General features: G+C 68.0%; 184 protein-coding genes, 1 tRNA gene, 1 other RNA gene and 1 pseudogene (1 of these 187 only partly in view). 74 read left to right on the top strand and 113 right to left on the bottom strand.

The features are described 5' to 3' along the window. The 5 genes and pseudogenes from VHA82_RS05585 to VHA82_RS05565 form a co-directional block, all read right to left on the bottom strand. Window positions 1-2,773 (bottom strand): HAMP domain-containing protein (locus tag VHA82_RS05585; protein ID WP_325541056.1); only part of this gene is annotated, 2,773 nt, incomplete at its 3' end. A 286-nt stretch (window positions 2,774-3,059) separates the two neighbouring features. Further along, window positions 3,060-4,184: a branched-chain amino acid ABC transporter substrate-binding protein gene (locus VHA82_RS05580; protein ID WP_325541054.1), complete on the bottom strand. Its 1,125-nt coding sequence runs from the start codon at window positions 4,182-4,184 to the stop codon at window positions 3,060-3,062. A gap of 111 nt (window positions 4,185-4,295) precedes the next feature. Further along, window positions 4,296-4,670 (bottom strand): hypothetical protein, encoded by a 375-nt coding sequence (locus VHA82_RS05575; protein WP_325541053.1) that lies wholly within the window; start codon window positions 4,668-4,670, stop codon window positions 4,296-4,298. Further along, a complete protein-coding gene (locus VHA82_RS05570) occupies window positions 4,670-5,107 on the bottom strand; it encodes a DNA polymerase III subunit chi (RefSeq protein WP_325541052.1) in 438 nt (145 codons plus the stop codon). Before VHA82_RS05570 ends, VHA82_RS05575 begins: the two co-directional genes overlap by 1 nt. A 211-nt stretch (window positions 5,108-5,318) precedes the next feature. Then, a pseudogene (locus VHA82_RS05565) lies at window positions 5,319-6,878 on the bottom strand (leucyl aminopeptidase); the annotation flags it as partial. A gap of 46 nt (window positions 6,879-6,924) precedes the next feature. Between VHA82_RS05565 and lptF the strand changes: the two are divergent. From lptF to VHA82_RS05540, 5 genes are all read left to right on the top strand, one after another. Then, window positions 6,925-8,022, top strand: coding sequence for an LPS export ABC transporter permease LptF (gene lptF, locus VHA82_RS05560; protein WP_325541050.1), 1,098 nt, complete (start codon window positions 6,925-6,927; stop codon window positions 8,020-8,022). Then, window positions 8,019-9,122, top strand: a complete 1,104-nt coding sequence (lptG, locus tag VHA82_RS05555; protein ID WP_325541049.1) for an LPS export ABC transporter permease LptG — start codon at window positions 8,019-8,021, stop codon at window positions 9,120-9,122. Before lptF ends, lptG begins: the two co-directional genes overlap by 4 nt. Beyond that, the gene (locus VHA82_RS05550; RefSeq protein WP_325541047.1) at window positions 9,119-9,469 is read left to right on the top strand and encodes a CbiX/SirB N-terminal domain-containing protein; all 351 of its coding nucleotides are present in this window, start codon (window positions 9,119-9,121) and stop codon (window positions 9,467-9,469) included. Before lptG ends, VHA82_RS05550 begins: the two co-directional genes overlap by 4 nt. Before the next feature lie 98 nt (window positions 9,470-9,567). Further along, on the top strand, window positions 9,568-10,512 hold the full coding sequence (locus VHA82_RS05545; RefSeq protein WP_325541045.1) for a CysB family HTH-type transcriptional regulator: 945 nt from the start codon (window positions 9,568-9,570) through the stop codon (window positions 10,510-10,512). Further along, window positions 10,509-11,660, top strand: coding sequence for a pyridoxal phosphate-dependent aminotransferase (locus tag VHA82_RS05540; protein WP_325541043.1), 1,152 nt, complete (start codon window positions 10,509-10,511; stop codon window positions 11,658-11,660). Before VHA82_RS05545 ends, VHA82_RS05540 begins: the two co-directional genes overlap by 4 nt. Before the next feature lie 42 nt (window positions 11,661-11,702). Here VHA82_RS05540 and VHA82_RS05535 read toward each other — a convergent pair whose 3' ends face one another. Next, window positions 11,703-12,401, bottom strand: a complete 699-nt coding sequence (locus tag VHA82_RS05535; RefSeq protein WP_325541041.1) for a (2Fe-2S)-binding protein — start codon at window positions 12,399-12,401, stop codon at window positions 11,703-11,705. Window positions 12,402-12,565: 164 nt separating this feature from the next. Between VHA82_RS05535 and VHA82_RS05530 the strand changes: the two genes are divergently transcribed. Beyond that, window positions 12,566-14,758, top strand: a complete 2,193-nt coding sequence (locus tag VHA82_RS05530) for a SulP family inorganic anion transporter (protein WP_325541039.1) — start codon at window positions 12,566-12,568, stop codon at window positions 14,756-14,758. 9 nt (window positions 14,759-14,767) lie between these two features. Here the strand turns inward: VHA82_RS05530 and hrpA are convergent, their stop codons facing one another. Together hrpA and VHA82_RS05520 are read right to left on the bottom strand one after the other, a co-directional pair. After that, window positions 14,768-18,568 (bottom strand): ATP-dependent RNA helicase HrpA, encoded by a 3,801-nt coding sequence (gene hrpA, locus VHA82_RS05525; RefSeq protein WP_414708630.1) that lies wholly within the window; start codon window positions 18,566-18,568, stop codon window positions 14,768-14,770. A gap of 256 nt (window positions 18,569-18,824) precedes the next feature. After that, window positions 18,825-20,045: a GGDEF domain-containing protein gene (locus VHA82_RS05520; RefSeq protein WP_325541035.1), complete on the bottom strand. Its 1,221-nt coding sequence runs from the start codon at window positions 20,043-20,045 to the stop codon at window positions 18,825-18,827. Between the two features lie 87 nt (window positions 20,046-20,132). Here VHA82_RS05520 and argA point away from each other — a divergent pair, with 87 nt between their 5' ends. The 4 genes from argA (at window position 20,133) to VHA82_RS05500 (ending at window position 25,683) form a co-directional block, all read left to right on the top strand. Next, on the top strand, window positions 20,133-21,482 hold the full coding sequence (gene argA / locus VHA82_RS05515; RefSeq protein WP_325541033.1) for an amino-acid N-acetyltransferase: 1,350 nt from the start codon (window positions 20,133-20,135) through the stop codon (window positions 21,480-21,482). 115 nt (window positions 21,483-21,597) lie between these two features. Then, on the top strand, window positions 21,598-23,403 hold the full coding sequence (locus tag VHA82_RS05510) for a hypothetical protein (RefSeq protein ID WP_325541031.1): 1,806 nt from the start codon (window positions 21,598-21,600) through the stop codon (window positions 23,401-23,403). 45 nt (window positions 23,404-23,448) lie between these two features. After that, window positions 23,449-24,894, top strand: coding sequence for a fatty acid--CoA ligase family protein (locus VHA82_RS05505; RefSeq protein ID WP_325541029.1), 1,446 nt, complete (start codon window positions 23,449-23,451; stop codon window positions 24,892-24,894). A gap of 108 nt (window positions 24,895-25,002) precedes the next feature. Continuing rightward, entirely contained in the window at window positions 25,003-25,683 is a 681-nt protein-coding gene (locus tag VHA82_RS05500; protein ID WP_325541028.1) for a phosphoribosyltransferase, read from the top strand. 47 nt (window positions 25,684-25,730) lie between these two features. On the opposite strand, the gene VHA82_RS05495 is transcribed toward VHA82_RS05500, so the two are convergent. The 6 genes from VHA82_RS05495 to VHA82_RS05470 form a co-directional block, all read right to left on the bottom strand. Beyond that, entirely contained in the window at window positions 25,731-26,297 is a 567-nt protein-coding gene (locus VHA82_RS05495; RefSeq protein WP_325541026.1) for a disulfide bond formation protein B, read from the bottom strand. 35 nt (window positions 26,298-26,332) lie between these two features. Next, entirely contained in the window at window positions 26,333-27,460 is a 1,128-nt protein-coding gene (locus VHA82_RS05490; protein ID WP_325541025.1) for a sulfate ABC transporter ATP-binding protein, read from the bottom strand. Then, window positions 27,457-28,302 (bottom strand): sulfate ABC transporter permease subunit CysW, encoded by an 846-nt coding sequence (gene cysW, locus VHA82_RS05485; protein ID WP_325541023.1) that lies wholly within the window; start codon window positions 28,300-28,302, stop codon window positions 27,457-27,459. The genes VHA82_RS05490 and cysW overlap by 4 nt, the downstream gene beginning before the upstream one ends. Continuing rightward, a complete protein-coding gene (cysT, locus tag VHA82_RS05480; protein ID WP_325541022.1) occupies window positions 28,303-29,181 on the bottom strand; it encodes a sulfate ABC transporter permease subunit CysT in 879 nt (292 codons plus the stop codon). Between the two features lie 6 nt (window positions 29,182-29,187). Continuing rightward, the gene (locus VHA82_RS05475; protein WP_325541020.1) at window positions 29,188-30,186 is read right to left on the bottom strand and encodes a sulfate ABC transporter substrate-binding protein; all 999 of its coding nucleotides are present in this window, start codon (window positions 30,184-30,186) and stop codon (window positions 29,188-29,190) included. A 134-nt stretch (window positions 30,187-30,320) separates the two neighbouring features. After that, entirely contained in the window at window positions 30,321-31,076 is a 756-nt protein-coding gene (locus tag VHA82_RS05470; RefSeq protein WP_325541018.1) for an IclR family transcriptional regulator domain-containing protein, read from the bottom strand. 141 nt (window positions 31,077-31,217) lie between these two features. Between VHA82_RS05470 and pobA the strand changes: the two genes are divergently transcribed. Both pobA and VHA82_RS05460 read left to right on the top strand, forming a co-directional pair. After that, window positions 31,218-32,390, top strand: coding sequence for a 4-hydroxybenzoate 3-monooxygenase (pobA, locus tag VHA82_RS05465; protein WP_325541016.1), 1,173 nt, complete (start codon window positions 31,218-31,220; stop codon window positions 32,388-32,390). A 74-nt stretch (window positions 32,391-32,464) separates the two neighbouring features. Continuing rightward, window positions 32,465-33,352: a CoA transferase gene (locus VHA82_RS05460; RefSeq protein ID WP_325541014.1), complete on the top strand. Its 888-nt coding sequence runs from the start codon at window positions 32,465-32,467 to the stop codon at window positions 33,350-33,352. An 82-nt stretch (window positions 33,353-33,434) separates the two neighbouring features. Here the strand turns inward: VHA82_RS05460 and VHA82_RS05455 are convergent, their stop codons facing one another. The 3 genes from VHA82_RS05455 to VHA82_RS05445 all read right to left on the bottom strand — a co-directional run bounded on the left by VHA82_RS05455 (window position 33,435) and on the right by VHA82_RS05445 (window position 37,168). Next, window positions 33,435-34,253 carry a beta/gamma crystallin family protein gene (locus VHA82_RS05455; protein WP_325541012.1) on the bottom strand — a complete coding sequence of 273 codons (819 nt, stop codon included), beginning with the start codon at window positions 34,251-34,253 and terminating at the stop codon, window positions 33,435-33,437. A gap of 167 nt (window positions 34,254-34,420) precedes the next feature. After that, window positions 34,421-36,592: a YgiQ family radical SAM protein gene (locus tag VHA82_RS05450; RefSeq protein ID WP_325541010.1), complete on the bottom strand. Its 2,172-nt coding sequence runs from the start codon at window positions 36,590-36,592 to the stop codon at window positions 34,421-34,423. Window positions 36,593-36,724: 132 nt separating this feature from the next. Continuing rightward, complete coding sequence (locus tag VHA82_RS05445) at window positions 36,725-37,168, bottom strand: CHRD domain-containing protein (protein WP_325541008.1); 444 nt, start codon at window positions 37,166-37,168, stop codon at window positions 36,725-36,727. A 285-nt stretch (window positions 37,169-37,453) separates the two neighbouring features. On the opposite strand from VHA82_RS05445, the gene VHA82_RS05440 reads away from it, so the two are divergent. Together VHA82_RS05440 and VHA82_RS05435 are read left to right on the top strand one after the other, a co-directional pair. Further along, a complete protein-coding gene (locus VHA82_RS05440) occupies window positions 37,454-37,789 on the top strand; it encodes a hypothetical protein (RefSeq protein ID WP_325541006.1) in 336 nt (111 codons plus the stop codon). Window positions 37,790-37,890: 101 nt separating this feature from the next. Beyond that, entirely contained in the window at window positions 37,891-38,445 is a 555-nt protein-coding gene (locus tag VHA82_RS05435) for a DUF924 family protein (RefSeq protein WP_414708628.1), read from the top strand. On the opposite strand, the gene VHA82_RS05430 is transcribed toward VHA82_RS05435, so the two are convergent. Continuing rightward, window positions 38,446-39,477 (bottom strand): response regulator, encoded by a 1,032-nt coding sequence (locus tag VHA82_RS05430; RefSeq protein ID WP_325541002.1) that lies wholly within the window; start codon window positions 39,475-39,477, stop codon window positions 38,446-38,448. It lies immediately after the preceding gene. Between the two features lie 152 nt (window positions 39,478-39,629). Between VHA82_RS05430 and VHA82_RS05425 the strand changes: the two genes are divergently transcribed. Continuing rightward, entirely contained in the window at window positions 39,630-40,799 is a 1,170-nt protein-coding gene (locus VHA82_RS05425) for an aromatic ring-hydroxylating oxygenase subunit alpha (RefSeq protein WP_325541000.1), read from the top strand. On the opposite strand, the gene VHA82_RS05420 is transcribed toward VHA82_RS05425, so the two are convergent. From VHA82_RS05420 to VHA82_RS05410, 3 genes are all read right to left on the bottom strand, one after another. Next, window positions 40,778-41,527, bottom strand: a complete 750-nt coding sequence (locus tag VHA82_RS05420) for a glutathione S-transferase (RefSeq protein ID WP_325540998.1) — start codon at window positions 41,525-41,527, stop codon at window positions 40,778-40,780. The two genes, VHA82_RS05425 and VHA82_RS05420, sit on opposite strands and share 22 nt — an antisense overlap. A gap of 17 nt (window positions 41,528-41,544) precedes the next feature. Further along, window positions 41,545-42,330 (bottom strand): exodeoxyribonuclease III, encoded by a 786-nt coding sequence (xth, locus tag VHA82_RS05415; RefSeq protein ID WP_325540996.1) that lies wholly within the window; start codon window positions 42,328-42,330, stop codon window positions 41,545-41,547. A 92-nt stretch (window positions 42,331-42,422) separates the two neighbouring features. After that, window positions 42,423-42,641, bottom strand: a complete 219-nt coding sequence (locus tag VHA82_RS05410; RefSeq protein ID WP_325540995.1) for a hypothetical protein — start codon at window positions 42,639-42,641, stop codon at window positions 42,423-42,425. Window positions 42,642-42,736: 95 nt separating this feature from the next. On the opposite strand from VHA82_RS05410, the gene VHA82_RS05405 reads away from it, so the two are divergent. The 4 genes from VHA82_RS05405 to VHA82_RS05390 all read left to right on the top strand — a co-directional run bounded on the left by VHA82_RS05405 (window position 42,737) and on the right by VHA82_RS05390 (window position 44,905). Continuing rightward, the gene (locus VHA82_RS05405) at window positions 42,737-43,207 is read left to right on the top strand and encodes a hypothetical protein (protein WP_325540994.1); all 471 of its coding nucleotides are present in this window, start codon (window positions 42,737-42,739) and stop codon (window positions 43,205-43,207) included. A gap of 57 nt (window positions 43,208-43,264) precedes the next feature. Continuing rightward, on the top strand, window positions 43,265-43,438 hold the full coding sequence (locus tag VHA82_RS05400) for a hypothetical protein (protein ID WP_325540992.1): 174 nt from the start codon (window positions 43,265-43,267) through the stop codon (window positions 43,436-43,438). A 145-nt stretch (window positions 43,439-43,583) separates the two neighbouring features. Further along, complete coding sequence (locus tag VHA82_RS05395; protein ID WP_325540990.1) at window positions 43,584-43,778, top strand: hypothetical protein; 195 nt, start codon at window positions 43,584-43,586, stop codon at window positions 43,776-43,778. Between the two features lie 149 nt (window positions 43,779-43,927). Continuing rightward, on the top strand, window positions 43,928-44,905 hold the full coding sequence (locus VHA82_RS05390) for a Ku protein (protein ID WP_325540989.1): 978 nt from the start codon (window positions 43,928-43,930) through the stop codon (window positions 44,903-44,905). A 140-nt stretch (window positions 44,906-45,045) separates the two neighbouring features. Here VHA82_RS05390 and VHA82_RS05385 read toward each other — a convergent pair whose 3' ends face one another. Continuing rightward, on the bottom strand, window positions 45,046-45,213 hold the full coding sequence (locus VHA82_RS05385; protein ID WP_325540988.1) for a hypothetical protein: 168 nt from the start codon (window positions 45,211-45,213) through the stop codon (window positions 45,046-45,048). Window position 45,214: 1 nt separating this feature from the next. On the opposite strand from VHA82_RS05385, the gene VHA82_RS05380 reads away from it, so the two are divergent. Further along, complete coding sequence (locus VHA82_RS05380; protein ID WP_325540987.1) at window positions 45,215-45,703, top strand: hypothetical protein; 489 nt, start codon at window positions 45,215-45,217, stop codon at window positions 45,701-45,703. Here VHA82_RS05380 and VHA82_RS05375 read toward each other — a convergent pair. After that, window positions 45,683-46,690 (bottom strand): LysR substrate-binding domain-containing protein, encoded by a 1,008-nt coding sequence (locus tag VHA82_RS05375; RefSeq protein ID WP_325540985.1) that lies wholly within the window; start codon window positions 46,688-46,690, stop codon window positions 45,683-45,685. The two genes, VHA82_RS05380 and VHA82_RS05375, sit on opposite strands and share 21 nt — an antisense overlap. A 143-nt stretch (window positions 46,691-46,833) precedes the next feature. Here VHA82_RS05375 and VHA82_RS05370 point away from each other — a divergent pair, with 143 nt between their 5' ends. Further along, window positions 46,834-47,169: a DUF2917 domain-containing protein gene (locus tag VHA82_RS05370; RefSeq protein WP_325540983.1), complete on the top strand. Its 336-nt coding sequence runs from the start codon at window positions 46,834-46,836 to the stop codon at window positions 47,167-47,169. Here the strand turns inward: VHA82_RS05370 and VHA82_RS05365 are convergent. Further along, window positions 47,073-47,807 carry an aldolase gene (locus VHA82_RS05365; protein WP_325540981.1) on the bottom strand — a complete coding sequence of 245 codons (735 nt, stop codon included), beginning with the start codon at window positions 47,805-47,807 and terminating at the stop codon, window positions 47,073-47,075. The two genes, VHA82_RS05370 and VHA82_RS05365, sit on opposite strands and share 97 nt — an antisense overlap. Before the next feature lie 143 nt (window positions 47,808-47,950). On the opposite strand from VHA82_RS05365, the gene VHA82_RS05360 reads away from it, so the two are divergent. Continuing rightward, window positions 47,951-48,295: a hypothetical protein gene (locus VHA82_RS05360; RefSeq protein WP_325540979.1), complete on the top strand. Its 345-nt coding sequence runs from the start codon at window positions 47,951-47,953 to the stop codon at window positions 48,293-48,295. 74 nt (window positions 48,296-48,369) lie between these two features. On the opposite strand, the gene VHA82_RS05355 is transcribed toward VHA82_RS05360, so the two are convergent. Continuing rightward, window positions 48,370-54,399, bottom strand: coding sequence for an ExeM/NucH family extracellular endonuclease (locus VHA82_RS05355; protein ID WP_325540978.1), 6,030 nt, complete (start codon window positions 54,397-54,399; stop codon window positions 48,370-48,372). A gap of 91 nt (window positions 54,400-54,490) precedes the next feature. Further along, on the bottom strand, window positions 54,491-55,027 hold the full coding sequence (gene ppa / locus VHA82_RS05350) for an inorganic diphosphatase (protein WP_325540976.1): 537 nt from the start codon (window positions 55,025-55,027) through the stop codon (window positions 54,491-54,493). Window positions 55,028-55,236: 209 nt separating this feature from the next. On the opposite strand from ppa, the gene VHA82_RS05345 reads away from it, so the two are divergent. Beyond that, the gene (locus VHA82_RS05345; protein ID WP_325540974.1) at window positions 55,237-57,303 is read left to right on the top strand and encodes a sodium-translocating pyrophosphatase; all 2,067 of its coding nucleotides are present in this window, start codon (window positions 55,237-55,239) and stop codon (window positions 57,301-57,303) included. Window positions 57,304-57,459: 156 nt separating this feature from the next. Here VHA82_RS05345 and VHA82_RS05340 read toward each other — a convergent pair whose 3' ends face one another. Continuing rightward, the gene (locus VHA82_RS05340) at window positions 57,460-58,047 is read right to left on the bottom strand and encodes a TetR/AcrR family transcriptional regulator (protein WP_325540972.1); all 588 of its coding nucleotides are present in this window, start codon (window positions 58,045-58,047) and stop codon (window positions 57,460-57,462) included. Between the two features lie 185 nt (window positions 58,048-58,232). On the opposite strand from VHA82_RS05340, the gene VHA82_RS05335 reads away from it, so the two are divergent. The 3 genes from VHA82_RS05335 to VHA82_RS05325 all read left to right on the top strand — a co-directional run bounded on the left by VHA82_RS05335 (window position 58,233) and on the right by VHA82_RS05325 (window position 62,170). Further along, on the top strand, window positions 58,233-59,051 hold the full coding sequence (locus tag VHA82_RS05335; protein WP_325540970.1) for a metal-dependent hydrolase: 819 nt from the start codon (window positions 58,233-58,235) through the stop codon (window positions 59,049-59,051). 114 nt (window positions 59,052-59,165) lie between these two features. Beyond that, the gene (locus tag VHA82_RS05330; protein ID WP_325541072.1) at window positions 59,166-60,599 is read left to right on the top strand and encodes an aldehyde dehydrogenase family protein; all 1,434 of its coding nucleotides are present in this window, start codon (window positions 59,166-59,168) and stop codon (window positions 60,597-60,599) included. A gap of 20 nt (window positions 60,600-60,619) precedes the next feature. After that, window positions 60,620-62,170, top strand: coding sequence for a class I SAM-dependent methyltransferase (locus tag VHA82_RS05325; RefSeq protein WP_325540968.1), 1,551 nt, complete (start codon window positions 60,620-60,622; stop codon window positions 62,168-62,170). A 22-nt stretch (window positions 62,171-62,192) separates the two neighbouring features. Here VHA82_RS05325 and VHA82_RS05320 read toward each other — a convergent pair whose 3' ends face one another. From VHA82_RS05320 to VHA82_RS05305, 4 genes are all read right to left on the bottom strand, one after another. Then, entirely contained in the window at window positions 62,193-63,470 is a 1,278-nt protein-coding gene (locus VHA82_RS05320) for a divalent metal cation transporter (protein WP_325540966.1), read from the bottom strand. Window positions 63,471-63,600: 130 nt separating this feature from the next. After that, the gene (locus VHA82_RS05315) at window positions 63,601-64,191 is read right to left on the bottom strand and encodes a hypothetical protein (RefSeq protein ID WP_325540964.1); all 591 of its coding nucleotides are present in this window, start codon (window positions 64,189-64,191) and stop codon (window positions 63,601-63,603) included. After that, complete coding sequence (locus VHA82_RS05310) at window positions 64,188-65,363, bottom strand: M48 family metalloprotease (protein ID WP_325540962.1); 1,176 nt, start codon at window positions 65,361-65,363, stop codon at window positions 64,188-64,190. Before VHA82_RS05310 ends, VHA82_RS05315 begins: the two co-directional genes overlap by 4 nt. Before the next feature lie 53 nt (window positions 65,364-65,416). Then, on the bottom strand, window positions 65,417-66,124 hold the full coding sequence (locus VHA82_RS05305) for a hypothetical protein (protein ID WP_325540960.1): 708 nt from the start codon (window positions 66,122-66,124) through the stop codon (window positions 65,417-65,419). A 306-nt stretch (window positions 66,125-66,430) separates the two neighbouring features. Here VHA82_RS05305 and moaA point away from each other — a divergent pair, with 306 nt between their 5' ends. Genes moaA through glp form a run of 3 tightly spaced genes read left to right on the top strand, consistent with a single transcriptional unit; the run spans window position 66,431 to window position 69,419 of the window. Next, complete coding sequence (moaA, locus tag VHA82_RS05300) at window positions 66,431-67,546, top strand: GTP 3',8-cyclase MoaA (RefSeq protein WP_325540958.1); 1,116 nt, start codon at window positions 66,431-66,433, stop codon at window positions 67,544-67,546. After that, entirely contained in the window at window positions 67,543-68,142 is a 600-nt protein-coding gene (gene mobA, locus VHA82_RS05295; protein ID WP_325540956.1) for a molybdenum cofactor guanylyltransferase MobA, read from the top strand. The genes moaA and mobA overlap by 4 nt, the downstream gene beginning before the upstream one ends. Before the next feature lie 8 nt (window positions 68,143-68,150). Beyond that, the gene (gene glp / locus VHA82_RS05290) at window positions 68,151-69,419 is read left to right on the top strand and encodes a gephyrin-like molybdotransferase Glp (RefSeq protein ID WP_325540954.1); all 1,269 of its coding nucleotides are present in this window, start codon (window positions 68,151-68,153) and stop codon (window positions 69,417-69,419) included. 164 nt (window positions 69,420-69,583) lie between these two features. Here glp and VHA82_RS05285 read toward each other — a convergent pair whose 3' ends face one another. From VHA82_RS05285 to VHA82_RS05235, 11 genes are all read right to left on the bottom strand, one after another. Beyond that, a complete protein-coding gene (locus tag VHA82_RS05285; RefSeq protein WP_325540952.1) occupies window positions 69,584-69,880 on the bottom strand; it encodes a type II toxin-antitoxin system RelE/ParE family toxin in 297 nt (98 codons plus the stop codon). Then, window positions 69,877-70,107, bottom strand: coding sequence for an addiction module protein (locus VHA82_RS05280; protein WP_325540950.1), 231 nt, complete (start codon window positions 70,105-70,107; stop codon window positions 69,877-69,879). The genes VHA82_RS05285 and VHA82_RS05280 overlap by 4 nt, the downstream gene beginning before the upstream one ends. 327 nt (window positions 70,108-70,434) lie before the next feature. After that, a complete protein-coding gene (locus tag VHA82_RS05275) occupies window positions 70,435-70,902 on the bottom strand; it encodes a hypothetical protein (RefSeq protein ID WP_325540948.1) in 468 nt (155 codons plus the stop codon). Window positions 70,903-71,116: 214 nt separating this feature from the next. Continuing rightward, on the bottom strand, window positions 71,117-71,365 hold the full coding sequence (locus VHA82_RS05270; RefSeq protein WP_325540947.1) for a BrnA antitoxin family protein: 249 nt from the start codon (window positions 71,363-71,365) through the stop codon (window positions 71,117-71,119). 106 nt (window positions 71,366-71,471) lie between these two features. Beyond that, window positions 71,472-72,560, bottom strand: a complete 1,089-nt coding sequence (locus tag VHA82_RS05265) for an exo-alpha-sialidase (RefSeq protein WP_325540945.1) — start codon at window positions 72,558-72,560, stop codon at window positions 71,472-71,474. A 14-nt stretch (window positions 72,561-72,574) separates the two neighbouring features. Next, window positions 72,575-72,844: a MoaD/ThiS family protein gene (locus tag VHA82_RS05260; protein ID WP_325540942.1), complete on the bottom strand. Its 270-nt coding sequence runs from the start codon at window positions 72,842-72,844 to the stop codon at window positions 72,575-72,577. A gap of 51 nt (window positions 72,845-72,895) precedes the next feature. After that, window positions 72,896-73,474 carry a hypothetical protein gene (locus VHA82_RS05255; protein ID WP_325540940.1) on the bottom strand — a complete coding sequence of 193 codons (579 nt, stop codon included), beginning with the start codon at window positions 73,472-73,474 and terminating at the stop codon, window positions 72,896-72,898. 284 nt (window positions 73,475-73,758) lie between these two features. Further along, window positions 73,759-76,920, bottom strand: coding sequence for an efflux RND transporter permease subunit (locus tag VHA82_RS05250; protein ID WP_325540938.1), 3,162 nt, complete (start codon window positions 76,918-76,920; stop codon window positions 73,759-73,761). Continuing rightward, complete coding sequence (locus tag VHA82_RS05245; RefSeq protein WP_325540936.1) at window positions 76,917-78,146, bottom strand: efflux RND transporter periplasmic adaptor subunit; 1,230 nt, start codon at window positions 78,144-78,146, stop codon at window positions 76,917-76,919. The genes VHA82_RS05250 and VHA82_RS05245 overlap by 4 nt, the downstream gene beginning before the upstream one ends. Window positions 78,147-78,366: 220 nt before the next feature. After that, window positions 78,367-78,816, bottom strand: a complete 450-nt coding sequence (rnhA, locus tag VHA82_RS05240; RefSeq protein WP_325540934.1) for a ribonuclease HI — start codon at window positions 78,814-78,816, stop codon at window positions 78,367-78,369. A 79-nt stretch (window positions 78,817-78,895) separates the two neighbouring features. Continuing rightward, a complete protein-coding gene (locus tag VHA82_RS05235) occupies window positions 78,896-79,684 on the bottom strand; it encodes a class I SAM-dependent methyltransferase (RefSeq protein ID WP_325540932.1) in 789 nt (262 codons plus the stop codon). Here VHA82_RS05235 and gloB point away from each other — a divergent pair. The 3 genes from gloB (at window position 79,683) to VHA82_RS05220 (ending at window position 82,539) form a co-directional block, all read left to right on the top strand. Next, window positions 79,683-80,456 carry a hydroxyacylglutathione hydrolase gene (gloB, locus tag VHA82_RS05230; RefSeq protein ID WP_325540931.1) on the top strand — a complete coding sequence of 258 codons (774 nt, stop codon included), beginning with the start codon at window positions 79,683-79,685 and terminating at the stop codon, window positions 80,454-80,456. The genes VHA82_RS05235 and gloB overlap by 2 nt on opposite strands. Continuing rightward, a complete protein-coding gene (locus VHA82_RS05225; protein ID WP_414708627.1) occupies window positions 80,456-82,015 on the top strand; it encodes a transglycosylase SLT domain-containing protein in 1,560 nt (519 codons plus the stop codon). Before gloB ends, VHA82_RS05225 begins: the two co-directional genes overlap by 1 nt. Before the next feature lie 140 nt (window positions 82,016-82,155). Beyond that, a complete protein-coding gene (locus VHA82_RS05220) occupies window positions 82,156-82,539 on the top strand; it encodes a YXWGXW repeat-containing protein (protein ID WP_325540927.1) in 384 nt (127 codons plus the stop codon). A gap of 79 nt (window positions 82,540-82,618) precedes the next feature. Here the strand turns inward: VHA82_RS05220 and VHA82_RS05215 are convergent, their stop codons facing one another. From VHA82_RS05215 to dnaX, 7 genes are all read right to left on the bottom strand, one after another. After that, window positions 82,619-83,452 carry an ABC transporter permease gene (locus VHA82_RS05215; RefSeq protein ID WP_325540925.1) on the bottom strand — a complete coding sequence of 278 codons (834 nt, stop codon included), beginning with the start codon at window positions 83,450-83,452 and terminating at the stop codon, window positions 82,619-82,621. Between the two features lie 2 nt (window positions 83,453-83,454). Continuing rightward, complete coding sequence (locus VHA82_RS05210) at window positions 83,455-84,270, bottom strand: ABC transporter ATP-binding protein (RefSeq protein WP_325540923.1); 816 nt, start codon at window positions 84,268-84,270, stop codon at window positions 83,455-83,457. 57 nt (window positions 84,271-84,327) lie between these two features. Then, complete coding sequence (locus tag VHA82_RS05205) at window positions 84,328-85,374, bottom strand: ABC transporter substrate-binding protein (RefSeq protein WP_325540921.1); 1,047 nt, start codon at window positions 85,372-85,374, stop codon at window positions 84,328-84,330. Between the two features lie 122 nt (window positions 85,375-85,496). Continuing rightward, a complete protein-coding gene (locus VHA82_RS05200) occupies window positions 85,497-85,910 on the bottom strand; it encodes an MAPEG family protein (protein ID WP_325540919.1) in 414 nt (137 codons plus the stop codon). A gap of 2 nt (window positions 85,911-85,912) precedes the next feature. Further along, window positions 85,913-86,506 carry a recombination mediator RecR gene (recR, locus tag VHA82_RS05195; RefSeq protein ID WP_325540917.1) on the bottom strand — a complete coding sequence of 198 codons (594 nt, stop codon included), beginning with the start codon at window positions 86,504-86,506 and terminating at the stop codon, window positions 85,913-85,915. Continuing rightward, on the bottom strand, window positions 86,503-86,826 hold the full coding sequence (locus tag VHA82_RS05190) for a YbaB/EbfC family nucleoid-associated protein (protein WP_325540915.1): 324 nt from the start codon (window positions 86,824-86,826) through the stop codon (window positions 86,503-86,505). The genes recR and VHA82_RS05190 overlap by 4 nt, the downstream gene beginning before the upstream one ends. Window positions 86,827-86,841: 15 nt before the next feature. Further along, window positions 86,842-88,632, bottom strand: a complete 1,791-nt coding sequence (gene dnaX / locus VHA82_RS05185) for a DNA polymerase III subunit gamma/tau (RefSeq protein WP_325540913.1) — start codon at window positions 88,630-88,632, stop codon at window positions 86,842-86,844. A gap of 72 nt (window positions 88,633-88,704) precedes the next feature. On the opposite strand from dnaX, the gene ffs reads away from it, so the two are divergent. From ffs to VHA82_RS05160, 5 genes are all read left to right on the top strand, one after another. Next, window positions 88,705-88,801, top strand: an RNA gene (ffs, locus tag VHA82_RS05180) — signal recognition particle sRNA small type. 24 nt (window positions 88,802-88,825) lie between these two features. Then, complete coding sequence (locus tag VHA82_RS05175) at window positions 88,826-89,134, top strand: nucleotidyltransferase family protein (protein WP_325540911.1); 309 nt, start codon at window positions 88,826-88,828, stop codon at window positions 89,132-89,134. Then, window positions 89,124-89,480, top strand: coding sequence for a DUF86 domain-containing protein (locus tag VHA82_RS05170; protein WP_325540909.1), 357 nt, complete (start codon window positions 89,124-89,126; stop codon window positions 89,478-89,480). The genes VHA82_RS05175 and VHA82_RS05170 overlap by 11 nt, the downstream gene beginning before the upstream one ends. Before the next feature lie 355 nt (window positions 89,481-89,835). After that, the gene (locus tag VHA82_RS05165) at window positions 89,836-90,129 is read left to right on the top strand and encodes a type II toxin-antitoxin system RelE/ParE family toxin (protein ID WP_325540907.1); all 294 of its coding nucleotides are present in this window, start codon (window positions 89,836-89,838) and stop codon (window positions 90,127-90,129) included. A gap of 10 nt (window positions 90,130-90,139) precedes the next feature. Beyond that, on the top strand, window positions 90,140-90,448 hold the full coding sequence (locus VHA82_RS05160) for an addiction module antidote protein (protein ID WP_325540906.1): 309 nt from the start codon (window positions 90,140-90,142) through the stop codon (window positions 90,446-90,448). A gap of 162 nt (window positions 90,449-90,610) precedes the next feature. On the opposite strand, the gene VHA82_RS05155 is transcribed toward VHA82_RS05160, so the two are convergent. Beyond that, a complete protein-coding gene (locus VHA82_RS05155) occupies window positions 90,611-91,198 on the bottom strand; it encodes a JAB domain-containing protein (RefSeq protein ID WP_325540905.1) in 588 nt (195 codons plus the stop codon). 13 nt (window positions 91,199-91,211) lie between these two features. Here VHA82_RS05155 and VHA82_RS05150 point away from each other — a divergent pair, with 13 nt between their 5' ends. Next, entirely contained in the window at window positions 91,212-91,490 is a 279-nt protein-coding gene (locus VHA82_RS05150) for a helix-turn-helix transcriptional regulator (protein WP_325540904.1), read from the top strand. A 26-nt stretch (window positions 91,491-91,516) separates the two neighbouring features. Here the strand turns inward: VHA82_RS05150 and VHA82_RS05145 are convergent, their stop codons facing one another. After that, window positions 91,517-91,825: a nucleotidyltransferase family protein gene (locus VHA82_RS05145; protein WP_325540903.1), complete on the bottom strand. Its 309-nt coding sequence runs from the start codon at window positions 91,823-91,825 to the stop codon at window positions 91,517-91,519. Between the two features lie 138 nt (window positions 91,826-91,963). On the opposite strand from VHA82_RS05145, the gene VHA82_RS05140 reads away from it, so the two are divergent. Further along, window positions 91,964-92,251 (top strand): hypothetical protein, encoded by a 288-nt coding sequence (locus VHA82_RS05140; protein WP_325540901.1) that lies wholly within the window; start codon window positions 91,964-91,966, stop codon window positions 92,249-92,251. Window positions 92,252-92,273: 22 nt separating this feature from the next. Here the strand turns inward: VHA82_RS05140 and VHA82_RS05135 are convergent, their stop codons facing one another. Together VHA82_RS05135 and VHA82_RS05130 are read right to left on the bottom strand one after the other, a co-directional pair. Next, entirely contained in the window at window positions 92,274-92,483 is a 210-nt protein-coding gene (locus VHA82_RS05135) for a hypothetical protein (protein ID WP_325540900.1), read from the bottom strand. An 18-nt stretch (window positions 92,484-92,501) separates the two neighbouring features. Then, window positions 92,502-94,700: a hypothetical protein gene (locus tag VHA82_RS05130; RefSeq protein WP_325540899.1), complete on the bottom strand. Its 2,199-nt coding sequence runs from the start codon at window positions 94,698-94,700 to the stop codon at window positions 92,502-92,504. Window positions 94,701-94,954: 254 nt separating this feature from the next. On the opposite strand from VHA82_RS05130, the gene VHA82_RS05125 reads away from it, so the two are divergent. The 11 genes from VHA82_RS05125 to VHA82_RS05075 all read left to right on the top strand — a co-directional run bounded on the left by VHA82_RS05125 (window position 94,955) and on the right by VHA82_RS05075 (window position 114,947). After that, window positions 94,955-95,644 (top strand): hypothetical protein, encoded by a 690-nt coding sequence (locus VHA82_RS05125; protein WP_325540898.1) that lies wholly within the window; start codon window positions 94,955-94,957, stop codon window positions 95,642-95,644. Between the two features lie 231 nt (window positions 95,645-95,875). Beyond that, a complete protein-coding gene (gene trxA, locus VHA82_RS05120; protein ID WP_325540897.1) occupies window positions 95,876-96,208 on the top strand; it encodes a thioredoxin TrxA in 333 nt (110 codons plus the stop codon). 189 nt (window positions 96,209-96,397) lie between these two features. Next, entirely contained in the window at window positions 96,398-97,663 is a 1,266-nt protein-coding gene (rho, locus tag VHA82_RS05115) for a transcription termination factor Rho (protein WP_325540895.1), read from the top strand. 139 nt (window positions 97,664-97,802) lie between these two features. Further along, a complete protein-coding gene (locus VHA82_RS05110) occupies window positions 97,803-98,600 on the top strand; it encodes a gluconate 2-dehydrogenase subunit 3 family protein (RefSeq protein ID WP_325540894.1) in 798 nt (265 codons plus the stop codon). After that, entirely contained in the window at window positions 98,593-100,353 is a 1,761-nt protein-coding gene (locus VHA82_RS05105) for a GMC family oxidoreductase (RefSeq protein ID WP_325540892.1), read from the top strand. Before VHA82_RS05110 ends, VHA82_RS05105 begins: the two co-directional genes overlap by 8 nt. Before the next feature lie 14 nt (window positions 100,354-100,367). Then, a complete protein-coding gene (locus VHA82_RS05100) occupies window positions 100,368-101,687 on the top strand; it encodes a cytochrome c (RefSeq protein WP_325540890.1) in 1,320 nt (439 codons plus the stop codon). Between the two features lie 82 nt (window positions 101,688-101,769). Next, entirely contained in the window at window positions 101,770-107,118 is a 5,349-nt protein-coding gene (locus tag VHA82_RS05095) for an AAA family ATPase (RefSeq protein WP_325540888.1), read from the top strand. A 119-nt stretch (window positions 107,119-107,237) separates the two neighbouring features. Continuing rightward, a complete protein-coding gene (locus VHA82_RS05090) occupies window positions 107,238-108,083 on the top strand; it encodes a transporter substrate-binding domain-containing protein (RefSeq protein WP_325540886.1) in 846 nt (281 codons plus the stop codon). Window positions 108,084-108,109: 26 nt separating this feature from the next. Then, the gene (locus VHA82_RS05085; RefSeq protein ID WP_325540885.1) at window positions 108,110-108,820 is read left to right on the top strand and encodes an amino acid ABC transporter permease; all 711 of its coding nucleotides are present in this window, start codon (window positions 108,110-108,112) and stop codon (window positions 108,818-108,820) included. Beyond that, window positions 108,813-109,523 (top strand): amino acid ABC transporter permease, encoded by a 711-nt coding sequence (locus tag VHA82_RS05080; protein WP_325540883.1) that lies wholly within the window; start codon window positions 108,813-108,815, stop codon window positions 109,521-109,523. The genes VHA82_RS05085 and VHA82_RS05080 overlap by 8 nt, the downstream gene beginning before the upstream one ends. A 123-nt stretch (window positions 109,524-109,646) precedes the next feature. Beyond that, complete coding sequence (locus VHA82_RS05075) at window positions 109,647-114,947, top strand: trifunctional serine/threonine-protein kinase/ATP-binding protein/sensor histidine kinase (RefSeq protein WP_325540881.1); 5,301 nt, start codon at window positions 109,647-109,649, stop codon at window positions 114,945-114,947. On the opposite strand, the gene phaR is transcribed toward VHA82_RS05075, so the two are convergent. The 5 genes from phaR to VHA82_RS05050 all read right to left on the bottom strand — a co-directional run bounded on the left by phaR (window position 114,937) and on the right by VHA82_RS05050 (window position 119,144). Further along, window positions 114,937-115,473 (bottom strand): polyhydroxyalkanoate synthesis repressor PhaR, encoded by a 537-nt coding sequence (phaR, locus tag VHA82_RS05070; RefSeq protein ID WP_325540880.1) that lies wholly within the window; start codon window positions 115,471-115,473, stop codon window positions 114,937-114,939. The genes VHA82_RS05075 and phaR overlap by 11 nt on opposite strands. A 127-nt stretch (window positions 115,474-115,600) precedes the next feature. Then, window positions 115,601-115,677 (bottom strand) — tRNA-Val (locus tag VHA82_RS05065). A 110-nt stretch (window positions 115,678-115,787) separates the two neighbouring features. Continuing rightward, window positions 115,788-115,985: a hypothetical protein gene (locus VHA82_RS05060; RefSeq protein ID WP_325540878.1), complete on the bottom strand. Its 198-nt coding sequence runs from the start codon at window positions 115,983-115,985 to the stop codon at window positions 115,788-115,790. Between the two features lie 32 nt (window positions 115,986-116,017). Beyond that, entirely contained in the window at window positions 116,018-118,228 is a 2,211-nt protein-coding gene (locus VHA82_RS05055; protein WP_325540876.1) for a bifunctional (p)ppGpp synthetase/guanosine-3',5'-bis(diphosphate) 3'-pyrophosphohydrolase, read from the bottom strand. Next, window positions 118,200-119,144, bottom strand: a complete 945-nt coding sequence (locus VHA82_RS05050; protein WP_325540874.1) for an alpha/beta hydrolase — start codon at window positions 119,142-119,144, stop codon at window positions 118,200-118,202. Before VHA82_RS05050 ends, VHA82_RS05055 begins: the two co-directional genes overlap by 29 nt. 69 nt (window positions 119,145-119,213) lie before the next feature. Between VHA82_RS05050 and VHA82_RS05045 the strand changes: the two genes are divergently transcribed. Beyond that, the gene (locus VHA82_RS05045) at window positions 119,214-119,984 is read left to right on the top strand and encodes a 3-hydroxybutyrate dehydrogenase (protein ID WP_325540872.1); all 771 of its coding nucleotides are present in this window, start codon (window positions 119,214-119,216) and stop codon (window positions 119,982-119,984) included. Window positions 119,985-119,999: 15 nt separating this feature from the next. Here the strand turns inward: VHA82_RS05045 and VHA82_RS05040 are convergent, their stop codons facing one another. Together VHA82_RS05040 and VHA82_RS05035 are read right to left on the bottom strand one after the other, a co-directional pair. Beyond that, a complete protein-coding gene (locus tag VHA82_RS05040; protein ID WP_414708626.1) occupies window positions 120,000-120,695 on the bottom strand; it encodes an SIMPL domain-containing protein in 696 nt (231 codons plus the stop codon). Next, window positions 120,692-120,979, bottom strand: a complete 288-nt coding sequence (locus tag VHA82_RS05035) for a hypothetical protein (RefSeq protein ID WP_325540870.1) — start codon at window positions 120,977-120,979, stop codon at window positions 120,692-120,694. The genes VHA82_RS05040 and VHA82_RS05035 overlap by 4 nt, the downstream gene beginning before the upstream one ends. 170 nt (window positions 120,980-121,149) lie before the next feature. Between VHA82_RS05035 and ompR the strand changes: the two genes are divergently transcribed. The 4 genes from ompR (at window position 121,150) to VHA82_RS05015 (ending at window position 125,886) form a co-directional block, all read left to right on the top strand. Further along, window positions 121,150-121,881 (top strand): two-component system response regulator OmpR, encoded by a 732-nt coding sequence (gene ompR / locus VHA82_RS05030; RefSeq protein WP_325540868.1) that lies wholly within the window; start codon window positions 121,150-121,152, stop codon window positions 121,879-121,881. A 9-nt stretch (window positions 121,882-121,890) separates the two neighbouring features. Then, the gene (locus VHA82_RS05025; protein WP_325540865.1) at window positions 121,891-123,366 is read left to right on the top strand and encodes a sensor histidine kinase; all 1,476 of its coding nucleotides are present in this window, start codon (window positions 121,891-121,893) and stop codon (window positions 123,364-123,366) included. Between the two features lie 207 nt (window positions 123,367-123,573). Next, a complete protein-coding gene (lplT, locus tag VHA82_RS05020) occupies window positions 123,574-124,809 on the top strand; it encodes a lysophospholipid transporter LplT (RefSeq protein ID WP_325540863.1) in 1,236 nt (411 codons plus the stop codon). 24 nt (window positions 124,810-124,833) lie between these two features. After that, a complete protein-coding gene (locus VHA82_RS05015; RefSeq protein WP_325540861.1) occupies window positions 124,834-125,886 on the top strand; it encodes a glycosyltransferase family 1 protein in 1,053 nt (350 codons plus the stop codon). Here the strand turns inward: VHA82_RS05015 and ispF are convergent. Together ispF and ispD are read right to left on the bottom strand one after the other, a co-directional pair. Beyond that, the gene (gene ispF / locus VHA82_RS05010; RefSeq protein WP_325540859.1) at window positions 125,835-126,314 is read right to left on the bottom strand and encodes a 2-C-methyl-D-erythritol 2,4-cyclodiphosphate synthase; all 480 of its coding nucleotides are present in this window, start codon (window positions 126,312-126,314) and stop codon (window positions 125,835-125,837) included. The genes VHA82_RS05015 and ispF overlap by 52 nt on opposite strands. Next, window positions 126,314-127,015, bottom strand: coding sequence for a 2-C-methyl-D-erythritol 4-phosphate cytidylyltransferase (ispD, locus tag VHA82_RS05005; RefSeq protein WP_325540858.1), 702 nt, complete (start codon window positions 127,013-127,015; stop codon window positions 126,314-126,316). The genes ispF and ispD overlap by 1 nt, the downstream gene beginning before the upstream one ends. Window positions 127,016-127,140: 125 nt before the next feature. Between ispD and mfd the strand changes: the two genes are divergently transcribed. Further along, window positions 127,141-130,773, top strand: a complete 3,633-nt coding sequence (mfd, locus tag VHA82_RS05000) for a transcription-repair coupling factor (RefSeq protein WP_325540856.1) — start codon at window positions 127,141-127,143, stop codon at window positions 130,771-130,773. 107 nt (window positions 130,774-130,880) lie between these two features. On the opposite strand, the gene VHA82_RS04995 is transcribed toward mfd, so the two are convergent. Together VHA82_RS04995 and VHA82_RS04990 are read right to left on the bottom strand one after the other, a co-directional pair. Next, window positions 130,881-131,489 (bottom strand): ATP-dependent Clp protease proteolytic subunit, encoded by a 609-nt coding sequence (locus tag VHA82_RS04995; protein ID WP_325540855.1) that lies wholly within the window; start codon window positions 131,487-131,489, stop codon window positions 130,881-130,883. Then, a complete protein-coding gene (locus VHA82_RS04990) occupies window positions 131,384-132,619 on the bottom strand; it encodes a DNA topoisomerase IB (protein WP_325540854.1) in 1,236 nt (411 codons plus the stop codon). The genes VHA82_RS04995 and VHA82_RS04990 overlap by 106 nt, the downstream gene beginning before the upstream one ends. Before the next feature lie 104 nt (window positions 132,620-132,723). On the opposite strand from VHA82_RS04990, the gene serB reads away from it, so the two are divergent. Beyond that, window positions 132,724-133,455, top strand: a complete 732-nt coding sequence (gene serB, locus VHA82_RS04985; protein WP_325540853.1) for a phosphoserine phosphatase SerB — start codon at window positions 132,724-132,726, stop codon at window positions 133,453-133,455. 7 nt (window positions 133,456-133,462) lie between these two features. On the opposite strand, the gene VHA82_RS04980 is transcribed toward serB, so the two are convergent. From VHA82_RS04980 to VHA82_RS04945, 8 genes are all read right to left on the bottom strand, one after another. Continuing rightward, window positions 133,463-134,086, bottom strand: a complete 624-nt coding sequence (locus VHA82_RS04980; RefSeq protein WP_325540852.1) for a hypothetical protein — start codon at window positions 134,084-134,086, stop codon at window positions 133,463-133,465. A gap of 102 nt (window positions 134,087-134,188) precedes the next feature. Next, complete coding sequence (locus VHA82_RS04975; protein ID WP_325540850.1) at window positions 134,189-136,609, bottom strand: 7TM diverse intracellular signaling domain-containing protein; 2,421 nt, start codon at window positions 136,607-136,609, stop codon at window positions 134,189-134,191. Next, window positions 136,609-138,180, bottom strand: a complete 1,572-nt coding sequence (locus tag VHA82_RS04970; RefSeq protein WP_325540848.1) for an alkaline phosphatase D family protein — start codon at window positions 138,178-138,180, stop codon at window positions 136,609-136,611. The genes VHA82_RS04975 and VHA82_RS04970 overlap by 1 nt, the downstream gene beginning before the upstream one ends. A gap of 163 nt (window positions 138,181-138,343) precedes the next feature. Further along, complete coding sequence (locus VHA82_RS04965) at window positions 138,344-142,069, bottom strand: hypothetical protein (RefSeq protein ID WP_325540846.1); 3,726 nt, start codon at window positions 142,067-142,069, stop codon at window positions 138,344-138,346. 7 nt (window positions 142,070-142,076) lie between these two features. Further along, entirely contained in the window at window positions 142,077-142,736 is a 660-nt protein-coding gene (locus VHA82_RS04960; RefSeq protein WP_325540844.1) for a hypothetical protein, read from the bottom strand. Window positions 142,737-142,787: 51 nt separating this feature from the next. Next, a complete protein-coding gene (locus VHA82_RS04955) occupies window positions 142,788-143,087 on the bottom strand; it encodes a DUF5985 family protein (RefSeq protein WP_325540842.1) in 300 nt (99 codons plus the stop codon). Beyond that, on the bottom strand, window positions 143,084-143,341 hold the full coding sequence (locus VHA82_RS04950; protein ID WP_325540840.1) for a DUF5985 family protein: 258 nt from the start codon (window positions 143,339-143,341) through the stop codon (window positions 143,084-143,086). Before VHA82_RS04950 ends, VHA82_RS04955 begins: the two co-directional genes overlap by 4 nt. A 4-nt stretch (window positions 143,342-143,345) precedes the next feature. Further along, window positions 143,346-143,738 carry a hypothetical protein gene (locus VHA82_RS04945; RefSeq protein WP_325540838.1) on the bottom strand — a complete coding sequence of 131 codons (393 nt, stop codon included), beginning with the start codon at window positions 143,736-143,738 and terminating at the stop codon, window positions 143,346-143,348. A gap of 197 nt (window positions 143,739-143,935) precedes the next feature. Here VHA82_RS04945 and thpR point away from each other — a divergent pair, with 197 nt between their 5' ends. Continuing rightward, on the top strand, window positions 143,936-144,445 hold the full coding sequence (thpR, locus tag VHA82_RS04940) for an RNA 2',3'-cyclic phosphodiesterase (RefSeq protein WP_325540836.1): 510 nt from the start codon (window positions 143,936-143,938) through the stop codon (window positions 144,443-144,445). On the opposite strand, the gene VHA82_RS04935 is transcribed toward thpR, so the two are convergent. The 3 genes from VHA82_RS04935 to VHA82_RS04925 all read right to left on the bottom strand — a co-directional run bounded on the left by VHA82_RS04935 (window position 144,430) and on the right by VHA82_RS04925 (window position 146,281). Beyond that, window positions 144,430-144,750: a hypothetical protein gene (locus VHA82_RS04935; RefSeq protein WP_325540835.1), complete on the bottom strand. Its 321-nt coding sequence runs from the start codon at window positions 144,748-144,750 to the stop codon at window positions 144,430-144,432. The two genes, thpR and VHA82_RS04935, sit on opposite strands and share 16 nt — an antisense overlap. Before the next feature lie 163 nt (window positions 144,751-144,913). After that, window positions 144,914-145,657, bottom strand: coding sequence for a hypothetical protein (locus tag VHA82_RS04930; protein ID WP_325540834.1), 744 nt, complete (start codon window positions 145,655-145,657; stop codon window positions 144,914-144,916). Between the two features lie 12 nt (window positions 145,658-145,669). Further along, a complete protein-coding gene (locus tag VHA82_RS04925; RefSeq protein WP_325540832.1) occupies window positions 145,670-146,281 on the bottom strand; it encodes an FHA domain-containing protein in 612 nt (203 codons plus the stop codon). 137 nt (window positions 146,282-146,418) lie between these two features. Here VHA82_RS04925 and VHA82_RS04920 point away from each other — a divergent pair, with 137 nt between their 5' ends. After that, entirely contained in the window at window positions 146,419-146,859 is a 441-nt protein-coding gene (locus VHA82_RS04920) for a universal stress protein (RefSeq protein ID WP_325540830.1), read from the top strand. Here VHA82_RS04920 and VHA82_RS04915 read toward each other — a convergent pair. Beyond that, entirely contained in the window at window positions 146,856-147,398 is a 543-nt protein-coding gene (locus VHA82_RS04915) for a hemerythrin domain-containing protein (RefSeq protein ID WP_325540828.1), read from the bottom strand. The two genes, VHA82_RS04920 and VHA82_RS04915, sit on opposite strands and share 4 nt — an antisense overlap. A gap of 120 nt (window positions 147,399-147,518) precedes the next feature. Here VHA82_RS04915 and VHA82_RS04910 point away from each other — a divergent pair, with 120 nt between their 5' ends. Next, entirely contained in the window at window positions 147,519-147,956 is a 438-nt protein-coding gene (locus VHA82_RS04910; RefSeq protein WP_325540826.1) for a universal stress protein, read from the top strand. Window positions 147,957-147,997: 41 nt separating this feature from the next. Here VHA82_RS04910 and VHA82_RS04905 read toward each other — a convergent pair whose 3' ends face one another. Then, window positions 147,998-150,580: a hybrid sensor histidine kinase/response regulator gene (locus VHA82_RS04905; RefSeq protein WP_325540824.1), complete on the bottom strand. Its 2,583-nt coding sequence runs from the start codon at window positions 150,578-150,580 to the stop codon at window positions 147,998-148,000. Window positions 150,581-150,628: 48 nt separating this feature from the next. After that, window positions 150,629-150,799, bottom strand: coding sequence for a DUF2889 domain-containing protein (locus VHA82_RS04900; protein WP_414708625.1), 171 nt, complete (start codon window positions 150,797-150,799; stop codon window positions 150,629-150,631). A gap of 127 nt (window positions 150,800-150,926) precedes the next feature. Here VHA82_RS04900 and VHA82_RS04895 point away from each other — a divergent pair, with 127 nt between their 5' ends. Together VHA82_RS04895 and VHA82_RS04890 are read left to right on the top strand one after the other, a co-directional pair. After that, window positions 150,927-151,823, top strand: coding sequence for a dienelactone hydrolase family protein (locus VHA82_RS04895; RefSeq protein ID WP_325540823.1), 897 nt, complete (start codon window positions 150,927-150,929; stop codon window positions 151,821-151,823). A 23-nt stretch (window positions 151,824-151,846) separates the two neighbouring features. Continuing rightward, complete coding sequence (locus VHA82_RS04890) at window positions 151,847-152,602, top strand: SOS response-associated peptidase (protein ID WP_325540821.1); 756 nt, start codon at window positions 151,847-151,849, stop codon at window positions 152,600-152,602. Between the two features lie 19 nt (window positions 152,603-152,621). Here the strand turns inward: VHA82_RS04890 and VHA82_RS04885 are convergent, their stop codons facing one another. From VHA82_RS04885 to VHA82_RS04870, 4 genes are all read right to left on the bottom strand, one after another. Next, window positions 152,622-153,899: a TRAP transporter large permease subunit gene (locus VHA82_RS04885; RefSeq protein WP_325540819.1), complete on the bottom strand. Its 1,278-nt coding sequence runs from the start codon at window positions 153,897-153,899 to the stop codon at window positions 152,622-152,624. 4 nt (window positions 153,900-153,903) lie between these two features. Beyond that, complete coding sequence (locus VHA82_RS04880) at window positions 153,904-154,437, bottom strand: TRAP transporter small permease (RefSeq protein WP_325540818.1); 534 nt, start codon at window positions 154,435-154,437, stop codon at window positions 153,904-153,906. Between the two features lie 38 nt (window positions 154,438-154,475). Then, window positions 154,476-155,477: a TRAP transporter substrate-binding protein gene (locus VHA82_RS04875; RefSeq protein WP_325540817.1), complete on the bottom strand. Its 1,002-nt coding sequence runs from the start codon at window positions 155,475-155,477 to the stop codon at window positions 154,476-154,478. Between the two features lie 93 nt (window positions 155,478-155,570). Continuing rightward, window positions 155,571-156,266, bottom strand: coding sequence for an ABC transporter ATP-binding protein (locus VHA82_RS04870; RefSeq protein ID WP_325540815.1), 696 nt, complete (start codon window positions 156,264-156,266; stop codon window positions 155,571-155,573). A 13-nt stretch (window positions 156,267-156,279) separates the two neighbouring features. On the opposite strand from VHA82_RS04870, the gene VHA82_RS04865 reads away from it, so the two are divergent. Then, window positions 156,280-156,984, top strand: coding sequence for an arylesterase (locus VHA82_RS04865; RefSeq protein WP_325540813.1), 705 nt, complete (start codon window positions 156,280-156,282; stop codon window positions 156,982-156,984). After that, a complete protein-coding gene (gene mnmH, locus VHA82_RS04860; RefSeq protein ID WP_325540811.1) occupies window positions 156,981-158,066 on the top strand; it encodes a tRNA 2-selenouridine(34) synthase MnmH in 1,086 nt (361 codons plus the stop codon). Before VHA82_RS04865 ends, mnmH begins: the two co-directional genes overlap by 4 nt. On the opposite strand, the gene VHA82_RS04855 is transcribed toward mnmH, so the two are convergent. Beyond that, window positions 158,042-159,211, bottom strand: a complete 1,170-nt coding sequence (locus tag VHA82_RS04855) for a PLP-dependent transferase (protein ID WP_325540809.1) — start codon at window positions 159,209-159,211, stop codon at window positions 158,042-158,044. The two genes, mnmH and VHA82_RS04855, sit on opposite strands and share 25 nt — an antisense overlap. Before the next feature lie 21 nt (window positions 159,212-159,232). Next, window positions 159,233-160,267 carry an ADP-ribosylglycohydrolase family protein gene (locus VHA82_RS04850; protein WP_325540807.1) on the bottom strand — a complete coding sequence of 345 codons (1,035 nt, stop codon included), beginning with the start codon at window positions 160,265-160,267 and terminating at the stop codon, window positions 159,233-159,235. A gap of 30 nt (window positions 160,268-160,297) precedes the next feature. Between VHA82_RS04850 and VHA82_RS04845 the strand changes: the two genes are divergently transcribed. After that, the gene (locus VHA82_RS04845) at window positions 160,298-160,600 is read left to right on the top strand and encodes a hypothetical protein (RefSeq protein WP_325540805.1); all 303 of its coding nucleotides are present in this window, start codon (window positions 160,298-160,300) and stop codon (window positions 160,598-160,600) included. Window positions 160,601-160,604: 4 nt separating this feature from the next. Here the strand turns inward: VHA82_RS04845 and VHA82_RS04840 are convergent, their stop codons facing one another. From VHA82_RS04840 to VHA82_RS04830, 3 genes are read right to left on the bottom strand one after another with little or no spacing between them, the layout of a single operon-like run. Next, entirely contained in the window at window positions 160,605-161,129 is a 525-nt protein-coding gene (locus VHA82_RS04840) for a phosphoribosyltransferase (protein ID WP_325540803.1), read from the bottom strand. A 12-nt stretch (window positions 161,130-161,141) separates the two neighbouring features. Next, window positions 161,142-162,470 carry an adenylosuccinate synthase gene (locus VHA82_RS04835; protein WP_325540802.1) on the bottom strand — a complete coding sequence of 443 codons (1,329 nt, stop codon included), beginning with the start codon at window positions 162,468-162,470 and terminating at the stop codon, window positions 161,142-161,144. Between the two features lie 40 nt (window positions 162,471-162,510). Further along, window positions 162,511-163,731, bottom strand: coding sequence for an ATP phosphoribosyltransferase regulatory subunit (locus tag VHA82_RS04830; protein ID WP_325540800.1), 1,221 nt, complete (start codon window positions 163,729-163,731; stop codon window positions 162,511-162,513). Between the two features lie 157 nt (window positions 163,732-163,888). Between VHA82_RS04830 and VHA82_RS04825 the strand changes: the two genes are divergently transcribed. The 5 genes from VHA82_RS04825 (at window position 163,889) to VHA82_RS04805 (ending at window position 169,838) form a co-directional block, all read left to right on the top strand. After that, window positions 163,889-164,140, top strand: a complete 252-nt coding sequence (locus VHA82_RS04825; protein WP_325540798.1) for a type B 50S ribosomal protein L31 — start codon at window positions 163,889-163,891, stop codon at window positions 164,138-164,140. 110 nt (window positions 164,141-164,250) lie between these two features. Next, window positions 164,251-165,939, top strand: a complete 1,689-nt coding sequence (locus VHA82_RS04820) for a hypothetical protein (protein WP_325540796.1) — start codon at window positions 164,251-164,253, stop codon at window positions 165,937-165,939. Then, the gene (locus tag VHA82_RS04815) at window positions 165,939-167,279 is read left to right on the top strand and encodes an MATE family efflux transporter (RefSeq protein WP_325540794.1); all 1,341 of its coding nucleotides are present in this window, start codon (window positions 165,939-165,941) and stop codon (window positions 167,277-167,279) included. Before VHA82_RS04820 ends, VHA82_RS04815 begins: the two co-directional genes overlap by 1 nt. Before the next feature lie 231 nt (window positions 167,280-167,510). Continuing rightward, the gene (locus VHA82_RS04810; RefSeq protein ID WP_325540793.1) at window positions 167,511-169,421 is read left to right on the top strand and encodes a PhoX family protein; all 1,911 of its coding nucleotides are present in this window, start codon (window positions 167,511-167,513) and stop codon (window positions 169,419-169,421) included. Between the two features lie 108 nt (window positions 169,422-169,529). After that, complete coding sequence (locus tag VHA82_RS04805) at window positions 169,530-169,838, top strand: hypothetical protein (protein WP_325540791.1); 309 nt, start codon at window positions 169,530-169,532, stop codon at window positions 169,836-169,838. A gap of 45 nt (window positions 169,839-169,883) precedes the next feature. On the opposite strand, the gene phoR is transcribed toward VHA82_RS04805, so the two are convergent. From phoR to pstS, 7 genes are read right to left on the bottom strand one after another with little or no spacing between them, the layout of a single operon-like run. Further along, window positions 169,884-171,224 carry a phosphate regulon sensor histidine kinase PhoR gene (gene phoR, locus VHA82_RS04800; protein WP_325540789.1) on the bottom strand — a complete coding sequence of 447 codons (1,341 nt, stop codon included), beginning with the start codon at window positions 171,222-171,224 and terminating at the stop codon, window positions 169,884-169,886. Between the two features lie 16 nt (window positions 171,225-171,240). Further along, window positions 171,241-171,948, bottom strand: a complete 708-nt coding sequence (gene phoB / locus VHA82_RS04795) for a phosphate regulon transcriptional regulator PhoB (protein ID WP_325540787.1) — start codon at window positions 171,946-171,948, stop codon at window positions 171,241-171,243. 11 nt (window positions 171,949-171,959) lie between these two features. Then, window positions 171,960-172,661 (bottom strand): phosphate signaling complex protein PhoU, encoded by a 702-nt coding sequence (phoU, locus tag VHA82_RS04790; protein WP_325540785.1) that lies wholly within the window; start codon window positions 172,659-172,661, stop codon window positions 171,960-171,962. A 20-nt stretch (window positions 172,662-172,681) separates the two neighbouring features. Next, window positions 172,682-173,458, bottom strand: a complete 777-nt coding sequence (gene pstB, locus VHA82_RS04785) for a phosphate ABC transporter ATP-binding protein PstB (RefSeq protein WP_325540783.1) — start codon at window positions 173,456-173,458, stop codon at window positions 172,682-172,684. Further along, window positions 173,455-174,345: a phosphate ABC transporter permease PstA gene (pstA, locus tag VHA82_RS04780; protein ID WP_325540781.1), complete on the bottom strand. Its 891-nt coding sequence runs from the start codon at window positions 174,343-174,345 to the stop codon at window positions 173,455-173,457. The genes pstB and pstA overlap by 4 nt, the downstream gene beginning before the upstream one ends. Next, window positions 174,345-175,376: a phosphate ABC transporter permease subunit PstC gene (gene pstC, locus VHA82_RS04775; protein WP_414708624.1), complete on the bottom strand. Its 1,032-nt coding sequence runs from the start codon at window positions 175,374-175,376 to the stop codon at window positions 174,345-174,347. The genes pstA and pstC overlap by 1 nt, the downstream gene beginning before the upstream one ends. A 7-nt stretch (window positions 175,377-175,383) precedes the next feature. Next, the gene (gene pstS / locus VHA82_RS04770; protein ID WP_325540779.1) at window positions 175,384-176,421 is read right to left on the bottom strand and encodes a phosphate ABC transporter substrate-binding protein PstS; all 1,038 of its coding nucleotides are present in this window, start codon (window positions 176,419-176,421) and stop codon (window positions 175,384-175,386) included. Between the two features lie 191 nt (window positions 176,422-176,612). On the opposite strand from pstS, the gene VHA82_RS04765 reads away from it, so the two are divergent. From VHA82_RS04765 to VHA82_RS04755, 3 genes are all read left to right on the top strand, one after another. Continuing rightward, window positions 176,613-177,089: a fasciclin domain-containing protein gene (locus VHA82_RS04765; RefSeq protein WP_325540777.1), complete on the top strand. Its 477-nt coding sequence runs from the start codon at window positions 176,613-176,615 to the stop codon at window positions 177,087-177,089. A gap of 134 nt (window positions 177,090-177,223) precedes the next feature. Then, window positions 177,224-178,705 carry an exopolyphosphatase gene (gene ppx / locus VHA82_RS04760; protein ID WP_325540775.1) on the top strand — a complete coding sequence of 494 codons (1,482 nt, stop codon included), beginning with the start codon at window positions 177,224-177,226 and terminating at the stop codon, window positions 178,703-178,705. Window positions 178,706-178,762: 57 nt separating this feature from the next. Then, window positions 178,763-179,272 carry a hypothetical protein gene (locus VHA82_RS04755; protein WP_325540773.1) on the top strand — a complete coding sequence of 170 codons (510 nt, stop codon included), beginning with the start codon at window positions 178,763-178,765 and terminating at the stop codon, window positions 179,270-179,272. Between the two features lie 320 nt (window positions 179,273-179,592). Here the strand turns inward: VHA82_RS04755 and VHA82_RS04750 are convergent, their stop codons facing one another. The 13 genes from VHA82_RS04750 to VHA82_RS04690 form a co-directional block, all read right to left on the bottom strand. Next, window positions 179,593-180,054 (bottom strand): SixA phosphatase family protein, encoded by a 462-nt coding sequence (locus tag VHA82_RS04750; protein WP_325540772.1) that lies wholly within the window; start codon window positions 180,052-180,054, stop codon window positions 179,593-179,595. Further along, entirely contained in the window at window positions 180,045-182,135 is a 2,091-nt protein-coding gene (gene ppk1, locus VHA82_RS04745) for a polyphosphate kinase 1 (protein WP_325540770.1), read from the bottom strand. Before ppk1 ends, VHA82_RS04750 begins: the two co-directional genes overlap by 10 nt. 40 nt (window positions 182,136-182,175) lie before the next feature. Beyond that, window positions 182,176-183,279, bottom strand: coding sequence for a glycosyltransferase family 1 protein (locus tag VHA82_RS04740; protein ID WP_325540768.1), 1,104 nt, complete (start codon window positions 183,277-183,279; stop codon window positions 182,176-182,178). Continuing rightward, entirely contained in the window at window positions 183,276-184,187 is a 912-nt protein-coding gene (locus VHA82_RS04735; protein WP_325540766.1) for a UDP-2,3-diacylglucosamine diphosphatase, read from the bottom strand. Before VHA82_RS04735 ends, VHA82_RS04740 begins: the two co-directional genes overlap by 4 nt. A 7-nt stretch (window positions 184,188-184,194) precedes the next feature. Beyond that, complete coding sequence (locus VHA82_RS04730) at window positions 184,195-185,025, bottom strand: GNAT family N-acetyltransferase (protein ID WP_325540764.1); 831 nt, start codon at window positions 185,023-185,025, stop codon at window positions 184,195-184,197. 174 nt (window positions 185,026-185,199) lie between these two features. Further along, window positions 185,200-187,404 carry a S8 family peptidase gene (locus VHA82_RS04725; protein WP_325540762.1) on the bottom strand — a complete coding sequence of 735 codons (2,205 nt, stop codon included), beginning with the start codon at window positions 187,402-187,404 and terminating at the stop codon, window positions 185,200-185,202. Window positions 187,405-187,696: 292 nt separating this feature from the next. Beyond that, on the bottom strand, window positions 187,697-188,179 hold the full coding sequence (locus VHA82_RS04720; protein ID WP_325540760.1) for a hypothetical protein: 483 nt from the start codon (window positions 188,177-188,179) through the stop codon (window positions 187,697-187,699). Window positions 188,180-188,271: 92 nt separating this feature from the next. Continuing rightward, window positions 188,272-189,624 (bottom strand): phosphoglucosamine mutase, encoded by a 1,353-nt coding sequence (gene glmM, locus VHA82_RS04715; protein WP_325540758.1) that lies wholly within the window; start codon window positions 189,622-189,624, stop codon window positions 188,272-188,274. A 19-nt stretch (window positions 189,625-189,643) separates the two neighbouring features. Then, entirely contained in the window at window positions 189,644-190,480 is an 837-nt protein-coding gene (gene folP, locus VHA82_RS04710) for a dihydropteroate synthase (RefSeq protein WP_325540756.1), read from the bottom strand. Between the two features lie 39 nt (window positions 190,481-190,519). Beyond that, window positions 190,520-191,311, bottom strand: coding sequence for a hypothetical protein (locus tag VHA82_RS04705; RefSeq protein ID WP_325540754.1), 792 nt, complete (start codon window positions 191,309-191,311; stop codon window positions 190,520-190,522). A gap of 345 nt (window positions 191,312-191,656) precedes the next feature. Next, entirely contained in the window at window positions 191,657-192,580 is a 924-nt protein-coding gene (locus tag VHA82_RS04700) for a hypothetical protein (RefSeq protein WP_325540753.1), read from the bottom strand. A gap of 144 nt (window positions 192,581-192,724) precedes the next feature. Continuing rightward, window positions 192,725-194,632 (bottom strand): ATP-dependent zinc metalloprotease FtsH, encoded by a 1,908-nt coding sequence (ftsH, locus tag VHA82_RS04695; RefSeq protein ID WP_325540751.1) that lies wholly within the window; start codon window positions 194,630-194,632, stop codon window positions 192,725-192,727. Between the two features lie 89 nt (window positions 194,633-194,721). After that, entirely contained in the window at window positions 194,722-195,399 is a 678-nt protein-coding gene (locus tag VHA82_RS04690; RefSeq protein ID WP_325540749.1) for an RlmE family RNA methyltransferase, read from the bottom strand. Between the two features lie 26 nt (window positions 195,400-195,425). Here VHA82_RS04690 and VHA82_RS04685 point away from each other — a divergent pair, with 26 nt between their 5' ends. Beyond that, the gene (locus tag VHA82_RS04685; protein WP_325540747.1) at window positions 195,426-195,890 is read left to right on the top strand and encodes a YhbY family RNA-binding protein; all 465 of its coding nucleotides are present in this window, start codon (window positions 195,426-195,428) and stop codon (window positions 195,888-195,890) included. Between the two features lie 130 nt (window positions 195,891-196,020). Here the strand turns inward: VHA82_RS04685 and VHA82_RS04680 are convergent, their stop codons facing one another. From VHA82_RS04680 to VHA82_RS04655, 6 genes are all read right to left on the bottom strand, one after another. Further along, a complete protein-coding gene (locus tag VHA82_RS04680; protein ID WP_325541067.1) occupies window positions 196,021-196,473 on the bottom strand; it encodes a DUF4149 domain-containing protein in 453 nt (150 codons plus the stop codon). Window positions 196,474-196,475: 2 nt separating this feature from the next. Further along, window positions 196,476-196,952 carry a transcription elongation factor GreA gene (gene greA / locus VHA82_RS04675; protein ID WP_325540745.1) on the bottom strand — a complete coding sequence of 159 codons (477 nt, stop codon included), beginning with the start codon at window positions 196,950-196,952 and terminating at the stop codon, window positions 196,476-196,478. 212 nt (window positions 196,953-197,164) lie between these two features. Then, window positions 197,165-198,040, bottom strand: coding sequence for a Kdo hydroxylase family protein (locus VHA82_RS04670; protein ID WP_325540743.1), 876 nt, complete (start codon window positions 198,038-198,040; stop codon window positions 197,165-197,167). A 195-nt stretch (window positions 198,041-198,235) separates the two neighbouring features. Beyond that, entirely contained in the window at window positions 198,236-201,475 is a 3,240-nt protein-coding gene (gene carB, locus VHA82_RS04665) for a carbamoyl-phosphate synthase large subunit (protein ID WP_325540741.1), read from the bottom strand. Window positions 201,476-201,485: 10 nt separating this feature from the next. Then, window positions 201,486-202,655 carry a glutamine-hydrolyzing carbamoyl-phosphate synthase small subunit gene (gene carA / locus VHA82_RS04660; protein WP_325540739.1) on the bottom strand — a complete coding sequence of 390 codons (1,170 nt, stop codon included), beginning with the start codon at window positions 202,653-202,655 and terminating at the stop codon, window positions 201,486-201,488. A 149-nt stretch (window positions 202,656-202,804) separates the two neighbouring features. Beyond that, window positions 202,805-202,892, bottom strand: partial view of a hypothetical protein gene (locus tag VHA82_RS04655; RefSeq protein ID WP_325540738.1) — the 3' portion only. 1,679 nt of this gene lie beyond the right edge of the window; the window shows 88 of its 1,767 coding nt (coding positions 1,680-1,767); its start codon lies off the right edge, out of view; the stop codon is at window positions 202,805-202,807.

Below are 202,892 nucleotides of genomic sequence, written 5' to 3'. Positions count from 1 at the left end.
TGCCGGCCACGCCCTGCACGTCGGCCTGGCCGCCGAGCTTGCCTTCGGTTCCGACCTCGCGAGCCACGCGCGTCACCTCGGCCGCGAACGAACGCAGCTGGTCCACCATCGTGTTGATGGTGTTCTTCAGCTCCAGGATTTCGCCCTTCACGTCCACGGTGATCTTCTTGGAGAGGTCGCCCGCCGCCACGGCCGTCGTCACGTCCGCGATGTTGCGCACCTGGGCCGTGAGGTTGCCGGCCATCGAGTTCACGGAGTCGGTCAGGTCCTTCCACGTGCCGGCCACGCCCTGCACGTCGGCCTGGCCGCCGAGCTTGCCTTCGGTGCCCACTTCACGCGCCACGCGCGTCACTTCCGAAGCGAACGAACGCAGCTGGTCCACCATCGTGTTGATGGTGTTCTTGAGCTCCAGGATTTCGCCCTTCACGTCCACCGTGATCTTCTTCGAGAGGTCGCCAGCCGCCACGGCCGTCGTCACTTCCGCGATGTTGCGCACCTGCGAGGTCAGGTTCGACGCCATCGAGTTCACGGAATCGGTGAGGTCCTTCCACGTGCCGGCCACGCCCTGCACGTCGGCCTGGCCGCCCAGCTTGCCTTCGGTCCCCACTTCGCGCGCCACGCGCGTCACTTCCGAAGCGAAGGACGACAGCTGGTCCACCATCGTGTTGATGGTGTTCTTCAGGTCGAGGATTTCGCCCTTCACGTCCACGGTGATTTTCTTGGACAGGTCGCCCGCGGCCACCGCCTTCGTCACGTCCGCGATGTTGCGCACCTGGGACGTGAGGTTGCCCGCCATGAAGTTCACGTTGTCCGTCAGGTCCTTCCACGTGCCGGCCACGCCCTGCACGTCGGCCTGGCCGCCCAGCTTGCCTTCGGTGCCCACCTCGCGCGCCACACGCGTCACTTCGGAGGCGAACGATGAGAGCTGGTCCACCATCACGTTGATGGTGTTCTTGAGTTCCAGGATCTCGCCCTTCACGTCCACCGTGATCTTCTTCGAGAGGTCTCCCGCGGCCACGGCCTTCGTCACGTCCGCGATGTTGCGCACCTGCGAGGTGAGGTTCGACGCCATCGAATTCACGGAGTCCGTCAGGTCCTTCCACGTGCCGGCCACGCCCTGCACGTCGGCCTGGCCGCCGAGCTTGCCTTCGGTGCCCACTTCCCGTGCCACCCGGGTCACTTCCGAGGCGAAGCTTCGAAGCTGATCCACCATCACGTTGATGGTGTTCTTGAGCTCCAGGATCTCGCCCTTCACGTCCACCGTGATCTTCTTCGAGAGGTCCCCCGCGGCCACGGCTTTCGTCACTTCCGCGATGTTGCGCACCTGCGACGTGAGGTTGCCGGCCATGAAGTTCACCGACTCGGTCAGGTCCTTCCACGTGCCGGCCACGCCCTGCACGTCGGCCTGGCCACCCAGCTTGCCTTCGGTGCCCACTTCGCGTGCCACGCGCGTCACTTCCGAGGCGAAGCTTCGAAGCTGATCCACCATCACGTTGATGGTGTTCTTCAGCTCCAGGATTTCGCCCTTCACATCCACGGTGATCTTCTTGGAGAGGTCGCCCGCCGCCACCGCCTTCGTCACGTCCGCGATGTTGCGCACCTGCGAGGTGAGGTTGCCCGCCATGAAGTTCACGGATTCGGTCAGGTCCTTCCACGTGCCGGCCACGCCTTGCACGTCGGCCTGGCCGCCGAGCTTGCCTTCGGTGCCCACCTCGCGGGCCACGCGCGTCACTTCCGAGGCGAAGCTTCGAAGCTGGTCCACCATCGTGTTGATGGTGTTCTTCAGCTCCAGGATCTCGCCCTTCACGTCCACGGTGATCTTCTTCGACAGGTCCCCCGCGGCCACCGCCTTCGTCACGTCGGCGATGTTGCGCACCTGCGCCGTGAGGTTGCCCGCCATCGAGTTCACGGAGTCCGTGAGGTCCTTCCACGTGCCGGCCACGCCCTGCACGTCGGCCTGGCCGCCCAGCTTGCCTTCGGTCCCCACTTCGCGCGCCACGCGCGTCACCTCGGCTGCGAACGTGCCGAGCTGCTGCACCATCTTGTTGATGGTCATGGCGGTGCGCAGGAACTCGCCTTCGAGCGCGCGGCCCTCGGCTTCGAGCGCCATCGACTTCGAGAGGTCGCCCTGCGCCACGGCGCCGATCACGCGCGCCACTTCCGACGTCGGGTGCACCAGGTCGCCGATCAGCGAGTTGATCGAGTCCGCCGAATCGCGCCAGAAGCCGCTCGCGTTCGGCATCACGGCGCGCTCCTTCAGCTTGCCTTCCTTGCCCACCACGCGCGACAGCCGCGCGAGCTCGTGGGACATGCGCAGGTTTTCCGCGACGACGTCGTTGAACGCATCGGCCACCTTGCCGTAGAGGCCCGGCCAGTCCGCCGGCAGTTCCGCCTCGACATTGCCCTTCTTCAGTTCGGTGAGGCCCGTGAGCAGTACGCGCGAGCGCTCGTTGGCCACTTCCACCTCTTCGAGCAGCGCGTTGACCGCCGCGACGTTGTCCTGCCAGAAGCCGGTCAGTTTCTCGTCGCCAAGCCGCTTGGCGCCGCGCCCGTGGCGCGTGCCGTGTTCGATCGACTTCAGCTTGTGGTGCGTTCGGCCCGCCTGTGCCGAGAGCTCGTTGAATTCGGATGCGATCTTGCCGTAGAGGCCGTCCCACTCGGTGGGTAGCGTCACACCCGCTTCCCCGCGCCTGAATGCGCTCAGGGCCTTCAGAACGAGCCTCAGGTCGCCGTCACGATGATCCGCGGCAGGCAGCTTGGCCAGAACTTCCATGGTTTCCCCCAGAACTTTGAAGACGACTGCATTCGACGAACGCGATTCGGCAACGAGAAATGCCGAAGCTCGGCGGGCCAGCGTAGCGGGTTCGCGCCGACCGTACAACGTAGCGCAAGACGCCCGCCGCGCGGAAATCCAATGCCGGTGCGGGGTGTAGGACGGCGCCGACAGGAAAAAGTCGATTGCCCCTACACGGTCGAGCTGGGCCGGCGCTGCGTCGAAGCGACAAAAAAAATCCGCCCCGAAGGGCGGATCGTGTGGCGTCGAGCCCGATCGCGAAGGATCAGTTCAGCGCGGTCTTCTTGCCGTCCTTGTAGGTGTAGAGCGTCGTCGCGGCGTTCTTCAGTTCGCCGTTGGGCTCGAAGGAGATCGTGCCGGTCACGCCCTTGTACGACTCTTTCTTCAGCACCGGGATGTACTTCTTCGGGTCGGTGGAGCCGGCCTTCACCATCGCGTCGGCGAGCAGCATCGTCGCGTCGTACGTGTACGGACTGTACACCTGGAACTGGCCGGGATACTTCTTGTCGTAGCGGTCCTTCCACGCCGTGCCGCCGGGCATCTTGGCGAGCGAGGAGCCGCCTTCGGCGCAGATCGTGTTCTCGAGCGGCTTGGCGCCACCGGAGAGCTTGACGATCTCGGACGTGCAGATGCCGTCGCCGCCGAAGAACTTCACGTTGGTCATGCCGAGCTGCTCCATCTGGCGCAGCATCGGGCCGCCTTGCGTGTCCATGCCGCCGTAGAAGATGGCGTCGGGGTTCTTCGCCTTGATGGCGGTCAGGATCGCCATGAAGTCGGTGGCCTTGTCGTTCGTGTACTGCTCGTCCACGACCTTCATGCCCTTGGCGGCCGCGGTCTTCTTGAACACTTCGGCGACGCCCTGGCCGTAGGCGGTGCGGTCGTCCACGATCGCGACGCTCTTCAGCTTCAGCTTGTCCGCCGCGTACAGGGCGAGCGCGGCGCCGAGCGCGTTGTCGTTCGCGATGATGCGGTAGGTGGTGTCGTAGCCGGGCTTCGTGAGGGCCGGGTTGGTCGCGGCGCCCGTGACGTGCGGGATGCCGCAGTCATGGTAGATCTTGGAAGCGGGGATCGTCGTGCCGGAGTTCAGGTGACCCACGACGCCGGCGACCTTCGCGTCGCACAGTTTCTGGGCGGCGGCCGTGCCCTGCTTCGGGTCGGCGGCATCGTCTTCGGCCTGGATCTCGAACTTGACCGCCTTGCCGCCGATCTTCACGCCCTTGGCGTTCAGGTCCTCGATGGCCATGCGCACGCCGTTCTCGTTGTCCTTGCCGTAGTGGGCCTGCGGACCGGACATGGGCGCGACGTGGCCGATCTTGACAACCATGTCCTGGGCCATCGCCATGCCGCTCATGGCGGCAATGGCGGCGACAACCGTCAATTTCAATTTCATGGGGAGCTCTCCAGAGTGGGAAATGGGTTGAGATGTGTTTTTGCTCAACGGGCGCGACCATATCGCAATTTGCGGGCCACGCACATAAGGGAAAAGTCTAGTAACCCCGTGTCAACCGCGAGGCTTGCCCGCGTGTTGATGCTCCTGCGCGGCGATTTCCTCGGCGAGCGCCTGCGCCACCGCCTGCCGCACCATGGCCTCGATGCGTTCGCGCAGGGCCGGCGCGAGCGTGCGCGTGTGTTCGAGAACGACGGTCGCGATGGTCTCACGCAGTTTGCGCTCCAGCACCAGGTCCACGCGCCGCAGGACGCTTCGGGCGAGCTGCTCCTCCAGGAAGACGGGGTCGGACTGCGGCTGCGCGGGTGCCGCCGCCGGTGGTGAAGCGCCAGAGGGTTGGGTGGCTGCGGTTGGGGTTGCGGCCGGCGGCTGCGTGCGCACGACTTCCGTGAGGGTCGGCACGAACCGCGGCGGCGATCGCCCGGCCATCAGCCTTCCCCCGCGGCGCCGAGGTCATGGCGCTTGATGGCATAGCCCCGGTCGGCGTAGTGCTTCCACCGCGCGCGGGCCTCGATGCGGTCCTCCTCATCGACCGTCACGACTTCGATCAGGCGCTCGAAGCGCTCGAAGCCTTCGGGCACCGTGTGGCCGAGGTTCACGAGGACCTCTTGATGCGGCGCTGTCCGCGGGGATTCGGCGAGCACCACCGGCGAAGCCTCGAGCACCTGCGGCGCGGCCTGGGCCGCATGGCAGTGCGCGATGAATTCGAGCGGAGAAAACGTCCAGAGCTCCACGTCGAGCTGCCGCAGCTGCTCGCGCTTTCCAGTCACCACCACGCGCGCGCCGGTGCCCACCGCCTTGCGGGTGAGGCGGCACGCGTAAGCGAGCTTGCCCGGCGCGTTGAAGTGAAAGGCGATTTCGGTCATTCGTCATTTCCGCGATGGCGGCGCTCCAGGGGCGATTTCATTTGTTGGTCATTCCGCCATTCGTCATTCCGGCGAAGGCATTCGTCATTCCGGCGATGGCATTCGTCATTCCCGCGAAAGCGGGAATCCAGGGCTTTCCTCAGGCCCCACGGAACGCTCTGGATCCCCGCTTTCGCGGGGATGACGGCTCGAGCGGCGACGCCGCCTTACTCGCCGAGGCCGCCTTGCCCCCCGACGCGGCCTTGCCCCCCGACGCGGCCTTGCCGCCCGACGACGCCTTGCCGCCGGCCGACCCCTTGCCTCCTGCCGCCTTCCCCCCAGACGCAACGCCCCCCGCCTGCGCCAGCACGTACTGCGTCAACAGCCCCACCGGCCGCCCCGTCGCCCCTTTGTTCTGGCCCCCGCTCTTCCAGGCCGTGCCCGCGATATCGAGATGCGCCCACTTGTAGTTCTTGCCGAAGCGCTCGAGGAATTTCGCCGCCGTGATCGAGCCGCCGGCCCGGCCCGCCACGTTCGCCACGTCCGCGAAGTTGGTCTTGAGCCCTTCCGCATACTCTTCGTCGAGCGGCATGCGCCAGCAGGGATCGAACGCGGCTTCGCCCGCGGCGTGCAGGTCGGCCGCCAGCTGGTCGTCCGTCGAGAACAGGCCGCTTCGAATGTGTCCGAGCGCCACCACGCACGCGCCCGTGAGCGTCGCGACGTCGACCACGGCCCGCGGCTTGAACCGTTCCGCATAGGTGAGCGCGTCGCACAGGATGAGGCGCCCCTCGGCGTCGGTGTTCAGCACTTCGATCGTCTGCCCCGACAGGCTCGTGAGGATGTCGCCCGGCTTGTACGAGCCGCCGTCGGGCATGTTCTCGCACGAGGGAATGAGGCCGATCACGTTGACCTTCGGCTTCAGCTCGCCGAGCGCCCGGAAGGTGCCCAAGACCGAGGCGGCGCCGCCCATGTCGAACTTCATCTCGTCCATGTCGGCGGCCGGCTTGATCGAGATGCCGCCCGAATCGAACGTGATGCCTTTGCCCACGAGCACGACCGGCGCGTCGCCCTTGGCGCCGCCCATGTGCTTCAGCACGATGAAGCGCAGCGGCTCCTTCGAGCCGCGCGCGACGCCGAGAAAAGAGCCCATGCCAAGCTTTTCCACTTCCTTCGGCCCGAGCACTTCGCACTGGAAGCCGTGGGCCTGCGCGAGCTTCTTCGCCTCCTCGCCGAGCCGCGTGGGCGTCGCGTAGTTCGGCGGCTGGTTGCCGAGTTCGCGCGCGAATTCGATGCCCGCGGCCAGCGCCTTGGCCGTCTCGAAGGCCTGCCGCCGGGCGGAGGCGTCGCCGACGCCGACGACGACGCGCCTCAACTCGCGCCCCTCGGGCTTGGACTTGGTCGTGACGTAGACGTAGGTGCTCTCGGCCACCGCGCTCACGGCGGCGCGCACGGCGTCGTCGCCCGCGCCGTCCGGCAGCACGACGACCAGGCGCTTCGCGCCGCTCGACCGCACCACGCCCATCGCGCCTTGCACCGCCGTCTGGACGCGCCGGGCCGAGCCGTCGCCCGCGCCCACGAGCAGCGTGCGCGTGGCGGCGATGCCTTCGCTGCGATAGGCCTGCAGCATCTTGCCGGGCTTCGGCTCGAGGTCCTTCGCCGCGAGCGCGGAGGCGGCAAGCTTCGAGAGGGCGTCGTTGCCGCCCTTGAAGCCTTGCGTCACGAGCAGAACCAGCACGTCGCACTTCTCGGCGGCCGCGCCCGCCGTGCCCAGGGTCTCGAGTTCGAAGTTCATAATGGCCTGTTTTGTCTTACCGCGCATCATGCGCGCGTCGGCGCCGATGTTATTCGATTCGTCCCTCAGGAAGGAGCTCGCCCGCAGCTTCGGGGCTTCGCTCGTCGTGCTGGTCACCATCGTGATGACCATGACGCTCATCCGCACGCTGAGCCTTGCCAACCGCGGCAGCGTGAACCCGCAGGAAGTGACGATGGTGATGGGCTACACGGTGCTCGGCTACCTGCCGCTCATCATCACGCTCGCCCTCTTCATCGCGATCGTGGGCACGCTTTCGCGCATGTACCGCGACAGCGAGATGGCGATCTGGTTTTCCGCGGGCCGCGGGCTCGCCGCCTTCCTGCCTCCGCTCTTTCGCTTCGCCTGGCCGATTCTCGTCGTGGTGGCGGGGCTTTCGTTCGTCGTGTGGCCGTGGGCGAACAGCCAGGCGCTGGAGCTGAGGGACCGCTACGGCCGCCGGGGCGACCTCGAACGCGTCGCGCCCGGCCAGTTCCAGGAATCGGCCAACGGGCGGCGCGTCTTCTTCCTCGACAAGGACACGCCCGACAACAAGTCGGGGCGCAACATCTTCATCTCGACTTCCGAGCCCGCCAAGGAGACGATCACCTCGGCGCGCAGCGGGCACGTCGAGACGATCGGCGACGCGCAGTTCCTGCTGCTGCAAAACGGCCAGCGGATGGAAAATCATCTCGCCGACCACACGATGCGCGTGAGCGAGTTCGAGGAATACGGCAGCCGCGTGAGCGCGAGCGAATTCGCGGCTTCGGACGAGTCGCCCGCCCGCACTCTCTCCACGCTTCGCCTGCTCGTGGACCGGCGGGCGCCGCAGCGGGCCGAACTCGCGTGGCGCATCGGGCTCGCGCTGGCTGCCGTGAACTTCGTGGTGCTCGCCGTGTCGGTCTCCAGCGCCAATCCGCGCGCGGGGCGCAGCGGCCACCTGATCTTCGCGCTCTTCGCATTCGTCGTGTACTACAACCTGCTCAATCTCGGCCTCAACTGGATCGCGACGGGCCGCGCCGGCTTCGGCGCTTTCCTTCTCGGCGTGCACGGCCTCGCCTTCGTCGTGGCCGCGCTCTGGCTCGGCCAGCAGCACAACAACTGGAGCCTCGCCGCCTTGCTGCGCGGACGGCGCAGGACCGCGTGAAGACGATCCGCCGCCTCATCTACACCGAAGTCCTCGCCGCCGTGGTCTTCGTGGCCGTGGGCTTCCTCGCCCTCTTTTTCTTCTTCGATTTCATCGACGAAGTGCCTTCGATCGGCAAGGGCGTGACGCCCTACCGCCTCACGCAGGCGATGCTCTACGTGGGCTCGCGCGTGCCGAGCCACCTGTACGAGCTCCTGCCCATCGCCGTCTTGATCGGCACGATCTTCGTGATGGCGCGCCTTGCCCAGAGCTCGGAATACACGATCCTGCGCACGAGCGGCCTCGGGCCGTGGCGGGCGCTGCGGACGCTGCTCGCGCTCGGCCTGTTCTTCACCGTCGCGACGTTCCTGATCGGCGACTACATCGCACCCGCGGCCGACCGCACCGGGCAGCTCCTGAAGGCGCAGTTCGAAGGACGCATCACGGTGGGCTTCACCGGCGCGTGGCTGAAGGAGCGCCAGCGCTACAGCTCCTTCAGCGTGAACGTGGGCTCGCTCAGTCCCACCGGCAACATGCAGGCGGTGCGGATCTTCGAATCGGATTCGCGCGGCTTTCTCGTGTCGATCACGCAGGCGCCGCGCGCGCGTTTCGACGACAACGCGTGGATTCTGGAAGACGCCGAGCGCCGCGAGTTCGCCGAGCCCGCGCCGGGCCAGCTCGCGAAGGTGGAGCAGACCCACGTGCCGCGCATGCGCTGGCCGACCGAGATCACGCAGGAGATGGTGTCGGTGGCCCTCCTGAAGCCCGACCGCATGAGCACGATCGATCTCTTCCAGTACATCGACCACCTGAAGGCGAACAACCAGACCTCGCAGCGCTACGAGATCGAGTTCTGGCGCAAGGTGTTCTATCCGCTCTCGTGCCTCGTGATGGTGGTGCTCGCGCTGCCCTTCGCCTACCTGCACTTCCGCTCGGGCGGGATCACCGGGTATGTCTTCGGCGGCGTGCTGATCGGCATCAGCTTCTTCCTGCTGAACAACGTGTTCGGCTACGTCGGCAACCTGCAGAACTGGCTGCCGTGGCTCACGGCCGCGGCGCCGGGGCTGCTCTATTCGATGCTGTCGCTCGCGGCGTTCTCCTGGCTCGTGCTCAGGCGATGAAGGCGGTCATCCTGCTCGGACACGGCTCGCGCGATCCGCTGTGGCGCGAGCCGATGGACGCGGTCGCCTCCCGCGTCGCGGCGCGCGGCGTGGCGGTGCGGTGTGCTTTCGTCGAACTGCAGGAGCCGGATCTCGCGGCGGCCGCGGCAGCACTGGTGCGCGAAGGCGCGACGCATCTCACCGTCGTTCCGCTGTTTCTCGGAGCCGGCCGGCACGCCCGGGTCGACGTGCCTCGCATGGCCGACGATTTGCGGCGAACCCACGAAAGCCTCGTCATCGAGTTGCGTCCGTTCGTGGGGGATGACGCCCGGGTGCTGGACCTGCTCGCGTCGATCGCGAGCGAGTGAGCCGCGGTCACGTTTCGAAGCCGGTCGGCACGCGCCGCGCGAGAGCTGGGGTTGCGTGAATCCTGCATAATGATTTCCTTCGTTAGAAGAAAATCGGCATGAATCTCCACCAGTTCCGCTTCGTTCAGGAGGCGGTCCGTCGCAACCTCAACCTCACGGAGGCCGCGAAGGCGCTGCATACGTCGCAGCCCGGCGTGTCGAAGGCCATCATCGAGCTGGAGGAGGAACTGGGCGTCGAGATCTTCGCGCGCCACGGCAAGCGCCTGAAGCGCGTGACCGAACCCGGCCAGCACGTGCTGAAGAGCATCGAGCTCATCATGCGCGAGGTGGGCAACCTGAAGCGCATCGGCGAGCAGTTCAGCGCGCAGGACAGCGGCACCCTCTCGATCGCCACCACGCACACGCAGGCGCGCTACGTGCTGCCGATCCCGGTGGCGAAGCTGCGCGAGGCGTACCCCAAGGTGAGCGTGAGCCTGCACCAGGGCTCGCCCGACCAGGTGGCGCGGATGGTGCTCGACGAAGTGGCCGAAATCGGCATGGCCACCGAATCGCTCTCGGACTACCCGGACCTCGTCACCCTGCCTGCCTACGAATGGGAACACGTGCTCGTGCTCCCGCTCGGGCATCCGCTTGCGAAGAAGGAGCGGGTGACGCTCGAGGACCTCGCGACCGAGCCGCTCGTCACCTACCACCCGTCGTTCACGGGCCGCACGCGCATCGACCACGCGTTCGCGCAGCGCAAGCTCGCGCCGCGCATCGCGCTGGAGGCGATCGATTCGGACGTGATCAAGACCTACGTGCGCCTCGGCCTGGGCATCGGCATCGTCGCGGAGATGGCCGTGCGCGACGACAACGGCAACAGCGATCTCGCGGCGCGGCCGCTCGGCAACCTCTTCGGCCGCAACCTCGCGCGCGTGGCGTTCAAGCGCGGCGCCTACCTGCGCAACTTCGTGTATCGCTTCGCCGAGCTGCTTTCGGACCGTCTCGACCGCAACCTGATCGCCAAGGCCATGAGCGGCCACGGCAACGACTACGAGCTATGACGACTCCCGCGATCGCAACCAAGCTCCCCTCCGTGGGAACCACCATCTTCACGGTGATGTCCGCGCTCGCCGCCGACAAGGGCGCGGTGAACCTGGGCCAGGGCTTTCCCGATTTCGACTGCGACCCGCGGCTCGTCGATGCTGTCGCGGACGCCATGCGGCGCGGCCTGAACCAGTACCCGCCCATGACCGGCGTGCCGGCCTTGCGCGAGGCGGTGGCGTCGAAGATCGAAGCGATGTACGGCCGCAAGTACAACCCCGCATCGGAAATCACGATCACCGCCGGCGCGACGCAGGCGATCATCACCGCGGTGCTCGCGATCGTGCGCGCCGGTGACGAGGTGATCGTGCTGGACCCCTGCTACGACAGCTACGTGCCCAATATCGAGCTCGCGGGAGGCGTCGCGGTGCGCGTGCCCCTCGTGCCGGGCACGTTCCGCCCCGACTTCGACCGCATCGCCAGTGCGATCACGCCCCGCACGCGAGCGATCATGGTGAACTCGCCGCACAACCCGAGCGCCACGGTGTGGTCGCGGCAAGACATGCTGACGCTGCAGGAGCTCCTCGAGCCCACGGGTGTCTTCGTGATCGGCGACGAGGTGTACGAGCACATGGTCTACGACGGGCGCGCGCACGAGAGCATGGCCCGCTTCCCCGGCCTTGCCGAGCGGTCGTTCATCGTCTCGAGCTTCGGCAAGACTTATCACGTGACGGGCTGGAAAGTCGGCTACGTGGCGGCGCCGGCGGCCATGACCGCGGAATTCCGCAAGGTCCACCAGTTCAACGTCTTCACGGTCAACACGCCGGTGCAGCACGGGCTCGCGGCCTACATGGCCAACCCCCGGCCGTCGCTCGAGCTCGCCGCCTTCTACCAGCGCAAGCGCGATCTCTTTCGCGAAGGACTCGCGCGAACGAAGTTCAGGCTGTTGCCGAGCGAGGGCAGCTACTTCCAGTGCGTCGACATCTCCGCGGTGAGCGACTTGCCCGAAGAGGCGTTCTGCAAGTGGCTCACCGGCGAAATCGGCGTGGCCGCCATCCCGCTGTCGGCTTTCTACGGCGACGGGTTCGATCAGCGCGTGGTGCGATTTTGCTTCGCGAAGCGCGACGAGACGCTGGTCTCGGCGCTTCAGCGGCTCGCGAAGTTGTGATCCGGGTGGCGTGCCGCGGTCGAGGTGACCGACAGCGCGCCTTCAGCACCGGATCGCGTTCCTGCAAAACCGCGAGAGCTCCCGCACGACGGCTCGCCCCGTCACCATGTTGTGCGCGGACGGCCCCACGTCGATGCTCAGCTTCGCTTCGTACTTGCGGAAGAACTCCTCGAACAGCTCCCCGCCCAGGGTCGCATAGGCCGTGAGCGAATCCGCTGCCGCGTCGTGCTGCAGCAAGACGGCGCAAAGCGGCTGCGTCGCCGGGCCCGCGAGCACTTCCGCGCCGCGCGCCGGATCGTACTGGCTGTGCTCGGCGCAGCAGTGGATCAGGTTGTCCTGCACGCCCTTTTGCGCGCGATCCTTTCGAAAGCTGATGAAGCTCACGTCGCGCGTCGGGTACACGAGCTTGTGCGCGCAGATCGCGCTGAACGCCACGACACTCTGCCCGGGCCCGACGCCGCCCGGCCACGCGTACGGCTCGTGTTCGCGCGTGCTGAGCGACTGCGGCCGCACCGCCTTGCCGAGATTCAGCAGGAACACGGGCGTGGCTTCGTACGGATAGTGGAAGACGTAATTGAGGTTCGCCTTCAGCCGGCTCGCGCGCAGCACGTCGCCGCGCTCGTCCACCAGCAGCACGCGCGCATAGGCCCGGGGCCGGACGTCGGCGCCGAAGGCGGGCATGCCTTCGGCGAGGCAGGCGGCGCCGAGCGTGCAAGTGCCGATGAAACTGCGTCGATCCAAGGTTGCCGGCGCCTTCTTCGTGACAGCTTTCGTGACCGTGCGGTGAGCGCACCGTGAGTTGAGCCCACGGTACCAAGCCGGGGGCGAACGCGTCATTCGGCCTTTCACCGCAACCCAAAGTTGCCATTTGCACGATTCGCCGATTGCCCATAATGCGTGCGCACATGGTCGACAACGATTCGGGGGAAGCTCGCATCCGGTGGTCCACGGAACTGGCCGGCGGCGCCGTGGCCGGCATCGTCGCCGTCGCGTATGCCATGTCATATGCGGCGCTGCTCGTGCCCGGACGGCTCGCGCCGCTTCTTCCGACCGCGCTGGCACTGGCCCTCGTCAATGCCGCGCTCGGTGCGTTCTGGCTCGCCTGGCGCAGCCAGCTGCCGTTCGCCATCGGCGGGCCCGACGGCAACACGACGTCGATCCTCGCGGCGATGGCGGCCACCCTCGGCATCGCCGCGGCCGGGCCGGGCGCGGAGCAGAACGTGCTGTGGCTGCTTGCGCTCACGACGATCCTGTGCGCGCTCCTTTTTCTCGCGCTCGGCCTCGGCCACCTCGGCCTGGCCGTGCGCTACGTGCCCTACCCGGTCGTGGGCGGCTTTCTCGCATCCACCGGCTGGCTGATCTGCGTGGGCGCGCTGCGCGTCGTCGTGCCGCTGCCGGCGCAAGACGCGCTGGGCATGTCGCTTGCGACGCTGGCGCGCCCTGCCGCGATCGCCGCGGGCGCGATCGCGCTCGTGCTGCTCCTCGTCTTTCGCCGCCCGCGCCATCCGATGCTCCTGCCCGCGCTGCTGCTGCTGGCCGCGGCCGCGATGCTCGGTGGCCTGCATCTTTTCAGCGTGAGCGAGGCCGAAGCCCGCGCATCCGGCTGGCTCTTCGACTTCGCGCAGGAACCGCGCTGGGTCACGCCCTTTCATCCCGGCGCGGCGGCACCCGACTGGGGCTGGCTCGCGGGACAGTGGCTCGACATGCTCGCGGTCGCGGCGGTCGCCGCGATCACCGTGCTGCTCGGCGCCTCGGGGCTCGAAGTGATGTCCCGGCGCGACATCTCGCTCGACCGCGAATTGCGCGAGCACGGCTGGCTCAACCTGGTCGCGGCCGTCGCGGGCGGCTACCTGAGCCTCGTCTCGGTGAGCCGCAGCACCGTGCTGCTGGATAGCGGCGTGCGCACGCGGGCGGCGGGGATGCTCTGCGCGGCGGTCTGCGTGGCCGCGCTCGCGGGCGCGGCACCCTTGCTGCAGGCCGTGCCGCGCCCGGTGCTCGCGGGCTTTCTTCTCTACCTCGGGCTTTCCATTCTCTGGGAATGGGTGATCGACGTGCGGCGCCACATCGGCCTCACGGACTGGTCGCTCATCTTCATCATCCTCGCGACGACGGCGACGATCGGCTTCACCGTGGCGGTGCTGGCCGGCATCATCGTGAGCTGCCTCAACTTCGCGCTCAGCTACAGCCGCGTGGGCGTCGTGCAGCACGACCTGGACGGCTCGGCGCTGCGCAGTTCCGTGCAGCGGCCCGCGCGGCACCGGCAACTGCTCGCCCGCGAGGGGGCCTCGATCCGCGTCCTGGTGCTGCGCGGCGTGATCTTCTTCGGCACGGCAAGCTCGCTGCTGGACCGCATGCGCGGCTTCCTGCAAGGTGGCGCCGCCGGCACGGATGTCGCGGCGAGCCGGGTGCTCGTTCTCGACTTCACGCATGCCGCGAGCACGGATTCGTCCGCCGGCTTCACGTTCACCAAGATCGCGCAGCTGGCGCAGGCCTGCGGCGTGCGGCTCATCGTGGCGGGCCTGGGCGCCGGCACGCGCGACGCGGTCGTGCAGGGGATGGAAGGCGCGGCCATCGCGGACACGCTGGACCAGGCGCTCGACGTGGCCGAGGATGCGCTCCTGCGCGCCCACGGCTTCGACCCGCTCGCCGATCAGGAGCCGATCGGCGACTGGCTGCGGCGCGAGCTGGGCGACACGGGACACGTCCAGGTCCTCGCACCCCTCATCGAACGGCGCGAGATCGCGAAGGACACGATGCTCATGCGCGAGGGCGAAGCGTCGGACGCGACGCTCTTTCTGATCGAGAGCGGCCGCTTCAGCGTGACGCTCGGTGGGCAGACCGAGGGGCGCCGTCTTGCCACGCTCACGGCGGGCACGATCGCGGGCGAGATGGCGCTTTACGACGACGCGCAGCGCTCGGCCACGGTGACCGCGGAGCACGACAGCGTCGTGTGGGCGCTCAGCCGCTCGGTGCTGGAACGGCTGCACCGCGAGGCGCCCGACACCGCGATGCGCGTGCACGCGTTCATCGTGCGCACGCTTGCCGAACGCGTCCGCCAGGCGAATGCGGCCGCGGCCGCGCTGCAGCGCGGGGCATGAAGCGCCTCGTCACGAATTGAGCTGCGCCCACACTTTCTCGATGCGCTTCACGCTCACCGGCTGCGGCGTCTTCAGCTCCTGCGCGAAAAGGCTCACCCGCAATTCCTCCAGAAGCCAGCGAAGGTCTTCCATCCGCGCGTCGACCGCGCCCTTGCGCTCGGCCACGAGCCGCCAGTAGCGCTGCTCCTGCGGCCGCACCTCCCCCATGCTCTGCGCATCGCGCGCGGGGTCCGTGCGCAACTTGTCCAGGCGCAGCGTGATCGCCCGCAGGTAGCGCGGCAAGTGCTGCAGCCGCGGCCAGGGCGTGTCGGCGAGAAAGCGCCCGGGCATCAGCCGCTGCAACTGCTGCGCGGCGTCCGCGGTCGACTCGGGCTGGTTCTTCGTGTCCTTGATCTTGCGCGCGGCGGCCGCGTAGTCGGCAAGCACGGTCCCCGCGAGGCGCGCCACTTCGTTGGCGATCAGCGTGAGCCGCCCGCGGCCCTCCTCCAGCCGCTGCCTGAAGGCGGCTTCGTCGGCGGGAAGCGGCTCCATCAGGAAGGCGCGGTCCAGCGCCACCTCCACGATCTGGTCGCGCAGGTCCTCCTGCGTGCCAAGCGGCATGAAGGCGACCGCCATGCGCTGCAGGTCGGGAATGTTCTTCTCGAGATACCGGAGCGCATCGCGCAGCTGCAAGGCGAAGAGGCGCCGCAGGCCCGCGCGATGCCTTGCGGCAGCGACGTCCGGCTCGTCGAAGACTTCGATGGCGACCGCCTCGCCCCGGTCGATGAGGGCCGGAAAGCCGACGAGGCTCGTGCCGCCCTTGCGGACTTCCATGAGCTCGGGCAGTTCGCCGAAGGTCCAGGCGGTGTAGCGCGGGTCCTGATCTCCTCCCGGCTTTGGGGGGAGGCCGGGCGGGGCGCTCACGGCCGGCGGGACTTCCGTGCGCGTGCCCGCAACCTGCCCTCCTCCGGAGGCCGAGGGTTCCTGCCTTGTCGTTGCCCGCAGCCCCGCCAGCGCCTGAAACGCCCCTCTCGCCTTCCCCCCGAGCTCGGCCTTCAGCGCACCGAGATTGCGCCCCATCCCGAGCTGGCGCCCATGCTCGTCCACCACGCGAAAATTCATGAAGAGATGCGCGGGCACCATGTCCAGCTTGAAGTCCGTGCGCTTCACGTCGAGGCTCGTCGCCTCGCGCACCGTCTTCAGCAGCGCATCCGTGAGCGACCCGACGGCCCAGTGCTCGTCATCGCCCAGCACCTGCGCGAGCCGGGCGGCGGATTCCGGCAGCGGCACGAAGCGCGAACGCGGCTTTTGCGGCAGGCTCTTCAGCATCGCCTGAATCTTGTCCTTCAGGAGCCCGGGCACGAGCCATTCCGCGCGATCCTCGCCGACCTGATTGAGGACGAAGAGCGGCACCGTCACCGTCAACCCGTCGCGCGCGTCGCCCGGCTCGTGCAGGTACGTCGCGGCGCAATCGACCCCGCCCAGGCGGATCGTGCGCGGAAACGCGTCGGTGGTGATGCCTGCGGCCTCGTGGCGCATCAGCTCGTCGCGCGAGAGCTTGAGCAACCCCGGGTCGCCCCGGCTCGCCTCGCGATACCAGCGTTCGAACGCGGCGCCGCTGGACACGTCCTTGGGCACCTGCCGGTCGTAGAACGCGAAGATGAGCTCGTCGTCCACGAGCACGTCCTGCCGGCGCGACTTGTGTTCCAGCTCCTCGACTTGCCGCACCATCTTCCGGTTGGCCGCGAGGAAGGGCAGTTTCGTTTCCCAGAGGCCCGCCACCAGGCCCTCGCGGATGAAGATCTCGCGCGCGCCCTGCATGTCCACCCGCGCGAACGGCACGCGGCGGCCGCTGTAGATCACGATCCCGTAGAGCGTGGCGCGTTCCAGCGCGATCACTTCGGCGGCCTTCTTTTCCCAGTGCGGATCGAGCAGCTGCTTCTTCAGCAGGTGCGCCGCCACGTGTTCGATCCATGCGGGCTCGATGTTGGCGATGCCCCGTCCGAAAAGCCGCGTCGTCTCCACGAGTTCGGCGCACACGATCCAGCGGCCCGGGCGCTTCTTCAGGTGTGCTCCCGGGTGCGGAAAGAACTTGATGCCCCGCGCGCCGAGGTAGCCGTCTTCTTCTTCGAGCTTCTGGCCGATGTTGCCGATGAGGCCCGCGAGCATCGACTTGTGCAGTTCCTCGTACGTGGCCGGCTCGGCGTTGAGCTTCCACTTGTGTTCGGCAACCACCGTGTGCAGCTGCGTGTGGATGTCGCGCCATTCGCGCAGCCGCCGCACGTTGATGAAGTTCTGGCGCAGGAGCTGCTCGAACTGGCGGTTGGACAGCTTGTGTTCGCGGCCCTTGCCGCCGCGCGCCTCCTCGATCCAGTTCCAGAGGCGCACGTAGCCCGAGAACTCGCTTTTCTCGTCGTCGAACTTGGCGTGCTGCTGGTCGGCCTGAGCCTGCAGCTCCAGGGGGCGGTCGCGCACGTCCTGCACCGAAAGGGCCGCGGCGATGATGAGCACTTCGTGCAGCGCGCCGCGCTGCCTCGCCTCGAGGATCATGCGGCCCACGCGCGGGTCGAGCGGCAGGCGCGCGAGCTCGCCGCCGGTGGCCGTGAGCTCGTTGTCGTCGTCCACCGCGCCGAGCTCGGCGAGGAGCTGATAGCCGTCCGTGATCGCGCGCCGCGAGGGCGCATCGATGAAGGGGAAATCCTCGACCGGTCCGAGGCGCAGCGACTTCATGCGCAGGATGACGCCCGCGAGCGACGAGCGCAGGATTTCCGGGTCGGTGAAGCGCGGCCGCGCCGCGAAGTCGTCTTCGCCGTAGAGGCGGATGCAGATGCCGTTGGCCACGCGGCCGCAGCGGCCGGCGCGCTGGTTGGCCGCCGCCTGGCTCACGGGCTCCACGAGCAGTTGTTCGACCTTGCTGCGCAGCGAATAGCGCTTCACGCGCGCGGTGCCGCTGTCGATCACGTAGCGGATGCCCGGGACCGTGAGCGAGGTCTCCGCGACGTTGGTCGCGAGCACGATGCGCCGTCCGGTATGCGAATCGAACACGCGATCCTGCTCGGGCTGCGAAAGGCGCGCGAAGAGCGGCAGCACTTGCGCGTTGCGCGTGAGCGGGCTGTGGGAGAGGTGCCGGCGCAGGTGCTCGGCGGCCTCGCGAATCTCGCGCTCGCCGGGCAGGAAGACGAGGATGTCGCCCGGTGCGTTGCCGCGCCACAGCGCGTCCACCGCGTCCGCGATCGCCTCGTTCAGGCCGTAGTCGCGCGACTCCTCGAAGGGCGCCCAGCGCTGCTCGACGGGATACATGCGTCCCGACACCTGGATGACCGGCGCCGGGCCCCGCGCGGAGGCGAAGTGCCGCGCGAAGCGTTCCGCATCGATCGTGGCCGAGGTGACGATCACCTTCAGGTCCGGCCGCCTCGGCAGGAGCTGGCGCAGATAGCCGAGCAGAAAGTCGATGTTGAGGCTGCGTTCGTGCGCCTCGTCGATGATGATCGTGTCGTAGGCCTGCAGGAGCGGGTCGGACTGCGTTTCGGCAAGGAGGATGCCGTCGGTCATCAGCTTGACCGATGCGTCCTTCGCGAGCCGGTCGTGAAAGCGCACCTTGAAGCCGACGACTTCGCCGAGCGGCGTTCCGAGCTCTTCGGCGATGCGCTTGGCGACGCTGGACGCGGCGATGCGCCGCGGCTGCGTGTGGCCGATGAGCTTGCCGCGCCCGGGCGGGGCGTTGGCCTTGCCGCGGCCCATCGCGAGCGCGATCTTCGGCAACTGCGTCGTCTTGCCCGAGCCGGTCTCCCCGCAGACGACGACGACCTGATGCGCGGCGACCGCCGCCATGATCTCGTCGCGCCGGGCGGAGACGGGCAGCGCGTCGGGGAAGGTGATGCTCAAGGGAAAGGCCAAGACTGCACGGGACTCGCGGCGAGGGGGTGAATTATGGCCCGTGCGCCCACACGCCACGGACAAGCGCTCGCCGGGGCGCGTCAGCAGGCATGCCGCGGCATCGCAGGCATCGCAGGCATCGCAGGCATCGCAGGCATCCCGGGCATCCCGGTGATGCCGCGATGCGCACGGCCGGGATGCGGTGCTCGCCTCAAGCGGCATCCCCCAGCGGCAGCTCCGCGATCTGCCCCGCCGAGCGGTCGTACCAGGCGAGCCGGCTCGGATACGTCCAGGCCGTGCGCGACATGGCACGCGCGACGGCCACCGCATCCGTGGGACGCGCATCGGTGGTCGCCACGAGCACGCTCACGCCGACTTGCGGGACCCATTCCGTTCGTTCGCTGTCGAGCGCGTGCGGGTCCCGGCTCGTGCCCACGTCCACCGGCCGCGAAAGCCGCCGGCACACGTCGCGCGCGACCTGCACGAGCCGTTCGGCATCGCGTACGTCGCGCTCCACGAGGATGAAGCCGTCTTCGCCGAGCCGGCCCGCATCCACGAATTCCGGCGTGGAGCGCCGCACGCGCCCCGCGCAGACGAAAAGCGCGTGGTTGAGCGCCGCGCGGCCATGCAGGCTTTCGAGCGCGGACAGATTCGCGATGCTCGCCGCGACGAGGCCGATGGAGCGATCCTCGTCCGGCCGGTGGCGGAACACTTCGCCCAGGAGTTGCCCGGTCTCGTTGTGCGATCGCATGCGCGTGACGGGGTCGTAGCTCGGGCCCTGCGCCATCACCTCCGACAGCTCGATCAGGTACGAGTAGCGCGACCACATCGCCGCCGCGAGGAGCGCGAGATACGCGGTGCCCGCGGATGCGCTCACGAGGTGCACCCAGAGCGGCGCGTCGCCGCCACCGAGCGCGATGCGGCTGAGGCCCGCCAGGGCAACGAGCATGCAGGCGATGCCGCAGACGGCTTCCCAGGCGAGCCGGTCGCCGCGCCGCGCGCTGTGAACGGTGACGGCGAGCATGGCGCAGCCCACGGCAAAGGCCGTGGCCGAGCCGAGGGCGAGCGCCTGCCGCGGCTCGAGCGCCCAGCCGACCGCGACCACCACGAGCGCCAGCGCGAGCAGCGCCGAGCGCGGCCTGCGCGCCGCGGCGCGCGTCTTCGTGAGCCCGAGCAGCGACAGCAGCATGAGACTCAGCGACACGGCCGCGACGACGGCCACGTGCGCGAGCACGCGGGCCTCGGTCTCGGGCGAATCGATCGGGAGCCACCCGAGAAAGGCCCCCACGAAACACGCGGAGATGAGGCCCGAGAGCCCGCTCGTGAGCGCCACGCGCCGCAGCGACCGCGCGAAGGCGAGCACCGAACCGGCCAGCATGAGCACCACCGTGCCGAAGAATGCGCCCCAGAAACCGGCGGCCAGAGTGTCCATCACCCGCGACGATACTCCGCCCGCGCGGCTCGCCGCAGGTGATTCCCTTACACTGCTTGGCTTCGAAGGAGCCCTGCGCCGACGCCGATGTCCGCCGTCTTCAATTTCACTTTCGTTCCCTGGTTCCGCTCGGTCGCGCCGTACATCCACATGCACCGCGGCAAGACCTTCGTGGTCGGCATGGCGGGCGAGGCGGTGGCCGCGGGCAAGCTCCAGCACATCGCGCAGGACCTCGCGCTCATCCAGAGCATGGGCGTGCGCATCGTGCTCGTGCACGGCTTTCGCCCGCAGGTGAACGAGCAGCTGAAGGCCAAGGGCCACGAGGCGCGCTACTCCCACGGCATGCGCATCACCGACGAAGTCGCGCTCGACTCCGCGCAGGAAGCCGCCGGCCAGCTGCGCTACGAGATCGAGGCCGCCTTCAGCCAGGGCCTGCCCAACACGCCCATGGCGGGCTCCACGGTGCGCGTGATCTCGGGCAACTTCATCACGGCGCGGCCGGTGGGCATCGTGGACGGCGTCGATTTCCAGCACTCGGGCGTCGTGCGCAAGGTGGACGTCGCGGGCATCGCGCGCACGCTCGACGCGGGCGCGATGGTGCTGCTCTCGCCGTTCGGCTTCTCCCCCACCGGCGAGGCGTTCAACCTCACGATGGAGGAAGTCGCCACGAGCGTGGCGATCGCGCTGCGGTCGGACAAGCTCGTCTTCCTCTCGGAAGTGCCCGGCATCCGCATCCAGCCGCTCGCGCCCGAGAGCGAGGACAACCCGATCGACACCGAGCTGCCGCTCGCGGCGGCCGAGCAGCTTCTCGCGAGCCTGCCCGATCCGCAGCAGCCCTCGGACATCGCCTTTTACCTGCAGCACTGCGTGAAGGCCTGCAAGGCCGGCGTGGAGCGCAGCCACATCATTCCGTTCGCGACCGACGGGTCGCTGCTGCTCGAGGTCTACGTGCACGACGGCATCGGCACGATGGTGATCGACGAGAAGCTGGAGGAACTGCGCGAAGCCACCGCGGACGACGTGGGCGGCATCCTGCAGCTGATCGAGCCCTTCGAGCGGGACGGCACGCTCGTGAAGCGGGGCCGCACGGAGATCGAACGCGACATCGGCAACTACAGCGTCCTGGAGCACGACGGCGTCATCTTCGGCTGCGCCGCGCTCTATCCGTACCCCGAAGCGAAGACGGGCGAAATGGCCGCGCTCACCGTGTCGCCGCAAAGCCAGGGCCAGGGCGACGGCGAGAAAATCCTGCGGCGCATCGAACAGCGCGCCCGCGCGATGGGGCTGGAGAGCATCTTCGTGCTCACCACGCGCACCATGCACTGGTTCCTGAAGCGCGGGTTCGCCCAGGTCGATCCGGAGTCGCTGCCGGAGGCGCGAAAGCGAAAGTACAACTGGGACCGCCGCAGCATGGTGTTCGTGAAGCGACTGTCGTAGCCGCGCGCCAGCATCGCGACGATATCCCACGTTTGGCCGTTACATTTGGGCGCGGCAAAGAAACGATGCTATAAAGATTGCAAGCAGTTCCAAACATTGGCTTCGAGGAGTATCCATGGCAAGAAAGCCCAGCGCCCTACCCAGCGACAACATCTGCGTCTTCGTGTACGACCAGGTGGTCGGCGACCCGTCCGATGGACAAATGTTCTCCGGCACGATGCTCGGAGGCAACGACAGCTTCTACGGAGAAGACTGCGTCCCCGGTTACGCGGCCCTCGGCGATGAGGTGGACCTCACCCAGAATTCGAGCGGCGGCAAGGACTATTTCGTCGGCGGCGACGGCGTGGGCGACCCGGAAGGCGCCCTGCTCGGCCTCTTCTACGGCGAGGACCTCGGCGAGCTGCCGGCGGTCGTGTTCGGGGGCGATGCGCTCGACATGTGGGACAGCTCCAACGGCGGCGCGGACGAAATGCACGGCGGCACGAACTCCACGACCATCCTGGCCGGGGACGCGCTCGAGGGCATGCACGGCAATTCCAAGGGCGGCAACGACCTCATGTACGGCGGCGACGCCTGGAACAACGACAGCCTCGAGGGCGGCGTGAACCTCATGGTGGGCGACGCGCTCGTCTTCGGCGATTTCTATGGGTTCGCGCCGAACACCCCGATCTCGTCCGATTACGAGGCGCGTTCGGTGCGCGGCGGTGCGGACCACATGTACGGCGGCAACGCCTATGCCGACTGCGGCTCGGACGGCTATGCCATCAACGTGGTGGCGGGCGACGCCGCGATCATGACGGGCACGGGCTCCGGCGGCGCCGACCAGATCACCGGCGGCGACGCCCATGGCACGACCGACGGCTACGCCATTTCGATCAACGCCCTCGTGGGCGACGGCCTGCTGATGGTCGAAGGCGCGAAGAGCGGCAACGACGTCATCGAAGGCGGCAATGCCTGCGGCGACTGCGACGGCGACGGCTATGCGATCAACATCATGGCGGGCGATGCGCTCTTCATGACCGACGCGGCCGTGGCGGGCAACGACGTCCTGTACGGCGGCAACGCCTCCGCGAGTTACGGCGGAGAAGCCGAAGTGCTCAACGCCATCGTGGGCGACGCCCTCATCGCCGACGGCGCGGTGAAGTTCGGCGCCGACAAGATCTACGGCGGCGAAGGCGAATGCTACGGCACGGAAGTCCTCAACGTTCTGGTTGGCGACGTCGGCGGCTCGCTCGACGCGCTGGGCAGCCTCCTTGGCGGTATTTCCCTGCCGCTCATCAGTGGCGCGGCACCCGACGGCCTGGACATCGAAAGCATGTTCGGCGACACGCTGCAGATCCATGCCCTGGACGCTTCCGGGTCGATGCGGCTTGGCAACGACACCCTCACGGGCGGCGACTACGCCGAGAACATCCTCGTGGGCGACGGCTACGCGATGGGCCCGGGCATGCGGGGCGGCAACGACAAGCTCGTCGCCGGCGGCACGGACAGCGAGAACATGATGTACGGCGACGGCGTGATCATGTTCGAAGGCGCCAAGGCCGGCAACGACACGCTCATCGGCGGTTCGAGTTGCGACCAGATGTGGGGCGACGCGGACAGCATGGAGGGCGCGGGCGGCTCCGATCGCTTCGTGATGAGCGTCGATGGCGGTTTCGACACCATCTGGGACTTCCATGCGAGCGAGAAGGATCGCCTCGACCTGTCGGCATTCTCGGACGTCGATCCCGACTTCGCGAACTTCAAGGCGCTCATGGCGAGCGGCCGCATCGAGGCTTCCAGCGACAAGGTGGCGACGCTCGACGCGGGTGCGCCCGTTTGCGGCGTGGTGATCGACCTCAGCACGGACTGCAACGAAGCCCAGGTGTTCCTCGCGGGCGTGACGCTCGATCAGATCAACGCGAGGCTCTTCATCTTCTAAGGGTCGAGAGCCGGTTTGCGCTTTCGCCTCCGGTAGGATCGCGTCATGAATGTCATCGACGCGATCCGTCATCACGTCCGCATGCGACCTCACGACCTGGCCGTGGTTCATCCCGGCGGGTCGCTCGCGTACGGCCAGCTCGGCACCATCGTCTCCGGCCTGGGCGCGAAGCTGCGCGCGCTCGGCATTCGCCCGGGGACGACGGTGGCCATCTACGTCAACGATCCGTTCCTGCATCTCGGGCTGGTCCTCGCCGCGATGCTGGAAGGCATCGTTTCGGTCTCGGCGCATCCGAACTTCGACCCGATGCCGCCGGGCGCGGGCATCGACACGTATCTGGCGGAGGCCCGGCTCGCATTCGAGCCGGCGGCGCCGGTGATCACGGTCGCATCGAACTGGCTCGCCGAAGCCGCTCGCGAGTCGGGCGGCGGCGAGATGCTCGAGGGCCGCGGGTTTGCCGACCCCGGCGCCGTGTGCCGCAAGTTCACCTCTTCCGGCACCACCGGCACGCCGAAGATCGTCGCGCACACGAGCGAGGGCCTGCGCGAGATCGCGGCGCGCGGCCTGATGATGGAGCCGATCTCCGGCGGACCCAATCTCTCGATGATGTGGCTTTCCACCATCGGCGGCTTCAACACGTCGCAAAGCACGCTCTGGCACGGCGGACTGCTCGTGATGGCGACCTTGCCGCACACCGTCCTGCGCGCCATCAACCTCTACCGCGTGCGCTACCTTCGCGCGTCGCCGCAGCAACTGCAGGCCCTGGTCGAGCTCGTGCGCGGGCGCGCGGTGCGCTTCCCGAGCCTCGAGCGCGTCGAAGTCGGCGGCGCATCGACCGCCGCATCGACCGTGGTCGCGGCGCGCGCGCTGCTGTGCCCCAATGTAGTGGGCGTGTACGGCTCCACCGAAGCCGGCATGGTTGCGCAGACGCCCGCCGCGGTGCTGCAGGCGCAGCCGACTGCGGCCGGATACGTGGTGCCCGAAGCCACGCTCGAAATCGTCGACGCGAACGACGCGGTCGTTGCGAGCGGAACCGAAGGCATCGTGCGCATCCGCACACCGGCGATGGCCAGGCGGTACGAGGGCGACGAGGAAGCGACGGCCAGGGGTTTTCGCGATGGCTGGTTCTACCCCGGCGACCTCGGCCGGCTGGGCGCCGACGGCATCGTGCACATCACGGGCCGCACCGACGAGATGATCAACGCGGGCGGCGTGAAGCTGAGCCCCGTGATCGTGGACGATTTCCTCATCACGCAGCCCGGCGTGCGCGAAGCGGCCGCGTTCGCGCGCCGCCAGCCCGGCCGCGGCGACGAAGTCTGGGCGGCGGTGGTGTGCGAAGACGCATTCGACGAAGAAGCCGTGCTCGGCGCCTGCCGCGCACGCCTGAATTCGCGCGCGCCGGTACGCCTCGTGCGCGTGGCCGAGATTCCGCGCAATGCCATGGGCAAGCCCCTGCGCCAGCAGCTCACGCAGCAGGCCGACCGGTTCTGACCTGGATCAGCCACGGCGCGCCGCCGCCAGCGTATTCTCGATCGCATGGACCGCAACCGCCTGAGCGGGGGTCATCGGGTGGGCTTGGGGCATGGGCATGAACGAGGCATGAACGGCATGAACGCCATGAGAAGGATCGGCGACGGCGAGCTGCCCTTTCGGGACCGGCGGCATGCGGGAGCCGTCCTCGCCGGCAGGCTCGCGCACTATCGAGGACGCCCGTCGCTCCTCGTGCTTGCGCTGCCGCGCGGCGGTGTTCCCGTCGCGTTCGAAGTCGCCGGGTCGCTGCAGGCGCCGCTCGACGTATTCGTCGTGCGCAAGCTCGGCTATCCCGGCCACGAGGAATACGCGATGGGCGCGATCGCCAGCGGAGGCGTGCGCGTGATGAACCGGCTCGATGGCCTGCCGGTCTCCGAAGCCGAGATCGAGCGCGTGGCCGCGCGCGAGCAGGAGGAGCTCCTGCGGCGCGAGCGGCTCTATCGCGGCGATGCGCCGCCGGCGGACCTCGCCGGCCGGACCGTCATCGTCGTGGACGACGGTCTCGCGACCGGCGCCACGATGCGCGCGGCGGCCACCGCGATCCGGCAACAGCGGCCGGCGCGGCTGTGCGTGGCGGTGCCGGTCGGAGCGCGAGACAGTTGCGAGGCGATGCGCGACGTGTGCGACGAAGTGGTGTGCGCAGCGACGCCCGAGCCGTTCACGGCCGTCGGCCTGTGGTACCGCGACTTCCCGCAGACGAGCGACGACGAGGTGCGCGAACTCCTGCAACGCGCCCGCGCCACGCACTGACCGCGCGCAGGAGGCCGATCAGCGGCCGCCCGCGGCGCCGCGGCGTCTCACCCCAACTCTCTGCTCCGAGGCACGGAGGCGGGCAATGTCCTCGCAGGATGCGCCGGCCGAAGGGCCATCCACCGCCGCGCCAGCAGCAAGAGGGCCGCGAGCCCGATCGCGCAGAACCAGAGGAACGACCAGTTCGCGATCGACAGCCCGAGAAAGGTCCAGTCGACTTTCACGCAATCCCCGCTTCCGCGAAAGATCATCGGGACTGCCCGGCTCAGGGGAAAGTTCTCGATCATCCCGTAGAAATCGCGCCCGCACGAGGCGAATTCCGGCGGATGCCACTGCAGCCAGCTCTGACGCGCGGCCACGAACGCACCGAAACCCGAAAACACCAGCACCCCGCCCGATGCCGTGGCAAGCACGCCGCGCCCACCGAACGCGGCGCCCAGCGCCGCCGAAATCGCCACCAGGATGAGCGCGTAGCGCTGCACGATACACATCGGGCACGGCTCGAGCCCGACCACGTGCTGCAGGTACGCTCCATACGCGAGCAGCGCGACGCTCACCGCGGCCAACGTTGCGAGAACGCGCCGCGGCGCGCTCGCGAACCAGTACTGAATCATGGCTGTGCGTTTCCCATTCGCGACCTCGTCGCACCCTACCCATTTTCCACGAACACGCGTGCGCGCCGGGGCGTCACGACCAGCGTCTCGCCCTCGCGCAGCCCCATGTCCCGGAACTGCTGCGCCGGAATCTGCGCCTCGATCACGGCGTCCGAGGGCGCAAGGCCGGCTGACTTCGCGGGGGTTGGGGTGTCGTCCGCGGCAATAAGTTCCAGCCGCGCGATCGGGCCGACGACGATCGCGCGCGCTAGCTGCACGACGATGCCGCGCGGCCGCCCCGCCGAGTCGACGCCCGCGCCCGGCGAATAGCGCTCGACTTCGAGGTCGTGCGGCCGCACGTACGCGCAGGCCTTCGCGTTGTTGGCGAAGGCGTGCTCGGGCGACGGCAGCTGCAGGCCGTCGAGGAGCACCTCGCCTTCGTGCGCGCGTCCGTGAAAGAGGTTCACGTCGCCGAGGAAGCCGTAGACGAAGGGGCTCACCGGATGGTCCCACACGTCCTGCGGCGAGCCCACCTGCTCGACGCGCCCGGCATTCATCAGCACCACGCGATCCGCGACTTCGAGCGCCTCCTCCTGGTCGTGCGTGACGAAGATGCTCGTGACGTTCAGCTCGTCGTGCAGCCGCCGCAGCCACCGGCGCAGCTCCTTGCGGACCTTGGCGTCGAGCGCGCCGAACGGTTCGTCCAGCAGAAGGACCTTGGGCTCGACCGCGAGCGCGCGAGCCAGGGCGATGCGTTGCCGCTGGCCGCCCGACAGCTGGGACGGAAAGCGCTCGGCGAGCCAGTCGAGCTGCACGAGCCGCAGCAGCTCGTGCACCTTCGTGCGGATCTCGCTTTCGCGGGGCCGCTGCGCGCGCGGCTTCACGCGCAGGCCGAAGGCGACATTCTCGAACACGGTCATGTGCCGGAAGAGCGCGTAGTGCTGGAAGACGAACCCGACCTGCCGCTCGCGCACGTGCACGCCGGTCGTGTCCTCGCCCGAGAAGAAGATGCTGCCGGTGTCGGCGGTCTCGAGGCCGGCGATGATGCGCAGCAGCGTCGTCTTGCCGCAGCCCGAAGGCCCGAGCAGCGCGACGAGTTCGCCGGGGTCGATGTCGAGCGACACGTCGCGCAGGGCGTGGAATTCGCCGAAGCGCTTGCCGACGTTTCTGATTTCGATGCTCATGTCGTTTCGTCCAGCTCCTGCCGCCACTGCGCGGCGGACTTGATCGCGAGCGTCGCGAGCGCGAGCAGCGCGAGCAGCGACGCGACCGAGAACGCCGCCACCGACTGATACTCGTTGTAGAGAATTTCCACGTGCAGCGGCATCGTGTTCGTCTGCCCGCGGATGTGCCCCGACACCACCGACACGGCGCCGAACTCGCCCATCGCACGCGCGTTGCACAGGATCACGCCGTAGATGAGGCCCCACTTGATGTTGGGCAGCGTCACGTGCCGGAACGTCTGCCAGCCTGTCGCGCCCAGCACGATCGCCGCCTCCTCTTCCTCGGTCCCCTGGGCCTGCATGAGCGGGATCAGCTCGCGCGCGATGAAGGGGAAGGTGACGAAGACCGTCGCGAGCACGATGCCCGGCACGGCGAAGACGATCCTGATGTAGTGCGCCGCGAGCCACGGCCCGAACCAGCCCTGGGCGCCGAAGACGAGGACATAGATGAGACCGGCCACGACGGGCGACACCGAAAACGGCAGATCGATGAGCGTGGTGAGAAGCGCCTTGCCGCGGAAGTCGTGCTTGGCGATCGCCCACGCGGCCGCGATGCCGAAGACGAGGTTCAGCGGCACCGCGATCGCCGCGGTAAGGAGCGTGAGCCGGATCGCCGACCACGCGTCGGGCTCCTTCAGCGCGTCGAAGTACGCATCGAGCCCCTTGCTCAGCGCCTGCGTGAACACCGCGGCCAGCGGCAGCACGAGAAAGAAGAACAGGAAGAGCAGCGCCAGCGCGATGAGCGCGCGGCGCACCCCGGGCGATTCGGCGGTCGCGATGCGTTTTCTCGTGAGGTCCGTCATCTAGATCGCCCCCGCGCGCCGTGTCTGCCACCCCTGCAGCCCGTTGATCGCGAGCAGCAGCACGAAAGAGAACGCGAGCATCACGACGGCCACCGCGGTGGCGCCCGCGTAGTCGTACTGTTCCAGCTTGCCGACGATCACGAGCGGCGTGATCTCCGAGACCATGGGCATGTTGCCCGCGATGAAGATCACCGAACCGTATTCGCCGATCGCCCGGGCGAACGCCATCGCGAAGCCGGTGAGAAGCGCAGGCGCGATCGAAGGCAGGATCACTCTCGTGAAAGTCTGCAGCCGCGTGGCGCCCAGGCACAGGGCGGCCTCCTCCAGCTCCAGCTCCGACTCCTCCAGCACCGGCTGCACGGTGCGCACCACGAACGGCAGCCCGATGAAGATGAGGGCGATCACCACGCCGTTCGGGGTGAAGGCGAGCTTGATGCCCATCGGCTCGAGGTACTGGCCGATCCAGCCGTTGCCCGCGAGGAGCGCCGTGAGCGAGATGCCGGCCACGGCCGTCGGCAGCGCGAACGGCAGGTCCACCAGCGCGTCGACGATGCGCTTGCCCGCGAACCTGTAGCGCACGAGCACCCACGCCACGAGCAGGCCGAACACGACGTTCACGCACGCGGCGGCGAACGAAGCACCGAACGTGAGCCGGTACGACGCCACGACGCGCGGGGAGCTCACCGCCGCCCAGAACTGGTCCGCGGTGAGCGTGAAAGTCTTCAGCACCAGCGCCGCGAGCGGCACCAGCACGATGAGGCACAGGTAGAACAGCGTGTAGCCGAGCGTGAGGCCGAAGCCGGGCAAGACCCTCGTGTTGCCGCCTCGAGGAGCGGCCGCCGCGCCAGGAAGCGGCGCCGCGATGTTCGCGGAGCTCATGGCCTTCTACTTGACGGTGTAGAGCCGGTCGAACTCGCCGCCGTCGTTGAAGTGGATCTTCTGCGCCTGCGACAGCGAGCCGAACAGTTCCTGCACCGTGAAGAGCCGCAGCGGCTTGAACGTTGCCGAATACTTCCTGAGCACGGCGGGGTTGCGCGGGCGGATGTGGTGCTTCGCCGCGATCTCCTGCGCTTCCTCGCCGTAGAGGAAGTTCAGGTAAGCCTTCGCGAGGTCCGCCGTTCCCTTCTTCGCGACCGTGCGCTCGACGACAGCCACCGGGTTCTCGGCGACGATGCTGATCGAGGGATACACCACGTCGACCTTCTGCGCGCCGAACTCCTGGTTCACGGATTCCACTTCGGATTCGAAGGTCACCAGCACGTCGCCGATGTTGCGTTGCAGGAAGGCCGTGGTCGCGTCGCGGCCGCCGCGCGCGAGCACGGGAACGTTCCTGAACAGCTTGCCCACGAATTCGGCGGCCTGGGCGTCGCTCGCGCCCTTCTTCTTCATGTAGCCCCACGCCGACAGGTAGGTGTAGCGGCCGTTGCCGCCCGTCTTCGGGTTCACGACCACGACCTGCACGCCGGGGCGGATCAGATCGTCCCAGTCCTTGATGCCCTTCGGATTGCCGTTGCGAACCAGAAAGAGCATCGTCGACGTGGTGGGCGACGCGTCGTCGGGGAAGCGCTTTTGCCAGTCCTTCGCCACGAGCCCCTTGTCGGCGAGGAACTCGATGTCGGTCGTGGTGTTCATCGTGACGACGTCGGCCTCGAGGCCGTCGGCCACGGCGCGGGCCTGCGCGCTGGAGCCGCCGTGCGACTGTTCGATTTTCACATCGCGGTCGGCCGTCTTCTTGTACCAGGGGACGAAGGCGGCGTTGACGTCCTTGTAGAACTCGCGCGCGACGTCGTAGGAGACGTTGAGAAGCGACTGCTGCTGTGCGCAGGCGATGCCGCCCGTGGTGAGGGCGAACGCCGCCGCGACGATTCTTGCGAAGGTGATCATGATGTCCTTGGATGCACGGCCCCCGCGGGTTCCGGGGCGCCGTGTCGAAATCGGACATTGTCGAGACAGCGCCATGAAACGCCAACGAATATCTGGTTGTTTGTTAATTCGAAATCCGGCTGGACGCGGCGGCATCAAAGCAGCGCCCGCACCTCGCGCGCCGCTTCCAGCAGCAGCGGCAGCAGCCCCTTTTCCATCGCGCGAACCTCGAGCTTGCCGGGCGCGGCAACGACGTTGATCGCCGCCACCGTGCGCCCTTGCATGTTGCGCAAGGGCACCGCGAGGGCATGCACGCCCAGCTCATGCTCTTCGCTCGCGACGCACCAGTCCTTCGCCCGCACCTCTTCGATGACGGCGCGAAATCGTTTCGGCTCGACGGTCGTGTGCGCGGTGAGCCGCGGCAGTTCGCGACCTTTGAGCCAGGCGTTGAACTGCGCCTTGGATTTTGCCGCGAGGAGCACCCGGCCGGTCGAGGTCGCGTGGGCGGGCAAACGCGCGCCGAGGTGCAGCCCGTACGCGAGCAGCCGGCCGCTGCCGCTGCGCGCGACGATCACGACCTGGTCGCCGTCGAGCACCACCGCTGAAAACGATTCGCCGGTCTGCGCCGCGAGGCGATTCAACGTGGGCTGAACCACGCGCGGCAGGCGAGCCGATGCGAGGTAGCTCCCCGAAAAGCGCAGCACCTTCGGCGCGAGCCAGAACCAGCTGCCGTCGGTTTCCAGATAGCCGAGGTGGGCCAGCGTGAGGAGGTGCCGCCGCGCGGCCGCGCGCGTGGTGCCCGCGCGCTGCGACGCGAGCGTGGCGTTCAGCCGCTGGCGCTCGGTGTCGAAGCTTTCGAGCACCGCAAGGCCCTTGGCCATGCCTTCGATGTAGTCGGCTTTCGCAATCATGAAGCGGACCGGGGGCCGCGAGGGTCATCCGGCGTGCGCGATCATCGCGCAGCCCGCGCAATGATCGCACACAAACCGCCTACCAGCGGCAGACAGCGCCGCGGGCGAAGCCTAAGCTTCAAGCGCAAGGAGACTCACCTCATGCGCACCCAGGTCGCCATCATCGGCGCCGGCCCCGCGGGCCTGCTGCTCGGCCAGCTTCTGCACAAGGCCGGCATCGACAACATCATCCTCGAACGCCACACGGGCGAGTACGTGCTCGGGCGCATTCGCGCGGGCATCCTCGAACAAGTCACGGTGGACCTGCTGCACGAAGCGGGCGTCGGGCACCGTGTCGAGCGTGAAGGCATCGTGCACCACGCGATCGAGCTCGTCTTCGCGGGAAGCCGCCATCCGATCGACATCGACACCCTCACGGGCGGCAAGGTGGTCACCGCGTATGGCCAGACCGAACTCACGCGCGACCTGATGGATGCGCGCGCGGCCGCGGGGCTTGCGACCCTCTACGAAGCCCTCGACGTGAGGCCGCACGGCTTCGACGGCGATCGTCCCACGCTCACGTTCACGCATGGCGGCCGCACCCAGGAGCTCGCGTGCGACTTCATCGCCGGCTGCGATGGTTTCCACGGCGTAAGCCGCCAGACGGTGAAGGATCGCATCACGGAGTTCGAGCGCATCTATCCCTTCGGCTGGCTCGGCGTGCTCGCCGACGTGCCGCCGGTGTCGCCCCATGCCATCGTGTACGGCAACAGCGAGCGCGGCTTTTCGCTGTGCTCGATGAGAAGCCTCGCGCGCAGCCGCTACTACGTGCAGTGCCCGCTCGAGGACAAAGTGGAAGACTGGAGCGACGAGCGGTTCTGGGAAGAGCTGAAGCGCCGCGTGGACCCGGAGCTGGCCGAGCGGATCACCACCGGGCCGAGCATCGAAAAGAGCATCGCGCCGCTGCGCAGTTTCGTCGCGGAGCCGATGCGCTTCGGCCGCCTGTTCCTCGCGGGCGACGCCGCGCACATCGTGCCGCCCACGGGCGCGAAGGGCTTGAACCTCGCGGCCACCGACGTGAAGTACCTCGCGAGCGCGCTGACCGACTACTTCGTCGCAAAGACGAGCGAAGGCATCGACCGCTACTCGCAGCGCTGCCTGAAGCGGGTGTGGAAAGCCGAGCGCTTCTCGTGGTGGCTCACGAACCTGATGCACCGCTTCGACGACACGCAAGGGTTCGGGCAGCGCGTGCAGGAAGCGGAGCTCGACTACCTCGTGAACTCGCGCGCGGCTTCGACGGCGCTCGCGGAGAACTACGTGGGGCTGCCGCTCTGAACGACCGGCGGGACCCGCCGGACCCGCCTTCCGGCCCCCGGTGCCCGCGCCGCTTCTCTGCTAGGCTTCACCGCATGCTCCGAGTCCTCGACGGCATCCGCATCGTGAGCCTGGCCCTGAACGTGCCCGGACCCGCCGCCCTCCTGCGCTGCCGTCGCATGGGCGCGCACTGCGTGAAGGTGGAGCCGCCCGAGGGCGATCCGCTCGCGCGCTACATGAAGCCGGCTTACGACGAACTGCATGAAGGCGTGAAGGTGCTGCAGGCGGACCTGCGAACCGAGGCGGGACGCAAGCTCGTGCATCGCGAGCTGGAACGCGCCGATGTGCTGCTCACGTCCTTTCGCCCTTCGGGTCTCGCGAAACTGGGACTGGACTGGCACGCCGTGCACGCGCGCCATCCGGCCCTGAGCCAGGTGGCGATCGTCGGCGCGCACGGCGACGCCGCCGAGGAACCCGGGCACGACCTCACCTACCTCGCGGCCAACGGTCTCGTGACGGGCAACGAGCTGCCGGCCACGCTCTTCGCGGACATGGGAGGATCGCTGCTTGCGAGCGAGGCGGTGCTGCAGGCCGCGATGCACCGGCGCGAACCGTACGGCGGCGACGGCGAGCCGCATCCGCGCGGCGTGTACATCGAAGTCGCGTTGTCGGAAGCAGCGCGATGGTTGGCGCAGCCGCGCGAGTGGGGTCTCACGCAGCCGAAGGGCGCGGTCGGCGGCGCGCACGCGGGCTATCGCGTCTACGCCTGCAAGGACGGCCGCGTGGCGGTCGCAGCGCTCGAGCCGCATTTCGCGGCGGCGCTGTGCGAAGCGGCGGAAGTGGCAGGCCCCGATTCGCGGACCCGGATGTACGAAGCGGCCACGCGCGATGCGGTGGCCGCCTTCTTCGCCGCGCGAACCTGCGACGAGCTCGATGCGCTCGCGCGCGAGCGGGACATCCCGCTGCACACGCTGCGCGGCTGATCGCCTCGCGCTTGCGGACGCGGCCGATCCTGTCCGCGCCCGCGGGGCGCGGACCATCGCATCCGCGCCTTCGCGTGCGTCCTTACATGCGCGGTTCGCCGCGCTCGTTCACCGTGATGGTCGCACCGGGCGGCGAGCTCATCTGCACGTGGTGTTCGACACCGCGGAAGCTGTACGCGACGTCCCAGTAGGCGGGCGGACCGCTCACGGTCGATCTGCAGCGCTGCACGTCCTGCGTGCCGTAGACGGTTCCGCCGCCGCCGGAATTCGCGCCGATCGCGGCACCGGCGATGGCGCCGGCCGCGGTCGCTGCGTCACGGCCGCTGCCGCCGCCGACCTGGTGGCCGAGGATGCCGCCGATCAAGGCGCCAGCGATCGCGCCGCCCGCGTTGCCGCCGGAGTTGCCGACCGGCACCGACTGGCGCTCGACCCAGCAGCGCTGGCTGGGTGGCCCCATCACGGCGTGGGACCACATCACGGGCACGTCGTACACGCGCTCGCCGGGTCCCCGGCGGTATTCGGCAAGCGGCTGCGGCGCGGGCCCCGGCACCACGACGGCCTCGGGCTCGAAGTCGTAGTGGCGGTGCGGGTTGGCCGGACGCACCGACGAAATCTGCCAGCCGAGGCCCACCGAGCGCAGCGACGGATAGCTGCCGCGGCGCAGGACGGCACAGCGGCCCTCGAAGCGCGCATGTTCGCAGACTTCCCACCGGCCGTGATCCACCACCGCGGAAGCCGCACGATCGTTGAAGCCGATGCGCTCCATGTTGCGCACTTCGTGGTCGGTGCGCACGGAACGGCCGTGGAAGCCCTCGCCTTCGTAGAACGTGATCTGCGCCATGGCCGTGGAGCCAAGCAGCAGGGTGGCGGCCGCCGCGGCGGCCTTCAGGCTCAATCTCATGTATCGATCTCCAAGTTCGTTCACCTTCCCATTCTGCAACGCCGCAATGGTTCAGGCGGCAGACCGAGATTAGGTAAAGAACTGTAGCGCTTCGTGTAGGCCGGTACCTCGGCGGCGCGTCGGCGCGAAGCTGCAATGCTGCGCGCGTGCGCGACGGTACTGCGATGTCAACGTGACTTGCGCGGCGGCAGCCCCGTGTGCTGCGTGAGCACCGTGCCCTTGCGCGGCGTGGAGTTCTTGCGGCGCGGACTCGCGTACGAACCGTCGATCGCGGGCTGGAACGCCGGCACGAGATGATGCCGGCCGTTGCCGATCAAATCGGCGCGGCCCATCTGCTTCAGCGCTTCGCGCAGCGCGGGCCAGTTGTTGGGATCGTGATAGCGCAGGAAGGCCTTGTGCAGACGACGCCTGCGCTCGCCCTTCACCACGTCGACGGCTTCGCTCGCGCGGCCGATCTTGCGCAAGGGATTCTTCGCGCTGTGGTACATGGCGGTCGCCGTGGCCATCGGGCTCGGATAGAACGTCTGCACCTGATCGGCGCGAAAGCCGTTTCGCTTCAGCCAGAGCGCGAGGTTCATCATGTCCTCGTCGCTCGTGCCGGGGTGCGCGGCGATGAAGTACGGGATCAGGTACTGCTCCTTGCCCGCTTCCTTCGAATACTTGTCGAACATCGCCTTGAAGCGGTCGTAGCTGCCGATGCCCGGCTTCATCATCTTCGTGAGCGGCCCCGCTTCCGTATGTTCGGGCGCGATCTTCAGATAGCCGCCCACGTGATGCTGAACGAGTTCCTTCACGTATTCGGGCGACTGCACGGCCAGGTCGTAGCGCAGGCCCGAGCCGATCAGGATCTTCTTCACGCCCTTCAACGCCCGCGCGCGGCGATAGAGCTTCACGAGCGGGCCATGATCGGTCTTCAGATTGCTGCAGATGCCGGGGTACACGCAGCTGGGCCTGCGGCACGCCGCCTCGATTTCGGGCGACTTGCAGCCGATGCGGTACATGTTGGCCGTGGGACCGCCGAGATCGGAGATCACGCCGGTGAAGCCCGCCACCTTGTCGCGAATCTCTTCCACTTCACGGATGATCGAGTCTTCACTGCGGCTCTGGATGATGCGGCCCTCGTGCTCGGTGATCGAGCAGAAGGTGCACCCGCCGAAGCAGCCTCGCATGATGTTCACCGAAAAGCGGATCATTTCCCACGCGGGAATCTTCGCGTCGCCGTACGCGGGATGCGGCGCCCGCGCATACGGCAGGCCGAACACGTGGTCCATCTCCGCGGTCGTGAGCGGAATGGGCGGCGGCGTGAGCCACACGTCGCGTTGCGCATGCGCCTGCACGAGCGAGCGCGCGTTGCCGGGATTGGTCTCGAGATGCAGCACGCGGTTCGCATGCGCGTAGAGCACGGAGTCGGACTTCACCTGCTCGTACGAAGGCAGGCGGATCACCGTGTGGTCGCGCGGAGGGACCTTCAGCTTCGCCTTCGGAACGAAGGTCAGGGGCTGCGTGCCCTCTTCCTTCATGCACGACGCGCCCTGCTCCTTCGCCTGTTCGGCAATGGTGAGATAAGGATTGACGTGGTCTTCCACCCGCCCCGGCTGATCGACTTCGGTCGAATCGATCTCGAACCAGCCCTCGGGCGCGTCGCGCCGCACGAAGGCCGTGCCGCGCACGTCGGTGATCGACTCCACCGGTTCCTTCGCGGCGAGGCGATGGGCGATCTCGACGATCGCGCGTTCCGCGTTGCCGTAGAGGAGCAGGTCGCACTTGGCGTCGAGCACGACGCTGTGGCGCACCTTGTCGGACCAGTAGTCGTAGTGCGCGATGCGCCGCAGACTCCCTTCGATGCCGCCCAGCACGACCGGCACGTCCTTGAACGCTTCGCGGCAGCGCTGGCTGTAGACGATCGCCGCGCGGTCGGGGCGCTTGCCCGCCACGTCGCCGGGCGTGTACGCGTCGTCGCTGCGCAGTTTCCGGTCGGCGGTGTAGCGGTTGATCATGGAATCCATGTTCCCCGCGGTCACGCCCCAGAAGAGATTGGGCCGGCCGAGCGCCCTGAACGGCTCGGCGCTCGTCCAGTCCGGCTGGGCGATGATGCCCACGCGAAAGCCCTGCGCTTCCAGCACGCGCCCGATCACGGCCATGCCGAAGCTCGGATGGTCCACGTAGGCGTCGCCCGTGACGAGGACGATGTCGCAGCTGTCCCAGCCGAGCGCCTCCATCTCGGCGCGGCTCATCGGCAGGAACGGCGCCGGGCCGAACCGGTGCGCCCAGTACTTGCGGTAGCTGGTGATCGGACGGGCGGCGCGGGCGAAGAGGGAAACGTCGAGCGGAGCGTTCATGGGCAAGGGCCGGGGTTGGACCCGGCCCCGGGGGAAAGGGCCGGGCCACATACGGCACGCGGCACGCGGCACCCGGCCCAAGGCAAGGGGCCGGGTTCGACCCGGCCCCGTATTCTAAAGTTCCGCGTGCTTTCAGTGCTTGATGGACAGTTGCCCGCGGATTTCGCCGCCGGGGTTCGCCGCCGTATGCACGTTGACGTACCAGAGGCCCGCGAGCAGGTCGCCCGCCTGAGCCGGAGTGATCGGGGCTTCCCCGGTGATGGGTGACGGGCCTACCTTGAAGGGCACGAGGACGCCCGCGTTGGCACCTGCTGCCGCCGGTCCGTGAATGTGCGCCGCGGTCGCGGGGCCGGTGAGGCCGCTGTAGGTGACTGTCCAGTGCAGCATGTTGGTCGCGCGGTCGTATTCGACCTGGGCCGTGCCGCTGCCGCCGGTCGTCTTGGGTGGGACTTCCTGTGCGCCGCTCAGCTGGGCGGTGAGCATCATGCGCGAGCCGGTGGGCGCTGTCTCGCAGCCGGCGAGCGCGGCAAGCCCGAACACGGCGGCGGCGATGAGGGTGGTGCGGCGGAAGTGCATGGTCGAGTTCCTTTCTTCTTAATGAGGGTTCGGATGATGCCGCCGCGACCGGCAATACCGCAAGCAGGGACAACGCCGAGGAATATCCGCCGCCCGTTCGGTGTTGCAAAGGCGCACAGGGGGTGCTTGACAGGGAAGCGATCGACATTCGCGGATGCCGCTGAATGCCGCGACATGCGTGTGCCCGCGCTCTTGTCCGACACGGCCGCGCCAGGCGAGGACCTACATTGAGCAGGTGGCCGCATTCCCGGCCGCACAGAGGTATCCATCATCAAGGAGTACTGAATGGCACAGAACCAGGACCAGAACCGCTCGCAGCAGGACATGAACCAGGACCGTTCGAAGGAAGGCGACTCGGGTCGCCAGGGCGGAAGTGCCTCGGGCGGAAGCTCCGGCGGCACGCAGCAGCAGGACCAGCAGCGCAGCGGCAACCAGAGTGACCAGCAGCGCGGCGGCAACATGAGCGACTCGCAGCGCAGCGGCAATTCGAGCGGCCAGCAAAGCCAGCAGAATCCGCAAGGCCAGGAGCAGCAGCGCCAGCAGGACCAGCAGCGTCAGCAAGACCAGCAGGACCAGCAGCGCCAGCAAGAGCAGCAGCAAGGCCAGCAGCGTCAGCGCTGAACGGCCACGCCCGCCACGAAAGGCCGCGCACGCGGCCTTTCGCCTTTTTCGTTGCGCCGCATCCGGGTGAGGCGTGCCCTTCGCCGCGGCGCCGCCCTATGATGGCCGCCATGCAGGCATCCGATGAGGCATCCGGTGTGCTCTCGTTCTGGCGCGACGCCGGCCCCTCGCGCTGGTTCCGCCGGGACGAGGCGTTCGACGCGCAATTGCGCGAGCGCTTCCTGAAGGCGCACGAACAGGCAGCGCGCGGGGAGTTCGACGGCTGGCTGGCCGATGCCGACAGCGCGCTCGCACTCGTGATCCTGCTCGACCAGTTTCCGCGCAACGCGTTTCGCGGCACGGCGCGCATGTACGCCACCGATGCGAAAGCCCGCGAGGTCGCCCGAGCCGCGATCGACGCGGGCTACGACACCGAAGTGGACCCCGAGCTGCGCAACTTCTTCTACCTGCCGCTCATGCATTCGGAAGCGCTCGCGGACCTCGAGCGCTGCGTCGAGCTCACGCGCTGCATCGGCGGCGAGCCGCACCGCTACGCACAACACCACCGCGACATCGTCGCGCGCTTCGGGCGGTTTCCCCACCGCAACGCGATCCTCGGGCGCGCGAGCACGCCGGACGAGGAACGCTTCCTCGCGGACGGCGGCTTCAGCGGCTGATCAGGTGAGGCCGAGCCCGGCGAACGTGCTGCTTTCGAGCGGCGCGGGCGTGAGGCAGGCCTGCGCGAGATCGGAGTCCTGAAAGAACTCCTCGGTGAGCAGGCAGCCGGTGGAATTGGCATGCAGGTCGTCCTGCACGAGCGCATAGGTCTGCGGGGAAATCACGATGCTGCCGCTCGCGGCCTGGGCCGCGACGCGCGCTGCCATGTTGGTCTCGGCACCCAACAGCGTCACGCAGCGCCTGCCTTCGCAGGCGAAAGTGGCCATCACCATCACGCCCGTGTGCACGCCCACGCGCAGGCGCATCGCGGTCGCGGTGCGCTGCAGGTCCATCGACATGCGCACGCACGCGCGCGCGTCGTCGAAGAAGGCCACCGCGCCGCCGAAGACGAACGGGTCCATCTGGGCGCCGTAGCGCGTCACGAGCCAGTTCACTTCGGCCGTGAAGGCGTCCCGTTCGCGCTCGCCCTGGGCGTGCAGCGACGTGGTTTCGGCGTAGAGGACCGTGAGGGTGCGCTCCTCGAAGCGGATCGTCGCGCGGTCGGCGCCGTGAAAGAGGCGCTGCCACGCGTCGGGCGTGAGGTAGCGGGACATGCGTTCGGAAAGCTCCTCCAGCCGGCGCGCCTCGCGCGTCGCGCGCACGTGCTTTTCCAGGCGGCGGATCACCTGCTCCGGCGCGACCGGCTTGGTGAGGTAGTCGATGGCGCCCAGTTCGAGGCCGAGGTTGCGTTCCTGCTGCGACGCGAGCGCCGTCACGAAAATGACGGGGATGTTCGCCGTGGGGGTGTGCTGGCGGATGCGGCGCAGCACCTCGTAGCCGTCCATGTCGGGCATCATGATGTCCAGCAGCACCATGTCCGGCGGGGCGTCGGACATGATCACCTGCAGCGCCTCCCGGCCGGAAGAAGCCGGCACCACCTCGTACAGGTCTTCGAGCAGCCCGTTCATCAGGAAGAGGTTGTCGGGCATGTCGTCCACGACAAGGATGCGCGGGACGCTTTCTTCGTGAGTCGTGAGGGGCCGTGTGCTCATGGATGAACCTCGTTGGGGTTTGGTAACCCGATGAAACCATTGCGACGCCGAATGCCGATAGGCAAATGCGGAAGGCGGGGTTAGGGAAATTGCCTAGCCTGCCCGCGATGCAGGTGACAGCGCGCCATCGCCGAGCAGAGTAGAACCGGCCGATGCCCCTGCCCGACCAGACCGCCGCCCAGCTCGAGAGCATCCGGCAGCAATGCGCGCGCGGCGAGCCGTGCTGGGGCGATGTGGAATCGCACATCCCGGTGGAACGCTACTTCTCGCCGGAGCTCTGGCGCGCCGAGGTCCGCGGGCTGTTCCGGCCGCTGCCGCTCATCGCGGCGCATTCGAGCGAGCTCGCGGCGGGCCACGTGCTCGCACACGACGCCTATGGCGTGCCGCTTCTCATCGCGCGCGACGGCGATGGCGCGGTGCGCGCGTTTCTGAACGTGTGCCGTCACCGGGGCATGCGTCTCGTCGCGCCGGGTCCGGCGGCGCGGGAGCTCGGCAGTGTCGTGTGCCCTTATCACGGCTGGACGTACAAACTCAGCGGAGAACTTCGGCACATGCCGCATGCGGACGCATTCGACCGCTGCGAGCCGGGCGGGCGCGACCTGGTCGCGCTCCCCTGCGAGGAACGCCACGGCCTCGTCTGGGTGGTTCCCGAGCCCGGCGGCACGCTCGAGCTCGACGGCTGGCTCGGTGGTCTCGACGGCGAGCTGCCGTTCTACGAAATCGACCGGCTTCAGCTCTTTCGCACGATAGAAGCCGAGTACCCGGCGAACTGGAAGCTCATCATCGATGCCTTCCTCGAGCCGTATCACATCCGGGTGCTGCACCGGGACACGATCTACCCGTTTTTCTGCGACGGCATCACCGCCGCCCTGCGCTTCGGGCCGCACACGGCTTCGCTCGTCGCGCGCCGCGCGGCGCAGGAGTGGGCCGCGCAGGCCGATGCGCCACCGCCCGGCACGCTCGCCGAGTTGCGCAAGCTCGCTTCACCCACGCACTTCATCTTTCCCAACACGGTGACGATCTTCCATCCGGACTACCTGAGCCTCATCACGCTCTACCCCACCGGTCCCGAGACGCTGCGCTGGACGCATCGCATGCTGATCCCACGCGACAAGTGCACGCCCGACTGGCTGCCGCACTGGGAAAAGACATTGCAGCTCATCGACCGCGGCGTCTTCGAGAAGGAGGACATCCACTGCGCCGTTCAGACGCAGAGGGGTCTCGCGAGCGGCGCGAATCGCCATCTCACCGCGGGGCGCATGGAGCAGGGCCTCGCGTGGTTCCACGAGAACGTGATGCGCTACGCGTCCAGCTCCGCGTAGTGGCGGAAGATGCCCTGCTCGTTGAAGGGCACGCGGCGGTCGCTCGCGAGGTAGGCGGCCAGCCGCTTGTCGCCGGCGACGGCTTCGCGCAGCGCGGCGAGTCGCGGTGTCTTCTTCATCACGCGCCGGGCCGTCTTCGGCAGCGCGTACAGCGTGCCTTCGACCGCCTGGAAGAGCGACAGATCGGCGTACGACAGACGTGCGCCCACGACGTGCGGCGACGCGCCGCGCAGGTTCTTCGGGTTGCGTTCGAGCACCCGTTCGAACCATCGGAAGAACTTCGGCACGCGTTCGCGCCGGAACTCCCGCGCCCGCCGTAGCGCCTCGGGCTTCTGGTCCTCGTAGTAGAGGCCCGCCGCGACAGGGTGATGCAGGTCGTGCGCCTCCACGACGAAGTCCGCGATCGTGAGCTGCACCTGGTGCGTCCAGAGGCGGTCCGCCTCCGATGCCGGCACGAGGCCCAGCTTCGGCCCGAGATACTGCAGGATCGCGGCCGTCTGGCCGACGACGGTCTTGCCATCGACGAGGAACGGGCACGCGAAAGGCGGCCTCGCGGTCGCGTCGCCTTCGAGGTAGGCCATCATCGCGGCAATGCCCCGGCCCTCGCGCTTGTCGCCGCGCGCCACGTCGATGTACTCGGCGCCCGCGGCCTCCAGTGCGAGGCGCACGAATTCGCCGCGGCCCTGGATGCCGGGCCAGTAATGAAGCTCATAGGGGCGTCGCGCCATCGGGCATCTCCTTCGTCTTATTTCTTCGAACGTATCTCGAGCTCGACCCAGGTGGGCGCATGGTCGCTCGCCTTCTCGAGCCCGCGCACCCACTTGTCCACGCCCGCCGCCCGGAGAGAAGGCGCGAGCGCCTGGTTCAGCAGCAGGTGATCGATGCGCAAGCCGCTGTTTTTCTCCCAGTGCTGGCGGAAGTAGTCCCAGAAGGTGTAGACGGGCTCTTCGGGATGGAGCTTGCGGATCGCATCCGTCCAGCCCTGCGCGAGGAGGCGCTGCCAGCACGCGCGGCTTTCGGGCTGCAGCAGCGCGTCCTTGCGCCAGGACTTCGGGTTGTAGATATCGAAATCGGTCGGCACCACGTTGTAGTCGCCCGCCATCACCACCGGATGCGCGCTGCCGACGAGCGTGGCGGCATGCGCGATGAGCCGCTCGAACCACTTCAGCTTGTAGTCGAACTTGGGGCCGGGCTGCGGATTGCCGTTCGGCAGGTACAGGCACGCGACGTGCACGCCGTCCACGGCGGCTTCGATGTAGCGGCTGTGGTCGTCCGACGGGTCTCCCGGCAGCTCGCGGCGGATCTCGACGGGCCGCGTGCCGCGCGCGAGGATCGCCACGCCGTTCCACGAACGCTGGCCCTTCCAGAGGCCCCCATAGCCCGCGGCTTCGATCTCGGCCGCGGGAAATCCTTCGTCGACGGCTTTGAGCTCCTGCAGGCATACGACGTCGGGCTCGTCCCTGCCGAGCCATTCCAGCAGATGGGGCAGCCGCGTCCTGATGCCGTTCACGTTGAAGGTGGCGATCTTCATGGCGCGTCCATCGTACAGGCGCGCGCGGCCTCGCGGGCTGCATCGCTCTCTTCCCCCATGGGAGAGGGCCGGGGTGACGGCCGCCCCACGCGCTAGCGGCTCCCCCTTCGCCGCCGAAACGCCTCCGCCCCTCCGCTGCCTCCGCCGTCCGCGAATTCATGCGCGGTGAGCGGATTGCGCGCAGGCTTCAGGGGCGCTTCGATGATCTCGCTTGCGCTGTTCTCGCCGTGATCCACGGCCGCGGCGGCCGAGCGGGTCGGCGCATCGCCCGTCTTCGCACGGCTCGGGCTGGTCTTGCTGCGTGATCTCATGCGAGCAGATTCACGCGGCGTCCACGAGCGCGCTGTCGGACAACTGCGCGATTGAACTGTGCATCCGCGGGCAGAGTCCACCGGGGATGCTCTCGATGCGGTGGATCGCCCTGCCAGCCCTGCCAGCCCTGCTGCTCGTGCTCGCCTCAGGGGCGGCGCGCGCCCAGGACCCGCTCAAGTCGCCCGAATGCGGCGCGGCCATCGCGCAGCTGCAAGCCGCGCGCGCAGGCGATGCAGCCGATGTCGCCGCTTTGCGCGACAGCGCGGCGCGCCTCTGCCTGGGCGCGTCCCAGCCGACGCGGCGGGGCAATCGATGGGCGCAGCCGCCGATCGCAGTGCCGGCTCCCGTGATCGAAGTTCCGCCGTCCCCGCCGCCCTCGCGGTCCCCGCAAGGCTACGTTCCCCTGCCCCCGCCCCTTCCCATCGAGCGGCCTGCGACAATCACGTCCTGCGACCCGAACGGCTGCTGGACGAGCGAAGGCGCCCGCCTGCCGCGCCAAGGGCCGATCCTCATCGGACCCAACGGCCCCTGCACCGTCCAGGCCGGCTCGGCGTTCTGCCGATGAGCGTTACCATCCGCGGTCCGCATCACGAAACACGAAACACGAAGGAAAGCACACATCATGGGAAACAAGATCGTCACCGAAGCCGATCGCAAGCGCTCGCCGAAAGCGAAGACGCCCGAGGGCTACACCATCGCGCGCCAGGGCGACGGACAGAAAGTGAGCCGCGCACGCGGCGTGGCCACCCGGACCAAGAAGAATCCCGGCAAGCGCGCCCACAAGGGTGGGCATTGACGCCGCGGCGCTGAAGGCGAATCGCCACTGAGCGATATCCCGTAACGCTCGAAGGGGCACTCGCTCGCGGCGGGCGGGTCCAACCCGGCATCCGCCGCGCGTTCTTCAACATGTCGTGACCTCGCGCGGCGCAAAGGAGAATGCCATGCGAATCGCGACCCTGCTCGTCTTCGGCGCCATGGGGCTCGGCCTGGCCGGCTGCGCCTCGGAATACGCCGTGGGCTACGGCTACCCCACCTACGGCTACAGCACTTACTCGTACCCGAGCTACTCGTACAGCTACACCTACCCGAACTACGCGTACGTGGCCCCGGGCACGGTCTACTACTACCACCGGTAAGACCACCACCGGTCAAGGTAGCCACCGCGCGCGAAGAAAAAACCGCGCGGCGTGCGGTGAAGTGTCTTGCCCGTCCTACACGGGGCGGGCGAAGCGCGGCCTACGGTCGAAGGCCAGGCAACTCGAAGCCGGCAAGCAAGGAGCCGCCCATGGCCGCACCGCCCAGCACCCGCACGCTCTGGAAGGGCGCGATCAGCTTCGGGCTGGTCCATATTCCCGTCACGCTGCACTCGGCCATCGCCGAGCACCGCGTGAAGTTCAACCTGCTCGACAAGGCCTCGATGGCGCCCGTCGGCAACCGCCAGGTCAACAAGGCCACCGGCGAAGCCATGCAGCGGGAAGAAGTGGTGAAGGGCTTCGAAGTGGAGAAGGACCGCTTCGTCGTGCTGTCGCCCGAGGAGATCAAGGCAGCGCTGCCGAAAGCCACCCAGACCATCGACATCGAGGCGTTCGTCGACATCGGCGAGGTGCCCATCCTCTTCTTCAACAAGCCGTACTACGTGGCGCCCGCCGGCAAGGGCGGGCAAAAGCCGTTCGCGCTGCTGCGCGAGACGCTCAAGCGCACCGGCAAGGCGGGCGTGGCGCGCGTGGTCATCTCCACGAAGCAGCACCTGGCCGCGCTCGTGCCGCAAGGCGACGGCATGGTGCTGAATCTCTTGCGCTGGGTAGAGGAAGTGCGCGACACCGCGGGCCTGCCCTGGCCCGCCGATGACGTGAAAGTCGGCGCCGCCGAGCTCAGGATGGCCGAGCAGCTGGTCCAGGCCATGGCGGGCGAGTGGCAGCCCGATCTCTTTCACGACGAGTTTCGCGAGAAGCTGATGGAGCTCGTGGAGCAGAAGGCGCGCGAAGGCGGGCTGCACGCCGTGAAGGCGCTCGCCGGCGAGGAAGTCGCGGGCGAAGCGGGCGCGCAAGTCATCGACCTCACGGAACTGCTGCGGCGAAGCCTGCGCGGTGCGGCTTCGCCCGCCGGGCAAACGCGCGCACCCGCGAAGAAGGCCGCGCGGCGCGAAGCCGCCAACGACGAAACGCCCGTGCGCGCCACGCGCACGCGCGCGTCGGCCGCAGCGAAGAGCGCGGCTCAGGCGCGCGCGAGCGCGAAGCCCGCCGCGCGACGCAAGGGAGGCTGACGAGCTTTGGCGCGACACGCCTGCCGGCACCCTCGGCGACACGCATGGCGGCACGCGTTGCGACACGCGTGGCGACAAGCCTGGCGACAAGCCTGGCTTTGGGCCGCGGTGCTGAGCACCGCATTGGCGGCGTGCCAGCGTCACGAGCCCGCCAGCGGCAGCGACTCGACCACGTCGGTGCTCGGCAATTCGGGCTTCGCGCCCAGCGCGAGCGGCGGCGGCACGCGTTCGCCGACCTCGGCGCGCGAACGCCGGGCGGGTGCGTTGCCGCCCGCGCCCGCGCCATCGGGAACGGGTGTGCAGGTCACGATGGCGGATTCGAAGACGGGCCTTGCGCTGTGGCTGCAGGACGGCCGCGTGATGGTGTCGCGCTGGACGCTCAACACGAACTGGGAACGCCCGAAGCCGCTCGAGACCATCGCGGGCAGCGCGAGCCACGCGCGGCTCGCGAGCAACGGCCGGGGCGTCGCGATCGCGGTGTGGCAGCACACCGTGGGCGACATCGAAAGCCTGCGCTACAGCCGCTGGCAGCACGGGCGCGGCTGGGAAACGCCCGACGTCATGCCCGGCGCGCTGCCGCGCCCGCACGACGAGGGCGGCCCGCTCGACACGACGGCGGTGCGCATCGAGGTGGACCGTGACGGCAACGCCCGCGCCGAATGGCCCAGCGGGTTCGACGCAGACCAGATGCAGTCGAGCACCTTCGTGCCGGGCGAAGGCTGGGCGCGGCCGGTGGACCTGCCTCTGCAGGCTGCCGCCCCCCCGATGCCCGCGGGGTCATCCACGGCGCAGCGCTGAAGCTGGCGAAGCAGGACCTGGCGAAGCGGGATCGGGCGAAGCGGGATCGGGCGAAGCGGAACCGGGTACCTGCCGGCGGTGCGCGAGCGCCGCTTCCTCGACGATCCAGCGAACGAAGTCCCGCGCGTCGGGATTGCGGGTCCCGTCGGGGGCGAGCGTCACGAAATAGCCGCGCCTGGAGGCCGCGGGCGTGTTGAAGGGAGCGACGAGCTTGCCCTCGCCCACGAGTTGCGCGAGCAGCGGCAAGCGCCCGATCACGACGCCCTGCGCCGCGACGGCCGCGGCCACCGCTTCCGAATACTGTGTGTAGCGAACGGTATTGGCGGGCCGCACGTCGTCGAGCCCCATGAGGTTCAGCCACGGCTCCCAGTCCATCGTCGGCAGTTCGGACTGCGGTACTTCCACGGTGAGTAGCGTGTGGCGCTGCAAATCGCCGGGCGTCTTCAGCGGCCGGCGCGGATCGGCCAGCAGCATGGGCGAACAAAGCGGCTGCACTTCTTCTTCGAAGAGGATGGGGCCCACGCCCACCGCGCTCGGCACGAAGCGCACCGCGAGGTCGAAGCTGCTGCGATCGAGGTCCACCACTTCCAGCGTCGCGGAAATGCGCACGTCCACATCCGGATGGTCGGACGTGAAGCGCGCAAGCCGCGGGATGAGCCAGAACGAGGCGAACCCCGGGGTGCACGTGATCGCGACCTGCCGCCCGCGCTGCGCCGCCGGACGCACGCGCGATGCGGCGTCGCGCAGGCGCTCGAGGCTGTCGTTCACCGCGCGGAGCATCACGCGCCCCGCCTCGGTGAGCGCGAGCGCGCGGTGGCGCCGCTCGAAGAGGGACACGCCGAGGTTTTCCTCGAGCTGCTGAATCTGCCGGCTCACCGCCGACTGCGAGATCGCGAGCTCGTCGCCCGCGCGCGTGAAGCTCAGGTGGCGCGCCGCCGCCTCGAAGGCGTGCAGCAGGTCCAGCCGGAGCTGGCGCGAACGCGGCACGGCGCTCGACCGAGGGGTCGGCTCGGCCGCCGGTGCGCCATTCGCATTCCCGGAATGCATGCGAGGCATGAGAAACGAGCGTTTGAGAAGAGGAGTGCTGCTCACTATAGTCATTCGCACAGATCATGCAAAAGGGGTTCACCATGCAGGCACAGTTCGACCGGGGCAGGATCGGGCTCCAAAAGCGGGGCATCTTCGAGATCGCCGATCCGGCGGGCGTAGAAATCTCCTGCATGAGCGGCAGCCTCTGGATCACGCTCGACAACGATCCGCGCGACATCACGCTGAAGGCGGGCGAGACCTTCTTCACGACCGAGCATCGGCGCGCGATCGTCTACGCGTTCGAGCCGTCGATGGTCGCGATGCGCGATCGCGCGGCGGTTCAGCGAAGCGATCGCCTCAAGCTTGCGAAGAACAGTTCCGACTGCACGCGCTCGGTGCCCGCCTGGGCCGCGACGCGGGCGGCGATCGCCGGCTGAACGCGAGCAAGCGGCAGCCCCGTCGAGTGCGCGAGCACCTGCACCATGCAGGCGCGCTCGAGGTAGTAGAGGTCGTCGAACGCGTGGTCCACGCGCGCGCCGCACACGATGACGCCATGGTTGCCGAGAAAGACGATGTCCGCGCCCTGTATGGCGCAGGCGATGCGTTCGCCCTCCTCGGCGTCGAGCGCGAGGCCGTTGTACGCCGCATCGACCGCGATGCGGCCGTGAAAACGCATCGCGTTCTGCGAGAGCGTCGTGTCGAGCGAGCGGGCCTGGGTGAGCGTGAGGGCCGTCGCATACGGCATGTGCGCGTGCATCACGCACGCCTTGTTCGCGACGCGGTGCACGGCCGCGTGGATGAACATCGCCGTGGGCTCGATCTCGTGCGCGCCGGCGAGACGGCGCCCGGCGTCGTCCACGAGCACGATGTCGTGGGCCTGGACCTCGCGCCACTGCAGGCCGCGCGGATTGAGCAGGAACAGGCCGCCGTGGTCCGGCAAGGCCACGCTGAAGTGGTTGCAGACGCCCTCGCCCAGGCCGTGGTGCGCGGCCGCGCGCAGCGCGAGCGCGAGGTCCGCGCGCAGGGCCCGCACGCCGGGCGAGTGGAAGATGTCCTGCGTGAGCTGCTCGTCCATGCGGGGGACTATAGCGTGGCCCCGTCCGCACGCGCCGCGTAGGTGCGGCGCGCACAACCGCTCAGGCCGCGAACCGACAGCCGCGCTTGCCGTGCCTTCGCACAATGCGATGCATGAAATCGATGCATTCGAAGGGAGCACCCATGCGCAAGACGCCGTTGATCATCGCCCTCGTGGCTTCCATTGGCTCGCTCGGCCTGGCCGGCTGCGACGTGAAGAAGACCCAGGAAGGCAGCCTCACCATGCCGAAGTACGCCGTCGAGAAGAAGCAGGAAGGCGACGTGACGCTGCCGAAGTACGACGTGACCGCGCCGAGCGTGGACGTGAGCAAGAAGGAGGAAACCGTGAAGGTGCCCAAGCTCACGACCGAGGAGAAGACCATCACGGTGCCGTCGGTGGACGTGAAGACCGGCCAGGAAAAGGCCGCGGAGAAGGACGCGAGCAAGGATTCGACCGACTCGGGCGAGAAGGTCGCGCAGAAGAAGTGATCAACGCGCGAGGTGGGCACGGCATCCCCGCCCGCCTTGCTCGCACCAGCCCGTGAGCGGCCGGCGCCGCCCGCTCAACTCGCGAATTCGATGTGCAGGTCGTGCATCTCCACGGCCTGCACGCCCGTGAGCGTCAGCGTGTTGCCGCCTCCCAGGTCGAATTCGAGATTCGTCCGGCCGACCAGGTGCGAATGCGCGAGCGCCGACTCGGCGTCGACGATGCCGCTGCCGTTGAGGTTCGACTCCAGCACCAGCACGTCCGCCGCGGACCACTGCCGGATGGTGTCGGTGCCGCTGCCCGATCCGACGATGAATCGGTCGCTGCCGGTCCCCCCGTCCATGAGATCGTTGCCGGCGCCGCCCTCGAGCACGTCGTCGCCCGCGCGCCCGAAGAGCCTGTCGTCGCCGCTGCCGCCTTGAAGCGTGTCGTTGCCCGCGCCGCCGTCCAGATTGTCGTTGCCGCCGCCGCTGTCGAGCAGATCGTCGCCGTCCAGCCCGTCGAGCTTGTTGGCGCCGTCGGTCCCGGTGATGGTGTTGTCGAGCGCATTGCCCGTGCCGGCGCGTGCGTCGCCCGCAAGGACGAGGTTTTCGACATTGGCAGCGAGCGGCCTCGTGTCCGATCGCAATGTCACGATGGTGTCGGTCCCGCCATCGGCCGTTTCGACGACCGTGTCGGCGTCCTGGAGGTAGTACGTGTCGTCGCCCGCGCCGCCCGCCATCGTGTCCTTGCCCGCGCCGCCGGAAAGAGTGTCGTTGCCGTCGCCACCCTCGAGATGATCGTTGCCGCGGCCGCCCGTCACTTCGTGGGAAGTCGAGAGGTTCAGGCCGATCAGGACGGGATTGTGGTCGCTCGAACGATACGGGTCCGGCGCGTAGAGCGACGTTTGCTGGCCCGCGCTCTTGAAGTCCGTGTTGTAGTCGAGCACGCCCGGCTCCTGGGCGTTGATTTCCCAGGTGTAGGTTCCGGCCACTTGCGACGCCATGCTGGACGTCGCCAGCGCATGATCGAGCGAGCCCCAGAAGCCGTCAAAACCGTACGACTGGCCGGATGAGACCTCCTGATAGCCCTTCCCCGCGAGATAGGCGAGCGGGTCCTCCATGCCGTACGAATTGAAGTCGCCGATGAGGAGCACGTCCGGATCGGAAATGCCCGTGGGATTCGTGGCGAGCCACGCCGCGAGATCGTGCGCGGCGTTCAGCCGCGCCTGGTCGTTCGCGCCCTGGCCGTCGCCGATGTCGGGATCGTTCACGCTGCCCTTGGACTTCATGTGGTTCACGACCACCGTGAACACGTCGCCATCGCCGTTCGTCTCGAACGACTGCGCGAGCGGCACGCGGTTGCCGTACGTGGCCGTGAAGGCGTCGTACGCGGGATCGGTCACGTCGGGTACGACGGCGCCGCCCACAGGCGTGACGGTGCCCGGCTTGTAGAGGATCGCGACCATGATCGCGTCGTCGCCCGCCGTCGGCGCGGGCGCGCCGTTGCCATCCGCGTACGGCCCGGCGATGTACGCGTACGTGCCCGCACCGGCCACCGCGTTGAGCGCGTCCACGAGCGAATCGATCGCGCTCGTGCCGTCGCCGAATCCGTCGTTCTGGATCTCCATGAGGCCCACGACGTCGGCATCGAGCCCGAGGATGTTCGCCACGAGCTTCGCCTGCTGCCGCTGCAGTTCCTGCGCGTCGTCCGCGCCGCGGCCTTCCAGCACGGTGCCGTTCGGATTCGTGAAGTCCGCCGCGCCGAAGGTGTCGAAGTAGTTGAGCACGTTGACCGATGCGACCTTCACTTCGGCGTTGGCGACAGCCGAAGGAATGTCCGCGCTCGTCGGCCGCGGGTCGCCCGTGAAATCGAGCGAGGCTGTCGGCTGCACGCGATACGTCGTCTGGTACGCGAGCTCGGTGCCATCGGCGAACTGGTCGACCACGCCGGTGACGGAGGCGACCGAATCGCCCGCGCGCAGCGTGTTGTTCGCGCCGAACGGGTCGCCGCCTCGCCCGTATACGATGGGGTCGGGATCCTGCGCGGCATTCCCGTCGTCCACGACGATCTGGTCGCGCTGGACCTCACCCTCCCACGCGGTGTAGCCCGGCACGCTCGGCGCGTGGTTCTCGGTGTATTGCTCGATCACGCCGTCGGAGCTGAGCGTGACCTGCCCGTAGCGGCCGAGGTTGTAGTTGTCGGTCACCACGAGGTCGCCGCCGGCCGTTGCCGACTCCACGGTGACGAGCATGCCCTCGAGCGACTCCCAGTTCACCATGTCGGCAACGGGCAGCGTGACGATGACGGCAGGCGGCAGATCGGAGGTGTCTCCATCCGAGATCACCTGGAACCCACTGATGCCCGACAGCTCGGTCATGTGGTTGAACTCGGACACGTTCGCGGTGAATCGCACGGTGTCGCCCACGCTCCCGGCGTCGAGCCCCACGGGCGGCGTGTTGCCGTAATAGACGAAGATGCCTTCGGAAGTCGACGCGTCGCCGTCGGAGTCCGCTGCCTCTTCCTGCACGTAGAAGCCCTTCAGCCCCGGCATCACCGCGGTGACCACGCCCTCGATCGATACGGAGTTGCCGGTGAGCGGCGAAGACACGCCCGCGCCCTGGATCGCGGAAATCTTCGTGATGAGCACGTCGTCCGCCACGATGGTGCCGGTCGCGCTCGACTGCACGACGGTTGCCCCCGTCGCCCCCGAGAGAGAGACCGTGAAGGCCTCCGACGATTCGATTTGCGTGTCGCCGCTCACGTGCACCGTGACGGTCTTGCTGGTTTCGCCGCCCGCGAAGTCCACGACGCCCGAAGGCAGCGTGCCGCCGAAGTCGGCCGCGTCCGCGGGGTTCGCCCCGGTGCCGGCGACGTTCCACGAAGCCGACGACGCGCCGGACGTGTCGCCGGTTCGGGTGACGGTGAACGTGAAGTCCGTCGTGCCGGCATCGCCTTCCGCCTTCGCGGCGCTCGTCGCCGCAATCGCGAGCGCGGCCCCGCTGTAGCCCTCGATCTTCACGTCGTCCACCTGCCACTGCGCCGCGCTGTTGGTCGCATTGCCCGAAGACTGGTACTGGAAGGCGAAGAACACGTTCGTGCCCGCGATGTGGGACAGATCGATCAGCCCCGAGGAAGTCGTCTGCTGGCTGTTCTCGGGCGAAGGCGTGTACGGGAGTTCGGTCCACGTGGCCGCCGCGGGACTGCCGCTGCCGCTGTAGTTCGCGGAATACAGCACCTTCAGTTCCGCCCCGGCGATGCCGTTGTCGAGGAAGCGCGTCGTCGTGGTGAAGCTCAGGAACTCGGCATCGGTAAGCGCGAGGTTGAAGCCCTTGGAGATGAGCCAGTCGTTTTCCGGCGCCGACCCGTTGAAGCCGTTCGCGGTGGCGCGGCCCCCCGAGTTGCTCCAGGTGTGCGACGTGTCGGCATCGACGCTGTACGCGGTGAAGTCGCCCAGCGCCGCGGTGAAGGGCTGCGTGTAGGCCGGGGCGATGCTGCCGCCCACCGGATTGCCCGGCGAACCGATCGCGTTCGCCGAGCCCGACTCCGCGAACCCGCCGAAGAGCCCGGGCTGCGCCGGTTCGTACTTCGGCGAGGCAACCGAAGTCTCGTCCCACACCGCCGAGACCGCGTTGTTGCCCGCGCCCACGGAAGGCCCCGCGTGCTGCGTGCCGGAGATCGTGCCACCGTCGGTTCGCACAGCGGGATGCACGACGGTGCCATCGCTGCCCGTCAGGTCGGTCGAGCCATAGTTGAACGCGGAGACGACGCGACCGTAGCTGTCGTAGACGAACACCGCATCGGGGTTGCCGAGGCCCTGTCCACCCAGCGCGATCACGTTCACGCCCGCGGGCAGGTTGTTCCATGCCGTGCGGAATGCGGCGACATCCGTCGTGTTCGCCACCACGATGAGCTTGGCGCCCGCATCGAGCGTCATCGACGGAAAGGTCTTCGCGTTGGCCGACGCGAAGCTCGTGCCGTTGTCGATGTATCGGTAGCCGGTCAGATCGATCGCGCTCGTGCCGTAGTTGTACAGCTCGAAGAAGTCGCCACCGGTCGCGTTGGAATTCACCTCGGTGATGAGCAGCTTCGCGACGGTCGGCGGCGCGGACGTGGTGAAGTCGAACGCCTCCGCGCCGGTGAGTCCCGCCCACGCGTTGCCCGCGTGATCGGCGACCGGCGTGCCCGTCGTCTCGATGTAGTAGTGCGTCCCCTCGGCAAGGTCGGCGGCCGGATCGAGCGTGACGGTGTTGTAGGCGAAAGCGGCGTTGGCCGCGGGAATGGTTTCGACCACGCCGGCGTCGCTCGCGCGATGGATCACGAAGCTGCCGCTTGCGCGAACCACGCCTTCGTCGAAGCGCAGAACGATGTTCGATTGGCCGTTGACGGCCGCATCGCCATCCGAGGGGGCACTGGAGGCGAGCACCGGGCCGCTCGTGTCCGTCACGTTCGCGCCGAGCTCCACCCACGTGCCCTGGAACTGCTGCTCGGAAGACGGAAGGTCCTTCGACGCAACCGACTTGCCCGGCCACACCGTGTCGCCGTCGTCCTGCAGCAGTTGCACGAGCGTGCCCGCGGCGGTGCTGGTCGCCTCCACGATCGTCTCGAAGCTGCCGCCCGTCGCGGTGAGCAGCGGATCGAGAGCGACGTCCAGGGACGTCGCCGTGCTGCTCGTGCCGTCCCAGCGGAACAGGCGGAAATCGTCGGTCACGTCCGTCGTCGCCGCACCGGAGGGGCCCGCGACGATGAGGAAGCTGCCGTCCGGCGCGCGTTGGATGTCGCGAATGCCGCGTCCGCCGAGGTCGAGTTCGATCGGCGCGTCGAACACGGGCGTTGCCGTGAAGATGCTCGACGTCTCCACCGGCACGATGAGCGCGTGGCCGCGCGCCGCGGTGTCTTCGAGCGGCGCCCGAAATGCGATCAACAATTGCGAGCCGTCGGCGCTTGCCGCCAGGCCTTCGATGGAAAAGCCACCCACCGTTTCGGGCACCACGCCGTTCTGAGCCGACGCGGCGAGGCCGAAGTGGTTCGCGCCCAGCCCGTGCGCGTTCGAGGCGTCCCAGGCGCCGAGCGCGCTCTCCAGGCCGGTGTACTTGTCGACGTAGGTGAACTGCGTGGCCGCGCCCGTGCCCGACACCGTCACGGCGAAGATCGCCTCGCGCGAGCTGGCTTCGTTGCCGCCCTTGTCGTTGCTGTGCGAGCCGATGAAGTAGAGCGTGTTGCCGATGCGCGTGGCGCCTTCGAGGTCGAGCTCGCCCGAGAGCAGCGGCCCGTTCGTTTCGTAGTTCCATTCGGCCACGGCCGCACCGCCCGCGCGCGGGTAGACGCGCAGCACGTTGGCCTCGTCGTCGCCCACGATCATCCAGTCCGCATCGAGCGCGATGGCGGCCGACGCATCGGAGCTGTCCTTCGTCGTGCCGGGATTCGGCGTGAACGTCTGCACGCTGCCGGGTGTGTCCGGCTCACCGCTCGCGGCGCCGATGGAAAACGACTTTCCCGCGAGCGGCGAGTTCGCGAGGAACGGCGCATCGGGCACGGTTCCGTTCGCATCCTGGTTGCCGCTGCCGTCCTCGCTCAGCCACTTCGCGGGGTTGTTCAGGACCGCGAGCGCGGCGGCTTGCGAATCGAAGGCGGTGCCATTGGTCGTCGCGTCGTACGCGTACACGTCGAAGCCGTTGCCGAATTCGAGCGCGTTCGTTCCGGCGGCAAGGCCCGTGCCGGCGAGCGACGCGCCGGCCGACGAATAGGTGCTGTTGGCGGCGGCGGTGAGGAACGTGAACGTGCCGGCGGTGTCGCTGGCGGTACTCGTGTAGGCGTAGAGTGCCTCGTCCGAATTGCCGAGGGCGATGCTGCCGCTCAGTTTTGCCGCCGTCCCGGTACTCGACGCGAGCGTTCCCGCGCTCAGATTCGTGAGTTCGATGACCGTGCCGGCCGCGATCGCGCTGCCGGTGTCGTTGGTCCACGACATGCGGCCTTCGCCCGTGTTGAACGACGTGCCGTTCCACTCGTCGTCACGAAAATAGATCACCTGGCCGGCGGGAATCGCCTCCAGCGCGACGAATGCGAAACCGTCATTGCCATCCGCGTCGAATCCGACGAACGCGATGCTGCCTGCGCCCAATGCCATGCGAACCTCCCATGATGGAAGCGCGCAAGGTTAGGGAAGCTTTATGACATTGGCGTGTGACGACCCCGCCGAGGACTCCGGACGACGCCCCTCATCCGTGCGCCTTCGCGTAGTTCTCGATCCCGTCGAGGATCTCGCGGCGCGCGGCGTCGGGCCCTTCCCAGCCGAGCACTTTCACCCACTTGCCGGGTTCCAGATCCTTGTAGTGCTCGAAGAAGTGCGAGATGGTCTTCAGCCGCAGCGGGTTCAGGTCTTCGGGCTTTTGCCACTGCGTGTAGATCGAGAGGATCTTGTCGGTCGGCACCGCGAGCACCTTCGCGTCCGCGCCCGCTTCGTCTTCCATCTTGAGAATGCCGATGGGCCGGCACGTCACCACGACCCCCGGGATGAGCGGCACGGGCGTGATCACGAGCACGTCGACCGGGTCGCCGTCGCCGCTGATCGTCTTGGGCACGTAGCCGTAGTTCGTGGGGTAGTGCATCGACGTGGACATGAAGCGGTCCACGAAGATCGCACCCGTTTCCTTGTCCACCTCGTACTTCACGGGATCGGCGTTCATCGGAATCTCGATGATCACGTTGAACGCATCGGGGCAATGCTTGCCGGGGGTGACTTGGTCGAGGGACATCTTCTCTCTCTGGAGGATCAGTGAAAACCCTGATTCTAGTTTCCCACCCCGTCCTTTCCCCGGCCTGACGCGAAACCGCCACCCTTTGCCGTTTATAGTCCGCGGGTTGGCCAATCGTCTCCACGCTGGAGAACCGAGGAAGCAACGCAGCGGAGGCGCCGACTGCGGTGCCTCTGTCACGACTCGAGCGAAATCGAAGGAGAAACTTCATGACTGGCAACTCGGCGCTGATTTTGGCGCTCGTCTGCGGCCTCGCGGCCGTGGTGTACGGCTTCTGGGCCAGAAGCTGGATTCTCGGGAAGGACCCCGGCAACGCGCGCATGCAGGAAATCGCCGCTGCCGTGCAGGCCGGCGCGGCCGCCTACCTCGCGCGCCAATACCGCACCATCGCGATCGTGGGCGTCGTCCTCGCGATCCTGATCGGCGTCTTTCTGTCCGGCACGACGGCGATCGGCTTCGTGATCGGCGCGATCCTCTCGGGCGCCTGCGGCTTCATCGGCATGAACGTCTCCGTGCGCGCCAACGTGCGCACGGCGCAGGCCGCGACGCAGGGCATCGGCCCCGCGCTCGACGTGGCCTTCCGCGGCGGCGCCATCACGGGCATGCTGGTCGTGGGCCTCGGCCTGCTCGGCGTGACCGGCTTCTACTGGTTCCTCGCGGGCAACGGCAACCTCACGCCGGACCGCAAGCTCGCCGACTTGCTGAATCCCCTCATCGGCCTCGCGTTCGGCGCGTCGCTCATCTCGATCTTCGCGCGTCTGGGCGGCGGCATCTTCACCAAGGGCGCCGACGTCGGCGCCGACCTCGTGGGCAAGGTGGAAGCCGGCATCCCCGAGGACGATCCGCGCAACCCCGCCGTGATCGCCGACAACGTGGGCGACAACGTGGGCGACTGCGCGGGCATGGCGGCGGACCTCTTCGAGACCTACGCCGTGACGCTCATCGCGACCATGGTGCTGGGCTCCCTGCTCGTCACGGCCTCGCCCGAGAGCGCGGTGCTCTACCCGCTCGCGCTCGGCGCGGTGTCGATCATCGCCTCCATCATCGGCTGCTTCTTCGTGAAGGCCTCGCCCGGCATGAAGAACGTGATGCCCGCGCTCTACAAGGGCCTCATCGTGGCCGGCGTGCTGTCGTTGATCGCGTTCTACTTCGTGACGGGCTGGCTGATCCCCGACAACGCGATCGCCGCGTCGGGCAGCGTGATGAAGCTCTGGGGCGCCTGCGTGGTCGGCCTCGTGCTCACCGGCGCGCTCGTCTGGATCACCGAGTACTACACCGGCACGCAGTTCCATCCGGTGCAGCACGTGGCGCAGGCCTCGACCACCGGCCACGCGACCAACATCATCGCGGGCATCGGCGTGTCGATGAAGTCCACGGCACTGCCCGTGCTGTGCGTGTGCATCGCGATCGTCGTGTCGTATGCGCTCGCGGGCCTCTACGGCGTCGCCATCGCGGCGACGTCGATGCTGTCGATGGCGGGCATCGTGGTCGCGCTGGACGCCTACGGCCCGATCACCGACAACGCGGGCGGCATCGCCGAAATGGCCGACATGCCCTCTTCGGTGCGCGACATCACCGACCCCCTCGATGCCGTGGGCAACACGACCAAGGCCGTGACCAAGGGCTACGCCATCGGCTCGGCCGGACTCGCCGCGCTCGTGCTCTTTGCCGACTACACGCACAAGCTCGAAGCCTCGGGCCAGCACATCAGCTTCGACCTCTCCGATCCGATGGTGATCGTGGGCCTCTTCATCGGCGGCCTGATCCCCTACCTCTTCGGCGCGATGGCGATGGAAGCCGTCGGACGTGCCGCGGGCGCGGTGGTGGAGGAAGTGCGCCGCCAGTTCCGCGAGATTCGCGGGATCATGGAAGGCACCGGCAAGCCCGAATACGGCCGCGCCGTGGACATGCTCACGGGCGCCGCGATCAAGGAGATGATGATCCCCTCGCTGCTGCCGGTGGTGGTGCCGATCCTGGTCGGCCTCTTCCTCGGGCCCCGCGCACTGGGCGGCCTCCTCATGGGAACGATCGTGACCGGCCTCTTCGTCGCGATTTCGATGTGCACGGGCGGCGGCGCCTGGGACAACGCCAAGAAGTACATCGAAGACGGACATCACGGCGGCAAGGGGTCGGAGGCGCACAAGGCGGCCGTGACCGGCGACACCGTGGGCGACCCCTACAAGGACACGGCGGGCCCGGCGGTGAACCCGCTCATCAAGATCATCAACATCGTGGCGCTGCTCATCGTGCCGCTGGTGGTGAAGTTCCACAGCTGATTCGGGGGGGCACCGGAGTGCCCCTTCATTCGAAGTACAGCGCGCAGATTTTTTTGGACGCAGAGGGCGCAAAGGTACGCAAAGGCCGCAAAGGAAATACAGGATTCTTTTGTTCTTTGCGTCCTTTGCGTAACCTTTGCGCCCTCTGCGTCGAATTCAATCCGTCGCGATCACCTTGCGCACGAGCTCGCTGGCGGGCGCCACGAGTTCCCGCAGCTTCGCGACCTTGTCCTGCTCGATGTACTCGAGCACCAGCTCGTTGATGCCGCCCACCACCGCCATCGCCATCTGCCGCGTGAGCGGATGACGCCGCTTGGTCACATTCACGATGCGCACGATGAATTCGGCGATCTCGCTGTTCACGCGGCGGCGGGACTCGAGCCCCTCGTCGCCCAGGTGCAGGATCTCGATGAAGAGCGTGCGCATGAGCACCGGGTTGCCCGCCATGCAGCCGAGATACGCACTGAGCGAGCTTTCGATCTGCGTCTGCCATTCGTGCGCGGGATCGATCGCGTCGCGCAGGACCTTCAACGCGTTGTGGCTCGAGGCCTCGTACAAGGCGATCAGGCACTCCGCCTTGGTCGCGAAATGCTCGTAGAACGTGCGGCGCGACACACTCGCCTCGCGCACGATGTCGGCAATGGTGGTTTCGGCGTAGCCGTTGGCGGCCACGGCATGCGCCATGCCTTCCAGCAGCCGGCTGCGATGCGTGCGCACCACGGAAGGCGATTCGGTCTCGACCATGGACCCGATTGTGAGGCAGTGCCGGTATTTGACAGTTCCGCGGTTCGGATGCATGATTGGTACGTGCAAGTACCAATCACATTCGCAATCACATTCGCATTTGAATTTGCATTCGCATTGTCGGCGCCGTTGCCCGCGTTGCCCCGCTTCCAGCGGATTCTTCAATCCATCACACTGCCCCGCTCATGACCGACCTCGTCGTGCGCCGCCTCCTCGTGGACATGGCGCAGCCCATCGCGCGCCACTGGTGCGACGGCGACCCGTTTCGCACCGCGCTCTTCAACGCGCTTTCCATGAGTTTTCCGGTCGGTGAACAGTTCTTCATCGACTCGGTGCGCAACGGCCTGCAGGCGCTGCCGGCCGACAGGCAGGAGCGCTTCCGCACCGAAGTCCAGGGCTTCATCGGACAGGAAGCGACGCATCGCCGGCTGCACACCCTGTACAACGCGCACCTGGAAAGCCTCGGCCTCGTGAACGAATGGGAAAGCTCCGCGCGCGAGCGCCTGGCGCAGATGCATGGACTCGATCCGCGTCACGCGCTCGGAATCACCGCCGCCAATGAGCACTTCACCGCGATCATGGCCGACTGGATGCTGCGCAATCCGGAGATGCTCGGCACGCGCGACGTGCGGCTCGCGACGCTCTGGCTCTGGCACAGCGCCGAGGAGTCGGAGCACAAGAGCACGGCGTTCGATCTCTACCAGGCGCTCGGGGGCAATCACGAGTGGCGCGTCACCTGGTTCAGGCGCATCACGACGATCTTTCTCATGGACACGCTGAAGCAGACCGTGCGCAATCTGAGGCGCGACGGGACGCTCTGGCAGTGGCGCACATGGAAGAGCGCAGCGACGACGCTTTTCGGCAAGCGCGGCCTCGTGCGCTGGACGTGGCGGCCGTGGCGCGCCTACTTCCGCGAAGACTTCCATCCGAGCCAGCAGGATTCCCAGGCGTCCCGCAGGTGGCTCGAGGTGAACGCCGATCGATACAGGCCCGTGGCCGGTTAGGCGTCCGCGCGGCAGAAAGGCCGTTGCTCCCTCTCCCTCCGGGAGGGGGTTGGGGTGAGGGTCATCGTGCGTCGCGGATTCACCCCCCGCACGCGAATGTCGCACAATCCCCGCATGCAGTTCCACTACATCGGCAACGCGCCGGTGCGTTCCGCCTCCGAGCGCACCCTGCCCGTCATCGACCCTTCGGACGGCCAACCCTACGACGAAATCCAGCGCGGCGACGCGGCAGACATCGATGCGGCCGTGCGCGCCGCGCGCCACTGCCACGAGAAAGTCTGGTCGAAGCTGAGCGCCGCCGAGCGCGGGCGACTTCTCATGCGCCTCGCGCACAAGATCAACGAACACGCCGACGAGCTCGCGTCGATCGAGCAGCGCGATTGCGGCAAGCCGACCAGGCAGGCACGCGCCGACGCCACCGCGCTCGCCCGCTACTTCGAGTTCTACTCGGGCGCCTGCGACAAGCTGCACGGCGAGACGCTCCCCTACCAGGAAGGGTACACCGTCCTCACCTGGCGCGAGCCGCACGGCGTCACGGGGCACATCATCCCCTGGAACTATCCGATGCAGATCTTCGGCCGCAGCGTGGGCGGCGCGCTCGCCGCCGGCAACGTGAGCGTCGTGAAGCCATCCGAAGACGCCTGCCTCTCGCTCATCCGCGTGGCCGAACTCGCGACCGAAGCGGGCTTCCCCGCCGGCGCGATCAACATCGTCACAGGCTACGGCCATGAGGTCGGCGACGCGCTCGCCCGGCATCCGGGCGTGGACCACATCAGCTTCACGGGCAGCCCGCGCGTGGGAACGCTCATCCAGCAGGCCGCGGCCGAGCGCCACTGCCCCGTCACGCTGGAACTTGGCGGCAAGAGCCCGCAGATCGTCTTTGCCGATGCGAATCTCGACGAGGCGCTACCCGTCGTCATCAACGCGATCGTGCAGAACGCGGGGCAGACCTGCTCGGCGGGCTCGCGCCTGCTGGTCGAGCAGTCCCTCTACGAGCCGCTGCTCGATCGCCTCGGCAACGCGTTCGCCAATCTGCGCGTCGGCCCCGCCGCGATGGACCTCGACGTGGGCCCGCTCATCCGCGCTTCGCAGCAGCAGCGCGTGTGGGATTTCCTCTCCGACGCGCAGGTCGCGAACATCCCGATGGTCGCGCAGGGCCAGGTGGTGGACGAAGCGCCCGAGACCGGCTTCTACCAGGCGCCCACGCTCTTGCGCGACGTGCCGGTGACGCACCGGCTCGCGCAGGAGGAAGTGTTCGGGCCGGTGCTCGCGGCGATGAGTTTCAAGGACGAAGACCACGCGGTCGAACTCGCCAACGCCACGCACTTCGGGCTCGTGGCCGGCATCTGGACGCTCGACGGCTCGCGCATGCTGCGAATGGCCAGACGCGTGAAGAGCGGGCAGGTCTTCATCAACAACTACGGCGCGGGCGGCGGTGTCGAGTTGCCCTTCGGCGGGGTGAAGTCCTCGGGCTACGGGCGCGAGAAGGGGTTCGAGGCGCTGTACGGCTTCACCACGCTCAAGACGGTCGCGATCAGGCACGGGTGACTGCGGGTGTGACTGCACGGGTGACGGACCACCGCGCCCGCTTCGACGCCTTCCTCGCGGCGGCGATTCAGGGCGACGCCGCCTCCGGGCTGCACGTGTCCTGGATGCTCACGCACATGGAGCTGAAGGCGCAGCAGCCGGCCCTCGAGCAGGCGTGGGAAGCCGCGCTGTCGGGCCCCTGGGACTTGCCCGCGCGGCTCGCGCCGGCGGCGCTCGCGTATCTGGCGATGCATCCGCAGGTGCGGCGCGCGCTCGATGCGGCCGACGATGCGCCAGCGTTGCAGGCCGCGGCTTCGTACCTCGGCGGCACGCGAATGTTCCAGCAGGTCGTGTCGCTCGCGCTCGTGACGTCGGCCGAGTGGCAAGCGCTCTTTCTTCGATGGCGCCGCCTCGCGATGCAGCGCCTGCACGAGGGGGCGCAGGCGGTGCCGGAGATCGTGCCCGGGTTGGCGTGGGTCGCGGTGCAGGCCAATCTCGCCGAATATGTCTGGCCGCTCGATGCGGCGGCCCCGGACCTCGCCGCGCTTCGCGAACGCGTGGCGGGTGGAAACGCGAGCCGCGATGAGGCGCTTGTGCTCGCATGCTTCGAGCATCCAGGCCCCCTCGCGCGGGATGCGTTCGATCCATCGGATGCGGGCCAGCAGTTGCTCTTGCAGCGCCTGTACCGCGAACCGGCGGAGGAAGATGCGATCGCGGCATCGCTCTCTTCGATGGGTGCGGCCGCCTTGCCCGAAGGCGCGCAGCGCGGCCAGTACGAGCGTTATCCGTATCCGCGCTGGATTCGCCAGCCTTCGGTGCCCTCGTCGATCCCTGCCGCGGCACGCGCACAGCTGAAGCGGCCGTGGTGGCGGTGGCAGCGGGTGCTGATCGCAGGTTGCGGCACGGGCCAGCAGTGCCTTGCGGCGCATGCCACCTACGAAGGCGCATCCCTCACGGCGATCGATTTCAGCCTGGCCAGCCTCGCCTACGCCGTGCGCAAGTGCCGCGAAGCGGGCCTCGCAGGCGTCGCATTCGAGCCCGCGGACTTGCGCGCCTATGCGCGGCGCGGCGCGCGCTTCGACGTGGTCGAATGCATCGGCGTGCTGCATCACCTTTCCGATCTCGAAGGCGGCGCGGCGGCGCTGCGCGCGCTCACGCGCCGGGGAGGCTTGTTGCGTCTCGCGGTCTACAGCGCGCAGGCGCGGCGGCAAGTGCGGGCGATGCGCGAAGTCATCGCGGCGCGCGGCCTCGACGGGTCGCTGGCGACGCTGCGGCAATTGCGCGCGGAACTGCTCGCGGGCCGGCACGGGGCGATGTCGCCTTCGATGCTCCAGTCGCCCGACCTTCACAGCGCAAGCGGCCTGCACGACCTGCTCTTCAATGCCTGCGAGCATGCGCTCGGCGCGGTCGACTGGGTGAGCCTGATCGCCAGGCACGGCTTCGAGCTCGTGTGCATCGATCCGCCGGCCGCCACGCTTGCCGCGGCCGGCCCGGCAGCCGGGCACTGGGGGCCGCGCGAGTGGGAGGCGTTCGAGCGCGACCACCCCGACGCATTCGCATCGATGTACGAGATGTGGTTCAGGGCGGCATGAATGCCTCCCGCCCGATCTTCCCCTACACCACGGCCATCGCGACCGCCGCCAGCGCCATGAGAGCGGTCGTCGCCCACCCGACGAACCGCAGGCCGCGCCCGATGCGGAACTCCCCCATCACGTCTTCGCGTGCCGAGACGCGCATCATCGCGGCCAGCACCGGCACGGCGATGACGCCGTTCAGCACCGCGGACGCCACGAGCGCCTTCATGGGATTGAAGTCCAGCAGCGTGAATAGCACACCGAGGAGCGTGGACGCGGCGATCACCCCGTAGAACCGCGGCGCGGAGGCCGGCGCGCGTTCCAGGCCGTAGCGCCACGCGAAGCACTCGGCCACGGCGTAGCCCGCGCTCCCCGCCAGCACGGGAATGGCAAGCAGGCCCGTGCCCACGATGCCGAGCGCGAACAGGCCGAAAGCCCAGTCGCCCGCCAGCGGCCGCAGCGCCTGGGCGGCCTTGGCGGCGCTGTCGATGTCGTGGACGCCGTGCGCATGCAGCGTGAGCGCGGCAGTGAGCATGATGAAGAATCCGACCGAATTGGAGACGGCCATGCCCAGCACGGTGTCGCGGCTGATCTCGTGCAGCTGCCGGCCGGCTTCGCGCGGCGCCGCGCGCAGCGGATGGTCGTCGGGCGACGCGCGCTGCTCTTCCACCTCCTGGTCCGATTGCCAGAAGAAGAGGTACGGGCTGATGGTGGTGCCGAGCACGCCCACGAGCATGGCCCAGAACGACCTGTCGATCTCGATGCGGGGCAGGAGCGTATCGTGCAGCACCTTCGTCCAGGGCACGTCCAGCGTGAGCAGAACGGCTGCGTACGCGAGCAGCGAGAGCGTGAGCCACTGCAGCAGCCTCACGTAGCGGCTGTAGGGAACGAAGATTTGCAGCAGCATGGATACGACGCCGAATCCGGCGGCCGTGAAGGCGCTGCCCGCCGGAATCAGTAGCGCCGCCGCTGCGCCCATCGCCGCGAGGTCGGCGCCGATGTTGACGGTGTTGGCGACGAAGAGCAGCACGAGGATCGGCACCAGTACCCATCGGGGCAGCACCTTGGACAGGTTGGCGGCCAGACCGCGCCCGGTGACGCGCGCGATCCGGGCCGTGATGATCTGCACGACCGACATGAGCGGGAACGTGAAGGCCATGAGCCAGAGCATGCCGGTGCCGAATTGCGCGCCCGCCTGCGAATACGTGCCGATGCCGCTCGGGTCGTCGTCCGAGGCGCCGGTGATGAGCCCGGGGCCGAACCAGGATTTCCATTTGGCCCGCGCGCGCGCGGGCAAGGTGAGGGCTTCGTCCGTCATGTGCGACGGCGAGTCTCTCACGCTCGGCGCCGGGCGGGGCGTGCTCCGAATCCGAATCGCGTGTCAGCCAAGGGCGGCAAGCCCAATGGCTTGCCGCCCCGCCGACGCTTCACTCCCCCTCCGCAATTCCTCACGATGCGATGCGCGCGGTCTTCACCACCTCTTCGGCCATCGGCAGCAGCCGGTCGTAAAACCCGAGCCGCGGCGCGAGGAACGTGGCTGCGTAGAGCGCCCGGTCCTTCTCCGCCACCCATCCCACACCCTTCAATACGAGATCGTCCGCGCGCCGCGCGAGCGTGAACTCGAAGCGCATGCCCTGCTGTCCCGCGAACGTCGCGGGCGCAAGGCGCGTGAGCTTCACCGTGCCTGCGGTGGCATAGAGCTCTTCGAAGAGGCTCACGAGCTTTTCCGCGGGCATGCCGGGCTGGAAGGTCGGCACGCGCCTGTCCTTCTCGCCGGGGCCGCGAAAGAACACCGTCGGCCGCTTCATGAGTGCCTGGCCCGGCTGCACGCCGGCCCACAGGCGCAGATGGTCGAGCGGCATGCCCTCCTGCGTCCAGGTGTCGTAGGGCTCGCCGCCCCAGGGGTCCTGCACGCGGTTCCATGCGGCGGGCACGTGCACGGCGAGTTTGCCGTTCACGACCTGGTCGCCTTCCACCTTCGCGATCGTCGTGCAGGCGGCGAGCACGCAGGCAATGAGCAGCGGCAGAAGGTTTCTCATGACTTCATCTGCGCGAGGTAGCTCCTGATGAGCGCCGCATCGGGTGCGTCCGGCGCGACCGCGAGGTATCGCTCGAACGACTGCCGCGCTCCGCCCGCGTCGTTGCGGCGCCGGTACACGAGTCCGAGCGACCGCAACGCCTGCGCCGGCGCCTTCGGGCTCGCGCTCGCCTTCAGCAGATCGGCGAAGCCGCGATCGAGATCGTCCTGCTCGTCGCGCAGCCGGTACACCTCGCCGCGCGCGTAGAGCACTTCGGCATCGGAGGCATCGCGCTTCAGCAGACGGTCGAAGAGCACGAGGCTTTCCTCGTACTGGCCGCGCTGAATCTCGTCTTCGATCCAGCCGAACCGAAGCGGCGCGATCACGGCGCGGAATTCGCGTTCGCCGAGGAAGCCGCCGCCCTCGCCTGCCATTTTCAGCAGGTCGTCGCGGCGGTTCGCAACAGGCGGGTGAGTCGCGAAGAGCGGGCTGCGCCTGCCGGCGTCCTCGCCGCCCGTGATCTTCAGCTCACCGAGCAGGTTGTCCCAGATCTTCGGCGCTTCGCGGCCCTCGTAGCCCGCCTCCTTCATGAGGCGCATGCCGAGCCGGTCGGCCCTTTGTTCGTGCTCGCGAGAGAAGGCGAACATGCTCGCGAGAAGCCCGATCTGCCCGAGCACGCCGCCCACGCCGCCCAGGAGCCCCGCGAGCTGGCCGAGCACCGCGCGATCCTTCGCGGCGCGAAGCTGATCGACCGTGTGGCGTTCGAGGTAGTGACCCATCTCGTGGCCCATGACGGTGGCAAGCTGCGCTTCGTTCTCCACGCGCAGGAGCAGGCCGCTCCACACGAGCATCATCCCGTTGGGCGCCATCATCGCGTTGAAGACGGGCATGCGCACCACGTGCACCCGGATGTCGGGGCAATGCGTGACGCACAAGCGGCACGCGACGTCGCCGAGGTAACGCTGCAGTGCCGGCTCCTTGATCGCGAGGGGGCTGCGCCGCACGCGCACTTCCTCGCGGTCCATGATGCTCCAGAGGCCGCCTTCGTCCGTGTCGGCCGCGGGATGCCTGAAGCGAGAGGGCAAGGGCGAAGTCGGCGCGATGGCTTCGGTGGCGAGCGCCGGCAGGCCGAGCATGGCGCCCAGGCCGAGGCAATGCCCGCATGCCGATCGCAGGAAGCCGCGTCGATGCATGGATGCTCCTTCCTCCTCCGAGGCAGGGTTGGGGTGGGGGCTTCCGCGGGTCTTCATCGCACCCCCGGAAAGCCCTTCATCAGGGCCTCCACCGTTTCGCCGGCCGACTTGTCGTCGCGCAGGTCGCCCCACATCCGATCCACGTCGTTGAACCACACGACGCGTCCGTCGCGCAAGTCCACGAGCGACGCGTAGGCCGCCTGTTCGCCACCGGTGTTGATGGCCCCGAGCAGCGCCATCGCGAGGATGGCGAGCTTGCGTTCGTCGCTCGCGTAGGTGTCGCGCACCCAGGTGAAAAGCGCATAGTCGGCGCCCGTCCGGTCGCGCAGCGGCTTCACGGCCGCGGCCCCGAGCGACCAGTCGAGCCGGCCTTCTTTTGTCGGCAGCTCGATGCCGTGCTTCACGTGATGAATCCAGATCGATTCCGCGACCGCCCGATGCAGCGCGACGATGTCGGCGAAGTCGTCCAGGCGCGCTTCGTCGATGTCGAGGGTGCCCGCGGCCAGTTCGGGCCGCGCGAGGAGCGCCGCGCTGAAGTTCTTCCGCGCCTTCTCGGTCCAGTCGGCCTTCGGCTCTTCGATGCCGCCCGCGCTGATGGAAAACAGTTCGATGTCCGCGGGAATGACGAGCACGCGCGACGCGGCGGGCCGGGCCTGGAAGCCCGGCGCGAGGTGGCGGGAATCTTCTTCCGCGCGCGCCGCGCCGGCGGCGATGAAGAGCGTGAGGACAACCAGGAAGAGATGGCGGATGGACGTGGGCATGTGGAACTCCTCGCCTCTGCGGCGGGATTCTGTTGGCGAAGCCTTCCTCCACACCAGAGGTAACCCGCAGGATTTGCGCAACAATGGCACGGATGTGCTGAATTCACGCACGACGCGGTCCCCCCTTGCAGCCGGGGAAGGTGCTTTCATCTGCGGGGTATGCACAGGTGTCGGTGCCGCTCGAACCGCGCCAGCCGATAATCAATCGATCTCAGGAGACGGACATGAATGCCTCGACCGTGACCCAGGCGAAACGATCCGTGATTTGACGGTGGAGCATCATCGACGCCACCCTGTAATGATTTGATGTCCGAACGAGTGATCCCCCTCGTCGACCAGCGCCTCGCCGCGCTGAGCGCGGCTGTGCCCGGGACGCCCGTGCCGGCTACCGGAACGCTGCTGGACCGCATGCACCGGCCGCTGCGCGACCTGCGCATCAGCGTCACCGACCGCTGCAACTTCCGCTGCAGCTACTGCATGCCCAAGGAAGTCTTCGACAAGGACTACCCCTATCTCCCGCACGCCGCGCTCCTGAGCTTCGAGGAGATCACGCGCGTGGCGCGCATCTTCGTCGCCCACGGCGTGCACAAGCTCCGGCTCACGGGAGGCGAGCCGCTCCTGCGCAAGAACCTCGAAATCCTCGTTGCGCAGCTCGCTGAATTGCGCACAGTGGACGGCAAACCGCTCGACCTCACGCTCACCACCAACGGATCGCTTCTCGCGCGCAAGGCCCGGGCGCTGAAGGAAGCAGGCCTGCAGCGCGTCACGGTGAGCCTCGACGGCCTGGACGACGCGGTGTTTCGCAGCATGAACGACGTCGACTTCCCGGTCGCGCAAGTGCTGGACGGCATCGCGGCGGCACAGGCGGCGGGCCTCGGCCCGGTGAAGGTGAACATGGTCGTGAAGCGCGGCACGAACGAACACGAGATCCTGCCGATGGCGCGGCACTTCAAGGGCAGCGGCATCGCGCTGCGTTTCATCGAATACATGGACGTGGGTGCGACCAACGGCTGGCGCATGGACGAAGTGCTGCCTTCGGCCGAAGTGCGGCGCGTGATCGCTTCGGCGTTTCCGCTGGTCCCGCTCGATCACAGCGCGCAGGGCGAAACCGCCGAACGCTGGGCCTACGCGGACGGCAGCGGTGAAGTGGGGTTCATCAGCAGCGTGACGCAGGCCTTCTGCGGGGACTGCAATCGCGCGCGCCTCTCTACCGAAGGCAAGCTCTACCTGTGCCTCTTCGCAAGCAACGGATACGACCTGCGCGAGCTCGTGCGCGGCGGCGCGAGCGACGAAGAGATCGGCTCGGCCATCGCGCACATCTGGCAGGGCCGCGCGGACCGTTATTCGCAGTTGCGCGGAACGCTCCCGGCCGCAGCCGAAAGCGGTCGCAAGCGTGTCGAAATGAGCTACATCGGCGGATGATCTCGCGCGACGACATCACGGGCCTCATCCTCGCGGGCGGCCGCGGCAGCCGCATGGGCGGCACCGACAAGGGCCTGCAGAATTTCCGCGGCATGCCGCTTGCGCTGCACACGCTGCTTCGCCTGCAGCCGCAGGTGGGCCACGCGATGGTGAACGCCAATCGCAATCTCACGGCCTACGAATCGTTCGGCGTGCCGGTGTGGCCCGATGCTTTGCCGGATTTCGCCGGGCCGCTCGCCGGATTCCTCGCGGGGCTGGAGCAATGCGACACGCCGTACATGCTCACGGTGCCGTGCGACACGCCGCTCTTTCCCGAGGACCTCGCATCGCGGCTTGCCGAGGCACTGGAACGCGAAGGAGCGGCGGTGGCGATGGCGTCCGCGCCGGAAGAAGACGGCAAGCTGCGCACGCAGCCCGTCTTCTGCCTGCTTCGGCGCGAATTGATGGAAAGCCTCGTTCGCTTCACGCACGAGGGCGGGCGCAAGATCGACAAGTGGACGGCGCTGCACAAGACCGTCGAGGTGCCGTTCGACGACGCGCGCGCCTTCTTCAACGCCAACACGCTGGAAGAGCTGCACCGGCTCGAACGCTCCTGAACACGCGCATGAAGTCCCTGGAACAGATCGCCGCCGAGCTGCAAGGCTATGACCCGCAGGCGCTGAGTGCCGAGGCCGTGGGCGAATTCCTCTCGCGCCTGGTCGAGCCGCTCGAAGCATTCGAAGAGGTCGGCATCTTCGACGCCTTGAATCGCGTGCTGGCCGAAGCAGTGATCTCGCCTCTCTCCGTGCCGCCGCACGACAACTCGGCGATGGATGGATTCGCGTTCGACGGAGGTCAACTGCGGGCCGATGCGCCGCTCACGCTGGAGGTCGTCGGCACGGCCTTGGCCGGCAAGGCGTGGCACGGCGAAGTGGCGCCCGGCCAGTGCGTGAAGATCATGACGGGTGCGATCGTGCCCGATGGGCTCGATACGGTCGTTCCGCAGGAATTCACGAAGCCCGCGGGAGACGGACGCATTCTCGTTCCCGCGAACGTGCTGAAGCGCGGTGAGAACCGGCGCCTGAAGGGCGAAGACCTGATGGAGGGCCGCCCCGCATTGCCGCGGGGCGAACGTCTCGGCCCCGCCGCGTGCGGCCTCCTCGCAAGCCTCGGCCTCGCGCGTGTGAAAGTGGTGCGCAAGGTGAGGGTCGCCTACTTCTCCACCGGCGACGAGATTCTGTCGCTGGGCGAGCCGCCGCGTGAAGGCGCGGTGTACGACAGCAATCGGTTCACGGTCTTCGGCTTGCTCACGCGGCTCGGCTGCGAAGTGATCGACATGGGGGTGGTGCGCGACGATCCGGCGCTGCTCGAAGCGGCCTTCAGCCGTGCCGCTTCAGCGGCCGACGCGATCGTCACGAGCGGCGGCGTGAGCGTGGGAGAGGCGGACTACACGAAGGCGATGATGAAGAAGCTGGGCGACGTCGCCTTCTGGCGCATTGCGATGCGGCCCGGCCGGCCGATGGCCGTGGGTCGCATCGGGCGCTCGGTGCTCTTCGGGCTGCCGGGCAATCCGGTCGCGGTGATGGTGACCTTCCTCGCGTTCGTGCGCCCTGCGCTCCTGAAGATGATGGGTGCGCGTGACTTGGCACCGCCGATGCTGCGCGCGCGCAGCGGGGAGCCCATGCGCAAGAAGCCCGGTCGAACGGAGTATCAGCGCGGTGTCGTTTCGAAGGCGGAAGATGGATCGCTGCATGTGCGCACGACCGGCAACCAGGGCTCCGGTGTGCTGAGCTCGATGGTGCAGGCCAACGGCCTCATCGTGCTGCATCACGCGCAAGGCAATGTGGCGGTGGGGGAGGAAGTGGATGTGATGATGTTCGACGGGGTGATCTGAGGTCAGCGGCGCGCTTCGGCGTGTCCGCTGGCACGTCCTGCCATCCGTGACGCCATCGACGGGCCTTCTTGACCGAACACGGAGACGTAGCCAGCGACCGCGGAGAGAAACCACTGCGGGGAGCCATGCCCGGGGTTGGCCAGGTTGACGGCTAAATTCGTGCCTCACTCGAGGCGCCGCACCCAGTAGCCCGGTCTTCTTGCGTCGGGTCGGATTGCGAAAACAACGATCTCCTGAGCATGCTCGCGATACACCACCGAGAACGGAAAACCTTTCACCCGCAACCGCCGGCAATCGCCTTCGTCTGGCCTGCCGCTTTTCGGTGAGTGCACGATTCGCGCGAAGACTTCATCGACAGCCACGCGAAACTTGGCACCGCGTCCCACGCGCACCGTTTCGAAGTATCTAACCTCGTGCAGAAGCTCCGCTCTCGCACCGGACTCCAGGCGCAACTGCTTCACGGAGCCAGCCGCTTGGCTTCAGCCATTACCTCCTTAGCATCGAAAAGCACTGCCTCGCCGCGCTCGTAGCTGGCGATTCGCCGGTGAATTTCCATCCGCCATGCTTCTTCGATTTCTGGATCCGGAGCATCCTCCAAAGAATCCAGCAGCAGGTCCACAAGTCGCGCGCGCTCCTCAGGGGCCAAAGCGCGGCCACGGCGGGCAAGCTCAGCAACGATGTCGGTCATGAAGTGCTCCCCTTAAGTGGAACTATTCTACGCGCGGGCGTCCTCTGAGCAGTGACGGCCCACGAAATTCCGTCGCCCCATCCTGCCACGTGCGCCTTCGCGAGGTCGGAGTGGATTCGTTCGAGGAGTTCGTAGCTCGTAAGGTCTGTAGCACGAACAGCCGGTGTCAACGAGAGCGCAAGAGCTGCGAGGACCAAGACGTGTCGAGCGATGAAAGCAACCTGACTTCGGAGATGAGCGGAACGCACCGGCAATGCGCCGAGAGACGTATGCGCACCAGCACGGCTCGCGGCGCCATGCCAGCTCGTATCCGCGTTGAACTATCTGCTAGACCGCATGTTCAGCCGCTCTCACTCGGTCGAGAGCTTGCTGAGGAGTGATAACCTCGACACCCAAAGCGGCGAGTTGAGGCGCTCGACCAAGAATCCCGCCTGGCTGGCTCTTTGACGCGCCATCCATCGTAACGAGCGGCCATTGCAGCCTCTCAGCAACATAGACCGCCCAGATGTCGTTTCGTTCGTTGGCGGTCTTGGCGCCGCCCGGGCAAAGAATATCCTCAATTTGGCCCTTGACTTCGAGGTTCTCACCGAACACCGGGTCCAGTTCCGCGAATGAGAACTCTTGCACCTTGTCAGATCGCTTTTGGCTGCCGTGACGTGCCTCCGCATGCACCTTGTCTGCATACATGAGGGTCACCATGTTCCGATCCCGATAGCTCTCGAGCTGATTGAGCGCGTCGTTCTTCTGGCGGGCGTTCACGCAGTTCGCATCGAGGAAGAAGGCAAGGGTCATCATGCGGTCCAACGTATGACCGGCGACTTGCGCCAGGAGGCCGCGAAGCGTGCGAACGGCGCAAGGCGTCCGTGTCGATTGCCATGATAGACATCAGCGGCCCCTGACCTCGAACTCGAATCGCTCGAACGGCCGACCTCCCAGAGTCTTGACCGGCGCCCACGAGGAGAGTGCGCGCAGCGCGCGGATGCACGTGTGCGCCGGAGGCGAAGGAGCGTTACACCGATGCATCACGAAACGCGCGCAGCACACTGTTGATCCGAGTCTGATACCCAGGGCCTTGCGCCTTGAACCACTCGAGGACGTCCTGGTCTACCCGCAGGGAGATGCTGGCTTTAGAGGGAAGCGGGTGCAGCCCGCGTCGCACCACACCACGAACGATGTGCTTGATGTCGGCCTCCGGATGATCGGATACTGCAGAGCCCTTCCTTCCTTGCAGACGCGCCCAGTCAGTCTTGGATTTCATCGAAGTAGATTTGCGCTTCGCGCCTGGTGGCTATGCGGAACGAGATGATGCGGATTTCACTTTCACTCTCCGTATGACCGAAACGGGAACGCCGGTGCGGCGCGCATCACTCCCCGAACCGCACCACCGCAATCGGCGGCAGATCGCGCGACAGGCACTGCCACGTCACGCCTTCATCCTCGCTCACCCACAGGCCCCCGGTGGTCGACCCCATCGCGAGCGTTTTTCCATCCGGTGTGCAAGCCATCGCATGCCGGTACACGAGGTGATACGCATCCTTCTGCGGCAGCCCGGTGCGATGGGTGATGAACGTCTTGCCGCCATCGCGCGTTTCGTTCACGACCATCTGCCCATCCACCGGCACGCGGTTCTGATCCGAATGCGCAGGCGCGAACCAGGCACGGTCCGGGTCGCTCGGGTGCACCACCACCGCGAAGCCGAAGCCGCTCGGCTTCGGCGAGGCAATCGCCTCCCAACGATTGGCGCCATCGGTCGAGCGGAAGATGCCGCCGTGATGCTGAATCCACAACGCATCCGGACGCCCCGCGCACGCATCCATGCGATGCACGTCCTGGATGTTGCCGTCGAAGCGGCGCTCCGGCGGCATGTAGGCGCCGGCGTCCAGCCCCTCGGACGTGTTGGCCCAGGTCTCGCCGCCATCGTGCGTCTGCCACACGCCACCGCACGAAATCGCGAGCGTCACGCGCTTCGCATCGCGCGGATCGACCGCGATCGAATCGATGCCCGCATGGTCGTAGCCGCCGCCGAACCATTCCTTGCGCTCGGGGCGCTCCCAGAGGCTCTTCACGAGCTGCCAAGAGGCGCCCTTGTCGTCGGAGTGAAAGAGTCCCGCGGGCAGGCACCCGGCCCAAAGGCGCCCCGGCCCCGCTTCCAGGCTCCACACCAGGTCCACGGTCCACGGCGTGGCGTCGTCGCTCCAGGGGCCTTCCTTCGGCTTTTCGGGGAAGGCGGGCGCCGGCATCTCCGCCCAGCTCAGGCCGCGGTCGAGGCTGCGTCTCAGCTTCACGCCGAAGTGCCCGAGCCGAAGCGCGGCATACCAGGCACCGGTGTGCGCATCCGCGAGCACCTGCGTGACCGGCTCGCCGGCGAATTCGGGCGGCGCAAGCCGCCAGCCCGCGTCGCCGCGATGGATCGTGAACAGGCCCTTGCGGGTGCCGACGAGCAGCGTGGTCATGCGTTCATCCTCCGTCATCCTCCGGTGAGTGCCTGTATCACGAGCACCTTGTCTTCGTCGGCGAGCGACGCGCTCAGGTCGGTGCGGCTCGCGATCATGCGCGAATTCACGAACACCGCGACATGCCGGCGCACCGCGCCCTGCTCGTCGAGCACGTAGCCGCGCAATGCGGGCGCGGCCCGCAACGCGGCTTCGAGCGCCTCGCCCACGGTGCGCGCGGTCACCTGCTGAGGCGGACATGCGACGTGGCGAGTGAGAGCGGGCGCGAATTCGACTTGCGGCACGGGGGGATTGCACAACGCGGCCGCCGCGCGGTCAAGCTGTGCGTGGCGGCCTCACGCGAAATCGCGAGGATCGCAAGGGGCCGGCCGCTCCCACCAGAAAGTCCGGGTCGCGGGCGCCTGGGACGCCGCGGGATCGCGCCCCAATGAATCGATCAGGGAATCGACGTGGCGGGTGTTCCTGAGGTTCACGAAGAGCGCCTTCGTTTGCACGGCAATCGAATCGCGCTGCCTCTGCACAAGCTCGTCGTTGCCGTCGAGACCCAGGTCGATCTGACACTTCATCGCGGTCACCATGAACGGCCTGCCGCTCGCGAGCACGCCACGTTCCCGGCACAGATTCTCGCGAACCTTGCGCAGATCGGCGAGGTTGCAGCCCTCGAATGGCCGCCTCACCTCGCGCTGCGGCGGCGGGCTGACTCCCCCGTCTCGCAGCGGCAAGCCCGGATCGATGCCGGCTTCACGGCAAGCCGCCTCGTGCCGCCTCCGGGCCTCGCTGTTGGCGAGAGCAAGCAACTCCATCTCAACGTACCTGTCGGCGAGCTGCTCCAGGTGATGCAGGTCCCGCGGTTGGAGTTGATCGGCCACGTGGCTGGCGTTGAATTCCGCGAACTCCGCGTGGATCTCATGCAAGTGGGAATCGATTTCTCGCCCGCGACCGTGGACCTCGTTGGCCGCGAGTGCCAGGGAAGTCGCGACGTCATCGGCAGTCGCCCCGGGCGATGTCTCCCGAGGCAGGAAGGATTGCGGACCAGGGCCGAAGCCGCTCGATGAGCCGACGCAATGGGATGCTGTCATTCTTGCTTTCCTTTTTTTGGATGTGGGTGGAAGAGGCCGATTCGCCCCGCCCTACGTAACATCGCGGAAGAACAAGTTCCAACGAGAAGCGTGTCGCCTGGCGAAGCGCACGCGGCGCGTCACTTCGCGATCAGATCGTGCGACGTGCCGCGCGAGAAGATCTTCTTGCCGAGCGCATCCAGATCCTGCACCGGCCCGCGCCCGCTGAAGCGCTCGAGCGCAAGGTAGATCGCGGGCGTGATGTAGAGCGTCACCACCTGCGAGAAGACGAGGCCCCCCGCCACCGCCAACCCCAGCGGCTGGCGCAGTTCCGCGCCCGCCCCGAGGCCGAACGCCATCGGCAGCGCGCCCATCAGCGCGGCCATCGTCGTCATGAGGATCGGCCGGAAGCGCAGCCGGCACGCCTCGCGGATCGCCTCCGCGGGCGCCATGCCGTCGTCACGCTGCGCATGCAGCGCGAAGTCGATCATCATGATCGCGTTCTTCTTCACGATTCCGATCAGCATCAGGATGCCGATGGTGGCAATGAGCGTGAGGTCGAAGCCGAAGAGCTCGAGCGTGAGCAGCGCGCCGACGGCGGCCGAAGGCAGGCCCGCGAGGATCGTGAGCGGATGCACGTAGCTTTCGTACAGCACGCCGAGCAGCACGTAGATCACGAGCAGCGCCGACACGAGCAGCACCGCCTGGCTGCCCTGCGAGTCCTGGAACACCGCCGCGTCGCCGCCGTAACTCGTGATGATCGAAGCCGGCATCTTGAGCGCGTGCGAGTACTCGTCGATCTTGCCGGTCGCGACGCCCAGCGGCGTGTCGGGCGCGAGATTGAAGGAGATCGTGATCGCCTGCAGCTGCCCCTGATGATTCACGGCCGTCGGCCCCACGGTGCGCTCCACCGTCGCGATGGCCGACATCGGCACGAGCGCACCCGACTTGCCGCGCAGGTTGATGCGCGACATGCCCTCTTCGAAGCGGCGGTCGGCATCGGTCGCCTCGAGGATCACGAGGTAGCTGTTGGACGCGCTGTAGATGGTGGAGACCTGCCGCTCGCCGAACGCGTCGTACAGGGCATTGCGAATGTCGCCGATCTGCACGCCCAGGAGGTTCGCCTTGTCGCGGTCGATGCGCAGCGACGCCTGAAGGCCCCGGTTCTGCGAATCGCTCGTGATGTCGCGAAACGCCGGGTCCGCCCGCATCCTGTCCATGAGCTTCTGTGACCACTGGGACAACGCGTCCGCGCTCACGCTTTGCAGCGTGTACTGGTAGCGGCTCTTGCTCTGCCGCCCGCCCAGCCGCAGGTTCTGCACCGGCTGCATGTAGACGGCGATGCCCGGCACGGTGCGAGCCTCGCGCCGCAACGACTCCATCACCTCGTGCATCTTCGCGCGCTCGCCACGAGGCTTCAGGACGAGAAACATGCGGCCGCTGTTGAGCGTGCCGGTGGGGCCGCCCGCGCCGGTGAACGACGTCACGTCCTGGATGTTCGGATCGGCCTTGAAAGCGGCCGCCACGCGGTCCTGCAATTCCTGCATCGCCGGAAACGAGATGTCCTCCGACGCCTCGGTCGTCACCTGGATCTGCCCGATGTCCTCCTCGGGGAAGAAGCCCTTGGGCATCGTGGCGCCCATGTAGCCCGTGAGCACGAAGGTCCCAAGCGCCACGACGAGCATCACCTTGCGGTGCGCGAGCGTCCAGTCGAGCGTGCGCATGTAAAGACCGTGCACGCCGCGGAAGAGCCGCTCGAACTGCCGGTTCACCCAGCCGCCCGGCACCTTCTCGATGTCCTCGTGGGCCGCGCCGTCGCTCTCCTCGTGCTTCAGGAGGCGGCTTGCCATCATCGGCACGAGCGTGAGCGACACGGCTGCCGACACGAGCACGGCCAGCGCCACCACGACGGCGAATTCATGGAAGAGAAGCCCGATCACGCCCGGCATGAAGAAGATCGGGATGAATACGGCCACAAGCGAGATCGAGATCGAGAAGATGGTGAACCCCATCTCGCGCGAGCCCTGCAGCGCAGCGCGCATGGTGGGCATGCCCTCTTCGATGTGGCGCACGATGTTTTCGAGCACGACGATCGCGTCGTCCACCACCAGGCCGACGGCCAGCGTGATCCCGAGCAGCGAGACGTTGTCCAGGCTGTAGCCGAAGGCGTAGAGCAGCGACATCGCGCCGATGAGCGAGATCGGCATCGTCACGGCCGGGATCATCGTCGCCGTCACGCGGTGCAGGAAGAGATAGATCACGAGCACCACGAGCATCACCGTGAGCGCGAGCGTGAGGTTCACGTCGTGCACCGCTTCGCGCACGGAGCGCGCCCGGTCGTTGAGCACCGTGATCTTGATCGACTGCGGCAGCTGCGCCTGGAAGGTGGGCAGCAGCTTGCGCACGGCGTCCACCACCTGCACCGTGTTCGCGTTGGGCTGCCGCTGCACCGACAGCATGATCGCGCGCTGGCCGTTGTAGCTCGCGGAGGTCTTCACCGATTCGTAGCTGTCCTCGACCTTCGCGACTTCCGAAAGGCGCACCGGCGCGCCGTTGCGCTGCGCGACGATGATGCCGGAGAACTCGGCCGCGTTGCGCAGCTGCGCGTTGGCCTGGATCGTGAGCGTCTGGCGCGGGCCGTCGAGCACGCCCACGGGCGTGTTGGAATTGGCCGCCTTGATCGCGTTGGCGAGTTCGTCGAGCGTGATGCCGCGCGCGTTCAGCAGATCGGTGTCGGCGCGGATGCGAACGGCGAAGCGCTTTTGCCCGTACACGTTCACCTGCGCCACGCCGTCGATCGTGGAAAGCGTCGGGGCGATCAGGTTTTCGGCATAGTCGTCGAGCTCGGCAAGGCCCATCGAAGGCGAGTCGAGCGCGATGAAGAGCACCGGCGCGTCGGCCGGGTTCACCTTGCGGTACGACGGCAGCGTCGTCATCTCCGCGGGCAATGCGCGCTGGGCTCGCAGGAGCGCCGCCTGCACGTCGACCGCCGCCGCATCGATGTCGCGCGAGCTTTCGAATTCCAGCGTGATCTGCGTGCTGCCGAGCGTGTTGATCGAGCTGATGAGCTTCAGCCCCGCGATGGTGGAGAACTGCTTTTCGAGCGGCAGCGCGACCGACGAGGCCATCGTGTCCGGCGCGGCGCCGGGCAGTTGCGCATACACCGCGATCACCGGCGTGTTGTAGCTCGGAAGCGCCGCGATCGGGATGCGCATGTAGGCGAGCACGCCCGCCACCACGAGCGCCGCGCTCAGCAGCACGGTCATGACCGGACGGCGGATGCACAGCTCGGAGATGTTCACGTCGGGTCCTTTCGCGCCACCGAGGCGCCGCCGCCCGGCACGCCCGGCGCGCCGCCGTCGGGGGCGCTCCCCGCGCGTTCGACGCGCACTCGCGAGCCGGGCCGCAGGTTCTGCTTGCCCTCCACCACCACGCGCTCGCCCGCCTGCACGCCGCGCACGGCGGCGTTGTCGCCCATCGCATAGTCGATATCGACCCGGCGCGGCTGCGCGAGCCCGTCCTTCATCGTGTAGACGATGCGGCCGTTCGGGCTCGTGATGATCGCGGCCATCGGCACCACGATCGCGTCCTTCAGCACCTTCACCGTGATGCTCGTGTTCACGTACTGGCCGGGCCACAGCGCGTTGTCGCGATTGTCGAACTGCGCCTTGGCGCGCACCGTGCCCACCTGCGGGTCCACCGTGTTGTCCACGAAGCTCAGGAAGCCCTTCAGCGGCACGGCGCGGCCCGCGACGGATGCGAACACGGGCGAGCGCGTCTTCGCGGCCTCGAGCAGGTCCTGCAGGCGCCCTTCGGGCACCGGAAAGGTGACGGCGATCGGGTCGAGCTGCGTGATGGTGACGAGCGTCGTGGCCGGCTGCACGAGCGTGCCGGCGAAAACGGGAATCGCGCCCGTGCGCCCGGAGATCGGCGCGCGGATGTCGTCGTAGCTGAGCGCCACGGCCGCGGCCCGCACCGCGGCCTTGTCCGCTTCCACGGCGGCGCGCTGGGCCTCGAGCTGCGCGAGCACGTTCTCCGTCGCGCTCTTGGCGATGAAGTTCTGCTGCAGGAGCTCCTGGCTGCGCCGGTACTGGCGATCGAGGTCCGAGAGCGTCGCCTGGTCCTTCAGCTGCTGCGCGCGCGCCTTCTCGAGGTTGGCCTGGTCCGCTCGCGCGTCGAGCGTGAAAAGCGGCTGGCCCGCGCGCACGTAGTCGCCTTCCTTCACGTGGACCTTCTGCACCACGTTGCTCACCTGCGGGCGGACGTCGACGCTGTTGAGCGAAACGACGTTGCCGTTGACGGTCACGGTGACCGGCACGTCCTGCTTCTGCGCGGCGGCGAGGGTGACGAGAACGCCGGGCCCCTGGGCGCCGCTCGCGCCGTGCTCGACCGCGTTGGCGCCGCGCGTGGCGGCAGCCCCCGCAGCGCCGGAGGCGGGGCGGCTCGCCGCGTTGAACCACCAGGCGGCGGCAAGTGCGAGGACGACGACGCCCGCGGCGCCGGAGATGTAGAGAGCCTTACGAGCCATGAAATGCAGTGTCCCGTCTCGAAAATCCCAAGGCGCACCCGGGCCTCGCCGGCGGGGCGCGCTCGTTGTTGCACGGCAGCAGTCGCAAGGGCCAATGTAACAGCAGGCGACGCCGAAAGACACCTTCGGTATCGCCGCAAGCGAGTCGCGCTGCGTGGTTTTGCCGCGGATTGGCCCGGCTTTACCGCGCATTTACTTCGGGGAAGTCCGTCGGCCTCTTTCAGTGCCCCGAGCCGACTTGCAGCACGCCCAGGTTCGCGAGCGCATCGGCGCGCTCGTTGCCCGGATCGCCGTTGTGGCCGCGCACCCAGCGCCAGTCCACCACGTGGCCGCTCGTCGTGAGCAGATCGTCCAGACGCTGCCAGAGTTCCACGTTCTTCACGGGCTGCTTGCTCGCGGTGCGCCAGCCCTTGGCCTTCCAGCCGGGGAGCCACTCGGTGATGCCCTTCAGCACATACTGGCTGTCGAGATAGAGCGTCACCGCGCACGGCCGCTTGAGCGCCTCCAGCGCGCGGATCACGGCCGTGAGCTCCATGCGGTTGTTGGTGGTGCTGCGCTCTCCCCCATGCAGTTCCCTCACCGTATCGCCCGATTGCAGGAGCACGCCCCACCCCCCCGGCCCGGGGTTGCCCTTGCACGCCCCGTCCGTGTAGATCACGACAGGCGTCATGCGACCCCCACGCTTGTCACTGCGTGTCCTGCGTTGCCGCCCGAGGCGGCCCCCGCGCCTTGGGACGGCCGGGCGGCGCTCATGACTTGTGAATCCGGTGCGGCCGATGCCGGTGGCTGCGGTTGGCGAGCGGCACGGGCGCGGTCGCGAGCGGCTTGGACGTCTTCCACGCCGCCCCGATCAACTTCACGCCGCGCACGCGCTTCACCGCGACCACGAAGTGCACGGCCCCGAAGATCGGCCACCAGCGCTCGCCCAGGCGATCCATCCAGTCGAAGCGCGCGAGCCACTTGTCGGTGGAGAACGCGGGCCGCCAGCAGCCGAAACTCGTCGACTCCACCTCGAAGTCCAGGAGCCGCAGCCAGTCGCGCAGGCGCCGCCAGCCGATGAATTCGCCCGCGTCGGGCAAAAAGAGCTGCCCGAACCCGAGCCGCCGGTAAAGGTGCGCGCGCCGCTGCCTCAGGCCCCAGAGGCTCGCCGGATTCATTCCGCAGATCACGACCTTCCCCTCGGGCACCAGCACGCGCCCGACTTCGCGCAGGGTCGCGTGCGGGTCCGCGTTCAGCTCGAGCGAATGCGGCAGCACGACGAGGTCGAGGCTGTTCTCCTCGAACGGCAAGGCCGAGAATTCTGCGATCACCGCGGGGCGGCGCAGCGTCTGCAAGGCTTCCTCGGGCGACAGCGCGAGCCACTTGTGCGGCATGCGGTTGGCTTTCAGCGCGTCGAGCGCGGGCAAGCCAAGCTGCACGGCGTGATAGCCGAAGATGTCGGCCACGGCGCGGTCGAACTCCTCTTCCTCCCAGGCGAGCAAATAACGCCCCGGGGGGGTTTCGAACCACTGCTGCATTTCTATAATCTGCTCGCTCATGAAATTCATTCCGCTGCCCGCCTTCCAGGACAATTACCTGTGGATGTTGCATGACGGGCATCGGGCCCTGGTGGTCGACCCGGGCGATGCGAAACCGGTGCTTCAGTTCCTGCGGCATTCCGGCCTGCAACTGGCGACGATTCTAGTCACCCACCATCATCCGGACCACATCGGCGGCGTGGACGAACTGCGCGACGCCACGGGCGCGCAGGTGTACGGCCCCGCGCGCGAGAAGATCCCCGAGCCGCTCACCCGCCTCGCGCAAGGCGACGAGATCACGGTGCTCGGATTGCGCTTCCGCGTCTTCGACGTCCCGGGCCACACCGCCGGCCACATCGCCTATTACTGTGAAGAAGTGGACGGCGCTCCACTTCTTTTCTGCGGCGACACGCTCTTTTCCGGGGGCTGCGGGCGCCTTTTCGAAGGCACCCCCGCGCAGATGCTCGACTCGCTGCACAAGCTGGCCGCGCTGCCCGGCAACACGCGCGTGTGCTGCACCCACGAATACACGTTGGCGAACCTGAAATTTGCCAAAGCGGTGGAACCGGGCAATGATGAGCTCGCCCACTACTTCGACCACTGCGAGAGCCTGCGCGCCTCGGGCCTGCCGACGCTTCCCTCCAGCATCGGCCGGGAACGTCGCATCAACCCGTTCCTGCGCGCTCGCGAGCCCGCGGTCCAACGGGCGGCTCAGGACTACAACGGCGCCGACCCCGGCGACGAAGTGGCGGTGTTCGCGGCGATCCGCCAATGGAAGAACGAATTCAAATGATGTTCAAGCCCCTCCTCCTTGCGTTGTCGATCGCGGCAGCGCTGGCCGGCTGCGCCACCACGCAGCCTCCCGCGCCCGAGGCGCGCACCGAGCCGAAACCCGCACCCATCCTCGCCGCGCCGGCCAGACTGCCGGCCGTCATCCCCTCCGGACCCCTTTCGGAAATCACGTCGAGCGACCTGAGCTCGCGCCAGGTCGTCGCGCTGCAGCCGCCGCCCGACCTCTGGGTGCGCATTCGCGCGGGCTTCAGGATGCCCGACCTCGACAACGACCTCGTGCACCAGCAGGAACAGTGGTATGCCACGCGGCCGGACTACATGCAGCGCATGACGGACCGCTCGCGCAAGTACCTGTTCCACATCGTCGAAGAGCTCGAGCGCCGGGGCATGCCCACCGAACTCGCGCTGCTGCCCTTCATCGAAAGCGCTTTCAATCCGCAGGCGGTGTCGAGCGCGCGCGCCGCGGGCATGTGGCAGTTCATGCCGCAGACCGGCCGGACGTTCGACCTGAAGCAGAACGTCTTTCGCGACGACCGGCGCGACGTGCTGGCTTCCACCCGCGCCGCGCTCGACTACCTGCAAAAGCTCTACGGCATGTTCGGCGACTGGCACCTCGCGCTTGCCGCCTACAACTGGGGCGAAGGCAACGTAAGCCGCGCGATCGCGCGCAATCAGGCGAAGGGGCTCGGCACGACCTACGCCGATCTCCCCATGCCCAACGAAACGCGCAACTACGTGCCGAAGCTGCAGGCGGTGAAGAACATCATCGCCAATCCGGACCAGTTCCACGCGGAGCTGCCGCTGATCGAGAACCACCCCTACTTCCAGATCGTCACGGTACAGCGCGACATCGACGTCGAGCTCGCCGCGAAGCTGGCGGACGTGGAGATCGCCGACTTCAAGGCGCTCAATCCGCATCTCGCGCGGCCCGTGATCCTCGCGGCCGGCACGCCCGAGATCCTGCTGCCGTGGGACAACGCGGCCGTCTTCAAGCGCAACTATCAGGACTATTCGTCCGGCCGGTTCGCGAGCTGGACGGCGTGGGCCGCGCCTTCCACCATGACCGTGGCCGATGCGGCGCACCGCGTGGGCATGAGCGAGGCCGATCTGCGCAGCGTGAATTCGATCCCGCCGCGCATGCTGATCAAGGCCGGCTCGGTGCTCATCGTGCCGCGCACGGGCAACCGCACGGAAGACGTGACGAGCCACGTGGCGGACAACGGGCAGCTGAGCCTCGCGCCCGAAATCGTTCTGAGGCGCACCGTCGTGCGCGCGGGCAAGCGCGACACGGTCGCGACCATCGCGCGGCGCTACAAGGTCGCCCCGTCGCAGGTGGCGGCATGGAACGACGTGGGCAGTGCCGCACATTTCCGGCCCGGGCAGCACGTGGTGCTGCATCTGCCCGTGCGCGCATCGTCGCGGCCGGTGCATGTGGCCACGAAAGCCGTGGTCCGCACTCGCGCGGTGTCCAAACCTGTCGCGCGCACCGCGGCCAAAGCCCACCCGAAGAAGCTCGCCGTGCGCGGCAAGCGCGCGGGCGTGAAGCAGGCGAGCCGCTGAGGTCGACACATCCGGTCACGCCGCTTCACGCGAGCGCAAGCAGGACAATTCCGACGGGTACTCGCTCTGCGCGCCGATCCGGCGGGCGCTCTCTTCACTGCACAGTCGTGGTTGCACAGCATCAGTGAAGGAGATCGACCATGCTGAAGAAAATTTTGCTCGGTGCGGCCATGGCCGCTGCTTTCGCCGGTTTCGGCGCTTCCGCGCAGGCGGCGACGAGCCTCGTCATCACCACGGCGCCCCCCGCGCCCATGCACGAAGTGGTGCCCGCGCCTCGCCGGGGCTACGTGTGGGTGCCGGGTCACTACGTCTGGCGTCATGGCAACTATGCCTGGATGGGCGGCCACTGGACGCGCGAGCGCCTGGGCTACGCCTATGTCGAGCCGCGCTGGGAGCAGCATGGCGACCGCTGGGTGATGATCGGCGACCGCTGGGAACGCCACCACCGCGGCATGCACGACAACGATCACGACGGCGTGCCGAACCGCTTCGATTCGCGGCCGAACAATCCGCATCGCGGGTAAGACTTGAGGGGCGCCCCCCCCCTACACCGACCCTCTCCCCAATGGGGAGAGGGAGCAAGGCCATCCGACATCGGGACGGTCAGAGCTTTTCGGTTTCGCCCTGGCGCGGCTGCCACTTCATGAGCCGCGCTTCGATGCGTCCGACGATCCCATCGAGGATCAGCGCGAATGCCGTGAGCACCACGATCCCCGCGAACACCGTGTTCACGTCGAACGTGCCTTCCGCCTGGAGGATCAGGTAGCCGACACCGCGCGCGGAACCCAGATACTCGCCCACCACGGCGCCCACGAAGGCGAGGCCCACCGACGTGTGCAGGCTCGAAAACACCCAGCTCGTCGCGCTCGGCAGATAGACCGTGCGCAGCAGCTGGCGCTGGTTCGCGCCCAGCATGCGCGCGTTGGCGAGGATCACCGGGCTCACCTCGCGCACGCCCTGGTAGACGTTGAAGAACACGATGAAAAAGACGAGCGTCACCGCAAGCGCCACCTTGCTCCAGATGCCGAGGCCGAACCACAGCGCGAAGATCGGCGCGAGGATCACGCGCGGCATCGAGTTGAGCGCCTTGATGTAGGGGTCGAGAATCGCGCTCGCCGTGGGCGCGAGCGCGAGCCACAGCCCGAAGGCGAGGCCCAGCAGCGTTCCGAACGCGAAGGCAAGCACCGTCTCCAGCAGCGTGATGCCCAGGTGCAGATAGATGTCGGCATGGCCCGGCAGACCTTCGGGAAAGAGCGCATTGGCCGGGACATCCACCGGCAGGAACCACGACCAGATGCGGCCCGCGACGGTGACCGGCTCGCCGATGAAAAACGCCGTCTGTTCGTTGCGCGAAAGCAGATGCCAGGCCACGAGGAGAACCACGAGCGACGCGAGCTGCCACCACAGCAGATTCTTCTCGCCGGGCTTCAGGTTCATCGTCACGCCGCCTTCTTCAGCTGCTGCGCGTAGCCTTTGAGCACTTCCTCGCGCAGCACGGACCAGATGCGCGAATGCAGTTCCACGAAGCGCGGATCGACCCGCACTTCGGCGACGTCGCGCGGGCGCGGCAGGTCGATCGGGAATTCGCCGATCGGCCGCGTGGCGGGGCCGGCGGAGAGCACCACGACGCGGTCGCTCATCGCGATCGCCTCGTCGAGGTCGTGCGTGATGAAGAGCACGGCCTTGCGCTTGGCCGCCCACAGTTCCAGCACTTCGTTTTCCATGAGCTGGCGCGTCTGGATGTCGAGCGCGGAGAACGGCTCGTCCATGAGGATGATGTCGGGGTCGAGCGCGAGCGTCTGCGCGAGCGACGTGCGCTTGCGCATCCCGCCCGAAAGCTGGTGCGGATACCGGTCGCCGAATTCGCCGAGGCCCACGCGCGCGAGCCACGCCTGCGCCTGCGCGCGCGCATCGGCCATCGGCACACCGCGGTATTCGAGCCCCATCATCACGTTGTCCAGGGCATTGCGCCACGGCATCAGCGCCTCGGCCTGGAACATGTAGCCCGCGCGGCGGTTGATGCCGGCAAGCGGCTCGCCGAACACCTTCACTTCGCCGGACGACGCTTCGAGCAGGCCGGCCGCGATGTTCAGGAGCGTGGACTTGCCGCAGCCCGTCGGCCCGACGACGGAGACGAATTCGCCCGCCTTCACGTGCAGGGTGGTGTCGGCAACGGCGGTATAGCGCTGCCCGCCGCCCTCGCGCGAGCGGAACGTGACGGTGATGCGATTCAGCTCGAGCGCGTACGGCGTCATGCCTGGCTGACTCCCTCTCCCCTCTGGGGAGAGGGTTGGGGTGAGGGGCACGCGAGCCTATGCCTTGTATTTATCCTTCGCCCTTCTCGCAAACTCGTTCGTATACGTCTTCGCGAGCTCGATCTTTTCCGGCTTCACGCTCGGCTCGAAGCTCGCGAGCGCCTTCAGCGCCGTCTTCGGGCCTTCTTCGGGCATCACGCCGTCGAGCGCGATCGCCTCGCGCACCTTGTTGAACGAGGCGAGGTAAAGCCCCCGGTCGCCAAGCAGGTACGCCTCGGGCACGGTCTTGATGATGTCGCTCGGGCCGGCCGTCTGCAGCCACTTCAGGCCGCGCACGATTGCATTCGCGAGAGCCTGGCAGGTATTCGGGTTCTTGTGCATGAAGTCGGCATGCGTGTAGAGGCAGGCCGCGGGCATCGGCCCGCCGAACACGTCCTGCGTGCCCTTCAGCGTGCGCGTGTCGCTGATGATCTTCACTTCGCCCTTTTGCTCGAGCATCGTCATCACCGGGTCGGTGTTGCTCATCACGTCGATCTGGCCCGAGCGCAGCGCGGCGAGCGCCCCCGCGCCCGTGCCGACGCCCACGAAGCTCACGTCGGTGGGCTTCACGCCCCCGCGCGTGAGCACGAGGTTGGCGATCATGTTGGTCGACGAGCCGGGAGCGGACACGCCGATCTTCTTGCCGCGCAGCTCGCCGATCGATTTGTACGAGGGCATCGTCTTCGTGGACACGCCGATCGCGATCTGCGGCGCGCGGCCCATGAGCACGAACTCGGAGATGAACTGGTTCTTGCTCTGCATGTTGATCGTGTGCTCGAACGCGCCGCTCACGATGTCCGCGGAGCCGCCCACGAGCGCCTGCAGGGCGCGCGCGCCGCCCGCGAAATCCGAAATTTCGACGTCGAGCCCCTCGGCCTTGAAGTACCCGAGCTGCTCGGAGATCGTGAGCGGCAGGTAGTAGAACGCGGCCTTGCCGCCCACGGCGAGCGCGAGCTTGGGCTTTTCGAGCTTCGTCTGCGCCCTGAGCGCGGGCGCGGCGACGGCAGCGGCGGTGAGTGCGAGCGTTGAAGCGAAGGTTCGGCGAGTGATCGGCGGGTGGCTCATCGGGCGGGTCTTTCGTTGGTGTTCTTCCGGCTATTTCCCGAGCGTAGTCAGCGCTTGTGTGCACCGCATCAGGACCATCCCCTGCGGGTTTTCACGTAACGCGGCTTCTCACGCAAAGTCCCTCATCGATAGCCGATGAAAAGAATACCTATGTTCGCGGCGAACGCGATCGCCCAGACGGCCGATCGGATCGTGGGCAGGCCTGCCACGTACATCGCGATGTAGATGATGCGCAGCGTGACGAAGACCAGCGCGAGGATGTCGAGGCGCGTCTGCGGCGCGCCGAGCTGATGCGCGATGACGACCGCCCCGATGAAAAACGGCAGCGCCTCGAAGCTGTTTTGCTGCGCGGCGACGGCGCGCGCCTGCCAGCCGTCGAGCCTCGCGAGCCACGCGCGCGGCTCGGCGTTGTCGAAGCCGCCTTCGCGCCGCCGCTTGCCGAAGCCGGGCGACTTCGCGAGGTAAACGGCGGCGTAAGGCAGGAGCGCCGCGACCAGCACGCACCAGTAGGCCACGGTGAAACGGGCGGAATCCATCGTCATTTTTCCCTTCTCTCCACGAGCGCGTGCGCGATCGTTCCCAGGTCCACGTATTCGAGTTCGCTGCCCGCGGGCACGCCGCGCGCAAGCCGCGTCACTTTCAGGCCCCGCTGCTTGAGCGCCTCGCCGATCACGTGCGCGGTCGCTTCACCCTCCGCGGTGAAGTTGGTGGCGAGGATCGCTTCCTGCACCACGCCGTCGCCGGCGCGCGCGAAAAGCCGCGCAAGGCCGATGTCCTTCGGGCCGATCCCGTCGAGCGGACTCAGCTTGCCCATCAGCACGAAGTAGAGGCCGCGGTAGGCCGCAGTCCGCTCCACCGCCGCCTGGTCGGCCGGCGTTTCGACCACGCACAGCTTCGTGCGGTCGCGATGCGGATCGAGGCACGTGGGGCAGATTTCGGCTTCGGTGAACGTGTTGCATTGCGCGCAGTGCCGCACGCGGGTGGCCGCCTGCTGCAGCGCCTGGGCGAGGAGCAGCGCGCCCTCGCGGTCGTGCTGCAGCATGTGAAAGGCCATGCGCGAAGCCGACTTCACGCCGACGCCGGGCAGGCGCCTGAGCGCTTCGATGAGGGCGGGGAGGGACGCGTCGCTCAAAACGGGAGCTTCATCCCCGGCGGCAGCCCCGCCGTGAGCTTGCTCATCTTCTCGGCGGAAGTTTCCTCGGCCTTGCGCACCGCGGCGTTGAAGGCGGCGGCAACGAGGTCTTCGAGCATGTCCTTGTCGTCCGCGAGCAGGCTCGGATCGATTTCGACGCGCTTCACGTCGTGCTTGCACGTCATGGTGACCTTCACGAGCCCCGCGCCGGATTCGCCCGTGACTTCGATGAGGGCGAGTTCTTCCTGCGCCTTCTTCAGGTTGTCCTGCATCGCCTGGGCCTGCTTCATGAGGCCGGCGAGTTGCCCTTTGTTGAACATGGTGGGTTGAATCCTTTAGACGGGTTTGATGCTGCCAGGCACGATTCTCGCGCCAAAGTCGCGCATCATCGACTGCACGAACGGGTCGTTCAGGATGATCTGTTCCGCGGCGCTTTGCCGCTCGGCCGCGGCCTGGGCGTTGCGCCGGGCGGGGCTGTCGGTGACCGTTCCCACTTCGACGCTCACTTCGACGGCGTGGCCCACCGACTCGAGCGCGGCCTTCAGGCGCGCGCGGCTGGAGGGCTGGTTGAGCGATTCGCGCTCGACGCGCAGCATCCAGTGGCCTTCGTCGCGCGCGACGAGTTGCGACTGCAACGCGAGTTCGCGCACGAGCGCCGTGACGGCTTCGGCCGCGACGAGCTGCTCGACGAGTGCGTGCCAGAAGTCGCCTTCGGGGGTGGGAACGAGCGTGGATTGCGCGGCGGCGGCCTGCACTTCGCGCACGGGCTCGGGTTGCACGCGCACGGGGACCGCGACGACGGCCGAGGCAGGCTGAGCACGCGCCGGCGGGACCGGTTGCGCGGGCGACACGACGGGCAGCACGCGACCGGGAGGGGGCGTGATGGGGGTGGCTGCGGAGGTGGCAGAGGTGGCGGCCCCCTTCGCATCGTCATTCCCGCGAAGGCGGGAATCCAGGGAACGCACGCCCTCCTCCCGACCACCGGCCTCCTCGTGCACCCGCCGCGCCGCTTCAGTTTTTTTTTGAGCGGGTTCCTTGAACGCGAGCAGCCGCAGCAGCACCATCGTGAGCCCCGCGTATTCGTCCGGGGCGAGCCCGAGCTCCGCACGGCCGTGCAGGCAGATGCTGTAGAGCAGTTGCGTTTCATCGGCCGGCATGAGCGAGGCGAGCCGCGCGATCTCCATCGCTTCTTCGTCGTCGGCCGCGGCATTCGAAGGCACGGCCTGCGCGACCGCCATCCGCTGCAGAACGGCGCTCATTTCTTCCAGGGTCGACGCGGCGCTCAGGCCGTGCACGCGAAGGTCTTCCGACATCCCGACGACGGTCTTGCCGTCGCCGTTCGCGAGTGCCTCGATCAACCGGAACACGTGGCCGCGGTCCACCGTCCCGAGCATCTGCCGCACGTTCGCCTCGCGGATCTCTCCGCCGCCGAAGGCGATGGCCTGATCCGTGAGCGAAAGCGCGTCGCGCATCGAGCCGCGTGCCGCGCGGGCGAGCAGTCTCAGCGCGGGCGCGTCGGTGGGCACCTGCTCGGCTTGCAGCACGCGAACGAGGTGTTCCTGCACCGTCTCGGGTGCCATCGGCCGCAGGTTGAACTGCAGGCAGCGCGAGAGCACGGTGACGGGCACCTTCTGCGGATCGGTCGTGGCGAGCACGAACTTGAGGTATTCGGGCGGCTCCTCGAGCGTCTTCAGCATCGCGTTGAACGCGTGGCCCGTGAGCATGTGCACTTCGTCGATCATGAAGACCTTGAAGCGGCCCTGCACGGGCTTGTAGACCGCCTGCTCGAGCAGGGCCTGCACTTCGTCCACGCCGCGGTTGGAAGCGGCGTCGAGTTCGGTGTAGTCGACGAAGCGGCCCGCGTCGATGTCCGTGCAGGCCGGGCAGACGCCGCAGGGCGTGGCCGTGATGCCGCCCTGCCCGTCCGGGCCCTGGCAGTTGAGTGACTTGGCGAGGATGCGCGACACGGTCGTCTTGCCGACGCCGCGCGTGCCCGTGAAGAGGTAGGCGTGGTGCAGGCGCTGCTGAGCGAGCGCGTTGGAGAGGGCTTGCACCACGTGTTCCTGGCCGACCATCTGCGCGAAGGTTTTCGGCCGGTACTTGCGGGCGAGCACGAGGTAGGACATTCGGTCGATTCTACGGTGGCGCACTGGCGCGGCCGCGGCAGGAGGCGCGCTCGCTCGCCTACAATCGTGGGTGACGGGCCTCCCCGCATGGCGAAGCGGCCAAACGGGTCAGGTGGGGAACCAAGCAGCCCTAACTGTGGAGCCAGTGCCGGGGGTAAGGCTCGTCAACTTCAACCAGCCGAGGTGGCATCCCGTGCATGCCGTAATCAGCCAGAAGCGAGACGAGATTTCTCGGATCTGCAAAGAGCATCACGTGCGCAAGCTCGAGGTGTTCGGCTCTGCTGCGCGTGGCATCGACTTCGACCCGGAGAAAAGCGATGCGGATTTTCTTGTCGAGTTCGAGCCTGAAACGCTTCGGCGATTCGATGCGTATTTCGATGTCAAGGAAGCGTTGGAAGAGCTGTTGCAGCGAAGCGTCGATCTCGTGGAACCGGACGCCCTGAAGAATCCCTTCGTCATCGCATCGATCAATCGGAACCGCGAAGTCGTGTATGCAGCGTGACCTGAAGGCCTGGCTGTGGGACGTTCAATCTGCCGCGGCCGACATTCAACGATTCGTGATCGGACTGGATTTGGCGGCATACGCAAGTTCGGAGCTGGTGCATTCGGCGGTCGAACGCAAGTTCGAGATCATCGGCGAAGCCCTCAGCCAACTCGCAAAGGCTAGCCCTGAGACGGCTTCGCGCATTCCGAAGCTTCCGAGAATCATCGGATTTCGCAACCGGCTTATTCACGGGTATGCGCAAGTGAACCACGCGACGGTCTGGAGCGCGGTCCATGAATCTCTGCCTGCTCTTCAGTATGCGGTTCGAGCGCTGCTGACTGAACTCGGTGATGGGGAAAGTTGAGTCTGGCCCCGATGTCCTCCGAGTTGCGACCAAAACCGTCATGCTCATCTTCCCGGCAGCGGAAGTCAGGTCAATCCCGCGAAGCGCGAAGGCAGTGCACCTTGACTCTGGCAGACGCATCGGCGATTGCGGCGTATCTCACTGACATTCTCGCGGTCGCGGGCGCGGGGCCTACTCGCTGCGGCTCTGGATGACATTGCACAGTGCACGCAGGATGAGCGACATCGCGAAATCTACCGGATGACGCGAAGCTCTCTTCGAACTCAAAGCCCAACTGTGAATTCGCGGGGCAAGACCGAAGCCATCAGCCGATGTCGTTTGACCAAACTGTAATCGACCGATTACAATGGGCGGGATGCCCGCGATTCGGCCGCTTCCGGAGTTCACCCGATGGTTAAGCCGATTGCCCGATGCGGAAGTGCGCGGGGTGGTTGTCGCTCGTTTGAAGCGGCTTGAACGCGGGCTTCCAGGAGATGTCAAAACCGTCGGCGCCGGCGTCTCCGAGTTGCGTATCCACCTCGGCGCAGGATGGAGGATCTATTTCACGCGGCGTGGAAAGGATCTCATCATCCTGCTCGCAGGCGGCTCGAAGCGCACACAGGTAGCCGACATACTGCGCGCCAAGGAATTGGCTGCATTGCTTGACTGAGGAGTACGACATGGTGGGCAAGCGCATCAAGGTGGATGATCTTCCCGAGTTCGATCCGACCCTGTACCTGGACAGCGAGGATGCGATCGCGGCGTATCTCACTGACATTCTCGCGGCCGGGGACGCGGGCCTACTCGCTGCGGCACTGGGTGACATTGCGCGTGCGCGCGGAATGAGCGACATCGCGAAATCCACCGGGATGACTCGCGAAGCTCTCTACAAGGCTCTGCGACCGGATAGCGCACCGCGCTTCGACACTGTCGCTCGCGTTTGCGCGGCGCTGGGCGTTCGGCTCGTGGCAATGCCAAGTCACGAGTAATTGGAATCTGACCCCCATTTCTGACCCGGCGCTGGGCGTTCGGCTCGTGGCAATGCCAAGTCACGAGTAATTGGAATCTGACCCCCATTTCTGACCCCCATTTCTCCCCAAGCTTGGCCGTGGGACCTTCAGTCTGCAGCCAGAACCTCCAGGGCGTGCGTGTCACGACCGGAGGGCACCAGGCCGAACCCCCGAAGGCAACATGCCCAGTTCCGACATGGACACAGCCTCCGCATCGCTCGTGATCACGTGATCGAGCACGGCGACTTCCACGAGCGACAACGCAGCCTGTAGTGCGCACGTGACCGCGCGGTCACCCTCACTGGGATAGCAACTGCCGCTGGGATGGTTGTGGTGGATCACGACCGAAGCCGCATTCAACGCGAGCGCGCGCTTGAGCACTTCACGCGGATGCACCGAGGTTTCGGCGAGCGTGCCTCGAAAGAGCTGTTCGTAGGCGATGAGGCAATGCATCGTGTCGAGGAACATCACGCCGAAGACTTCATGAGCAAGCCCCTGCGTCTGCAAACGGAGATAGGCCTTGACCGAATCGCGGTCGCCGAAGGCGTGCCCGCGCCGCAAACGTGCATCGAGGATCCGTAACGCACGCGCGATGATCGCGGCATCGTCGTCCGTGAACGATTCCGCGGTTCGCTGCGCAGGGAGGCTGGAGCTCAATGGAGGTAGGTCGAAAATGAATCCTATAGATTGTAGCCCTATCGGATTCGTTCGGGTGTCATCGGTGTTCATACGCCAGACCCGAATGCCACAGAAGCCATCGTTCGCAGCCGCCTTGAAGACCGTGAGAAAAGCTCGCGGGTTGAGTCAGGAGGCGTTCTCGGAAGTGTCCAGCCGCACTTACCTGAGTTCGCTGGAGCGCGGACTGAAGAGCCCTACCCTGAACAAGATCGAAAGTCTCAGCGAGGCACTTGGCGTGCATCCTCTGACGCTCCTAGCCCTCGCGTATGCGGCTGACGACAAGTCACTTCAGAAGCTGCTTGCCCGTGTCAGCGCGGAGCTCGATGAAATGCAGGCGGTCTGAATGCCGCCAGGGTCGAGTGACCCGCATCAGGATGCATACACCGTCTTCAATTCGGCAATGACACGCCGACGAAAATAGGGATTGGCAAGGTTGCTCGGCGTAAGCAAATCGACGGGTCGCCCGAATAGTGCTTCCAACCCCTCCTTCAGTCCGAAATACGCATCTGCGTATTCGCGAGGCGGCACGTCTTCGAACTCAACCAGAAAATCGATGTCGCTGCGCTGGGGATCGAAATCGGAACGCGTCACCGACCCGAAGACATCGAGCCGACGAGCGTGCGTGCGCCGGCACAACGCTGCGACTTCGTCTCGCTTTTGATCGATCAGAGGGCTCATGGCAGGACAATTATGCCGCCCGGCACGCCCAACGGCCAACCTGCTCGCGCCGAACATCGGCAAGCGTTGTCGAACCGGTTGCCTGGCCGATTCCGAATCAGCCGGCATCGCCACCACCACATCGCCAAAGGACCCCCCATGAACCAGGACGAAGTCTTCGCAAGCATGAAGGCCCTGCACGACCTCTGCAACGCCCTCCTCGGCAAACTGGAGGCCGTTCAGGTCACGCAGGACGCCGTCGTCGGCGCGCTCGTGCGCAGCCTGCCGCCGATGCTCGAGCCGATCCAGAACAACGTGCGCATGCTCGCGGCCGCCCGCGCTCAACACGTCGAGCCGGGCGCACTCGAGTCCTTCCGCAACAACATCGCGACCATCCAGAAAGGCCTGCTCGCGATGGGACAGCGAACACCCGGCGACGGCGCATAGCGCGCGGGCGTCTCTTGCGCCCTCAGTCGTCCAGCAACCCGCCCTTGTAGAAGCTGTACGCCGTCCCGTCGTGCAGGTAGAAAAACCCGTCGGCGCAAGCCTCCTTGCCGGGGAAGTATTCCCGATACTTCTTCGGCACCAGGCGTTCGAGTTCCTCGTCGCTCATCGCGTCGAATTCCATCGGCGTGATCGGCCTCCCCGCTCGCGGCCGGCGGCGTGCTTCGTCATCCATTCGCAGCAAGGTACTCCATCATGAGGGTCCCACCGCCGAGCCGGCGACGGCGGCGGAGCTCGTCGATTGCCTGATCCGATCGAGCCAGCCCTGGAGCAGTTCGGGTGGCTCGTCGCCTCTGATTTCTTCCACCGCCTCCAGGAGTTCGCCGCGTTCACGCGCACTCATTCGCGCAATCGGCGGCTCGACGTGCGAAGGATCGAAGCGCTCATCCGCGGCCCCGATGATTGCGCAGGCGTCGCCCATCTTCTTGCGCAGCGGCGTTCCTCTCGCGGCCAGCACGCGAAGCAGCCTCTCGGCCGAACTTGCCGAATCCGATCGATCCAAGGGGCCTCTGAGCGGCGGTACCGTCCACGATTCCGTTCGAAACGTATTCCTGATCCGATCCAGACACGGCCGAAGCACTTGCGGCTCGTAGCGTTGGCCGGATTGGTGGAGTGCCTGCCGCAGGGCTTCGCGTTCCGAATCGCGCATCTCGGCCATTTGTCCCGTGACCTCGAGCGCCAGTTCGCGCTGCGGATCCATGTTCGCGAGCGCCATGCCATCGAATATCCCTTCCAGGTTCCGCATGAGCGGGCCCGAGCTCTCCCACGCGATCGGCCTGCCCTCGAGCCACGTGCGCAGCAATTGCCCGACAAGGTCCGAACATGCCAGCACCAGATGATGCTGATCGTTCACGAGCGGCCCGCCATCGACAACGCCGACCATCAGACCCAGGACGAATCGCCTGTCGGGCCCCCACGGGCCGCGTTTCATTTCTTCGATCGCATCCCGCAACTGCGCGCGTTCCTGCGGCGATTTCCCGCTCAACTTCCATTTGAGCTGATCGACCAACGGGCGAAGAAGACGCAGCGAATGAATGATGTCGCTGAGAGTGTCCATGTCCCTTTGCTCGACAGCGTCGAGCAGGCCGTCGAGGAGAGGTGCGAACTCCGCCGGGGTCCTCGGGTCGATGCGCGCGAGCTCGCTCTCGATCTGCGCGAGCGCTTTCGATCCGGGCGGTTCGGCGCCGCCGCGCCGCCTGATCGCATCGAGCGCCGAGCGAACTTTCGCGCATTCCATGGAGGTCATATCCTTCAGCTCAATGGCGACGGGGACCGCGGCAGCATCCGGACGCGACGCTGAAAGGACACGGAAAATCGCGCCGGCCCTCGTGAGGATTTCGAATGCGGCCGCGGCCCTGGCATCGGCATCGCCGTCATCGCTTCCAGCCTCGTCTTCGCTGCCGGCCAGTGCACGCAGCAGCTCGATCATCGTGCTGCGCAGGCTGAGTCCCGCCTCGAGGCGGTCCAGGACCGGCACGATCCATTCAGGCAATTCGTCCTGCCGGAGTCGGGCAAGGTTGGCCCGATCCTGAGCGAGCTGGCCGCGGGATCGTGACGCGACTGCTTCGTGCAGGCACGAAGCGAGGAAGGCATCCGCATCCTCGACGCGTGACACCATTGCAGCCTCGATGGCCTGGACGCGCGCGGCAATGCCGCACACCCGCCGCAGCAGCGCGTCGTCGGCGCGGTGGCCTTCGTCATCGGTGACGCCGTCGTTGACCTCGTCGTTGTCGTTGTCGTTGTCGTTGACGTCGTTGTTGCCGTCGTTGTTGGCTTCGTTGGCGCCGTCGTAGTTGCAGCAGGCGTCGCCCTCCTCGCCCTCCTCGCCCTCCTCGTCACCCTCGTCACCCTCGTCTTCCCAGAAACCGGTGTCACTGTCGCCTTCCGCGGCCAACGCTTCGAGCAGCTCGCCAAATACTTCGTGGCCATCCGTTTCGGCGCGGTCACGACTCGGCTTGTCGACGGCAGTGCGCCCGAACCTTGCAGCATCGGCGCGCACCATCTGCTCGAGAGCGTCGTCTTCCGCGCCCTCGCCCGCGTTCGCCCAGGCGGCTGACGCCCGGAGCACTTCTCCATTCGGTTCATGAGCCGCAATGGTCCGTCTCACGGCATGCGAAACCGTTGCAAAGACCAGAAGCTCGTGGCCCCACAGGAATCTCGTGACGCAAGAGATGGCATCGGCCGTCAATCCGGCCAGGCTGGCCCTGCCCGCGAGGCGCGCCGGCGCCGGGAACTCGCGTGCGCCTGCATCATCGATGGCCTGCTGAACGCGCGGGGTCTCGGGGCTGACCACGCGTGGGGGGTGCTGCGCGACCGCAGTCGCGGCAACGACGCCTTCCGTGGGTGGGTGAGGCACAAAGGCGGCTGCAAGGGCAGTCTCGACAGGCGGCATTCGGGTGTCTTTCCATGGCGGGACGCAGACTGTAACCGTCCATCTCGCGCACGCGCCACGGACTCCTCCGCCGCGACCAGTGGCAGGCGGCTGCCTGCCGCGCGCCGACCTGTCCGACAGGCGCTGCCGTTCGCGCCCCATCCGCATCCGTCCGGCGGCTGACAGTAACCTTGCGCAATCTCCCACAGCGCAGCCGCGAACCGCCGCCTAGACTGATCCGTACGTTGCAGATCACGCAACACGGGAGGTGTGCCATGGGTGGCGGTGCATCGGGCAAGACCGGGAGAACTGGCGAAGAGGTCGGCGAGAAAGTCGGCGAGAAGGTCGGCGGCCATGTCGACAGGAAAGTCGGCAGACGCGCGCCGCGCTTCGCCATGGCGGCCGCGTGCGCCGTCGCGGGCGCGATCGGTTGGCATGGCAGCTGGGCCCAGTCGCTCGACGCCATGCAGGACGCGGCCGTGCCACGGATGGAGGTGACCGCCTCCACCCTGCCGCGCTTCGATCCGCTCGAAGCGGCCGCGGCGTCGCGCCGCATCGACATGACGCTCCTGCCGCCGCCGTCCAGTGCGGGCATGGGCCTCGCGATCGGCATGAGCGGCTTCACGCAGCCTGCGCAGCCCGTGGGCGCGGGGCTCGCGCCCACGGCGCAGCCGGCGGTCGACGTCGGCCTGCACTGGCGGCAGCCACTCGACAGCAGCATGCGCATCGACGTGACCGCATGGCACCGCGTGACACCGCAGCAGCCGGACGCCTACACCCTGGTGCAGTTGAACCAGGCGCCAACCTTCGGCGCGCGTGTCGAAGTCGCGCTCGGCTCGCACGACCATTCGGGGTTCGTCGCGGACCACAAGGGCTTCGTCGGCTTCCAGCTCGATAACGGAGGCCGCATCGGCGTGCGCCGCAAGGACGGCCACCCGATGGTGTACTACCGCAAGCAGTTCTGAGGCCTGAGGCGCGAGCCGCCGCCAAGCCCTGCCGCCGCGACGCGCGGGAAAGGGCATCGCGCCCGCGTCCGCCGCGCCACCCACGCATGGCCTTGCGCTATCGCATCGATAGCGAATGCAAGCGCGCCCACACGCGACGGCGGGACTTGAAGTCTGTCACAATGCCCTTCAAATAGCCGCATCGCGGAACCCGGCACGTGCCGTTACGCCCCTTCGAAGGAAGAAAACCTCATGGCCAGCGACCTCATCAAGCACATCTCCGACGACACGTTCGAAGCCGACGTCCTGCAATCGGGCAAGCCGGTGCTCGTGGACTACTGGGCCGAATGGTGCGGCCCGTGCAAGATGATCGCGCCGATCCTCGACGAACTCTCCGAGACCTACAAGGACCGGCTGCAGGTTGCCAAGCTGAACGTCGACGAGAACCGCGACATCCCCGCGAAGTTCGGCATCCGCGGCATCCCCACGCTCATGCTGTTCAAGGACGGCCAGGTCGCCGCAACGCAGGTCGGCGCGCTCTCGAAGGCGCAGCTCGTGCAGTTCCTCGATCGGCAGCTCGCCTGAAGGCGATTCCACCCAAAAAATAAAGTCGCGGGGCCCTTCGGCCCCGCTTTCGCGGATTTCTCCTCTATACTTCAGCCAGACCGCCGGCGCGCCACGTGCGAACCGGGTCGAGTTCCGGCAGCGGGTCCCGCATCCCGCATCCATTTTCCTCCCCCAGAAAAATCCAGAACTCCGCCAAGGGGTAACTCCATGCACCTGAACGAACTCAAGGCGCTGCACGTCTCCGAAGTCCTCAAGCAAGCCGAAGAGCTCGAGATCGAGAACACCGGCCGCATGCGCAAGCAGGAGCTGATGTTCGCCATCATCAAGAAGCGCGCGCGCACGGGCGAACAGGTCTTCGCCGACGGCGTGCTCGAGATCCTGCCCGACGGCTTCGGGTTCCTGCGCAGCCCCGACACGAGCTACACCGCGAGCACCGACGACATCTACATCTCGCCTTCGCAGGTGCGCCGCTTCAACCTGCACACGGGCGACATGATCGAAGGCGAAGTGCGCACGCCCAAGGACGGCGAACGCTACTTCGCGCTCACCAAGCTCGACAAGGTGAACGGGGGCGTGCCGGAGGACAACAAGCACAAGATCATGTTCGAGAACCTCACGCCGCTGTTCCCCCGGGAACAGATGCGTCTCGAACGCGACGGCCTGAAGAGCGAAGAGAACATCACCGGCCGCATCATCGACATCATCGCGCCCATCGGCAAAGGCCAGCGCGCGCTGATCGTGGCGCCTCCGAAGAGCGGCAAGACGGTGATGATGCAGCACATGGCGCACGCCATCGCGGCCAACTACCCCGACAGCTACATGATGGTCCTTCTCGTGGACGAGCGTCCCGAGGAAGTGACGGACATGCAGCGTTCCGTGAAGGCCGAGGTGATCGCCTCCACCTTCGACGAGCCCGCCGCGCGCCACGTGCACGTGGCCGAAATGGTGATCGAACGCGCCAAGCGCCTGGTGGAGCTGAAGAAGGACGTCGTGATCCTGCTCGACTCCATCACGCGGCTCGCGCGCGCCTACAACAACGTCGTGCCCTCCTCCGGCAAGGTGCTCACGGGCGGCGTCGATGCGAACGCGCTGCAGCGCCCGAAGCGCTTCCTCGGCGCCGCGCGCAACGTCGAGGAAGGCGGCTCGCTCACGATCATCGCCACCGCGCTCATCGACACCGGCTCGCGGATGGACGAAGTGATCTTCGAGGAGTTCAAGGGCACGGGCAACTGCGAACTGCACCTGGACCGGCGCCTGTACGAAAAGCGCGTGTTCCCCTCGATCCAGCTCAATCGCTCCGGCACGCGCCGCGAAGAACTGCTGCTCGCCCCCGAGATCCTTCAGAAGACGCGCATCCTGCGCCAGTTCATGTACAACATGGACGAGATCGAGGCGATGGAGATGGTGCTGAAGTCCATGAAGGCGACGAAGAGCAACGTGGAATTCTTCGACATGATGCGCCGCGGCGGCTGATCGCCTGCCGCCGTCCGGCCCGCGACGCGCCGGACCAACTGCATTTGCTCGAATGCATTTGCTGAACGCGCGCTGACAGCTGTTCTTTCGTCCAGACCGAGGCCACGAGCCGCATGGCCGGGTCTACGATGACCGAACGATGAAGCAGCTTTGCGTTCCCGAATCGAGCGGCACCGAAGCGCCGCGCCTGAGCCGCCGCCGGTTGCTCGCGGCGGGCGCCGTGATCCCGATCGCCGCGGCCGCGGCCGCATCCACCACCACGATCCAGCGTGAAATGCCGTGGCGCGAGGGCGCCGCCGACGCGCCGGATGCGGCGCTCGCGCTCCCTGCTCAGTCGGGCGGCTACACGTTCTTCTCTCCCGCCGAATCGGCCTTCGTCGAAGCCGCCGTCGCGCGGCTCATTCCCGCCGACGATCTTGGCGCGGGCGCGATCGAAGCCGGCGTGCCGGTCTTCATCGACCGGCAGCTCGCGGGCGAATACGGGCGCGCAGCGAAGTGGTACATGCAAGGTCCGTGGGCGCAAGGCGAGAAGACGCAAGGCTGGCAGACGCGCCTTGCGCCCGCGCAGCTCTATCGCGCGGCGGCGAAGGACATCGACGAGGCCGTCGCGCGAGAAGCGCGCGCCGCGACATTCGCGAAGCTCGCGCTGCCCGAGCAGGACCGGTGGCTGCATCTTCTCGAAGACGGCAAGGTCACGCTTCCCACGGCCGATGCCAAGACCTTCTTCGAGCTCTTGCTGCAAAACACGATCGAAGGCTTCTTCAGCGATCCGCTCTACGGCGGCAACCGCGACATGGCGGGCTGGAAGATGATCGGATTTCCGGGCGCGCGCTACGACCACACGCCTTTCGTCGCGCGTCACGGCGAAAGCTATCCACTGCCGCCGGTGGGCATCATGGGCCGGCCGGAATGGTCCCGGAGCGATGGGCATGGCTGAGCGCCTTCCCCCGGTGGACGCGGTGCTCGTGGGCTTCGGGTGGACGGGCGCGATCCTCGGCCAGGAACTCACCGACGCGGGCCTGAACGTCCTCGCGCTCGAGCGTGGGACCTGGCGGGACACGCCCACGGATTTCGCGCCGACCTTCGCGCAGGACGAATTGCGCTACTACTGGCGCCACGAACTTTTCCAGCCGCCGGCACACGAAACGCTCACCGTGCGAAACAACGTGAGCCAGACCGCGCTGCCGATGCGCAGGCTCGGCTCGTTCCTGCCGGGCATCAACGTGGGCGGCGCCGGCGTGCACTGGAACGGGCAGACCTGGCGCTTCCTTCCCACGGACTTCGTCGCGCGCAGCCACAATCTGCAGCGCTACGGCAAGAGCGCGGTCCCGGCGGACATGACGATCCAGGACTGGGGCGTCACCTACGACGAGCTGGAGCCGCATTACGACCGGTTCGAGTACCTCTGCGGCATCTCGGGCCGGGCGGGCAATCTGCGCGGCACCATCCAGGCGGGGGGCAATCCCTTCGAAGGGCCGAGGCAGCGCGAGTATCCCAATCCGCCCATGGCGATGACGCTGCCGCCGACGCTGTTCGCGCAGGCGGCGGCGTCGCTCGGCCACAAGCCCTTCCCGCAGCCTTCGGCCAACATGTCGCGGCCCTACACCAATCCGCTGGGCGTGCAGCTGGGCCCTTGCACCTATTGCGGCTTCTGCGAGAAGTTCGGCTGCGGCAACTACGCGAAGGCGAGCGCGCAGACGACCATCCTGCCGGTGCTGATGCGCAAGCCCAACTTCACGCTGCGCACGCAATCGGAAGTCACGCGGATCAATCTCGACGCGAGCGGCCAGCGCGCGGTGAGCGTCACCTACGTCGACGCCGCGGGTCGCGAATACGAGCAGCCGGCCGAGCTCATCCTGCTCACGGCCTACATCCTGCACAACGTGCGCCTGCTGCTGCTGTCGCGCATCGGCAAGCCGTACGACCCGGCCACGGGCGAAGGCGTCGTCGGCCGCAACTACGCCTACCAGATCACCTCGTCCGTCAATGCGTTCTTCGACGACAAGCTGCTCAACCCCTTCATCGGCGCCGGCGCGCACGGCATGCTCATCGACGAGTTCAACGGCGACAACTTCGATCATTCCGGCCTCGGCTTCATCGGCGGCGGCTTCATCGGCACGGTGCAGACCGGCGCGCGCCCGATCGAGACGCATCCCGTGCCGGCGGGCACGCCGAAATGGGGCGGCGAGTGGAAGCGCGCCGTGGCTCGAAGCTACCTGCGTTCGATGACCGTCAGCACGCACGGCGCGGTGATGAGCCATCGCGGCAACTATCTGGACCTCGACCCCACCTATCGCGACGTGTACGGCCGCCCGCTCATGCGCATGACTTTCGACTTCACGGACAACGAACACCGCATGTCGGACTACCTCACGCAGCGCGCGGCGGAGATCGCGCAGGCGATGAAGCCCGCATCGATCAAGGTGAACGCGCGCAAGGGCAGCTGGGACGTGGTGCCCTACCAGACGACGCACAACACGGGCGGCGCGATCATGGGCACGGACCCCGCCACGAGCGCCGTGAACCGATACCTTCAGAGCTGGGACGTCCCCAACCTCTTCGTGATCGGCGCGAGCGCCTTCCCGCAGAACCCCGGATACAACCCCACCGGTACCGTCGCCGCCCTCGCCTACTGGGCGGCGGATGCGATCCGCGCACGCTACCTGAAGGCGCCCGGGCCGCTCGCGTGAGCAGAAAGCCTCGCATGCGACTGCTCTTCATCGCAGTGGGAATGGCCGCCGCCGTGGGCTGGGCGGGCTACGTGCTCGGCCAGCCCAAGAGTTCGCCTGCCGCGCCCCCGCCCCCGCCCGCGCAGGCTGCCGCGGCAGGCGCCGAAGCCCAGATCTCGCTCGGCCGCTATCTCGTCGCGGTGGGCGACTGCATCGCATGCCACACCCCCAAGGGCGGTGCCCGCTTCAGCGGCGGCCGCCCGCTCGAGACGCCATTCGGCGTCGTGCTGTCGGCCAATCTCACCCCCGATGCCGACACCGGCATCGGCCGCTACACGCCCGACACGTTCTACCGCGCCTTGCACGAGGGCATCGATCGCCAAGGCCGGCACCTCTACCCCGCCTTTCCCTACAACTACTACACGCGCGTGAGCCGCGCGGACAGCGATGCCATCTTCGCTTACTTGCGCACCCTGGCGCCGGTGCGCCACGAGCTCGAGCGCAACCGCCTGCCTTTTCCGTTCAACATCCGCGCGCTGATGGCGGTGTGGAACCTCATGTTCCTGGATAAGGGGCCGTATCGCGAAGACGCGTCGAGGCCCGCCAACTGGAATCGCGGCGCCTACCTGGTGGAGGGGCTCGGTCATTGCCAGGCTTGCCACACGCCCAAGAATTTCCTCGGCGCGCCCAAGGACGGGCAGGCATTCGAAGGCGGGAAGTTCGCCGAGTGGTTCGCGCCCGACCTCACCCCCAATCGCCGCCGGGGCATCGGCTCGTGGAACGACGACGACCTGCGCGGCTTCCTGCGCCGGGGCCTGAACGCGCACAGCGCGGCTGCGGCCGAGATGGGCGAGGTCGTTGCGTTTTCCACTTCGCAGTGGACCGATGCCGACGTGGATGCGGCCGTCGCGTATCTGCGCAGCATCCGTGCCTCTTCCGACGATGAAGTCGCGGCGCCCGACCCCGCGGTGATGAAGCAGGGCGAAGCGATCTGGCAGGACGCCTGCGCGGCCTGCCACCGCATGGACGGCAGCGGCGTTCCCGGCTACTTTCCGCCGCTCGTGCACGACGCCAACGTGCAGCAGCGCGACCCGACGACGCCGCTGCACTACGTGCTCGGCGGCGCCCGCCGGGAGCCGACCGACCGCGCGCCGACGCCGCTCGCGATGCCCGCGTTCCACTGGAAGCTCGACGACCGGCAGGTGGCGGCCGTCGCCACGTACGTGCGAAACAGCTGGGGCAACCGGGCGTCGCCCGTCGAGCCGGAGCAGGTCGATCGGCTGCGGCGCAAGCTCGCGCTTTCGGCGAAGACGCCCGCATCGGGCGCGGGGCCCGCGTCTATCGATCGGCATTGAGTCACAACGACCAGCGGCACCCAAAGGCTGGAACGGCAGGCCGGAAACTGGTACATACCAGTTACGCGAACCGCCGAACGAGATGTCCACCGCATCCGAGCCCGCTGCCATCGCTGATCCATGCAGTGACGGCGCTCCATCGGCCGCCACGCTCTATTCGAGCGAAACCACGCGCGTGGACCGGGTGGAGCCGGCCGCGGCCTCGCAGGCGCACATCCGCAAGGAGTATCTCGGCCCGCACGCCGAGCGGCGGCGGCGCAACGAAAGCGCGATGCTCGCGCGGCTCGGCGGCATCGAGGGCGTGACCCAGACGATGGGCGAACCGCAGGGCACGGACGTGCTGGCCCTGCGGGACTGCGGCGGAACGAGCCTCGCGCAGGCGCTGCGCGAGGGCCCCCTTCCCCCCGGGCAGGTGCTCGCGCTCGCGCCGCAGCTCGCGCGCATCCTGGCCGCGGTGCATCGCGCGGGCGTGATCCACTGCGACATCAACCCGGCCAACATCGTCGTCACGAAGGACGATCGGGCGGTGCTGATCGATTTCGATCTGGCGGTGGCCGCCGAACAGCAGGCCGCGAACACGCACGACGGCCGCATCCTCGGCACGCCTGCCTACCTCGCGCCCGAGCAGACCGGCCGCACCGGCCGCGCGGTCGACCACCGCGCGGACCTCTACGGCCTGGGCGTGACGCTGTACGAGATGGCCACGGGCCGCCTGCCCTTCGAAGCGGAAGACCCGCTGCAGCTGATGCACGAGCATCTCGTGCGCGAGCCGGTGCCCCCCGCCCGGCTCGATGCGCGCGTGCCGGCCGGCCTGTCGAACATCGTGCTGCGGCTGCTTGCCAAGGCGCCCGAGGAGCGCTACCAGAGCGCCGAAGGCCTGCTGCACGACCTGCTGCGCCTGCGAAGCGAAATCGAGGCGGGGCGCGATGGCCTCTTCGAGCTCGGCCGGCGCGACTTCGCAGCGCGGCTGCCGCCTCCCCTGCGCCTTGTCGGACGCGACGCCGAGCTCGGGCTGCTGCGCGCGGCCTTCGAGTCGGCCCGCCAGGGGAAGCTTCGCGGCCTGCTCGTCGAAGGCGCGGCCGGCGCCGGCAAGAGCACGCTCATCCAGGAACTCAAGCCCATGGCGGCGGCCGCATCGGGCCGCTTCATCTACGGCAAGTTCGACCAGTACCAGCGCGATTCCGCGACGGGCAGCGCGGTGATCCAGGCGTTGCGCGCGCTGGGGCGGCTCTTGCTCGCGGAGCACCGGGACGCGCTCGCCGCGCTCAGGCAGGCGATCCTCGACAAGCTCGGACGCAGCGCGGGACTCATCGCCCAGCTGCCCGAATTCGGAGTGCTGCTCGGTGCGCATCCGGCGCTGCCGGCGGTGGACCCGGCGCAGGCCGAAGAACGCCTGCGACGCGCCACGCTGGACCTGCTGGAGACTGTCGCCTCGCCCGAACGCCCGCTCGTGATCGTGCTGGACGACCTGCACTGGGCGAGCGCGCGATCGCTGCGAGCGTTCGAAGACGTGATGGACGAATCCGCGCTGCGCGGCGTGCTGATCGTGGGCGCCTATCGCGATCTGCCGCCCGCTCGCGGCGCGGGCTCCGGCGGCAACGAAGCCGGCGCCGCGCATCCGCTCGCCGAGGCGCTGAAGCGCTGGCGCGCTCGCGAGGCGGCGCCGATGGAGATCGCGGTCGGCAACCTCGCGCCGGATGCGCTCGGTGAGCTCGTCGCGCAGATGCTGCGCCTGCCCGCCGCGCCCGCCGGGGAGCTCGCGCGGGCCGTGGGGACGCTCAGCGCGGGCAATCCGTTCGAAACCGTGGAGATGCTCAATGCGCTGCGCGCGGACGGCCTGCTGCGCCTCGCCGAGTCGGCCTTCCAGGATCGGCAGGACCCGCAGGGCCGGCCGGTCCTGCATGGCTGGACGTGGGACACCGCCGAAATTCATCGCTTCGTGGGCCGTGGCACGGTGGGGGACTTGCTCGCCGCGCGCATCGAGCGGCTGCCGCTCGCGTCCCAGTCGGTCCTCGCGTGCATGAGCTGCATCGGCGGCTCGGTGCCGCGCGAGCTCGCGCAGGTGGCCGCTCATCTGGAGGAAGGCGCGCTCGACGAAGCGCTGCGCGCGCCGCTCGAAGACGGACTCCTCGTGGCCGAGGGCGACACGCGCGACGTGCTTCGCTTCCGTCACGACCGCGTGCAGCAGGCCGTGCTCGCACGCATGGACGCGCCGGCGCGTGACCGGCTGCAGCTCGCCATGGCGCGCCGTCTCGCGCAGCAGTCCTCGTTTCGCCAGCACATGACGCAGCAGTACCTCGGCTGCGCCCACCTGCTCACCGACCCGGCCGAACGCCGCACCGCCGCGCGGCTGTTCCACAGCCTCGCGGCAAGACTCGCGGACGTCGCGAACTTCACGCTCGCCGAAACGTATCTCGCCGCGGCGAGCACGCTGCTCGCGAGCCTCGCCGACCCGGCCGACGAGGCCCTGCGCGACTCGGTGGAGGCGGCCCGCCACGCCGCGCTCTACAGCCTCGGACGGCTCGACGAGGCCGACGCCGTGTTCGCGATCGTGCAGGAAAGGCTCACCGATCCGCTCGCGCTTTCGGAATCGGTGTGCCTGCAGATTCGCAGCTTCGAATGGCGAGCGCGCTCGGCCGAAGGCGTCGAGCTGGGGCTGAAGCTGCTCGCGCGGCTCGGCTTCGCGGTGCCCGCCGCCCATACGCCCGCCGATACGGCCGCCCGGCTCGACGCGCTGCGGCAATGGATCGACGAGGACCACTCGCTCGACCTGGGTGCGCGCGAAAATCTGTCGGATCCGCGCGCGCTCGCCGCGTCGCGCGTGCATGCGCGGCTGCAACGCTCGGCCTTCGTCGTGAACAAGCACGTTGCCACCTGGCTGATGCGCGAAAGCGCGCGGCTGTGGGACGAGCACGGCCCCTGCGGCGCGCTCGTGCTGAGCCTCGCGCGCATGAGCGCCCTCCTCGTGGAAGCACGCGAGGAGTTCCGCGCGGGCTACCTCGCCGCGCGGCACGTGCTCGCCGTCGGCGAGGCGCGCGCTTTCGAGCCCGACATCTTCGAGGCCCGCATCGTCTTCGCGATCGGCTCCTGCCACTGGTTCGAGCCGCTCGAGCACGCGATCGACCATGTGATGCGCGCGCGCGACGGACTGCAGGGGGCCGACGCCCTCTACGTCTGCTACAGCTATCGGGCGACGATCCCCGCCCTCCTCGATTGCGCACCCACGCTCGAGCACCTGGATGCGGAGCTGGAGGCAAGCCAGGCGCTTGCCGAGCGCACGGCCAATCACCACGCGGTCATCGTCAATCTCACCGAAAAGGCGCTCGTCGCATCGCTGCGGGGCGACCCGCAGGCGCTCGGCCGCCTGGGCGACACCGACGCGGCGGAAGAAGCCTGGCTCGCCCGGGCCCGCCGGCTGCCGATGGCGATGTTCAACCATCACCTGCGCAAGTGCCTCGCCTTCGCGCTGCGCGGCGACGCGGACGCGCTCGAAAAGCATTCCAGCGCGGCGGCCGCGCTCGTCGCCGCCATCCCGGGCTACTACTCGCTCGCGCACGTGCGGCTTTTTCGGGCGCTCGCGCTCGCGTGGCGGCTGCAGCGGGACGACGCGGACGTGATCGGGGCGCAGACGCTGCACGACGAACTCGAAGCCTGCCGAGCGTGGCTTGCAAGACGCGCGGCCGACCAGGCCACGAACTTCGGCCATCTCGTGCGTTTCGTCGAAGCCGAACAGGCGTGGGCCCGCCGGGAGTTCTGGCAGGCGGCGACGCTCTTCGAAGATGCGATGGGACAGGCGCAGCATCGAAGGCGCCCGTGGCACGGCGCGCTGATCGCCGAGCGCGCGGCGCGCTTTCATCTCGCGCAGGGGCTCGAACGCAGCGGCCGCGCCTTGCTCGCCCAGGCGCGCGACCAGTTCCGGGCCTGGGGCGCGTCCGCGAAATCGGCGCTGCTGGAGGTGGAGCACCCCTGGCTGCGGACGGCGGAGCGAATCTCCTCGCGCCGGGCGAGCCAGCACAGCTCGCCCGTGAACACGCACGTGCTGGACCTGATGGGCGTGCTGCGCGCCTCGCAGGCGCTCAGTTCGGAAACGAGCCTCGACAGCCTGGCCGCCCGCGTGACCGAAGTGCTGGCCGCGCTCACGGGCGCGACCCGCATCGCGGTGCTGTCGTGCATCGAGGATCAGTGGTGGCTGCTCGCGCCCGGCGCTGGAGCGGCGTCGATGACGGTCGTGGAAGCCGCCCGAGGCGGCCGCCTGCCGCTTTCGGTGTTCGCCTATGCGGAACGCACCGGCGAGGCCCTGGTGGTGGAAGACGCGCTTTCGGACGACCGCTTCGCGCGCGATCCGTACTTCGAAGGCGTTGCGCTTTGCTCGCTGCTGGCCGCGCCGATTTCGGCGCAGGGCGCCGCACGTGCCATGCTCCTGCTCGAGAATCGCCAGGTCCGCTCGGCCTTCAACGCCGAGCGGCTCGACGCGGTGATGCTGATCGCGGGGCAGCTCGCCGTGTCGCTCGCCAACGCGCAGCTCTACGAAAGCCTCGAGCAGCGCGTGTTGTCGCGCACGCACGAACTGGAGCAGACGCAAGCCCGGCTCGTGAGCACCGCGCGCCGCGCGGGCATGGCCGAGATCGCGAACAACGTGCTGCACAACGTCGGCAATGTCCTGAACAGCGTCAACATCTCGGCGGGCGTTGTGCGCCGCGCGATCAATGCGTCGAAGGCCGAGGGCCTGTCGCGCGCCGTGAAGCTGATGCACGATCCGGCGAGCGACCTCGGGCGCTTCGTGGAAAGCGGCACGCAGGGCAAGGCCCTGCGCTCCTATCTGGCCGAACTCGACACGGCGCTGCGGCTCGAGCGCAACAACGCGCTCGCGGACCTCGACCGGCTCACGAGCAGCATCGACCACATCAAGCACGTCGTCGCCACGCAGCAGTCGCATGCCGGCCCGTCGAGCGTGGTGGAGGCCGCGCGGGCGGAGGAACTGCTGGAGCAGGCCCTGCACCTGTGCGAAGAGGAGATCGCGACTTGCGGCCTCGCCGTCGTGCGGCGGTTCGAGCACGTGCCGGTCGCCGCGCTGGACCGGCAGCGGGTGCTGCAGATTCTCGTGAACCTGATCCGCAACGCGGCACAGGCCATGTCCGGCGTGAGCGGGCGCGAACGCGAACTCGTGCTCACGACCGGCCTCGTGCGCGACGGCGCGGCCGGTGGCGCGCGTCTTCGCATGACCGTGAGCGACACGGGAGAAGGCATCGCGCCCGAGAACCTCACGCGCATCTTCTCGCATGGCTTCACGACCCGCGTGACGGGGCATGGCTTCGGATTGCACAGCAGCGCGCTCGCGGCGCGGGAAATGGGAGGCGCGCTCACGGCGTCGAGCGAAGGGCCCGCGCGAGGCGCCACCTTCACGCTCGAAGTGCCGCTCGGCGGCGCGTGATCCGGATGCGCGGCCGCGACGCGGCCGGCTCGCCGAGCGCATCGGGTTTTTATCGATGACAACGTCTTCGCGGCGCACTCATGCTGCAACTTCGGACGTTCGATTCAGGAGGAGCACACATGAGCGACCATTCGGCGCGCGCGCCGGGATTCTTCCGGTGCCTTGCACTCGTATCCGTCTTCGCGGCCTGCGCGCTGCACACCGCGGCGCGGGCCGACCAGCTGGACGCCATCAAGTCCGCCGGGGTGCTCAAATGCGGCATCGGGCCGGGCGCGAAACCCTACTCCTTCGTCGCGGACCCGAACACCCGCAAGCTGGTGGGCTACGACATCGACATTTGCGAGGCCGTGGCGAAGTCGCTTGGCGTGAAGCCGGAGCTCGTGTTCATCACGCTCGTCACGCGGGTCACCGACGTCCAGCAGGGCCGCACCGACCTCGGCCTCGCCGCGATCACCAACACGCCCGAGCGCGCGAAGCAGGTGGACTTCAGCTACAACTACCTCGTGACGAGCGCCAAGGTCGCCGTGCCGGCGGACAGGGGCTACAAGACGTTCGCCGACCTCGCGGGCAAGCGGTTTTCCGCCACCGAGGGCGCCAATCTCGAAATCAAGCTGCCCAAGGTGATCGACAACCCGCAGGTGATCGGCTTTCCGAGTCCGGCCAACGCGTTCCTCGCGCTGGAGCAAGGCAAGGTGGATGCCATGGGCGGCGACGAGACCACGCTGCGCGGCGTGATCGGCACGAAGACGGACAAGTTCCAGATCCTCGATCAGGCCGTCGACAACCAGCAGATCGGCTTGGCCGTGCGCAAGGGCGAGCCGCGGCTGCTCGCCGAAGTGAACAGGGCTCTCGCGCAACTGGAGCAGTCCGGAGAAGCGGCTGAAATCTTCGATCGCTGGTTCGGTGCGAACTCCCAGCTCAGGATGAAACGGTCCTTCAGGTTCGCCCCGTATCAGGGCAGCTGACTGCGTCGCGCCAGGCCGTGGGGGCGATGGACGGTCTCGACTGGGGCGTGCTCTTTCGGCCCGAATTCCGGGCCATGCTGTGGAAGGGACTCTGGACCACTCTGCAGCTCACCGCCTATGCGTCGGCCGGCGCGCTCGCCGGCGGCATCGCGATCGCGCTCCTGCGGTCCTCGGGCGTTCGCGCGATCGCGGCCGCCGCAACGGCCTTCGTCGAAGGCACGCGCACCGTTCCGCTGCTCGTGCACCTGATGTTCTGGTACTACGGCGCGCCCGAGCTGCTGCCCGAAGGCATCCGCACCTGGCTCTACGCGCGAGATGTCGGGTTCTGGTCGGCGCTCGTTGCGCTCGTTCTGTACGCGTCCGCGTTCGTCTCCGAAGACCTGCGAAGCGGCATCCGCGGCATTCCGGCCGGGCAGCTCGACGCCGCGCGGTCGCTCGGATTTGCCCGGCTGCAAGCCTTCAGGTTCGTGATTCTGCCGCAGGCACTGCGCGCCACGGTGCCGCCGCTCCTCGGCCAGGCGATGACGCTCACCAAGAACACCACCATCTCGCTCGTGATCGGCGTGCCCGAGCTCGCGCACGTGACGCGCACCGTGCAAAGCGCCTCGTTCCAGTCGGTGAGCGTCTACGTGTTCACGACGCTCTTCTTCCTGCTCATGGCGCTGATGTGGACCGGCCTCGCCCGCTTCTACGCCGCGCGCGTGCCGCGCCTTCGGATCGCGGACCGCGATGATTGAAATCGTCCGGACCTACTGGCTGCAGCTGCTGCTCGGCTACTACCCCGAAGGCCCGCTCGGCGGGCTCGCTCTCACCCTCTTGCTGGCGGTGGGCGGGCTGCTGCTCACCGTGCCGGCGGCCCTGGCCATGCTCTGCGGCCTCGCGAGTCCGTGGAAATGGCTGCGCGGCGCGTTCGAGCTGTTCGTGTTCTACGTTCGCGGCGTTCCGCTGGTGGTCCATCTGCTGTGGGCCTATCTCCTGATCCCGATGGCATTCGGGATGGCGACGCCGCTGTGGGTCGTGCTGATGGTCGTGCTCGTCGTCTTCAACGGCGCCTATCTCTCGCAGGCGATGCTGGCGGGCATCGAAGCGGTCGGAGCGGGCCAATACGATGCCGCGCGAGCGCTCGGCTTCACGCGTTTCGCCGCCTTGCGCGCGGTGGTCCTGCCGCAGGCGCTGCGCAACGTGCTTCCGAGCATCGTGAACCAGCTCGTGCTCCTCATCAAGGAAACGGCGCTCGCCTCGGTGATCGGCATGCACGAACTGTCGATGGAGTTCCAGCGCCTGAACGAGAACGTGCGCGATCATTCCGCGGACCTCTTCGCTCTGCTCGGGCTCGCCTACTTCCTGCTGTGCTATCCGCTCACGATGCTCGGGCGGCGGCTGGAGCGGAAGTACCGCGCGACGGCGTTCGCCCTTCGGGAGTCCGGCGCGGGCGGGTGACGGCAGGACACGCCGGTGCGCACCGGGGGGATTGCAGTGTTCGCGCGGCGCTTGTACGCTGCTCGACGATACATCCGGTTTCATGCATTCCACCAGATGCTCCCCTCGACCCAGGCCACGGCAATGACCGGTCCCGGCGGCATCGACATGAGCGATGCGCTGTACGCGAGCGAAACGACAAGAGTCTTTCGCCTGGGCGATGCCTCGGCCGCGAACCGGCTGATCTGCAAGGAATACCTCGGCTCCAACGCGGAGCGGCGGCTGCACAACGAAGCGGGCATGCTCGCGCGGATGGGCGGCATCGAAGGCGTCGTCCAGCTCGCCCAGGGCAGGGGCCCGCCCGGCGTGCTCGCGCTGCAGGATATCGGCGGCACGAGTCTGGCCCAGGCGATGTCCGCTGGCGCGTTCGATCCCGCCACGGTGCTCTCGCTGGCCATTCAGCTTGCGCGCATCCTGGCCGAAGTCCATCGCGCCGGCGTCATCCATCGGGACATCAACCCGGCGAACATCCTGCTGTCGCCCGAGGGACGGCCGGTGCTGATCGACTTCGACATCGCCGTCCTGGCGGAGTCGCAGTGGTCTCTCGCGCAGAACGCGCGCATCGCGGGCACCCTGGCCTATCTCGCACCCGAGCAGACCGGCCGCACCGGCCACGCCGTGGACCAGCGCTCCGATCTCTATGCACTCGGCGTGACGCTCTACGAGTTCACCTGCGGCAAGCCGCCGTTCGAGGCGACGGACGCCCTGCAGCTCATCCACGATCACCTGGTGCGCGAACCGGTGGCGCCGTCGGGGTCCGGCGCGAGCCTGCCGCTCGCGCTCTCCGCGGTCATCATGCGCCTGCTGGCCAAGGCCCCGGAGCAGCGCTACCAGAGCGCGGAGGGGCTGCTGCACGATCTGCTGCGGGTCCGGTCGGACGTCCTGTCGGGCCGCGACACGCTCTTCGTGTTGGGCGAGCGGGACTTCCCCGCCCGGATCGCGCCGCCGCGCGAGCTGATCGGACGCGACGAGCAGCGCGCGCTGCTGCGAAGCGCCTTCGACGATCTCGGGCGTTCGCCCCGCACGGTGCTGGTCGCGGGGGCGGCCGGCGTGGGCAAGAGCGCCCTCATCGACGAATTGAGGCCCATCGCGGCGGCCGCGGGCGGCTGGTTCGTGCAGGGCAAGTTCGACCAGTTCCAGAAGGAAGGGGCCACGGCCGGTGGGCTCACGCAGGCGGGGCGGGCGCTCGGCAGACTGCTGCTCGCGCTGCCGCGCGATGACCTGGCGGCGCAGCGCGAGCGCATCCTGAAGCGGCTCGGCCGGGGCGCGGGCGTGATGACGCGGACGCTGCCGGAGCTTGCGCTTCTGCTCGGGGAACAGCCCCGCGCAACCGAGGTCGACCCGCCCGAGGCGGAACTGCTCGTGCAGCAAGCCACGGTGGACCTGCTCGCGGCGGTCGCCTCACCCGAGCGCCCGCTCGTGCTCGTGCTGGACGACCTGCAGTGGGCGGGTGCGCTGTCGCTGCGCGCATTCGGGCGTCTCATGCGCGAGCCGGGGCTTTCCGGGCTCCTGCTGGTCGGCGCGTATCGGGGGGACGAACTGGATGCCGGCCATGCTCTCGTGCCGCTGCTCGCGCAGTGGCGCGAACAGCCCGATCCCCCCGTGTCCATCGCGCTCGAAGGCCTCGACGAAGAAGGCATGGCCGAACTCGCCGGACGGATGCTGCGCCTCGAAGGCGGCGCTGCGCGACGGCTCGGACGCGCGCTGGGCGCCCTCACGCACGGCAATCCGTTCGACACGGTGGAGATGGTCAACGCCTTACGCCGCGAAAGCGTGCTCCGGCTCGCCGAGCACGGCTGGGAATGGGACGATGGGGCGATCCGCCGGTTTGTCGACCGAGGCAACGTCGTGGATCTGCTGGCCGCGCGCATCGCGCGGCTGCCGCCGGCTACCCGCGCCGTGCTGCAGGCCATGAGCTGCCTCGGCAGCACGGTGGAGTGCGAACTGCTCGCCGCGTCCGCGGGCATCGACGCCGCGGGCCTGCGCGATCTGCTGCGTGCCGCGCTGGACGACGGCTTGCTGCTCGCGGATTCCCTCGCTCCGGCGGACACCGTGCACTTCCGGCATGACCGCGTGCAGCAGGCCGTGCTGGACGCGATGGACGCCGCCGCCCGGTCCGCGCTGCAGCTCGCCATGGCGAGGCGGCTGGCCCGCGAAGCCCGCTACGAAGCCGAGGCCGCGCAGCAGTACCTCGCCTGCTTCGAGCTGCTGGATGCGCACGAGGAACGGCGCCGCGCCGCGCATCTCTTCCACCAGCTCGCGCGCAAGCTCGTCAACGGCGCGAGCTATCCGCTTGCCGAACGCTACCTCGCCGCCGCCGCTTCGCTCCTCGCCGCCGTCAACGATCCGGCCGATGCGGCGCTGCGCGATGCGATCGACATGGGCCGGCATGCCGCGCTCTATTGCCTGGGGCGGCTGGAGGAGTCGGACGCGCTGTACGCCGCGATCGAAGCGCGCACGGTGGACCCGCTGGACCTCCTCGAGCCCGCGTGCCTGCAGATTCGCAGCGTGTTCCAGCGCGAGCTCATGGGCGATGCGCTGCATCTGGGGCTGCGGCTGCTCGCACGCCTCGGCCTGGAAGCGCCGCCCGACTACGGCGCGGCCGATGCCGACCGGCGGCTCGACGCGCTCCTCGACTGGATCCGGCAGGACGCACGCGTCGATCACGCGACGCGGCCCCGGATCGCGCAGCCGCGGCTCCTCGCCATCGCCAAGCTCCTGAGCCGCACCGCGCGCCCGGCGCATGCCTTCCCGGACAAGCGGCCGCTGGTATGGGTGCTGCTGGAAGGCCAGCGCCTCTGGGCCGAACACGGTCCGAGTCCGGAACTGATCGCATGCCTCGGCCGGATGAGCACGATGCTGCTGAGCGTCCGCCAGGATTTCGCCTGCGGCTACGAGATCGCGCGGCACGTCCTCACGGTGGGCGAAACGCTCGGCTGGGAGCCGCACGCCTCCGAAGCTCGCAACATGTTCGCGAGCACGTCGTGCCACTGGTTCGAGCCGCTCGAAAACGCCTATCACCACGCGCGGCGCGCCTACGAGGGCATGCAGACGGAAGGCGACCTCGCCTATGCCGGGTACGTTCACCGCACCGTCATCACGACCACGCTCGAGATCGCGCCGACGCTCGACGCCGCCGACGCCGCGATGGGCACCGCCATGGTCCTCGCGCAACGCGCGGGCAACACGAGCCTGGAGGCGTTGAACACCGGCGAGCGGCAGTTGATTCGCGCATTGCGGGGCCAGACCCGCGCCCCCGGCTCGTTCAGCGACGACCGGTTCGACGAAGAGGCCTATCTCGCCCGCATCGAGGCCATCCCCTTCGTCAAGAACGCCTATCTCTCCCGCCGCATGCTGGGTGCGCTCCTCTTCGGCGACACGGCGACGCTGCAGCGGCATTCGGGCTACGTGATGGCCGTCATGTCGGTTGTTCCGGGCTACTACATCTCGGTGCACGCCAATCTGTGCACGGCGCTCGGGTGCGCGTGGCGGCTGCAGCAGGCGCGCGACGATCCCGGGCTCGACCGTGCCGCGCTGCTCGCTCGGCTCGAGACCTGCTCGCGCTGGCTGGAAGGCCGGGCCGCGGATCAGCCGCACAACTTCGGCCATCTCGCGCGGCTCGTGCAGGCCGAGGCGGCGTGGGCGCGGGGCGAGACGCTGAAGGCGGCCACCGCGTTCGATGCCGCCCTCACCGAAGTGCAGAGCCGCCATCGCCCCTGGCACAGCGCCCTCGTCACCGAACGGGCGGGTCTCTTCCAGTCGACGCATGGCCTCTCGCACACGGGCCGCAAGCTTCTGGCCGAAGCGCGGGACCACTACGAAAGCTGGGGCGCGTCGGGCAAGGTGGCTCGCATGGAGCAGGATCATCCCTTCCTCCAGCGCGGCTCGCCGGTCGCCGGGGCGGCGGGGCAAGGCGCCGGGCCGCGCATTTCCGTGCGCAGCACCAACACCTTGAGCGTTTCCTCCGACGCGCTGGACCTGATGGGCGTGCTGCGCGCCTCGCAGGCCCTGAGCTCGGAGACGAGCCGCGAGCGTCTCGCCGCGCGGGTGACCGACGTCCTCGCCACCCTGAGCGGCGCGACGAAGGTGCTGGTGCTCTCCTGGAGCGACGAGCAGTGGTGGCTGCTGCCGACGACGCCCTCGGGCGCGGTGCTGAGCGCCACCGAAGCGGCCCAAAAAGGCCTGCTGCCCTTGTCGGCCCTGCGCTATGCGGAGCGCACGCACGAGCCGCTGCTCGTGGACGACGCGCCGCGCGACGGCCGCTTCGCGCTCGATCCGTACTTCGCCGGCGTTGCCGTGTGCTCGCTCTTGCTCGTGCCCATCGCCAACCAGGGCGGCGTGCGTGCCATGGTGCTGCTGGAAAGCCGCCAGGGACGCGGCGCATTCAATGGGGAGCGGCTCGATGCGGTGATGCTCATCGCCGGACAGCTCGCCGTCTCGCTGGTGAATGCCCAGCTCTACGAAAGCCTGGAGCAGCGCGTGCACGAACGCACGCGGCAGCTGCAGCAGATGCAGGCGAAGCTCGTGTCCACCGCGCGGCGCGCGGGCATGGCCGAAATCGCCAACAACGTTCTGCACAACATCGGCAATGTGCTCAACAGCATCAACGTCTCCGCGGGCGTGATGCGCCGCACGATCGACAACTCGCGCGTCGACGGCCTCGCGCGCGCCGTGGCGCTGATGAGAGAGCATGAGCACGACCTGCAGGATTTCGTGCAGAACGACAGGCGTGGGAAGGCCCTGCTCGTCTATCTGGAGGAGCTTGCGCGGACGCTTCGCGCGGAGCAGCTGACGACGCTTGCCGACCTCGATCGCCTCGCGAGCAGCGTGGACCACGTGAGCCACGTCGTGGCGCGGCAGCAGTCGCATGCCGGCCCTTCCAGCGTGGTGGAGAGGGTGCGCCCGCACGAACTCGTGGAAGAGGCGCTGCGCATGAGCGCCGGCGCGATCGCGCAGCGCTCGATCGCGATCGAGCGGCGCTACCGGGACGTGCCCCCCGTGCCGCTCGACCGGCCGCGCCTGCTGCAGATCCTCGTGAATCTCATCTCGAATGCCGCTCAGGCCATGGAAGGCATTCCCGAGGACATGCGACGGATCACGCTGGACAGCGAAGTCGTCGCACGGGACGACGCGGGCGAGCGCCTGCGCATCGCGGTGCGGGATACGGGCGAAGGCATCACGCAGGACAACCTGAAGCGTCTCTTCGCGCACGGATTCACGACGCGCAGGGACGGCCACGGCTTCGGCCTGCACAGCAGTGCCCTCGCGGCCATGGAAATGGGCGGGCGGCTCGCGGCGCAAAGCGACGGCCCGGGCCGCGGGGCGCTTTTCGTGCTGGAGCTGCCGATGCCGGCCGAGGACGAGCCGGATACCCTCAGCGCTTGATGCCGAAAGCCCCGAGCATCTGCTCCGTCTGCTTTTGCACCTGCTCCTGCATCTTTTCGAGCATCTGCTTCGACTGCTCGGCGTAGCTGCCCATGAAGCCCTGCATGAGCGGGTTCTGCGCGTTCATGAACTGCGCCCACACCTCGGGCGCGATGTTCTTCGACTGTTCGGCGAGCTGCTTTTGCAAGTCGGTGAAGGCCTGCACGTTCTTTTCGAGGTAGCTGCCCATGAAGCCCTGCATGGCGTGGCCGTAGAAGCGGATGATGTTGGCGAGCGCCGCTTCGCTGAACATCGGCGCGCCGCCCGCTTCTTCTTCGAGGATGATCTGCAGCAGGATGGCGCGCGTGAGGTCGTCGTTCGTCTTCGCGTCGCGCACGACGAAGGATTCGCCCTCCATCACGAGCTGCTTCACGTCGGCGAGCGTGATGTACGTGGAGGTGTCGGTGTCGTAGAGGCGGCGGTTCGGGTACTTCTTGATCACGCGTTGCGCCGGTCGGGGCGCGCCGCTCGTCTTCTTGGCAGTCACGAGGCGATTCTCCTGTGCCGCCTTCCCGCGGCTCGCGCTTCTAGTGCATTGCAGCAGATTCTAGGGAGCGAGACCTTGGCGCATGCCAAGGTTTACCCTGAAGGGGTGCGTGCCGTCGAAAGAGGAATGGTAGGCGCGATTGGACTCGAACCAACGACCCCCACCATGTCAAGGTGGTGCTCTAACCAGCTGAGCTACGCGCCTGGGTGTTGAGCCGACGATTGTAGCAGGAGCGACGACCTACCTCCTCGGCTGCGGATCCGATGGCGGCCCGCCAAGATCCTCGAGATGCATAGCCCCCCACGATCAGGTACTCAGCCCCGTTGGCGGCGAGTGATGCGGCAAACTCTTTGAAGTCCTTGGTCAGCATCGGACAGTTCCGGATGTCGCTGCAGCCTCAGGGCCTCGACGGCCGCGATACGGGCTTCGATCGGCTGGGCCAGCCAGTAGGCCAGATTCTTCTGCGCCTGCGACGGGTCCCTGAGCGAATGTTTCGCGACCACAGGTTCCATGTCCGCGATTGTCCTTCACATCCCGCGCGGCTTCAACGCCGCCGCGCCGAGCGCACCCCATTCACTTCCGCCACCAGCGTCAGCACCTTCGCGAGCCGGGCCGAATCGGCGACTTCCACCGTGAACATCATCCACGCCGTCCCCCGCACGGACTGCGTCTGCACGCCGACCACGTTCATCTTCTCCTTCGCGAACACCTCCGAGATGTCGCGCAAAAGCCCCTGGCGGTCCGACGCCTCCACGGCGACATCCACCGGGTAGACCGGGCCGCCATCCACCGTGCCCTTGCCTTCGCCTTTGCCCCAGTCCACCTCGATCACGCGTTCGGGCGACTTCGCCGCCATCTCGCGGAAGTTCGCGCAGGTCGCGCGGTGGATCGTGACGCCCTTGCCGCGCGTGACGAAGCCGCGGATCGCATCCGGCGGCGCCGGCTTGCAGCACTTCGCAAGCTGCGTCATGAGCGAATCGACGCCCACCACGAGCACGCCGCCCTTGGGCGACTTCTCCGGCGCGCGCGGCTTCTTCAGAAGGAACTCGTCCTGCGGCAGCGGCTCGGCATGCGGCTTCAGCACGGCCTCGATCTGCTTCAGCGAGAACTCGTCCTTGCCGACCACGGCGAAGAGGTCCTCCGCCGACTTGAACCCGAGCTGCTCCGCGAGCACCTCCAGCTTGATCGCGGTGCGGCCTTCGCGCTGCAGGAGCTTTTCCACGAGTTCGCGCCCGCGCGCCACCGTCTCGTGGCGCTGCTGCTCGTTGAACCACGCACGCACTTTCGCCCGTGCGCGATGGCTCGCAAGAAAGCCCAGGTCCGCGTTGAGCCAGTCGCGCGAGGGCCCGCCTTCCTTCGCCGCGACGATTTCCACCGTCTGGCCGTTTTGCAGCGGCGTGTTGAGCGGCACCATCGCGCCGTCCACGCGCGCGCCGCGGCAGCGGTGGCCGAGGCTCGTGTGCACCGAGTACGCGAAGTCCACGGGCGTCGCACCCTGCGGCAGTTCCACGATGGAAGCCTGCGGCGTGAGGACGTAGATGCGGTCCTCGAAGAGCCCTTGCGGCGATGCGCCCGAGAGGTCGCGCTCCCACGCGAGGAGTTGCCTCAGCACCGCGATCTTCGCGTCGTACTCGCTCGAGGCGCTCACGCCGCCATAGCCCTTGGCGCCCGCTTCCTTGTAGGCCCAGTGCGCCGCCACGCCATGCTCGGCGTGTTCGTGCATCGCGCGCGTGCGAATCTGGATCTCGATGGCGCGCCCCTGCTCGTCGCGCACGATCGTGTGCAGCGACTGGTAGCCGTTCGGCTTGGGCCGGGCGATGTAGTCGTCGAACTCCTCCACGAGCGGCGTGAAGCGCGAATGCACCCACGAGAGCGCCGCGTAGCAGTCCTTCACCTCGGGCACGATCACGCGCAGCGCGCGAATGTCGAACACCTTCTCGAAGTCGAGCGACTTGCCGCGCATCTTCTTCACGATGCTGTAGATGTGCTTGGGCCGGCCGTGCACTTCGGCATGGATGCCCTGCGACTTCAGCTCGGCCGCGAGCCGCGAACGCAGCTGCTCCACGTACTCTTCGCGCTCGACGCGCTTTTCGTCCAGCAGCTTCGCCACACGCTTGTAGGTGTCGGGCTCGAGGAAGCGGAAGGCGAGGTCTTCCATTTCCCACTTCATCTGCCAGATGCCCAGCCGGTTGGCGAGCGGCGCGAACACCTCGAGCGATTCGCGCGCGACGCTCGCGGGGCACGGCAGCTTCGTCTGCGCGTGATAGCGAAGCGTCTGCAGGCGCGAGGCGAGCCGCAGCAGCACCACGCGCAAGTCGCGCGAGAAGGCGAGCAGCATCTTGCGCACGTTTTCCGTCTGCACGCGCGGATCGGGCGCGAGCTGCGCGGCATCGTCCGCGTCGCGCGAGCGCCGCTGCACGCGCACGAGCTTGGTCGTCTCGATCGCGAGCGCGGCGTAGCTGTCGCCGAAGGCCTTGGCGATCACGTCCTCGGGCTTGGCGAGATGCGGCGCCGCGTAGACGAGATAGCTCGCGGCCTGCATCGCCTCGGAGCCGCCCATGCCTTTGAGGATCGCCGCGACGGCATCCGCATGCGCGAGCGTGTTCTCGCCCGTGTCGAGCGTCTCGCCCGCGATGAACGGCTCGGCGAACGCGCGCGCCCGGTGCAGCGCGTCCGCCTGGCGCGGCAACGCCTGCTCGGTCGCCGCGATCAGCTCGGGGACCGCCTCAACCTGTTCCGCCTGGTGGCTTTTCATCGGCGGGTGAATCCGGCGCGAGGAGAAACGAGGCCACGGCCTCGACCTGGTCGGGAGCGACGAGGGTGGGCGCGTGACCCACGCCTTCGAATTCGACGACCTCCGCTTTCGGCCCGCGGCAGGTCATTTCCATGGCGGTCTCGCGCGCGAGGAGGTCGGACTGCGCGCCGCGCGTGAGCAGCGTGCGAGCGCGAATGTTGTCGTAAAGGCCCCAGATCGTCGCCTGCCCCTGCGCCGCGGTTTCGGGCGTGAGCGCCTTGATGGGAACAGCCACCGCCGGGTCGTAGTGCAGCTTCCAGCCGCCATCCTCGTGCGGCCGCAGCATGGGGCGGCTCAGGGCCAGCCATTGCTCGCGCGTATGGGGCCCGAAGGTATGCGAGATCGCCCACATCGCGTCGGCGGCTTCTTCCTCGCTCTGGAAGTGCCCGACCTGGCCCGCGTAGCTTTGCAGCCGGGCGACGAACGCCCACTGCACGACCGGGCCCACGTCGTTCAGCACCAGCCTGCGCACGGCAGCCGGCAGCGGCAGGTTCGGCGTGCCGCAGACGGCCATGCCGATCAGGCCGCCCATGCTCGTGCCGACCCAGTCGAGCTTTTCGATCGGCGACTGCGCGTGAAGCTGCCCGAGGAGTTGCAGCGTGTCCATCACGTACGTAGGTATTTCGTAGCCGGCGGGGTCGGCGAGCCAGTCGCTCTTGCCGCGCCCGACGACGTCGGGACACACGACGCGCACCTTGCCGCACGAGCGCTCGACGAGCGCCTGCGCGAGCGTGTCGAAGTCGCGGCCCTGCCGGAAGAGGCCGTGCACGCAGAGCACCACATGCCCGGCCCGCGGGTCGCCCCACTCCCAGTAAGCCATGCGATGGCCGGGGCCCTTGTCGGGACAGGATACGTAGTTCAGCTTAGGGTCGGCCATGGCGCCAGAAAAACATCGATACTTGAAATGTCGGCTTCCATCCTACCAATCTCACGACGGAGAGAACACATGCTGAAGGGCAAGACCGCACTCGTCACGGGTTCCACGAGCGGCATCGGGCTGGGCATCGCGAAGGCGCTCGCGCGAGAAGGCGCGAACATCGTCCTGAACGGCTTCGGCGACACCGAGGGGCCGAAGGCCGAAGTCGCCGCGCTCGGCGTGAAAGCGGCCTACCACGGCGCGGACATGAGCAAGCCCGCCGAGATCGAGGACATGATGAAATATGCCGCCGCGCAGTTCGGCCGCGTCGACATCCTCGTGAACAACGCGGGCATCCAGCACGTCGCCCCGGTGGAGGACTTTCCGCCCGAGAAGTGGGACGCGATCATCGCGATCAACCTCTCGAGCGCCTTCCATGCCTCGCGCCTCGCGATTCCCGCGATGAAGTCGGCCAACTGGGGACGCATCATCAACGTCGCATCCGTGCACGGGCTCGTGGCGTCGGCGCAGAAATCGGCCTACGTCGCTGCCAAGCATGGGCTGGTGGGCTTCACCAAGGTCACCGCGCTCGAACTCGCGACCACCGGCGTCACGTGCAACGCGATCTGTCCGGGCTGGGTGCTCACGCCGCTCGTGCAAAAGCAAGTCGATGCGAAGGCGTCCGCCCAGGGACTCTCCGACGAGGAAGCGAAGAGGCAACTCCTCGCGGAGAAGGAGCCGTCGCTGCAATTCACGACGCCGCAGGAACTGGGCGAGCTCGCGGTGTTCTTCTGCTCCGACGCCGCGAAGAACGTGCGCGGCGTGGCGTGGAACATGGATGGAGGCTGGGCGGCGCAGTGATATGCGCGCGGGCGCCTAGCGAAGCTGCACCGAACCCGAAACCGTCACCGTCACCGAAGCGCGCCCCGCCTCCACCGGGATCGGCGCCGCCGCGCCTTCGGCGGCCATGGCCTGGCGCATCATCACCGGCCGCGGATAGCCCGCATCGCTATCTTGCACACTCACTTCGCGCAACGTGTAGCCGCTGAAGCCGAACGCCTTCGCGAGCTCGATCGCACGCGACTTGAACCGCTCGATCGCAATCGCCTGCGCTTCGCCCTCGACCTTCGCGCGCTGCTCGCGGCTGAGCCCGAAGCCGGCTCCCGCAAGCGTCATGGTCTGGATGCGCCCCGCAGCCTGCGTGATGCGGGCGAAGTCGCGGCCTTCGAGCACCAGCTCGGCCTGGCCCTGCCAGCCATTGAGCTTGCCGTCGCGCGAATTGCGCGGATAGATCGCGAAATTGCCGGTACGCACATCGAGCTGGCCGGGCGACGCGGACTTGCGCGCCTCGTTCAGTGCCGCATCGAGCGCCGTCCTGAGCTGGCTTTGCACGAGCGCCGGGTCCGCGCCCTCGCGCGTCGTGTTCAGGTGCAGCGACAGCAAGTCCTGCGAGACCTCCACGACACCGCTCGCGCTCAGCTGCAGCACGTTTTGCGCAGGCGCCGACGCTCCTTGCGCGAATGCGCCCGTGCAGCACGCCGCCAGCGCGCACAAGAGCAGGAGGCGCTTCAATTCGCGCGGCCCCGAGGCGTCACGTCCACGCCCCCGTGCGGCTGCGAGAGCTGGCGGCGCAGTTCGGCGCGCTGCTCGGGCGTGAGGTGGCGCGGATATTCGGCGGGCCCCAGCTTCATCGTGTTGATCTGGCGCACCGTCGAGCGCAAGTCCGGCGAGGCAATCGCCTGGGCTGCCGGCGCGCGCAAGCTCGCCCACTGCAGCCGCTGCGCCTTCGCGCCCGTGGTCGTGAGGGAAGCCGCGACCGAGGCCGCGAACAAGGCAAGGCACTTCTCGAATCTCATGTCTCGTATTTCAACGGCATCCCGGCCCGCCGGTTCACTTCCGTCCCAGCGAAGAGCCGCCGGGTGGGGCAACATATGTAACACTGTGTCAGACCCCTTTGGATTTCTCGCATCGGCAGTGACAAAGCCCTTCAGAATCGGCTCAGTTACAAATCGGATTGTGGAGCATCATGACTCAGACAGCAGCCCGCACGGACAAGATACTGGTGGTGGACGACGACGCGCGCATCCGTGACCTGTTGCGCCGCTACCTCACGCAGGAGGGCTTCGAAGTCATCCTTGCCGAAGACGGCAAGGCGCTCAATCGCCTGATGCTTCGCGAGACCGCGGACCTGATCGTGCTCGACCTCATGATGCCCGGCGAGGACGGCCTGTCCATCTGCCGGCGCCTGCGCGCGGCCAACGACCGCACGCCCATCATCATGCTCACCGCCAAGGGCGAGGACGTGGACCGCATCGTGGGGCTGGAAGTCGGCGCCGACGACTATCTCGGCAAGCCCTTCAACCCGCGCGAGCTGCTCGCGCGCGTGCATGCCGTGCTGCGCCGCCGCCCCGCGCAGGAAGCGCCGGGCGCGCCGTCGAGCGACAACGAAGTCGTGAGCTTCGGCCCGTTCGCCTTCGACCTGGGCGCGCGCACGCTGCGCAAGAACGGGGATGAACTGCCGCTCACCACGGGCGAATTCGCGATGCTGAAGGCGCTCGTGCGGCACCCGCGCCAGCCGCTGTCGCGCGAAAAGCTCGCGCAGCTCGCGCGCGGGCGCGAGTTCGAGCCGTTCGACCGCAGCCTCGACGTGCAGGTGTCGCGCCTGCGCAAACTGATCGAATCCGACCCGGCTTCGCCGCGATTCATTCAGACCGTATGGGGCGTGGGGTATGTGTTCGTGCCGGACGGCGCGGGCTAAACTGAGCGGATGATCCGAGGCGTTCCCCACGGCATCGAAGCCACCGGCCCGGCTCCGCTCGAAACGGGGCCCGCGCCACTCGAGATGCGCCCGCGCCTGGGCCTGTCGCTTTTCTGGCGCACGTTCTTCCTGCTCTCGATCCTTCTCATCGGGTCCATCGTCGCCTGGCTGCAGACGTTTCGCGCGCTCGAACTCGAACCGCGCGCGGTGCAGACGGCGCAGCAGATCGCCTCGCTCGTGAACCTGAGCCGCGCCGCGCTCGTGCACGCCGACCCGATCGCGCGCGTATCGCTGATCAAGACGCTTGCCGACCAGGAGGGCGTGCGCATCGTGCCGCGCGAGCCGGTCGACATCTACACCCCGATCACGGGCACGCAGATGGACCAGCGCATCGTCGACGAACTCGTGACGCGCCTCGGCGCGGGCACGGTGATGGCGAGCAGCGTGAATGGCGAACAGGGTCTGTGGATCGGCTTTCGCATCGACGTGGACCACTACTGGATGCTGCTGGATCGCAACCGCTTCATGCAGGCGGGCGGGCGCACGTGGCTTGCGTGGCTGATCACCGCGGCCGGGCTCTCGCTGGCGGGGGCGGCGGTGATCGCGCGTCTCATCAACCGGCCGCTGAAGCAGCTTTCGTTCGCGGCGAGCCGCGTGCGCGACGGCGACTTCGACGCGAGCCGGCTCGACGAGAAGGCGGCGACGCCCGAAATCCGCGAGGTGAACATCGGCTTCAACCGCATGGCGCAGCAGCTCGCGAAGATCGAACAGGACCGCGCGGTGATGCTGGCCGGTATCTCGCACGACCTGCGCACGCCGCTCGCGCGCCTCCGGCTCGAAACGGAGATGAGCGTCGCCGACCCCGACGCGCGCGAGCACATGGCGGCCGACATCGACCAGCTCGACGCCATCATCGACAAGTTCCTGGACTACGCGCGGCCCGATCATGCGGAACTGAAGCCCGTGTCGCTGAACGACGTGATCGAAGCGTGCATCTACGCGATCCAGGATCATGGCGACATCCGCATCAATCTCGACATCTCGCCCGGCCTTTACGTGCTGGCCGACGAAGTCGAGCTCGCCCGCGTCGTGTCCAACCTGCTGGAGAACGCCCGGCGCTACGGCAAGACGCCCGAGACGGGCATCGCGGTGGTGGACATCGCCGCGAAGTCGCGCAACGAATGGGTGCTGCTGAAGGTGCGCGACCACGGCATGGGCGTGTCGGCGGACGCGCTGCCGAATCTCGTGAAGCCGTTTTTCCGTGGGGATGCGGCGCGCACGGCCGCGACGGGCGCGGGTCTGGGCCTCGCGATCGTCGACAAGACGGTGCAGCGCATGGGCGGGATCTTCGCGCTCGCGAATACGACTTCCGGCGGACTCGCGGCGCACATCAAGCTGCAAAAGCCCAAGGCCGACGGCAGCCCGCAGATGCCGAGCGACGACGAGCGGCAGATCTCGAACTTCCCGGAGATCGCGGAAGGGTGACGGTTGCGGTGGGGTGCCCTTCGGTGACCCCGGTTACCCCACCCTACGAGGCCGATGATGCTCCCTCTCCCCCCCGGGGGAGAGCGAAGCGAGGGGGCCGGGTTGGGGTGAAGGGGTTCGTGATGCCGGAGCCGTTTCACGGCCACGACACATTCCTGCCATCCAATGGCAGCTCATGCGCCGACCACCGCTTTCGCATCCCTCCCAGTGAGCGGGGGCGTCCTCCTGCTGTTCGCGGCCCAGTTCCTCTCGGGCCTCGCCGACAACGCCCTCCTGGTCGTCACGATCGCGCGCCTGCTCGAACTGCACGAGGCTGCATGGCTCGCCCCCATGCTGAAGCTCTTCTTCACCGTCGCGTACGTCGTGCTCGCGCCCTTCGTGGCCGCGCTCGCCGACCGCTGGCCCAAGGGCCGCGTGATGCTTTACAGCAACCTGCTGAAGGGCCTCGCCTGCGCGGGCATCCTCTGCGGCATCGACCCGCTTGTGGCGTTCGCGCTCGCGGGCTTCGGTGCAGCCTGCTACTCGCCCGCCAAGTACGGACTCGTCACGGAACTCGTGCCGGCCGACGCGCTGGTGCGGGCCAACGGCGTGCTCGAAGTCACGACCGTCTCGGCGATCATCCTCGGTACCGTCCTCGGTGGGATCCTCGCAAGCCCGGGCTTCACGGCATGGCCGATCCTCGATGCGGTGGACCGCGCGATGCCGATCTCGACCCAACTCGGCCCGGGCATGCTCGCCGTGCTGGCTCTGTACCTCCTCGCCGGCGCGGTGAATCTCGCGATGCCGCAAGGGGTTGCGCGAACCGCGCACGCGCCATGGCAGGCGATCGCGCTCGTGCGCCGCTTCGTGCACGCCAACACCACGCTGTGGCGCGATCCGCTGGGCGGCATGTCGCTCGCCGTCACGACGGTCTTCTGGGGCGCGGGGGCGACGCTGCAGTTCGTGGTGCTCGCCTGGGCGTGCAGCTCGCTCAAGCTCGGTCTCGACCAGGCGGCGTATCTGCAAGGCGTGGTCGCGGCCGGCATCACCCTCGGTGCCGCCGCGGCGGGCCGCTGCGTGAGCCTGCGGCATGCGCCGCGCGTGCTGCCGCTTGGCATTCTCATGGGTCTTTCGGTGCCGCTGCTGCTGCTCGTGAAGACCGTTGCGCTCGCGATCCCGCTGCTTGCCACCGTCGGCGCGCTCGCGGGGTTCTTTCTCGTGCCGATGAACGCGTTGCTGCAGCATCGCGGCTTGCTGCTCCTCCATCCCGGCGAGTCCATCGCGGTGCAGAACTTCAACGAGAACCTGTGCGTGCTCGCGATGCTCGCCGCGTATTCCTCGCTGGTGGCCAGCCGCTGGCCGCTTCACGCCCTCGTCTTCGCATTCGGCGGCCTCGTGGCGGCCTGCGTGACGTGGGTGATGCTGCGGCAGCGCGCCGCCGACGCCACCGTGTCCACACCCTGACGCAACTTCCGCACGCCCATCACGATGAAACTCACGATCGCCACCGATGCCTGGGAGCCGCAAGTGAACGGCGTGGTCCGCACGCTGAAGATGACCACGCGCGAGCTGCAGCGCATGGGCTACACGCTGCAGATCCTCTCGCCGCAGCAGTTCCGGCGCATACCCTGCCCCACGTATCCGGAGATCGCGCTGGCCCTCACCACGCGCGAGCGCGTCGCGCGCCTCATCGACGAGTTCGATCCGGATTGCCTGCACATCGCCACCGAAGGCCCGCTCGGCTGGATGGCGCGCAGCATCGCGATCGAACGCGACTGGCCCTTCACGACCGCGTATCACAGCCGCTTTCCCGAGTACGTGCACGCGCGGTTTCGCCTGCCGACGCGCTGGAGCTATGCGCTGCTGCGCAAGTTCCACAACGCGGCACACGCCACGCTCGCGCCCACGCCCGCGATCATCGACGACCTGCGCGAGCGCGGCTTCACGCGCGCGACGCTCTGGACGCGCGGGGTGAACCACGAACTGTTCCGCCCCGACGGCTCGCGCGTGGAGCGCGGCGCCGCGCCGGTGTTTCTCTACGTCGGCCGGCTCGCGGTGGAAAAGCAGGTCCACAGGTTTCTCGAGCTCGATCTGCCCGGCGAAAAATGGGTGGCGGGCGTCGGCCCCGCGATGGCGAAGCTGAAGGCGCGCTTTCCCCAGGCACGCTGGTTCGGCCTGCTCGATGGCGATTCGCTCGCGGCGGTTTACCGGTCCGCGGACGTGATGGTGTTCCCGAGCGTCACCGACACCTTCGGCCTCGTGATGGTCGAATCGATGGCATGCGGCACCCCGGTCGCGGCCTACCCGGTGCCGGGCCCGCTCGACGTGGTGGGACGCGATTCGGAAGGCGGCGCTCTGCACGAAGACCTGCGGCTCGCATGTCTGGGCGCCCTCGCCCTTCCCCGCGAAGGCGTGCTGCGCCACGCGCAGCAGTTCACGTGGGCCGTCGCCACGCAGCAGTTCGCGCAGGCGCTCAAGCCCTGGAAGCGTCAGGCCGCCGTGAGCAGCACGACCGCGCGCGCCTCGATCCCCTGCCCCTGACCGACAGGCCCGAGCCGTTCGCCCGTCTTCGCCTTCACGTTGACCTGTGCCGCTTCGAGGTGCAGGGTTTCGGCGATGCGTGCGCGCATGGCATCGATATGGGGCGCAAGACGCGGCGCCTGCGCCAGCACGGTGCTGTCGACGTTCGCGATCTCCCAGCCCGCGGCGCGCACGCGCTCGGCCGCTTCGCGCAGCAGCACGGTGGAATCCGCGCCCTTGAATCGCAGGTCGGTGTCGGGAAAGTGCCGGCCGATGTCGCCGAGGCCCGCCGCGCCCAGCAGCGCGTCGGTGATCGCGTGCAGGAGCGCATCGGCATCCGAGTGGCCGAGGAGCCCGCGCTCGAACGGAATCTCGACGCCTCCGAGCACGAGCCTGCGTCCCGGCACGAGCGCGTGGATGTCCGAGCCTTCGCCGACGCGCAGCCGCATCAGCGCATGCTCCGCAGCACGGCTTCGGCCATCGCGAAGTCTTCGGGGAACGTCACCTTGAAATTGCTCGCGCCGGACATGACGAGCAGCGGCCGGAAGCCCATCGCCTCGATCGCGCTCGCCTCGTCGGTGACCGAGTCGGACTCGCCCGCGTGCTCCATCGCATGCCGCAGCATCCCCAGGCGGAACATCTGCGGCGTCTGCGCGACCCATTTGTCGTCGCGCGGCAGCGTCTGCACCGCCCGGCCCTCCTTCGCGACCTTGAGCGTGTCGGGCAGCGGATGCGCGAGCAGGCCGCCCACTTCGTCCTCGGCGCATGCGTCGATGAGGCGATCGATCAGCTCGGGCGTGACGAGGCAGCGCGCCGCGTCGTGCACGAGCACCCAGTCGTTGTCGGTGGCGCCCGCGCGGCGCAGTTCGCGCAAGCCCCCGGCCACGCTCGCGGCGCGCGTGGCGCCGCCGCAGGCCACGACGAGGGCCGAGGTGCTCGGGTTGCGTTCGAAGAAACCGTCGCCGGGCGCGACCACGACGAGCGTGCGCGCGATGCGCTGCACCGCGGCGAAGGCGGAAAGGGTGTGCCAGATCATCGGTTGCCCGGCCACGCGTTCGTACTGCTTGGGCCCCGAGGTGCCCGCGCGGCTGCCGTTGCCGGCGCAGGGGATCAGGGCAAAGAATCTTGGATTGGGGGTGTTCGCGTTCATGGCTGTCAGCTCATTCTAGAATCGTGCCACACCTCGCACTTTCGCGGGGTGTTCGCGTTTGCCCCGCACGCCGGCAGTGGTTCTCCCCTTGATCCTGCTCAAGCACCCGGCACTTATTGAATCCGATGGACTTACCCAAGCTCACTCCCGGCCGACGCCACACGCTGCCGCGGCCCGCCGGCTCCGCCGATGCGCTGCTCATCGCTCGCCTCGCCGAGCGCGAACGCGCGCTCGGCCGCATCACCGCCATCGTCACGGCCGACGCGACCGATGCACAGCGGCTCGTGGACGAACTCTGCTTCTTCGCGCCGGAGCTGCGCGCCGCGCTCTTCCCCGACTGGGAAACCCTGCCGTACGACCAGTTCTCGCCGCACCAGGACCTGATCAGCGAGCGGCTCGCAACGCTCTGGCGCATCGTGCAGCGCGAAGCCGACGTCATCGTCGTGCCGGCCACGACGGCGCTTTACCGCCTCGCGCCTCCGGCGTTCCTTGCGGGCTACACCTTTCACTTCGCGGTGAAGCAGAAGCTCGACGAGGCGAAGCTGAAGGCCCAGCTCACGCTCGCGGGCTACAACCACGTCACGCAGGTGGTCGGCCCGGGCGAATACGCGGTGCGAGGCGGGCTGATCGACCTGTTCCCGATGGGCTCGCAGGTGCCCTTTCGCGTGGATCTCTTCGACGACGAAGTCGATTCGATCCGCACGTTCGACCCGGATTCGCAGCGCAGCCTTTTTCCCGTGCCGGAGGTGCGGCTGCTGCCGGGGCGCGAGTTCCCGATGGACGACGAGGCCCGGGCGCGCTTTCGAAGCCGCTGGCGTGAACTGCTCGAGGGCGACCCGACGCGAAGCCGCATCTACAAGGACATGGGCAACGGCGTCGCGACCGCGGGCATCGAATACTACCTGCCGCTCTTCTTCGAGGAGACGGCGACCGTGTTCGACTACCTCGGCCGCGAGTCGACGGTGGTGCTGCACGGCGATCTGGAGCCTGCCTTCCAGCGGTTCTGGCAGGACACGCGCGAGCGTCATCGGCTGCTGCAAGGCGACCCGGAGCGGCCTGCGCTCGCCCCCGAAGCGCTCTTCCTGAGCTCGGAGCAGTTCTATACGCGCGCGAACGAGCATGCGCAGCTCGCGCTGCGCCACCCTCACCCCAGCCCTCTCCCGCCAGCGGGAGAGGGAGCCCATCCGCATGCCCCTCTCCCGCCAGCGGGAGAGGGAGCCAGTCCTCATGCCCGGACATCGGACTTCGCAGCTGTTCCTCTCGAAGCACCCGCGTCGAAGAACGCAGCGCTCCCTCTCCCGCCTGCGGGAGAGGGCTGGGGTGAGGGCCGCGCCTTCCAGCCTCTGCCGCAGATGGCCGTCCACCGCGGCGCGGAAGACCCCCTCGAAGCCTTCAAGCGGTTCGTCGACGCATCTCCCGCACGCGTCCTGATACTCGCCGAAAGCATCGGCCGGCGCGAAAGCCTGCTCGACTTCCTGCGCGCGAGCCACGTCTCGCCGCCCGCCTTCGACACGCTCGAGGAATTCCAGCAAAGCGATGAAAAGCTCGGCATCGCGACCGCGCCGCTCGCCGCCGGCTTCCTCTGGGCCGAAGAAGAGATCGCCTTCGTCACCGAAACCGAGCTCTTCGCCTCCGGCCCGACGACGCGCCGCAGGAAGAAGCAGGAACAGGTAAGCGACGTCGAAGCGCTCATCAAGGACCTCTCCGAGCTGAACGTGGGCGACCCCGTCGTGCACGCGCAGCACGGCATCGGCCGCTACAAGGGCCTCGTCAACATGGACCTCGGGCAAGGCCTCGACGCGCAGGGCCGCCCCATGCTGCAGGAGTTCCTGCATCTCGAATACGCCGACGACGCGACGCTCTACGTGCCCGTGAGCCAGCTGCATCTGGTGAGCCGCTACACGGGCGTGAGCGCCGACGAGGCGCCGCTGCACAGGCTCGGCTCCGGCCAATGGGAAAAAGCGAAGCGCAAGGCCGCGCAACAGGTGCGCGATTCGGCGGCGGAACTGCTGAACATCTACGCGCGCCGCGCCGCGCGCCAGGGCCACGCCTTCCGCTTCACGCCGCAGGACTACGAGGCGTTCGCCAATGACTTCGGCTTCGAGGAAACCGCCGACCAGAACGCCGCGATCCACGCGGTGATCCAGGACATGATCTCGCCACGGCCGATGGACCGGCTCGTCTGCGGCGACGTGGGCTTCGGCAAGACCGAAGTCGCGCTGCGCGCCGCGTTCATCGCGGTGGTCGGCGGCAAGCAGGTCGCCTTCCTCGCGCCCACCACGCTGCTGGCGGAACAGCACTTCCAGACGCTCGTGGACCGCTTCTCGAAGTGGCCCGTGAAGGTCGTGGAGATGAGCCGTTTCCGCTCGGGCAAGGAGATCGCGGCGGCGGCCAAGGGCCTGGAAGACGGAACGGTCGACATCGTGGTGGGCACGCACAAGCTGCTGTCGGCGTCCGTGAAGTTCAGGAACCTCGGGCTTCTCATCATCGACGAGGAACACCGCTTCGGCGTGCGCCACAAGGAAGCGATCAAGGCGATGCGCGCCGAAGTCGACGTGCTCACGCTCACCGCCACGCCGATTCCGCGCACGCTGGGCATGGCGCTCGAGGGCCTGCGCGATCTCTCGGTGATCGCGACCGCGCCGCAGCGGCGGCTTGCGATCAAGACCTTCGTGCGCAACGAAGGCAACGGCGTGATCCGCGAAGCCGTGCTGCGCGAGCTGAAGCGCGGCGGCCAGGTCTATTTCCTGCACAACGAAGTGGAGACGATCCAGAACCGGCGCGAGCATCTCGAACGGCTGCTGCCCGAAGCGCGCATCGCGGTCGCGCACGGCCAGATGCCCGAGCGCGAGCTCGAACGCGTGATGCGCGAATTCATCTCGCAGCGGCACAACGTGCTGCTGTGCTCCACCATCATCGAAACCGGCATCGACGTGCCCACCGCCAACACGATCGTCATCTCGCGCGCGGACAAGTTCGGCCTTGCGCAGCTGCACCAGTTGCGCGGGCGCGTCGGGCGGTCGCACCATCAGGCGTATGCGTACCTGATGGTGCCCGACACGCAAGGCCTCACGAAGCAGGCGGCGCAGCGCCTGGAAGCGATCCAGCAGATGGAGGAACTGGGCTCGGGCTTCTATCTCGCGATGCACGATCTCGAAATTCGCGGCGCGGGTGAAGTGCTCGGCGAAAGCCAGAGCGGCAACATGCTGGAAGTCGGCTTCCAGCTTTACAACGAGATGCTCGCCGAGGCCGTGAAGTCGCTGAAGGCGGGCCGCGAGCCGGACCTGCTCGCGCCTCTTTCCGTCACGACCGAGATCAACCTGCATGCGCCCGCGCTCTTGCCCGACGACTACTGCGGCGACGTGCATCTGCGCCTGTCGTTCTACAAGAAGCTCGCCACCGCGAAGACGGTGGACCAGATCGACCGGCTGCTGGAGGAGATCGTCGACCGATTCGGCAAGATGCCGCCGCAGGCGCAGACGCTCATCGACGTGCACCGGCTGCGCGTGCTCGCGCGGCCTTACGGCGTGGTGAAGGTGGATGCGGCGCCGGGCGTGATCCACATCTCGTTCAGGCCCAACCCCCCGATCGAGCCGATGGCGATCATCCAGATGGTGCAGAAGAACCGCCACATCAAGCTCGCGGGCAACGACAAGCTGCGTATCGAGAAGTCGCTCGTCGACGTGAAGGATCGCGCGCAGATGGTGCGGGACGTGCTGCGGGGGCTCGGGCAGCCGAAGGTGGTGGAAACGGCCTGAGCGGGCGCCCGGGGGAAGACGGTCATGTCCCATCGCCGCAAGCGCCTCGTCGCCGCTGACCGCGGCCGTGAACGACGAAGGCGCGCCGCCGGCCGCCCCCGCCCGCGTCACCGATGAATGTCGTTCTTGTTCTGGATGATCCGGCCGACCAGCCCGTACTCGATCGCCTCTTCGGCCGACAGCCAGCGGTCCCGCTCGATATCCTCCAGCACCTTCTCCAGCGGCCGGCCGGTCTCGCGTGAAATGGTGCGCGCCACGCGTTCGCGCGCCTTGATGATCTCCTGCGCATGGATCGCGATGTCGCTCGCCGGGCCGCCCGCACCGCCGCTGGGCTGATGGATCAGAAAGCGCGTGTTCGGCGTGCAGTAGCGGCGTTCCCTCGGCACGGCGAGGTACAGATGCGTCGCGGCACTGCCCACCCAGCCGGTGCCGATCATGTTCACCGGCGCGCCGATGAAGCGGATCATGTCGTGGATCGCGTCACCCGACTCCAGGTGGCCGCCGGGCGAGCTCACGATGAGGTCGATGGGCAGCGGCGAGTCGGCATCGAGCGCGATGAGTCGCCGCGTGATGTCGCTTGCCGACGTATCGCTGATGGTGCCGAACACCATCACGGTGCGGGACTTGAAGGCCTTCTCTTCGAGGAAGGCGTTGCGCGGCTCGGCCGTGGACGCGGTGGGCTCATCCTTCTCGTGTTCGTATTCGGGCGTTTCCATGGCGGGCTCTCCTTTTTTCCGTTGAGCCGTGATGATGCACCAACGCGCGATGGCACGTTCGCGAGCCTGTGCAAAAGGCTCTCGCCCAGCCGATCCGAAAGCGTGCGCGAGAGGCGCGCCTCGAGCATCTCGAGCACCGCTGCCTCGGAAGCTTGCGCGAGGCTCAGCTCGCCCGCGATGAAGGCATCGATCACCTCCGGGTGGATGTAGCACTTGCGGCAGATGGTGGGCGTATTGCCGAGCCGCTCGGCCACGCGTTCGACCGCGGACTTGATGGCGAGCTTCTGCGCCTTCTGCGTCTGGCCGCGCTCGATCTCGACCAGCGCGAGCGCGGCCATCACCGTGCCGGCCCACGTGCGGAAATCTTTGGCCGTCACGTCGCGGCCCGTGATCTCGCGCAGGTACGCATTGACGTCGGCCGAGGTCACGCGCCTCAGCTCGCCCTCCTCGTCCAGGTACTGGAAGAGTTCCTGCCCCGGCAGCTCCTGGCACGCCTTCACGATGCGCGTGATGCGGCGGTCGCGCACCTGCAGCTGCCACACCCGGCCGCTCTTGCCCGTGAAGCGGAAGCGCAACCGAGCGCCTTGCACCTTCACGTGCGGGTTGCGCAGCGTCGTGAGGCCGTAGCTCTTGTTGCTTCTCGCGTAGTCGTCGTTGCCGATGCGAATGAGCGTGGTCTCCAGCAGGTTCACGACGGTCGCGAGCACCTTCTCGCGCGGCAGGCCGCGCAGCGCCATGTGACTTTCGATCGTGGCGCGGATCGCCGGCAGCGAGCGCGCGAACTCGAGCATGCGCTCGTACTTCGTGCTGTCGCGCACTTCGCGGAAGTGCGGGTGGTAGCGATACTGCTTGCGCCCGCGCGCGTCGCGTCCCGTGGCCTGAAGATGCCCGTTGGCATTCGCGCAGATCCACACGTCCGTCCACGCGGGCGGGATCGCGAGCTTGCGGATGCGTTCGAGCGTCGCGGCGTCGCGCACCTCGCGTCCGTTCGCATGGCGATAGCCAAACGCCTCGCCCACGCGCTCGCGCGCGAGCCCCGGCTCTTCATCCGAGACGTAGCGCAGCCCGGCCGATTGCGCATGCTCCTTCGCATCCGGCAGGCTGGGGGAAAGATCGCTGTCCTTGCCCATGTCAGCTCGCGATTGTCCGAGTCGCCCGGCCATCGGCCGCGTAGGACGGCGGCACGCGGCCTTGCCCGACAATGGTTCGAGTCCGGATGAGACAATCCTTCGCCATGGACTCTCCACGTGAAATAGCGGCGGGCCTTGTCGTGCGGGGCTTTGCGCCGCCGCTGGCGCTCAGCCGGTTCAGGCTGATCGCCTTCGACATGGATTCGACGCTCATCAACATCGAGTGCGTCGACGAGATCGCGGACGTCGCCGGCTGCAAGGCGGAAGTCGCCGCCATCACCGAGGCCGCCATGCGCGGCGAAATCGCGGACTACAAGGAAAGCCTGCGCAGGCGCGTCGCGCTGCTTCGCGGCGTCACCGTGGCCGATCTGGAGCAGGTGTACGTCGAGCGGCTTCGGCTCAATCCCGGCGCGGAGCGGCTCGTGGCGGCGTGCAAGGCCGCGGGCCTCGCGACGCTGCTGGTCTCCGGCGGCTTCACCTTCTTCACCGACCGCGTGCGCGAGAGACTCGGCATCGACTTCGTGCGCTCGAACGTGCTGGAAGTCCGCTCGGGGCCCAACTGCGGCGAGTTGACGGGGCGGATGGTGGACCAGGAGTGGGGCGACATCTGCGACGGCGCCGAGAAGCGCAGGATGTTCCTCGAGACCTGCGCGAAGCTCGGCATCTCACCGAAGGAGGCGATCGCGATGGGCGACGGGGCGAACGACCTGCCGATGATGAAGGAAGCGGGGCTGTCGGTGGCGTATCACGCGAAGCCCCGGGTGCGCGAGCAGGCGATGGTGCAGATCAACGTGGGCGGGCTCGACCGCTTGCTGGAAGTGGTGCGGGAACGGTAGCACCGCTTCAGCCTTCCCAAGGCTCCCTGGCGAGCGACGGATCCTCGAAGATGTCGCGCAGCCCGGGACTGAGCGCGTCGGGGCCCGAACGCCTCGTCATCTCGTCCCCCACCGCCTCGTGCAGCATGCGCAGATGCGCGTCACCGCCGGCCGTGTGGTCCTGCGTCGCGGCCAGCGTGCGGTGCGTGCCCCGAAGATCCGCGTCCTTCATGTGCTTGAGCTGCCCCGCAACGTTTTCCTTGAAGGCCTGCTCGTAGGTCTTGCCGTTCGCCACGAGGGGCTGGATGACCGCGGGCATCCGCGCCGTGATCTCCCGGGCGGCCAGCCGGGCCGCGATCGGACTCGCGTCGGCGCCCTCGCGCGGCTTGAACGCGTCCAGCAGCTTGCCGACCTCCTTCTGCGCGGCTGCCTGCCGAGCCCGGTGATCCGGGCTGAAACGGGGCAGCCGGGGGGTGCCGGCGGAAACGGCCCGCTCGAGGAGATTGCTCAGCTGCTTGAATACGCCTGCGATGGACTTGCGCGCCGCCGGCCGACCCGCGGCCACGTCGCGGCCGCCCAGCTTCGGCGCGTCTGCGGCGTTCCCAGTGGACTGAAGGGGGGTGTGGGAGAGCAGTCGATCGATGAATGACACGTGAAACCTCCTTCTGGCGTCGTGACCCGAGTGCATTGGCTAAGTAACGCCAGGAACGCAATGGTTCCACTGCCGGCGGTCCCGCGGCTCGCGCCGGGACGTTCAGCCCGGCACCTTGACCGTGAACCGCGTGCCCTCCCCCACGCGCGAATCCACCTCGATCGAGCCGCCGTGAATCTGCACGGCGTTCTTCACGATGGCCAGGCCCAGCCCCGTTCCCGGAATCGCGCCCACGTTGCTCGCGCGATGAAACGATTCGAAGAGATGCGCGATCTCCTCCGCCGGAATGCCGATCCCCTGGTCGCTCACCTCGAAGACGGTGACGCCCTCACCGTCCCGACGCACGCTGAAGCGCACCTCTCCGCCTTGCGGCGAATACTTGATCGCGTTGGCGAGCAGGTTGCCGAAGATGTGCCTCAGAAGCTTCTCGTCGTACTGCCCTTCTCCCACGCCCGGGCCGCACTCGGCCACCACGTCGCACCTGCGGTAGACGTCCTCGGCCCTCGCTTCGTCCACGAGCTGGCGGCACAGCGCCGGCAGGTCCACTGTCTTCGGCTCGAAGTCGAGCATCTGCGCATCGGCCCGGCCGAGCAGCAGCACGCGGTCCATCATCCGCGACATGCGCTGCACGCCGGCGGAGATGCTGTCGAGGATCTCGAGCCGCTCCGCCTGCGGCAGGCGCTCGCCGTAGTGGCGCAGCAGCTCCTCGGCCGAGAGGATCGCCGCGAGCGGCGTGCGGAATTCGTGGCTCGTCATCGCGACGAAGCGCGTGCGCAGTTCATTGAGCGCCTTTTGCTGTTCGAGCGCCTCGCGCATCTCGGCTTCGGACTTCTTGCGGTCGGTGATGTCGAGGAAGGTCCAGATCACGCCGCTGTCCGGATCGTTGGGCCGCACGCAGCTGCCGCCCATCTCCACCCAGAAGAGTTCGCCGTTCGCGCGCCTGAGCTCCTTCTCGCACACGTACGACCCCGTGGCGATCAGTGCCGCCCTCGCCTGCACGCCGAAACGCTCCCACGAGTCGATGTCGGGGTGGATGTAGGCGGAAGTCTGGCCGATGAGCGCCTCGCGCGGAAGCCCGAGCATGTGCGCGAAACGGTCGTTCACCCACTCGTGGCGGCGGTTCACCGACAGCACGATGCCCACGGGCGCGCTGTTGAGAATCGCCTCGCGCTCGCCGAGCACGCCGCGCAGTCGCTCCTGCGACTCCTCGAGCACCCGCACCATCGCGTGCTCGGCGGCGATGCGCGCCTGCGCCTGCTCCTTGAAGCGGCGGGCCACGTTGATGCGATCGGCGAGCGCGAACGAGAGCAGCACCATTTCGAGCGCGGAGCCGATCAGGAGGGCGTTGGTCGTGAAGAGGTTGGACGGGATCGTGCCCGTGTTGTGCAGGAAGAGCGTGAACACGCCCGCGAGCAGCAGCGCCCACGCGGTGAAGAAGAACCGCGCGCCCGCGAAGCCGCGCCGCACGCTCAGCACGCCCACCACCACCATCGCCGCGACGCTGATCACGGCCAGCACGGTCACCATCCAGGACGAATAGCGATACGGCAGCCCGAACGCGACGCCGAGCGTGACCGTCCAGCCCACCATGAGCGCGAGCAAGACGCGGTCGAGCCGCGGCATGCGCACCGCGCTCGAGAGGAAGTTGCGCGCGAACATGAGCCCGAAGAGTGCCGCGGCCGTCATGCCCACCGGCGGCGAGATGCTGTTCCACCAGAGCTGGCCCGGCCAGAGGAACTGGTAGCCGATGCCCGTGAGCGCCGCGAGGCCGATGCCCATCGACGCCGCGAAGGCGACGTAGATGAGATAGCCCACGTCCCCCACTGACAGGAAGAGAAGGAGGTTGTAAAGCAGCAGCCCCGCGAGCAAGCCGAAGTAAAGACTCAGGGCCGCGTAGGTGGCTTGGTCGTTCTTCCAGAGCGCGGCCGGCCGCCAGAGGCGCGTGGGCGCCGAGACGGTGCCTTCGGACTGGATGCGCATGTACAGCGTCGTCTCGCGCCCCGCGGGCAGGCTCACCGGCAACACATGGTTGCGATGCGGCACGGCTCGGTGCGCAAACGCGAGGAGGTCGCCCCCGGCCTGCATCGTGAAGCCGCCTCCCGGCAGGGGCGCGTACAGCTCCACGCGGTCGAGCGGCGGATACGCGACTTCGATCAGCCAGTCGGGCGCGATGCCCGCGGCCGCTTCGAGCTCGATGCGCAGCCAGATCGCCGCGCGCGTGAGGCCGAAGTTCGCGCCGGGTCCCCGATACGGCACCGGCACGAAGCGCCGCTGCTGCGCGGGCTGCACCACGTCGCCGATCCTCAGCTCGCCCTGCGGGTCCTCGAAGTACGTGAAGTGCGGCGAGAGGTCGTAGAAGTCGGCGTCCGCCCCGATGGCGAGCCGCCCAGGCTGCGATGCGGCAAGCCGCGGCACGAGTGCCAGGAAGAGAGCCAGGAGCAGCGTGAGGAGCCGCGCGTGGACCAGCGACACGGGCAGCGCCAGCACCCGCGGCCGCAGCGCGCGCGCATGCCGCTGACGCATCAGGTCCTTTCGATGCGGGGCACGCCGGCGGCCACGCTGAAGCTCGCGAGCGTGAGAATGCCGCTGTCGGCGCGTTCGGGCCGCTCGACGCCGCGCAGCCGCACGGCCAGGGCCCGGGGCGTCACGTCCACGACGCCGTAGCCGCGATGCTCGGCGTCGGCGAAGACGAAGTGCGGGTTGCGCGCGAGCGCATCGAGCGCGAGCGGCTGCGTGCCGCCGTGCGAGGTGATGCTCGTGCCGCAGAACTCCACGCCGATCGGCTCGCTCGCGGGCTGCGCGTAGTCGGCCTTCACGTGGCCCACCCAGTTCTCGTGCACGTCGCCGCCGAGCATCACGGCATTGGGCACGCGGTTCCTGCGCAACGACTCGATGAAGCGCCTGCGCGCGGCCTCGTAGCCGTCCCAGCCGTCGTTCCATCGCACGGGCCCGAGGCGGCCTTGCAGCGTGCGCGGACCGAAGAGCGTCGACTGGCCCACGAGGTTCCAGCCGCCGGGGGCGGAGGCGAACTGCGCATCGAGCCATTGCTCCTGCGCGCGGCCGAGGAACGTGCGTTTCGGGTCTTCCCACTCGGGGCACTTCGCGGGGTCGAGCGAGGACGAGCCGTGGCGATCCACCGGATTGCACACCTGCCGGTCGCGGTACTGGCGCGCATCGAGGAGGTAGAGGTCGCCGAGCTTTCCGAGGCGATGGCGCGAGTAGATGCGCATCTCCGCGCCGCTTTGCATGCCCGCGACTCCGCGCGTGAGCGTGCCCGCGCGCACCGGCATGTGTTCGTAGTACGCCTGGTAGGCCGCGGCGCGGCGCGCGCGCGGGTCCGACGCCGCGCCGGGAAAGCCGGCCTCGTCGCCCGCATAGTCGTTCTGCACTTCGTGGTCGTCCCAGGTCATGAACCAGGGGCACACGGCGTGCAGCGCCTTCAGATCGGGGTCGGTCTTGTAGAGGGCGTGGCGCGCACGGTAGTCCGCAAGCGTCGTCGCTTCGCCGCCCGCGAACGGGCGAACGGGCGGCGCGCCGGCGCCGTACTCGTAGATGTAGTCGCCGAGGAAGACGACGGCATCCGGATTCTCGGCGCGCAGGTGCCGCCACGCGGAGAAGAAGCCGTGTTCCCAGCGCTGGCACGAGGCATAGGCCAGGCGCAGCTTCTGCACGGCGGCATCGGGCGCGGGCAAGGTGCGCGTGCGGGCGACCGGGCTTGCCCAGTCGCCCGTCATGAATCGATAGAAGTACCAGCGGTCGGGGTCGAGTCCGCCCGGCTCCGCGTGCACGCTGTGCGCGAGCTCGGGCAGTGCCTGCGCCTGGCCGCTTGCGGCGATGCGGGTGAAGGCTTCGTCGTGCGCGACTTCCCAGCGCACCGTGACCGGCTCGCGCGGCTCGGCGCCCTCGGGTGCGACGAGGCGCGTCCACAGCACGGCGCTCGTTGCATCCGGCGTGCCGCTTGCGACACCGAGCGCGAACGGATCGGCGCTGAATCTCGGCTGGCTCCAGGCGCTGCGCGGCAGCCACAGCGTCGTGGCCGACGCGGCGGCGAGTTGCAGGAGCCGGCGGCGGTCGAGGGGGGCGGTGGCGCGCATCCGCGCACGATATCAGGGTGCGGCGGGGCCGGAGGCTGGCGCACAGCCGAGACCGCTGCACGCGGTGCCCTCACCCCCACCCTCTCCCACAGGGAGAGGGAGCAAGGCCCGGTGGGCGCCGGCTTCTCGTTCGGGCTTGGTCCGTGCCGTGCGAAGCACCGCTTCACGCGGGCGGGGGCGCCTTGGTGCCCGCATCGTCCGCGGCTTTCTGAAGCTGATCGAGCAAGCCGGGCTTCTTCGCGCCCGCGCCTTTGCCTGCCGCTTGCTTCGCCGCGTCGGCCAGACCGCCGGGGGATTCGGCGTCGGGCTTGGACGCATCGCCGGCCGCGGACTGCAGCGCATCGAGAGGGCTGGGAGCCGCCGCGGCGCCGGCTGCGGCAGGCGAGCCCGCGGCTGCCTTTGCCGCCGAGAGTGCATCCGCTTTCCCTCCGGCTTGCCGATGGGCGGTGCCGCCGGGAGCTCGTTCCTCTTGCGACGCCGGCTCCGCTTGTGCAGTGGCAGCGCCTTCTGCCGCGGCAGGTGTCGTCTCGGCCGGCTGCACGGATGCATCCGCCGCCGTCGTCGCGGACGCGGGTGCGCCGGCCGCCGCGGCACCTTCGGAAGCAGGAGGAGCGACCGCATCATCCGCAGTAGCCGGGGATGGCGCGGCGGCCTTGTCCTGTTGCGCGGGCGTCGCTGTGGCCGACGAATCGGTCTGCGATTCGGCCGCTGTCGCGGAGGTCTGTGCCGCACCCTGCGGTTGCGTGGCGGCACCTTGCCCCGCACCCGCACCCGCACCCGCACCCGCACCCGCTCCTGCTCCTGCTCCTGCTCCTGCTCCTGCTCCTGCTCCTGCTCCTGCTCCTGCTCCTGCTCCTGCTCCTGCTCCTGCTCCTGCTCCTGCTGCAGCACCAGCACCAGCACCAGCACCAGCACCAGCACCAGCTCCAGCACCAGCTCCAGCACCAGCTCCAGCACCAGCTCCAGCTCCAGCACCAGCTCCAGCTCCAGCACCAGCTCCAGCTCCAGCTCCAGCGCCAGCACCAGCTCCAGCATCCGCCCCCGCCGCGGGCTTCTTCTCTTCCTTCTTCCGCGGCTCACCACCGGCCTTCTGCACTTCGGCCTCGACGATCGACTCGGCGCTCACCACGTCTGCTCGCGCGGCATTCGTCTGCGCCTTCGCAACCTCTGCCTTCTCCAGCGACGCTTCGATCGCCGACTGCCCGCGATCACGATGCTCGGTCACCTTCTGCTGCGCCTCGGCCGTCTTGCGATGCACTTCCTCCGACGCCGACTGCGTCGTCTCGCGCGCCGACGCCACCTCGGCCGCGATGGAATCGAGCTGCTCCTTCGAAGCCGCCTCCACTTCCTTCGCCGCCTTCTCCGCCGGCTCCACCGCCGCGCGCGCATCGCGCTCCAGATGCTCCAGCGACTCACGCGCCGCATCGAGCTGCGCCTTCTGCGCATCGTGCGCATCGCGCGCACTCTTTCCATGCGCCTCGGCCGCGCCGCGCGCCGAAGCGAGTTCGGCTTGCATGCGAGCAGCCGTGCCATCGAGCGAGGCGAGCGACCCCTGCGCGCCCTCCACCTGCCCCGAGGCCGCCTGCCCCGCCGCATCGAACTGCGACTGCGTGGCCGCGGCCTGCTGCGCCGAAGCGAGCAACTGCGCCGCCTGCATCTGCGCTTGCGCTTCGCCCTGCCGCTGCTGCAGATCGCCGGGCAACGCATCGGCCGGTGCGCTTGCCTGCGCCAGCGCGGCCTTCAGCTGCGCAAGCGACGAGCCCGCCTGCGCATCGGCCTGCGAACGCGCGCCGAGCACGCCCGCATCCGTCGGCGCGGCGCCGCCCGAAAGCCCCTGGAACTGCGTCTGCGCCGCCTGCAGGAACTGCTGCAGCAGCGACTCGCCCGTGCCCGCCAGCGCGTCGACCTGCGAGCGCAGCACATCCACCGGCGGCATCATCTTGGCCTTCACCTGCTCGAAGAACGCGGCCTGCCCGTCCGCGGCCGGATTCAGCTTCGCCTTCAGCGCCTCGAGCGCCGAGCGCACGGTGCCGATGCTCGCGTTCATCGCCGACACCGGCGACTGCATCTGCGACTGCACACCGTCGACGGCCGAAGACACCTGCGCGAAGATGCCGTCCACCTGCGAGCGCACCGGCATGAGGAGCGCGCCCTTGAAGCCCGCCACTTTCGTCTGCACGTCCGAGAGCTTCTGCATCGGCTGGGCCGAGCCCATGAAGCCGTCGTGCGCCGACTTCACCTGATCCACGAGCGCCTGCGGCCGCTTCTGCAGTTCATCGGCCTGCGTGCGCATCTGCGTCGCGACGCCGGTCATCTTCTCCTGGCCCTGCTCCAGCTGCGTCTTCACTGTCGCAAGAAGATCCAGCACCTTCTGGATCGCCTGCTTCACCGTGTCGATGGCCTGCTGCAGCACGGGCTTGAGCGCATCGACGATGCCGCCTGCGGTGTTGAGCGCGGTCGTCGCGGTCGTGCCCGCGGTCTGCACCGCCGTGCGAGCGATTTCGATCGTCGCCTTGATGCCGGGGATGCTCGCCTTCACACCGATGAAAAGCATCCGCGCCGCCGCGAGCGCGGGCGCGCGCGTCACGTACTTCGTGCACACGGCGATCGCGTTGTCGCAGCGCGCGCTCGCCTGGTCCAGCTCCGCGCTCGCCTGCACGAGCGCCGAATCGGCCCGTTCCACGAAAGGAGGAATGCGCCCCTTGATCGTCTCGATCAGCGACTTCGCCTCGTCGATCATCGTGAAGACCGGATCGAACCGCTCGGGCAGCGACTCGATCTGCGGCTTGAGCGTTTCGAGCTCGGAGATCACCTGCGACAACGCATCCTTCAGCACGCCGATCGCCTTCTCGACGGCCGAGACCACCGTGTCGATCACCTCGCGGATCTTCGCGGCGAGCCCGTCGATGCGCGCGATCTGTTCGGCGATCTTGCCGAGGATGGCGCCGATCGCCTCGCCGATGGCCGAAAGCTTCTGCAGCACCGCATCGATCGCGGCTTCCACTGCCGCGATCACCGCCGACACCGGCACGGAAAAATCCGGCAGCTGGTTCTTGAACGCGCCCACCTGCGCGACGAGGTCCTGCACCTGCTTGTCGATCGCCTGCGCCACGCCATCCACCTGCGCGAGCGCGGCATCGATCGCGGCCGTCACCTCCGTGCGGATCGCGGTGATCTCCGCGGTCACGGCCGCAAGCGATGCGGCGAGGCCCTGCGAGCCGCCGTCGATGTCGAGCCCGAGCCCCGAAGCCGCGGAACGCAGGCTCTGCGTCGCCGAGGTGATTTCGCCTTTCAGCAGCTCGAACGCCGCCTTCGCCTGCGCCTCCACTGCCGCGCGGGCATCGGGCGTCGCGGCCGCGTTCATCTGCTGCTGAAGCGGCGCGAGCGATGCGATGAACGACTGCACGCGCGGCTGCAAGGCGGCGGCCGTGTCCACGAGCGAAGGCGCCCGCGCCGCGGCCGACTGCAGCGTTGCCGCAAGTGCGCCGACATCGAAGTGAAGCCCCGCGAGCCGAGCCGGAACGCCCGCCACCACGGCGCCCACGTGCTCCATCTGCGACGGCAAGGCCGACAAGCCTTGCGCGGCCGCCGCCAGCTTCGGGCCGATCGCGGACACCGAAGCGAGCAGCCCGCCCAGGCCGGATTGCAGCTTCGCGAGCGCCGACGCGAGCTCGCCCATGATCGAGACCGGATCGAGCGGGATCGAGAGCTGGCCCACCTGCGAAGCGACGTCGGAAAGCTGGCCCGTCACCGTCGCGATCGCCGAACCCATCTCCGACACGCCCTTCGCGAGCTCGGTGCCGAGCGTCGTGCCCGCCTGCGAGACGGCGCTCGCGACTTCCGTCGCGCCCTCGGCGATCGCGGTCGTCGCCTGCGTCACGAACTTCATCGGCGCCTCACAACCCGTCGAGGATGCCGGTGACCGACGCGCTCGCCTCGGTCATGGCTTCCTGGATCGCCGGGACCTTCGACGGCGTGGGCTCGAGCGACACCGGAGCGAGCTTGATCTCGCCGATCGTGATGTCCACCTGTTCGAGCGACTGTTCGATCTCGGGCAGCACCTCGGCGCCTTCGATCCGCACTTCCTCCAGCACGGGCAGCAGCGGCGCGGGCGTGGGCGGCGGCGCGAGCAACTGCGCCACGGGCACCGCGGGCGGCTCGGCCACCGCTGGTGGCGCGGGCGCCGCCGGCATGACCGACAGCATCGGCTGCCGCGCGCTTTCGATGAGGACAAGCGCGCCGCGAACGACCCGCCCGGCGAGCACCTCGATCACTTCCTCGTCGCTCGCATCGAACACGCTCGAAGCGGGTTCGACTCGCTGCAACGCGCGTCGCAGCGCCGACACCGCGCCCACGTCGCCCAGCCAGAAGCGCAGCCACTCGGCGGCCGATGCCGTGTCGGTGAAGCGGCGCTGGTGGCCGCGCCGCACGTCGAGCGGCGTGCCGAAGTCCCATTGCGGAGCCCGTTCGATCGCGTAGGGCAGCGGCGCGTCGAGCGGGTCGTGCAGCCAGACGAGGTCGCCGTGACGGCGCAATGTGGCCAGAGGCACGCTCAAGGAATGTCCCGCTCCTTCCTGCCGAAGCAACAAACTGGGACGATTGTAGGATCAGGGCCGGTCGCGGTCGCGGCGGCGCAGGGGCTGGTTCTTCTGCCAGATGGCAAGCAGGATGAGCCCGTAGGAAATGACCCGGATGCCGTAGAAGAGCGGATCGCTCTCGTCGCCGGAGGAAATCGTAATGAATATCCGGTTGACCGCCTCCATCCAGAAGGAGAGGGCGAACCAGAGGAAGAAGCGGTCGCGCGTGTGGTGCCAGAACTTGAAGAAGAAAAGTCCCACCACGACCCAGCCGAACGCGATGGCGCCCGCCAGGTTGTCCGCGAGACCCGTGAGAAATTCCGCCGTCACTGCTCCTCCCACACCAGACCGTACAGCATGAGCACCACGGCCGCGAGCGAGGCCCCGAGACGCAGGAAGATGAGGTCGATCTCGACGTACACCATCTTGTCCAGGATCAGGACCACGTTGTTGACGCTGAGCGCGGCAAAGCAAAGCGCGCTCCAGAAAAGCAGGCGCGAGCCCGCGCTGCGCCAGCTGCGCCACAGCAGCACGAAGCACGCGATGCTCGTGAGCGCGCAGAGGGTATACATGAAAGGAGCCATGGCTTCACGAATCCTTTCTGAGCCGGAATGCATCGGCGAATTGTTGCGCGCGCTTGTCCAGACGGGAATGGATGAGATCGGTGACCGGCACCAGGTGTTCGGCATAGGCTTCGGCCAGGCCGTCGATGCGCTGGGCGAGCTCCGGCGTCGAAGGGTGGAAGCGGTAGCGATTTTCGTTGCCGTCGCGCTGCCGCTCGAAGATGCCCGCGGCGCTCGCGGCTTCCAGCAGCTCGACCGCGCGGGATTCGGGGACGTACAGCCGCCGAGCGACGGACGGCACGTCCCAATCCGCGCCGGGCGCGGTCCTGAGCAGCAGCACCGCTTCCAGGTAAGGAACGGACGGAATGCTCGTGAGAATGAAGCGCCGGGTGTCGGCGCTCAGCTCGCGGCGTGTCATTTCCAGTTTCCGAGGCGGTTCGGCCGCTGCTCGTTTTCCCGCGTCCGGCCCGCTGCTTCTGCGATGTACATTGCCTCAAATGTAGCGCGAAGCGCCGGCGAAGTGTGCCGGGTCCTGCCCGCGGTGCGCCCTTCCTCCACGAGCGTTCGAGCCCTTCGGGGCTCGCTTTTTTTCGCGAACCCTCCCGCGAGACGGCCATGAGCTCGACAGTTCGGCTCTTCATCGCGCTGTGGCCCACCCCGGGCACGCTGGAAGCGCTCGTGCGCCACCAGAAAAGCTGGCAGTGGTCGGCGAGCGCCCGGCTCACTCGCGGCGAACGCATGCACCTCACGCTGCACTTTCTCGGCCAGGTGCCCACGCATCGCGTCGAAGCGCTTCGCCGCGCGCTCGGCGTGCCCTTCGAGCCGTTCGACCTGAGTCTGGACACACCCGAGACGTGGCGGGGCGGCCTTGCGGTTCTATGCGCGGATGCCGTGCCGCGCGAGCTGCTCGCGCTGCACGGATCGCTCGCGGCGCGGCTCGCGCGCCTGTCGCTTCCGCTCGAAGACAGACCCTTGCGCGTGCACGCCACGCTCGCGCGCGGCGCGCAGCGCTCGCGTCCGCCGGACGCACCGGACCCCGTCGCGTGGCCGGCGCACGACGGCTACGCGCTGGTGCGCTCGCTGCCGGGCGGACAGGGCTACGAAACGCTTCAGCGCTTTTCCTGAGTCGCGCGGGCGCGGGCGCTCGCAATGATGCCGCGCGCCGCGACCTCGGCGGCGAGCGACGATTCGAGCGGCGAGCGGCACAGCCCCGCGTGGCCGTAGTTGAGGTTTTCGTACAGCTCGGCAGCGGAGGGAAAGCTTTCGAGGACGGCTTCGAGCCCGGCGTCGTGCGGCACGTTCGCGAGTTCGCCCGCGAGGTGCTGGATCACCGCCCGATACTGATCCGCATCCACCCGCACGGGACTTCGCTCCAGCCTCTCGAGCACGCGTGCGAGGACGACGAGGTTCTTGTGGACTGTGGTGTTCATGCATCAAAGCTAAGGACGAGTCGACTCCTTTGCAAGGGCTCGAAAGCTCGTGCGGTCGTCGGAGGAACGTGCCGGACGAACGTCGGACATCGCCGCTTGCCTGGTTCGTCGTCCCCGGGGCGAGCGGCCCGCACCGGGCGATCGGTGCGCCGCGCCGCCCGCTTCACTTCCGCGGCGGCGGATTGCTTTCGTCGAAGCCGGGTCGCGTGGGCTCGAAGTCCGGCGGCGAAGCGGCGGCCTCCTGCGGCTCGGTGTCCGGCGCGCCGGTGGTCTTCAGGGCTTCGTCGCGGATGCGAAAAAGCGCCTGCAGGTCTTCCTCCAGCTGCGAATCGGTCGTTTCCGCGGCCGGGGAAGCGGATGCGTCGGCGGACCCGTCGGCTTCCCCTTCCGGGGCGGAACCCGCGTCGGAGGCGCTGCCCTCGCGGGCCAGGCCCGCCTGTGTCGATTGGCCGGAGGCGCTCCAGCTCGCCGGGTCGGGCAGCGACCCGTGGCCATCCCGCGGCTTGCCCTCGAACTGCCAGGAGACGCTGAACACCCAGTCGCGCGCCTTGGGCTCGAACTTGAGCAATTCCTCCATGAAGGTCTGCTGGAACGCGTGCACGTACGGCGCGAGCCGGTCATCGCCCTGGCGCACGACGAGCAGCACGTGCATGCCTTCGCCTCCGCGCCGGGTACTCATCACCGAGAGGATGCGCGACTCGATCCAGTCGGAGGGAATGCCGTGGCGGCGCATGGTGTCGCGCAGCACCACTTGCACGAGGTCGCGGCGCGGCGCGTTGTGGCGCCCCCCGATTTCGGTGGAAGCGCCCTCGTCTTCCCCGTCGTCGAAGGGGGCCGATGCGGACGGCGCGACGCCCGGCCGCGCCGGGGGCTCCTTGTTGCCGAAAATCTTGTCGAGCCAACCCATCGGGCGATTGTGTCATTCCTTCAGGTGAAAGAGCATGCGCGTGCCCGCGATCTCCAGCACGTCCTCCTCGGCGAGCTGAAGCGCCTCCTCGCCGACCGGCTTGCCGTTCAGAAGCGGCACGGTATCGCCCGCCAGGTGCGCCACGAAAAAGCCCGTGCGCCGATGCGACACCGACACCACGCACACGCCGGGCTTGCCGAAGGTCGTGACCGCCTTCACCACCGGCACCTCGAGGCCCGCGGACGAACCCGACACCACCTGGAAGCTCGCGTTGGGCTGCGGCTGGTGGATGCCCATCGTCATCGTGGAGCCGAAGCCGCTCGGCTCCTCCGACGCCTGCAGGTAGCGGATGCGGAAGTGCGCGATCGAAATGATGTCGCCGTCGTGCAGCAGCGTGCGGCCCTTCACCATGTGGTCGTTGACGTAAGTCCCGTTGGTGCTGTGCAGGTCTTCCAGGTAGACGTCGGCCAGGCCCTCCAGCTCGAAGGCGCAGTGGCGCCCGCTCACGACCATGTTGTCCAGCACGATGTCGTTGTCCGGATTGCGCCCGAGCATCGTGCGATCCTTGTGGATGTACACGTGCTTGATCTCGATTCCCTGCACCGATGCGATCAGTTGCGGCATGCCACGCGCTCCCCCAGGCGCCGAACCGCCGGCGCGCGAAGGCCATGGTAGCGGGGCCGCCGCGCGCGTTCAAGGTTTGACTGCGCGGCCGCTCGGGCCTACGCTGGATGTCCGAAGCCTCTAGAGGAGCGCGCGCCATGTTCAAGCACATTCTCCTGGCCACGGACGGCTCCGCCGCTTGCGATCAGGCCGCGCGGATCGCGGTGGCGCTCGCGCGCGAGCACGGCGCGCGCCTCACCGCGATCTACGTGGTGGACCCGTATCCCTATCTCGGCATCGGGCAGGCGAACCCCCTGGGGTTCCAGGCCTACATGCAGGCCGCCCACGTGCACGCGGGCCGCGCGCTCGCCCGCGCCGCGGAACTGTGCGACGACGGGGGTACGCCGATTCCGATGGAGACCCGCATCGTCGAAGAAGCCACGGCCGCCCACGGTATCGCGCAGACCGCGCGCGACGAGCATGCCGACCTGATCGTGGTCGGCTCGCACGGGCACGGCGCCCTGCGCAAGCTGATGCTCGGCAGCGTCACCACGCGCGTGCTTGCCGAAGCGACGGTGCCGGTGCTGGTCGTTCGCTAGAGATAACCGATCGCGGGCACCGGCACGTGCCGCAGGTGCAGCGCCATGCCGAGCGCGGCCTTGTTCGCGCTGTCGCGCCCCAGAATGCGCTCGGCAAGCGGCAGGAAGTACTGTTCCTCGAAATTCGCGTGCAGCAGGCAAGCCGTCACGAGCTCTTCGATGGTGGCGGTATCCACCCGCGCGGCCTTGCCGCGCGCGGCGTCACGCACGTGCCGCTCGAGGCGCCTCCAGACCTTCTCGGCCGCCCGGTGCTCGCGCGTGAGGCGCTCGATCATGCCGGCCACCTGCTCGGCCTCCGCGCCGGCCACGGCATGGCGCAGCACCGCCGGGAAGAGTTCGGCCTCCTCGTCCTGATGATGCCGCCGCATCCCCTCGGCAAAGCCCGCGAGCGAACGCTGCGCGATGTCGCGCGCAAGTTCGGCCTGCAGCAGCAGCGCGGGCAGCTGCCGCAGCTCGCGCAGCAGCGCCGTGAAGCCCGCATGGCAGCGCGAAAAAGCGCCGATCGGCTCGTCGAGTTCGCTCGAGGGGGCGGGTTGCATGCGAGTAAATCTAGGAGGCTCGCTTGCCGGCCGCATTGATCCACATCAACCGCGCAATGCGGCCCGTGCACGAGCATTCGAGGCATCGGGCCCCCCGGGCGCCCGAGCAAAGGAAGCGAAATGTTCAAGCACATCCTCTTCGCCACTGACGGCTCGCCCGCCTCCGAGCACGCCGCGGCGCTCGCGGTCGGCCTCTCGCGCACGCACGGCGCCAGGCTCACCGCGCTTTACGTCGTCGATCCCTATCCGTACCTCGGCGTGGGCGAAGCCAATCCGCTCGGCTTCCAGGCCTACATGTCCGCGGCGATGCAGCACGCGGCGCGCGCGCACGAGCACGTCGCCGAACTGGTGGAAGCCGGCTCGCCCATCGAGCTGCAGACGCGCGTCGCCGAGGATGTCGGCGCCGCCACCGGCATCGTCGCCACGGCCAAGGAGCTCGGTTGCGACCTGATCGTCGTCGGCTCGCACGGGCGCACCGGCATCCGGCGGCTCATGCTGGGCAGCGTCGCCACGCGCGTCGCGTCGGAGTCGGCGGTGCCGGTGCTGGTGGCGCGGTAGGACCGCGCCGCACGGCCGCCCGCCCCCGAAAGGCCTCCGATCTACACCGCCGGGTGGTGCGCCGGCCTGCGGGCGAACGCGAGGAGAGCGGTCCAGAGCTCTTCCGGCTCGATCGGCTTGGCCACGTGCCCGTTCATGCCCGCTTCCACGCACCGCCTGCGGTCCTGCTCCATGGCGTTGGCCGTCATGGCGACGATGGGCAAGTCCTTCAGCGAATCGATCTTGCGAATCTCCTCGGTGGCCGTGACGCCGTCCATCACCGGCATCTGCATGTCCATGAGCACGATGTCGTACGGGCGGCGCTGCACCATCTCGAGCGCGATCCGCCCGTCGGCCGCGTGCTCCACCACGAGACCCGCATCCTGCAGGATTTCGGTGGCCACGATGCGGTTGATGTCGTTGTCCTCCACCAGCAGCACCCGCGCGCCGTGCAGCACGGCCATGCGCGCATCGCCGTCGGTCATCGGCGACTGCGTGGCATAGCGCTCGGCCGGGCGGTCGCCGAGCGCCGCCTCGGTCGCTTCCACGAGCTGCGCCGGGCTGAGCGGCTTCACGAGCACGCGCTCGATGCCCACCTCCTGCGCTTCGCGCCGCACGCCGTCGCCGCCATGCGAGGTCACCATGAGCAGCATCGGCGCCTGGTGCAGGCCGAGCGCGCGAATCTGGCGGGCTGCCTCCAGCCCATCCATTCCGGGCATGCGCCAGTCGACGTACACGATGTCGAAGGGCCGGCCATGCTCGGCCGCTTCGAGCGCGCGGATGATCGCCTGCTCGCCGCCTTCGGCGACTTCGGTGTCGAAGCCGAGCGCGCGCACTTCCGCCGCGAGCACTTCGCGCGCGGTGGCGTTGTCGTCCACGACGAGGGCCCGGCGCTCGGCGAAATGGCGCGGAGGCCGCACGCTGTCCCCGGCCGCCTCCCGCGGCACCTTCAGCCGCGCGGTGAACCAGAAGGTGCTGCCGCGGCCGAACTCGCTGCGCACGCCGACCTCGCCGCCCATCAATTCGGCAAGCCGCTTGGAAATGACGAGCCCGAGGCCCGTGCCGCCGAACTTGCGCGTGGTGGACGTGTCGGCCTGGTGGAAGCTCTGGAAGAGCCGCTCCATCTGTTCTTCGGTGAGTCCGATGCCCGTGTCGCTCACGGCGACGTGCAGCAGCACTTCGTCGCCGACGCGTTCGCGCACCTTCACCGAAACGATGATCTCGCCCTTGTCGGTGAACTTCACCGCGTTGTTGGCGAAGTTGATGAGCACCTGCCCGAGGCGCAGCGAATCGCCCATCATCACCGCCGGCACGTCGGGCGCCACGTCGAACACGAGCTCCAGTCCCTTTGCTTCGGCCTTGTCGGCCACGAGGTTGGAAAGATTCACGAGCACCCGGTCGAGATCGAACTCGCGCTCCTCGATGTCGAGCTTGCCCGCTTCCACCTTGGAGAAGTCCAGGATGTCGTTGATGATGCGCATCAGGTGCTGGCCGGAGGACTCGAGCTTTTCGACGTAGTCGCGCTGGCGCGGCGACAGATCGGTTTTCAGCACGAGGTGCGAAAGCCCGATGATCGCGTTCATCGGCGTGCGGATCTCGTGGCTCATGTTGGCGAGGAAGTCCGACTTCAGCTGCGTCGCCTCCTCGGCGAGTTCCTTGGCGGACTGGATTTCCTGCTCGAAGCGGCGCTGCTCGGTGATGTCGTAGCCGATGCCCATGATGCCGATCAGCTGGCCTTCGCGGTCCCAGAACGGCGCCTTCACGGTCTGCATGAGCCGCACCGTGCCGTTGCGGTAGACCATGCGCTCTTCCTTGCGCACCGTCTCGAGCGAAGCGAGCAGCGCCGCGTCCGCGCGGTCGATCGTGCTGCCGCGTTCCGGGCCGAAGAGCTCGATGGCCGTGTGACCCGCGACTTCGGCGGGTGTCACGCCCGCGATCTGCGCGAACGCGTCGTTGCAGCCGAGATACACACCCTCGATGCTCTTGTAGTAGATCGAATACGGGATGGCGTTGATGAGGGCATCGAGCGTCGCCTGCTGGCGTGCGGCGAGATCGGCGCCGAGCGCCTTCGCCTGCGCTTCCTTCAGGCGCGCGCTGTTGAGCGCATCCTCGGCTTCGCGCACCCGCGCGAGCTCCTCGCCCAGGCGCACCACCAGTCCGCGCAGCATGCGGATCGGCAGGATGCGCAGGGTCGCGAACACGGCGAGCGCGAGCAGCAGCCCGACGAGCGCCACGCCCGCCGTGCTGACGAGCGCGCCGCGCAACGACCTTTGTTGCACCATGCGCGCCATCGGCGTGCCGCCCAGCTCGATCCACTCTTCTGTCTCGAGCGTGGGCGACTCCGCCGGCTCGATGTCGGAAGTGAGCAGCTTGCCCCGCGCGTTGAAGAGCCAGTGGGATTCGCGCCCCGCGCGGTCGCGTTTGGCGAGGCGCTGAAGAAGGCTCGCCGCGTTCGCCTCCCACGTCGCGGGCGACTGGCTGATGAGCAGTTGCAGCAGCTGCGCATCGCCTTTCGCGTCGGCTTGCAGCGCCACGCTTTCGACGTGATGCACGGTGGCGAAATACCCCACCGGCAAGGCGAGCGCGATCGTCACTGCGATGGTGGCCGCCGTGGCGGTGAGCATGCGCTCCATGCGAAGCGGCATGGGCCGATCCCTTCGTGCTCTCGAGAAGCTGTTGTAACGACGATGAGGTTAGCCGCTCGCAAGCTCGACTGCAACAGCAGGGGTGAACGCGACAGCGTCGCGCCGCGCCATGTTGAAGAGCAGCTCGCGCAGGTGCGTGCAGCCCTTCGCGCCGCCCAGCGCCTTCTCCAGGGCTTGCCGCCATCCCGGACCCATGCGCACGCCGACCATCGCCTGCATCGGGTCCTCTGGAATAAAGGGGCGGATTTGCGTGTTGATTGTCTCAGCCCGCGCGGCAGCGGCCCCCCCTGGATTTCGCTATGCTGCGCGGGCCTGGCCCGCGGCCCCGCCTCACCAGGAGAACGACATGGCGCAACGCCTGACCGCCCACGACTTCGATCACGAAGTCATTGTGCTTTTCAACGCCTACGTGCACGGCAACATCGACCGGCGCACATTCCTCGAGCGAGCGCAGAAGTTCGCAAAGGCGGGGATGACGGCCGCGGGGCTGCTCGCGGCGCTCGCTCCCGATTTCGCCGCGGGCGAGCAGGTGAAGCCCGACGATGCGCGAATCAAGGCCGAATGGCTCGACATCCCCTCGCCGCAAGGCAACGGGAAGATTCACGCCTACCTCGTGCGGCCCGCCTCCGCCGCGGCCGGCGCGAAGCTGCCCGCGGTGCTCGTGGTGCACGAGAACCGGGGCCTGAACCCGCACACCCAGGACATCGCGCGTCGGCTCGCGCTCGACGGCTTCATGGCGCTCGCCCCCGATGCGCTCACGCCCGTGGGCGGCTATCCGGGCAACGAGGAGCAGGCCGTGCAGGCCTTCGGCAAGCTCGACCGCGACAAGACCCGGCAGGACTTCCTGGCCGCGGCCCACTGGTTGAAGGCGCGCGGCGACGGCAACGGCAAGGTCGGCGCGGTCGGCTTCTGCTGGGGCGGCGGCACGACGCACTGGCTCGCGACGCAGATGCCCGACCTGAGCGCGGCCGTGCCGTTCTACGGTCCCGCGCCGGCGCCCGAGGATGCGGCGAAGGTGAAGGCCGCCCTTCTCGTTCAGCTCGCGGCGAGCGACGATTACGTGAATCCGACGTGGGCGAGGTACGAGCCCGCGCTGAAGGCCGCGGGTGCGCGCTACGAGGTGTTCCAGTACCCGGGCACCTACCACGGCTTCAACAACGACACCACGCCTCGCTATGACGCCGCGCAGGCGAAAGTCGCGTGGGACCGCACGGTCGCTTTCTTCCGGCACAACCTCGGCTGAGCGGACGTGCTCCAATCGGGGCGATGTGCAACCGCTTCCGCCCCGCCAGCAGCACCTACGTGCGGGACATCTTCGGCTTCACGCTGATCGAGGATCCCGAACCCGCCTATGCCACGACCGGCATCGGGCCACTGCAAAGCGGCCCGTTCGTCACGGCCGAGGGCCTGCGCGTGGGCCAGTGGGGGCTGATCCCGTGGTTCAGCCCGAGCCGGCGGCCGCTCGGGAAGGCTGGCAGGCCGATTTCCACCAACAACTGCCGCATCGAGACCGTCGCGACCGCACCCTCGTTCAAGGGCCCGTGGGCGAAGGGTCAGCGGTGCCTGATCCCGGCCGTCGACTACGACGAGCCGTACTGGGGCACGGGGCGCAACATCTGGTGGCGCTTCGCGCGGCGTGACGGCGCGGCCTGGATGCTCGCGGGCATCTGGAGCGAATGGACCGACCCCGCGACGGGCGAGGTGGTTGCGTCCTTCACGATGCTCACGCAGAACTGCGACGCGCATCCCTTCCTGAACCTGTTCCACAAGCCCGACCCGACGCTGCCGCCCGACGCGCAGGACAAGCGGTCGGTCGTGCCGGTCGAGCGCAAGGACTGGGACGCGTGGCTGCACGGCAGCCTCGAAGAGGCGCTTGCGCTCATCCGGTTGCCGCAGGAGGACTTGTTCAGCCACGGTGCGGCGGACCCCGCGCAACAGGTCGCCCTGCCAGGCGTTGGCGCCGGCGTTGTCGCCGGCGTTGTCGCTCTCCCCACCGTTTCGGACACGCAGACCAGCCGCTGACGCACGGCCCGCGGCCTGCTCAGAACAGCAATCGCGGCAGCACAAGCGAGATCCACGGCACGTACGTCACGATCATCAGGAACGCGAGCAGCACCAGCATCCATGGCAGCGCCGCCTTCGCCACGGCCATGATCGGCATGCGCGTGATGCCGGAGGCGACGAAGAGGTTCAGCCCCACCGGCGGCGTCACCATGCCGATCTCGAGATTCACGACCATGATGATCCCGAGATGCACGGGGTCGATGCCGAGCCGCTCAGCGATCGGAAACAGGATCGGCGCGAGGATCAGCGTGATGCCGGTCGGCTCCATGAACATGCCCGCCACGAGCAGCAGCAGGTTCACGACGAAGAGGAACTGCCAGGCCGGCATGCCGAGCGAGACGATGTATTCGGCGATGGTCTGCGGGATGCGCTCGGTGGTGAGCACGTGCGCGAAGAGCAGCGCGTTCGCCACGATGAACATCAGCATCACCGTCACCTTGCCCGACTCGAGCAGCACGTGCGGCACGTCCTTCATGCCGATGTCGCGGTACACGAAGACGGCGATGAGAAACGCGTACACGGCCGACACGGCCGCGGCCTCCGTGGGTGTGAACACGCCGCCGTAGATGCCGCCGAGGATGATCACGACCAGCAGCAGCCCCCAGAGCGAATCGCGGCCCGACTTCGCGATCTCGCGCCAGGAGGCGCGCGGCTCGCGCGGCAGGTCCAGCGCCCGCGCGCGCCACCAGATCGCCACCATGAGGCAAAGACCGAGCAGGATGCCGGGCAGCACGCCCGCCATGAAGAGCTTGCCCACCGACGTCTCGGTGGCCGCACCGTACACGACCATCACGATGGAAGGCGGGATCAGGATGCCGAGCGTGCCCGCGTTGCAGATGACGCCCACGGCGAAGTTGCGCGGATAGCCCGCGCGCACCATGCCCGCGATCACGATGGAGCCCACGGCCACCACCGTCGCGGGTGACGACCCCGATACGGCCGCGAACAGCATGCACGCCATCACCGAAGCCATCGCGAGGCCGCCGCGCAAGTGGCCGATGCACGCGTTGGCGAAGCGGATCATGCGGCGCGCCACGCCGCCCGTGGTCATGAACGAGCCGCCGAGGATGAAGAACGGAATCGCGAGAAGCGTGTACGCCTCCGACGTTTCGTAGAGCTTGAGCGCGAGCGAGGCGAGCGAATCCTGCGCGAAGGCGAGGATGGTGATGAGCGACGAGAGGCCGAGCGCCACCGCCACGGGCAGGCCGAGCGCCATGAAGGCCAGGAGCATCGCGAAAAGGGCGGCGATGCTCATCGCTTCATTCGGGAATCGCCGAAAGCGGGTCCTGCCGCAGCTTGAGCGCGTCCTGCGCCTCGTCGGCCAGGAGCGATGTGGCGCGCCCCGTGGCCAGGCGCCACAGCGCCTGCGCGAAGCGCAGCGCAAGCAGCAGGAAGCCCGCCGGCAGGATGACCCGCGGAATCCACTGCGCGATCGGGATGTCCTCCATCAGGATGCCCACGTCGTACATCTTCGCAACGTACTGGAAGGCGCCCCACGTGACGATGAGCGCATAGCCGATGCAAAGAAGCGCCGCCACGCAGCCGACCACGCGCGCGGCGCGCGGCCCGAGCAGCTTCACCCCCGCATCGACGCCGATGTGCGCGCCGACGCGCACGCCGTAGGACATGCCCACGAAGATGAGCCACGCGAAGAGCACCCCGGTGAGTTCGAGCGCCCACACGAAGCTGTAGTTGAAGACGTAGCGTGCCACCACCTGCACGAAGGTGATGAGCGTCATCGCCGCCATCAGCAGGATGATCAGGATTTCCTCGAGCCAGGCGAGCCAGCGCATGTGAGAAGGGCCCGGTTCGCGGGCCCTCGCGGGTGAGGTCAGCGATTGGATTTGAGGGCGGCGTCGATCAGGTCGCGGCCGATGTCGCCTTCGAACTTCTTCCAGACCGGCTCCATCGATTTCTTCCAGGCCGCGAGGTCGTCCTTGCCGAGCACCTGGATCTTCGCCTTGCCGGCATCGGCGATCTTCTTGCGGTCGCCCTCGTTGAAGTCGTTGGCGAGCTTGTTGCCGAAGGCGGTGGCCTCGGTCATCGCCTCGGCGAGCGCCTTGCGCACGTCCGCGGGCAGGCCGTCCCACCACTTCGAGTTGGTGACGACCATGTAGTCGATGATCCCGTGGTTGGTCTCCGCGATGGTCTTTTGCACCTCGAAGAACTTCTGCGAATAGATGTTGGACCAGGTGTTCTCCTGGCCGTCGACCACGCCCGTCTGCAGCGCCTGGTACACCTCCGAGAACGCCATCTTCTGCGGATTCGCGCCGAGCGCGCGGAACTGCGCTTCGAGCACGTCGGACGGCTGGATGCGGAACTTGAGGCCCTTCACGTCCTCGGGGCGCTTCAGCGTGTCCTTGTTCGTGGAAAGCTGCTTCATGCCGTTGTGCCAGTAGCCGAGGCCCAGCAGGCCGCGCGACGTCATGGTCTTCATCAGCTCCTGGCCCTTCGGTCCGGCCTGGAAGCGGTCGACGGCGGCGACGTCGTCGAAGAGGAACGGCAGGTCGAACACCTGCAGCTTCTTCGTATAGCGGTCGAACTTCGAGAGCGACGGCGCGATGAAGTGCACGTCGCCCAGCAGCAGCGCTTCGAGCTCCTTCGCGTCGCCGAAGAGCTGCGAATTGGGAAACACCTGCACCTGCACCTTGCCCGCGAGGCTTTTTTCGGCGAGTTCCTTGAACTTGAGCGAGGCCTGGCCCTTGGGCGTCTTTTCCGCGACGACGTGACTCAGCTTGATCACCATGGGCGACTGCGCGCGCGACACGAAAGGAAGCGCGATCGCGCCGGCGGCCAGCACCGAGCGGCGGCGCAATCCAGAAGTAAGCATCATTGTTGTCTCCTTCGACTTAGGCAAGGCCCGACATCGGCCTTGGCAGGCCGCGCGCCATTCTAGGGACCGGATGCATGCGCACAAAGATGGGAGTTACCCGTGCGGCCTTGCGGGCGGCGCCTGCACGAGCCGCCCCGCCTCGATCGTGATCCTGCGCTCGCAACGCGCGGCGATCGCGGCGTCGTGCGTCACCATGACGAGCGTGGTGCCCTGCTCCCGGTTCAGGTCGAACATCAGCGCCATCACCGTCTCGCCCGTGGCGAAGTCGAGGCTGCCGGTCGGCTCGTCCGCGAGCAGCACGGCCGGTCGCACGACGAAGGCGCGAGCGAGCGCCACGCGCTGCTGCTCGCCGCCCGAGAGCGTGCGCGGGTAGTGGCCGAAGCGCTCGGCCAGGCCCACGCGCGCGAGCATGTCGCCCGCGGCCCGGCGAGCGTCGCGGCGGCCCGCGAGTTCGAGCGGAAGCATCACGTTTTCGAGCGCGCTCAGATTGCCCATGAGCTGAAAGCTCTGGAAGACGAAGCCGAGCTGGCGCGCGCGCCACGCCGCGCGGGCGTCCTCGTCCATCGCGAAGAGGTCCTCGCCCGCGAGCTTCACCGTGCCGCGCGTGGGCGTGTCGAGCCCCGCGACGATGGCAAGGAGCGTGCTCTTGCCCGAGCCGGATGCGCCCAGGATCGCGACGGTTTCCCGCGGCGCCAGCGAGAAATCGATATCGCGCAAAATGTCGAGGGTTCCGGTCGAATCGGTGACCGACTTGGAGACGTGCTCCACGGAGATGATGGGTTCAGGCATGTGGCTTGCGCGAATGTCGCGCCGCGACTTTAGCGCGGCAGGATTAGCTGCGGCTTATCGGGCTTATCGGGCTTATGCGGCTTATACGGCTTATACGGCTTATGCAGCCTGCGCAGCCTGCGCGGTGTATTCCGGGCGGCTGCACGCCGGTGCCGCCGCCCCGGTGATCCTCGTCGTGGGCGATTCGCTGAGCGCCGAATACGGCTTGAGGCGCGGCAGCGGCTGGGTGGCGCTGCTCGCCGGGCGCCTCGCGCGCGAGAAGATTCCGGCGAACGTGGTCAACGCGAGCATCAGCGGCGACACGACCTCCGGCGGCCGCTCGCGCCTGCCCGCGCTCCTGAAGCAGCATTCGCCCGCGGTCGTGGTGATCGAGCTCGGCGGCAACGACGCGCTGCGCGGTCTGCCGCTCGGGATGACCGAAGACAATCTCCTGCACATGATCGACGATGCGCGCAAGGCCGGCGCGCGCGTGCTGCTCGTGGGCATGCAGGTGCCGCCCAACTACGGGCCGGACTACGCGCGGCGCTTCGCCGCCGTCTTCGAGCGCGTGGCGCGCGAACGCAAGACGGCGCTCGTGCCCTTCCTGCTCGCGGGCGTGGCCGATGCGCCCGACGCCGAGCGGCTCTTCCAGCCCGATCGCATCCACCCGGACGCGGCGGCGCACCCCCGCATGCTGGACAACGTCTGGCCCGAGCTCAGGAAGCTCGTGAAGAAGTGAGCGTGCATGCGGTGAGCGCGGCCGAGGCGATCGAGCGTCTCGGCGAATTCGACACCGTGGTCGACGCGCGCAGCGAAGCCGAGTTCGAGGAGGACCGGCTGCCGCAAGCCGTGAACTGGCCCTCGCTCGACAACGAAGAGCGGCGCAGGGTCGGGACGATCTACAAGCAGGTGAGCCCGTTCGAGGCGCGCAAGCTCGGCGCCGCACTGGTCGCGAAGAACATCGCGCGGCACATCGAACGCGAAGTGGTCCACAAGCCCAAGGGCTGGCAGCCGCTTGTCTACTGCTGGCGCGGCGGCCAGAGAAGCGGTGCGCTCGCGCTCGTGCTCGGGCAGATCGGGTTTCGCGTGTCGGTGGTCGAAGGCGGCTACAAGGCGTTTCGCGCCGCGGTGCTCTCGGCGCTCACCCCGCTTGCCGCGCGGCTGCAATACCGCGTCATCTGCGGGCCCACGGGCGCGGGCAAGACGCGCCTGCTGCATGCGCTCGCCGATGCCGGTGCGCAGGTGCTCGATCTGGAGGCGCTCGCCGTGCACCGCGCGTCCGTCCTCGGCCTGATCCCCGGCAAGGCGCAGCCCACGCAAAAGCGCTTCGACACGCTCGTGTGGGAGGCGCTGCGCGCATTCGATGCCGCGCGGCCCGTCTTCGTGGAAAGCGAAAGCCGCAAGGTGGGCAATGTCGCCGTGCCGCAGGCTCTGATGGATGCGATGCGGGCGAGCCCGTGCGTGCGGCTCGCGCTGCCGATGGACGAACGCGTCCGGCTCCTGATGGAGGACTACGAGTTCTTCACGCGGGACACCGCGCTCCTGTGCGACCGGCTCGGCGCGCTCGCGCAGCTGCGCGGCAAGGCCCAGGTCGCGGCCTGGCAGGAGCAGGTGCGCGCGGGCGAGATCGAGGCGGTGGTGCGCGAACTGCTTCTGAAACACTACGACCCCGGGTATGCGGGCTCGATACGGCGCAACTTCGAGCAGTATGCGGCCGCTCGGGTGGTGGACTTGCCGGACCGGTCCCCGGATGCGATGGCTCGCGCGGCGAGGGACCTCGCGACCGCCGCGCAGTGTCAGTCGAGCACGTCGAACGCCTGATCCAGATCCGCCTCGAGATCCTCCACCGCCTCCAGGCCGATCGACAACCTCACGAGCACGCCCTCGTACACTGTCTCCCCGCGCATCGCACGCAAGTCGTAAGGCACCGCCAGACTCACCGGCCCGCCCCACGAATACCCCAGCTTGAAGAGCCTGAGCGCATCGCAGAAGCGATCGACCTCATCCACCGCATACCGCCTGTCCAGCAGGATCGAGAACAGCCCCGCCGCCGCGCCATCGTCGCCGCACGTGGAGCGCCAATGCTCATGCCCGGGTGAGCCTTCGAAGGCCGGATGCAACAGCCGCGCCACCTCGCTGCGATCGACGAGCCACTCGGCCAGTTCGCGCGCCGCCCGGTCTTGCGCCGCATAGCGCACGTGCAGGCTCGAGAGCGAGCGCAGCACGGCCTCCGCGTCGTTCGCGCCGACTCCCCAGCCCACGCGCATGTGCGTGAGCTTCAGGCGCTCGTGCAATTCCTCGCTGCGCGTGACGACGCTGCCCATCAGCACGTCGCCTCCGCCGCTCGGGTATTTGGTCAACGCCTGCATCACGATGTCGGCGCCGGCGTCGAAACCGTTGAAGGCGATGCCCGCGCCCCACGTGTTGTCGAGCGCGGAGGTGACGCCGCGCTCCCGGCAGACACCCGCGAGTTCGGCCACCGGCGGAAACTCCATCGTGACCGACCCCGGCGCTTCGAGCCACACGAGCTTCGTCTTGCCCGTGATGCGCGCGGCGAGGTCGCCCGGGTCCATCGGGTCGTAGAGCGCGAAACCGATGCCCCAGTTCTTCAGCTCGCCGTCGGCCATCGTCTTGCTCGGGCCGTAGACGTTGTTCGGCAGCAGCACCTCGTCGCCCGCGTGCAGCATCGCCATGTTGGTGTGGGCGATCGCGGCCAGGCCGCTCGGCACGAGCACGCACTGCGCGCCGCCTTCGAGCTCGGCGATGCGCTCCTCGAGGATGAAGGTCGTTGGCGTTCCGTGCAGGCCGTACGTGTAGCCCGACTTGCTGCGCCAGTCGCGCGAGCGCAGCGCGGCCACGTTCGGGAAGATCACGGTGGACGCCTTGAACACGCCCGGCTGCGGCGCGCTGAATCCTGCGGGCGGCGTGTAGTCGCTGTGGATGAGCTCGGTGGGCTTGCGCTTCATCCGCCGGATGGTAGCGCGCCCTCAATAGGGTGGCACGAGGCGGCGAAATCCGTGCGCGAGCACGACCAGCATGAACAGCAGGTTGCGCACGGGAACCGCCGGCACGAAATACGCGGGGGATGGCCCGCCCGCGGCGAGCGCGGCGCCCAGCCGCTCGATCCATCCGACGCTGCGCGGCCACTCCACGATGGCGCGCAGCCATTCGGCGGGAATGCCTTCCTTGCCGACCGCAGCCCCCGCGATGCCGCCGAAGATCGCGCCGGCCGTATCGGTATCGCCGCCCGCGCGCACGATTTCCGCGAGGCCCGATTCGAAATCGCGCGGATGGCGCAACCACACCTGCAGCACGCACGGCACGGTGTGGAGCATGTAGCCCGAGATGCCGCCGCGCGAGCCGATCGCCGATGCGAAGTCCGCCACGGCCTCGCCGCGCGCGGCGGATTGCGCGGCTCGATGCGCGAGCGCGAGAAATTCCGCGGCGGCTTCCCGCGCGAGCGCCTCTTCGAGCATCGTGAGATAGGCTTGCGCGCTCGTGAACGAATCCGCGTGATGCGCCGCGAGCGCCACGGCGAGCGCGCCGTGATACGCCTTGGGATCGGTGTGCGTGATGCGTGTGGATCGGCGAACGAACGCCTTCAGCCGTTCGAGGTCGTGGCCCCAGGCAACGCCGATCACGGCGCTGCGCATCGCGGGGCCGTTGCCGGCGGAGAAGACGCCGCTTCTGTGCGGCGGGAATCCGAGGCACGACTTGACGATCGCGCGCAGCGTCGCAAGCCCGATGCCCGCCGGCAGTCCCGCGAACCACCAGCGCAGGGACGCCGCGAGGTGGCGGCCGAACGCTTCGACGTCGTCGCCGGCGAGAAGCAGCGCGCGCGCCGTGAAGCACGCGTGCTCGGTGTCGTCGGATACCATGCCCCTGCCGGGCAGCAGGTGGTGAGAGGGCGGGCCCGGGAAAATGCGCGCGGCGCGGCGGGCGCTCAGGCCCTCGTAGGGCAAGCCGAGCGAGTCGCCCACGGCCGTGCCGAGGAGGCACCCGATGGTCGCGCGCGCATCCATGGTCGCGCCATTCTAGGACGAGGAGTCGCCATGCCCAACGGACACGGATTCTCTTTTCCCTACGGCTTTTCGTTCGTGGTGTTCCCCGTGCTGGCCGTGGCCATCGCGGCGGGGCGCGGCGCGTGGTGGAGCATCCTGCTCACCGTCGTCGCGGGCGCGCTGACCGCCGCCTTCACGTGGGAAGGCGTGAGCCGAAACGAGTTCGAGAACATCCGCAGGAACGATCCGACGCTCAACCGGATCACCTGGGTCTTCAACTGGCTCTTCTTCTTCGCCTTTCCGGGCCTGCTCACGACGCTCTGGGGGGTGGCCGCGAATTTCGGGAAGCACTGAGCCTTCAGACGCGCCACTTCTGCAGAAGCTGCTCGGGCCGCATCGCGTCGTAGCCCTCGAACGGCTGGTGGATCCACGGGTTCGTGGGCAGGTATTCGACCGAATAGTCCGGCGTGAACTTCGACAGGCCCTTGGTCCAGATCACAGCGCTGCGCAGTTCGGTGATCTTCGGGTACCTCGTCCTCAGCAACTCCAGCACCTGGTGCAGCGTATGGCCCGAATCGGCGAGGTCGTCCACGAGCAGCACGCGCCCCGCGATCTCGCCCCGGGGCGTGGTGATGTAGTGCGCGATGTCGAGGTGGCCCTGCACCGTGCCGGCTTCGGCGCGGTAGGAACTCGTGGACATGATCGCGAGCGGCTTGTCGAAGATGCGCGAAAGGATGTCGCCCGGGCGCATGCCGCCGCGCGCGAGGCACAGGATGGTGTCGAATTCCCAGCCGGACTGGTGCACCTTGATCGCGAGCTTTTCGATCAGGTTGTGGTATTCGTCGTAGCTCACGTAGAGGTGCTTGCCGTCCTCGGTCAACATCTTCCGCTCTCCTCAAGCCAGATAGGGATGGCGCTTCATGATCGTATGGTCGCGATCCGGACTGGTCGAGATGATATCGATCGGCACGCCCGTCACCTGCTCGATGCGCTGCAGGTACAAACGCGCATTGACGGGCAGCCTGTCGTAGTCCGTGATGCCCACGGTCGATTCGCTCCAGCCTTCGAGCGTCTCGTACACCGGCTCGCAGCGCGAGATCTCGTCCGCCCCGAGCGGCAGGATGTCGGTGTGTTCGGCATCGAGCATGTAGCCCGTGCACAGCTTGAGCTCCTTCAGGCCGTCGAGCACGTCGAGCTTGGTGATGCACAGGCCCGACAGGCCGTTCACCTGCGCGCTTCGCTTCAGCAGCGCGGCGTCGAACCAGCCGCAGCGCCTCGACCGGCCGGTGGTCACGCCCTTTTCCGCGCCGACGGTGGAAAGATGATGCCCCACGGTGCCGGGCGTCTGCCAGTCGAGCTCGGTTGGAAACGGCCCGCCGCCCACGCGCGTGCAGTAGGCCTTGGTGATGCCGAGGATGTAGTGCAGCATGCCCGGGCCGATGCCCGCGCCCGCGGCCGCGTTGCCCGCCACGCAGTTGCTGGAGGTGACGTACGGGTAGGTGCCGTGATCCACATCGAGCAGCGTTCCCTGCGCGCCTTCGAAGAGCAGGTTGTCGCCGTGCAGGTGCGCTTCGTTCAGCTCGCGCGAGACGTCGGCCATCATGGGGCGCAGCAGCTCGGCATGGCGCATCGACTCGTCGAGCACCTGCTGGAAGTCGAGTGCCTGCGCGTTCAGGTATTTCACGAGCACGAAGTTGTGCAGGTCGAGCAGGACGCGCAGTTTCGCCGCGAAGCGGTCGGGGTGCTTCAGGTCCTGCACGCGCAGCGCGCGCCGCGCGATCTTGTCTTCGTACGCGGGCCCGATGCCGCGGCCGGTGGTGCCGATCTTTTCCGTGCCGCCCTCTTCGCGCTTCGTCTCGCGCGCGAGGTCGAGCGCCGCGTGGAACGGCAGGATGAGCGGGCACGCTTCGCTGATGCGAAGGCGCGAGCGCACTTCGACGCCCGCTTTCTCGAGGCCTTCGATCTCCTCGAGCAGCTTGGCCGCCGACAGCACCACGCCGTTGCCGATATAGCACTTCACGCCCGGGCGCATGATGCCGCTCGGGATCAGGTGCAGCGCGGTCTTCACGCCGTTGATGACGAGCGTATGCCCCGCGTTGTGGCCGCCCTGGAAGCGCACCACGCCCTGGGCCATCTCGGTGAGCCAGTCCACGAGCTTGCCCTTGCCTTCGTCGCCCCACTGGGTGCCGACCACGACCACGTTGCGGCCCTTCGGATTCGTCATGACTAGCGCTCTCGGGGAAATGAAAAATGATTCGGAATGGTCAGATCGCGCGCACGACCCACCGGCCGGCATCGAGCGCGAGCTCGCGGTCGCAGTGGAATTCGTCCACTTCGCTTTCGTGGCCGGGCAGCACGCACACGACCGTTTCGCCTTCGCCGCGCAGGCGCGCGACGGTTTCGCGCAGCGCCGCGGCATTGGACGACGCCGCATGCGCCGCATTGGACGAAGCCGCATGCGCGGCTGCGCCCGCGGCCGCGTGGCCGGCATCGAGCCACGGCGCGCGGATCGCGGCCTTGAGCGCGGGCTTGGCGGCCACGGTCACGAGTTCCTTCACGTCCAGGCTGAAGCCCACGGCGGGACGGTTGCGGCCGAAGACGGCCCCGACCTCGTCGTAGCGGCCGCCGCGCACGAGCGAATCGCTCGCCCCCGGCGTGTAGATGCCGAAGCGCATGCCGCTGTAGTACGAGTAGCCGCGCAGGTCCGCGAGGTCGAACGTGACCTGCGCATCCTCCACGTGGCTCGCGAGCCACTCGAGCTGCGCGAGCGCGTCGCGCACGGCCGCGACGTCGGGCAGCGCCTTGCGCGCCTGCGCGAGGACCTCGCGCCCGCCGTAGAGCCCCACGAGCGCGGCGAGGCCCTCGCGCGAAGCGGCGGGAAAGCCGCGGCTGAGCGAGGAAAGCTCGCTCGCGTCCTTCGCCGCGAGCGCGGCGTGCACCCGGGCAAGCAGCGCGGCGTCCGCCGCCACGCCCGCGAGCAGCGCCCGCACGATGCGCGCATCGGCCATGTCCACCGTGATCGGCCCGACGCGCGACGCCTTCAGGCAATCGAGCGCGAGCAGCAGCGCTTCGAGGTCCGCCTCGAGCCCCGCGTGGCCGTAGATTTCCGCGCCGAACTGCAGGGGCTCGCGGGTCGCATGCGGCCGGTCGGGGCGCGTGTGCAGCACCGGCCCGCAGTAGCACAGGCGCGTCACGCCCTGGCGATTGAGAAGGTGCGCATCGATCCGGGCGACCTGCGGCGTGGTGTCGGCCCGCAGGCCCATCATCCGGCCGGAGAGCTGGTCGACGAGCTTGAATGTCTGCAGGCCCAATGCCTCGCCGGTGCCGGTGAGGAGCGACTCCAGGTGCTCCAGCAGCGGCGGCATGACGAGCTCGCAGCCGTACCCCCGTGCGGTGTCGAGCAGTTCGCGGCGCAGTTCCTCGATGTGCCGAGCCTCGGAGGGCAGAACATCGGCGATGTGATCCGGCAGGACCCAGGCGGACATGACAGAAGCGGGCGCTGTTAAAACCGTGATTCTACCGGGGGCGGTGGTTGCGGCCGGCCGGGGGGCGGTGAGGCGCGTCGCTGCGCTATAATTGAGAGCTCACCGGAAAGTACCCCGGATATCCCGGAGCGGCTCCCGAATCCGACACGAGGTCCTCATGCAAGAAGGCAAACACCCCCAGTACCGCGAAGTGCTCTTCGTGGATGTCTCCAACGGCTTCAAGTTCGTCACGCGCTCGTGCGTGCAGACGCGCGAGACCGGCAAGACCGACGACGGCCGCGAGTTGCCGCTTTTCAAGCTCGACGTTTCGAGCGAGTCGCATCCCTTCTACACGGGCACGCAGAAATCCGTGGACAACATGGGCGGCCGCGTGGAAAAGTTCCGCAACCGCTTCGCGAAGAAGAAGTAATCCACCGACCCGGTCGCATCGAAAGGGCTGCCCTCCGTGGCAGCCCTTTTGTTTTGCGCGGACGTCCGCCTCTCGCGAAGGAAGCGGCGCTTTTTCATAAACTCGCCCCCGTGAACCAGCCCACCCCCGCCATCGTCTCGCAAAGCGCCGTGCGGCGCCTGCCGCGCTGGCTGCTCGTCGGGTTCTGCGCGGTGTACGTCATGGCGGGCTTCGTCGGGCGCGAGCCCTGGAAGAGCCAGGACATCATCGCGCTCGGCTACATGTCCGAACTCGCGAAAGGCGCAACTGCCTGGTTCCATCCCACGCTCGTGGGAGTGCCGCCGGAATTCGACGCGCTCCTGCCCTACTGGATGGGCGCCTGGGCGATACGCCTCGCGCCCGATTTCATCGCGCCCGATTTCGCGGCGCGCCTGCCCTACATCGCGCTGCTGGTCGCGACGCTCCTCGCCACCTGGTACAGCGTCTACCACCTCGCCCGCACGCCGCGCGCGCAACCCGTGGCCTTCGCCTTCGGCGGCGAGGCCGATCCGACCGACTACGCGCGCGCCATCGCCGACGGCGGCGTGCTCGCGCTCATCGCGTGCCTGGGCCTCGCGCAGCTCTCGCACGAGACGACGCCTTCGCTCGCGCAGCTCGGCTTCACGGCGATGACCTTCTACGGCATCGCGGCCCTGCCCTACCGCAAGACCCTGCCTGCCCTTTCGCTCGCGTCGGGGCTGCTCGGCCTGGCGCTGAGCGGCGCGCCCACGATGGCCGTGATGTTCGCCGCCGGCGGCGTGGTGGTGGCCCTGCTCGCGCATCCGGAAGACGCGCAGCTGCGCGGGACCAAGTGGCGCTGGGCCGCACTCATCATGCTCATTGCGATGGTGGTCGTCGCCGTCGCGAGTTCGCTCGATGCCTGGCGCTGGCGCGTCGTCGCGGACGCGGCGACGCTCGCGCGCGACTGGCCCGGCACCGTGCGGTTGCTGGTCTGGTTCACGTGGCCCGCCTGGCCGCTCGCCGTCTGGACCGTCTGGCGGTGGCGGCGCCAGCTCACGAGCCGGCACGTGCTCTTGCCGCTCTGGTTCGCGGGCGTCGCGATCGCCACGACCGTCCTCACGCCCACGTCCGACCGTTCGCTGCTGCTCGCGCTGCCCGCGCTCGCCGCGCTCGCGGCCTTCGCCTTGCCGACGTTCAAGCGCGCCGCGTCCGCGCTCATCGACTGGTTCGCGCTCCTGTTCTTCACGGGCGTGGCCATCGTGATCTGGGGCGTGTGGACTTCGCTGCAGATCGGCATTCCGCACAAGCCCGCCGTGAACGTCGCGCGCATCGCACCCGACTTCGTGCCGACGTTTTCGCCGCTGCCTTTCCTGCTCGCGCTCGCGGGCACCGTCGCCTGGTTCTGGCTCGTGCGCTGGCGCACCGGCCGCCACCGCGAAGCCATCTGGAAAAGCCTGGTCCTGCCCGCGGGCGGCTTCGGCCTCGCCTGGCTCCTGCTCATGACCCTGTGGCTGCCCGCGCTCGACTATGGGCGAAGCTACGTACCCATGGTGGGCGCCGTGACGCGCCTCATCGACCGGCCGGGCTGCGTGCAGGCGATGGGCCTCACGCGCAGCCAGCTCGCGGCGTTTCGCTTCCACGCGAACCTCGACCTGCGGCCGGCCGAAGTGGCGAGTCCCTGTGCGTGGCTTCTCATGCCGCAGGAGCTGCAGACGGCGCTGCCGATCGCGATGGATCGTCGCCAATGGCAGGTGATCGGCCTCGTGCGCCGGCCAGCCGACAAGAAGGAAAACCTGCTCGTGCTGCGTAGGGGCGGCTGATGGCGTCGGAGCTGTCCGTCATCGCCCGCCACGCGGGCACCGTGCTCGCGGGCCAGCTCGCGGTGATGGCGTTCGGCGTGACCGACACGATCGTGGCGGGCCGCTTTTCCGAGCAGTCGCTCGCGGCGCTGTCGGTCGGCTCGGCCGTGTACATCACGGTCTTCGTCGCGCTGATGGGCCTCTTGCAGGCGCTCCTGCCCGTGTGGGCCGAACTGCACGGCGCGCGCCAGGGCGCGGAGCTGGGACGCTCGGTGCGGCAGGCGCTGTATCTCGCGGCGCTCGCTTCGGTCGCGGGCGTGGTCGGCCTCCTTTTTCCCGGCGGGCTCCTCGCATGGACCGAGGTGCCCGAGGCGCTGCAGGGCACCGTGCGCGAATACCTCGCCGTGCTCGCATTGGCCCTGCCGCCCGCGCTCGCCTTTCGCATGTACAGCACGCTCAACCAGAGCCTGGGCAAGCCCCAGCTCGTGACGTGGCTGCAGGTGATCGCGCTCGCGGTCAAGGTGCCGCTCACCGTCTGGTTCGCCTTCGGCGGGCTGGGCGTTCCCGCGCTCGGTGCCGTCGGCTGCGCGTGGGCCACGGCGGCGGTGAACTGGCTGTTTCTCGCGATGTCGCTCTGGCTGCTGCGCACGCAGCCGCTCTATCGCTCCTACGCGATCTGGCGCCCGCTCGAGCGGCCCGACTGGCGCGTGATCCGGCAGTTCGCGCGCCTGGGCGTGCCGGCCGCGCTCGCGATCATGGTGGAAGTGACTTCGTTCACCTTGATGGCGCTTTTCATCGCGCGCCAGGGCACGCAGGCGGCCGCGGCGCACCAGATCGCGGCCAATCTCGCGGCCGTGATGTACATGGTGCCGCTTTCGATCGCGATCGCGACGAGTTCGCGCGTGAGCTACTGGCTGGGCGCGGGCGATGCGAAGCTCGCGCGAGGCGTGATCCGCACCGGCTTCAAGATGGGCTTCGTGCTGGCGGTGTCGATGTCGCTCGGCATGCTGCTCGCGCGGCACGGCATCGCTTCGATGTACACGTCCGACCCGCGCGTTGCCGTGGTCGCCGCGGGCCTGCTCGGCTGGCTCGCGGTGTTCCATCTGGGCGATGCCACGCAGGCGCTGTGCGTCTTCGTGCTGCGCTGCTATCGCGTCGCCGTGGCGCCGCTCGTGGCGTACTGCGTGCTGCTCTGGGGCATGGGGCTCGCGGGGGGCTTCGTGCTCGCGTACCGCGGGCTCGCGGGCTGGCCGGCGATGCAGGCGCCCTCGGCGTTCTGGATCGCGGCGGCTTCGGCGCTGGGCGTGCTCGCGTTCATCCTGCCTACGATCCTCTGGCGGGCGGTGAAGGGTTATCGCTAGGCAGCCGGCGGTTGGTTCGGCGGCTGGGGGGAAGGGGCGGGATGCCCTGGATTCCCGCCTTCGCGGGAATGACGGCGGATGACGGGGAATGACGGCGGATGACGGGGAATGACGGGGGGATGATGGGGAGTGCGGGAATGACGGGGAGTGCAGGAATGACGCGGGAGAATCCGCGCGACCAGGCAGCGTCATCGCACTGACATCGGCCTCGGCATATTCTTCTGCTCATCCATGAACCATCCCACTCCCTCCCGCCGCAGCGTCCTGCAGCTGCTCGCCGGCGCGCCGCTGCTGCCCCTTGCTTCGACGCTCGGCGGTTGCGCCGCCACAGCGGCGACGAGTCCCGCGTTCCAGTCCGGCGAATTCGGCTCCATGCCCGCGCCGACCCTCGCGAGGCCCGAGGCAATGGCCGCGACCACGGTTGAATCGCACTTCACCGCCCACTACGCGAACAGCACGAGCGCGACCTTCAAGCTCGCCTACCAGCCTTTCTTCGTCACGGGCGACAGAGTCCCCGACGGCCGCGGCGGCACGGTCGTCGCGGGCGGCTACCACGACATCCGCAACCAGCCGATCATCGACCGCTCCGTGCCGGGCAAGGAGGGGCAGTTCTTCTCCGACGCGCCCGACGGCATGTCGCTCCTCGAGCTCGCGAACGCCAACGTCGCGGGTGTGAAGGGCAACCCCGTCTTCGCGGTCGTGCAGTTCGAGTACACCACGCGCGACAACGCGGGCACGTCCGCCTACGGGCTGCTGCCCTCACAGATCGCCGTGCTCACGCTCGATCAGGACCCGGCGACCGGTCGCCTCACGCTCGTGAAGTACCACAACGTCGACACGTCCGCCGTGCACGGCCTGTGGATCACCTGCGGCGCGAGTCTCTCGCCCTGGAACACGCATCTGTCGAGCGAGGAATACGAGCCGGACGCGGCCGTCGCCGTGAACGCGGGCCTGAAGCGATTCAGCCGCAATCTCTACGGCGACCCCGAGGCCGCCAACCCGTACCGCTACGGCCACGTGCCGGAAGTGACCGTGCATCCCGACGGCAGCGGCACCATCGTCAAGCACTACTGTCTCGGCCGCATCTCGCACGAACTGGTGCAGGTGATGCCCGACGAGCGCACCGTGCTCATGGGCGACGACGCCACCAATGGAGGCGCGTTCATGTTCGTCGCCGACCGCGCGGCCGATCTGTCGAGCGGCACGCTCTACGTGGGCCGCTGGCACCAGACCTCGGGCACCGGCCCGGGCGCCGCGACACTGTCGTGGATTCGTCTCGGCCACGCGACGAGTGCGGAGATCAAGGCGCTCGTGGACGGCGGCATCCGGCACGCGGACATCATGGAAGTACGCACGGCCGATCCGGGCGATGCGAGCTTCACGAAGATCCCCTACGGCGGCAAGGCGAACTGGGTGCGCCTGAAACCCGGCATGGAAAAGGCCGCGGCCTTCCTCGAAACGCATCGCTACGCGGCGCTGGCGGGCGGCAGCATGGGCTTCACGAAGTGGGAAGGCACGACCGTGAACGCGCGCGACAAGATCGCGTACGTCGCGATGTCGCGCATCGAGTCGAGCATGCTGGACGGCTCCGGCGGCGTGAAGGTCGAGGGCCCCTATTCCGGCGCGGTCTACATGCAGCATCTGCAAGGCGGGCAGAAGGACCACGAAGGCCATGCGATCCGAAGCGAATGGGTGCCGGTGGACATGGCCGCGGTGCCGGAACTCGTGTCCGAGGACCTGGGAGGCGGCCGCCTGAAGCAGCAGGACGCGCTCGGCAATTTCGCACACCCCGACCGCATCGCCACGCCCGACAACCTGAAGTTCTCCGAGAAGCTGCGCACGCTTTTCATCGGAGAAGACAGCAACACGCACGTGAACAACTTCCTGTGGGCCTACAACGTCGACACGAAGCGGCTTTCGCGCATCCTCTCCTGCCCCGCCGGGGCCGAGTCGACGGGCCTGCATGCGGTGGACGAGATCAACGGCTGGACCTACATCATGAGCAACTTCCAGCATGCGGGCGACTGGGAAGAGCCTTTGCACAACGTCGTGAAGGCGAAGCTCGATCCCATCGTGCGGGCGAATTTCAAGGATCGCTACGGGGCGCAGGTCGGGTATCTGACGGGGTTGCCGGGGCGCTGAGCGCTCTCGTGCGAGGAAGCTATCCGCGGCCATCGAAACTTTCTCGATACGGCGGCAATCGCGCTGGCCGAGGCCCAGATTCTGGGCGGCGAGGGACCGCCGGCGACGGTGGCGATCGATGCGCTGGGCCATGCACGGCTGGAGTGCCTGCGCGCGGTTGCGCGTGGAGATGTGCCTGGCGCGCAGGATGCGATGCCTCGAATGGGGGCGAACTTCATCCACGAGGGTGCCGAGCTTCTCTTCTACGCCCACCAATTCGACTTCGGGTTGAAGTTTCTTCGCGCTGCGATCGATGGCCCGCAGCGCCACGTCATGGCACCGTTGAAGCTCTTCAATTCCCCGTTCGTGCCCGGCCAATTCAAGCGCGATGACCGCTGGCTGCACGAGTTCAGGCGCGTCGGTCTCGTGCGCGACTGAACGGATCGGGACGCGGCATGTGCTGCCACCGCCGTCCCGCGACGGTCACGCCGCGATGGAGGCCTGCGCGGGCGCCGCGGCCGGCCGCAGCCGCGCCGACGGAAACACGATCGCGAACGTCGAGCCCGTGCCGAGCGCGCTTTCCACCCTCAGTTCCGCCCCGTGCCGCTGCACGACGTGCTTCACGATCGCCAACCCGAGCCCCGTGCCGCCCGTCTCGCGCGAACGGCTGCGGTCCACGCGATAGAAGCGCTCGGTAAGACGCGGGATGTGCTCGATCGCGATGCCCGGCCCCGTGTCCCGCACGCTGAATTCCAGGCGCCCATCGCCCAACTGGCGCCACTGCACGTGCACCGTGCCGCTCGATGGCGTATAGCGGATCGCGTTGCTCACGAGGTTGGAGATCGCGCTCATCAGCTCGGTGGAGGAGCCCGCGAGTTCCACCGGGGGCGGCGGCGCGAAGTGCAGCGACTGCGAGCGGCCGAGCAGCACGGAGAGCGCACGCGCCTCCTGCTCGCATTGCGCCATCAGCATGGCAAGCGGCGTCCACTCCCCGGCGCCCGGCAGCGGACTGCCCTCCAGCCGCGACAGCGTGAGCAGGTCGCTCACGAGCGTCTGCATGCGCTGGGCCTGCTTCGCCATCAGCTCGAGGTAGCGGCCGCGCTCGTCGGCCGGCAGGTCCAGGCTCTGCAGCGTTTCGATGAAGCCCGTGAGCACCGTGAGCGGCGTGCGGATCTCGTGCGAGACGTTCGCCACGAAATCGCGGCGCATGATCTCCGCCTGTTCGACCGCGGTGATGTCGCGCGACAGCAGCAGGTGGCGCCCGCCTCCGTAGGGATGCATCTGCGCGGACAGCTTCACCGGCCGCAGCGCCGTGCTGCCCGGCCCGGTGATCACCACTTCCTGCGCGTACGAGCGGCCCTGGAAGTACGCGGTGAAGGACGGGTCCCGCACGAGGTGGGCGATGTGCTGCAGATGGTCGCGCTGCGCATCGAGCCCGAACTGGTCGGACGCCGTCTGGTTGCACCATTCGATGCGCCCATCGGCATCCAGCAGGATGACGCCGCTCGGCGACGCCTGCAACGCCGAGAGGAAGTCCTCCAGGCGCTTGCGCGCTTCCGCGGTTTCCCTCTCGCGCAGGCGAAGCGCACGGCGCGTACGGTCCAGCGCCTCGCCCCAGGCGCCTCCCACGTCGGGCACGTTCGCGGCATCGCCGCCGCGCCTGAGCCAGCGCAGCACGCGCGCGGCACGCAGCGTCTCCAGCAGGAACCACGCCAGGCAACCGAGGCCGAGGCCCACCGTGAGCCCGGCATCGCCCGCGGCGAAGAGCCCGATGAATGCGCCCGCGACCAGGCAGGCGACGAAGGTGACGGCGCGGCCGATCATGCGGCGTGGGCGAGGCTCAGGCCTCGGCCCCGCTCGCGGCCTGGGCGGTCAGCCGGTAGCCCGCGCCGCGCACGGTCTCCACCATCGTGCCCGCCGCGCCGAGCGACTCGCGCAGGCGCTTCACGTGGACGTCCACCGTCCGCTCCTCGATGAACACGTGGTCGCCCCAGACGTTGTCCAGCAGCTGCGAGCGGCTGTGCACGCGCTCGGGATGCTTCATGAGGTGGTAGAGCAGCTTGAATTCGGTCGGCCCGAGCTTCAGCGGCCGGCCGCGCCAGCTCACGCGATGCGTGGCCGAGTCGAGCTTCAGCTCGCCCACCGACACGGTTTCGTCCGAGGGCTCCGGCGCCCGGCGCCTGAGCACCGCGCGAATCCGCGCGAGGAGCTCCTGCGTCGAGAACGGCTTGGTGATGTAGTCGTCCGCGCCGGCGTCGAGCCCCGCGATCTTGTCCGGCTCGTCGCCGCGCGCGGTGAGCATGAGGATCGGGATGTCCTTCGTCCTGCGGTCGCTCCTCCACTTGCGCGCGAGCGCGAGCCCGCTCTGGCCGGGCAACATCCAGTCGAGCAGGATCGCATCGGGCAGCGCGGTGTCGATCTCGCGCTCGGCAAGCACGCCGTCTTCCGCCCACACGGGAGAAAACCCGTTGTGCCGCAGGTTCACGGCCACGAGTTCCGCGATGGCGGGTTCGTCTTCGACGATGAGGATGCGAGGCGGCCTTTTCATCCCGGTCCGGCTTACTTCAGCACCGATTCGACGTTCTCGATCGGCTTGTGGCGCACGTCGGTGCCCTTCACCACGTAGATGATGAATTCGGCGATGTTCTTCGCGTGGTCGCCGATGCGCTCGATCGCCTTCGCCACGAAGAGAAGGTCCAGGCTCGCGGAGATCGTGCGCGGGTCTTCCATCATGTAGGTGATGAGCTTGCGCACGAACCCGTCGAACTCGCGGTCGATCGCGTCGTCTTCCTTCAGGATCGCCACCGCCGTCGCGGCGTCGAGCCGCGCGAACGCGTCGAGCGCCTTGCGCAGCAGCGCCGAGGCGAGGTCCGCCTCCAGCCGCAGGTCGGACGCGGGCAACGAGCGCGTCGTGCCGCTTTCGGCGATCGACTTCACCATGCGCGCGATCTTCTCGGCCTCGTCGCCCACGCGCTCGAGGTTGGCGGTCGTCTTGGAGATCGCCATCAGCAGGCGCAGGTCGATCGCGGTCGGCTGGCGGCGCGCGATGATCGAGGACAGCTCGCGGTCGATCTCGACTTCGAGCGCGTTCACGCGCGCTTCCATCTCGATCACCTGGTCGGCCGCCTCGGGGTTGAACTGGGACAGCGCATACACCGCGGTGCGGATCTGCGACTCCACCATGCCGCCCATCTCGAGCACGCGGGTGGAGACGGTTCTCAGTTCGCTGTCGAACTGGCTGGAAAGGTGCTTGTCGGCCATGGCGACTCCCCTCGTGCGGCTCAGCCGAAGCGGCCGGTGATGTAATCCTCGGTCTCGCGGCGCTTGGGCTTGAAGAATATCTGCTCCGTCTCGCCCACTTCGACCAGGTCCCCGAGATACATGTAGGCAGTGTAGTCGCTGCAGCGCGCCGCCTGCTGCATGTTGTGCGTGACGATCACCACCGTGTAGTCGTTCTTGAGTTCGGCGATCAGCTCCTCGATCTTCGCGGTGGAGATCGGGTCGAGCGCCGAGCAAGGTTCGTCCAGCAGCAGCACCTCGGGCTTGATCGCGATGCCGCGCGCGATGCAAAGCCGCTGCTGCTGCCCGCCCGAGAGCCCCGAGCCGCTTTGCTGCAGCTTGTCCTTCACCTCTTCCCAGAGAGCCGCCTTGCGCAGCGCCCACTCGACGCGGTCGTCCATGTCGGCGTCGCCGAGGTTTTCGAAGAGGCGCACGCCGAAGGCGATGTTGTCGTAGATCGACATCGGAAACGGCGTGGGCTTCTGGAACACCATGCCCACCTTCGCGCGGATCAGCGCGACGTCCTTCCTGCTCGTGAGCAGGTTCTCGCCGTCGAAGACGATCTCGCCCTCGGCGCGCTGCTCGGGGTAGAGCTCGTACATGCGGTTGAAGGTGCGCAGGAGCGTCGACTTGCCGCAGCCCGAGGGCCCGATGAAGGCCGTCACCTTGCGCTCCGGGATTTCCAGATTGATGTTGCGCAGCGCGTGGAACTTGCCGTAGTAGAAGTTGAGATTGCGCACGGCGAGTTTGGGCGCGGCTGCTTCGGTGGCTGGATTCATAGCTTGTTGCGCGTGAGAACGCGCGCGAGGATGTTGAGGCCGAGGACGGCAACCGTGATGATGAACACGCCCGCCCAGGCAAGCTGCTGCCAGTTCTCGTACGGGCTCAGAGCGAACTTGAAGATCGTGACCGGCAGGCTCGAGATCGGCTCGGTAAGCTTGGAGGTGAAGAACTGGTTGTTGAGCGCGGTGAAAAGCAGCGGCGCCGTCTCGCCCGAGATGCGCGCCACGGCCAGCAGCACGCCGGTCACCACGCCCGCGCGCGCCGCGCGCAGCGTGATGCTCACGATCACGCGCCACTTGGGCGCGCCGAGCGCATAGGCCGCTTCGCGCAGGCCGGGCGGCACGAGCATCAGCATGTTCTCCGTCGTGCGGATCACGACCGGGATCACGATGAGCGCGAGCGCGATCACGCCGGCCCAGCCGGAAAAGGTCTTGAAGCGCGCCACGGCGATCGCGTAGACGAACAGGCCGATCACGATCGAAGGCGCCGACAGCAGGATGTCGTTCACGAAGCGCGTCGTGCGCCCGAGCCAGCCCTTCACGTCGTATTCGGCAAGGTAGATGCCCGCCATCACGCCGATGGGCGTTCCGATGAAGGTGGCCATGCTCACCATGAGGAGGGACCCCCAGAGCGCGTTGGCGAGACCGCCCGCCTCGTTGGGTGGCGGCGTGCTCTGGGTGAAGGTCGCGAGCGCGAGGCCGCCCACGCCGAGCCGCACCGTCTCCCAGAGAATCCAGATCAGCCAGAAGACGCCGAAGGCCATCGCGGCGAGCGAGAGCGAGAGCGCGAGCGCGTTCAGGCGCTTGCGCCGCGCGTACTTGTTTTCCCGCGCGCGCTGCGCGTCCTCGGGGGCGGCGGTGAGGAGCTGGGCGGTGGAGGCCATCAGGATTTCGCTCCCTCGCGGCGCTGCAGCCGGGCAAGCAGCAGCTTGGAGAGCGACAGCACGACGAACGTGATGAAGAAGAGGACGAGGCCGAGGTAGATGAGCGCGGCTTCGTGCATGCCGCCGCCCGCTTCGGCGAATTCGTTGGCGAGCGCCGAGGTGATGCTGTTGGCCGCCTGGAAGAGCGAGATCGAATCGAGCTGGTTGAAGTTGCCGATGACGAAGGTGACCGCCATCGTCTCGCCGAGCGCGCGGCCGAGACCCAGCATGATGCCGCCGATCACGCCCGTCTTGGTGAAGGGCAGCACGACCTTGAAGACCACTTCCCAGGTGGTGGAGCCGAGCGCGTACGCGGACTCCTTCAGCATCGGCGGCGTGACGTCGAACACGTCGCGCATCACGGCGGCGATGAAGGGAATGATCATGATGGCGAGGATGATCCCCGCCGAGAGCAGCCCGATGCCCACCGGCGGCCCCGACACGAGTTCGCCCAGCACGGGCACGCCCGCCAGCAGGGACTGCAGCGGTGCCTGGACGAACTGCGCGAGGATCGGCCCGAACACGAGCAGCCCCCACATGCCGTAGACGATGGAGGGCACCGCGGCGAGCAGCTCGATCGCGGTGCCGAGCGGCCGCTTCAGCCACGCGGGCGAGAGTTCGGTGAGAAAGAGCGCGATGCCGAAGCTCACCGGCACGGCGATGATGAGCGCGATGGCCGAGGTGGCCAGCGTGCCGTAGATCATGACGAGCCCGCCGTACTCGTCGGTGACGGGGTCCCACACCTTGCTCACGAGGAACCCCAGGCCGTACTTCGAGATCGCGGGCCAGGCGCCCACGACCAGCGAAGCGAGGATGCCGGCGAGCAGGCCCAGCGTGAGGAGGGCCGCGCCCCGTGCCGCCCAGCCGAACAGGCGGTCGATGACGGCCGCGGCGCGCGCGGGCGGCGCCGGCGGCGGCGTCACCTCGCGCGCTCCGGCGCGCGCCTGGTCGGGGGCGAAGGCGGCCTCATCGGCCTGCAGTGTAGAAGACACGGAGGCTTTAGTGGAGCGCGACCGTCTTGCCGCCGGCGTCCTTGATGTCGGCCGCCCAGAGCTTGTGGATCGCGTCCTTCACGCTTGCGGGCATCGGCACGTAGTCCAGGTCGTCCGCGGTCTTGTCGCCGTTCTTGTAGGCCCAGTCGAAGAACTTGAGCACCTGAGCCGCCTGCTCGGGCTTGTCCTGGACCTTGTGCATGAGGATATACGTCGCGTTCGTGATGGGCCAGGAACCGTCACCCGGCTGGTTCGTGAGGATCTGATAGAAGGTCTTGCCCCAGTCGGCGTTGGCCGCGGCGGCCTTGAACGCGGAGGACTCCGGCTGCACGTACTTGCCCGCGGCGTTCTGCACGAGCGCGTAGGTCATCTTGTTTTGCTTCACGTAGGCGTATTCGACGTAGCCGATGGAGTTCGGCAGGCGGCCGATGAACGCGGCCACGCCTTCGTTGCCCTTGCCGCCCGCGCCCGTGGGCCAGTTGACGGCCGTGCCTTCGCCGACCTTCGCCTTCCACTCCGGATTCACCTTGGACAGGTAGTTCGTGAAGATGAAGGTGGTGCCCGAGCCGTCCGCGCGGCGCACGACGGCGATCGGCGCATCGGGCAGGCTCACCGACGGGTTGAGCGCCTTGATCGCGGGGTCGCTCCACTTGGCGATCTTGCCGAGATAGATGTCGCCGAGGACCTGGCCCGTGAGGTGCATCTGGCCGGCGGCGACGCCCTTGATGTTCACGACGGGGATCACGCCGCCGATCACGGTCGGAAACTGGATCTGGCCCTTCTTCGCGAGATCGGCATCGAGCTGCGGCATGTCGGACGCGCCGAAGTCGACCGTCTTCGCGTCGATCTGCTTGATGCCCGCGCCGGAGCCGACGGACTGGTAGTTCACCTTCACGCCCGTGGCCTTGTTGTAGTCGGCCGCCCACTTCGCGTAGACGGGTGCGGGGAAGCTGGCGCCTGCGCCGGTTACCTCCTGGGCGGCGGCGACGCCGGCGAAGCACAGTGCGGCGGCGGCCGCCGTGGCGATGCGGAAGCGGATGTTCATGGAATTCACCTTCTGGGTTGTCGAACTTGCGTCCGGGACTGTAGGTCCCCGGGATGACACTCCTGTGACACGCCGATCACGGGGGAAGCCAGGGGAAAGCAGGCGCCCGTCATGGCGCATTCACGGCTCCGTCACGATTGCGTCACGCGCGGCCCCTACGCTGCCGCGCATTCCCGGATTCCGGAGGACCCATGAAAAAACGCATCCTTCTCGCCATGTTCGCAGCTGCCGCGCTCGGCGCCTGCGCGACCCAGCCCATGGCCGTTTCCGTTTCGGACACGGTGGCGCGCGACCCCGACCTCACCACGCTCGGCGGCCTGATCGCCCGGGCGGGGATGACCGAAACCCTGAAGGCCGCCGGCCCCTACACGCTCTTTGCCCCCACCAACGAAGCCTTCAAGGCGGTCCCGGCCAAGACGATGGATGAGCTTGCACACGATCCGAAGCGCCTGGAGGCGGTGCTGAAGTACCACGTGCTGCCGCAGAAACTGGAGGCGGCGCAGTTGAAGAGCGGCAAGAAAACGACCGCCGAGGGCGCGGCGCTCGAGCTGTCGAGGGCGGGCGACATGGTCACGGTCGAGGATGCGGTGGTCCAGGTCGCCGATGTCCAGGCCACCAACGGCGTCGTGCACAAGGTCGACCGCGTTCTGCTGCCCCCGCGCCGCTGAACTCGCGCGCGCTCATGACAGGTTCCGCGCGGCGCCTCCCGCACGCCGCCCGCGCGTTGCGGTCTTCGGTGTCGTGGCCCGCCGTGCGCGCCCCCGGCCGCGTCGCCGGATGCTATGCTGGCCCGCACACCGCCATGCAAAACGGAACTCTGCTCGCCGCGGTCGACCTCGGCTCCAACAGCTATCGCCTCGAGATCGGACGCTACGAGCACGGCCAGGTGGGCCGCGTCGAATACCTCAAGGAAACCGTGCGACAGGGCAACGGCCTGGACGAGGCGCGCAACCTCACCGAGGAGGCGATGCAGCGCGGCCTGGCCTGCCTCGCGCGCTTCGCCGAGCGCCTCGCGGGCTTCAGGAAGGGCCAGGTGCGGGCGGTCGCGACGCAGACGCTGCGGGAAGCTCGCAACCGCGACCACTTCCTGCAGCGCGCGCGAGCCGTGCTCGGGTTTCCGATCGACGTGATCTCCGGCCGGGAGGAAGCGCGGCTCATCTATCAGGGCGTGGCTCATCTGCTGCCGCAGTCCGACGAGAAGCGGCTCGTGATCGACATCGGCGGGCGCTCGACCGAACTCATCCTCGGGCAGCATTACGAGGCGAACGTCACCGAAAGCTACCGGGTGGGCAGCGTCGCGTGGTCCACGCGCTACTTCCCCGATGGCCAGTTCACCGAAGCCGCGTTCGAGCGCGCGGAGATCGCGGCGCAGGCCGTGCTCGACGACGCGCTCACGACGTATACGCGCGACCGCTGGCAGGTGGCCTACGGTTCGGCCGGCACGATCGGTGCGGTGGCCGACATCCTCGAGGCCGCGGGCGGCCCCGCGGGCACGATCTCCGCCGACGGACTGCAATGGCTCTACGAACGCCTGCTCGCCTCGCGCAGCGCCGACCGCGTGCGGCTCGATGGCCTGAAGGACGACCGGCGTGCGGTGATCGGCGGCGGCTTGAGCGTGCTGCGCGCCGTGTTCGCGCTGCTGCAGATCGACGAGATGCGTTCCGCGCAAGGGGCGCTTCGGCACGGCGTGCTCTTCGAGATGCTCGATCGCCAGCGCGACTCGGACATGCGCACGGAGACGGTGGACCGCCTCGCCCGCAAGTTCGAGGTGGACGCGGCGCAGGGCGAGCGCGTCGGCGCCATCGCCGCCGCCTTGCTGAAGCAGGTGCGCGGCGGCGACTCTCCGGCCGACTTCCTGCGGCTCGAACGCAAGCTCGTGTGGGCCGCGCAACTGCACGAGATCGGCAGCGTCATTTCGCACAGCGACTCGCACAAGCACGGCGCGTACATCCTGGATCACGTGGATGCGGCCGGCTTCGACCAGTGGGAACTGCACCGCCTGAGTCTCCTCGTGCTCGGCCATCGAGGCAAGCTGCGCAAGCTCGATGCCGATTTCGACGACGAAGGCTTCGTGCACCAGCTCATGTGCCTGCGCCTCGCGGTGATCCTCTGCCACGCGCGGCGCGACCCCGAACTGGACGGCCTGAAGCTGCACGCGGCGGGTCGGCGCATGACGCTCGCCGTGCCGCCCGAGTGGGCGAAGCGCTGGCCCCAGTCGGCCCACCTGCTGCGCGAGGAAGTGATCGCGTGGCAGAAGACGACCTGGAGTTTCGCGCTCGCCTAGACGGTGCATGCAAACGGTATAAACTGTATATACCGTTTACTACCGTGAGAGGACTCCATGGCAACCGCGACCGCACGAAAGAAGGCTTCCACGCGCGCGCGCACCACGCCGAGCGGCAAGGCCGCTGCGGCGCCCGCATCCGCGCCGAATGCCGCATCGAATGCCGCATCGAATGCCGCATCGAAGGCCGCATCGAAGGCCGCATCGAGCCCTGCTCCGAGCGCGGCGCCGGGCACCGCGCAGCTCGTGCCGGTCAGGCACGCGCGGCTCGATGCGCCCCGCAAGAGCGCGAAAGGGCCGAAGGCTGCCAAGGCGGCAACCGCGGGCAGCAACGACAAGCAGAAGAAGCCGAAGCTGGTGCGCGACAGCTTCACGATTCCGAAGAACGAATACGGCGTCCTCGACGTGCTGAAGGAGCGCGCCGCGCGCCTGGGCCGCCCCGCGAAGAAGAGCGAAGTATTGCGCGCGGGCGTGAAAGCGCTTCAGGCGATGTCGGATTCGGCGTTCCTCGCGTGCGTGAACGCCGTGCCGGCGATCAAGACGGGGCGGCCGGCGAAGGCGGCGTAGCCCGAGCACCAGGGACGACGGTGACGGCACCGTCATCCAGGACGGCTACGGCATCGTCATCGACGACGGCTACGGCATCCGTCATCCCCGCGTACGCGGGGATCCAGTGATCTGAGCGAACAGCTGCAGGACCGCGCATCCGTCATCCCCGCGTACGCGGGGATCCAGTGGCTTCATCACAGCCGGGCACGGAAGACACTGGATTCCCGCTTTCGCGGGAATGACGGAAGTGGTGGCGGGGACGACAGAGGTGGTGTCGGGGACGACGGAGGTTGGTGGCGCGAATGACGGAGGGCGGGCGACGCGAAGCACCATCACCCTCACACCGATTCCGGCGAGTGCACCGCCCACACCACCGTCTGCTCGTCCCCATCGCGCTCGCGGGTGCGCAACCACCACACGGCCCCCTTGCGCACGGGACACCCGCTGTCTTGCAAGCCCACGAGCTGCGCGATCACCTCGCCCAGCACCGGCTGATGCCCCACCACCAGCACGGCATGCCGCGACGCGGGCCACTGCACCGCCTGAAGGATCGACGCCACCGTCGCGCCCGGCGCGAGCTCGGCGCGCGTCTTGTACTTGCGCCCGAGCGCGAGCGCCGTCTGCTCGCATCGGCGAGCCGGGCTCGAGAGGACTCGCGTGCCTTCCGGCAGATGCCGGTCGAGCCACGCGCCGACGCGGGCCGCCTGCTTCTCGCCGCGCGGCGTGAGTGCGCGTTGCGCGTCGTCGAGCCCTTCCCGCTCGTCCTCGGCCTCGGCGTGACGCCAGAGGATCAGGTCCATGCTCGCTCCTCTTGCTGCCCCGGCGGCGCGGCATAGCGTGCCATGAGGGCTTGTTGCGCGCCGGGGCTCCTCGAATCTCCCGCGCCTTTCGCGCGCCGGTAGCTGCCGTCGGCGAGCATGTCCCAGGCGTCGCGCTCGTCGCAGAGATAGGCGACGAGACACTCGTCGATGATGCGCTGGCGCAATTGCGCATCGATGACCGGCCAGGCGAGCTCCACCCGGCGCAGCATGTTGCGGTTCATCCAGTCCGCGCTCGAGAGATAGACACGCTCCTCCTGGCCCGCACGGAAGTAGAACACCCGCGAGTGTTCGAGGAAGCGGCCGATGACCGAGCGCACCCGCACGTTGTCCGTCACGCCCGCGAGCCGCGCGGGCAGTGTGCAGGCTCCGCGCACGACGAGGTCGATCTTCGCGCCGCGGCGTCCCGCGCGCACGAGCGCCTGCATGAGCGGCTCGTCGGTGAGCGCGTTCATCTTGAGGACGATGCGCCCGCCCTCGCCTCGCGCGGCGGCTTCGCCCGCGAGCTCGATCTGCTCGATCAGCTTGCGGTGCAGGTGAAAGGGCGCGAGCCACACGTGCGCGAGACGCGGCAGCTTGCTCTGGCCCGCGAGATGCACGAACACCTGTTCCACATCGGCCGTGAGTTCGGCATTCGCCGTGAGCAGACTCAGATCCGTGTAGAGCCTCGCCGTGCGCGGGTTGTAGTTGCCGGTTCCCAGGTGCGCGTAGCGCACGAGGGAGCGCCCCTCGCGCCGCGTCACGAGCAGCATCTTCGCGTGGGTCTTCAGGCCCACCACGCCGTACACGACCTGCGCGCCGACCGATTCGAGCATCTCGGCCCAGTTGATGTTGGCCTCTTCGTCGAACCGCGCCTTCAGTTCGACGACGGCCGTGACTTCCTTGCCGCGGCGCACCGCCTCGCAGAGAAGCTCCACCACCTCCGAGTCGGTGCCCGCGCGATAGATGGTCTGCTTGATCGCAAGGACCTCGGGATCGTTCACCGCCTCGCGCAGGAAATCGAGCACGCCGTCGAAACTCTCGAAGGGCTGGTGGATCAGCACGTCGCCGCGCGCGACCTGCTCGAAGAGCGACCGGCCCGATTCGAGCTGCGCGGGATACGAAGGCCGGTACGGGGCGAACAGCAGCTGCGGCGCATCGACCAGGTCGATCAGCTGCTGCACCCGCACGAGATTCACCGGACCCTGCACGCGATAGAGCGCGGCCTCGGGCAGATTGAACTGGCGCAGCAGGAAATCCGAAAGATATTCGGAGCAGCCCGCGGCGACTTCCAGGCGCACGGCCTGGCCGTAGTGGCGCTGCTGCAGGCCGAGCCGCAAGGCCGTGCGAAGGTTGCGCACCTCCTCCTCGTCCACCGCGAGGTCCGAGTGGCGCGTCACGCGGAACTGCGAGAACTGTCCCACGTCCCGCCCGGGAAAGAGAAGATCGAGGTGTGCGCGGATCACGCTCGAAAGCGAGACGAAGAGCGTCTTTTTCCCCGACACGCGCGGCGGCATGCGGATGAGGCGCGGCAGCACGCGCGGCACCTTGACGATCGCGATCTCGTTCTCGCGGCCGAACGCGTCCTTGCCGGAGAGGCGCACGATGAAGTTGAGCGACTTGTTCGCGACCTGCGGAAAGGGGTGCGCGGGGTCCAGCCCCACGGGGATCAGAAGCGGCCGCACCTCGCTTTCGAAGTACTCCCGCACCCACGCCTTCTGCGCCGCATTGCGTTCGCCGTGCGCCACGATCTCGATGCGCGCGCGCGCGAAGGCGGGCATGAGCTGGTCGTTGTAGAGCACGTACTGCCGGTCCACGAGGCGGTGCGCCGCGGCCGCGAGCGCCTCGAAACTTTGCACGGTGTAGACGCCGTTGCGCTCGAGCGCCTGCGCCGCGGTCAGGTGCGGCGCGGCGCGCACCTCGAAGAATTCGTCGAGATTGGACGAGACGATGGTGAGGAAACGCAGCCGCTCGAGCAGAGGCACGTCGGCGCGGTCCGCCCAGTCGAGGACGCGCTCGTTGAACGCGAGAATGCTGTGATCGCGATCGAGAAAGGGTACTGCGATTGCACCTGCGTCGCACATGGGAGAACGGTGACGGTACCGTGAAGCAGCCCGGGTGGGCTCAGTGGCCCGATGATAGCTTCGTCACGCCGGGCACCTCCTCGGCCGCCCGCGCGGGCCCGGCGGCCGCGCCGCGCGCAGGCACGAGAAAGCTCGCGAAGAGCTGCGTCGCGCGCTCCCAGCTGAAATCGAGCGCGCGCACACGCGCCTCGTGCCGCGGCGTCTCGAGCGCGGCTTCGCAAGCCTGCCGCAGATCGGTGTGCATCGCGCCGCCGAGACTCGCGCGCCCGTCGGGGCGCTGCCGGGCGAGCACTTCGAGCGGACCATCGACCGGGTAGGCCGCCACCGGCGTGCCGCACGCCATCGCTTCCACCATCACGAGGCCGAACGTGTCGGCCCGGCTCGGGAACACGAAGACGTCCGCGGCCGCGTACAGCTTCGCGAGTTCGGTCCTCGGCAGGAGCCCGACCCAGTGCGCGCGCGGATAGCGGCGCTTCAGCTGCGCCTCCACCGGGCCCACGCCGCAGACGACCTTGCTGCCCGGCAGGTCGAGCGCGAGAAAATCCTGGATGTTCTTCTCGTAGGAGATGCGCCCGACGAAGAGCGACACGGGGCGCGGCAGGTTGCCGAGCGGCGCATAGGTGCGCGCGGCCGGATGGAATTCGAAGAGGCGCGTGTCGACGCCATGGGTCCACTCGCGCAGGTTTCGCAGGCCCCGGCGCTCGAGCATCGCAAGCACGCTGGGCGTGGGCACCATGATTGCGCTGGAGCGCGCGTGAAAGTGCTTCATCACCGTGTAGCCGAGCCACACGGGCAAGCGAGTCGCCGCGTTCACGATCTCGGGGAACTTCGTGTGGAAGGCGGTCGTGAAGCCGAGGTTGCGCCTGGCGCAGTACGACCGCGCGGCCCAGCCCAGCGGGCCTTCCGTGGCGATGTGGATGGCATCCGGCTCGAAGGCATCGAGCATGCGTTCGACGTCGCGCTTCGGGCTCACGGCCAGGTCGATCCCCGGGTAGCCCGGGCAGGGCCTCGTGCGGAACTGCGCGGGCTGGATCACTTCGACGCGGTGGCCTTCGGCGCCGAGATGCGTCACGAGTTCCACGAGCGTCGTCACCACGCCGTTCACCTGCGGCAGCCACGCATCGGTGACGAGCGCGAGCTTCATGCCGGCTGCCTCTGCCTGGCATCGGGCACGCGCAGGTCTTCGTGCGCGGGCGTCCAGTGCACGAGTTCCAGGCGGCCGTCGTGATGTTCGACGAGCGCGGTGCGGCTTTCGACCCAGTCGCCGTCGTTGCAGTACAGCACGCCTTCTATTTCGCGCATTTCCGCGCGGTGGATGTGCCCGCACACCACACCCGCGTGCCCGCGGCGCCGCGCCTCGTGCGCGACGGCCCGCTCGAAATCCATCACGTAGTTGAGCGCCTTCTTCACCTTGTGCTTCAGGTAGGCCGAGAGCGACCAGTACGGCAGGCCGATCCTCACGCGCACGCGATTGAGATGGCGGTTGAGCGCGAGCGTCCAGCCGTAGAGCGTGTCGCCCAGGTAGGCGAGCCAGCGCGCGCACTGCACGACGCCGTCGAACTGGTCGCCGTGCACGATCCACAGGGTCTTCGCATCCGCCGTCACGTGCACGGCCTCGCTCATCACCTCCACGCCGCCGAACGAGTGCGCGGCGAACTGGTGCGCGAATTCATCGTGGTTGCCGGGCACGTAGATCACGCGGCAGCCCTTGCGCGCGCGGCGCAGGAGCTTCTGCACGACGTCGTTGTGCGCCTGCGGCCAGTGCCAGCGCCGGCGAAGCTGCCAGCCGTCGACGATGTCGCCCACGAGGTAGAGATACTCGCTCGGGTGGTGCTTCAGGAAGTCGAGGAGCGCATCGGCCTGGCAGCCGGGCGTGCCGAGGTGGATGTCGGAGATGAAGACGCTGCGGCAGCGGCCGCGCGCGTTCTCGGCATCGTCTTCGTCATGCTCGGCGGCCGACTCGTGCGATCCGTGCGATCCGTGCGATTCAGGCGATGCGAACGAAGGCACCTGGGGCATCAGCGCGGCGATGGAGTCGAAGACGGCTCCCATCGGCGCCTCAGGCGGCCGAGCCCAGGAAATGGCGGCGGTAGCGGGCGGGCAGGTCCTGCAGGCGCATGAGCATCGGCAAGTCCGCGCTGTTGAAGTCGGGGTCCCAGGCGGGCGGCCCGAGAACCTTCGCGCCGAGGCGCAGGTAGCCTTTGATGAGGGCCGGCGGCTCCACCTGCAGCGAGCCGTCGAGCCGGTCGACCGGCAGCGGCAGGCGCGGCGTGACGTGATATTCGATCGGCGCGAGATGCGCGCGGCGCACCTGCTGCCAGATGCTTGCCGCGACGTCGCCGCTCACCACGCCGTTGTGCAGCATCGGAATGCTCGCGCAGCCGACCATCGTGTCGAGCTTGTTGCGCGCCATGAAGGCCGCGAGCGCGCCCCAGAGCGCAAGGATCACGCCGCCGTGGCGGTGGTCCGGATGCACGCAGCTGCGGCCCAGTTCCACCATGCGTTCGCGCAAGTTGCGCAGGCGAAAGAGATCGAACTCGGTGTCGCTGTAGAAACTGCCGACGCGCTTGGCCTGTTGCGGCGTGAGCAGGCGATAGGTGCCGATCACCTCGCCGCTCGCCTCGTCGCGCACGAGGAGGTGTTCGCAGTAGTCGTCGAAGATGTCGACGTCGTGCCCGGGGATCCAGGTGTCCAGGCGCGCGCCCATTTCCCCGGCGAAGACGCGGTATCTCAGGCGCTGCGCCTCGCGAACTTCCTGGGCGTCCCGCGCCCAGACCACGGCCACGCCGCCGCGGCCTTGCGCACCGAGTTCATGATCGCCCCGATGAAGCGACCCCCGAGGCAGGCTCACCGGCGACAGCGGCAGCGTGGGGTTCGGCAGCTCATTCATGCAGTGTGCTCCTTCGGCATCGGAGACACTGTGCGGGAGTACAGTGACGCGTTTGTGGCGATTCGGTTGCGCTTTCGTGACCGGTGAGCTCGCGGCCGCGGGAATGCGTGAATAGCTCCCTCTCCCGGAGGGAGAGGGGACAACAGCCCTTCGCTGGGCCCTAGTGCACCGGCATCACTTCGCAATCACCACCGATGACTGCGCATTCGACGCCGCGTCGTACGTCATCCCGCTCGCCGCGAGCCTGGTGAGGCTGAACGTCGTGCTCTTCTTCGAGTTGCCGATTCGCGCCGTCTGCAGGCTGCACGCTCCGTTGCTCGCGGTCGTGCACGTGACATTGCTGCCGCCCACGGTGAACTTTCCGGTGACGACCACGCCGGGCACGAGATGGCCGCTCGTGTCCTGCACGGCCACGGTGACCTTCGCCACCCAGAATCGCGCATTGGCCGCGGAGCTGGCCGAGGCGAGCGACGCGACGGAGATCGTCTTGGGCGCAGGCGCAGGTGGCGGCTGCGGCGGAGCCGGCACAACAGTATTTCCCGCATCGGCCAGGCCCTCGAACATGAAGAGATTGGGCGAGCCCGAACCGACACCCGCCAGCGCGTTCGCGGTCGCGGACGTCTTGATCGCCGCGGCGACGGCCGCCGGCGTGAGCGTCGGGTCCTGCGACAAGATGAGCGCCGCAAGCCCGGCGACGTGCGGCGTGGCCATCGAGGTGCCATACATCACGTAGCTTGCCGTGTCGGAGGCGATGCCGGCCGACGTGATGTCCTGCCCCGGCCCGAAGATGTCGAGGCACGTGCCGTAGTTCGACCACGAAGGCCGCTTGTCCGCGCTGTCGGTGGCACCCACCGTGATCGCGCCGGGCGTACGCGCCGGAGAATAGTTGCACGCGTTCGCGCCACTGTTGCCCGCGGCGACCGCCACCGTGATGCCGGCGGCCACCGCGCGCTCCACCGCGCTGTCGAACGCGGAAGACTTGCTCGCGCCGATCGACAGGTTCGCGACGGCGGGCTTGCGCACATGCGCGATCATCCAGTCGATGCCTTCGATGATGCCGCTGATGGAGCCCGTGTTGTCGCAGCCGAGCACGCGTACAGGCACCAGAGTGACGCCCTTGGCTATGCCCCACGTCGTGCCGCCGGCCGTGCCGGACGTATGCGTGCCGTGGCCGTTGCAGTCGTTCGTGCCGCGGCCGTCGTCGATGGCGGAGTATCCGGGCTCCAGACGACCCGTGAATTCCGTATGCGTCGCGCGAATGCCCGAGTCCAGCATGTAGACGTGCACGCCCGCGCCGTCCGGTCCCCAGCTGTAGCTGCCCGACAGCGGGAGCCCGCGCTGGTCGACGCGATCGAGGCCCCAGGTCGCGTGCGCTTCCGTGACTTGCGCGCCGCTCACGGGCTGGTCGGCCTCCACCGAGTCGACGCGCGGGTCGTTTTCGACACCGTCGATGAAGCGCTCCACCGCCGCATCGGGCACGTCGGCGGAAAAGCCCTGCATGCCATGGCGGTAGACGCGATGCACGGTCGCACCGAATGCGGCCGCGAGGTTCTGCGCGATGTCGTCGGGTTCGGCCGCGCCAGCCTGGAACTTCACGATCATGCGCGTGAAGCCCTCGGGCGCGACGGCCTTCGCGCGAGCCGCGCGCGGTTCGCCCGCGGCCCACACCCGCTTCACTTCGGCCACAGACGCGAACGCGCCGCTGGACGCGCCGACCTGCGTCACGACAGCGGGAAGACGATGCCGCAGTTGCTCATGAGCCCTGGCAAGACGCGCGGCGGGCGCGGCGCCCTCTTCGCTCGCGGCGGCGTCGGCCGCGGCTGCCGCCAGGGCTTCGCCGGTCGCCACGCTCGCGGCTCGCGCCACACCACGCAGTCGCATATCGCCCGCAGCCACGTAGTCGGCGAGCAGGTCACCGGTCACGCCGAGGTTGTCTCGCACGGCTTCCTCGGCTTGCGGCGGCGTCATGCCGTTGAACGCGACTTCCGCCGCGACGAGCGACGTGAGCGGGCTGATCACCGCGGAGCGCACCGCCGCGCCGCCCGGCGCGACGAACGAGGCCGCGGGCGCCATCATCGTGTACGGCGCGCGACCGGCCTGCGCGAGGGTGCGGCCCGCATCGTCGGAGTCCTTGGCGGATGCGGGGACATCGGCCATGAGCAGCGCGGTCGCGAGCTGGCCGGCGTTCAACCGAGGCATGGCGAGCGTGAAGGAGCCGTCGGCGGCCGATCGCGCGGCGGGCTCGTCGGCGTCGCGAACCTGGTTGTCGTTGAGGTCGAGCCAGACCGTGGCGCCTTCCACGTAGCCGTCCACGACGACGCCATGCAGATCGGTCGCGTTCGCGGGGGGACTCGTGGCTGAACTCGCGGCTGAACTCACGGCGGAGGAATTCGCACCGGCATTCGCAATCGATTGCTGCGATGCCGCTGCCGGTTCATCGTCACCCGCACCGCCGCCGCATGACGTCAACGCAGCCGCGCAGGCTGCGAGGACCATTGCGCGCACGCACGCCACCGCCAACTTCATCTTGCTTGTCTCCATGCTGGACAGCAAGTGTCGGCGCTATCCGACATACGGATGGGGAACGCGTCCTACAAAGTCATCGAGCGCCGGGGGTTTCCCGAATTTTTCACGGGTGCTTACCGCTTGATACCCCAAGGCCGAGGCAGGCTCAGAACCGCATGCCCGCCGAGAAGCGCAGCGTGTCGACCGTGCCTTCGAGATGGCTGCGCGGATCGAACCCGAGCCGCAGGTAGTAGCGCGGCCAGTCGTAGCGCACCGAAAGGCCGAGCCGCTCCTGCGGGCGGTTCCGCGCGGTGAGCTGCAGCGACACGGATTGACCGTCGCCCCAGCGAAATCCGCCGCCGAGGCTCAGCTGGCTCGCCTCCAGGCTGTGGCCGATCGTGAGGCGGCCGAACCATTGCCGGCCCGCTTCCATCGACAGTCCCGCACCGGTGTGGCCCTGATACGTGCGCGAGGACCCGATGCGCACCTGGCCGAGCGAGAGCATGGCGTCGGGCAGCAGATCGGAGTCGATCCGGACCGGATGGGTGATGTCGTAGTTGACGGACAAGCTCTGCGCCCCGGCGAACCCCGGCAGTGCCAGGGCCGCGAACGGCAGCAGGCGGACGAGGTGGCGGAGATCGAAGCTCATGAGGTCAATGTAGACCTCCGCGTGGCGACGCGCCAGAGAGCCGAACGTCTAGTGTCGCTTGGGTGCGACGAGAAAGACCGGGCCCCGGCTCGTCAGCCCGGCTGCGCCGCGCGCAGCGGCTCCAGCGTGCGGGCGAGGCGCTCGGCGCCCCGCCTGGCGAGCGCTTCGTCGCGCGCTTCCACCATGATGCGCAGCAGCGGCTCCGTGCCGCTCGCGCGGATGAGCACGCGGCCGATGCCCTCGAGCTCGGCCTGGAGCCTTCCGGTTTCGTCCCGCAGCCGCTCGTTGCTCTGCCAGTCCTGCCCCGGCTGCAGCCGCACGTTGGTGAGGGTCTGCGGGAAGAGCGTCACGCCCTGCAAAAGCTGCGCCACCGTCTTGCCGCTGCGGGCGACGGCCTTCAGGACCTGCAGCGCGCTGATGAGGCCGTCGCCCGTGGTGTGCTTGTCCAGGCACAGCAGGTGGCCGCTGCCTTCGCCGCCCAGGAGCCAACCGCGCTTTTCGAGTTCCTCGAGCACGTACCGGTCGCCCACCTTGGCGCGGACGAATTCGACGCCGCGCGCCTTCAGCGCGAGCTCCACCGCCATGTTGGTCATGAGCGTGCCCACGGCGCCTTCGACTTTCTCGCCGCGATCGAGCCGATCGGCGACCATCAGGTACAGCAGTTCGTCCCCGTTGTAGAGGCGCCCGTCGCCGTCGACGAGCTGCAGACGGTCCGCATCGCCGTCGAGCGCGATGCCGAAGTCCGCGTTGTGCGCGCGCACGGCCTGCACGAGCGCCTCCGGGTGCGTCGCGCCGCAGCCGTCGTTGATGTTCAGTCCGTCGGGCGAGCAGCCCATGCAGTGCGTATCCGCGCCGAGCTCGTGGAACACCATCGGCGCGATGTGATACGCCGCGCCGTGCGCGGAGTCGATGGCGATCGTGAGGCCGCGCAGGCTCAGGTCGTTCGGAAACGTGCTCTTGCAGAATTCGATGTAGCGCCCGGCCGCGTCGTCGAGCCGGCGTGCGCGGCCGATGGAGGCGGAATCGGCCCACTGCGGCTCTTCCGCGACGGCGGCCTCGACCTCCCGTTCCCATTCGTCCGGCAGCTTCGTGCCGTGTTCGCTGAAGAACTTGATGCCGTTGTCCGGATAGGCGTTGTGGCTCGCGCTGATGACGACGCCCAGGCTCGCGCGCTGCGCGCGAGTAAGGTAGGCAACGCCCGCGGTGGGCAGCGGGCCGAGCAGCACGACGTCGGCACCGGCCGAATTGAAGCCCGACTCGAGCGCGCTTTCGAGCATGTAGCCCGAAATGCGCGTGTCCTTGCCGATGAGAACCGTGGGGCGCGACTCCTTGCGCTTCAGCACCCGCCCGACGGCGTGAGCGAGCTTCAGCACGAAGTCCGGCGTGATGGGCGGCTCGCCCACGCGGCCGCGGATGCCGTCGGTTCCGAAATACTGCCTCGTCATGACACGCCGCTGCCTTCCACTATTCGTTCGCAAGCGAAATTGTAGTGACCCAGACCTTGATCGCGGCCACCGTGTCCTTCACGTCGTGCACACGGACGATGCGAGCGCCGCGCTCGACAGCCAGCACGGCTGCGGCGACGCTCGCCGCGAGCCGGTCGTTCACGGGCAGGCCCGTCACGGCGCCGAGCGACGACTTGCGCGACCATCCCGCGAGCAGCGGCCAGCCGTCGCCCAGCAGTTCGCGCTGGCGTGCGAGCAGCGCGAAGTTCTGCTCGACGGTCTTGCCGAAGCCGATGCCCGGGTCCCACACGATGCGGCTTCGGTCGACGCCGCGGGCGACCAGTTCGCTCGTGCGTTCGCGCAGGAACGCATGGACCTGAGGCACCGGGTCGCCTTGCATCGGGCTCTTCTGCATCGTCCGCGGCTCGCCGTGCATGTGCATGAGGCACACGCCGCAGCCGGGATGCGATGCGACGGCCTCCAGCGCCCCGGGCTCGCGCAACGCGCGGATGTCGTTCACGATGTCCGCGCCCAGGTCGAGCGCTTCACGCATCAGTTCGGGCTTGTACGTGTCGATGGAGACCGGCACGCCGAGCCGCACCGCTTCGCGAAGCACCGGGAGCACGCGCGCGCGTTCCTCGTCGAGAGGCACCGGGGGCGACCCCGGGCGGCTGGATTCGCCGCCGATGTCGAGCAGGTCCGCGCCTTCGGCAAGCAGCGCTTCGCAGTGCGCGATGGCCGACGCCGTGCTCGCGTGCCGCCCGCCATCGGAGAACGAATCCGGCGTGACGTTCACGATGCCCATCACGCGCGGTCGGTCGAGCCCGATACGGAAGCGCGCCGTTTGCCAGTGCATGACGCGCATTGTGCCTGCGGCGCGGGAGACCTCCAGCGATCAACCGAAATCGAACTCCTGCGCCTGTCTCAGCACCGCCTCGGCGGAAGCTTGAAGTTCCCGGCTCGAATCACGATTCCATAGCGCGCCGATCCCATATTGGCCCAGCCGAGACAGGAAACGATCCGTGTCGTCCAGGTCGGCGGGCTGCAGCTCGCCACGATTGACGGCTGCGTGAACGGCGGTATTCAGGCGACGCGCGATCGCTGCCGCCTTCAGGAGTTCCGCGTGCATCATGACGAAGTCGACATCCGCAGCCACGCTCCCGCCCTGCAGTTGCCCGAAGTCGATGTCGAACGTCCTCAGGTCCTCGACGAAACCGCCCAGGAGCACAACCCTGTCAAGCGAGATCGCGCGGACGAACCCGGCGGAGTCCACGCAGGCCAGGACAAGTCCCCGGAATTGCGCGAGTGGCGCCGCGATCAGTTGCGGGTCGCCGTCTCCGTCCCGATAGTCCTGGAGTTCGGCGGCCGCCCACCCGATCAGAGAAACCATCTGGCTCGGGCTTGCACCGGCGACGAGAAGCCGTCCGCACTCGTCGAGAGTCGCTTGAACCGTCGCGAGCGAAGTCCGCTTGCCCTCCACGAGCCGCCCGAGGGAGTCGTTGAGGTATTCGCGGACCCTGGGGGGAAGCGCCAGGTCCAGGATCATCAATCTCGCTGCGAGCCCTTCGATGGCTGTTGCCGCCGCTCGGCTGACCCCAAGAGCCTTCAAGGCCACCAGCTCTTCGACAGCCCGGCGGCAATGGGCCGCACAGGCGGGATCGCTGGGCCGATCGACAAGTGCCCGCATCTCATCGAGACAATGGTTGACCCCTGGAGCAACGCTTGCGAAGCCCACCTGTGCGGGCGGACCCGCGTGGGGGGCGGCGGCTCTCGCCGCGTGATCGAGACGGCGATCGCCCGCCGGGAGCGGCCGCGCGACGGGTCCACCGGCCGCGGGTCGCGGAGCTGCGCCTTCCTCGCGTGGCTGGGAACTGGGATCGGTGCCGAATCTGACAGTCATGGCGCTCCCTCTGTGAGTAGTGAATACGACTCACATGGGTAACACCTCGTCGGATTCGGTTCCTGGAGAAAGCTGGCGCAACGCTGAAAGATCAGCGCAGACCGCGCCATGCCGCCTGCACAGGGCCGCGCGCTACCGCGCGACGAGCCCTAGGCGTTCGGCTTGCGCCTGCACTGCGATGGAAGCATCGACGAGTTCGTCCGGCATCGAAGCCGACGACAACAGCAATCGCGCGGGCGTCTCGTCCAGTCGGCGAAGAAACGCCTGCGTGACCTCTCCCGGCGGGAGCCCTTCTTCCTGTCGCCGCAGTGCGATCTGCTGAGCCAGGCTCGCGTCCTTCGAGAGGCTGCCGGCCTTGCGCAGCAGCTTTCGCAGATCATTTGCGAGTTGCCCATTCCCGAGCCGGTCGGATGCGATGCCCAGCGCGCGCAGGCTCGGTTCGAAGCTCTCGACGAGCGGCAGACAGAAAAGCGGCATTTCGCCAACGTTCATGTGGCTCGAATTCAGCTGGGCCACCATGCTGTCGCGCAGCGCGGCGACGATCGGCTCGGCATCCGAGTTGACCGCGCAGGCCTCGTACTCGTTGTACGCACAGGCCGCCATCGCGAGCAGCACCAGCGTGTGGCTCGCGCGACGTCCCCGGATCAGCAGTTCGACCTCGTCCAGCTTGGCGACCAGAGCGGCCCGCCTCATCTGGAGCGGCGTTTCGCCGTCCAGCAGCCGGTTGAGCGCGAGGCCGACGCCGGGCAAGTCCTCGTCCGAGAGGAGCGTCGCCTGGATCTCGAGCCTTGCGCGATCCATTTCGAACCGGGCGAGAACCCACGGGTTCTCGAGACCCTGCCTCCCATCGATCACTCTTCGCGCGGCTTCGAGGAACATCGAAGGATCGGCCTGTGGCGCGGCGGTGACGAGCTTTCTCAATTCGGCGACGCAGGTGCGCATCGCCTCGCCGATTCGGCCTTCGGGCTCGCGCCACGCGCCCTGCGGCTTGTCGGGCGCGCCGTTCGCCTGCTCGGCTCTTACGATCGCTTCGCGCGCGCGCGGCGCAGACGCCACCGCGGGCGTGGGTTCCGACGTTCGATCGAGAGACTCGTAGCGAACCTGTGAGGCGTCGGCGACCCTCGAAAACGAAACACTTGTGGACACGGAGAAACCCCGATGCTCATCGAACCTCGCCGACCTCGTCGGCGGGTACCGCCCTCACGCCGTCGTCGGCGCCGGGTCCGGATTCACCGACGGCCCACCGCCCGTTCCGCCCGAAGGCGTGCGCGGCGTGAAGTCCTTCGGCGGGCGCGGCTCCTTGCCGGCCATGATGTCGTCCAGCTGCTCCGCGTCGATGGTTTCCCATTCGAGCAGTGCCTTGGCCATTGCGTGCATCTTGTCGCTGTGATCCTCGATCAGCTTGCGCGCGAGCGTGTACTGCTCGTCGATGATGCGGCGCACTTCCAGGTCCACCTTCTGCATCGTCTGCTCGGAGATGTTCGTGGTCTTCGTGACCGAGCGGCCGAGGAAGACCTCGCCCTCGTTTTCCGCGTACACCATCGGCCCGAGCGCATCGCTCATGCCGTAGCGCATCACCATGTCGCGCGCCAGGTGCGTCGCGCGCTCGAAGTCGTTCGAGGCGCCCGTCGTCATCTGGTTCATGAACACTTCCTCGGCGATCCGGCCGCCGAAGAGCATCGCGATCTGGTTGAGCATGTAGTCACGGTCGTACGAATAGCGGTCCCGTTCGGGCAGGCTCATCGTCACGCCGAGCGCACGGCCGCGCGGAATGATCGTCACCTTGTGCACCGGGTCGCATTTGGGCAGGAGCTTGCCGATGAGCGCGTGCCCCGACTCGTGATACGCCGTGTTGCGGCGCTCTTCCTCGGGCATGACCATCGTCTTGCGCTCCGGGCCCATCAGGATCTTGTCCTTGGCCTTCTCGAAGTCCTGCATCTCGACCACGCGCGCGTTGCGGCGCGCGGCCATCAGCGCGGCTTCGTTGCAGAGGTTCGCGAGGTCCGCGCCGGACATGCCGGGCGTGCCGCGCGCGATCACTTCGGCGCGCACGTCCTGGCCGATCGGCACTTTGCGCATGTGCACGTTGAGGATCTGTTCGCGGCCGCGGATGTCCGGCAGCGTCACGTAGACCTGGCGGTCGAAGCGGCCGGGCCGCAGCAGCGCGGAGTCGAGGATGTCCGGCCGGTTCGTCGCGGCGATCACGATCACGCCGAGGTTGGTCTCGAAGCCGTCCATCTCCACGAGCATCTGGTTGAGCGTCTGCTCGCGCTCGTCGTTGCCGCCGCCGAGACCCGCGCCCCGCTGGCGGCCCACGGCGTCGATTTCGTCGATGAAGATGATGCACGGCGCGTTCTTCTTCGCGTTCTCGAACATGTCGCGCACACGAGCCGCGCCCACGCCCACGAACATCTCGACGAAGTCCGAGCCGGAGATCGAGAAGAACGGCACCTTCGCTTCGCCGGCGATCGCCTTCGCAAGAAGCGTCTTGCCGGTCCCCGGCGGGCCGACGAGCAGCAGCCCGCGCGGGATGCGCCCGCCCAGCTTCTGGAATTTCTGCGGGTCCTTCAGGAAGTCGACGACCTCCTTCACTTCTTCCTTGGCTTCGTCGCAGCCCGCGACGTCGGTGAAGGTGACCTGGTTGCTCGACTCGTCGAGCATGCGCGCCTTGCTCTTGCCGAAGCTGAAGGCGCCGCCCTTGCCGCCGCCTTGCATCTGCCGCATGAAGTAGATCCACACGCCGATCAGGAGCAGCATCGGCCCCCAGCTCACGAGGAGCGTCATGAGGAGCGACCCTTCCTCGCGCGGCTTCACGTCGAACTTGACGTTGTTGTTGATGAGGTCGCCGACCAGCCCGCGATCCAGATACGTGGCGGTGGTGCGGACCTTGCGGTCATCCTGCGTGACAGCGACGATGTCGGTGCCGCCCTGCCCTTCCTGGATCACCGCGCTCTTGATCTGGTGGTTGCGGACCTGTTCGAGGAAGTCCGAGTAGCCGACCATCGAGGCGCCCGCGGTGCCGCGCGTGTCGAACTGCTTGAAAACGGTGAAAAGCACCAGTGCGATCACCAGCCAGACGGCGATCTTGGAAAACCACTGATTGTTCAAGTAACAGTCTCCGGCATGGACGGGGAACCCGCTTTCGGGCTAGTTGCTGCCCATTCTAGGGGTTTCAAGGCTTGCTTGATGCGTTTTCGCTACGTGGCGGACTTTTCCGCCTTCTTCTTCAGGCCGATGCCCACCAGGAAGTTCTCGGCCGACTTGTCGCGCGATGCCTTGGGCTTCAGAGGCTTCACCACGCGGAATCGTTCCTTGAAGAGCTTCACGAGCTGGCTGTAGCCGCTGCCGTGGAAGACCTTCGCCACCAGCGCGCCATCGGGTTTCAGGTGCGACTGCGCGAATTCCACGGCCAGCTCCACGAGGTGCGAGATGCGCGCCGCGTCCGCCGATTCGATGCCCGACAGGTTCGGGGCCATGTCCGACACGACCACGTCCGCCGCGCGGCCCGCGAGCTCGGCGTGCAGGCGGTTGAGCACCTCGTCCTCCCGGAAGTCGCCTTGCAGGAAGGTGACGCCTTCGATCGGCTCCATGGGCAGGATGTCCAGAGCGAGGATCGCGCCTTGCAGTTCGCCCGCGGCCGCGCCCCGGGGCGCGAGCCGGCGCCGGACGTACTGGCTCCATGCGCCCGGAGCCGAGCCCAGGTCCACCACCAGCATGCCGGGCGCGATGAGGTTCAATTGCTCGTCGATTTCCTTCAGCTTGTACGCGGCGCGGGAGCGGTAGCCCTCCTTCTGCGCGAGCTTGACGTAGGGATCGTTGACGTGGTCGTTCAGCCAGCTTTTGCTGACCTTCTTGCTCTGGGTGCGGACTTTCATATCGGTGCATGCGGATAATACGTGGCATGGCTGCCATTCAACTTACCGTTGCCGAGCGCAAGGCGCACCGCGCCGAGGCGCATCATCTGGACCCCGTCGTGATGGTCGGCAACGATGGCCTCACGCCCGCCGTCGCGAAGGAGGCCGACGCGGCGCTGAAGGCGCACGGCTTGATCAAGATTCGCGTGCTGGGCGACGACCGCGAAGAGCGCGAGGCGATGTTCGAGCGGCTTTGCGACGAGCTGGGCGCCGCACCGATCCAGCATATCGGCAAGCTGCTCGTGCTGTGGCGGCCCAAGCCTGCGAAGGAGCGTGCGGCCGACGAGGAACGCAAGCCCGGCCCGCGCGAATTCAAGGTCGTGAAGAACAGTTCGCGCGGCGGCCAGCGTCCGGAGGTGAAGCACGTGCGCGTGCTGGGCAACCAGCGCCTCACGCCGGGGGGCAAGGTGAAGAAGGCGAAGGCGAAGCAGAAGTCGGTGAAGAAGCAGTGAACGTCACCCCCGCGCAGGCGGGGGTCCAGGGCGTGCACGGGATCGGGGCCCTGGATCCCCGCTTTCGCGGGGATGACGGAGTTCTGGTTCGGGATGACGGAGTTCTGGCTCGGGATGACACACTTCTCCGTCACCCCCGCGCAGGCGGGGGTCCAGGGCGTGCATGGGATCGGGGCCCTGGATCCCCGCTTTCGCGGGGATGACGAAGGCGGGCACCGACCTTCCAGAGCGCGGCGCCCGCGCAGATCCACTGCACGCCATACATCGCACTTCCCACGGCATGCCACAGCGCCAGATCCTGCTTCGCCACGATGCGCGGCGCGACCGCGAATTCGACCAGTAGCGCGAGGATCATCCCGGCCAGCGCCCAAGCCTCGATGCGAACTTTGCCGCGCGCAATGAGCAGCACCATCCCGCAGCCCACCGACATCCAGGTCTGCGCGGTGAAAAGCTTCGCCGCCATCTGCCCCGCGATCGCAGGCGACGGCAGATTCGCAAAAAGCAGCGGCACCGCCATGAACCCGATCGCCGTGAGGCTGCCCCACCACAGGGCCGCCGCGAAGACGGGGACGCGCTCCCGGATGCTCACACGTAGTGCACCGCGACGATCTCGTAGCGCTTCACGCCGCCGGGCGCCTGCACTTCGGCGGTATCGCCCTCTTCCTTGCCGATCAGCGCGCGCGCGATCGGGCTCGAGATGTTGATGAGGCCCTGCTTCAGATCCGCTTCGTCCTCGCCCACGATCTGGTAGCGGACCTTCTCGCCGGAATCCTCCTCTTCGAGCTCCACCGTCGCGCCGAACACGACGCGCCCGCCCGCGTCGACGCCGGCCGGATCGATGACCTGCGCCGCGGCGAGCTTGCCTTCCAGCTCGCGGATGCGGCCTTCGATGAAACCCTGGCGGTCCTTGGCCGCGTCGTATTCGGCGTTCTCGGAAAGGTCACCCTGCGCGCGTGCCTCTGCAATGGCGGTGATGACGTTCGGACGGTCGACGGTCTTCAGCCGATGAAGTTCGGCCTTCAGCTTCTCCGCGCCGCGCTTGGTGATGGGAATGGTGGCCACTCTCGCTTGCTCCACAAAGGCAAACCGCCGGACGTTGCCGACCGGCGGTTCTGTTCGTCTGTCCGAGTCGATTCTAAGCCATGGGAGCGGTCTCGCCGGCGGCCCCTTTGCAGGGTTGTCGAATCTCTGTGTGACACGCCTTTGCCATTGGTTCCACGAGACAACCGATTCACTTCGACGGTTGTGCCGAAGAGGCCGGCGGCTACCCTGCCTCACCCGGCCAGAGCATGCCCAGTGAGCCGCGTGAGGATCGCGAGCGGGCTCGCGCCGGGATCGTATTGCTTCGCCACGGGCAGATGAAACGTCTGCTCCAGCATGAACTGGCCCGACATCGCCGCGTGCAGCGTGTGATCGGAAAAGCAGACCCAGGTCGTGCCCGGCGCGAAATGCACGGTGCGCTGCGGCGCATCGCGCTGATACGCCTCGTCGGCCTTCATCAGGTCGTGCAATTGCAGCATGAGGTGATCGTATTCGCTGCGCAGCGACTTGGTCACATGAAGCAGATGCAGCGCGCGGGCCTTCCAGGCCGAGTAGGGTGCGGCACGCGGCAGGTAGCGGCGCGCCAGATCCTCGAAGGGCTCCCCCACGCGCCAGACGCGCGATTCGCCATGGGGATTGATGTTCGTGAACACGCGCAGGATCCGCTCGCCGCGATTGGGCCGCGTGGGAAACGCATCGACGTGCAGCCGCCGGTCGTCGGCCCGCACGGACTGCCTGCGGCTCGACACCTGCTTCGGCCTGAGGCTGGTCGGCGCGAGGCGCAGGTGCGGCGCATAGGCCGGGAAGAGTCCGCTCACAAGCTCGGTCGACTGCGCTCGGAAGCGGCCCATCATCTTCACGACGGCGGCTTCGGTCTGCGCGCCGCCCGCCACGCCTTTCAGAGCGCTCGAGCCTGCGAAGCTGATGTTGCGCACGCCGTCGGCCAGCAGATCGGGGCGCAGGAGCCTCGTTTCGTCCTCGAAAAGTGCGAATGCGAGGCGCGGGAGATAGAGCACGCCTCCGGATTCGACCGCGTCGATGGCATCGCGCGATTCGCCGGGCGCGTCCCAGCGGGCGATGTTTTCCAGTGTGAGGACGGGGTCTTCCATTTCAGGGATTCGTCGTGGCATCGGAAGAGGCAATCCAAGGCGTTTGAAAGCCCTGGATCCCCGCTTTCGCGGGGATGACGAGAGGGAGGCCCTGGATCCCCGCTTTCGCGGCCATGACGAGAGGGAAGCCCTGGACCCCCGCTTTCGCGGGGATGACGAGAGGAGAGTTCGCGAGGACTCGACGCACCTTCATCTTCAAGCCAGTTGCGCGTGCATCTCCTGCAGACTGATCACGTCGAGGTTGCGCATTGCCTTCATGCCTTCGACCGCCGCCTCGGCGCCCGCGATCGTGGTGATCGTCGTCACGCGCGCCTGCAGCGCCGACGTGCGGATGGCCCGCGAATCGGCAATCGCGTTGCGGCGTTCCTCCACCGTGTTGATCACCATCACGACCTGCCCGTTCTTGATCATGTCGACCACGTGCGGCCGCCCTTCCGCGACCTTGTTCACCGCCTCGCAAGGAATCCCCTCGGCATTGATCGCGGCCGCCGTGCCCTTGGTGCCGGCCAGCTCGAAGCCCATCGCGTGCAGGTCGCGCGCGATCGCGACGCCGCGCGGCTTGTCGCTGTTCTTGATCGTGAGAAAGACCTTGCCCGAGGTCGGAAGCTTCGTGCCCGCGCCCATCTGGCTCTTCACGAAAGCCTCGCCGAAGGTCTTGCCCACGCCCATCACTTCGCCCGTGGACTTCATCTCCGGCCCGAGGATCGTGTCCACGCCCGGGAACTTCACGAACGGAAACACCGCTTCCTTCACGCTGAAGTAAGGCGGCGTCACTTCGTGCGTGATGCCCTGCTCGTCGAGCGACTTGCCGACCATGCAGCGCGCCGCCACCTTCGCGAGCGGGATGCCGGTCGCCTTGCTCACGTACGGCACGGTGCGCGAAGCACGCGGATTCACTTCGAGCACGAAGATGACGTCGCGGCCGTCCTTCTGCTGGATCGCGAACTGCACGTTCATGAGCCCGATCACGTTCAGCGCCTTCGCCATCGCGGCGGTCTGGCGCTTCAATTCCTCCACCGTCTCCTTCGACAGCGAATAGGGCGGCAGCGAGCAGGCCGAATCGCCCGAATGCACGCCCGCCTGTTCGATGTGTTCCATCACGCCGCCGATGAAAACGCGCCTGCCGTCGGCGATGCAGTCCACGTCGCACTCGATCGCGTCGTTCAGGAACCGGTCGAGCAGCACCGGCGAATCGTTGGAGACCTTCACCGCCTCGCGCATGTAGCGCTCGAGGTCGCGCTGCTCGTGCACGATCTCCATCGCGCGTCCGCCCAGCACGTAGCTCGGCCGCACGACGAGCGGATAGCCGAGCGCCTGGGCCTTCTGCAGCGCCTCGGCCTCGGTGCGCGCCGTCGCATTGGGCGGCTGGCGCAGGCCGAGTTCATGCAGCAGCTTCTGGAAGCGCTCGCGATCCTCGGCCGCGTCGATCATGTCGGGCGACGTGCCGATGATCGGCACGCCTTCGGCTTCGAGCCCCAGCGCGAGCTTGAGCGGCGTCTGCCCGCCGTACTGCACGATCACGCCCGCCGGCTTTTCCTTGTCGACGATCTCCAGCACGTCTTCGAGCGTGAGCGGCTCGAAATAGAGGCGGTCCGAGGTGTCGTAGTCGGTCGACACCGTCTCGGGGTTGCAGTTGACCATGATGGTCTCGTAGCCGTCCTCGCGCAGCGCGAGCGCGGCGTGCACGCAGCAGTAGTCGAATTCGATGCCCTGCCCGATGCGGTTCGGCCCGCCGCCCAGCACGACGATCTTCCTGCGATCGGTCGGGTTGGCTTCGCACTCGTCTTCGTACGTCGAGTACATGTACGCGGTGTTCGTGGCGAACTCGGCGGCGCAGGTGTCTACGCGCTTGTAGACCGGCCGCACGTTCAGCTTCTTGCGCAGTTCGCGGATCGCCTTGTCCGTCGTCTTCAGCAGCTTCGCGAGGCGCCGGTCGGAAAAGCCCTTGCGCTTCAATGCGCGCAGCGTGGGCGCGTCGATCGCGGCCAGGGCCTGATCGCCCTTGCTCGCCACGAGTCTGTCCAGATCGAGCTCGATCTTCACGATCTCCTCGATCTGCACGAGAAACCACCGGTCGATCTTCGTGAGGTCGTAGACCTCGTCCACCGTCATGCCCTGCGCGAACGCGTCGCCCACGTACCAGATGCGTTCCGGCCCCGGCTCGCCGAGTTCCTTTTCCAGCACCTCGCGGTCCTGCGTCTTCTCGTTCATGCCGTCCACGCCGACTTCGAGGCCGCGCAGCGCCTTCTGGAACGATTCCTGGAACGTGCGGCCCATCGCCATCACTTCGCCCACGGACTTCATTTGCGTCGTGAGGCGGTCGTTCGCGTCCTTGAATTTCTCGAAGGCGAAGCGCGGGATCTTCGTCACGACGTAGTCGATGGAAGGCTCGAACGAAGCCGGCGTCGCGCCGCCCGTGATCTCGTTGCGCAGTTCGTCGAGCGTGTAGCCGCAGGCGAGCTTCGCCGCGACTTTCGCGATCGGAAATCCCGTGGCCTTCGATGCGAGCGCGGAAGACCGCGAGACGCGCGGGTTCATCTCGATCACGATCATGCGCCCGTCCTTCGGGTTGATCGAGAACTGCACGTTGGAGCCGCCCGTGTCCACGCCGATCTCGCGCAGCACCGCGAGCGACGCGTCGCGCATGATCTGGTATTCCTTGTCGGTGAGCGTCTGCGCCGGCGCCACCGTGATCGAGTCGCCCGTATGCACGCCCATCGGGTCGAGGTTCTCGATGGAGCAGACGATGATGCAGTTGTCCTTGCGGTCGCGCACCACCTCCATCTCGAACTCCTTCCAGCCGAGGAGCGATTCCTCGATCAGGAGTTCGGAAGTGGGCGACGCTTCCAGGCCGCGCTTGCAGATCGCATCGAACTCTTCGGAGTTGTAGGCGATGCCGCCGCCCGTGCCACCGAGCGTGAAGCTCGGGCGAATCACCGCGGGGAAGCCGACGAGCTTCTGCACGGCCCACGCTTCGTCGAGCGAGTGCGCGATGCCCGACTTCGCCGAGCCGAGGCCGATGCGCGTCATCGCTTCCTTGAACTTCAGGCGGTCTTCGGCCTTGTCGATCGCTTCGGGCGTGGCGCCGATCAGTTCGCACTTGTACTTGTGCAGCACGCCGTTGCGCCACAGGTCGAGCGCGCAGTTGAGCGCGGTCTGCCCGCCCATCGTGGGCAGGATCGCGTCGGGGCGTTCCTTGGCGATGATCTTCTCGACGGTCTGCCAGGTGACGGGCTCGATGTAGGTGACGTCGGCCGTGGCCGGGTCCGTCATGATCGTCGCGGGGTTGCTGTTGATGAGGACGACCCTGTAGCCTTCCTCGCGCAGCGCCTTGCAGGCCTGCACGCCGGAATAGTCGAACTCGCACGCCTGGCCGATCACGATCGGGCCGGCGCCGATGATGAGAATGCTCTTGATGTCTTCGCGCTTGGGCATGTTCTGCTGTCTATTTCTTCCGCTGATCCATCAAGCCGGTGAACCGGTCGAAGAGATAGCCGATGTCATGCGGCCCGGGGCTCGCTTCCGGATGGCCCTGGAAGCAGAACGCCGGCTTGTCGGTTCTCGCGAGCCCCTGCAGCGTCCCATCGAAGAGCGACACGTGCGTCGCGCGCAGGTTCGCGGGCAGCGTCGCTTCGTCCACCGCGAAGCCGTGGTTCTGGCTCGTGATGCTCACGCGGCCGCTGTCGAGGTCCTTCACCGGATGGTTCGCGCCGTGATGGCCGAACTTCATCTTGAACGTCTTCGCGCCCGAGGCGAGCGCCATGATCTGGTGGCCCAGGCAGATGCCGAAGGTCGGGTAGCCCTCGTCGATCAGCTCGCGCGTCGCTTCGATCGCGTAATCGCAAGGTTCCGGATCGCCGGGTCCGTTGGAGAGGAACACGCCGTCGGGTTGCAGCTTCTTCACTTCGGATGCGGGCGTCTTCGCCGGCACCACGGTCACCTTGCAGCCGCGCTCGGCGAGCATGCGCAGGATGTTCTTCTTCACGCCGTAGTCGAACGCCACCACGCGGTACTTCGGCTGATCGAGATGCCCGTAGCCCGTGCCGAGGTGCCACTCGGTCTCTTCCCACTCGTAGGGTTTCGCCACCGACACTTCCTTCGCGAGGTCGAGCCCCGCCATCACGGGTGCGCCCTTCGCCGCGGCCACGGCCTGCTCCACGACGGCGGGCGTGACTTCATCGCCCGCCTCGAGCGCCAGGATGCAGCCGTTTTGCGCGCCCTTCGTGCGCAGGATGCGCGTGAGCTTGCGCGTATCGATGTTCGCGATGCCCACGGCGTGTTCGCGCTGCAGGTACTGCTGCAGCGTCATGTCGGCGCGAAAGCTGGATGCGAGAAGCGGCAGGTCGCGGATCACGAGGCCGGCCGCGTGGATCTTCGCGGCTTCGACGTCTTCGTGATTGACGCCGTAGTTGCCGATATGCGGATAGGTGAGCGTGACGATCTGCTGGCAGTAGCTCGGGTCCGTCAGGATTTCCTGATAGCCGGTGAGCGCCGTGTTGAACACCACTTCGCCGGTGGTGGTGCCCGAGGCGCCGATCGAGTTGCCGATGAAGACCGTGCCGTCCGCGAGCGCGAGGAGGGCAGGCGGGTAAGGTCCCTGAAGCGACGAAAGCACTGGGTGGCTCCGAATGGTGTCCGAATGTTGTCCGGTACGCCCTTCAGCGCGACCGGCGCCGGGCTCGGTCATGCTCTTGTCGTGGGAGTGGCTGCTGATGCGCTAGGCGTACGGCGGTTTGCGGGAAAGCCTCTCATTATAGCCGTCCGTCAGTCGACTTCCCTCGCGGCGACCCGGGCCGGGTGCTTGCCCTCGCGCACCTGGCGCGCGAGTTCCTTCGTGTATTTCCCGTCGCGC

The organism is Ramlibacter sp. (assembly GCF_035548915.1).
Lineage (GTDB): Bacteria > Pseudomonadota > Gammaproteobacteria > Burkholderiales > Burkholderiaceae_C > Ramlibacter.
The sequence above is the reverse complement of the archived record's forward strand: the minus strand, read 5'-3'. Positions and strand labels throughout refer to the sequence as shown.

Bases quoted from the DNA above. Each gene is read 5' to 3' on its own strand.
- VHA82_RS05080 (WP_325540883.1), top strand. From the start codon at position 108,813: ATGATTGAAATCGTCCGGACCTACTGGCTGCAGCTGCTGCTCGGCTAC.
- glmM (WP_325540758.1), bottom strand. From the start codon at position 189,624: ATGACGAGGCAGTATTTCGGAACCGACGGCATCCGCGGCCGCGTGGGC.
- VHA82_RS04810 (WP_325540793.1), top strand. From the start codon at position 167,511: ATGAACCATCCCACTCCCTCCCGCCGCAGCGTCCTGCAGCTGCTCGCC.
- VHA82_RS05550 (WP_325541047.1), top strand. From the start codon at position 9,119: ATGAAGGCGGTCATCCTGCTCGGACACGGCTCGCGCGATCCGCTGTGG.
- VHA82_RS05340 (WP_325540972.1), bottom strand. From the start codon at position 58,047: ATGGTCGAGACCGAATCGCCTTCCGTGGTGCGCACGCATCGCAGCCGG.
- VHA82_RS05455 (WP_325541012.1), bottom strand. From the start codon at position 34,253: ATGAGATTGAGCCTGAAGGCCGCCGCGGCGGCCGCCACCCTGCTGCTT.
- VHA82_RS05410 (WP_325540995.1), bottom strand. From the start codon at position 42,641: ATGAGATCACGCAGCAAGACCAGCCCGAGCCGTGCGAAGACGGGCGAT.
- VHA82_RS05155 (WP_325540905.1), bottom strand. From the start codon at position 91,198: ATGAACACCGATGACACCCGAACGAATCCGATAGGGCTACAATCTATA.
- VHA82_RS05315 (WP_325540964.1), bottom strand. From the start codon at position 64,191: ATGAGAAACCTTCTGCCGCTGCTCATTGCCTGCGTGCTCGCCGCCTGC.
- gloB (WP_325540931.1), top strand. From the start codon at position 79,683: ATGAAATTCATTCCGCTGCCCGCCTTCCAGGACAATTACCTGTGGATG.
- VHA82_RS04895 (WP_325540823.1), top strand. From the start codon at position 150,927: ATGGCGCAACGCCTGACCGCCCACGACTTCGATCACGAAGTCATTGTG.
- VHA82_RS05545 (WP_325541045.1), top strand. From the start codon at position 9,568: ATGAATCTCCACCAGTTCCGCTTCGTTCAGGAGGCGGTCCGTCGCAAC.
- ispD (WP_325540858.1), bottom strand. From the start codon at position 127,015: ATGAACGCGAACACCCCCAATCCAAGATTCTTTGCCCTGATCCCCTGC.
- VHA82_RS04970 (WP_325540848.1), bottom strand. From the start codon at position 138,180: ATGCGCGCCACCGCCCCCCTCGACCGCCGCCGGCTCCTGCAACTCGCC.
- mobA (WP_325540956.1), top strand. From the start codon at position 67,543: ATGATCTCGCGCGACGACATCACGGGCCTCATCCTCGCGGGCGGCCGC.
- VHA82_RS05265 (WP_325540945.1), bottom strand. From the start codon at position 72,560: ATGACCACGCTGCTCGTCGGCACCCGCAAGGGCCTGTTCACGATCCAT.
- VHA82_RS05575 (WP_325541053.1), bottom strand. From the start codon at position 4,670: ATGGCCGGGCGATCGCCGCCGCGGTTCGTGCCGACCCTCACGGAAGTC.
- VHA82_RS05425 (WP_325541000.1), top strand. From the start codon at position 39,630: ATGCCCCTGCCCGACCAGACCGCCGCCCAGCTCGAGAGCATCCGGCAG.
- VHA82_RS05125 (WP_325540898.1), top strand. From the start codon at position 94,955: ATGGGTGGCGGTGCATCGGGCAAGACCGGGAGAACTGGCGAAGAGGTC.
- hrpA (WP_414708630.1), bottom strand. From the start codon at position 18,568: ATGGCGGCGGTCGCCGCGCATCAGGTCGTCGTCGTCTGCGGGGAGACC.
- VHA82_RS05510 (WP_325541031.1), top strand. From the start codon at position 21,598: ATGGCAAGAAAGCCCAGCGCCCTACCCAGCGACAACATCTGCGTCTTC.
- VHA82_RS05200 (WP_325540919.1), bottom strand. From the start codon at position 85,910: ATGGATTCCGCCCGTTTCACCGTGGCCTACTGGTGCGTGCTGGTCGCG.
- phoB (WP_325540787.1), bottom strand. From the start codon at position 171,948: ATGAAAAGGCCGCCTCGCATCCTCATCGTCGAAGACGAACCCGCCATC.
- VHA82_RS05435 (WP_414708628.1), top strand. From the start codon at position 37,891: ATGGCCGCCATGCAGGCATCCGATGAGGCATCCGGTGTGCTCTCGTTC.
- carB (WP_325540741.1), bottom strand. From the start codon at position 201,475: ATGCCCAAGCGCGAAGACATCAAGAGCATTCTCATCATCGGCGCCGGC.
- ppk1 (WP_325540770.1), bottom strand. From the start codon at position 182,135: ATGTGCGACGCAGGTGCAATCGCAGTACCCTTTCTCGATCGCGATCAC.
- VHA82_RS04915 (WP_325540828.1), bottom strand. From the start codon at position 147,398: ATGCAACCCGCCCCCTCGAGCGAACTCGACGAGCCGATCGGCGCTTTT.
- VHA82_RS05135 (WP_325540900.1), bottom strand. From the start codon at position 92,483: ATGGATGACGAAGCACGCCGCCGGCCGCGAGCGGGGAGGCCGATCACG.
- VHA82_RS05165 (WP_325540907.1), top strand. From the start codon at position 89,836: ATGCCCGCGATTCGGCCGCTTCCGGAGTTCACCCGATGGTTAAGCCGA.
- VHA82_RS04965 (WP_325540846.1), bottom strand. From the start codon at position 142,069: ATGAAGTTCGTGACGCAGGCGACGACCGCGATCGCCGAGGGCGCGACG.
- VHA82_RS05495 (WP_325541026.1), bottom strand. From the start codon at position 26,297: ATGATTCAGTACTGGTTCGCGAGCGCGCCGCGGCGCGTTCTCGCAACG.
- VHA82_RS05390 (WP_325540989.1), top strand. From the start codon at position 43,928: ATGGCCGCACCGCCCAGCACCCGCACGCTCTGGAAGGGCGCGATCAGC.
- VHA82_RS05210 (WP_325540923.1), bottom strand. From the start codon at position 84,270: ATGACGCCGTACGCGCTCGAGCTGAATCGCATCACCGTCACGTTCCGC.
- VHA82_RS04930 (WP_325540834.1), bottom strand. From the start codon at position 145,657: ATGGGTTGGCTCGACAAGATTTTCGGCAACAAGGAGCCCCCGGCGCGG.
- VHA82_RS05355 (WP_325540978.1), bottom strand. From the start codon at position 54,399: ATGGCATTGGGCGCAGGCAGCATCGCGTTCGTCGGATTCGACGCGGAT.
- VHA82_RS05540 (WP_325541043.1), top strand. From the start codon at position 10,509: ATGACGACTCCCGCGATCGCAACCAAGCTCCCCTCCGTGGGAACCACC.
- phoU (WP_325540785.1), bottom strand. From the start codon at position 172,661: ATGGCCGACAAGCACCTTTCCAGCCAGTTCGACAGCGAACTGAGAACC.
- ompR (WP_325540868.1), top strand. From the start codon at position 121,150: ATGACTCAGACAGCAGCCCGCACGGACAAGATACTGGTGGTGGACGAC.
- VHA82_RS04830 (WP_325540800.1), bottom strand. From the start codon at position 163,731: ATGTCCGCCTGGGTCCTGCCGGATCACATCGCCGATGTTCTGCCCTCC.
- VHA82_RS05025 (WP_325540865.1), top strand. From the start codon at position 121,891: ATGATCCGAGGCGTTCCCCACGGCATCGAAGCCACCGGCCCGGCTCCG.
- VHA82_RS05395 (WP_325540990.1), top strand. From the start codon at position 43,584: ATGCGAATCGCGACCCTGCTCGTCTTCGGCGCCATGGGGCTCGGCCTG.
- VHA82_RS05280 (WP_325540950.1), bottom strand. From the start codon at position 70,107: ATGACCGACATCGTTGCTGAGCTTGCCCGCCGTGGCCGCGCTTTGGCC.
- pstS (WP_325540779.1), bottom strand. From the start codon at position 176,421: ATGAACATCCGCTTCCGCATCGCCACGGCGGCCGCCGCCGCACTGTGC.
- VHA82_RS05335 (WP_325540970.1), top strand. From the start codon at position 58,233: ATGACCGACCTCGTCGTGCGCCGCCTCCTCGTGGACATGGCGCAGCCC.
- VHA82_RS05360 (WP_325540979.1), top strand. From the start codon at position 47,951: ATGCGCAAGACGCCGTTGATCATCGCCCTCGTGGCTTCCATTGGCTCG.
- cysT (WP_325541022.1), bottom strand. From the start codon at position 29,181: ATGAGCTCCGCGAACATCGCGGCGCCGCTTCCTGGCGCGGCGGCCGCT.
- ppx (WP_325540775.1), top strand. From the start codon at position 177,224: ATGCAAAACGGAACTCTGCTCGCCGCGGTCGACCTCGGCTCCAACAGC.
- VHA82_RS05270 (WP_325540947.1), bottom strand. From the start codon at position 71,365: ATGAAATCCAAGACTGACTGGGCGCGTCTGCAAGGAAGGAAGGGCTCT.
- VHA82_RS04825 (WP_325540798.1), top strand. From the start codon at position 163,889: ATGCAAGAAGGCAAACACCCCCAGTACCGCGAAGTGCTCTTCGTGGAT.
- rnhA (WP_325540934.1), bottom strand. From the start codon at position 78,816: ATGACGCCTGTCGTGATCTACACGGACGGGGCGTGCAAGGGCAACCCC.
- VHA82_RS05530 (WP_325541039.1), top strand. From the start codon at position 12,566: ATGGTCGACAACGATTCGGGGGAAGCTCGCATCCGGTGGTCCACGGAA.
- VHA82_RS04990 (WP_325540854.1), bottom strand. From the start codon at position 132,619: ATGGGCAAGGACAGCGATCTTTCCCCCAGCCTGCCGGATGCGAAGGAG.
- VHA82_RS04670 (WP_325540743.1), bottom strand. From the start codon at position 198,040: ATGGAAGACCCCGTCCTCACACTGGAAAACATCGCCCGCTGGGACGCG.
- VHA82_RS04735 (WP_325540766.1), bottom strand. From the start codon at position 184,187: ATGGGAGCCGTCTTCGACTCCATCGCCGCGCTGATGCCCCAGGTGCCT.
- VHA82_RS05090 (WP_325540886.1), top strand. From the start codon at position 107,238: ATGAGCGACCATTCGGCGCGCGCGCCGGGATTCTTCCGGTGCCTTGCA.
- VHA82_RS04835 (WP_325540802.1), bottom strand. From the start codon at position 162,470: ATGACGAATCCGAAGGGCCGCAACGTGGTCGTGGTCGGCACCCAGTGG.
- VHA82_RS05570 (WP_325541052.1), bottom strand. From the start codon at position 5,107: ATGACCGAAATCGCCTTTCACTTCAACGCGCCGGGCAAGCTCGCTTAC.
- VHA82_RS05305 (WP_325540960.1), bottom strand. From the start codon at position 66,124: ATGCCCACGTCCATCCGCCATCTCTTCCTGGTTGTCCTCACGCTCTTC.
- VHA82_RS04730 (WP_325540764.1), bottom strand. From the start codon at position 185,025: ATGAATGAGCTGCCGAACCCCACGCTGCCGCTGTCGCCGGTGAGCCTG.
- VHA82_RS04925 (WP_325540832.1), bottom strand. From the start codon at position 146,281: ATGCCGCAACTGATCGCATCGGTGCAGGGAATCGAGATCAAGCACGTG.
- VHA82_RS05060 (WP_325540878.1), bottom strand. From the start codon at position 115,985: ATGGAACCTGTGGTCGCGAAACATTCGCTCAGGGACCCGTCGCAGGCG.
- VHA82_RS04855 (WP_325540809.1), bottom strand. From the start codon at position 159,211: ATGAAGCGCAAGCCCACCGAGCTCATCCACAGCGACTACACGCCGCCC.
- VHA82_RS05045 (WP_325540872.1), top strand. From the start codon at position 119,214: ATGCTGAAGGGCAAGACCGCACTCGTCACGGGTTCCACGAGCGGCATC.
- VHA82_RS05140 (WP_325540901.1), top strand. From the start codon at position 91,964: ATGAACCAGGACGAAGTCTTCGCAAGCATGAAGGCCCTGCACGACCTC.
- VHA82_RS05245 (WP_325540936.1), bottom strand. From the start codon at position 78,146: ATGGCTCGTAAGGCTCTCTACATCTCCGGCGCCGCGGGCGTCGTCGTC.
- VHA82_RS05470 (WP_325541018.1), bottom strand. From the start codon at position 31,076: ATGATTGCGAAAGCCGACTACATCGAAGGCATGGCCAAGGGCCTTGCG.
- VHA82_RS04850 (WP_325540807.1), bottom strand. From the start codon at position 160,267: ATGGATGCGCGCGCGACCATCGGGTGCCTCCTCGGCACGGCCGTGGGC.
- VHA82_RS04910 (WP_325540826.1), top strand. From the start codon at position 147,519: ATGTTCAAGCACATCCTCTTCGCCACTGACGGCTCGCCCGCCTCCGAG.
- VHA82_RS05460 (WP_325541014.1), top strand. From the start codon at position 32,465: ATGCTCCGAGTCCTCGACGGCATCCGCATCGTGAGCCTGGCCCTGAAC.
- VHA82_RS04890 (WP_325540821.1), top strand. From the start codon at position 151,847: ATGTGCAACCGCTTCCGCCCCGCCAGCAGCACCTACGTGCGGGACATC.
- cysW (WP_325541023.1), bottom strand. From the start codon at position 28,302: ATGACGGACCTCACGAGAAAACGCATCGCGACCGCCGAATCGCCCGGG.
- VHA82_RS05015 (WP_325540861.1), top strand. From the start codon at position 124,834: ATGAAACTCACGATCGCCACCGATGCCTGGGAGCCGCAAGTGAACGGC.
- VHA82_RS05095 (WP_325540888.1), top strand. From the start codon at position 101,770: ATGTCCACCGCATCCGAGCCCGCTGCCATCGCTGATCCATGCAGTGAC.
- VHA82_RS05380 (WP_325540987.1), top strand. From the start codon at position 45,215: ATGGCGGATTCGAAGACGGGCCTTGCGCTGTGGCTGCAGGACGGCCGC.
- VHA82_RS05475 (WP_325541020.1), bottom strand. From the start codon at position 30,186: ATGATCACCTTCGCAAGAATCGTCGCGGCGGCGTTCGCCCTCACCACG.
- VHA82_RS05430 (WP_325541002.1), bottom strand. From the start codon at position 39,477: ATGAGCACACGGCCCCTCACGACTCACGAAGAAAGCGTCCCGCGCATC.
- VHA82_RS05130 (WP_325540899.1), bottom strand. From the start codon at position 94,700: ATGCCGCCTGTCGAGACTGCCCTTGCAGCCGCCTTTGTGCCTCACCCA.
- VHA82_RS05520 (WP_325541035.1), bottom strand. From the start codon at position 20,045: ATGGACACTCTGGCCGCCGGTTTCTGGGGCGCATTCTTCGGCACGGTG.
- VHA82_RS05405 (WP_325540994.1), top strand. From the start codon at position 42,737: ATGCGGTGGATCGCCCTGCCAGCCCTGCCAGCCCTGCTGCTCGTGCTC.
- VHA82_RS05500 (WP_325541028.1), top strand. From the start codon at position 25,003: ATGAACGGCATGAACGCCATGAGAAGGATCGGCGACGGCGAGCTGCCC.
- ispF (WP_325540859.1), bottom strand. From the start codon at position 126,314: ATGCGGCTGCGCGTCGGCGAAGGCTCGGACATCCACGCGCTCGTGCCG.
- VHA82_RS05235 (WP_325540932.1), bottom strand. From the start codon at position 79,684: ATGAGCGAGCAGATTATAGAAATGCAGCAGTGGTTCGAAACCCCCCCG.
- pobA (WP_325541016.1), top strand. From the start codon at position 31,218: ATGCGCACCCAGGTCGCCATCATCGGCGCCGGCCCCGCGGGCCTGCTG.
- VHA82_RS05275 (WP_325540948.1), bottom strand. From the start codon at position 70,902: ATGATGACCCTTGCCTTCTTCCTCGATGCGAACTGCGTGAACGCCCGC.
- VHA82_RS04720 (WP_325540760.1), bottom strand. From the start codon at position 188,179: ATGAGCTTCGATCTCCGCCACCTCGTCCGCCTGCTGCCGTTCGCGGCC.
- VHA82_RS05110 (WP_325540894.1), top strand. From the start codon at position 97,803: ATGAAGCAGCTTTGCGTTCCCGAATCGAGCGGCACCGAAGCGCCGCGC.
- phoR (WP_325540789.1), bottom strand. From the start codon at position 171,224: ATGATCGGCCGCGCCGTCACCTTCGTCGCCTGCCTGGTCGCGGGCGCA.
- VHA82_RS05160 (WP_325540906.1), top strand. From the start codon at position 90,140: ATGGTGGGCAAGCGCATCAAGGTGGATGATCTTCCCGAGTTCGATCCG.
- VHA82_RS05085 (WP_325540885.1), top strand. From the start codon at position 108,110: ATGGACGGTCTCGACTGGGGCGTGCTCTTTCGGCCCGAATTCCGGGCC.
- VHA82_RS05150 (WP_325540904.1), top strand. From the start codon at position 91,212: ATGCCACAGAAGCCATCGTTCGCAGCCGCCTTGAAGACCGTGAGAAAA.
- VHA82_RS04705 (WP_325540754.1), bottom strand. From the start codon at position 191,311: ATGCGGGCACTTGTCGATCGGCCCAGCGATCCCGCCTGTGCGGCCCAT.
- ppa (WP_325540976.1), bottom strand. From the start codon at position 55,027: ATGTCCCTCGACCAAGTCACCCCCGGCAAGCATTGCCCCGATGCGTTC.
- VHA82_RS04880 (WP_325540818.1), bottom strand. From the start codon at position 154,437: ATGCGCTGGCTCGCCTGGCTCGAGGAAATCCTGATCATCCTGCTGATG.
- VHA82_RS04885 (WP_325540819.1), bottom strand. From the start codon at position 153,899: ATGAGCATCGCCGCCCTTTTCGCGATGCTCCTGGCCTTCATGGCGCTC.
- VHA82_RS04815 (WP_325540794.1), top strand. From the start codon at position 165,939: ATGGCGTCGGAGCTGTCCGTCATCGCCCGCCACGCGGGCACCGTGCTC.
- VHA82_RS05145 (WP_325540903.1), bottom strand. From the start codon at position 91,825: ATGAGCCCTCTGATCGATCAAAAGCGAGACGAAGTCGCAGCGTTGTGC.
- VHA82_RS04870 (WP_325540815.1), bottom strand. From the start codon at position 156,266: ATGCCTGAACCCATCATCTCCGTGGAGCACGTCTCCAAGTCGGTCACC.
- argA (WP_325541033.1), top strand. From the start codon at position 20,133: ATGTCCGCCGTCTTCAATTTCACTTTCGTTCCCTGGTTCCGCTCGGTC.
- VHA82_RS05100 (WP_325540890.1), top strand. From the start codon at position 100,368: ATGCGACTGCTCTTCATCGCAGTGGGAATGGCCGCCGCCGTGGGCTGG.
- VHA82_RS04920 (WP_325540830.1), top strand. From the start codon at position 146,419: ATGTTCAAGCACATTCTCCTGGCCACGGACGGCTCCGCCGCTTGCGAT.
- VHA82_RS05450 (WP_325541010.1), bottom strand. From the start codon at position 36,592: ATGAACGCTCCGCTCGACGTTTCCCTCTTCGCCCGCGCCGCCCGTCCG.
- VHA82_RS05370 (WP_325540983.1), top strand. From the start codon at position 46,834: ATGCAGGCACAGTTCGACCGGGGCAGGATCGGGCTCCAAAAGCGGGGC.
- VHA82_RS05400 (WP_325540992.1), top strand. From the start codon at position 43,265: ATGGGAAACAAGATCGTCACCGAAGCCGATCGCAAGCGCTCGCCGAAA.
- VHA82_RS05580 (WP_325541054.1), bottom strand. From the start codon at position 4,184: ATGAAATTGAAATTGACGGTTGTCGCCGCCATTGCCGCCATGAGCGGC.
- VHA82_RS04905 (WP_325540824.1), bottom strand. From the start codon at position 150,580: ATGCCGCTTCGCATGGAGCGCATGCTCACCGCCACGGCGGCCACCATC.
- VHA82_RS05225 (WP_414708627.1), top strand. From the start codon at position 80,456: ATGTTCAAGCCCCTCCTCCTTGCGTTGTCGATCGCGGCAGCGCTGGCC.
- pstA (WP_325540781.1), bottom strand. From the start codon at position 174,345: ATGGCCTCCACCGCCCAGCTCCTCACCGCCGCCCCCGAGGACGCGCAG.
- VHA82_RS04740 (WP_325540768.1), bottom strand. From the start codon at position 183,279: ATGAAGCTCGCGCTCGTCACCGATGCGTGGCTGCCGCAGGTGAACGGC.
- VHA82_RS04900 (WP_414708625.1), bottom strand. From the start codon at position 150,799: ATGCAGGCGATGGTCGGCGTGCGCATGGGTCCGGGATGGCGGCAAGCC.
- VHA82_RS05190 (WP_325540915.1), bottom strand. From the start codon at position 86,826: ATGTTCAACAAAGGGCAACTCGCCGGCCTCATGAAGCAGGCCCAGGCG.
- VHA82_RS05365 (WP_325540981.1), bottom strand. From the start codon at position 47,807: ATGGACGAGCAGCTCACGCAGGACATCTTCCACTCGCCCGGCGTGCGG.
- VHA82_RS04935 (WP_325540835.1), bottom strand. From the start codon at position 144,750: ATGAACACCACAGTCCACAAGAACCTCGTCGTCCTCGCACGCGTGCTC.
- VHA82_RS04755 (WP_325540773.1), top strand. From the start codon at position 178,763: ATGGCAACCGCGACCGCACGAAAGAAGGCTTCCACGCGCGCGCGCACC.
- VHA82_RS05440 (WP_325541006.1), top strand. From the start codon at position 37,454: ATGGCACAGAACCAGGACCAGAACCGCTCGCAGCAGGACATGAACCAG.
- VHA82_RS05075 (WP_325540881.1), top strand. From the start codon at position 109,647: ATGACCGGTCCCGGCGGCATCGACATGAGCGATGCGCTGTACGCGAGC.
- glp (WP_325540954.1), top strand. From the start codon at position 68,151: ATGAAGTCCCTGGAACAGATCGCCGCCGAGCTGCAAGGCTATGACCCG.
- rho (WP_325540895.1), top strand. From the start codon at position 96,398: ATGCACCTGAACGAACTCAAGGCGCTGCACGTCTCCGAAGTCCTCAAG.
- trxA (WP_325540897.1), top strand. From the start codon at position 95,876: ATGGCCAGCGACCTCATCAAGCACATCTCCGACGACACGTTCGAAGCC.
- VHA82_RS05050 (WP_325540874.1), bottom strand. From the start codon at position 119,144: ATGGCCGACCCTAAGCTGAACTACGTATCCTGTCCCGACAAGGGCCCC.
- VHA82_RS05105 (WP_325540892.1), top strand. From the start codon at position 98,593: ATGGCTGAGCGCCTTCCCCCGGTGGACGCGGTGCTCGTGGGCTTCGGG.
- serB (WP_325540853.1), top strand. From the start codon at position 132,724: ATGGACTCTCCACGTGAAATAGCGGCGGGCCTTGTCGTGCGGGGCTTT.
- VHA82_RS05345 (WP_325540974.1), top strand. From the start codon at position 55,237: ATGACTGGCAACTCGGCGCTGATTTTGGCGCTCGTCTGCGGCCTCGCG.
- VHA82_RS05420 (WP_325540998.1), bottom strand. From the start codon at position 41,527: ATGGCGCGACGCCCCTATGAGCTTCATTACTGGCCCGGCATCCAGGGC.
- VHA82_RS04685 (WP_325540747.1), top strand. From the start codon at position 195,426: ATGGCTGCCATTCAACTTACCGTTGCCGAGCGCAAGGCGCACCGCGCC.
- VHA82_RS04845 (WP_325540805.1), top strand. From the start codon at position 160,298: ATGCCCAACGGACACGGATTCTCTTTTCCCTACGGCTTTTCGTTCGTG.
- thpR (WP_325540836.1), top strand. From the start codon at position 143,936: ATGAGCTCGACAGTTCGGCTCTTCATCGCGCTGTGGCCCACCCCGGGC.
- VHA82_RS04840 (WP_325540803.1), bottom strand. From the start codon at position 161,129: ATGTTGACCGAGGACGGCAAGCACCTCTACGTGAGCTACGACGAATAC.
- VHA82_RS04995 (WP_325540855.1), bottom strand. From the start codon at position 131,489: ATGGAAACGCCCGAATACGAACACGAGAAGGATGAGCCCACCGCGTCC.
- VHA82_RS05220 (WP_325540927.1), top strand. From the start codon at position 82,156: ATGCTGAAGAAAATTTTGCTCGGTGCGGCCATGGCCGCTGCTTTCGCC.
- VHA82_RS04865 (WP_325540813.1), top strand. From the start codon at position 156,280: ATGTCGCGCCGCGACTTTAGCGCGGCAGGATTAGCTGCGGCTTATCGG.
- VHA82_RS04750 (WP_325540772.1), bottom strand. From the start codon at position 180,054: ATGGACCTGATCCTCTGGCGTCACGCCGAGGCCGAGGACGAGCGGGAA.
- VHA82_RS04875 (WP_325540817.1), bottom strand. From the start codon at position 155,477: ATGATGCTTACTTCTGGATTGCGCCGCCGCTCGGTGCTGGCCGCCGGC.
- dnaX (WP_325540913.1), bottom strand. From the start codon at position 88,632: ATGTCCTACCTCGTGCTCGCCCGCAAGTACCGGCCGAAAACCTTCGCG.
- VHA82_RS04765 (WP_325540777.1), top strand. From the start codon at position 176,613: ATGAAAAAACGCATCCTTCTCGCCATGTTCGCAGCTGCCGCGCTCGGC.
- VHA82_RS05490 (WP_325541025.1), bottom strand. From the start codon at position 27,460: ATGAGCATCGAAATCAGAAACGTCGGCAAGCGCTTCGGCGAATTCCAC.
- VHA82_RS05055 (WP_325540876.1), bottom strand. From the start codon at position 118,228: ATGAAAAGCCACCAGGCGGAACAGGTTGAGGCGGTCCCCGAGCTGATC.
- VHA82_RS05035 (WP_325540870.1), bottom strand. From the start codon at position 120,979: ATGAGATTCGAGAAGTGCCTTGCCTTGTTCGCGGCCTCGGTCGCGGCT.
- lptF (WP_325541050.1), top strand. From the start codon at position 6,925: ATGTTATTCGATTCGTCCCTCAGGAAGGAGCTCGCCCGCAGCTTCGGG.
- VHA82_RS05445 (WP_325541008.1), bottom strand. From the start codon at position 37,168: ATGCACTTCCGCCGCACCACCCTCATCGCCGCCGCCGTGTTCGGGCTT.
- VHA82_RS04975 (WP_325540850.1), bottom strand. From the start codon at position 136,609: ATGCGTCAGCGGCATGCGCGCGCGCTGCGGCCGCGGGTGCTGGCGCTG.
- VHA82_RS05170 (WP_325540909.1), top strand. From the start codon at position 89,124: ATGCAGCGTGACCTGAAGGCCTGGCTGTGGGACGTTCAATCTGCCGCG.
- pstB (WP_325540783.1), bottom strand. From the start codon at position 173,458: ATGAATCCAGCCACCGAAGCAGCCGCGCCCAAACTCGCCGTGCGCAAT.
- mfd (WP_325540856.1), top strand. From the start codon at position 127,141: ATGGACTTACCCAAGCTCACTCCCGGCCGACGCCACACGCTGCCGCGG.
- VHA82_RS05330 (WP_325541072.1), top strand. From the start codon at position 59,166: ATGCAGTTCCACTACATCGGCAACGCGCCGGTGCGTTCCGCCTCCGAG.
- VHA82_RS04950 (WP_325540840.1), bottom strand. From the start codon at position 143,341: ATGGCTCCTTTCATGTATACCCTCTGCGCGCTCACGAGCATCGCGTGC.
- VHA82_RS05310 (WP_325540962.1), bottom strand. From the start codon at position 65,363: ATGCATCGACGCGGCTTCCTGCGATCGGCATGCGGGCATTGCCTCGGC.
- xth (WP_325540996.1), bottom strand. From the start codon at position 42,330: ATGAAGATCGCCACCTTCAACGTGAACGGCATCAGGACGCGGCTGCCC.
- moaA (WP_325540958.1), top strand. From the start codon at position 66,431: ATGTCCGAACGAGTGATCCCCCTCGTCGACCAGCGCCTCGCCGCGCTG.
- VHA82_RS05505 (WP_325541029.1), top strand. From the start codon at position 23,449: ATGAATGTCATCGACGCGATCCGTCATCACGTCCGCATGCGACCTCAC.
- folP (WP_325540756.1), bottom strand. From the start codon at position 190,480: ATGCACTGGCAAACGGCGCGCTTCCGTATCGGGCTCGACCGACCGCGC.
- VHA82_RS04945 (WP_325540838.1), bottom strand. From the start codon at position 143,738: ATGACACGCCGCGAGCTGAGCGCCGACACCCGGCGCTTCATTCTCACG.
- VHA82_RS05320 (WP_325540966.1), bottom strand. From the start codon at position 63,470: ATGACGGACGAAGCCCTCACCTTGCCCGCGCGCGCGCGGGCCAAATGG.
- VHA82_RS05205 (WP_325540921.1), bottom strand. From the start codon at position 85,374: ATGAGCCACCCGCCGATCACTCGCCGAACCTTCGCTTCAACGCTCGCA.
- VHA82_RS04690 (WP_325540749.1), bottom strand. From the start codon at position 195,399: ATGAAAGTCCGCACCCAGAGCAAGAAGGTCAGCAAAAGCTGGCTGAAC.
- VHA82_RS05215 (WP_325540925.1), bottom strand. From the start codon at position 83,452: ATGAACCTGAAGCCCGGCGAGAAGAATCTGCTGTGGTGGCAGCTCGCG.